Source organism: Duganella sp. CF402 (assembly GCF_900109645.1).
Lineage (GTDB): Bacteria > Pseudomonadota > Gammaproteobacteria > Burkholderiales > Burkholderiaceae_D > Rugamonas.
The window spans coordinates 567,319-794,150 of sequence record NZ_FOBG01000002.1 but is presented as its reverse complement, the minus strand read 5'-3'; the positions used below and the strand labels follow the sequence as shown (position 1 = coordinate 794,150).

At 62.7% G+C, this 226,832-nt stretch carries 207 protein-coding genes, 1 other RNA gene, 1 pseudogene and 1 riboswitch (1 of these 210 running past the window's edge); of the genes and pseudogenes, 127 read left to right on the top strand and 82 right to left on the bottom strand.

The annotated features are described in order from the left end of the window. The first annotated feature begins 98 nt into the window (after positions 1–98). Positions 99–1,022 (top strand): helix-turn-helix domain-containing protein, encoded by a 924-nt coding sequence (locus BMZ70_RS21575; protein ID WP_092279283.1) that lies wholly within the window; start codon positions 99–101, stop codon positions 1,020–1,022. A gap of 123 nt (positions 1,023–1,145) precedes the next feature. On the opposite strand, the gene BMZ70_RS21570 is transcribed toward BMZ70_RS21575, so the two are convergent. Genes BMZ70_RS21570 through BMZ70_RS21560 form a run of 3 tightly spaced genes read right to left on the bottom strand, consistent with a single transcriptional unit; the run spans position 1,146 to position 6,669 of the window. Then, positions 1,146–2,243, bottom strand: a complete 1,098-nt coding sequence (locus BMZ70_RS21570) for an anhydro-N-acetylmuramic acid kinase (RefSeq protein ID WP_092279281.1) — start codon at positions 2,241–2,243, stop codon at positions 1,146–1,148. 32 nt (positions 2,244–2,275) lie between these two features. Further along, positions 2,276–5,233: a sensor histidine kinase gene (locus tag BMZ70_RS21565; protein WP_092279279.1), complete on the bottom strand. Its 2,958-nt coding sequence runs from the start codon at positions 5,231–5,233 to the stop codon at positions 2,276–2,278. 44 nt (positions 5,234–5,277) lie between these two features. Then, complete coding sequence (locus tag BMZ70_RS21560; RefSeq protein WP_092279277.1) at positions 5,278–6,669, bottom strand: M23 family metallopeptidase; 1,392 nt, start codon at positions 6,667–6,669, stop codon at positions 5,278–5,280. 158 nt (positions 6,670–6,827) lie between these two features. Here BMZ70_RS21560 and tyrS point away from each other — a divergent pair, with 158 nt between their 5' ends. The 11 genes from tyrS (at position 6,828) to BMZ70_RS21505 (ending at position 15,729) form a co-directional block, all read left to right on the top strand. Next, positions 6,828–8,081 carry a tyrosine--tRNA ligase gene (gene tyrS / locus BMZ70_RS21555; protein WP_092279275.1) on the top strand — a complete coding sequence of 418 codons (1,254 nt, stop codon included), beginning with the start codon at positions 6,828–6,830 and terminating at the stop codon, positions 8,079–8,081. Continuing rightward, complete coding sequence (gene dtd / locus BMZ70_RS21550) at positions 8,078–8,524, top strand: D-aminoacyl-tRNA deacylase (RefSeq protein ID WP_092279273.1); 447 nt, start codon at positions 8,078–8,080, stop codon at positions 8,522–8,524. The genes tyrS and dtd overlap by 4 nt, the downstream gene beginning before the upstream one ends. Before the next feature lies 1 nt (position 8,525). Further along, positions 8,526–8,957 (top strand): YbhB/YbcL family Raf kinase inhibitor-like protein, encoded by a 432-nt coding sequence (locus BMZ70_RS21545; protein WP_092279271.1) that lies wholly within the window; start codon positions 8,526–8,528, stop codon positions 8,955–8,957. Next, positions 8,954–9,604: a histidine phosphatase family protein gene (locus BMZ70_RS21540; RefSeq protein WP_092279269.1), complete on the top strand. Its 651-nt coding sequence runs from the start codon at positions 8,954–8,956 to the stop codon at positions 9,602–9,604. Before BMZ70_RS21545 ends, BMZ70_RS21540 begins: the two co-directional genes overlap by 4 nt. Positions 9,605–9,752: 148 nt before the next feature. After that, complete coding sequence (gene dusB / locus BMZ70_RS21535) at positions 9,753–10,769, top strand: tRNA dihydrouridine synthase DusB (RefSeq protein ID WP_207231577.1); 1,017 nt, start codon at positions 9,753–9,755, stop codon at positions 10,767–10,769. A 109-nt stretch (positions 10,770–10,878) separates the two neighbouring features. After that, the gene (locus BMZ70_RS21530; protein WP_072788986.1) at positions 10,879–11,112 is read left to right on the top strand and encodes a helix-turn-helix domain-containing protein; all 234 of its coding nucleotides are present in this window, start codon (positions 10,879–10,881) and stop codon (positions 11,110–11,112) included. 87 nt (positions 11,113–11,199) lie between these two features. Further along, positions 11,200–12,786, top strand: coding sequence for a bifunctional phosphoribosylaminoimidazolecarboxamide formyltransferase/IMP cyclohydrolase (gene purH / locus BMZ70_RS21525; RefSeq protein ID WP_092279265.1), 1,587 nt, complete (start codon positions 11,200–11,202; stop codon positions 12,784–12,786). A gap of 69 nt (positions 12,787–12,855) precedes the next feature. Continuing rightward, the gene (gene ruvC, locus BMZ70_RS21520) at positions 12,856–13,407 is read left to right on the top strand and encodes a crossover junction endodeoxyribonuclease RuvC (RefSeq protein ID WP_092279263.1); all 552 of its coding nucleotides are present in this window, start codon (positions 12,856–12,858) and stop codon (positions 13,405–13,407) included. Positions 13,408–13,426: 19 nt separating this feature from the next. Continuing rightward, on the top strand, positions 13,427–14,005 hold the full coding sequence (ruvA, locus tag BMZ70_RS21515; RefSeq protein ID WP_092279261.1) for a Holliday junction branch migration protein RuvA: 579 nt from the start codon (positions 13,427–13,429) through the stop codon (positions 14,003–14,005). A 213-nt stretch (positions 14,006–14,218) separates the two neighbouring features. After that, on the top strand, positions 14,219–15,274 hold the full coding sequence (ruvB, locus tag BMZ70_RS21510) for a Holliday junction branch migration DNA helicase RuvB (RefSeq protein WP_092279259.1): 1,056 nt from the start codon (positions 14,219–14,221) through the stop codon (positions 15,272–15,274). After that, entirely contained in the window at positions 15,274–15,729 is a 456-nt protein-coding gene (locus BMZ70_RS21505; protein ID WP_092279257.1) for a YaiI/YqxD family protein, read from the top strand. Before ruvB ends, BMZ70_RS21505 begins: the two co-directional genes overlap by 1 nt. Here the strand turns inward: BMZ70_RS21505 and BMZ70_RS21500 are convergent, their stop codons facing one another. After that, positions 15,730–16,716: an aldo/keto reductase gene (locus BMZ70_RS21500; protein WP_092279255.1), complete on the bottom strand. Its 987-nt coding sequence runs from the start codon at positions 16,714–16,716 to the stop codon at positions 15,730–15,732. A 92-nt stretch (positions 16,717–16,808) separates the two neighbouring features. Between BMZ70_RS21500 and BMZ70_RS21495 the strand changes: the two genes are divergently transcribed. Continuing rightward, complete coding sequence (locus tag BMZ70_RS21495; RefSeq protein WP_092279253.1) at positions 16,809–17,735, top strand: LysR family transcriptional regulator; 927 nt, start codon at positions 16,809–16,811, stop codon at positions 17,733–17,735. Here the strand turns inward: BMZ70_RS21495 and BMZ70_RS21490 are convergent. Beyond that, positions 17,680–18,066, bottom strand: a complete 387-nt coding sequence (locus tag BMZ70_RS21490) for a YbaN family protein (RefSeq protein WP_092279251.1) — start codon at positions 18,064–18,066, stop codon at positions 17,680–17,682. The genes BMZ70_RS21495 and BMZ70_RS21490 overlap by 56 nt on opposite strands. Positions 18,067–18,137: 71 nt before the next feature. On the opposite strand from BMZ70_RS21490, the gene BMZ70_RS21485 reads away from it, so the two are divergent. Continuing rightward, on the top strand, positions 18,138–18,899 hold the full coding sequence (locus BMZ70_RS21485; RefSeq protein WP_092279249.1) for a ThuA domain-containing protein: 762 nt from the start codon (positions 18,138–18,140) through the stop codon (positions 18,897–18,899). Here BMZ70_RS21485 and BMZ70_RS21480 read toward each other — a convergent pair. Together BMZ70_RS21480 and BMZ70_RS21475 are read right to left on the bottom strand one after the other, a co-directional pair. Continuing rightward, complete coding sequence (locus tag BMZ70_RS21480) at positions 18,889–19,611, bottom strand: PEP-CTERM sorting domain-containing protein (RefSeq protein WP_092279247.1); 723 nt, start codon at positions 19,609–19,611, stop codon at positions 18,889–18,891. The genes BMZ70_RS21485 and BMZ70_RS21480 overlap by 11 nt on opposite strands. Positions 19,612–19,692: 81 nt before the next feature. Continuing rightward, positions 19,693–20,133, bottom strand: a complete 441-nt coding sequence (locus tag BMZ70_RS21475; protein WP_092279568.1) for a DUF2147 domain-containing protein — start codon at positions 20,131–20,133, stop codon at positions 19,693–19,695. A 142-nt stretch (positions 20,134–20,275) separates the two neighbouring features. Here BMZ70_RS21475 and BMZ70_RS21470 point away from each other — a divergent pair, with 142 nt between their 5' ends. Genes BMZ70_RS21470 through BMZ70_RS21445 form a run of 6 tightly spaced genes read left to right on the top strand, consistent with a single transcriptional unit; the run spans position 20,276 to position 30,304 of the window. Further along, positions 20,276–21,820 (top strand): GAF domain-containing protein, encoded by a 1,545-nt coding sequence (locus BMZ70_RS21470; protein ID WP_165403602.1) that lies wholly within the window; start codon positions 20,276–20,278, stop codon positions 21,818–21,820. Positions 21,821–21,829: 9 nt separating this feature from the next. After that, on the top strand, positions 21,830–25,810 hold the full coding sequence (locus tag BMZ70_RS21465; protein WP_092279243.1) for a response regulator: 3,981 nt from the start codon (positions 21,830–21,832) through the stop codon (positions 25,808–25,810). Continuing rightward, positions 25,807–26,961: a response regulator gene (locus BMZ70_RS21460; protein ID WP_092279241.1), complete on the top strand. Its 1,155-nt coding sequence runs from the start codon at positions 25,807–25,809 to the stop codon at positions 26,959–26,961. Before BMZ70_RS21465 ends, BMZ70_RS21460 begins: the two co-directional genes overlap by 4 nt. After that, a complete protein-coding gene (locus BMZ70_RS21455; RefSeq protein WP_207231578.1) occupies positions 26,958–28,670 on the top strand; it encodes an ATP-binding response regulator in 1,713 nt (570 codons plus the stop codon). Before BMZ70_RS21460 ends, BMZ70_RS21455 begins: the two co-directional genes overlap by 4 nt. A gap of 19 nt (positions 28,671–28,689) precedes the next feature. After that, positions 28,690–29,316, top strand: a complete 627-nt coding sequence (locus tag BMZ70_RS21450) for a helix-turn-helix transcriptional regulator (RefSeq protein WP_092279239.1) — start codon at positions 28,690–28,692, stop codon at positions 29,314–29,316. 19 nt (positions 29,317–29,335) lie between these two features. Then, complete coding sequence (locus BMZ70_RS21445; protein WP_092279237.1) at positions 29,336–30,304, top strand: threo-3-hydroxy-L-aspartate ammonia-lyase; 969 nt, start codon at positions 29,336–29,338, stop codon at positions 30,302–30,304. A 3-nt stretch (positions 30,305–30,307) separates the two neighbouring features. On the opposite strand, the gene BMZ70_RS21440 is transcribed toward BMZ70_RS21445, so the two are convergent. The 4 genes from BMZ70_RS21440 to BMZ70_RS21425 form a co-directional block, all read right to left on the bottom strand. Next, the gene (locus BMZ70_RS21440) at positions 30,308–31,003 is read right to left on the bottom strand and encodes a VPLPA-CTERM sorting domain-containing protein (RefSeq protein WP_092279235.1); all 696 of its coding nucleotides are present in this window, start codon (positions 31,001–31,003) and stop codon (positions 30,308–30,310) included. Positions 31,004–31,090: 87 nt separating this feature from the next. Continuing rightward, positions 31,091–33,886, bottom strand: a complete 2,796-nt coding sequence (locus BMZ70_RS21435; protein ID WP_092279233.1) for a valine--tRNA ligase — start codon at positions 33,884–33,886, stop codon at positions 31,091–31,093. 122 nt (positions 33,887–34,008) lie between these two features. Then, positions 34,009–36,117 (bottom strand): xanthine dehydrogenase family protein molybdopterin-binding subunit, encoded by a 2,109-nt coding sequence (locus BMZ70_RS21430; protein WP_092279231.1) that lies wholly within the window; start codon positions 36,115–36,117, stop codon positions 34,009–34,011. An 11-nt stretch (positions 36,118–36,128) separates the two neighbouring features. Continuing rightward, positions 36,129–36,593: a (2Fe-2S)-binding protein gene (locus tag BMZ70_RS21425; protein ID WP_092279229.1), complete on the bottom strand. Its 465-nt coding sequence runs from the start codon at positions 36,591–36,593 to the stop codon at positions 36,129–36,131. A gap of 112 nt (positions 36,594–36,705) precedes the next feature. Here BMZ70_RS21425 and BMZ70_RS21420 point away from each other — a divergent pair, with 112 nt between their 5' ends. Continuing rightward, positions 36,706–37,524: a crotonase/enoyl-CoA hydratase family protein gene (locus tag BMZ70_RS21420; protein WP_229205529.1), complete on the top strand. Its 819-nt coding sequence runs from the start codon at positions 36,706–36,708 to the stop codon at positions 37,522–37,524. Here BMZ70_RS21420 and BMZ70_RS21415 read toward each other — a convergent pair. Then, positions 37,521–40,592, bottom strand: a complete 3,072-nt coding sequence (locus BMZ70_RS21415) for a ligand-binding sensor domain-containing diguanylate cyclase (protein WP_092279227.1) — start codon at positions 40,590–40,592, stop codon at positions 37,521–37,523. The two genes, BMZ70_RS21420 and BMZ70_RS21415, sit on opposite strands and share 4 nt — an antisense overlap. A 92-nt stretch (positions 40,593–40,684) precedes the next feature. Continuing rightward, positions 40,685–40,787, top strand: a riboswitch (TPP riboswitch). A gap of 81 nt (positions 40,788–40,868) precedes the next feature. On the opposite strand from BMZ70_RS21415, the gene thiC reads away from it, so the two are divergent. The 11 genes from thiC (at position 40,869) to BMZ70_RS21360 (ending at position 53,245) form a co-directional block, all read left to right on the top strand. Beyond that, positions 40,869–42,752 (top strand): phosphomethylpyrimidine synthase ThiC, encoded by a 1,884-nt coding sequence (gene thiC / locus BMZ70_RS21410; protein WP_092279225.1) that lies wholly within the window; start codon positions 40,869–40,871, stop codon positions 42,750–42,752. 5 nt (positions 42,753–42,757) lie between these two features. Further along, positions 42,758–42,961: a sulfur carrier protein ThiS gene (thiS, locus tag BMZ70_RS21405; RefSeq protein ID WP_092279563.1), complete on the top strand. Its 204-nt coding sequence runs from the start codon at positions 42,758–42,760 to the stop codon at positions 42,959–42,961. 7 nt (positions 42,962–42,968) lie between these two features. Beyond that, complete coding sequence (locus BMZ70_RS21400) at positions 42,969–43,754, top strand: thiazole synthase (RefSeq protein ID WP_092279223.1); 786 nt, start codon at positions 42,969–42,971, stop codon at positions 43,752–43,754. Beyond that, the gene (locus BMZ70_RS21395; protein WP_092279221.1) at positions 43,751–44,515 is read left to right on the top strand and encodes a bifunctional hydroxymethylpyrimidine kinase/phosphomethylpyrimidine kinase; all 765 of its coding nucleotides are present in this window, start codon (positions 43,751–43,753) and stop codon (positions 44,513–44,515) included. The genes BMZ70_RS21400 and BMZ70_RS21395 overlap by 4 nt, the downstream gene beginning before the upstream one ends. Positions 44,516–44,533: 18 nt before the next feature. Then, the gene (gene thiE / locus BMZ70_RS21390) at positions 44,534–45,151 is read left to right on the top strand and encodes a thiamine phosphate synthase (protein ID WP_092279219.1); all 618 of its coding nucleotides are present in this window, start codon (positions 44,534–44,536) and stop codon (positions 45,149–45,151) included. 70 nt (positions 45,152–45,221) lie between these two features. Next, positions 45,222–45,854 carry an ANTAR domain-containing response regulator gene (locus tag BMZ70_RS21385; RefSeq protein ID WP_092279217.1) on the top strand — a complete coding sequence of 211 codons (633 nt, stop codon included), beginning with the start codon at positions 45,222–45,224 and terminating at the stop codon, positions 45,852–45,854. 182 nt (positions 45,855–46,036) lie between these two features. Next, positions 46,037–46,495: a response regulator gene (locus BMZ70_RS21380; protein WP_092279215.1), complete on the top strand. Its 459-nt coding sequence runs from the start codon at positions 46,037–46,039 to the stop codon at positions 46,493–46,495. Between the two features lie 99 nt (positions 46,496–46,594). Next, positions 46,595–47,527 carry a Gfo/Idh/MocA family protein gene (locus BMZ70_RS21375; RefSeq protein ID WP_092279213.1) on the top strand — a complete coding sequence of 311 codons (933 nt, stop codon included), beginning with the start codon at positions 46,595–46,597 and terminating at the stop codon, positions 47,525–47,527. Positions 47,528–47,566: 39 nt separating this feature from the next. Then, positions 47,567–48,673: an S-(hydroxymethyl)glutathione dehydrogenase/class III alcohol dehydrogenase gene (locus BMZ70_RS21370; protein WP_092279211.1), complete on the top strand. Its 1,107-nt coding sequence runs from the start codon at positions 47,567–47,569 to the stop codon at positions 48,671–48,673. 99 nt (positions 48,674–48,772) lie between these two features. Further along, positions 48,773–50,818, top strand: coding sequence for a M56 family metallopeptidase (locus tag BMZ70_RS21365; RefSeq protein WP_092279209.1), 2,046 nt, complete (start codon positions 48,773–48,775; stop codon positions 50,816–50,818). A 126-nt stretch (positions 50,819–50,944) separates the two neighbouring features. After that, positions 50,945–53,245 carry a UvrD-helicase domain-containing protein gene (locus tag BMZ70_RS21360; protein ID WP_092279207.1) on the top strand — a complete coding sequence of 767 codons (2,301 nt, stop codon included), beginning with the start codon at positions 50,945–50,947 and terminating at the stop codon, positions 53,243–53,245. Here the strand turns inward: BMZ70_RS21360 and BMZ70_RS21355 are convergent. From BMZ70_RS21355 to BMZ70_RS21345, 3 genes are read right to left on the bottom strand one after another with little or no spacing between them, the layout of a single operon-like run. Further along, positions 53,242–54,021, bottom strand: coding sequence for a BPSS1780 family membrane protein (locus BMZ70_RS21355; protein ID WP_092279205.1), 780 nt, complete (start codon positions 54,019–54,021; stop codon positions 53,242–53,244). The genes BMZ70_RS21360 and BMZ70_RS21355 overlap by 4 nt on opposite strands. After that, positions 54,021–54,977 (bottom strand): homoserine kinase, encoded by a 957-nt coding sequence (locus BMZ70_RS21350; protein WP_092279203.1) that lies wholly within the window; start codon positions 54,975–54,977, stop codon positions 54,021–54,023. Before BMZ70_RS21350 ends, BMZ70_RS21355 begins: the two co-directional genes overlap by 1 nt. Positions 54,978–55,004: 27 nt before the next feature. Next, a complete protein-coding gene (locus tag BMZ70_RS21345) occupies positions 55,005–55,403 on the bottom strand; it encodes a hypothetical protein (protein ID WP_092279201.1) in 399 nt (132 codons plus the stop codon). A 122-nt stretch (positions 55,404–55,525) separates the two neighbouring features. Between BMZ70_RS21345 and polA the strand changes: the two genes are divergently transcribed. After that, a complete protein-coding gene (gene polA / locus BMZ70_RS21340) occupies positions 55,526–58,306 on the top strand; it encodes a DNA polymerase I (protein WP_092279199.1) in 2,781 nt (926 codons plus the stop codon). Here the strand turns inward: polA and BMZ70_RS21335 are convergent, their stop codons facing one another. Continuing rightward, positions 58,307–60,217 carry an adenylate/guanylate cyclase domain-containing protein gene (locus BMZ70_RS21335; protein ID WP_165403603.1) on the bottom strand — a complete coding sequence of 637 codons (1,911 nt, stop codon included), beginning with the start codon at positions 60,215–60,217 and terminating at the stop codon, positions 58,307–58,309. It lies immediately after the preceding gene. Between the two features lie 107 nt (positions 60,218–60,324). On the opposite strand from BMZ70_RS21335, the pseudogene BMZ70_RS21330 reads away from it, so the two are divergent. The 4 genes and pseudogenes from BMZ70_RS21330 to BMZ70_RS29335 all read left to right on the top strand — a co-directional run. Then, a pseudogene (locus BMZ70_RS21330) lies at positions 60,325–60,753 on the top strand (dienelactone hydrolase family protein); the annotation flags it as partial. 117 nt (positions 60,754–60,870) lie between these two features. Then, complete coding sequence (locus tag BMZ70_RS21325; protein ID WP_175500815.1) at positions 60,871–61,629, top strand: ZIP family metal transporter; 759 nt, start codon at positions 60,871–60,873, stop codon at positions 61,627–61,629. Between the two features lie 51 nt (positions 61,630–61,680). Further along, positions 61,681–61,965, top strand: coding sequence for a hypothetical protein (locus BMZ70_RS21320; protein ID WP_092279191.1), 285 nt, complete (start codon positions 61,681–61,683; stop codon positions 61,963–61,965). Beyond that, the gene (locus BMZ70_RS29335) at positions 61,853–62,245 is read left to right on the top strand and encodes a type II toxin-antitoxin system RelE/ParE family toxin (protein ID WP_092279189.1); all 393 of its coding nucleotides are present in this window, start codon (positions 61,853–61,855) and stop codon (positions 62,243–62,245) included. The genes BMZ70_RS21320 and BMZ70_RS29335 overlap by 113 nt, the downstream gene beginning before the upstream one ends. Before the next feature lie 7 nt (positions 62,246–62,252). On the opposite strand, the gene BMZ70_RS21310 is transcribed toward BMZ70_RS29335, so the two are convergent. The 3 genes from BMZ70_RS21310 to BMZ70_RS21300 are packed head-to-tail and all read right to left on the bottom strand — an operon-like array spanning position 62,253 to position 65,146. Continuing rightward, the gene (locus BMZ70_RS21310) at positions 62,253–63,104 is read right to left on the bottom strand and encodes a sulfurtransferase (protein ID WP_092279187.1); all 852 of its coding nucleotides are present in this window, start codon (positions 63,102–63,104) and stop codon (positions 62,253–62,255) included. An 8-nt stretch (positions 63,105–63,112) separates the two neighbouring features. Beyond that, positions 63,113–64,036: a DMT family transporter gene (locus BMZ70_RS21305; protein ID WP_092279185.1), complete on the bottom strand. Its 924-nt coding sequence runs from the start codon at positions 64,034–64,036 to the stop codon at positions 63,113–63,115. Positions 64,037–64,045: 9 nt separating this feature from the next. Continuing rightward, positions 64,046–65,146 carry an aromatic ring-hydroxylating oxygenase subunit alpha gene (locus tag BMZ70_RS21300; RefSeq protein WP_092279183.1) on the bottom strand — a complete coding sequence of 367 codons (1,101 nt, stop codon included), beginning with the start codon at positions 65,144–65,146 and terminating at the stop codon, positions 64,046–64,048. A gap of 277 nt (positions 65,147–65,423) precedes the next feature. Here BMZ70_RS21300 and BMZ70_RS21295 point away from each other — a divergent pair, with 277 nt between their 5' ends. The 3 genes from BMZ70_RS21295 to dxs are packed head-to-tail and all read left to right on the top strand — an operon-like array spanning position 65,424 to position 68,440. Then, positions 65,424–65,681, top strand: coding sequence for an exodeoxyribonuclease VII small subunit (locus BMZ70_RS21295; RefSeq protein WP_092279181.1), 258 nt, complete (start codon positions 65,424–65,426; stop codon positions 65,679–65,681). Next, a complete protein-coding gene (locus BMZ70_RS21290; protein ID WP_092279179.1) occupies positions 65,678–66,568 on the top strand; it encodes a polyprenyl synthetase family protein in 891 nt (296 codons plus the stop codon). Before BMZ70_RS21295 ends, BMZ70_RS21290 begins: the two co-directional genes overlap by 4 nt. Then, positions 66,569–68,440 carry a 1-deoxy-D-xylulose-5-phosphate synthase gene (dxs, locus tag BMZ70_RS21285; RefSeq protein WP_092279177.1) on the top strand — a complete coding sequence of 624 codons (1,872 nt, stop codon included), beginning with the start codon at positions 66,569–66,571 and terminating at the stop codon, positions 68,438–68,440. On the opposite strand, the gene BMZ70_RS21280 is transcribed toward dxs, so the two are convergent. Beyond that, positions 68,437–69,648 carry an SGNH/GDSL hydrolase family protein gene (locus BMZ70_RS21280; RefSeq protein ID WP_165403605.1) on the bottom strand — a complete coding sequence of 404 codons (1,212 nt, stop codon included), beginning with the start codon at positions 69,646–69,648 and terminating at the stop codon, positions 68,437–68,439. The genes dxs and BMZ70_RS21280 overlap by 4 nt on opposite strands. 100 nt (positions 69,649–69,748) lie before the next feature. Here BMZ70_RS21280 and BMZ70_RS21275 point away from each other — a divergent pair, with 100 nt between their 5' ends. Both BMZ70_RS21275 and BMZ70_RS21270 read left to right on the top strand, forming a co-directional pair. Continuing rightward, on the top strand, positions 69,749–70,654 hold the full coding sequence (locus BMZ70_RS21275; protein WP_092279175.1) for a LysR family transcriptional regulator: 906 nt from the start codon (positions 69,749–69,751) through the stop codon (positions 70,652–70,654). Between the two features lie 63 nt (positions 70,655–70,717). After that, positions 70,718–71,455: a M48 family metalloprotease gene (locus BMZ70_RS21270; RefSeq protein WP_092279173.1), complete on the top strand. Its 738-nt coding sequence runs from the start codon at positions 70,718–70,720 to the stop codon at positions 71,453–71,455. Positions 71,456–71,463: 8 nt separating this feature from the next. Here the strand turns inward: BMZ70_RS21270 and BMZ70_RS21265 are convergent, their stop codons facing one another. From BMZ70_RS21265 to BMZ70_RS28420, 4 genes are all read right to left on the bottom strand, one after another. Further along, complete coding sequence (locus tag BMZ70_RS21265; RefSeq protein WP_092279171.1) at positions 71,464–72,018, bottom strand: cob(I)yrinic acid a,c-diamide adenosyltransferase; 555 nt, start codon at positions 72,016–72,018, stop codon at positions 71,464–71,466. 5 nt (positions 72,019–72,023) lie between these two features. Then, the gene (locus BMZ70_RS21260) at positions 72,024–72,581 is read right to left on the bottom strand and encodes a suppressor of fused domain protein (RefSeq protein ID WP_092279169.1); all 558 of its coding nucleotides are present in this window, start codon (positions 72,579–72,581) and stop codon (positions 72,024–72,026) included. A gap of 97 nt (positions 72,582–72,678) precedes the next feature. Then, the gene (locus tag BMZ70_RS21255) at positions 72,679–72,951 is read right to left on the bottom strand and encodes a PIN domain-containing protein (RefSeq protein WP_092279167.1); all 273 of its coding nucleotides are present in this window, start codon (positions 72,949–72,951) and stop codon (positions 72,679–72,681) included. A 5-nt stretch (positions 72,952–72,956) separates the two neighbouring features. Then, positions 72,957–73,115 (bottom strand): hypothetical protein, encoded by a 159-nt coding sequence (locus BMZ70_RS28420; RefSeq protein ID WP_165403606.1) that lies wholly within the window; start codon positions 73,113–73,115, stop codon positions 72,957–72,959. A 153-nt stretch (positions 73,116–73,268) separates the two neighbouring features. On the opposite strand from BMZ70_RS28420, the gene BMZ70_RS21250 reads away from it, so the two are divergent. Genes BMZ70_RS21250 through glcF form a run of 3 tightly spaced genes read left to right on the top strand, consistent with a single transcriptional unit; the run spans position 73,269 to position 77,042 of the window. Then, the gene (locus BMZ70_RS21250; RefSeq protein WP_092279165.1) at positions 73,269–74,747 is read left to right on the top strand and encodes an FAD-linked oxidase C-terminal domain-containing protein; all 1,479 of its coding nucleotides are present in this window, start codon (positions 73,269–73,271) and stop codon (positions 74,745–74,747) included. Positions 74,748–74,749: 2 nt separating this feature from the next. Then, a complete protein-coding gene (gene glcE / locus BMZ70_RS21245; protein WP_092279163.1) occupies positions 74,750–75,814 on the top strand; it encodes a glycolate oxidase subunit GlcE in 1,065 nt (354 codons plus the stop codon). Further along, positions 75,804–77,042, top strand: coding sequence for a glycolate oxidase subunit GlcF (gene glcF / locus BMZ70_RS21240; protein WP_092279161.1), 1,239 nt, complete (start codon positions 75,804–75,806; stop codon positions 77,040–77,042). The genes glcE and glcF overlap by 11 nt, the downstream gene beginning before the upstream one ends. On the opposite strand, the gene BMZ70_RS21235 is transcribed toward glcF, so the two are convergent. From BMZ70_RS21235 to BMZ70_RS21220, 4 genes are all read right to left on the bottom strand, one after another. Then, positions 77,028–79,562, bottom strand: coding sequence for a putative bifunctional diguanylate cyclase/phosphodiesterase (locus tag BMZ70_RS21235; RefSeq protein ID WP_229205527.1), 2,535 nt, complete (start codon positions 79,560–79,562; stop codon positions 77,028–77,030). The two genes, glcF and BMZ70_RS21235, sit on opposite strands and share 15 nt — an antisense overlap. A 5-nt stretch (positions 79,563–79,567) precedes the next feature. Next, the gene (locus tag BMZ70_RS21230) at positions 79,568–80,053 is read right to left on the bottom strand and encodes a glutathione peroxidase (RefSeq protein ID WP_092279157.1); all 486 of its coding nucleotides are present in this window, start codon (positions 80,051–80,053) and stop codon (positions 79,568–79,570) included. After that, complete coding sequence (locus BMZ70_RS21225; RefSeq protein ID WP_092279155.1) at positions 80,053–81,189, bottom strand: PilT/PilU family type 4a pilus ATPase; 1,137 nt, start codon at positions 81,187–81,189, stop codon at positions 80,053–80,055. Before BMZ70_RS21225 ends, BMZ70_RS21230 begins: the two co-directional genes overlap by 1 nt. Positions 81,190–81,273: 84 nt before the next feature. Beyond that, entirely contained in the window at positions 81,274–82,317 is a 1,044-nt protein-coding gene (locus BMZ70_RS21220) for a type IV pilus twitching motility protein PilT (protein ID WP_092279153.1), read from the bottom strand. A gap of 49 nt (positions 82,318–82,366) precedes the next feature. Between BMZ70_RS21220 and BMZ70_RS21215 the strand changes: the two genes are divergently transcribed. Then, complete coding sequence (locus BMZ70_RS21215) at positions 82,367–83,071, top strand: YggS family pyridoxal phosphate-dependent enzyme (RefSeq protein WP_092279151.1); 705 nt, start codon at positions 82,367–82,369, stop codon at positions 83,069–83,071. A 3-nt stretch (positions 83,072–83,074) separates the two neighbouring features. Further along, entirely contained in the window at positions 83,075–83,896 is an 822-nt protein-coding gene (gene proC / locus BMZ70_RS21210) for a pyrroline-5-carboxylate reductase (protein WP_092279149.1), read from the top strand. 12 nt (positions 83,897–83,908) lie between these two features. Here proC and BMZ70_RS21205 read toward each other — a convergent pair whose 3' ends face one another. Together BMZ70_RS21205 and BMZ70_RS21200 are read right to left on the bottom strand one after the other, a co-directional pair. Next, positions 83,909–85,048, bottom strand: a complete 1,140-nt coding sequence (locus BMZ70_RS21205; RefSeq protein ID WP_229205524.1) for an SO2930 family diheme c-type cytochrome — start codon at positions 85,046–85,048, stop codon at positions 83,909–83,911. Continuing rightward, positions 85,045–86,307 carry a parallel beta-helix domain-containing protein gene (locus tag BMZ70_RS21200; protein WP_092279147.1) on the bottom strand — a complete coding sequence of 421 codons (1,263 nt, stop codon included), beginning with the start codon at positions 86,305–86,307 and terminating at the stop codon, positions 85,045–85,047. The genes BMZ70_RS21205 and BMZ70_RS21200 overlap by 4 nt, the downstream gene beginning before the upstream one ends. 114 nt (positions 86,308–86,421) lie before the next feature. Here BMZ70_RS21200 and BMZ70_RS21195 point away from each other — a divergent pair, with 114 nt between their 5' ends. Further along, on the top strand, positions 86,422–86,760 hold the full coding sequence (locus BMZ70_RS21195) for a hypothetical protein (RefSeq protein WP_207231579.1): 339 nt from the start codon (positions 86,422–86,424) through the stop codon (positions 86,758–86,760). Positions 86,761–86,791: 31 nt separating this feature from the next. Next, on the top strand, positions 86,792–86,965 hold the full coding sequence (locus BMZ70_RS21190; protein WP_092279143.1) for an addiction module protein: 174 nt from the start codon (positions 86,792–86,794) through the stop codon (positions 86,963–86,965). Positions 86,966–86,970: 5 nt separating this feature from the next. On the opposite strand, the gene BMZ70_RS21185 is transcribed toward BMZ70_RS21190, so the two are convergent. The 4 genes from BMZ70_RS21185 to BMZ70_RS21170 form a co-directional block, all read right to left on the bottom strand. Next, complete coding sequence (locus BMZ70_RS21185; RefSeq protein ID WP_092279141.1) at positions 86,971–87,453, bottom strand: hypothetical protein; 483 nt, start codon at positions 87,451–87,453, stop codon at positions 86,971–86,973. Between the two features lie 70 nt (positions 87,454–87,523). Beyond that, the gene (locus tag BMZ70_RS21180) at positions 87,524–87,862 is read right to left on the bottom strand and encodes an ElaB/YgaM/YqjD family protein (protein WP_092279139.1); all 339 of its coding nucleotides are present in this window, start codon (positions 87,860–87,862) and stop codon (positions 87,524–87,526) included. A gap of 93 nt (positions 87,863–87,955) precedes the next feature. Next, on the bottom strand, positions 87,956–88,810 hold the full coding sequence (gene ubiA / locus BMZ70_RS21175; RefSeq protein ID WP_092279137.1) for a 4-hydroxybenzoate octaprenyltransferase: 855 nt from the start codon (positions 88,808–88,810) through the stop codon (positions 87,956–87,958). A gap of 54 nt (positions 88,811–88,864) precedes the next feature. Continuing rightward, positions 88,865–89,800 (bottom strand): hydrogen peroxide-inducible genes activator, encoded by a 936-nt coding sequence (locus tag BMZ70_RS21170; RefSeq protein ID WP_092279135.1) that lies wholly within the window; start codon positions 89,798–89,800, stop codon positions 88,865–88,867. A gap of 109 nt (positions 89,801–89,909) precedes the next feature. On the opposite strand from BMZ70_RS21170, the gene BMZ70_RS21165 reads away from it, so the two are divergent. The 5 genes from BMZ70_RS21165 to BMZ70_RS21145 are packed head-to-tail and all read left to right on the top strand — an operon-like array spanning position 89,910 to position 93,627. Then, positions 89,910–91,091: a PilT/PilU family type 4a pilus ATPase gene (locus tag BMZ70_RS21165; protein ID WP_092279133.1), complete on the top strand. Its 1,182-nt coding sequence runs from the start codon at positions 89,910–89,912 to the stop codon at positions 91,089–91,091. A gap of 4 nt (positions 91,092–91,095) precedes the next feature. After that, entirely contained in the window at positions 91,096–91,575 is a 480-nt protein-coding gene (locus tag BMZ70_RS21160; protein WP_092279131.1) for an adenylyltransferase/cytidyltransferase family protein, read from the top strand. Next, a complete protein-coding gene (locus BMZ70_RS21155; RefSeq protein WP_092279129.1) occupies positions 91,572–91,859 on the top strand; it encodes a hypothetical protein in 288 nt (95 codons plus the stop codon). Before BMZ70_RS21160 ends, BMZ70_RS21155 begins: the two co-directional genes overlap by 4 nt. Beyond that, positions 91,856–92,593 (top strand): AraC family transcriptional regulator, encoded by a 738-nt coding sequence (locus BMZ70_RS21150; protein ID WP_092279127.1) that lies wholly within the window; start codon positions 91,856–91,858, stop codon positions 92,591–92,593. The genes BMZ70_RS21155 and BMZ70_RS21150 overlap by 4 nt, the downstream gene beginning before the upstream one ends. 59 nt (positions 92,594–92,652) lie before the next feature. After that, positions 92,653–93,627: a DMT family transporter gene (locus BMZ70_RS21145; protein ID WP_092279125.1), complete on the top strand. Its 975-nt coding sequence runs from the start codon at positions 92,653–92,655 to the stop codon at positions 93,625–93,627. A 16-nt stretch (positions 93,628–93,643) separates the two neighbouring features. Here BMZ70_RS21145 and trmL read toward each other — a convergent pair whose 3' ends face one another. Together trmL and BMZ70_RS21135 are read right to left on the bottom strand one after the other, a co-directional pair. Continuing rightward, entirely contained in the window at positions 93,644–94,114 is a 471-nt protein-coding gene (gene trmL / locus BMZ70_RS21140; protein WP_092279123.1) for a tRNA (uridine(34)/cytosine(34)/5-carboxymethylaminomethyluridine(34)-2'-O)-methyltransferase TrmL, read from the bottom strand. A gap of 19 nt (positions 94,115–94,133) precedes the next feature. Then, positions 94,134–94,949 (bottom strand): ComFC family protein, encoded by an 816-nt coding sequence (locus BMZ70_RS21135; RefSeq protein WP_092279121.1) that lies wholly within the window; start codon positions 94,947–94,949, stop codon positions 94,134–94,136. A gap of 96 nt (positions 94,950–95,045) precedes the next feature. On the opposite strand from BMZ70_RS21135, the gene BMZ70_RS21130 reads away from it, so the two are divergent. The 7 genes from BMZ70_RS21130 (at position 95,046) to BMZ70_RS21105 (ending at position 100,889) form a co-directional block, all read left to right on the top strand. Next, positions 95,046–95,969, top strand: coding sequence for a methyltransferase domain-containing protein (locus BMZ70_RS21130; protein ID WP_092279557.1), 924 nt, complete (start codon positions 95,046–95,048; stop codon positions 95,967–95,969). A 343-nt stretch (positions 95,970–96,312) separates the two neighbouring features. Further along, on the top strand, positions 96,313–97,536 hold the full coding sequence (gene coxB / locus BMZ70_RS21125; protein ID WP_092279119.1) for a cytochrome c oxidase subunit II: 1,224 nt from the start codon (positions 96,313–96,315) through the stop codon (positions 97,534–97,536). A gap of 15 nt (positions 97,537–97,551) precedes the next feature. Beyond that, complete coding sequence (gene ctaD / locus BMZ70_RS21120) at positions 97,552–99,141, top strand: cytochrome c oxidase subunit I (protein ID WP_092279117.1); 1,590 nt, start codon at positions 97,552–97,554, stop codon at positions 99,139–99,141. Positions 99,142–99,143: 2 nt separating this feature from the next. Next, complete coding sequence (locus BMZ70_RS28605; protein ID WP_217363287.1) at positions 99,144–99,251, top strand: cytochrome oxidase small assembly protein; 108 nt, start codon at positions 99,144–99,146, stop codon at positions 99,249–99,251. Position 99,252: 1 nt separating this feature from the next. Continuing rightward, complete coding sequence (locus BMZ70_RS21115; protein WP_092279115.1) at positions 99,253–99,792, top strand: cytochrome c oxidase assembly protein; 540 nt, start codon at positions 99,253–99,255, stop codon at positions 99,790–99,792. An 11-nt stretch (positions 99,793–99,803) separates the two neighbouring features. After that, the gene (locus BMZ70_RS21110; RefSeq protein ID WP_092279113.1) at positions 99,804–99,998 is read left to right on the top strand and encodes a DUF2970 domain-containing protein; all 195 of its coding nucleotides are present in this window, start codon (positions 99,804–99,806) and stop codon (positions 99,996–99,998) included. A gap of 21 nt (positions 99,999–100,019) precedes the next feature. Further along, a complete protein-coding gene (locus tag BMZ70_RS21105) occupies positions 100,020–100,889 on the top strand; it encodes a cytochrome c oxidase subunit 3 (RefSeq protein ID WP_092279111.1) in 870 nt (289 codons plus the stop codon). 41 nt (positions 100,890–100,930) lie between these two features. On the opposite strand, the gene BMZ70_RS21100 is transcribed toward BMZ70_RS21105, so the two are convergent. Continuing rightward, positions 100,931–101,137 (bottom strand): twin transmembrane helix small protein, encoded by a 207-nt coding sequence (locus BMZ70_RS21100; RefSeq protein ID WP_092279109.1) that lies wholly within the window; start codon positions 101,135–101,137, stop codon positions 100,931–100,933. A gap of 32 nt (positions 101,138–101,169) precedes the next feature. On the opposite strand from BMZ70_RS21100, the gene BMZ70_RS21095 reads away from it, so the two are divergent. The 7 genes from BMZ70_RS21095 (at position 101,170) to BMZ70_RS21065 (ending at position 106,876) form a co-directional block, all read left to right on the top strand. Further along, positions 101,170–101,901: an SURF1 family protein gene (locus tag BMZ70_RS21095; protein WP_092279107.1), complete on the top strand. Its 732-nt coding sequence runs from the start codon at positions 101,170–101,172 to the stop codon at positions 101,899–101,901. Next, positions 101,873–102,496: an SCO family protein gene (locus tag BMZ70_RS21090; RefSeq protein ID WP_092279105.1), complete on the top strand. Its 624-nt coding sequence runs from the start codon at positions 101,873–101,875 to the stop codon at positions 102,494–102,496. The genes BMZ70_RS21095 and BMZ70_RS21090 overlap by 29 nt, the downstream gene beginning before the upstream one ends. Before the next feature lie 7 nt (positions 102,497–102,503). Continuing rightward, complete coding sequence (locus tag BMZ70_RS21085) at positions 102,504–103,658, top strand: COX15/CtaA family protein (RefSeq protein WP_229205523.1); 1,155 nt, start codon at positions 102,504–102,506, stop codon at positions 103,656–103,658. Positions 103,659–103,671: 13 nt separating this feature from the next. Continuing rightward, positions 103,672–104,568, top strand: coding sequence for a heme o synthase (gene cyoE, locus BMZ70_RS21080; RefSeq protein WP_092279101.1), 897 nt, complete (start codon positions 103,672–103,674; stop codon positions 104,566–104,568). A 13-nt stretch (positions 104,569–104,581) separates the two neighbouring features. Continuing rightward, entirely contained in the window at positions 104,582–105,133 is a 552-nt protein-coding gene (locus BMZ70_RS21075; protein WP_092279099.1) for a hypothetical protein, read from the top strand. Between the two features lie 105 nt (positions 105,134–105,238). Continuing rightward, entirely contained in the window at positions 105,239–105,832 is a 594-nt protein-coding gene (locus tag BMZ70_RS21070) for an SCO family protein (protein ID WP_092279097.1), read from the top strand. Positions 105,833–105,838: 6 nt separating this feature from the next. Then, on the top strand, positions 105,839–106,876 hold the full coding sequence (locus BMZ70_RS21065) for an AI-2E family transporter (protein WP_092279095.1): 1,038 nt from the start codon (positions 105,839–105,841) through the stop codon (positions 106,874–106,876). On the opposite strand, the gene BMZ70_RS21060 is transcribed toward BMZ70_RS21065, so the two are convergent. The 6 genes from BMZ70_RS21060 to nhaR form a co-directional block, all read right to left on the bottom strand. Continuing rightward, a complete protein-coding gene (locus BMZ70_RS21060) occupies positions 106,873–107,676 on the bottom strand; it encodes a substrate-binding periplasmic protein (protein ID WP_092279093.1) in 804 nt (267 codons plus the stop codon). The two genes, BMZ70_RS21065 and BMZ70_RS21060, sit on opposite strands and share 4 nt — an antisense overlap. A 29-nt stretch (positions 107,677–107,705) precedes the next feature. Continuing rightward, positions 107,706–109,043, bottom strand: coding sequence for a hemolysin family protein (locus tag BMZ70_RS21055; RefSeq protein ID WP_092279091.1), 1,338 nt, complete (start codon positions 109,041–109,043; stop codon positions 107,706–107,708). Positions 109,044–109,110: 67 nt separating this feature from the next. Further along, on the bottom strand, positions 109,111–109,941 hold the full coding sequence (locus tag BMZ70_RS21050) for a hypothetical protein (protein ID WP_092279089.1): 831 nt from the start codon (positions 109,939–109,941) through the stop codon (positions 109,111–109,113). After that, complete coding sequence (locus BMZ70_RS21045; protein ID WP_092279087.1) at positions 109,938–111,488, bottom strand: hypothetical protein; 1,551 nt, start codon at positions 111,486–111,488, stop codon at positions 109,938–109,940. Before BMZ70_RS21045 ends, BMZ70_RS21050 begins: the two co-directional genes overlap by 4 nt. A 24-nt stretch (positions 111,489–111,512) precedes the next feature. Then, positions 111,513–113,189 carry an OmpA family protein gene (locus BMZ70_RS21040; RefSeq protein WP_092279085.1) on the bottom strand — a complete coding sequence of 559 codons (1,677 nt, stop codon included), beginning with the start codon at positions 113,187–113,189 and terminating at the stop codon, positions 111,513–111,515. A 202-nt stretch (positions 113,190–113,391) separates the two neighbouring features. Continuing rightward, positions 113,392–114,294: a transcriptional activator NhaR gene (gene nhaR / locus BMZ70_RS21035; protein ID WP_092279083.1), complete on the bottom strand. Its 903-nt coding sequence runs from the start codon at positions 114,292–114,294 to the stop codon at positions 113,392–113,394. A 101-nt stretch (positions 114,295–114,395) separates the two neighbouring features. Here nhaR and BMZ70_RS21030 point away from each other — a divergent pair, with 101 nt between their 5' ends. The 4 genes from BMZ70_RS21030 (at position 114,396) to BMZ70_RS21015 (ending at position 117,426) form a co-directional block, all read left to right on the top strand. Next, positions 114,396–115,445, top strand: a complete 1,050-nt coding sequence (locus tag BMZ70_RS21030) for a DUF475 domain-containing protein (RefSeq protein WP_092279081.1) — start codon at positions 114,396–114,398, stop codon at positions 115,443–115,445. Between the two features lie 91 nt (positions 115,446–115,536). Then, positions 115,537–116,112: a TerD family protein gene (locus BMZ70_RS21025; protein ID WP_092279079.1), complete on the top strand. Its 576-nt coding sequence runs from the start codon at positions 115,537–115,539 to the stop codon at positions 116,110–116,112. A gap of 24 nt (positions 116,113–116,136) precedes the next feature. Further along, complete coding sequence (locus BMZ70_RS21020) at positions 116,137–116,835, top strand: TIGR00266 family protein (protein ID WP_092279555.1); 699 nt, start codon at positions 116,137–116,139, stop codon at positions 116,833–116,835. A gap of 9 nt (positions 116,836–116,844) precedes the next feature. Further along, positions 116,845–117,426 (top strand): TerD family protein, encoded by a 582-nt coding sequence (locus BMZ70_RS21015; RefSeq protein ID WP_092279077.1) that lies wholly within the window; start codon positions 116,845–116,847, stop codon positions 117,424–117,426. Between the two features lie 73 nt (positions 117,427–117,499). Here the strand turns inward: BMZ70_RS21015 and BMZ70_RS21010 are convergent, their stop codons facing one another. Next, entirely contained in the window at positions 117,500–118,819 is a 1,320-nt protein-coding gene (locus BMZ70_RS21010; RefSeq protein ID WP_092279075.1) for a porin, read from the bottom strand. 77 nt (positions 118,820–118,896) lie between these two features. On the opposite strand from BMZ70_RS21010, the gene BMZ70_RS21005 reads away from it, so the two are divergent. The 8 genes from BMZ70_RS21005 (at position 118,897) to BMZ70_RS28415 (ending at position 127,373) form a co-directional block, all read left to right on the top strand. After that, positions 118,897–120,321 carry a DHA2 family efflux MFS transporter permease subunit gene (locus tag BMZ70_RS21005; protein ID WP_092279073.1) on the top strand — a complete coding sequence of 475 codons (1,425 nt, stop codon included), beginning with the start codon at positions 118,897–118,899 and terminating at the stop codon, positions 120,319–120,321. A gap of 15 nt (positions 120,322–120,336) precedes the next feature. Beyond that, on the top strand, positions 120,337–121,140 hold the full coding sequence (locus tag BMZ70_RS21000) for an HDOD domain-containing protein (RefSeq protein WP_092279071.1): 804 nt from the start codon (positions 120,337–120,339) through the stop codon (positions 121,138–121,140). A gap of 149 nt (positions 121,141–121,289) precedes the next feature. Continuing rightward, complete coding sequence (locus BMZ70_RS20995) at positions 121,290–122,030, top strand: FadR/GntR family transcriptional regulator (protein ID WP_092279069.1); 741 nt, start codon at positions 121,290–121,292, stop codon at positions 122,028–122,030. A 134-nt stretch (positions 122,031–122,164) separates the two neighbouring features. Continuing rightward, the gene (gene kdgD / locus BMZ70_RS20990; protein WP_092279067.1) at positions 122,165–123,076 is read left to right on the top strand and encodes a 5-dehydro-4-deoxyglucarate dehydratase; all 912 of its coding nucleotides are present in this window, start codon (positions 122,165–122,167) and stop codon (positions 123,074–123,076) included. Positions 123,077–123,158: 82 nt separating this feature from the next. Beyond that, positions 123,159–124,736 (top strand): aldehyde dehydrogenase (NADP(+)), encoded by a 1,578-nt coding sequence (locus BMZ70_RS20985; protein WP_092279065.1) that lies wholly within the window; start codon positions 123,159–123,161, stop codon positions 124,734–124,736. Further along, positions 124,724–125,602 carry an SMP-30/gluconolactonase/LRE family protein gene (locus BMZ70_RS20980; protein ID WP_092279063.1) on the top strand — a complete coding sequence of 293 codons (879 nt, stop codon included), beginning with the start codon at positions 124,724–124,726 and terminating at the stop codon, positions 125,600–125,602. The genes BMZ70_RS20985 and BMZ70_RS20980 overlap by 13 nt, the downstream gene beginning before the upstream one ends. Positions 125,603–125,649: 47 nt before the next feature. Beyond that, positions 125,650–127,161: a glycoside hydrolase family 43 protein gene (locus BMZ70_RS20975; protein WP_229205520.1), complete on the top strand. Its 1,512-nt coding sequence runs from the start codon at positions 125,650–125,652 to the stop codon at positions 127,159–127,161. A 74-nt stretch (positions 127,162–127,235) separates the two neighbouring features. Then, positions 127,236–127,373, top strand: coding sequence for a hypothetical protein (locus tag BMZ70_RS28415; RefSeq protein WP_165403607.1), 138 nt, complete (start codon positions 127,236–127,238; stop codon positions 127,371–127,373). An 87-nt stretch (positions 127,374–127,460) separates the two neighbouring features. On the opposite strand, the gene BMZ70_RS20970 is transcribed toward BMZ70_RS28415, so the two are convergent. The 6 genes from BMZ70_RS20970 to BMZ70_RS20945 all read right to left on the bottom strand — a co-directional run bounded on the left by BMZ70_RS20970 (position 127,461) and on the right by BMZ70_RS20945 (position 136,962). Further along, positions 127,461–127,943 (bottom strand): hypothetical protein, encoded by a 483-nt coding sequence (locus tag BMZ70_RS20970; protein ID WP_092279059.1) that lies wholly within the window; start codon positions 127,941–127,943, stop codon positions 127,461–127,463. A 39-nt stretch (positions 127,944–127,982) separates the two neighbouring features. Continuing rightward, positions 127,983–129,821 carry a glycoside hydrolase family 28 protein gene (locus BMZ70_RS20965; RefSeq protein WP_092279553.1) on the bottom strand — a complete coding sequence of 613 codons (1,839 nt, stop codon included), beginning with the start codon at positions 129,819–129,821 and terminating at the stop codon, positions 127,983–127,985. A 10-nt stretch (positions 129,822–129,831) separates the two neighbouring features. Next, on the bottom strand, positions 129,832–132,459 hold the full coding sequence (locus tag BMZ70_RS20960) for a pectinesterase family protein (RefSeq protein WP_092279057.1): 2,628 nt from the start codon (positions 132,457–132,459) through the stop codon (positions 129,832–129,834). Continuing rightward, positions 132,456–133,232, bottom strand: coding sequence for a rhamnogalacturonan acetylesterase (locus tag BMZ70_RS20955; protein WP_092279055.1), 777 nt, complete (start codon positions 133,230–133,232; stop codon positions 132,456–132,458). Before BMZ70_RS20955 ends, BMZ70_RS20960 begins: the two co-directional genes overlap by 4 nt. A gap of 66 nt (positions 133,233–133,298) precedes the next feature. Then, positions 133,299–136,016: a TonB-dependent receptor plug domain-containing protein gene (locus BMZ70_RS20950; protein ID WP_092279053.1), complete on the bottom strand. Its 2,718-nt coding sequence runs from the start codon at positions 136,014–136,016 to the stop codon at positions 133,299–133,301. A gap of 241 nt (positions 136,017–136,257) precedes the next feature. Further along, positions 136,258–136,962 (bottom strand): FadR/GntR family transcriptional regulator, encoded by a 705-nt coding sequence (locus BMZ70_RS20945; protein ID WP_092279051.1) that lies wholly within the window; start codon positions 136,960–136,962, stop codon positions 136,258–136,260. A 281-nt stretch (positions 136,963–137,243) separates the two neighbouring features. On the opposite strand from BMZ70_RS20945, the gene garD reads away from it, so the two are divergent. After that, positions 137,244–138,806 carry a galactarate dehydratase gene (garD, locus tag BMZ70_RS20940; RefSeq protein ID WP_092279050.1) on the top strand — a complete coding sequence of 521 codons (1,563 nt, stop codon included), beginning with the start codon at positions 137,244–137,246 and terminating at the stop codon, positions 138,804–138,806. A gap of 20 nt (positions 138,807–138,826) precedes the next feature. Further along, the gene (locus BMZ70_RS20935; RefSeq protein ID WP_092279048.1) at positions 138,827–139,633 is read left to right on the top strand and encodes an NAD-dependent epimerase/dehydratase family protein; all 807 of its coding nucleotides are present in this window, start codon (positions 138,827–138,829) and stop codon (positions 139,631–139,633) included. Here BMZ70_RS20935 and BMZ70_RS20930 read toward each other — a convergent pair. After that, positions 139,630–140,520, bottom strand: coding sequence for a LysR family transcriptional regulator (locus BMZ70_RS20930; protein ID WP_092279046.1), 891 nt, complete (start codon positions 140,518–140,520; stop codon positions 139,630–139,632). The genes BMZ70_RS20935 and BMZ70_RS20930 overlap by 4 nt on opposite strands. 104 nt (positions 140,521–140,624) lie before the next feature. On the opposite strand from BMZ70_RS20930, the gene BMZ70_RS20925 reads away from it, so the two are divergent. Next, positions 140,625–141,023 carry a RidA family protein gene (locus BMZ70_RS20925; RefSeq protein WP_092279044.1) on the top strand — a complete coding sequence of 133 codons (399 nt, stop codon included), beginning with the start codon at positions 140,625–140,627 and terminating at the stop codon, positions 141,021–141,023. Here the strand turns inward: BMZ70_RS20925 and BMZ70_RS20920 are convergent. From BMZ70_RS20920 to BMZ70_RS20875, 10 genes are all read right to left on the bottom strand, one after another. Continuing rightward, complete coding sequence (locus BMZ70_RS20920) at positions 140,995–143,322, bottom strand: CPBP family intramembrane glutamic endopeptidase (protein ID WP_092279042.1); 2,328 nt, start codon at positions 143,320–143,322, stop codon at positions 140,995–140,997. The genes BMZ70_RS20925 and BMZ70_RS20920 overlap by 29 nt on opposite strands. Beyond that, complete coding sequence (locus tag BMZ70_RS20915) at positions 143,319–144,059, bottom strand: ABC transporter ATP-binding protein (protein ID WP_092279040.1); 741 nt, start codon at positions 144,057–144,059, stop codon at positions 143,319–143,321. Before BMZ70_RS20915 ends, BMZ70_RS20920 begins: the two co-directional genes overlap by 4 nt. A 69-nt stretch (positions 144,060–144,128) precedes the next feature. Continuing rightward, on the bottom strand, positions 144,129–144,806 hold the full coding sequence (lepB, locus tag BMZ70_RS20910) for a signal peptidase I (protein WP_092279038.1): 678 nt from the start codon (positions 144,804–144,806) through the stop codon (positions 144,129–144,131). Between the two features lie 68 nt (positions 144,807–144,874). Next, on the bottom strand, positions 144,875–146,605 hold the full coding sequence (gene ggt / locus BMZ70_RS20905) for a gamma-glutamyltransferase (protein WP_092279036.1): 1,731 nt from the start codon (positions 146,603–146,605) through the stop codon (positions 144,875–144,877). A gap of 11 nt (positions 146,606–146,616) precedes the next feature. Then, positions 146,617–147,135, bottom strand: a complete 519-nt coding sequence (locus tag BMZ70_RS20900) for a hypothetical protein (RefSeq protein ID WP_092279034.1) — start codon at positions 147,133–147,135, stop codon at positions 146,617–146,619. 154 nt (positions 147,136–147,289) lie between these two features. Further along, positions 147,290–148,177, bottom strand: a complete 888-nt coding sequence (gene rpoH / locus BMZ70_RS20895) for an RNA polymerase sigma factor RpoH (RefSeq protein ID WP_092279032.1) — start codon at positions 148,175–148,177, stop codon at positions 147,290–147,292. A gap of 234 nt (positions 148,178–148,411) precedes the next feature. Continuing rightward, positions 148,412–149,332, bottom strand: a complete 921-nt coding sequence (ftsX, locus tag BMZ70_RS20890) for a permease-like cell division protein FtsX (protein ID WP_092279030.1) — start codon at positions 149,330–149,332, stop codon at positions 148,412–148,414. After that, positions 149,329–149,985 (bottom strand): cell division ATP-binding protein FtsE, encoded by a 657-nt coding sequence (locus BMZ70_RS20885; RefSeq protein WP_092279028.1) that lies wholly within the window; start codon positions 149,983–149,985, stop codon positions 149,329–149,331. Before BMZ70_RS20885 ends, ftsX begins: the two co-directional genes overlap by 4 nt. Before the next feature lie 19 nt (positions 149,986–150,004). Further along, positions 150,005–151,033, bottom strand: coding sequence for a signal recognition particle-docking protein FtsY (gene ftsY / locus BMZ70_RS20880; RefSeq protein ID WP_092279027.1), 1,029 nt, complete (start codon positions 151,031–151,033; stop codon positions 150,005–150,007). An 81-nt stretch (positions 151,034–151,114) separates the two neighbouring features. Continuing rightward, positions 151,115–152,059, bottom strand: a complete 945-nt coding sequence (locus tag BMZ70_RS20875; protein WP_092279025.1) for a MerR family transcriptional regulator — start codon at positions 152,057–152,059, stop codon at positions 151,115–151,117. 964 nt (positions 152,060–153,023) lie between these two features. Between BMZ70_RS20875 and BMZ70_RS20870 the strand changes: the two genes are divergently transcribed. Further along, entirely contained in the window at positions 153,024–154,097 is a 1,074-nt protein-coding gene (locus BMZ70_RS20870; RefSeq protein ID WP_092279023.1) for a porin, read from the top strand. A 69-nt stretch (positions 154,098–154,166) separates the two neighbouring features. After that, on the top strand, positions 154,167–154,700 hold the full coding sequence (locus tag BMZ70_RS20865) for a hypothetical protein (protein ID WP_092279022.1): 534 nt from the start codon (positions 154,167–154,169) through the stop codon (positions 154,698–154,700). A 17-nt stretch (positions 154,701–154,717) separates the two neighbouring features. Here the strand turns inward: BMZ70_RS20865 and BMZ70_RS20860 are convergent, their stop codons facing one another. Beyond that, positions 154,718–156,421, bottom strand: coding sequence for a thiamine pyrophosphate-binding protein (locus tag BMZ70_RS20860; RefSeq protein WP_092279020.1), 1,704 nt, complete (start codon positions 156,419–156,421; stop codon positions 154,718–154,720). Between the two features lie 118 nt (positions 156,422–156,539). Here BMZ70_RS20860 and rnpB point away from each other — a divergent pair. The 18 genes from rnpB to BMZ70_RS20770 all read left to right on the top strand — a co-directional run bounded on the left by rnpB (position 156,540) and on the right by BMZ70_RS20770 (position 176,661). Beyond that, positions 156,540–156,873: RNase P RNA component class A (gene rnpB, locus BMZ70_RS20855), an RNA gene on the top strand. 11 nt (positions 156,874–156,884) lie between these two features. Next, entirely contained in the window at positions 156,885–158,369 is a 1,485-nt protein-coding gene (gene glpK, locus BMZ70_RS20850; RefSeq protein WP_092279018.1) for a glycerol kinase GlpK, read from the top strand. A gap of 571 nt (positions 158,370–158,940) precedes the next feature. After that, on the top strand, positions 158,941–159,369 hold the full coding sequence (mraZ, locus tag BMZ70_RS20845; RefSeq protein WP_092279016.1) for a division/cell wall cluster transcriptional repressor MraZ: 429 nt from the start codon (positions 158,941–158,943) through the stop codon (positions 159,367–159,369). 11 nt (positions 159,370–159,380) lie between these two features. Then, positions 159,381–160,349: a 16S rRNA (cytosine(1402)-N(4))-methyltransferase RsmH gene (rsmH, locus tag BMZ70_RS20840; RefSeq protein ID WP_092279014.1), complete on the top strand. Its 969-nt coding sequence runs from the start codon at positions 159,381–159,383 to the stop codon at positions 160,347–160,349. After that, positions 160,346–160,621: a cell division protein FtsL gene (ftsL, locus tag BMZ70_RS20835; RefSeq protein WP_092279012.1), complete on the top strand. Its 276-nt coding sequence runs from the start codon at positions 160,346–160,348 to the stop codon at positions 160,619–160,621. Before rsmH ends, ftsL begins: the two co-directional genes overlap by 4 nt. After that, a complete protein-coding gene (locus tag BMZ70_RS20830) occupies positions 160,618–162,393 on the top strand; it encodes a peptidoglycan D,D-transpeptidase FtsI family protein (RefSeq protein WP_092279010.1) in 1,776 nt (591 codons plus the stop codon). Before ftsL ends, BMZ70_RS20830 begins: the two co-directional genes overlap by 4 nt. After that, entirely contained in the window at positions 162,390–163,946 is a 1,557-nt protein-coding gene (locus BMZ70_RS20825; RefSeq protein WP_092279008.1) for a UDP-N-acetylmuramoyl-L-alanyl-D-glutamate--2,6-diaminopimelate ligase, read from the top strand. Before BMZ70_RS20830 ends, BMZ70_RS20825 begins: the two co-directional genes overlap by 4 nt. After that, entirely contained in the window at positions 163,946–165,331 is a 1,386-nt protein-coding gene (murF, locus tag BMZ70_RS20820; protein WP_092279006.1) for a UDP-N-acetylmuramoyl-tripeptide--D-alanyl-D-alanine ligase, read from the top strand. The genes BMZ70_RS20825 and murF overlap by 1 nt, the downstream gene beginning before the upstream one ends. Positions 165,332–165,333: 2 nt before the next feature. Beyond that, on the top strand, positions 165,334–166,503 hold the full coding sequence (gene mraY, locus BMZ70_RS20815) for a phospho-N-acetylmuramoyl-pentapeptide-transferase (RefSeq protein ID WP_092279004.1): 1,170 nt from the start codon (positions 165,334–165,336) through the stop codon (positions 166,501–166,503). Beyond that, positions 166,503–168,035, top strand: a complete 1,533-nt coding sequence (gene murD / locus BMZ70_RS20810; protein ID WP_092279002.1) for a UDP-N-acetylmuramoyl-L-alanine--D-glutamate ligase — start codon at positions 166,503–166,505, stop codon at positions 168,033–168,035. The genes mraY and murD overlap by 1 nt, the downstream gene beginning before the upstream one ends. Further along, positions 168,035–169,255 carry a putative lipid II flippase FtsW gene (gene ftsW, locus BMZ70_RS20805; RefSeq protein WP_092279000.1) on the top strand — a complete coding sequence of 407 codons (1,221 nt, stop codon included), beginning with the start codon at positions 168,035–168,037 and terminating at the stop codon, positions 169,253–169,255. Before murD ends, ftsW begins: the two co-directional genes overlap by 1 nt. Continuing rightward, positions 169,252–170,319, top strand: a complete 1,068-nt coding sequence (gene murG, locus BMZ70_RS20800; RefSeq protein WP_092278998.1) for an undecaprenyldiphospho-muramoylpentapeptide beta-N-acetylglucosaminyltransferase — start codon at positions 169,252–169,254, stop codon at positions 170,317–170,319. Before ftsW ends, murG begins: the two co-directional genes overlap by 4 nt. Beyond that, a complete protein-coding gene (gene murC, locus BMZ70_RS20795; protein ID WP_092278996.1) occupies positions 170,316–171,707 on the top strand; it encodes a UDP-N-acetylmuramate--L-alanine ligase in 1,392 nt (463 codons plus the stop codon). The genes murG and murC overlap by 4 nt, the downstream gene beginning before the upstream one ends. 3 nt (positions 171,708–171,710) lie before the next feature. After that, positions 171,711–172,682 carry a D-alanine--D-alanine ligase gene (locus tag BMZ70_RS20790; RefSeq protein ID WP_373922533.1) on the top strand — a complete coding sequence of 324 codons (972 nt, stop codon included), beginning with the start codon at positions 171,711–171,713 and terminating at the stop codon, positions 172,680–172,682. A 7-nt stretch (positions 172,683–172,689) separates the two neighbouring features. Further along, a complete protein-coding gene (locus tag BMZ70_RS20785) occupies positions 172,690–173,481 on the top strand; it encodes a cell division protein FtsQ/DivIB (protein WP_092278994.1) in 792 nt (263 codons plus the stop codon). A gap of 14 nt (positions 173,482–173,495) precedes the next feature. Next, positions 173,496–174,728, top strand: a complete 1,233-nt coding sequence (gene ftsA, locus BMZ70_RS20780) for a cell division protein FtsA (protein WP_092278992.1) — start codon at positions 173,496–173,498, stop codon at positions 174,726–174,728. A 124-nt stretch (positions 174,729–174,852) separates the two neighbouring features. Continuing rightward, positions 174,853–176,079, top strand: a complete 1,227-nt coding sequence (gene ftsZ / locus BMZ70_RS20775; RefSeq protein ID WP_092278990.1) for a cell division protein FtsZ — start codon at positions 174,853–174,855, stop codon at positions 176,077–176,079. Between the two features lie 78 nt (positions 176,080–176,157). Next, on the top strand, positions 176,158–176,661 hold the full coding sequence (locus BMZ70_RS20770; protein ID WP_092278988.1) for a peroxiredoxin: 504 nt from the start codon (positions 176,158–176,160) through the stop codon (positions 176,659–176,661). A 61-nt stretch (positions 176,662–176,722) separates the two neighbouring features. Here BMZ70_RS20770 and BMZ70_RS20765 read toward each other — a convergent pair whose 3' ends face one another. Then, positions 176,723–177,481: a class I SAM-dependent methyltransferase gene (locus BMZ70_RS20765; RefSeq protein ID WP_092278986.1), complete on the bottom strand. Its 759-nt coding sequence runs from the start codon at positions 177,479–177,481 to the stop codon at positions 176,723–176,725. Between the two features lie 80 nt (positions 177,482–177,561). Between BMZ70_RS20765 and BMZ70_RS20760 the strand changes: the two genes are divergently transcribed. The 5 genes from BMZ70_RS20760 to lpxC all read left to right on the top strand — a co-directional run bounded on the left by BMZ70_RS20760 (position 177,562) and on the right by lpxC (position 181,836). Beyond that, positions 177,562–178,338 (top strand): helix-turn-helix transcriptional regulator, encoded by a 777-nt coding sequence (locus BMZ70_RS20760; RefSeq protein ID WP_092278984.1) that lies wholly within the window; start codon positions 177,562–177,564, stop codon positions 178,336–178,338. 60 nt (positions 178,339–178,398) lie between these two features. Next, positions 178,399–178,947: a TetR/AcrR family transcriptional regulator gene (locus tag BMZ70_RS20755; RefSeq protein ID WP_092278982.1), complete on the top strand. Its 549-nt coding sequence runs from the start codon at positions 178,399–178,401 to the stop codon at positions 178,945–178,947. Beyond that, entirely contained in the window at positions 178,944–179,912 is a 969-nt protein-coding gene (locus tag BMZ70_RS20750; protein WP_092278980.1) for an NAD-dependent epimerase/dehydratase family protein, read from the top strand. Before BMZ70_RS20755 ends, BMZ70_RS20750 begins: the two co-directional genes overlap by 4 nt. A gap of 127 nt (positions 179,913–180,039) precedes the next feature. Continuing rightward, entirely contained in the window at positions 180,040–180,882 is an 843-nt protein-coding gene (locus tag BMZ70_RS20745; protein ID WP_092278978.1) for a DMT family transporter, read from the top strand. Positions 180,883–180,900: 18 nt separating this feature from the next. Next, positions 180,901–181,836, top strand: coding sequence for a UDP-3-O-acyl-N-acetylglucosamine deacetylase (lpxC, locus tag BMZ70_RS20740; RefSeq protein WP_092278976.1), 936 nt, complete (start codon positions 180,901–180,903; stop codon positions 181,834–181,836). Between the two features lies 1 nt (position 181,837). On the opposite strand, the gene BMZ70_RS20735 is transcribed toward lpxC, so the two are convergent. Next, positions 181,838–182,323 (bottom strand): DciA family protein, encoded by a 486-nt coding sequence (locus BMZ70_RS20735; RefSeq protein ID WP_092278974.1) that lies wholly within the window; start codon positions 182,321–182,323, stop codon positions 181,838–181,840. A gap of 178 nt (positions 182,324–182,501) precedes the next feature. On the opposite strand from BMZ70_RS20735, the gene secA reads away from it, so the two are divergent. Continuing rightward, on the top strand, positions 182,502–185,285 hold the full coding sequence (gene secA / locus BMZ70_RS20730; RefSeq protein ID WP_092278972.1) for a preprotein translocase subunit SecA: 2,784 nt from the start codon (positions 182,502–182,504) through the stop codon (positions 185,283–185,285). Positions 185,286–185,336: 51 nt separating this feature from the next. Here secA and BMZ70_RS20725 read toward each other — a convergent pair whose 3' ends face one another. Next, positions 185,337–186,182: an EamA family transporter gene (locus BMZ70_RS20725; RefSeq protein ID WP_092278970.1), complete on the bottom strand. Its 846-nt coding sequence runs from the start codon at positions 186,180–186,182 to the stop codon at positions 185,337–185,339. A 98-nt stretch (positions 186,183–186,280) separates the two neighbouring features. On the opposite strand from BMZ70_RS20725, the gene BMZ70_RS20720 reads away from it, so the two are divergent. The 3 genes from BMZ70_RS20720 to BMZ70_RS20710 all read left to right on the top strand — a co-directional run bounded on the left by BMZ70_RS20720 (position 186,281) and on the right by BMZ70_RS20710 (position 190,404). Next, positions 186,281–186,748, top strand: a complete 468-nt coding sequence (locus BMZ70_RS20720) for an Lrp/AsnC family transcriptional regulator (protein ID WP_092278968.1) — start codon at positions 186,281–186,283, stop codon at positions 186,746–186,748. 109 nt (positions 186,749–186,857) lie between these two features. After that, a complete protein-coding gene (locus BMZ70_RS20715; RefSeq protein WP_207231580.1) occupies positions 186,858–189,470 on the top strand; it encodes a glycoside hydrolase family 3 N-terminal domain-containing protein in 2,613 nt (870 codons plus the stop codon). A gap of 13 nt (positions 189,471–189,483) precedes the next feature. Next, entirely contained in the window at positions 189,484–190,404 is a 921-nt protein-coding gene (locus BMZ70_RS20710) for an alpha/beta hydrolase (protein WP_092278964.1), read from the top strand. Here BMZ70_RS20710 and BMZ70_RS20705 read toward each other — a convergent pair. The 3 genes from BMZ70_RS20705 to BMZ70_RS20695 are packed head-to-tail and all read right to left on the bottom strand — an operon-like array spanning position 190,401 to position 194,077. Beyond that, on the bottom strand, positions 190,401–192,386 hold the full coding sequence (locus BMZ70_RS20705) for an ATP-binding protein (RefSeq protein ID WP_092278962.1): 1,986 nt from the start codon (positions 192,384–192,386) through the stop codon (positions 190,401–190,403). The genes BMZ70_RS20710 and BMZ70_RS20705 overlap by 4 nt on opposite strands. 52 nt (positions 192,387–192,438) lie before the next feature. After that, positions 192,439–192,849 (bottom strand): type 2 periplasmic-binding domain-containing protein, encoded by a 411-nt coding sequence (locus BMZ70_RS20700; RefSeq protein WP_092278960.1) that lies wholly within the window; start codon positions 192,847–192,849, stop codon positions 192,439–192,441. 16 nt (positions 192,850–192,865) lie between these two features. After that, positions 192,866–194,077: a porin gene (locus BMZ70_RS20695; protein WP_092278958.1), complete on the bottom strand. Its 1,212-nt coding sequence runs from the start codon at positions 194,075–194,077 to the stop codon at positions 192,866–192,868. Between the two features lie 238 nt (positions 194,078–194,315). On the opposite strand from BMZ70_RS20695, the gene argJ reads away from it, so the two are divergent. Genes argJ through BMZ70_RS20680 form a run of 3 tightly spaced genes read left to right on the top strand, consistent with a single transcriptional unit; the run spans position 194,316 to position 196,820 of the window. Beyond that, complete coding sequence (gene argJ / locus BMZ70_RS20690) at positions 194,316–195,554, top strand: bifunctional glutamate N-acetyltransferase/amino-acid acetyltransferase ArgJ (protein ID WP_092278956.1); 1,239 nt, start codon at positions 194,316–194,318, stop codon at positions 195,552–195,554. 1 nt (position 195,555) lies between these two features. Then, complete coding sequence (locus BMZ70_RS20685; protein ID WP_092278954.1) at positions 195,556–196,425, top strand: ATP-binding protein; 870 nt, start codon at positions 195,556–195,558, stop codon at positions 196,423–196,425. Next, on the top strand, positions 196,422–196,820 hold the full coding sequence (locus BMZ70_RS20680) for an NUDIX domain-containing protein (protein WP_092278952.1): 399 nt from the start codon (positions 196,422–196,424) through the stop codon (positions 196,818–196,820). Before BMZ70_RS20685 ends, BMZ70_RS20680 begins: the two co-directional genes overlap by 4 nt. Positions 196,821–196,962: 142 nt before the next feature. Here BMZ70_RS20680 and BMZ70_RS20675 read toward each other — a convergent pair whose 3' ends face one another. The 4 genes from BMZ70_RS20675 to BMZ70_RS20660 all read right to left on the bottom strand — a co-directional run bounded on the left by BMZ70_RS20675 (position 196,963) and on the right by BMZ70_RS20660 (position 199,487). Continuing rightward, positions 196,963–197,136, bottom strand: coding sequence for a DNA gyrase inhibitor YacG (locus BMZ70_RS20675; RefSeq protein WP_092278950.1), 174 nt, complete (start codon positions 197,134–197,136; stop codon positions 196,963–196,965). 11 nt (positions 197,137–197,147) lie between these two features. Further along, a complete protein-coding gene (gene zapD, locus BMZ70_RS20670) occupies positions 197,148–197,903 on the bottom strand; it encodes a cell division protein ZapD (RefSeq protein ID WP_092278948.1) in 756 nt (251 codons plus the stop codon). A 106-nt stretch (positions 197,904–198,009) separates the two neighbouring features. Further along, entirely contained in the window at positions 198,010–198,618 is a 609-nt protein-coding gene (gene coaE, locus BMZ70_RS20665; RefSeq protein ID WP_092278946.1) for a dephospho-CoA kinase, read from the bottom strand. Further along, a complete protein-coding gene (locus BMZ70_RS20660) occupies positions 198,615–199,487 on the bottom strand; it encodes a prepilin peptidase (protein ID WP_092278944.1) in 873 nt (290 codons plus the stop codon). The genes coaE and BMZ70_RS20660 overlap by 4 nt, the downstream gene beginning before the upstream one ends. Before the next feature lie 154 nt (positions 199,488–199,641). On the opposite strand from BMZ70_RS20660, the gene BMZ70_RS20655 reads away from it, so the two are divergent. After that, positions 199,642–200,433 carry a sensor histidine kinase gene (locus BMZ70_RS20655; RefSeq protein ID WP_165403609.1) on the top strand — a complete coding sequence of 264 codons (792 nt, stop codon included), beginning with the start codon at positions 199,642–199,644 and terminating at the stop codon, positions 200,431–200,433. Positions 200,434–200,453: 20 nt separating this feature from the next. Here BMZ70_RS20655 and BMZ70_RS20650 read toward each other — a convergent pair whose 3' ends face one another. From BMZ70_RS20650 to uraH, 8 genes are all read right to left on the bottom strand, one after another. Beyond that, positions 200,454–201,107 (bottom strand): response regulator, encoded by a 654-nt coding sequence (locus BMZ70_RS20650; RefSeq protein ID WP_092278940.1) that lies wholly within the window; start codon positions 201,105–201,107, stop codon positions 200,454–200,456. Between the two features lie 2 nt (positions 201,108–201,109). Next, a complete protein-coding gene (locus BMZ70_RS20645) occupies positions 201,110–202,327 on the bottom strand; it encodes a type II secretion system F family protein (protein WP_092278938.1) in 1,218 nt (405 codons plus the stop codon). A 10-nt stretch (positions 202,328–202,337) separates the two neighbouring features. After that, on the bottom strand, positions 202,338–204,068 hold the full coding sequence (pilB, locus tag BMZ70_RS20640; RefSeq protein ID WP_092278936.1) for a type IV-A pilus assembly ATPase PilB: 1,731 nt from the start codon (positions 204,066–204,068) through the stop codon (positions 202,338–202,340). A gap of 130 nt (positions 204,069–204,198) precedes the next feature. Then, positions 204,199–205,479 (bottom strand): HlyC/CorC family transporter, encoded by a 1,281-nt coding sequence (locus tag BMZ70_RS20635; RefSeq protein WP_092278934.1) that lies wholly within the window; start codon positions 205,477–205,479, stop codon positions 204,199–204,201. Positions 205,480–205,687: 208 nt separating this feature from the next. Beyond that, on the bottom strand, positions 205,688–206,440 hold the full coding sequence (locus BMZ70_RS20630) for an APH(3') family aminoglycoside O-phosphotransferase (RefSeq protein WP_092278932.1): 753 nt from the start codon (positions 206,438–206,440) through the stop codon (positions 205,688–205,690). Next, positions 206,440–207,063 (bottom strand): VOC family protein, encoded by a 624-nt coding sequence (locus BMZ70_RS20625; protein ID WP_092278930.1) that lies wholly within the window; start codon positions 207,061–207,063, stop codon positions 206,440–206,442. Before BMZ70_RS20625 ends, BMZ70_RS20630 begins: the two co-directional genes overlap by 1 nt. Then, positions 207,054–208,547: a tetratricopeptide repeat protein gene (locus BMZ70_RS20620; RefSeq protein WP_092278928.1), complete on the bottom strand. Its 1,494-nt coding sequence runs from the start codon at positions 208,545–208,547 to the stop codon at positions 207,054–207,056. The genes BMZ70_RS20625 and BMZ70_RS20620 overlap by 10 nt, the downstream gene beginning before the upstream one ends. Positions 208,548–208,567: 20 nt before the next feature. Continuing rightward, positions 208,568–208,921: a hydroxyisourate hydrolase gene (uraH, locus tag BMZ70_RS20615; protein WP_092278926.1), complete on the bottom strand. Its 354-nt coding sequence runs from the start codon at positions 208,919–208,921 to the stop codon at positions 208,568–208,570. Positions 208,922–209,030: 109 nt separating this feature from the next. On the opposite strand from uraH, the gene puuE reads away from it, so the two are divergent. The 10 genes from puuE (at position 209,031) to BMZ70_RS20565 (ending at position 224,595) form a co-directional block, all read left to right on the top strand. After that, complete coding sequence (gene puuE / locus BMZ70_RS20610) at positions 209,031–209,984, top strand: allantoinase PuuE (RefSeq protein WP_092278924.1); 954 nt, start codon at positions 209,031–209,033, stop codon at positions 209,982–209,984. Between the two features lie 7 nt (positions 209,985–209,991). After that, on the top strand, positions 209,992–211,461 hold the full coding sequence (gene xdhA / locus BMZ70_RS20605; RefSeq protein ID WP_092278922.1) for a xanthine dehydrogenase small subunit: 1,470 nt from the start codon (positions 209,992–209,994) through the stop codon (positions 211,459–211,461). 11 nt (positions 211,462–211,472) lie between these two features. Then, positions 211,473–213,806 carry a xanthine dehydrogenase molybdopterin binding subunit gene (gene xdhB / locus BMZ70_RS20600; protein WP_092278920.1) on the top strand — a complete coding sequence of 778 codons (2,334 nt, stop codon included), beginning with the start codon at positions 211,473–211,475 and terminating at the stop codon, positions 213,804–213,806. A gap of 1 nt (position 213,807) precedes the next feature. Continuing rightward, positions 213,808–214,911: a xanthine dehydrogenase accessory protein XdhC gene (gene xdhC / locus BMZ70_RS20595; RefSeq protein WP_092278918.1), complete on the top strand. Its 1,104-nt coding sequence runs from the start codon at positions 213,808–213,810 to the stop codon at positions 214,909–214,911. 30 nt (positions 214,912–214,941) lie between these two features. After that, entirely contained in the window at positions 214,942–216,249 is a 1,308-nt protein-coding gene (guaD, locus tag BMZ70_RS20590; RefSeq protein WP_092278916.1) for a guanine deaminase, read from the top strand. 14 nt (positions 216,250–216,263) lie between these two features. Continuing rightward, on the top strand, positions 216,264–217,688 hold the full coding sequence (locus BMZ70_RS20585) for an amidohydrolase family protein (protein WP_092278914.1): 1,425 nt from the start codon (positions 216,264–216,266) through the stop codon (positions 217,686–217,688). A 446-nt stretch (positions 217,689–218,134) separates the two neighbouring features. Then, positions 218,135–220,522 (top strand): TonB-dependent receptor, encoded by a 2,388-nt coding sequence (locus BMZ70_RS20580; protein ID WP_092278912.1) that lies wholly within the window; start codon positions 218,135–218,137, stop codon positions 220,520–220,522. A gap of 120 nt (positions 220,523–220,642) precedes the next feature. After that, positions 220,643–222,331 (top strand): bifunctional metallophosphatase/5'-nucleotidase, encoded by a 1,689-nt coding sequence (locus BMZ70_RS20575; protein ID WP_092278910.1) that lies wholly within the window; start codon positions 220,643–220,645, stop codon positions 222,329–222,331. Positions 222,332–222,340: 9 nt separating this feature from the next. Further along, a complete protein-coding gene (locus tag BMZ70_RS20570; protein WP_092278908.1) occupies positions 222,341–223,564 on the top strand; it encodes a phospholipase D-like domain-containing protein in 1,224 nt (407 codons plus the stop codon). Further along, positions 223,561–224,595: a S1/P1 nuclease gene (locus BMZ70_RS20565; RefSeq protein ID WP_092278906.1), complete on the top strand. Its 1,035-nt coding sequence runs from the start codon at positions 223,561–223,563 to the stop codon at positions 224,593–224,595. Before BMZ70_RS20570 ends, BMZ70_RS20565 begins: the two co-directional genes overlap by 4 nt. On the opposite strand, the gene BMZ70_RS20560 is transcribed toward BMZ70_RS20565, so the two are convergent. Together BMZ70_RS20560 and BMZ70_RS20555 are read right to left on the bottom strand one after the other, a co-directional pair. Next, positions 224,596–225,510 (bottom strand): hypothetical protein, encoded by a 915-nt coding sequence (locus BMZ70_RS20560; RefSeq protein WP_229205519.1) that lies wholly within the window; start codon positions 225,508–225,510, stop codon positions 224,596–224,598. It abuts the gene before it with no gap. A 25-nt stretch (positions 225,511–225,535) separates the two neighbouring features. Continuing rightward, a complete protein-coding gene (locus BMZ70_RS20555; RefSeq protein ID WP_092278902.1) occupies positions 225,536–226,291 on the bottom strand; it encodes a DeoR/GlpR family DNA-binding transcription regulator in 756 nt (251 codons plus the stop codon). A gap of 68 nt (positions 226,292–226,359) precedes the next feature. On the opposite strand from BMZ70_RS20555, the gene BMZ70_RS20550 reads away from it, so the two are divergent. Then, positions 226,360–226,832: the 5' portion of an NUDIX domain-containing protein gene (locus BMZ70_RS20550; protein ID WP_092278900.1), read on the top strand. 103 nt of this gene lie beyond the right edge of the window; the window shows 473 of its 576 coding nt (coding positions 1–473); its start codon is at positions 226,360–226,362; its stop codon lies off the right edge, out of view.

Sequence of the window (226,832 nt, the reverse complement as noted above, 5' to 3'; positions counted from 1 at the left end):
CGGGCGTCTCTACACAAAAATGACATTCGCTGGCACTTTTGTTTTGATGTATTGCACCTGCCAAAAGTCGCAGATATAGTGCGAGTCAGGAGGCGTTTATGACTTCAAATGCGATGACAAAGTATCAACGCGATGCCAACGGCAAACCTAAGCTGACTACCGTTCCCAAGGTGCGTCTGTACGTGGAAAAGCCGGAGGAAAAGGACAACTGGTTCGTCAACATCGGCCACGTGACGGAACGTGGACGCTGGCGCACCGAGCCGCACGCACATCCGCATTACGGGCAGGTGATCTTCGTGCGTAATGGTCGCGGCGTGATGAATCTGGAAGGGCACAGTGTGCCGTTCGAGGCGCCGTGCGCGCTGCTGCTGCCGAATGAATCGGTGCACGGGCTTGATTACGAGGTGGACGTGGATCGCTGGGTGCTCACCATCGAGGTGTCCTATCTGCAGCAGATCAACAGCAAGCTGCAGGACTTCATCAAGCTGTGGGCGTCGCCGCGCGTGATTCCGCTGTCGTATGCGGCCGAGTCGGCGGATGAGTTCTTCAGTCTGATCGGCAAGCTGGCGCAGGAAGTGTCGGCCAAGACCATCGGCCATGTGATCGGCACCGAAGCGCTGCTGACATCGCTATTGCTGATGCTGGTGCGCGGCGCGCATATGGATGAGTTGGAAAGTGTGGTCGCCAGCGGCAGCGAGGTGCGGCTGGCGGATCGCTTCCGCGAACTGATCGACGCGCATTACCGCGAGAATTTGCAGCTGCAGAATTACGCGTCGATGATGGGCGTGTCGCTGGTGCAGCTGCGCGCGGCGTGTGCGGCGGCGGTGGGGCAGAGTCCGACCAAGATGATTCATGCACGCATCATCACCGAGGCCAAGCGCAACCTGATCTTCGGCGACATGACGATGGAGCAGATCGCGTACTGGCTGGGCTTTACCGACGCAGCTTACTTCACGCGCTTCTTCCGCAAGGAAGTAGGGCAGACGCCAAGCCAGTTCCGCATCGCCGCCCGGCGTTCATAGTTCTCTGCCATGCCCCCGCGCGCGTCATTCCGGCGTAGGCCGGAATCCATGCTGAGTGTGACTTGCCGCCAGCGTTCTATAGATTCCGGCCTTCGCCGGAATGACGGGCGGGTGGGGAAGTGGTCAGCGAGGGTAGAACGCGCCTAGCACGCGCTCGCCTTTTGCTCCCGTCACGGAAGGCAGGTTGCCTGCCAGCCGCTCGCTGAAGCGGTATCCCAGCCACGCGAACGCTAACGCCTCCACGCGGTTGGGCGCAACGCCCAGCGCTTGCGTGGACGCCACCAATACCTGCTTGCCCAACTCGGCACCCAACGCATCCATCAGCACGCTGTTGTAGGCGCCGCCGCCGCAAATGTAGACCGCATCGGCGCCGCCGCCGTACTTCTTGATCGCATCGGCCAGCGTCACCGCCGTGTACTGCGTCAGCGTGCGCTGCACGTCCTCCGGCGCGGCCGGCGCGTGCACGGCCAGGCGCGCATCGAGCCAATCCAGATGGAACAAATCACGGCCCGTGCTTTTCGGCGCAGGCAGCGCCAGATAAGGTTCCCTGAGCAGTTCGGCCAGCAGATCTGGAATCACCTTGCCGCTGGCCGCCCAGGCGCCATCCGCATCATATTCTTGCTGGCGATGGCGCGCGATCCAGCCGTCCATCAGCACATTGCCTGGTCCGGTATCGAAGCCAATCACACTACCGTCGCCACCGAGCACGCTGATGTTGGAGATGCCGCCGATATTCGCCACCACGCGCGCCTGCCCGGCCTTGCCGAACAAAGCCTGATGGAAGGCCGGTACCAGCGGCGCGCCTTGCCCACCGGCGGCGATATCGCGGCTGCGGAAATCCGCAATCACATCGATGCCGCACAGCTCGGCCAGCAGGGCTGGATTATTGGTCTGGCGGGTGAAGCCCAGCTCGGGGCGATGGCGTATCGTCTGTCCATGCACGGCGACCGCGCGCACGTCCTGCGCCTGCTTGCCCGACTCGCGCAGCAGTTCGGCAACGCACTGCGCATAAAACTGCGCCAGCTGATTGGCGGCCAGCGCCTCGCGCTCAATCTCGTTCGCGCCCGCAGCCTGCAGCGCCATCAACTCCGCGCGCAGCGACGGCGGGAACGCGATGTACGCCGCCGCCAGCGTCGTGATGGCAGGCCCATTGAACTGCGCCAGCGCGCCATCCACGCCATCCAGACTGGTGCCCGACATTAAACCGATGTACAAAGCCATAGCGCTCTCCTGATCAATCGCCAGATTATAGTTCAGTAAGCTTTCTTGCCCGGCACGGTGACGGTGACGACGGTGCCATCGCCTTCCTGGCTGGCGATGTCGAGTGTGGCGCCGATGCAGTTGGCGCGCTCGCGCATGCCTTGCAAGCCCCAGTGCCCCGGCCGGTGGCCCGCTGCCGCCACCGATTCATCCAGCCCGCGTCCATTGTCGCGGATGTGCATGACGAAGGCGCTGCCGCTGTAATCGATTTCCAGCACGATGCGGCTGGCCTCGGCATAGCGCGAGGCGTTGAACAGCGCTTCGCGCGCGATGGCATAAATCTCATCGTGCACTTCGGCACGTAACTGACGTGCCGTGCCGTGGACCCTGGTATCGAACATGTGCGCACGATGCTCGGCCAGGCCTTTGCCGAATTGTTCCAGCGTCAGAGCCAGCACATCGGGCGAGCCCGAGGCGCGCAAGTCCATGATCTGGTCGCGCCCCTCCACCAGCAGCCGCTCGGCCAGGCTCAGCGTTTGATCGAGCCGGATGCGCTCCGGCGTGCCTTCCTTCAAATGCCGGCTATGCGCGTCGAAGCCCAGCAGCAACGCCTGTATGCTTTGCAGCAGGGTGTCGTGCAGGGTGCGGGCGATGCGCGTGCGCTCGCCGAGGCGTTCCTGCAAGCGCTCCTGCATGCGGCGTTCGAGGTAGCGGATGCGCAGGGCATAAGCCGCATACAACAGCAGCAGGCCCAGCGCCACCAGCAGCAGCTTGAACCAGACGCTCTGCACGAAGGTCGGCGGGATATCGATCTCCAGCACCGCACCCTTGGTGTTCCAGACCTGGTCCTCGTTGGAGGCGATCACCTCGAAGCGATACTGGCCCGGCGACAGGTTGGTGTAGTAAGCCTGACGCCGGCCGACCGGCTCTTGCCACGCGCGGTCCAGCCCCACCAGCCGGTAGCGCAAACGCACACGTTCTGGCAGGGACAGGCCGAGCGCCGTGAAGTCGATCTGGATATCGCGCGTGCCTTGCGGCAGGTACAGCATCCCATTGCGCGGGATGGCATGCGGCACGCCGTCGGCCAGCAGATTCGCCACTTCCACCGGCGGCGCCAGCGGATTGCGCAGGATGTGCGCCGGGTCGATGCTGCCGACGCCGCCGGTGGTGGCGTACCACAGCAAGCCGTCGCGCGCACGCTTCAGCGATGGCACCGGCCGTAGCTGCGGCGCGTGGCCTTGCATGCCATCCTGTGCATCGAAGCGTTCGAAGGGCAGGGCGCTGCGGTCGCCTTTCAGCCATTTGCCCAGCTCGGCCGCACCGATGCGGTACAAGCCATCCGCGCCATTGATCCAGAGCTCGCCGCCCGGCAGGTGCACGATGCCGGAGGCGCCGCGAAACACTTCGCCGCGTTCGCCGAGCAAGGGCATGACGCGGCCGTCGCGGTACAGCACCACGCCGTTCTCGCCGCCGATCCACATATGCCGGCCTTCCACCTGCAAGGCCAGGATGGTGCCCAGTTGCAGGCCTTGCTGCGGCCCCAGCTGGCGCACCCGGTCGTCGCTGACGATGCTGATCTGGCTGCGCTGGTGCGCCATCCACAGGTCGCCGTTGCCATCGACGGTCATGGTGGTGGTCAGCAAGTCGGGCAGGCCCTTGAGGCCGCCGGATTTGGTCCACTGGCCGTCGGATAGTTGATAGACGCCTTTGCCGGCGGAGAACGAAGCCCACAGCTTGCCGTGGCGGTCTTGCTGCAGCGCGTGGAAGCGCAGGGTGCGCACTTCGTCCGGCGGCGCGAAGAAGGTCACGCGGCCGTCGCGATCGAGGCGCCGCACGCCATCCAGATTGCCCAGCCATACGGTGCCGTCGGGCGCGGTGTAGCTGGCGGTGAGCGCGCCCTCGGCCTTGCGCTCGATGCGGCCGTCGGGGCCGTAGCTCCACAGGTCGGCGCTGCCGTAGTCACCCACCCACATTTCGCCGTCGGGACCGCTGACCAGCGCCGGGTATTCGAGCTGCTTGACCACCGGCGCGGTGTGCAGGCGGTTGCGGCGCAAGCGGTCGAGGCCGCGCGAAGTGCCGACCCAGAGATTGCCTTCGCGGTCCTCAAACGTGGCGCCCAGCATGGGGCCGCTGATGTGGTCGAGCTTGGTCACGCTTTGGTCGGCGCCGCCTTCCGGCAGCTTGCGTTCAAAACTGTGGGAGTGGGTCAGCCACATTACGCCCTGGCGGTCGAAGCGCACGGAATCGCCCTCGAACTCGGCGCTGATGGTTTCGCCGGCAGCCGGGGCGCTGGTGCGCACCTTGAAGATGCTGTGTTTGAAGTCATTGGCCCAGATGGCGCCGTCCGGCGCCTCGTGCAGCGCCACCAGCGCCGTGTCGCGCGGCCAGGCCTGGCTGAAGCGGAGCTCGCCGGGCCGGCGGAACCAGGCGCCGATATTGGTGCCGACCCAGACGGTGCCGTCGCGCGCGAACAAGGTCTGGAACACGCCCAGCGCCGGCACACCGGCCTCGGACGGCAGGTACTGGAAACGCTGGGCGCCCGGACGCAGCACGGCCAGGCCGTCGCGCATGGCGACCCACACGGCGCCGTCCGGCGCCATCTCGATGTGCATGGCGCCGACCGGTTGCAGACCGTCGGCCTCGGCATAGGTATGCGCGCCATCCTTGCGGAACACCGAGACGCCGCCGATGCGGTAGCCGACCCAGATCGCGCCGTCCGGCGCGATGGCCAGGGCATTGATATTGTTGGAGGCCAGCGGGTGGCCGTAGACCTTGTCGATGCGCTCGAAGTGCACGCCGTCGAAACGGTACAAGCCGCTGGGCGAGGCGATCCAGAGCCAGCCGTCGGCGCCCTGCGCCAGCTTGGTGGCGCCGGTGGGGGCGCCATCCAGTTCGGTCCAGGCGGTGTGGGTGTAATCGGTGAGCAGCGGTCGCGGCGCGGTGGCGCCGGAGAGGGAGTGCCCTGCGAGCAGGGACGAGAACAGAAGGGCTTTGAAGATGCGTAAGCTCATCGATCAACGAAAAAAAACAGGCCAGTTTGAGCTGGCCTGTGATGTTATTTTGCTGCGACGCGGGTCGGTGCGCCACCGCCACCGGCCGGACGCAGCAGCGCGAAGCGGTGCATCATGTCGTTGGCGTAGACCTTGAAGCGCGACATTTCAGCAGCTGTCAGCGGCGCTTGCGCCTGCACATTCATCTTGCTAGGGTCCTTGGCTTCGCCGCCGACGCGGAACTCGTAGTGCAAGTGCGCGCCGGTCGACCAGCCGGTGGTGCCGACGTAGCCGATCACATCGCCCTGGCTGACCTTGGCGCCTTTTTTCATGCCATTGCCGAAGCGGCTCATGTGGGCATAGGCGGTGGTGTAGTTGTTCCAGTGCTTGATGATGATGAAGTTGCCGTAGCCGTTCATGGTGCCGGCGAAGTCAATCACGCCATCGCCCGCTGCGCGGATCGGGGTGCCGGTCGGCGCCGGGAAGTCGATGCCCTTGTGGGCTTTCCACTGGCCCGAGATCGGGTGCACGCGCATCGCGAAGCCGGACGAAATACGCGAGAACTCGACCGGCGATTTCAGGAAGGCTTTCTTCAGCGATTTGCCGTCGAAGCTGTAGTAGCCGCCGCCTTGCTTGCTTTGCGGATCTTCAAACCACACGGACTGGTAAGTGGTGCCCTTGTTGGTGAACTCGCCCGCCAGCACGCGGCCGGCGCGCACGAACTCGCCGTCCTGCCAGAAGGTTTCGTAGACGACGTTGAATGTGTCGCCGCGTTTCAGGTCGCCACGGAAGTCGATGTTGGTCGAGAACATCTCGATGATCTGCTTGACGATGGTGTCCGGCAGCTTGGCGCCGTCTTCGCTGGAGTCGGTGGCTGCGTACAGCGAACCCGATCGGATGGTGCGGGCGTGCATCTCGACGCGGCGTTCCAGCTTGGCTGGCTCGGCGGTGGCGACAAAGCCGTCGCCCTTGCGGGTGATCTTGATGTTGGTGACCGGATCGTCCTTGCCATCGACCACAGTGGCGCGCAGCCACTGCAGGTTGCCTTCGTCGTCGGTCTGCGCTTGCACGCGCTTGCCGGTCTTGAGCTGCATCACGCCTTTCGCAACTTTATCTTTTTTGATAAAGTTCTCGGCCGCATCGTCATCCACGCCAAGGCGGGTCAACAACGTGGCCAGGGTATCGCCGGCGCGGATTTTCTCTTCGTGGACGAATTGGGCAGTAGAAGACTGTTGTTCCAGCGCGTTGATTTGCGGGGCCAGGTCCGGAGCAACCACGGATTCCTGCACAGTTTTCACAGGCAAGTCGGACGCGTCAGGGGCGAGCGGAGCTACGCCGGCGGCACCAAAAGCACATACTGCGAGAAACAATGCAGACGCGCTGATGATGCGCGCCTTGCGCGTAGACCCTAGCAGACTGAACAAGCGTGAGCTTGTGAATTTATGTATTTGGTTCATGCAATCAGTTAAAATTTGCCGCTTGAACTATTCAGGAACGTTTTATTTCTTCTAATTATGTGTTTGGTTAGTTTTCGTGCGGCAAGATTGATCGATCGAGGATTATATCAAACTCCTGAAGCAGCCCACCTTTTTCTGAAAAATACGCTTAAAAAACTATGACTACGACTTCTTCGATACCGCCGGCTCCCTCCAAAGCGTTGCCGTTATCCGACAACGTACAAGAGGCACTCGCCATCACCAAACGCGGTGTCGACGAGTTGCTGATTGAAAGCGAGTTCGCCCAAAAGCTGGCGCGCTCGGAGCAAAGCGGCGTACCGCTGCGCATCAAGCTGGGCCTGGACCCAACCGCGCCGGACCTGCACCTTGGCCACACCGTGGTGCTGAACAAGATGCGCCAGCTGCAAGACCTCGGACATCAGGTGATCTTCCTGATCGGCGACTTCACCTCCATGATCGGCGACCCGTCGGGCCGCAACGCCACCCGTCCGCCGCTGACCAAGGAACAGGTCGAGCAAAACGCGATGACCTACTTCAAGCAGGCCTCGCTGGTGCTGGATCCGGCCAAGACCGAAATCCGCTATAACTCCGAGTGGTGCGATCCGCTGGGCGCGCGCGGCATGATCCAGCTGGCTTCGCGCTACACCGTGGCGCGCATGATGGAGCGCGACGATTTCACCAAGCGCTTTAAAAATGGCACGCCGATTGCCGTGCACGAATTCCTCTACCCGCTGATGCAAGGCTACGACTCGGTGGCCCTGAAGGCCGACCTTGAGCTGGGTGGCACCGACCAGAAATTCAACCTGCTGGTCGGCCGCGAGCTGCAAAAGGACTTCGGCCAGGAGCCTCAATGTATTTTGACCATGCCGCTGCTGGAAGGTTTGGACGGCGTCGAAAAAATGTCGAAGTCGAAGAACAACTACATCGGCATCACCGAGCCGGGTAACACCATGTTCGCCAAGATCATGAGCATCTCGGACGAAATGATGTGGAAGTACTTCAATCTGCTGTCGTTCCGCTCGATCGCCGACATCGCCGCCCTCAAGGCGGAAATCGAAGGTGGCCGCAACCCGCGCGACGCCAAGGTGGCGATTGCCCAGGAAATCGTGGCGCGCTTCCACTCGCAGCAGGCGGCGGAAGATGCACTGGCCGACTTCGTCAACCGCTCGAAAGGCGGCATCCCGGACGATATTCCGGAAGTCTCGCTGGGCGGTGCACCGCTGGGCGTGGCGCAGCTGCTGAAGCAAGCCAACCTGTGCGCTTCCACCTCGGAAGCCATGCGCATGGTGGAGCAGGGCGGCGTGCGCGTTGACGGCACCGTCATCAGCGACAAGGCGCTGCAACTGCAAGCCGGCACCTTTGTGCTGCAAGTCGGCAAGCGCAAGTTTGCGCGCGTGACCCTGTCGGCATGATCGGGCTGCTGCAACGCGTGAGCAGCGCCAGTGTGGTGGTGGATGGTGCGATGATAGGCACCATCGACGCCGGCCTGATGGTGCTGGTCTGCGCCGAGCGCAACGATACCGAAAAGGAAGCGGACGCGCTGCTCACGAAGCTGTTGGGTTACCGCGTGTTCGCCGACGATGCGGGCAAGATGAACCGCAGCGTGACCGATACGCAGGGCGGCTTGCTGCTGGTGCCGCAGTTCACGCTGGCGGCCGACACCAAGTCCGGCACGCGTCCTTCGTTCACGCCGGCGGCGGCGCCCGCCGATGGCCTGCGGCTGTTTAATTACTTCGTCGAGCAGGCGCGCCTGAAGCACCCGACGGTGCAGACCGGCCAGTTCGGCGCCGACATGAAAGTGTCACTGACCAACGACGGACCGGTTACCTTCTGGCTGCAAACCAACGCGAAATAAAATGAAACTCACCAGCACCAGTTTCCGCGAGTACGGTCTGCTTCCCGCAGGCCTTAGCCCGCAACTGGGCTGGGACGAGGTGCCGGCCGGCACGGAATCGCTGGCGCTGGTCTGCATGGACGCCGACGCCCCGGCTGGCGGCGGCGACCTGTTCCATTGGTGCGTGGCCGATATCCCGCCGTCGCGGCCAGCCATCGAAGCAGGCGCGGCGGAAGGCGGTTTGCGGCAGGGCCGCAACGATTTCGGCCACATCGGGTATCATGCGCCCTCGCGGTCGCCGGAGCAGGCGCACCACTATATTTTTCGCATTTATGCACTGGATGTGGCGCGGCCGGAGCTGCCGGACGGTTTTACCGGCACTGACCTGTTGAACGCCATTTACGGCCATATCATCGACGAAGCGCAGCTGATAGGCGCGGATACACAACCATGACTCACACCACTATTTTGCTGATCCGCCACGGCGAAACGGCATGGAACGCCGTGCGCCGCCTGCAAGGCCACATCGACATTCCGCTGAACCCGGAAGGCGAGCGCCAGGCGGCCGCGCTGGCGCGCGCGCTGGCCGCTGAAAAGCTGGACGCCATCGTCTCCAGCGACTTGCAGCGCGCCATGCAGACCGCGCAGGCAGTCGCCGCGCTGCACGCCGGGGTGGGGCTGCAAACCGACGCCGGGCTGCGCGAGCGCGCCTACGGCGTGTTCGAGGGCATGCTGTACCAGGACATCCAGCAGCAATACCCGGAAGACTTCGCCCGCTGGCAGGCGCGCGATATCGACGCCGTGATGCCGGCCGGCGACCGCGTGGCGGAAAGCTTCCATCAATTCTACGACCGCGCCATCTCCGGCCTGCGCGCCGTGGCCGCGCGCCATGCCGGCCAGACCGTGGCAGTGGTGGCCCACGGCGGCGTGTTGGAATGCGCTTACCGCGAGGCGCGCGGCATCCAGCTCGACAGCCCGCGCGACTTCCAGGTCAAGAATGCCAGCATTAACCGTTTTACTATTTCGGGCGGAAAACTGGTGCTGGACAGCTGGGGCGAAGTTGAACACCTCGCTCTGGCCGCAATGGACGATGTGATCTAACGTTCGTGCTTTAAATTTACGCACGGAAACAACAGTTCATAACATACAGACTGCACATTTGCCGAATTCATAAAAAATAGTGCTTATTATTTGAGCAGGGCTTCGGTTAAAATAGAAGGTTCCTTCTCACCCCTTTCAGGCAATGCCAGTGCAAATCGGCCCTCATTTACTGCGTAACAACGTTTTCGTCGCCCCTATGGCTGGTGTCACGGATCGTCCATTCCGCCAGCTGTGCAAGGAGCTGGGCGCGGGCTACGCGGTATCGGAAATGGCTGCTTCCAACCCGCGCCTGTGGGCCACCGAGAAGAGCTCGCGCCGCACCGACCACACCGGCGAGATGGAGCCGAAAGCCGTGCAAATTGCCGGCGCCGACCCGCAAGACCTGGCCGACTGCGCCCGTTTCAACGTCGAGCGCGGCGCCCAGATCATCGACATCAACATGGGCTGCCCGGTCAAGAAAGTCTGCAACGCATGGTGCGGTTCGGCGCTGCTGCAAGATGAAGAACTGGTCAAGCGCATCGTCGATGCAGTGGTGGGCGCGGTCGACGTGCCGGTCACGCTGAAATTCCGCACCGGCTGGGACCGCGAAAACAAGAACGCATTGAAGATCGCGCGCATCGCCGAGGACGCCGGCATCGCCATGCTGACCCTGCATGGCCGCACCCGCGCCGACGGCTACAAAGGTGACGCCGAGTACGACACTATTGCAGCCGTAAAGAAATCGGTTTCAATTCCGGTGGTCGCCAACGGCGACATCACCACCCCGGAGAAAGCCAGGTTTGTACTGGATTACACCGGCGCCGACGCCGTCATGGTGGGCCGCGCCGCCCAAGGCCGACCGTGGATCTTCCGCGAGATCGACCACTACCTGCGCACCGGCAAGCATTTGCCGGCCCCGTACGTGGACGAAGTGCGCGCGCTGATGGATGAACATTTGCGCGCCCACTATGCCTTCTACGGCGACTATCTCGGCGTGCGCACCGCCCGCAAGCACATCGGCTGGTACGTGCGCGACTTGCAGGGCGGCGAAGAATTCCGACAACGGATGAATCTGCTGGAATCCACAGAGGAACAATTGCTTGCTGTGGACCAATTCTTCGAATCGCAGTGGAGTTACGGCGAACGGTTACAATACTGCCTCGCCGAAGAATTGCAGACTGCCTGACCGGCACGAGAGAGTACTAAAAAAGTCACAATATCAGAAAGGTAAACGTTTCCAGCCACGAGCCGGGGCGATTTGCCAGCGTCAACAGATTACATAGCGAACGACAAAAATGAGCAAAGAAAGTATCCAGGAAGTAGTCCAGAAGAGCCTCGAAGAGTACTTCGCAGACCTGGGCGAGCAACAGGCATCGAACATCTACGACATGGTTGTGCTGACCGTTGAAAAACCGATACTGGAAGTGGTCATGACCCGTGCCGATGGCAACCAGTCGCACGCCGCGCAGATGCTGGGCATCAACCGCAACACTCTGCGTAAAAAGTTACAAGAGCACGGCCTGCTGTAACAGCGCCTGTTCCATCCGGCATGAAGTGGCTGGGGACGGCCGCAATGCCGGCCGACCGTATATCAACCACCTAGTCTTTTCATCGCCATGATTAAACAAGCTCTCATCTCCGTATCCGACAAAACCGGTGTGCTGGACTTCGCGCGCGCGCTGTCCGCCCTGGGCGTCAACATCCTGTCGACCGGCGGCACCGCCAAACTGCTGGCCGACAACGGCGTGCCGGTGACCGAAGTTGCCGACTACACCGGTTTCCCGGAGATGCTGGATGGCCGCGTGAAAACGCTGCACCCGAAAGTCCACGGCGGCATCCTGGCGCGCCGCGATTTCCCGGAGCACGTGGCCAAGCTGGAAGAGCACAACATCCCGACCATCGACATGGTGGTGGTCAACCTGTACCCGTTCCAGGCGACCGTCGCCAAGGATGACTGCACGCTGGACGACGCCATCGAGAACATCGACATCGGCGGCCCGGCCATGCTGCGTTCGGCGGCCAAGAACCACAAGGACGTGGTGGTGATCTGCGACCCGGCCGACTACGGCCTGGTGCTGGCGGAAATGAAAACCACCGACAACGCGCCTGGCTACGTCAGCTACGACACCCGCTTCACGCTGGCCACCAAAGTCTACTCGCACACCGCGCAGTACGACGGCGCCATCGCCAACTACCTGACCAGCCTGGACGCGACCCGCGCCCACGCCACCCGCAGCGCCTATCCGAACAAGCTGAACGTGGCGTTCGAAAAGGTGCAGGACATGCGCTACGGCGAAAACCCGCACCAGTCGGCGGCGTTCTACCGCGACGTCGTGACCACCGCCGGTGCGCTGGCCAACTACAAGCAGCTGCAAGGCAAGGAACTGTCGTTCAACAACATCGCTGATGCGGACGCGGCTTGGGAATGCGTGAAGAGCATGGGTGGTTTCGACCAGTCGGCCGCTTGCGTGATCGTCAAGCACGCCAACCCGTGCGGCGTGGCCCTCGGCGCCAATGCCGTGGAAGCCTACAAACGCGCGCTGCAGACCGACCCGACCTCGGCGTTCGGCGGCATCATTGCCTTCAACGTGGAAGTGGATGCGGCGGCTGCGACCGAACTGGCCAAGCTGTTCGTGGAAGTGCTGATCGCGCCATCGTTCACCGCTGAAGCCAAGCAGATCCTGTCGGCCAAGCAGAACGTGCGCCTGCTGGAAATCCCGTTGGGCGATGGCGTCAACGCGATGGACTTCAAGCGCGTGGGCGGCGGCCTGCTGGTGCAGTCGGCTGACTCGAAAAACGTGCTGCTGAGCGACGTGCGCGTGGTCAGCAAGAAACAGCCTACCCAGCAAGAACTGCAAGACATGATGTTTGCATGGCGCGTGGCTAAGTACGTGAAGTCGAACGCTATCGTCTTCTGCGGTAACAACATGACCCTGGGCGTTGGTGCTGGCCAGATGAGCCGTATCGACTCTGCCCGTATCGCTTCGATCAAGGCGCAGAATGCTGGCCTGTCGCTGGCCAACTCGGTGGTGGCGTCGGATGCGTTCTTCCCGTTCCGTGACGGTCTGGACGTGGTGGTGGACGCCGGCGCGACCTGCGTGATCCATCCGGGTGGCTCGATGCGCGACCAGGAAGTGATCGACGCGGCTGACGAGCGCGGCGTCGTGATGGTGTACACCGGCACTCGTCACTTCCGTCATTAATTTTCGGCTATCTCCGAATAAAGCGCCCGCAAGCTTGCGGGCGTTTTCTTTAGTGCATACAATTCCCCAATGATAATTCTCGGCATCGACCCCGGCTTGCGCACCACTGGCTTTGGCGTCATACAAAAGCAAGGTAGCAAGCTGCGCTACATCGCCTCCGGCACCATCAAGAGCGGCGAAGGCGATCTGCCGACGCGGCTCAAGGTGATCCTGGACGGCGTGGGCGAAGTCGCCCGCACCTACAATCCGGATTGCGCGGCGATCGAACAAGTGTTCGTCAACGTAAACCCGCAATCGACCCTGCTGCTGGGGCAGGCGCGCGGCGCGGCGATCTGCGCGCTGGTGGCGGCCGACCTGAGCGTTGCCGAGTATTCCCCAACCCAAATCAAAAAAGCCATCGTCGGCACCGGCCGCGCGGTGAAAGCGCAGATGCAGGAGATGGTGGTGCGGCTGCTGGCGATGCCAGGCATGCCGGGCACCGATGCGGCCGATGCGCTCGGCATCGCCATCTGCCATGCGCACAGCCGCGAAACGCTGACGCTGATCGCCGGCGGCACCAATGCCACCGCCAACGGCCCGCTGGCCGGACTGCGCATGCGTCGCGGCCGTCTGGTCGGCTAACTTCTTCTAAAGGTACACAATGATCGGACGTCTCTCCGGGATCCTGCTTGAAAAAAATCCGCCGCAACTGCTGGTGGACGTTGGTGGCGTCGGCTACGAAGTCGACGTCTCGATGAGCACCTTCTACAACCTGCCGGGCGTGGGCGAAAAAGTGGTGCTGTTCACCCACCAGGCCATCCGCGAAGACGCGCACCTGCTGTTCGGCTTCGGCAATGCCGAAGAGCGCGCCGTGTTCCGCCAACTGATCAAAATCACCGGCGTGGGCGCGCGCACTGCGTTGTCGATTTTGTCCGGCATGTCGATCGCCGACCTGGCGCAGGCGGTGACGCTGCAAGAAGCCGGCCGACTGGTGAAAGTCCCCGGCATCGGCAAAAAAACCGCCGAGCGCCTGCTGCTGGAACTGAAAGGCAAGCTGGGTGCGGAGATTGGCGCAGGCGGCGCGGCTGCCGCCCCAGACTCCAAATCCGACATCCTCAACGCCCTGCTGGCGCTGGGCTACTCCGACAAAGAAGCACTGCTGGCGCTGAAAACCGTCCCCGCCGGTGCGTCTGTCTCCGACGGCATCAAACAAGCCCTCAAAGCCCTTTCCAAAGGCTAATTCAGGGTCAGCTCTGTCATTTAGACACGCGATGCGCACCTTTGATATTAATCAAGACGCGATTTTTTGGCGGATGAATGTACAGAGCTCACCCTGCGGAACTAGCTAATTGAACTACCTAATAGGGTATTGAGATTTCTCAAAGGTGATGTCTGCGTGTCCAAATGACAGAGCTGACCCTGAATTGATGTATTTGCAGGGTAAAATAACTGTATGAGCATACAGACCGATAATTTCACCGAGCAGCGCATCATCGACGCGGCACCGTCCTCTCCCAATGAAGAGGCGATCGAACGCGCCCTGCGCCCCAAGCATCTCGATGAATATGTCGGGCAGGCCAAGATCCGCGATCAGCTGGAGATTTTCATTTCCGCCGCCCGCAAGCGCAAGGAAGCGCTGGATCACACCTTGCTGTTCGGGCCTCCGGGCCTCGGTAAGACCACGCTGGCCAACATCATCGCGCGCGAGATGGGCGTGAACCTGCGCCAGACCTCCGGCCCGGTGCTGGAACGTCCGGGCGACCTGGCCGCCATCCTGACCAACCTGGAAGCCAACGACGTCCTGTTCATCGATGAAATCCACCGCCTGTCGCCGGTGGTGGAAGAAATCCTGTATCCGGCTTTGGAGGACTACCAGATCGACATCATGATCGGCGAAGGCCCGGCCGCGCGTTCGGTCAAGCTGGACTTGCAGCCGTTCACGCTGGTCGGCGCCACCACCCGCGCCGGCATGCTGACCAATCCACTGCGCGACCGCTTCGGCATCGTCGCCCGTCTTGAGTTCTACAACACCGCTGAACTGACGCAAATCGTGACCCGCAGCGCCGCGCTGCTGAAAGCGGCCATCGATCCGGAAGGCGCGCACGAAATCGCCCGCCGCGCGCGCGGCACGCCGCGTATCGCCAACCGCCTGCTGCGCCGTGTGCGCGACTACGCGGAAGTGAAGAGCAACGGCGAAATCACCAAGTCCGTGGCCGACGCCGCGCTGGTGATGCTGGACGTGGACACGGTCGGCTTCGACGTCATGGACCGCAAGCTGCTGGAAGCGGTGCTGTACAAATTCGGCGGCGGCCCGGTCGGCATCGGCAACCTGGCGGCCGCCATCGGCGAAGCGGCCGACACGATTGAAGACGTGTTGGAACCGTACCTGATCCAGCAAGGCTTCCTGCAACGCACGCCGCGCGGCCGCGTGGCCACGCCGGCCGCCTATAAACACTTCGGCGTCAACCCGCCGCGCACCAATCCCAACGGCGAATTGTGGGAGCTGTGATGCAGATCTGGGTCGATGCCGACGCCTGTCCTGCCGTCATCAAGGAAATCCTCTACCGCGTGGCGGAGCGCATGCAGATGCAGGTCACGCTGGTGGCCAACCAATTGCTGCGCGTGCCGCCGTCGCGTTTCATCCGCTCAGTGCAAGTACCGTCCGGCGCCGACGTGGCGGACCAGGAAATCGTGCGCCTGCTGGAGCCGGGCGATCTGGTGGTTACCGGCGACATCCCGCTGGCATCGGACGTATTGAAGAAGGGCGGCTACGCCCTGAATCCGCGCGGCGAGTTCTACACCAACGACAACATCGCGCAAATGCTGACCATGCGCGCCTTCATGGACGAACTGCGTGGCAGCGGCGTCGACACCGGCGGCCCGGCCGCCTTCAGCCAGTCGGACCGCCAGAATTTCGCCAATAGCCTGGACCGGCACCTGGCCCGGCACAAGCCACGAACGTAATTACCAGCTGTGATGGACGTACTGCGCGATGCGGTTGCGGTAGATCTCGCGCAGTGCGGCCATCGTTTCCGCCGGCAGGGCCGGCAGCGCGCTGGCGCGGCTGTTGGCTTGCGCTTGCGCCGCATTGCGCGCGCCTGGAATCACGGTGCTGACGGCATCTTCCATCAGGATCCAGCGCAGCGCGAATTCCGCCATGCTGGCATTGGCCGGCACCAGCTTGCGGATTTCTTCCACTACTTCCAGCGCCACGTCATACGGCACGCCGGAGAAGGTTTCGCCCTTGTCGAATGCTTCGCCGTTGCGGTTGAAGGCGCGGTGGTCGTCGGCGGCGAAGGCGGTGTTTGCACTCATCTTGCCGGTCAACAGGCCCGACGACAGCGGCACGCGCGCGATCACGCCGACCTGGCGCTTTTTCGCCTCCGCGAAAAACAGCGCGGCAGGGCGCTGGCGGAAGATGTTGTAGATGATCTGGATCGACTGCACGTTCGGGTATTCGATGGCTTTCAGCGCTTCTTCCACTTTTTCCACCGACACGCCGTAGTGGCGGATTTTGCCGGCTTTCACCAGATCGTCCATGTGGCCGAACACTTCCTGCTGGTAGTAGACGGCTGGCGGCGGGCAATGCAGCTGCACCAGATCCAGGCAGTCGGTCTGCAGGTTGGTCAGCGAGCGGTCGACGAAGGCGGTCAGGTTCTGCTTGCTGTAGCCTTCCGCCACGTGCGGCGACAGGCGGCGGCCGAGCTTGGTGGCGACGTAGGGTTTTTCACCGCCGCGTTCCTTCAGCACTTCCGCAATCAGCTGCTCCGAGCGGCCGTCGCCGTAGACATCGGCGGTGTCGAGGAAGGTGACGCCGGAATCGAGCGCCGCATGCAGCGCCGCCTTGGCGTCGTCCTTGCTCACGTCGCCCCAGGCGCCGCCGATGGCCCAGGCGCCAAAGCCAATTTCCGATACGGCGCTGCCGGTACGTCCGAATACGTTCTGTTTCATGATTCTGCCCGATGGTTCAAAGAGCGTAGTTATAGCACTGCGTGGTAGCATCTGTGATTGAACTTTATTCATCGTAAGATTGAACACTATTCATGTCTATTTTCGACCGCGTCGACCTTGCCGACCTGAGGATTTTCCTCACCATCATGCGCAGCGGCAGTTTCAAGGGCGCTGCCATTCAACTGGGACTGACGCCGTCGGCGATCAGCCATGCCATGCGCAGGCTGGAGGAGCGGTTGGGCGCCAAGCTGCTCAACCGTTCCAGTCGCGCCGTGTCGCCCACCGATGTGGGCCGCGAGCTGGCGCTGCGCATCGAGGAAGGTTTCGACAAGATCGGCGATGCGCTGGCCGGGCTGGACGCGCCCGGCAGCGGCCGCTTTGGCGAGCTGCGGCTTAACGTATTTTCCGATGCGGCGCATTTACTCATCGCACCGGCGCTGCCTGAATTCGCGCGCCAGTGTCCGGAGGTGCGGCTAACGGTGGTGGTGGAGGACCGGCCTATCGATATCGTCGCGGAAGGCTACGACGCCGGCATCCGTTACGGCCACTACGTGCCGGAGGATATGATCGCCGTGCCGCTCAGTAAAACGCAGCGGTGGGTGATTGCGGCCGCGCCGTCCTATCTCGATGCGCGCGAGCCGCTCAGGCATCCGGATGATCTGGCGCAGCACACCTGCTTGCAGCTGCTGCTCGGTGATAACTCCAGCTACAAATGGGAAATCAGCCGGGGACGCCGGCTGCGCGTGCCGGGCGCGATCACCATCAACGATACCGCCACCACCATCGCCGCCGCCAAGGCCGGTATGGGCCTGGCCTATCTGCTGGAAGCGCGCATCGCTGATGAACTGAAGCAGGGCAGCCTGCGCATCGTGCTGGCCGAGCATGCGGCCAAGGGCGCGCCATTCCACATGTACTACAGCAGCCGGCGCCACAAGCATCCGGCGCTGCGCACGCTGATGAACATCATTCGCCGTCAGCAGGGGCTGGCGGAATACGCATGGTCGGCACGAAGCGGGTGAGGTAGATGGTGACGCAGGCGCCGATCAGCACGATCAGCAGACGCACCCACAGATGGTCGGTGCGCCACAGCGAGTAGCTCATCGAGCCCCACATGAAAATCAAGATCCACACCTTGCCGCGCAGGGGAATGCCGGCGCCATTTTCGTAGTCGCGCAGGTATTTGCCGAACACGCGGTTGTTGCGCAGCCAGCCGTGCATGGTCGGCGAGGCGCGCGCGAAACAGGCCGAGGCCAGCAGCAGGAAAGGCGTGGTCGGCAGCAGCGGCAGGAAGATGCCCAGTACGCCCAACACTACAGCCAGAATACCGACGACGTTGAGAATTATTTTCATTTGGCCAAATCGTATCACCTTGGGTTAGACTATGACAAAAATGATAGCGCTAACTTTGATTGGAGGGGACGATGAAGAAACTGGTGCTGGCCGCTGCGGCCGGGTTGATGATGGTGTCCAGTGCGTGGGCCGATACGCAGTACAAAATCCTGGTGCTGGCCATGCCGAGCAAGTACCACTACGAATACATCCCCATCGCGCGCGAGAGTTTTGAGCGGCTGGGCAAGCTGCATGCATTCGAGATGACCTACACCAACAAGCCCGAAACGTTCGACGGTGACCTGTCGCAATACGCTGCCGTGATGTTCCTGAACACGCCGCCGGAAGAGCTCAACGAAGCGCGCCGCAAGAAGTTCGAGGATTACATGAAGGCCGGCGGCAACGCCATGCTGGTGCACCGCTCGCTGATCATTCCGGCCAACACTTGGCCTTGGTACGAAAAGCTGATCGGCCGCCACACCGGCAATCACCCGATGCTGCAGACTGGCGTGGTCGATGTGGTCGACAGCAAATTCCCCGCCGCGTTTGGCTTGCCGGACCACTGGATCTGGAGCGACGAGTTCTATGTGTTCGACAATCCGTATCAGGTGAAGATCAATCCGGTGCTGAACGTGGACGAGAGCAGCTACGACCCGACCAAGATCTGGCCGGGGCAGGTATCACATGGCATGGGCAAAGATCACCCGCTGAGCTGGTATCACTACGCGGAGAAAGGCCGCGTATTCGTCACGGCCCTCGGGCACGACGGCAATATGTACCGCGATCCGCAGTACCTTGCCCATTTGATGGGCGGCATCTACTGGACTGCCACCGGTAAAGGCATCAAGCAGTAGCGCGCTGTTTGAGTGCGTGACGGCGGCGCCATGCCAGCAGGCCAAGGCCGCCGGCCATCATCAGGTAAGTGTCAGGTTCTGGCACTGCGGACCGCAGCTGGAGCGACGTGATGGTGGCGTCTACTTCAATGGCCTGCTCGTCGGCACCATAGTAATAGTACAGGGTGCGTTGACTGAAGCGGCTCAGATCGAGATTGCCAGGCAAGGTGGAGCTATCGAAAGCGGTGCCGGACCGATCAACTAGGAACAGGGTCGCGTTCTGCTCCGGCGTAATGCGCGAGGCCGTGGAAAAGCCGAAAGTGTCGGCGCCGCGGTAGGTCGTGCTGTTATCGCCGACGGACATCTGTGGCGTTTCCGCAATGGTGGACGAGTCGAAATGCAAGCCGCCCTCGAACGTCAGTGTCATGCTGCCCATATCCTTGTAGAAGACAAGAGGCATGGGCACTCGCTTCTGGATCACCCAGACCGGTGCTGAGGTGTCATAGCTGATGGTGCCATGCACAGTCTCGGAAGTGTGTATCGTGCTGCCGAGGACGTCGATCGAGTCGGTCAGCAGTGGCAGGTTGGGGTCAAACTGGAAGATGTTGGAGATGGTCGCGGTGAAGTCGTAGGTAACGATTTCCGCATGTGCCGAGCCCAGCGCCAGTGCGCTGATGACTGCGAGTGATGCTTTAATGAATTGCATGTTGTCCTTGGTGAAGTTTATTTTCAATCAATTATCTATTTGAAAATACTATTTCGTCAATAAAAAAGCCAGCATCAAGCTGGCTTTTGTTGTTGGCAGGACAGAAAGTTACTGCTCGCGGACCCAGGTCTGCGAACGGCCAAGCATCGGCACGCCGATGTAGCCGCGCACGCTCAGCTTCTTGCCGCCGTCGGCCAGGTGCAGCTTGCTTTTGTAGACCTTGCCGTTATTCGGGTCGAGGATTTCGCCGCCGGTGTATTCGTCGCCATCCTTCTTCAGGTTGGACAGGATGGTCATGCCGAGGATGGGCTGGTCCTTGCGCGCGTCGCTGCACTTTTCGCACTTCGGATTCTGGTCTTCGTTGGCGTCGCGGAACAGTTTTTCGATCTGGCCGGTCAGCACGCCGTTGCTTTCGGTGATGCGGATCAGCGCTTTCGGTTTGCCGGTTTCATCATCGATGTTTTTCCACAGGCCGGCTGGCGAGTTGCTTTGGGCGAAGGCCGGGGCGATGCTCAGGGCGGCTGCGGCAATCAAGGCGAGGAATTTCATTTTTGTCTCCGTGAGGTTTTTTTGTGTGGGCCATTATACGAACTGGGCGCTGCCGCCGATTAGAGGCTATCGTCCAAAATTCGTTGCTATTTGGCTATGCTTACTGATATCGTTAGGAAATAGGCATAGCCAAGGAGTGGGGATGACTCTGACCGTGGAAGTGATGGTCCGCCATCCACGTTGGGGATGGACCATCGCAGTGACCAGCGCGGTGTTCGTGGGCGCGCTGGCCGGGCTATGCAGCCAAGCGGCGCGCGAGCTGGATCGCCAGGATTTGCTGGAAGATGTCCTGCAGCGCCATGCGATCGAAGCCATGTCGCTGACGCTCGATGGCAACCTGATGGGCGCCATTTCCCTGCTGGGCCTGATAGAGCCTGTCATCAAACAGGAGAGCCAGGGCTTGGCCGAGCCGAATAGTCCTGCAGTCCAGGCGCTGTTGAACAGCGTGGCACAGTCTTACCATGCGCAATCCGTGTTCGTGGTCAACCGTGATGGCGTGGTGTCTTCATCGTGGGACGATAGCGGCAAGCCGTCTACCGGATTGCAGATCGGCTTCCGTCCTTACTTTCAAACTGCTATGCGCGGCAGCGACAATGTGTACGCCGCCGTCAGCCTGTCGCGCGATGAGCGTACCCTGTATTTTTCTTCTCCCATCTTCGCTGGTCAGTTGCGCACCGGCGCGCCGGTCGGCGCGGTGGTGGCGCGTACCGGCATGGACCGTGTCGACAATCTGCTGGCGGCCAGCGGCAAGACCGCCTTGCTGCTGTCGCCGCAGGGCGTGGTGTTTGCCAGCACCAACCGGGAGTGGCAGGGGCAGCTCTCCGGTCCGGTTACCCAGCAACGCATCCGGGACATCCGCGCGTTGCGCCAGTTCGGCCGCCAGTTTGAGACGCGCACGCCGCACAGCTTGCCTTTTACGGTCGGCACCGGCATTGCGCGCGTGGACGGCGTGCGCAGCGCAATGGCCGCTGCACCGGTCGCGTGGAACGACCCGGCCGGCGTATGGCAACTGGTACTGATCGAGGACTTGTCCAAGACGGTGACGATCGGCACCGCAGTGCGCGACGGGCTGCTGGCCGGCATCGCGGCGCTGTTGCTGGTGCGCCTGTTGTGGCGGGCACTGGCTGGCAAGGCGGCGCAGCGCCAGGCCTCGTTCCAGATCGAGCAGATGGCGAACGAGCAGGCCGCGCGCGCCGAGCGCAAAATGCAACTGGCACAAGCGGCGCTGCGCATGCAGCAGGCCGATGGTCCGGATGCCCTGGTGCGGGCGTTCCTGAGCGAGTGCCACCAGCTATTCGGCGCGCTGCAAGGCGTGGTGTACACCGCTGCGGGCGACGGCGCGCCGCTGCGGCTGGCCGGCTCGTTTGCCGATGCCCGCGCGCCGGCCAGCCTCGCGCTCGGCGAGGGCTTGCTGGGGCAGTGCGCGCTGGAACGCCAGGCGCGCGTGGTCGATACTGCGGCCAGCGCCGCCTCGTGGACTATCCAGTCCGGCCTGGGCGAGAGCCGGCCGGCCGCCTTGCTGCTGGCGCCGGTGCTGCTGCAAGCGCGCCTGCTCGGCGTGGTGGAGCTGGCGCTGCCGCAGCGGCCCGCCGCCCATGTGCTGGAACAATTTATCGCGGTCGCCGAGGTGCTGGCGATTAACATGGGCTTCGCGCGGCGCAGCGCCGCCGAGTCCGTGCCCGTTTAAGGAGAGAACGTGTTACGAATATTCAATCGCCTGGAAAAACTCGGACTGGGCGTGAAGCTCGCGCTGGGTTTCGGTGGCAGCTTGCTGATCTTGCTGGTGTTCGGACTGCACTACATCAAGATGCACGAGAAGATGAGCGAGGACATGGTCAGCATTTACCGCGACGACCTGCTCGGCATCTCCGGCACCAAGGACGCGCTGATTTACTTTGCGCAGCGCGGCCGCGCCGTGCGCCAGGCCATCCTGGCACCCAATATGCACACCCGCGAGCAAGCGATGGCGCTGGTGAGCGAGGCGCAAGGCAAGCTGGATCGCGCGCTGCTCGACATCCGGCCGCGCGTGTTCCGCGATGAAAACAAGAAGAGCCTGGCCACGTTCGACGAAGCCTACGCGCACTACAACCAGGGTTACAACGCGGCGATCGGCTACCTGAAGGAGGGGAATGTCGAGGCCGCGCGCAACATCGTGTCCGACGTGGAATTCCAGAACTACGGGGTGCAGGCCAACGATGCGCTCAATAGCATCGCCGAGTTGAAAGAAGTCGGCGCCAGCAAGCAGATCGAGGAAATGCTGGCGCTGGCGCGCGATGAAACGCAGCTGACCTACTGGGTGCTGGTGGTGAGCATCGCGGCCGGGGTGTTGTTCAGTTTGCTCGTGTCGCGCTCGGTGCGCCTGCCTGCCAACCGCCTGCGCGCCGCCGTCGAGGGCCTGGCCCAGGGCGATCTGGCGCGCAGGGTTCCGCTCACCGATTATCCCAATGAGATCGGGCAACTGGCGCGCGCCATCGAAGTGCTGCAGCAGGAGGCACTCAAGGTCGATACGCAGCGCTGGCTCAAGGCCAACCTGGCGGCGCTGTCGAACGAACTGCAGTCGGCGGCCAGCCACGAGGAAATGGCCGCGCGCACGCTGGCGGTGCTGGCGCCGCTGATAGGCCTGGGGCACGCGGCCCTTTATCTGAACAGCAGCGACGGGCTGGACCTGATCGCCGGCTATGCCTGTCGCGGCGAGGCCGGCGGCAAGCAGCATATCGCACCGGGCGAGGGGCTGGTGGGGCAATGCGTGCTGGAGCACATGCCGATGATCCTGCGCTCGCCGCCGGCCGATTACCTGCGCATCGGTTCCGCGCTGGGCGAGGCCACGCCGTCCAGCATCGCCATCCTGCCGGTGCAGCGCAACGAGCGCGTGCTGGCCGTGATGGAGCTGGCAACGCTGCAACCCTACGACGACCGGGCGCAGGCGCTACTGGACGGCGCGCTGCCCATCATCGCCATGAACCTCGAGATCATGGAGCGCAACGTGCAAACGCGCACGCTGCTGGAAGAAATCCGCCGCACCAACTTCCTGACCGATATCGCGCTCGACCTGACCGACAGCGGCTACTGGTATATCGACTACAGCGATCCCGGTTATTACTACCAGTCGGCGCGCGCCGCCAGCCTGCTGGGAGAGCCGCCGAGGGCCGACGGCCGCTACGACTCCCAGTCGGAATGGCTGGCGCGGCTGGAGGAGGCCGACCCGGAAGGCGCCAAGCAAACCGTGGCACGCTACCTGGCCACGCTGGATGGCCAGTACGAGCTGTACGACACCGTGTATGCCTACCGCCGCCCGGCCGATGGCCGCGTGATCTGGGTCCACACTTTCGGCAAGCTGGAGCGCGATCCCCAGAGCGGCGAGCCGCTCTATATGTACGGCGCCTACCAGGACATCACCGCGCAGAAGGCGGCCGAGGACGAGCTGCGCATCACGCGCGAGGCGGCGCTGGCCGCCACCCGTGCCAAGAGCGACTTCCTGGCCAATATGAGCCACGAGATCCGCACGCCGATGAACGCCATCATCGGCATGTCGCACCTGGCCCTGCAAACCGACCTCGACAAGCGGCAGCGCAACTATGTCGAGAAGGTGCACCGCGCCGGCGAGAACCTGCTCGGCATCATCAACGACATCCTCGATTTCTCCAAGATCGAGGCGGGCAAGATGACGGTCGAAAAAGTCGACTTCGACCTCGGCGACGTGCTCGACAACCTGGCCAACCTGATCGCCATGAAGGCCGAGGACAAGGGCCTGGAACTGCTGTTCCAGATCGACCCGCGCGTGCCGATGAACCTGATCGGCGACCCGCTGCGCATTGGCCAGGTGCTGGTCAACCTCGGCAACAACGCGGTGAAATTTACCGAAAAGGGCGAGGTGGTGCTCGGCGTCGAGCAGCAGTCGGCCGACGACACTTCGGTGGAGCTGCACTTCTGGGTGCGCGACACCGGCATCGGCATGAGCGAGGAACAGTGCAGCAAGCTGTTCCAGTCGTTCAGCCAGGCCGACGCCTCCACCACCCGCAAGTACGGCGGCACCGGCCTTGGCCTGGTGATTTGCAAGAACCTGCTGGAGTTGATGGGCGGCGAGATCTGGATCGCCAGCGTGCCGGGGCAGGGCACCACCTTCCACTTCCGCGTGCGCTTCGAGAAGCAGCTGGAGAACAAGCCGCGCCGCATGTTCCGCGCCGACGAACTGACCGGCGTGCGCGTGCTGGTGGTGGACGACAATGCCTCGGCGCGCGAGATCCTGTCGACGATGGCGCGCACTTTCGGGCTGGAAGTCGACGTGGCATGGAGCGGCGTGCAAGCGCTGGAGATCGTGCGTCAGTCCGAGCAGCGCAAGCTGCCGTATGACGTGGTGCTGATGGACTGGAAGATGCCGGAAATGGATGGCATCGAGACCGTGCGCCGGCTGCGCGAGGTGGAGCTGGCGCGCCTGCCGGCGGTCATCATGGTCACGGCCTACGGCCGCGAGGACGCGCTGTCGAGCGCACTGGAACGCGGTGTCGAGATGAACCTGGTGCTGACCAAGCCGGTCACGCCCTCGACGCTGCTGGAAGCGGTGGGGCAGGCGCTGGGCAAGGGCGCCATTGTCGAGACGCGCGCGGTCGGCAAGCACCAGCAGCACAGCGAGGCGATCGCCAGGCTGAACGGCGCGCGCGTGCTGCTGGTGGAGGATAACGACCTGAACCAGGAATTGGCGATCGACCTGCTGAACAAGGCTGGCGTCGAGGTGGTGCTGGCCAACCACGGGCAAGAGGCGCTGGACATCCTGGCCCAGGACCGCCGCTTCGACGGCGTGCTGATGGATTGCCAGATGCCGGTGATGGACGGCTACACGGCCGCGCGCGCGCTGCGCGCCATGCCGGAATTTGACGGCCTGCCGATTATCGCGATGACCGCCAACGCAATGGCCGGCGATCACGAGAAGGTGCTGGCCGCCGGCATGCAGGACCACATCGCCAAGCCGATCAACGTGGGCGGCATGTTCGCCACTATGGCGCGCTGGATCAAGCCGCTGCATGGGCAGCCGCGGGCCGACCTCGATGGGACCGGCGCCGATGCCGGCGCGGTGCCATCCCTGCCGGCGCTGGCCGGCATCGACATGAAGGCCGGCCTGGCCACCTCGATGGGCGACCCGGCCCTGTACCGGCGCCTGCTGGTGAAATTCCGCGACAGCCAAGCCGGCTTTGGCGCGGCCTTTGCCAGCGCGCTGGCCGGAGCCGACCCCACGGCTGCCACGCGCAGCGCCCACACGCTCAAGGGCATGGCCGGCAATATCGGCGCGCGCGCCGTGCAAGCGGCCGCGCAGTCGCTGGAAACGGCGTGCGGGCAGGGGGCAGCGGCGGCGCAGCTGGAACCGCTGACGGCCGCCGTGCTGCACGAGCTGGACCCGGTCATCGCTGCGCTGCGCGTACTGGACACGGCAACGCCTGCCGCGCCTGTATCCACCCTCGCCATCGACCCGGCCGAGCTTGGAGGGAAGGCGCAGCAATTCAGGGCCCTGCTGGCCGACAGCGATTCGTCCGCCGCCGACTTCTGGGAATCACACCTCGACCTGTTCCGCGCGGCTTGGCCGCAGCACTGGAAGCGCATACAAAACGGTTTGTCCGACCTTGATCTCGACGCGGCCCTGGCCGCGCTGGAAGAGGCGCTAAATGAGAAGGAAACCACGACATGACTGACACCCTGATCGCCAAGAAAACCATCCTGCTGGTGGACGACGCACCGGACAACCTGGTGCTGATGAACGACCTGCTCAAGGACCTGTACAAGATCAAGATCGCCAACAGCGGCGAGAAGGCGCTGCGCATCGCGCAGTCGGAGACCAAGCCGGACCTGGTGCTGCTCGATATCATGATGCCGGAGATGGATGGCTACGAGGTCTGCCGCCGCCTGAAAGCCGATCCTGCCACGCGCGACATCCCGATCATCTTCCTGACCGCCAAGACCGATGTGGACGCGGAAAAAATGGGGCTGGACCTGGGCGCGGTCGATTACCTCACCAAGCCGATCAGCCCGCCGATCGCCCTTTCGCGCGTGCGCAACCACTTGCTGCTGAAGGACAGCGCCGACTTCCTGCGCGATCAGAACACCTTCCTCGAAAACGAGGTATCGGCGCGCACGCAGGAAGTGGTGGCGATCCAGGATGTGACCATCCTCGCGATGGCCTCGATGGCGGAAACGCGCGACACCGACACCGGCAACCACATCCGCCGCACCCAGTACTACGTGAAGGTGCTGGCCGAGAAACTGCGCCACCACCCGCGCTTCGAGGCCACGCTGACCGACAGCTACATCAAGCAGCTATTCAAGTCGGCGCCGCTGCACGACATCGGCAAGGTCGGCATCCCCGACCGCATCCTGCTCAAGCCGGGCAAGTTCGAGCCGCACGAATTTGAGATCATGAAGACCCACACCACCCTGGGCCGCGACGCCATCGCCCACGCCGAGGCCTCGCTGGGCATGAGCGTGCCGTTCCTCGCGCTGGCCAAGGAGATCGCCTACGGCCACCAGGAGAAGTGGGACGGCAGCGGCTACCCGGAAGGCGTGGCCGGCGACGCCATCCCGGTGTCGGCGCGGCTGATGGCGGTGGCCGACGTCTACGACGCCCTGATCAGCCGCCGAGTCTACAAGGAGGGCATGCCGCACGAGAAGGCGGTGCAGATCATCATCGACGGCAAGGGCTCGCACTTCGACCCGGACATGGTCGATGCCTTCGTCGAGCTGGTGGATGAATTCCGCGCCATCGCGGCCCGCTTCCACGATTCCGACGAGGTGATGGCGGAGAAAAAAGAACGCCTCGACATACTGGCGGGGAACCAATCATGAGCACCTCGGCGCCGTGGCTATCCAACCAGCAGCGTGAGGCGGCGTACATGCGCCGCATCGAACAGTCCACCTTCCTCATCGTGGATGACTTTGACACCATGCGGCGCATCACCATCAACCAGCTGCGCCAGCTCGGCGCGAAGAAAATGCTGGAAGCGGCCAACGGTGCGGAAGCGCTGCGCATCCTCGGCAGCGAGCAAGTCGACATCATCATCTCTGACTGGAATATGCCGGTGATGTCGGGGCTGCAGCTGCTGCTGACGGTGCGCGCCAACGCCCGGGTGGCCGGCATCCCGTTCATGATGATTACCGCCGAGGCCGAGCGCGAGCGGGTGCAGCAGGCGATCGATGCGGGCGTGTCGGAATTGCTGGTGAAGCCTTATTCAGCGGGCTTGTTTGCCGACCGGCTGGAGCGCGCCTTCAGCCGCATCCCGCGCCCGGAGGCCAGCGAACCGGCCACCGCCCCGCACGCCGAGGCGGCGCCGGCTGGTGCTGCGCCGGTGGCGGCGGTGCCGGTTGCGCCGGCCCCGGCCGTTGCGCCGCTGGCAGCAATTCCGGTTGCCGCGCCGCTGGTCGTGCCGGTTTCCGCAAGTCCTGCCGCCGCGCCACACGCTGCCGCACCGGCCCGTCCCACCATCCTGCTGGTGGACGATACGCCCGACAATTTGCACCTGTTGTCCACCCTGTTCAAGGACACCTACCGGGTCAAGATTGCCCACCACGGCGAGAAAGCCCTGGCCATTTGCCAGAGTGATGAGCCACCGGACCTGGTCATGCTCGACGTCATGATGCCGGGACTGGACGGCTTCGAGGTGGCGGCCCAGCTGCGCAGCCATCCGTCTTCCGAAATGATCCCGATCATCTTCGTCACCGCGCTGGCCGACGAGGCCAGCCGCCTGCGCGGCATGGAACTGGGGGCGGTCGACTTCGTCACCAAGCCGATCGACCCGGAAGCGCTGCGCCTGCGCACGCGCAACTTCATGCGCTACGTTGGACTGCAACGCGAAACACAGGCCAACTACGACGCCATGATGGAAATCGCGCGCATGAAAGACGAAGTCGAACGCATCACGCGCCACGACCTGAAAGGCGCGCTGGCCGCCGTGATCGGGCTGGTGCAGGGCATCGCCGATGGCGAGTCGCTGTCGCAGGACCAGCTGGAACAGGCGCTGCTGGCCGAGCAGGCAGCACTGAAAGCGCTGCACATGATTAACCTGTCGGCCGAAATCTACAAGATTGAAACCGGCCGCTTCGAGCTGCGCCCGCAGCCGGTGCATGTGGTGCACGTGCTCGGTCAACTGGCGGCGCAAACGCGCCAGGCGTTCAAGGTGAAAGGCTTGCAGATCGTGGTGCAGGCGGCAGGCAACCCGGTCGCGTCCGGCGACCCGACGTTCTGCTACTCGATCTTCCAGAACCTGCTGAAAAACGCCTGCGAAGCCGCGCTGTTCGATTCCACCGTGACGGTCTCGGTCAGCGGCGGCGAACAGATTGCGGTGGCCATCACCAACAGCGGCGTGGTGCCGGCCGCCATCCGCGAGCGCTTCTTCGACAAATACGCCACCGCCGGCAAACACGACGGCACCGGGCTGGGCACCTATTCGGCACGCCTGTTGACCGAAGCGCAGGGCGGCACCATCGCCATGCAAACCGACGACGCCAGCAATACCACCGTCATCACCATTACGCTGCCAACTAAACGGAATGTCTAAAATAAGATAAAATGTGTGGATGAAAAAATCCACCGAACATCAAAACCTGCTGGCGCAGATGCAGCACGTGGCGGAAGGGCTGGGCAAGACGCTGGCGCCGTTCTGCGAAGTGGTGCTGCACGACCTGACCGAGCCGGAGCATGCCATCCTGGCCATCCACAACAACCTGTCAGGACGCAGCGTGGGCGCGCCGGCGACCGAGCTGGGTCTCGCGCGCGCGGCCGATCCGGCCTTTGAGCAGGTGATTGCCAACTATCCCAACACCTTCCCCGATGGCCGGTTGGCCAAGAGTACCTCGATCGGCATCAAGGACAGCCGGGGCCAGTATGTGGCCGCGTTGTGCATGAATGTCGACCTCACCGTATTCCGCAGCCTGAACACCATGCTGACCCAATTTGGCAGCGTGGATGCGGCGGCAGCCGTCAGCGAGACGATGGCGCCGGGCGGGGCGGATGCGATCCGCCAGCGCATCGACCAATTCGCTGCACGTCTCGGCAGCACGCCGCGCGCGCTGAAGGCCGACGAGCGCAAGGCCCTGATGCGCGAGCTGAAGGAAGCTGGCCTGAGCGACGTGCGGCGGGCGATGGACATCGTCGCCGCCTATCTCAACGTATCCCGCGCCACCGTGTACAACGACGCGCGCTAATCCACTACAGGAATCCATCATGAGCGAACTGACACTCCCTACCTTTGCCGACGTGGTTGCGGCTTCCGAACGCATCGCCGGTGTGGCGCATGCGACGCCGGTCCAGACCTCGCGCACCATCAACGAAGCCTTGGGGGCCGAAGTGTTCTTCAAGTGCGAGAACTTGCAGCGCATGGGCGCGTTCAAATTCCGCGGTGGCTACAACTCGCTGGCCAGGTTCACGCCGGAGCAGCGCAAGGCTGGCGTGGTGGCGTTTTCGTCGGGGAACCATGCGCAGGCGATTGCGCTGTCGGCCCGGCTGCTGGGTATTCCTGCCACCATCGTCATGCCGCATGATGCGCCGGCGGCCAAGGTTGCGGCCACCAAGGGCTATGGCGCGCAGGTGGTGATTTATGACCGCTACAAGGAAGACCGCGAGCAGATCGGCCGTGATCTGGCGGCCAAGCATGGCCTGACCTTGATTCCGCCCTACGATCATCCTGACGTGATTGCAGGGCAGGGCACGGCGGCCAAGGAGTTGCTGGAAGAAGTGGGGCCGCTGGACTTTGTGTTTGCGCCACTGGGCGGTGGCGGTCTGCTGGCTGGCACGGCGCTGTCGACGCGCGCGCTGTCGCCGAATGCGACGATTTATGGCGTGGAGCCGGAGGCGGGCAACGACGGGCAGCAGTCATTCCGCAGCGGCAGCATCGTGCATATTGATACGCCGAAAACGATTGCTGACGGCGCGCAGACCCAGCACCTGGGCAACCTGACGTTCCCGATTATTCAGCGCGATGTGAACGATATTTTAACGGCGAGCGATGAACAGCTGCGTGCTGAAATGCGCTTCTTTGCCGAGCGGATGAAGATGGTGGTGGAGCCGACTGGCTGCCTCGGCCTGGCTGCTGCGCGTGCGATGAAGGACCAGCTGCAAGGCAAGCGCGTCGGCATCATCATCAGCGGGGGAAATGTCGATATCCCCCGCTATGCTGAACTGCTGGCCGGGTAAGCCTTAGCCGTTCCGGCGGCGCCGTGCAATGGCGGAGAGAGCCAGCAATCCGGCCAGCAGCATCGCATAGCTGGCAGGTTCCGGCACGGCGGAGGTGGGCGTCAGTGAGATGATGGTGGCGCTCACGTCGAGCGTGCTGTCGTAGTCCGAGAGGTAGTAGTGGGTTCTGAACAAGGCATAGCTGGCACCACTCAATTGAGCGGCGGTCGGGATGGCCACATTGCTCAGCCAATGGCCGGTACTGTCGTTGAACTCCACCGACGAGAATTGTGTCTTGCCGTCGCCGTAGTCGCCACTACGGAAGATGGAGAAAGTGTCGCCCCAGCCGTTTGGGACGTTGTTAGACACTTGCAGCGAGATCGGACGTGGCACCGGCGCTAGGATCGGTGCCAACGAGTTGGCTGCCGACAGCGAGTTGTGCCCTGTGGAATCATCGTACTGTGCGTACGAACCGCCCGGTGCCGCTGGCCCGTAGTAGCTCAGGCCGGTCGACGTATCGTAATCGAAGTGGCCGTGAATTATGTCGCCAATAGTATAGACAATGCCGGCTTTGGAGCTGGTCAGGACGTCGGTGACATTTCCGCGGCCCCCACTTTCGCGCAAGACGTTGATCTTGGCCGTGAAGTCGAAGCTGACGATTTCGGCGTGGGCCGAGGCTAGCATCAGCAGGCCGGCGAGCAACCCGATAAGTTTTTTCATGCCATTCCCCAATAAAATTGTAGAAATAGCATTAAAACATTATCAATGATTTAATGTCAACAGTTGTTCGCGACCTATGGCGTTGATTTATGCGGCTGGCAGCTTGGCGATCTGCTCGCGCATTTTCTCCAGGGTGGCGCTGAAGTTGGCAACGCGCTCTTTCTCCTGCGCCACCACTTCGGCCGGCGCGCGCGCCACGAAGCTTTCGTTCGACAGCTTGCCGTTGGCCTTGTTGATCTCGCCTTCCAGACGGGTGATCTCCTTGGTCAGACGCTCACGCTCGGCCTTGACGTCGATTTCCACTTTCAGCATCAGCTTGGTCGTGCCGACGATGGACACGGCCGCCGGCGAATCCGGCAGCGCGTCGACGATCTGCACTTCCGCCAGCTTGGCCAGCGATTGCACGTAAGGCGCAAAGCCTTCCATCGCCGCCTTCTCTTCGGCATTGCCCGGCTCAACGATCAGCGGCACGCGCAGCGACGGCGACAGTTGCATCTCGCCGCGCAGGTTACGGGTCGCATCGGTCAGCGCCTTCAACTGCTGCATCCACGCCTCGGCCGATTCATTGATGTTGGCGGTGTTGGCGATCGGATACGGCTGCATCATGATCGAGTCACCAGTCTTGCCGGCCAGCGGCGCAACGGCTTGCCACAGCGCTTCGGTCACGAACGGAATCACCGGATGCGCCAGACGCAGCACCACTTCCAGCACGCGCAGCAGGGTGTGACGGGTAGCGCGCTGCTGGCCTTCGGTGCCGCTTTGTACCTGCACCTTGGCCACTTCCAGATACCAGTCGCAGTACTCGTCCCACACGAACTTGTAGATGGCCGAGGCGATGTTGTCGAAGCGGTAGTCTTCGAAGCCCTTGGCCACTTCCAGCTCGGCTTTCTGCAGCAGCGAGATGATCCACTTGTCGGCGTTCGACAGGTCGGCTTCCGACGCCGAGCAATCCTTGCCTTCGGTGTTCATCATCACGAAGCGGGTCGCGTTCCACAGTTTGTTGCAGAAGTTGCGGTAGCCTTCGGCGCGGCCCAGGTCGAAGTTGATGTTGCGGCCCAGCGAGGCGTACGAGGCCATCGTGAAGCGCACCGCGTCGGTGCCGTAGGCAGCGATACCTTCCGGGAATTCCTTGCGGGTGGCCTTGGCGATTTTTTCCGCAGCCTTAGGGTTCATCAGGCCGGTAGTGCGTTTTTCCACCAGCGCTTCCACGCCGATACCGTCGATCAGGTCGATCGGGTCCAGCGTGTTGCCCTTGGATTTGGACATTTTCTGGCCCTGCGAGTCGCGCACCAGGCCGTGCACGTACACGGTTTCGAACGGCACTTTGCCGGTGAAGTGCGCGGTCATCATGACCATGCGCGCCACCCAGAAGAAGATGATGTCGAAGCCGGTCACCAGCACCGACGATGGCAGGAAGGCCTTGATATCCGGCGTTTCTTCCGGCCAGCCCAGGGTCGAGAACGGCACCAGCGCGGACGAGAACCAGGTGTCCAGCACGTCGTTGTCGCGGCGCAGCGGCGCGGTGATGCCTTTGGCCGCAGCTTGCGCCTTGGCTTCTTCTTCGGTCTTGGCGACGAAGATATTGCCGGCGTCGTCGTACCATGCCGGGATCTGGTGGCCCCACCACAGCTGGCGCGAGATGCACCAGTCCTGGATGTTGTTCAGCCACTGGTTGTACGTGGTGCTCCAGTTCTCCGGCACGAATTTGATTTCGCCGGTAGCGACTTTTTCCAGCGCCACTTCAGCGATCGATTTGCCCGGATTGAAGGTGCCTTCCGGCGCTGGCTTGCTCATGGCGACGAACCACTGGTCGGTCAGCATCGGCTCGATGACCACGCCGGTACGGTCGCCGCGCGGTACCATCAGCTTGTGCTTTTTGACTTCTTCCAGCAGGCCTTGCGCTTCCAGGTCGGCGACGATTTTCTTGCGTGCTTCAAAGCGGTCCAGGCCACGGTAGGCTTCCGGCGCGTCGTCAACGATCTTGGCTTCCAGCGTCAGGATCGACGGCATCGCCAGTTTGTGGCGTTGGCCGACGGCGTAGTCGTTGAAGTCGTGCGCCGGGGTGATTTTCACGCAGCCGGTGCCGAAGGCTTTGTCGACATATTCATCGGCGATGATCGGGATTTCGCGGCCGACCAGCGGCAGCGTCAGCATCTTGCCGACCAGCGGCTGGTAGCGTTCGTCGGTCGGGTCCACCGCCACGGCGACGTCGCCCAGCATGGTTTCAGGACGGGTGGTGGCGACGGTCAGCGAACCGCTGCCATCTGCCAGCGGGTACTTGATGTACCACATCGAGCCGTCTTCTTCTTCCGACACCACTTCCAGGTCGGAGACAGCGGTGCCCAGCACCGGATCCCAGTTGACCAGGCGCTTGCCGCGGTAGATCAGGCCTTGCTCGTGCAGACGCACGAACACTTCGGTCACGACCTTGGAGCGCTCGGCATCCATGGTGAAGTATTCGCGCTTCCAGTCCGGCGAGGCGCCCAGGCGGCGCATCTGGCCGGTGATGGTGGAGCCGGATTTCTCTTTCCACTCCCAGACTTTTTCGATGAACTTTTCGCGGCCGAGGTCATGGCGCGAGATTTTCTGCGCGTCGAGCTGGCGCTCCACCACGATCTGGGTGGCGATGCCGGCGTGGTCGGTGCCCGGAATCCAGGCGGTGTTGTGGCCCAGCATGCGGTAGTAGCGGGTCAGGCCATCCATGATGGTCTGGTTGAAAGCATGGCCCATGTGCAGGGTGCCGGTGACGTTCGGCGGCGGCAGCTGGATGCTGAAAGAAGGTTTGCCGGCGTCGAGGGTGGCGGTGTAGTAACCGCGCGACTCCCACTCGCTGCGCCAGAATTGTTCAATGTCGGCAGGCTCGAAAGACTTGGCTAATTCCATGATTTCCAGATTTAAATTTGGCGAAACGACCATTATAAATGACGCGGCAGGCCGTGCGCTGGAAACTGGCACGGCCTGCCGCGTAATTGCGTGGTCTTTTTGCTATTTTTGCTGGTTTTGCGTCACGCTGCCTGTATGTTCTCCGAAGATAACGGCAGTTTGCGCAGCCGTTTGCCGGTGGCGGCGAACAGGGCGTTGGCCACCGCCGGGCCGATCAGCGCGGTGGCCGGCTCGCCGATGCCGCCCGGCTTTTCGGTGCTCGGCACCAGCGTCACGTCCACTTTCGGCATCTCGTTCATGCGCAGGATGGGGTAGTCGTGGAAGTTGGTCTGCTGCACGCGGCCCTTGTCGAGCGTGATTTCGGCGCCCAGCGTGGAGGTCAGGCCGAAGGCGATGCTGGACTGGATCTGCGCTTCCACCGTGTCTGGATTGACCATCCGGCCCAAGTCGGCGGCGACCCACACGCGGTGCACTTTGATGGCGTTGTCCTTCACCGAGATTTCCGCCACCTGCGCCATGTAGGTGTCGTAGCCTTCCATCAGGGCGATGCCGCGATAGTGGCCTTTCGGCAGCGGCTTGCCCCAGCCGGATTTTTCCGCCGCCAGTTTCAGCACCTTGGCAAAGCGCGGCTGCTTGTCCAGCAGCGCCAGGCGGAACTGGTAGGGATCTTTCTTGGCCGCGTGCGCCATCTCGTCGATGAAGCTTTCGTTGGCAAAGGCGTTCAGCGCGTGGCTGACCGAGCGCCAGTAGCCGACCCGCAGGCCGCTGTCATGCTCGATCAATTCCGCCGTCATGTTGGGAATGTCGTAGCCGACCACGGCCGCTTCGGCCATGAAGGGATCGAGCGTGCCTTTCGGCAGGCCGAAGGCGCGCTGCGTCACCGATTGCGAGGTCAGTTGCAAGGTCAGCGCCACCGGCTTGCCGGCGGCATCGAGGCCGCCGGCCATGCGGTGCAGCGCCATCGGGCGGTAGAAGTCGTGGGTGGTGTCGTCCTCGCGCGTCCACAGCAGCTTGACCGGCTTGCCGACGGCTTTGGAAATCTCGGCCGCCTGCACCGCAAAGTCGTATTCGAGACGACGGCCGAAACCGCCGCCGAGGAAGGTGGTCTTGACCGTCACGTCTTCCGGCTTGAGGCCGACCGCGTTGGCGACGTTGCCCTGCGTGCCTTGCTGGAACTGGGCCGGGCCGATCACCAGGCACTTGCCGTCCTTGTAGTGGGCGGTGAAGTTCTGCGGCTCCATCGTGGCGTGGGCCAGCAGCGGCGACCAGTATTCGGCTTGCAGTTTCTTGGCGGCGCTGCCCAGCGCTGCCGTCGCGTCGCCGGTTTTCTTGATCGGGATGGTGGCATCGGCAGCTTTGCGGATGCCGTCTTTCATGGCGGCGTTGTCGATGCGCGCGCCGGGGCCGTCGTCCCATTTGACGGTCAGCGCGTCGCGGGCCTTCTTCGCGCGCCAGTAGCTGTCGGCTACCACCGCCACGCCGTCGCGGATTTGCACCACGTCGATCACGCCGGGCATGGCCTTGGCTTTGCTCGCGTCGAAGCTCACCACCTTGCCGCCGATGACCGGGCATTGTTCCAGCGAGGCGTACACCATGCCGGGCAGTTTGACGTCGATGCCGTATTCGGCCGTGCCGTTCACTTTGCCGGCCGTGTCGAGCCGCTTGGTGGGCTTGCCGATGATCTTGAAATCCTTGGGATCTTTCAGCGTGACTTTTTCCGGCACCGGTTGTTTGGCGGCGGCTGCGGCCAGCTGGCCGTAGGTGGCGCTCTTGCCGCCGGGGCCGGTCACCTTGCCGTCGGCGGCGGTCAACTTGGTAGCGTCCACTTTCCACTGCTCTGCAGCGGCGGCGATCAGCATCATGCGCACTTGGGCGCCGGCGATGCGCAGCTTTTCCCAGCCTTCGCGCACCGAGGTCGAGCCGCCGGTCAGCTGCCCGCCCAGCAGGGCGTTGACGTAGACCGGCGCCACCGGCGCGATCTCCACCTTGATTTTGCGGATGTCGACGTTGAGCTCTTCGGCGATCAGCATGGGCATGGAGGTGTACACACCCTGGCCCATTTCCGAGCGGGCCGACAGCAGCGTGATGGTGTTGTCGTCGGCGATGTGGACCCAGGCGTTGGGCGTGTGCAGCGTGCCGGCGGCGTCGGCCTGTGCGGCCAGCGTGGGCAGGAAAACGCCCAGCGTCAGCCCTGCGGAGGTTTTCAGGAAGTCCCTGCGATTCGTCGTCATGGCCGTCTCCCTTACGCCTTGCGCATTTCGGCGGCCGCAGTCTTGATCGCGGCGCGGATGCGGTTGTAGGTGCCGCAGCGGCAGATATTGCCGCTCATGGCGTTCTCGATATCCGCGTCGCTGGGATTTTTATTGGTGCGCAGCAGGGCGGCGGCGCTCATCAGCTGGCCCGATTGACAGTAGCCGCATTGCGGCACGTCGTGCGCGATCCAGGCTTTTTGCAGCGGATGGGAATTGTCTTTGGAGAGCGATTCGATGGTGGCGACCTGTTTGCCGGCGGCTACCGAGACCGGCGTCTGACAGGAGCGGATCGGTTCGCCATCGAGGTGGACGGTGCAGGCGCCGCACAGCGCCATCCCGCAACCGAACTTGGTGCCGGTCAGTCCGATTTCATCGCGGATCACCCAGAGTAGCGGGGTGTCCGGCTCGGCCTGCACGGTGACTTCCTTGCCGTTAAGCTTGAACTTTGTTGTCATGTCCATCCTCCAGGAATACGCATGTCACGGGCTTCAAATAATAGCGTATTTCCTCTACGACAGAATCCGTTCAGACCGCTAATATGTGGCTACCAACCAAAAGGAGACACGCATGATTCCATCGTTTGAGGCAGTCAGCATCACCGTTGACGGCCACGTGGCCACCATCCGCCTGAATCGCCCGGATAAGCTGAATGCAATGAATCTTGCAATGTGGCATGACATTCGTTCTGCGTTTCGCTTTGTCGACGAGACGCCTGACATTCGTGTGGCGATCCTGGAAGGCGAGGGCAAGGCCTTCACCGCCGGCATCGACCTGCAGATGATGATGGGCGTGGGCGCGCAAGTGCGCGACGAATGCGATGGCCGCACGCGCGAAAACCTGCGCCGCGTGATTCTTGATTTGCAGGATACGCTGACGAGTCTTGAGCGTTGCCGCAAGCCGGTGCTGGCGGCCGTGCATGGCGCGTGCGTGGGCGGGGGCATTGATCTGATCAGTTGCGCCGATATGCGCTACTGCTCTTCCGATGCGTGGTTCACCATCAAGGAAATCGATATCGGCATGGTGGCCGATGTGGGCACTTTGCAGCGTTTGCCGCGTTTGATCGGCGAAGGCATGGCGCGCGAGCTGGCTTACACCGCGCGCAAGTTCGACGGCGCCGAGGCCAAAGAGATGCGCTTCGTGAACCGCGTGTTCGAATCGCCCCAAGCGCTGCGCGAAGGCGTGCGCGAGATTGCGGCCAGCATCGCCGCCAAGTCGCCGTTGTCGGTGCGCGGTGTGAAAGAAATGATCAACTACGCACGCGACCACACGGTAGCCGATGGCCTGAACTACGTCGCCACCTGGAACGCGGCCATGCTGATGTCGGCCGACCTGCAAGCGGCCATGATGGCCGGCATGAGCAAGTCGGTGCCAACCTTCAAGGACTAGGTCGCCAGGCGCCAGGTGCTGCGGCCGGCGGCCTTGGCATCGTACAGCGCAAGGTCGGCGCGCTTGTAGAGCTGCTCGTGGTTGTCTCCGTTGTGATACACGGCGGCGCCGATGCTGGCGCTGATTTCAATCATGGCATCGCCATGCCGCAACGGCGCGGCCAGATCGGCCAGGATGCGCGCGCACACCGGCTCCAGCGTTTCGCGGTCGCGGGTCTGGCTCAATAGCACGGCAAACTCATCGCCGCCCAGGCGGAACGGCCGGTCGGCCTCGCGCACGGCCGCGCGCAGGCGCTCGGCGGTGGCCACCAGCAGGGCGTCGCCGGCGTCGTGGCCGAAGGTGTCGTTGACCGGCTTGAAGCGGTCGAGGTCGATCAGCAGCAGCGTGAAGTGCTCGCCGCCGCGTTCGGCTTGCGCCACCAGGTGCCGCAGTTCGTCGCTGAACAGCCGGCGGTTCGCCAGCCCCGTCAGCGGATCGCCATAGGCCAGCGTTTCCAGTTGCGCCTGGATCGTGCGCAGTTCGGCGGTGCGGGTTTCCACCATCGCCTCCAGTTCGCGCTGGCGGCGGCGCAGGTAGGCGGTGCGCGCATGCACCAGGCCGGCGGCCAGCAGCAGCACCAACGCGCCCATGCCGGCCCGCGCCAGCGGCCGCTGGTGCCAGGCCGGCAGCACCCGCACCGGCACTTCCAGCGGCGCTGCCCAGTCGCCGTTGCGGTTCGAGCCGCGCAGCTGCAGCACGTAGTCGCCCGGCGGCAGGTTGTTGTAGCTGGCGCGGCGCGAGGAGGCCTCGGTCTGCACCCAGTTGGTGTCGAAGCCCTTGAGCTGGTAGGCGTAGTGGTTGCGCTCCGGTGCGGAATAGTCGAGCGCGGCAAACTCCAGCGAGAAGCCGCGCTCGCGCGCGACGGTGGTGACGGTGATTGGCGGCGCCTGCTTGCCCAGTCCCGCGTTGTAGGGGGCGATCGGCATTTCCTTGTCGTTGAGCAGCACGCGGGTGACCACCAGCGGCGGCGTGTAATGCCATTCCGACAGCGCCTGCGGCATGATGACGCTGAACCCGGACAGGCCGCCAAACAGCAGTTCGCCCTCGTGGGTGACGGCGCCGGAATTGGTCCAGTAGGTCGGCACGTGCACGCCCTCGCCGGGACCGAGCGCGCGCACCGCGAGGGTGGCCGGGTCGATGCGCGCCAGGCCGTTGTCGGTGCTGGCCCAGACCATGCCGTTGCGGTCCTGCAGCAGTTTGTTGGCGCCGCTGTCGGGCAGGCCTTGCTGCATGCCCAGCCGGCGGAAGCGGCGTCGGCCATCGGCGTCGGTGCGCTCCAGGATGACCACGCCGGTGCCGAAGTTCGACAGCCACAGCCGGCCCTGGCGGTCCAGCATCAGCGACGACACATAGCCGGGCGGCAGCCGGTCCGGTGCGGCCAGTTCGGTCGGGATCGCCTCGACCCGGTCGGGACCGACCCGCGCCAGGCCGGTGCGGGTGCCCACCCACACCTCGTCGCCCGCCGGCAGGATGGCGGTCACGCGGGCATCGCCCAGCGCCTTGTCCTCGTGCCGCAGCAGGTGCGGCATGCCGCCGCCGGGCGGCAGTTCCAGCGCCCACAAGCCGTCCAGGCCGCCCATCCACAGGGTGCGCCCCTGCAGCGCCAGGGCCCACACTTCCTGCTCCTCGCGCGGTTGCGGCAGCGCCACGCGCTCGACCCGCCGGCCGTCGGCGCTGGCGCGGAACAAGCCATGCTGGGTGCCAATGTAGATTTCGCCGTCGGGACCGATGGTGCTGGCCAGCACGCGCCCCTGACCGAGCCCGCTTGCCGGGCTGATCCTGCCAGTGACGCCGTGCTCGGGATCGATGATGGCGACGCCGCCGCTGATCAGGCCCAGCCACACCCGGCCGTCCGGCGCCACCAGCATGCTCGGCACGCTCAGGGCGCCGCCGCGCCCGGCGTCCAGATGGCGCACGGTGGCGATGGCGTTGGGCTGCGGCGCATGCTGGCTCAGGCTCGACATGTGGGACGCGTAAATGACGCCGCTGCGCTCGCGGAACATGGCCATGACGTCGTTGTCGGCCAGCGTGTCGGCCGTGTCGGCGCGGTGGTGGATGCGGTGGGTGAGATGATGCTGGGCGTCGACCACCACGATGCCGCCGGCGGCGCCGTCGGTGCCGAGCCATATTTCTCCGGGCGCCGCCTCGATGATCGAGGATACCCGCTCCTGCCCCAGCGTCGACACCGGGCCGCTCTCGCGCAGTGGGGCCGCGCTGGTCCCGGCGAGCGCCGCGTCCTGGCCGTCGGGACCCAGTACAAAGGCGCCGCTGGTGCGGGTGCCGATCCACAGCCTGCCGCCGCTGTCGCGCACCAGCTTGCTGATCGGGATGGCGGGCTTGCCGCCGAGGAGCACCTGCTGGGCCGGCTGGCCCTGGCGCAGGCGGAACAGCCCGCGGCGGCTGCCGGCCCACAAGGTGCCGTCGGCGTCGCGCAACAGCGCCTCCAGCCCACCGCGCGGCAGCGCGCCGGCGTCATAGCGCTCACCCTGGCGGGTGAAGCGGCCGTCGGCGGCCAGGTGGTCGAGGCCGCTGCCGGTGGCGATCCACAAGCCGCCGCTGCCATCGTCGGCCATGTCGGCCACGCGCGGATCGCGCAGGCCGGTGTTGGTGACGCGGTAGCGCACGAAATTGTCGTGTTGCGGATCGTAGCGGACCAGGCCACCGGCGCTCATGCCGGCCCACAGCTGCCCTTGACTGTCGATGTGCAAGCTCATCACGTAACTGTCGGGCAGGGCGTCTTCGCGCGCGGCGTCGGCCACGTACTTGACCACGCGGTTGCCATCCCATCGCACCAGCCCGGCCTGGGTGCCGATCCACAGAAAGCCCTGGCGATCCTGGGCGAAACACAGGCCGCTGCTGACGTCGTTCTGGAGGTGGCGCTTGAAGGAGGTATGGCTCAGCTCGGCCCAGCGTTCGCCGCTGCCGGCGCGCGCCGGCACGGTGGATATGGAAACGAGCAACCCCAGGCACAGCGCGGCGAGCACGCGCGGCAGCAGGGCGGGGCGGTGTGGAGCGTTGCTGTGTGGCATGCAGACACTATACCTGAGCCGATACACGCCACTGTAGGATTTTTGCCACTTCGCCGGCAACAAGGTTTATAATCGGCGCGCCACCGCGAGGTGGCACACGCTAGGGGTCCTGCGGCGCGCGAGCGCAGCGGGTGAGAAATACCCTCCGAACCTGATCTGGATAATGCCAGCGAAGGGAAGCTTAGGATAACGCCGCGCCACCGTTCCATCTGCACCCGCGCGCAGGCTGTCGTCCAACCTCCTTTGCTGGCTCCTGTAGCCCAACAAAGGAGCCAAATGAACGCCAACCCGAAATTCATGTCCGCCACCGCTACGGTGGACGAGGCAGCAGTCAAGCCACTTCCCAATTCCCGCAAGATCTACGTGCAAGGCAGCCGCGCAGATATTCGCGTGCCGATGCGCGAAATCTCGCAGGCCGATACGCCTGCTTCCTTCGGCTTTGAAGCCAATCCGCCGGTCTACGTCTACGATACTTCCGGTCCGTACACCGACCCGCAAGCGAATATCGATATCCGCTCCGGCCTGGCCGAAACGCCACGCCTGCCCTGGATTCTGGAGCGCGACGATACCGAGGAACTGGACGGCCCCACCTCGGATTACGGCAAGGCGCGCCTTGCCGATCCGGCGCTGGAAGAGCTGCGCTTCAACCTGCACCGCAAGCCGCGCCGCGCACGCGAGGGCCGCAATGTCACGCAGATGCACTACGCCCGCCAGGGCATCGTCACGCCGGAGATGGAGTACGTCGCCATCCGCGAAAACCTGCGCCGCAAGGAGTACATCGAGAGCTTGAAGGCCTCCGGTCCGACCGGCCAGCGCCTGGCCGATCTGATGGGGCGCCAGCATCCGGGCCAGAACTACGGCGCCGCGATCCCGGCCGAGATTACGCCGGAGTTCGTGCGCGATGAAATCGCCCGTGGCCGCGCCATCATCCCGGCCAACATCAATCACCCGGAAGTGGAGCCGATGATTATCGGCCGTAATTTCCTCGTCAAGATCAACGCCAACATCGGCAACTCGGCGGTGACGTCCTCTATCGGTGAGGAAGTCGAGAAGATGACGTGGTCGATCCGCTGGGGCGGCGACACGGTGATGGATCTCTCCACCGGCAAGCATATCCACGAAACGCGCGAGTGGATCATCCGTAATTCGCCCGTACCTATCGGCACGGTGCCGATTTACCAGGCGCTGGAAAAGGTCAACGGCAAGGCCGAGGACCTGACCTGGGAGATCTACCGCGACACGCTGATCGAGCAGGCGGAGCAGGGCGTCGACTACTTCACCATCCACGCCGGCGTGCTGCTGCGCTATGTGCCGCTGACGGCCAAGCGCATGACGGGCATCGTCTCGCGCGGCGGTTCGATCCTCGCCAAGTGGTGTCTCGCGCATCACAAGGAGAACTTCCTGTACACGCACTTTGAAGAGATCTGCCAGATCATGAAGAAGTATGACGTGTCGTTCTCGCTGGGCGATGGTTTGCGTCCGGGGTCGATTTACGATGCCAACGACGAGGCGCAGCTGGGCGAGTTGAAGACGCTGGGCGAGCTGACGCAGATCGCGTGGAAGCATGATGTGCAGGTGATGATTGAAGGTCCGGGCCACGTGCCGATGCAGCTCATCAAAGAGAATATGGATCTGCAATTGGAGCAGTGCCATGAGGCGCCGTTCTACACGCTGGGGCCTTTGACTACCGATATCGCGCCAGGTTATGACCACATCACGTCCGGCATCGGCGCGGCGCAAATCGGCTGGTATGGCACGGCGATGCTGTGCTATGTGACGCCGAAGGAGCACCTTGGTTTGCCGGACAAGAACGACGTCAAGGACGGCATCATCACTTACAAGATCGCGGCGCATGCGGCGGATCTGGCGAAGGGCCATCCGGGAGCGCAGATTCGCGATAACGCGCTGTCCAAGGCGCGCTTCGAGTTCCGGTGGGAGGATCAGTTCAATCTCGGTCTTGATCCGGACAAGGCGCGCGAGTTCCACGATGAGACGCTGCCGAAGGATTCGGCCAAGGTGGCGCATTTCTGTTCGATGTGCGGTCCGCATTTCTGCTCGATGAAGATCACGCAGGAGGTGCGCGCGTATGCGGAGGAGGGCATGCAGGTGAAGGCGGTGGAGTTTATCAAGAATGGCGCTGAACTTTATAGCAAGGCTTGAAGATCATGATTGAGATTGAGTTGAACGGGGCGCCGCACAAGGTGCCGCCGCAGCAGACTTTGAATCAGCTGGTCGACGCGCTGGAGTTGACTGGCCAGGCGCTGGCGCTGGCGGTCAACCGCAATGTGGTGCCGCGCCAGCAGTGGCCTGAGCGCGTCCTGCAGGCGCAGGACAAAGTGGATATCGTGCGCGCCATCGGCGGCGGTTAAATCGGAGATGGATATGAGTGATGTTTTGAAGATCGCGGGGAAGGAATATAAATCCCGCTTGCTGGTGGGTAGCGGTAAGTACAAGGATTTGCAGCAGACCCGCGAGGCGACGGATGCCGCCGAGGCGGAGATCATTACGGTGGCGATCCGCCGCGTGAATATCGGACAGGATCCAAAGGCGCCGTCGCTGCTGGATGTGCTGCCGCCTTCGCAGTACACCATCCTGCCGAATACGGCGGGCTGCTACAACGCCAAGGACGCCATCTACACTTTGCAGATGGCGCGTGAGCTGCTCAACGGCCATAAGCTGGTGAAACTGGAGGTGCTGGGCGACGAGCGCACTTTGTTCCCGAATATGCCGGAGACGCTGGTCGCCGCTGCAGCGCTGGTCAAGGACGGCTTCGATGTGATGGTCTATTGCAGCGACGATCCTATCCAGGCGCGCATGCTGGAGGATATCGGCTGCGTTGCGGTGATGCCGCTCGCATCGTTGATCGGCTCGGGCATGGGCATTCTCAACCCGTGGAACCTGTCGCTGATTATCGAGCAGGCCAAGGTGCCGGTGCTGGTGGATGCCGGCGTCGGCACGGCATCCGATGCGGCGATTGCGATGGAACTGGGCTGCGATGGTGTGCTGATGAACACCGCCATCGCCGGCGCGCAGGATCCGGTGCGCATGGCGCGCGCCATGAAGCTGGGCGTGCAGGCGGGGCGCGAGGCGTATCTTGCCGGCCGCATTGCGCGCAAGTTCGCCGCTTCGCCATCGTCGCCGATGGCGGGCCGGCTGGCATGAAACCCTGTGTGCTGGTGTTCGCCGGGCTGGATCCATCCGGCGGCGCCGGGCTGTCTGCGGATCTGCAGGCAGTGGCGGGGCAGGGGGCGCATGCGCTCACGGTCTGCACCGCGCTGACGGTGCAGGACAATGACCGCGTCTATGGCGTGCAGCCGGTGGACGCGGGCATGGTGCTGCGGCAGGCGCAGGCGTTGGTCGGCAAGTGCGCCATCAGCGCGGTCAAGATCGGCATCACCGGCAGCGCCGCCAATGCGCTGGCGATTGCCGAGGTGATCGTGCGGCTGCGTGAACGGCAGCCGGATTTGCCGGTGGTGCTGGATCCAGTGCTGGCCAGCGGGCATGGCGATCTGCTGTCGCGCGACGATGCGGTGCAAGCATTGGAGCCGCTGCTGCCGCTCGCCACGGTCATCACGCCGAACGGGCCGGAAGCGCAGGCCCTGAGCGACGCCACCCGGCTGGACGCGCAAGCGCAAACCTTGCGCGCGCGCGGCTGCTGCCACGTCCTCATCACCGGCGGCCACGGTGAAGGCGATGAAGTCGTCAATCGCTGGTATGGCCAGGATGCCCCACGCGAGTGGCGCTGGCGGCGGTTGGCGGGCGAGTTTCATGGCAGCGGGTGCACGCTGGCGTCAGCCATCGCCGGCCAGCTGGCGCTCGGTCTGCCGACCACCATCGCGCTGGAAAACGCCCAGCACTACACCTATCTCGCGCTGCACGACGCTTACGCCATCGCCGAAGGCCAGCGCATTCCGCTGCGTTAAAACAAAGAGAGACACATCATGCAAGGACTCTACCTCGTCACCCCCAACTGGGACGACACCAGCCGCCTGCTGCAACTGACCGAGCAGGCCATGCAGGCCGCGCCGATCGCGCTGCTGCAATACCGTCACAAGGAAGCCGGCCCGGTGCTGCGCTACGAACAGGCCCACGCGCTGCTGGCCCTGTGCCGCCGCTACCGCGTGCCGTTCATCGTCAACGACCACGTCGACCTGTGCACCGATCTCGATGCCGACGGCATCCACCTCGGCGGCACCGATGCCGAAGTGGCCCAGGTCCGCATGAAACTGGGTAAACGAAAAATCATCGGCGCCTCCTGCTACGGCGACATGACGCGCGCCCTTAACGCGCAGGACGCGGGCGCCAGCTACGTCGCCTTCGGCGGCTTCTACCCGTCGCGGGTCAAGCAGTATGCCGTGACCACCCAGCCCGCCATTCTCGACCAGGCGCGCGAAGTGATCCGCGTGCCGACCGTGGTGATCGGCGGCATGACGCCGCAGAACGCCGCGCCGCTGGTGGCGCGCGGCGCCCATATGGTGGCCGCCATCAGCAGCGTGTATCAAGCTGCAAGTGTGGCGCAGGCCGTTGGACAATTCCAATCGCTTTTCGCACAGCAATAAAAACGCTTGAAGTGTGGGGGGATTTCGGTCTTATAATGAGGCGTTAGCAATAGCCCAAGGTTTCTGCCCCATGACCGCATCCATTCCTGTACAGAAGCGCCAGATCCTTATCGTCGACGACGATCCTTTGCTGCTGGATTTCCTCGGTGAAGTGCTGGGTCACGCCGGCTATGACATCACCAAGGCCTCGTCGGCGGAGCAGGCGCTGCAAGCCATCGCCCAGCGCGAACCGGACCTGGCCCTGCTCGACATTCACATGCCCGGCATGAACGGGCTGGAACTGGCCAAGCAGCTGCACGCCACCAGCTCGGTGCCGTTCATGTTCCTGTCCGGCCGTGGCGATGCCGACGCCGGCAAGCAGGCCGCGTCGTACGGCGCGGTCGGTTTCCTGGTCAAGCCGGTCGATGAAAAACATTTGATGCCGGCCTTCGCCGCCGGCCTGGCGCGCGCCGACGAAATCCGCCAGCTGCGCCGCACCGAACTGAACCTGAATGCCGCGCTGGCCGCCGGCCGCGAAACCAGCCTGGCCGTGGGCCTGTTGATGTGCAAATTCCAGACCGACCGCAACACCGCGTTCGAGGTGCTGCGCGACCACGCCCGCTCCAACCGCCGCAAGGTCAACGAGGTGGCCGACCAGCTGCTGGCGGCCGAGGAAACCTTGAATAGCTTGCATGCCGCATTCAGTAATCGTCTGAAAAAGTAAACGCGATTAACGCCGTAGGGAAAAATTTTCTTGTCCTACGGCATTTTTGATATACACTAGAGTCTGCGGCAGGGCCTTATCATCTGCACTTGCCGCTTCATTGGCCGCCTGCCCCCTGCGCCAACCTCGTCCTTTCGGCCCAACTCCGCCGAGCTTAATCAGCTTATCCAGCGGAGACCGTCATGACCAATGATTTCCCTACGAGTACCCATCGCCCATTCCAAGACGACACCGGCAGCGGCGGTGCCATCGGCTTTTCCATTTTCGCCGAAGCACCGCGCGTGCTGCACATCGACAGCGACCACGACACCGCACTGGTGCTGGCCGCGCTGCTGGTGCCGGAAACGCATGTAACCCACGTGCCCAGCCTGGCCGCAGCGCAGGAATTGCTGCAAACCGAGCAGTTCGCGCTGGTGGTGCTGGATCCGGACCTGCCGGACGGCGACGGCATCGACCTGCTGCACGACCTGCGCCGCCAGCAACAACAGGCGCGGGTGCTGATGTATTCGGCCCGCCATCCGGAGCAGCATCACGCCGGCAACGCCTTCCTGCCCAAGCCGTGGACCTCGCCGCGCCAGCTGTGGCGCACGGTGTCGGACCTGCTGGGCATTGGTTCTGCGATGCCAGTTGAGCCCCAATAATCGCAATATTGATAATAAATACTCGGTGACGCCGGTCCGCGCTTGTTGCGCGGCTGGCGGAGGTGATAGGCTGCCGGATCACTTCAATCAGGACACCAGATGACGTCACCAATCAAACTCGCCATCGTCGGCGTGGGCAAGATCGTCTACGATCAGCACGTGCCGGCGATTGCCGCGCAAGCCGCCAATTTCGCGCTGGTCGCGACGGCCAGCCGCAACAACACCATCGAAAACATCCCGAGCTTCCCGACCATCGAGGCGATGCTGGAAGCGCGCCCGGACATTGAAGCCGTGTCGCTGTGCATGCCGCCGCAGTACCGCTACGCCGCCGCCTACAAGGCGCTGGCCGCCGGCAAGCACGTGTTCATGGAAAAGCCGCCGGGCGCCACGCTGTCGGAAGTGGCCGACCTGGAAGCCTTCGCGGCCAAGCAGGGCGTGAGCCTGTTCGCCAGCTGGCACTCGCGCTATGCGCCGGGCGTGCAGCCTGCCAAAGCGCACCTGGCCGCCAACGCGCCAACCGCCATGCACGTGATCTGGAAAGAAGACGTGCGCCAGTGGCATCCGAACCAGGACTGGATCTGGCAAGCGGGCGGCCTCGGCGTGTTCGATCCGGGCATCAACGCGCTGTCGATCGTGACCGAGATTTTGCCGTCGGCGGTGTTCCTGACCAAGGCCGCGCTGGAATTCCCTGAGAACCGCGACGCGCCGATCGCCGCCGACCTGCATTTCCAGAACGCGGCAGGTATCAAGGTGCATGCCGAATTCGACTGGCGCCAGACCGGCCCGCAAAGCTGGGACATCATCGTCGCCACCGCCAACGGCGAAGTGCGCCTGGCGAATGGCGGCGCGCGCCTGTGGATCAACGGCGTTGAGCAGGCGCTGGAGAAAGAGGCTGAGTACCCATCGCTGTACCAGCGCTTTGCCGACATCGTCCGCGCCGGCAAGTCGGACGTCGACGTGGCGCCGCTGCGCCATGTGGCCGATGCTTTCATGCTCGGCAAGCGCAAAGTGGTGGACGCGTTCCACGACTGATTTTGCTATCATGACGTTCCCACGCGAAAAGGAACGTACATGAAAACCAAAGCAGCCGTTGCATGGCAAGCGGGCAAGCCACTCACCATCGAAGAAGTTGAGCTGGGCGGCCCGCGCGAAGGCGAAGTGCTGGTGGAAATCAAAGCCACCGGCATTTGCCACACCGATTATTACACCCTGTCCGGCGCCGATCCGGAAGGGATTTTCCCGGCCATTCTCGGCCATGAAGGCGCAGGCGTGGTGGTCGATGTCGGCCCCGGCGTCAAGTCGCTGAAAAAAGATGACCACGTCATTCCGCTGTACACGCCGGAATGCCGCCAGTGCAAATTCTGCCTGTCGCAAAAAACCAATCTGTGCCAGTCGATCCGCGCCACGCAAGGCAAGGGCCTGATGCCGGATGCGACCAGCCGCTTCTCCATCGACGGCAAGCCGATCTACCACTACATGGGCACGTCGACCTTCTCCAACTACATCGTGGTGCCGGAAATCGCGCTGGCGAAAATCCGCAGCGATGCGCCGTTCGATAAAGTTTGCTACATCGGTTGCGGCGTGACCACCGGCGTGGGCGCGGTGCTGTTCACCGCCAAGGTGGAAGCGGGCGCCAATGTGGTGGTGTTCGGTCTGGGCGGCATCGGCCTGAACGTGATCCAGGCGGCCAAGATGGTCGGCGCGGACAAGATCATCGGCGTCGACATCAACCCGGCGCGCGAAGCGATGGCGCGCAAGTTCGGCATGACCCACTTCGTGAATCCAAATGAAGTCGAGAACGTGGTCGACCACATCATCCAGCTGACCGACGGCGGCGCCGACTACAGCTTCGAGTGCGTCGGCAACACCACGCTGATGCGTCAGGCGCTGGAGTGCTGCCATAAAGGCTGGGGCAAATCGATCATCATCGGCGTAGCGGCGGCAGGACAGGAAATTTCCACCCGTCCGTTCCAGCTGGTGACGGGCCGCGAGTGGAAGGGTTCCGCTTTCGGCGGCGCACGCGGCCGCACCGATGTGCCGAAAATCGTCGACTGGTACATGGAAGGCAAGCTGAATATCGATGACCTGATCACCCATCGACTGAAGCTGGAAGACATCAACCAGGGCTTCGACCTGATGAAGAGCGGTGAATCGATCCGCTCTGTCGTGCTGTACTAAGCCTGGGTACTAAGCCTGTCCCGTTGGATGTAGAAAAAAACTTCTAGACAGCGCGTTCTAGATAATTTATTCTACATCCATCATTCAGGGAGTGCGGCAATGGAACTACAACTCGCTACGTTAGTGCCAGCCACCGGCTGGGCCTTGCTGCACTTTGTGTGGCAGGGCTTGCTGATTGGCTGGGCGGTGACGCTGGCCATGTACCTGTTGCGCAAGGCGCGTCCGCAGACGCGCTACGCCGTGGCCTGCGGCGCCATGCTGCTGTGCGCGGCGTTGCCGTTGTCGGGCATCTTCATGCAGCTCGCCGATGCGGGGGCTGTTGCTGTTGCCGGTAACGCCGCTGGCGCCGGCAAGGCGGCCGTCGTTGCTGGCGATTCCGTAGTGTTCTCCGTGCTGGCGCCCGCTGCGCGCGGCATTGTCGATAACGATACGCTGGACGCCGCGCAGAATCTGCTGCGCCGGCAGTTGCCGTGGATCGTCGGCCTGTGGCTGGCGGGGGCGGCGTTGATGGCGCTGCGTTTGGCCATCGGCCTGAAATGGGTCGCGGACCGCACCCGGCCGGAAGAATACACCTCCAATCCTTACTGGCAGCGTCGCTTGTCCGAGCTGGCGCGCCGCTTCGGCATCGAGCAGCATGTGCGGCTGGGCGTGGCCGATCATCTCGATAGCCCGATTACCGCCGGCTGCTTCAAACCCGTGATCCTGGTGCCGACCGCGCTGATCACCGGCATGCCGGTCGATTTGCTGGAAGCGCTGCTGGCGCATGAACTGGCGCACATCAAGCGTCACGACTACTTCGTGAACCTCATACAAAGCGCGATTGAAATCGTGCTGTTCTATCACCCTAGTGTTTGGGCTATATCGCGCAGGATCCGGATTGAGCGAGAACAAATCGCCGACGACCTGGCAGTGGATATGCTCGGCCAGCCGCACAAGCTGGCGCAAGCCCTGTCGCAACTGGATCGCTTTCAGTTCGACACTACACAACTAGCCCACGCGGCTCACGGAGGAAATCTCATGTCTCGTATCAAACGCCTGCTGCGTCCCGATGTTGAACCGGTTAGCTGGAAGATGGCCATGCCGCTGGCCGGCTTGCTGGCGGCTGGCGCCGTCTTCTATGCCCACGCCGCACCGCAGCCGCCGGAACCACCGGCCCCGCCAGAACCGCCAGCCTTGGTAGAACCCGCAGCGCCGGCCGCACCTGCCGAGCCGCCAGCACCACCGGAGCCGGCTGCACCGCCATCGCGCATGAGCCGCGCCACGCCAGCAACGCCGGCCACTCCTGCGACACCGGCCATCCCCGCGACGCCAGCCACTCCAGCGACACCGGCCTTGCCTGCGCTGCCGGCACTTCCGGCTGAGCCGCCCAAGCCGCCGAAAGTCCCGAGCGTGAGCGTCGGCGATGAGAGTAAAGGCTATGCCATCGTGCGTGCCAACGAGGACGCCATCACGGTCGCGGCCAACATCCGCGATATCCGCAAAGTCTCGGCTCTGCGCAGCAAGGTCAAGGGTGATTTCCTCTGGTTCCGCGACGGCGACAAGACTTACCTGATCCAGGATCCGTCCCTGATGGCCAAGGTCAACACCGCCTGGGCGCCAGTGAACAACATCGGTGAGCAGATGAACGCGCAGGGCAAGAAAATGGAAGCCCAGGGCAAGATCATGAATGCTATCGGCGAGGAAATGAACACTGCCGCGAACGCATTCAGCCGCCAGGCCGAGCGTGAAGGTGAGAAGTATCAACGCGAGATGGAGCAGGTGGCGCGCGAGCAGGAAAAAGTCGCCCGCCGCATGGACAAGGCAGCGCGCGAAATCGCCAATGACAACACGCCGGAAAAAGCCCGCGAGTTTGCGAAGAAAATGGCGGACCTGCAAGCTGAAATGGCGCCGCTGCAAAAGCAGATGGCGGTCTACCAGCGCGAGCTGAGCACCAAGATGTCCAAGCTGCACGAGCAGGAGGGCCCGATGAAGGCGCTGCAACAGAAAATGGCGGAGGCCAGCCGCCCGATGGGCGACCTGAACGTGCGCATGGGTGAGCTCAACCAGAAACACACCGAAGCCCTGCGCGAAGCCGAGCGCGTGCTGCGTGCGCTGATGCAGGAGAGTTTGCAAAACGGTAAAGCCCAACCCGTACCGGCGGCGTAACGTCGCACCGGCGCAGGCCGGTGCCTATGGAACGCATGCTCCCGGACAGATCGTGCGTTCTATGGAGGGGCCTCATGCAGTGCATGAGGCGCCGCCTTCGCCGGGATGACGACGTATAATCACGGGATGCAAAATCTTCTCCATAATCTGAACGACGAACAGCTTGCCGCTGTCACCCTGCCCGCCCAGAGCGCCCTGATTCTCGCGGGCGCCGGCTCCGGCAAAACCCGCGTCCTGACCACCCGTATCGCCTGGCTGATTCAAACCGGCCAGGTCTCGCCTGCCGGCGTCCTGGCCGTGACCTTTACCAACAAGGCCGCCAAGGAAATGCTGACCCGCCTGTCCGCCATGCTGCCGATCAATACGCGCGGCATGTGGATCGGTACCTTCCACGGCCTGTGCAACCGCTTGCTGCGTACCCATCACCGCGACGCCGCGCTGCCGCAAACGTTCCAGATTCTTGACTCGCAAGACCAGCTGTCCGCCATCAAGCGCTTGCTGAAGGCCAACAACGTCGATGACGAGAAGTTTCCACCGAAAGAGGTGATGTACTTCATCAACGGCGCCAAGGACCAGGGCCTGCGCGCCGACAAGATCGACCCTTACAACGCCGACGAGCGCAAGAAGGTCGAGCTGTACCAGCTCTATGATGATCAGTGCCAGCGCGAAGGCGTGGTCGATTTCGCCGAACTGCTGCTGCGCACCTACGAGCTGCTGGTGCGCAACCAGCCGCTGCGCGAGCATTACCAGCAGCGCTTCCAGCACATTCTGGTCGACGAGTTCCAGGATACCAATGACCTGCAATACAAATGGCTGAAGTTGATGTCCGGCCACGGCACCCAGCAGGGCGGCGCGCTGTTTGCCGTCGGTGACGATGACCAGTCGATCTACGCCTTCCGTGGCGCCAACGTCGGCAATATGAGTGCCTTCGAGCGCGAGTTCAACGTCAAGAACCTGATCAAGCTGGAACAGAACTACCGCTCGCACGGCCACATTCTGGACGCGGCCAACGTGCTGATCGCCAACAACAGCAAGCGCCTCGGCAAGAACCTGCGCACCGACGCCGGCCACGGCGAGCAGGTGCGCGTGTACGAGGCGAACTCGGACCTGTCCGAAGCGTCGTGGATTATCGAGGAAACCAAGAACCTGATCCATGACGGCGCTTCCCGTAGCGAGATCGCCGTGCTGTACCGCTCCAACGCACAATCGCGCGTGATCGAGCATGCGCTGTTCTCGGCCGGCATTCCGTACCACGTGTACGGCGGCCTGCGCTACTTCCAGCGCGCCGAGGTCAAGCACGCCATCGCCTATTTGCAGTTGATGGACAATCCGCACAATGACTCCGCTTTCCTGCGCGTGGTGAACTTCCCGGCACGTGGCATCGGCGTGCGTTCGATCGAGACGCTGCAAGCCGCCGCCGACCAGTACGGCATTTCGCTGTACGCAGCCGTGCCGTATGTGACCGGCAAGGCCGGCACGTCGCTGGCCGGCTTCGTCAAGCTGATCGAGGGCACGCGCTTTGAAACGCAGCAGATGGCGCTGCCGGAACTGGTGCGCATGGTGCTGGAACAGTCCACGCTGCTGAACCACTACGCCACTGAAAAAGAAGGCGCCGACCGCATCGAAAACTTGGAGCAGATGGTCAGTGCGGCCACGCAGTTCCTGTCCGAGGAAGGTTACGGGCAGGGCGCGCCGGCGCACCTCGGCCCGCAGGCGCAAGCCTCGTCCGGCACGGCGGTGGTCAATGAGGACGGTTTTGAAATCCTCGACGCCGATGCGCCATTGGCGACCGTGATGTCGCCGCTGTCGGCCTTCCTGTCGCATGCCTCGCTGGAAGCGGGCGACAACCAGGCCACGGTCGGCCAGGAAGCGGTGCAGATGATGACGGTACACTCGGCCAAGGGCCTGGAGTTCAACAACGTCTTCATCACTGGTCTCGAAGAGGGCCTGTTCCCGCACGAGAGCAGCTCGCGCGAACACGATGGTGTGGAAGAAGAACGCCGCCTGATGTATGTGGCCATCACCCGCGCCCGCCAGCGCCTGTACCTGAGCTTTGCCCAGACCCGCATGCTGCACGGCCAGACCCGCTACAACATGAAGTCGCGCTTCTTTGACGAGTTGCCGGAAGATGCCTTGAAGTGGCTCACGCCGAAGGTGCAGCCAAGCTGGTTCGGCGCCAAGAAATCGGCTTGGGACGAGGCGCCGCTGGTGGGCTCGGACAAGGCGCTGGCGCAGAAGATGACCAGCAAGGCGCTGGAAGCGAGCTCGGGCTGGCGCCTGGGGCAATCGGTGGCCCACGCCAAGTTCGGCGAGGGCGTCATCGTGAACATCGAGGGCAGCGGCAACAATGCCCGCGCCCAGATCAATTTCGGCAGCGCAGGCATGAAAGTGCTGGACCTGAGCATCGCCAAACTGGAACGTCTCTAAGCCTTGTCGAAATCGGCCGTCGTCGGCGTGGCCGACGGCGGGCCGAAGATCTGTGCATAGGCTGCATACAGCATGCAGTGCACCATCACCAGCGAAATCAGGAACAGGGTGAAGATACCGGCCACGCCCAACTGCGACACGCCCAGCACCAGGATCACAATCTGCACGCCGACAAAGTAAATCAGGTGCAGTATCACCACGGCACTGACAAACGGCTTGATCGACCGCAGCACCGACACCACGCTGAAGAACAAGGCTTTGTTCAGCGCCATCTGTTGCCAGAAGATCAGCGGCGCGGCCAGCGAGGTCAGCATCCAGCCCAGCATGTAGATCAGCGAGCCGGTCAGCATGCCGCCGAATAAACCTTCGACATCTTCCGGCTTGAGCACGCCCTTGGACTGCGCTTCGCCCAGCGCTTTTATGGCGTCGCCGGACAACCCGTAGACTGCCAGCAGGGCCAGCAGCATCAACGCCAGGTTGAGTCCTCCCACGCCCAGCAGGTGCTTGCGCATCGGCGACCGGAATCCAGCCAGCAGCAATTGCGGCATGGCGCGCCGGTCGTGGTCGATTTCCGCGCAGCCCTGCAGCAGGGCGATGCTGAACATAGGCATCAGCACGCACCACAGGATCTGGCCCAGGCCCGGCAGCAGCATGATGAAGAACGAGGCGAACATGCAAACGAACAGCAGCGCCATCAGGCCGCCCGGCTGTTTGCGGAACAGCATCCAGCCCTGCTTGACCCAATGCCAGCCGGCGCGTGCGGGAAGCTTTTCCATTAGAACAGTCCCGGCGCCGGGGTGGCGATGCGTTCGCGCAGGATGCGCTCGAAGTGGGTCGGATCGTGCGGCGTCAGCATCTCCGCTTCACGCGGACGGTAGAAGTCGTACAGGCGCGACAGCCAGAAGCGCAGCGCGCCGGCGCGCAGCATGGTCTGCCAGGCGTGCTGCTCGGCGTCGGTGAACGGGCGCACGGCGTGGTAGGCGTCCAGCATGGCGCGTACGCGGGCTTCATCCAGCACGCCGGTGTCGAGGTCGATGCACCAGTCGTTGACGGTCACGGCCACGTCGAACAGCCAGGTGTCGCAGCCGGCGAAGTAGAAGTCGAAGAAGCCGGTCAGCTTCTCGCCGCTGAACATCACGTTGTTGCGGAACAGGTCGGCGTGCACCGGGCCCACTTGCAGTTGCTTGTAATGATCGCAGGCAGCAAACGTTTCCTGGTAGTGCACTTCGGACTTCAGCAGTTGCGCCTTGTCTTCCGGGATGTACGGCAGCACCAGCGGCGTGGTTTCATGCCACCAGTCGAGGCCGCGCAGATTCGGCTGTTGCAGCTTGTAATCGAGGCCGGCCAGATGCATCCTGGCCAGCATGGCGCCCACTTCGGCGCAATGCACCGGTTGCGGATCCATCTGCGAGCTGCCTTCCAGCTTGCTGACGATGGAGGCCGGTTTGCCGTGCAGGGCGGTAATCAGCTCGCCCTTGTCGTTGGCGACCGGCGCCGGCACCAGCACGCCGTGGTCGGCCAGGTGGCGCATCAGGTTGAGGTAAAACGGCAGCTGTTCAAACGACAAGTTCTCGAAAATGGTGAGCACGTACTCGCCGCGCTCGGTCGTCAGGAAGAAATTGCTGTTCTCGATGCCGGAACTGATGCCTTTGAGCCCGAGCGCTTGGCCGAGCGGGAATTGGGTGATCCACTGGGTGACATCTTCCAGCGATACCGGGGTAAAGACTGCCATGTGAAAGTGTAATAAGTTCGGTTCTGATTATTTAACGGTGGGCGGCGGTGGCGGCGGTGCGTTGTCCTGCACTGCTTCTTCGTCCGTTTTCTTTTTCTTTTTGCCGATGTCGAATTCCAGCACCGTCCATTGCGCGCCGCGCAGCGGACCGCTGGTGGCGTCGCCGGGCAGGGAGGTGCCTACCGGGTGGGCGGGGCGCACGGTATAGGTGCTGGGACCGCTTTTGACGGTGGTTTCGGTGACATTGCCGCTGTTGTCGCGGCGATCGGTGATTTTGCCCTCGGTACTGGGCTTGGCGGTGACGTTGATCGAGTCGTCCGCGAATTCTTCGATTTTTTCCAGCTTGGGCGGGGCCTGGCTCGGCGTCGATTGGGCAAACGCCGCATGCGCGGCAAGCGTCAGGAGAATGAGGGAGATGCGCTTCATGATAGGTCGCCTATTTTTGCTGTATAGCCCATTGTAACAAACAGACACCCTTGCTGGGCGGAGGGGGCGTAAAACCTGCGATAATGTTGCATTCGTCGCCATGCACCCTCATCTTAGTACCTATGCAAAATACCCTGTTGTTAGTAGACGGCTCCAGCTATCTTTACCGCGCTTTCCACGCGCTGCCCGACCTGCGCAGCCCGGACGGCCACCCGACCGGCGCCATGCACGGCATGGTCAATATGCTGCGCCGCTTGCGCGCCGATTTCCCGGCCGCCTACATCGCCTGCGTATTCGACGCCAAGGGCAAGACTTTCCGTGATGACATGTATCCGGAATACAAGGCCACGCGCGCCTCGATGCCGGACGACCTGCGCCTGCAGATCGAGCCGATCCACGAGGCGGTCAAGGCGATGGGCTGGCCGATCCTGATGGTGGAGGGGGTGGAGGCGGACGACGTGATCGGCACCCTGTCGGTGGAGGCCGCCAGGGCCGGCATGAACGTGGTGGTGTCGACCGGCGACAAGGATCTGGCGCAGCTGGTCAACGACAAGGTCATGCTGATCAACACCATGACCAACGAGAAGATGGATGAGGCGGGCGTGCTGGCCAAGTTCGGCGTGCCGCCGAACCGCATCATCGATTACCTGACCCTGATCGGCGATACCGTCGACAACGTGCCGGGCGTGAACAAGTGCGGTCCGAAGACCGCGCTGAAATGGCTGACGGCCTACGACTCGCTGGATGGCGTGATCGCCAATGCCGCCAACATTACCGGCGCGGTCGGCCAGAACCTGCGCGACGCGCTGGAATGGCTGCCGAAAGGCCGCGAGTTGATTACCGTGAAGCTGGATTGCGACTTGTCGGCGCACATGGTGTCGATCAGCGAATCGCTTACCGCACGCGAGGAAGACAAGGAAGCGCTGCTGGCCTTCTTCGGCAAGTACGGCTTCAAGACCCTGCTGCGCGACCTGAGCGCGGCGACCGGTGGTGGCGCTTCGGCTGCTGCCACCGGTGCTGCCGCTGCCAAGCCAGCCGCCGACGCGCCTGTGGGCGGCGCCGCTTCCACCAACGGCGACCTGTTCGCCGAGCCGGTCGCCACCAGCTACGAAACCGTTTATACCGAAGAACAGCTGGACCAGTGGATCGCCCGCATCAACGCCGCCGAGCTGACCGCCGTCGATACTGAAACCACCTCGCTGGAGCCGATGACGGCACAGCTGGTCGGCATTTCGCTGTCGGTGAAAGCGGGCGAGGCCTGCTACATCCCGGTGGCGCACTCCTATCAGGGCGTGCCGCAGCAACTGGAACGCGAACACGTGCTGGCCAAGCTGAAGCCGTGGCTGGAAGATGCCACCAAGCTCAAGGTCGGCCAGAACCTCAAGTACGACAGCCACATTTTCGCCAACCACGGCGTGTCGCTGCAAGGCATCCATCACGATACGCTGCTGGAATCGTATGTGTTTGAATCGCACCGCACGCACGACATGGACTCGCTGGCGCTGCGCCACCTGAACCACACCACGATTCCATTCGTGGACGTGTGCGGCAAGGGCGCCAGCATGATCACCTTCGACCAGGTGGAAATCGGCCGCGCCACCGAGTACGCGGCGGAAGACGCCGACATCACGCTGCGCCTGCACCAGCGCATGATCAGCGAAGTCGAGAGCGACGACAAACTGAACTTCATCTACCGCAATATCGAACTGCCGACCGCCGTGGTGCTGCAAAAGATCGAGCGCAACGGCGTGCAGATCGACGCCGCGTTGTTGGAGACGCAATCGGCCGAGCTGGGCGCGCGCATCATCGAACTGGAAGCCAAGGCGCATGAGCTGGCCGAGCAGCCGTTCAACCTCGGCTCGCCGAAGCAGATCGGCGAGATCTTCTTCGAGAAGCTGAAACTGCCGGTGGTGAAGAAGACGCCGAGCGGCGCACCGTCGACCGACGAGGAGGTGCTGCAAAAGCTGGCCGAAGATTATCCGCTGCCGAAAGTGCTGCTGGAATACCGCAGCCTGTCCAAGCTGAAATCGACCTACACCGACAAACTGCCGAAAGGGATCAACAAGCAGACCGGCCGCGTGCACACCAACTACGCGCAAGCGGTGGCGGTGACGGGGCGCCTGGCGTCCAACGATCCCAACCTGCAGAATATTCCGATCCGCACCAAGGAAGGCCGCCGCATCCGCGAGGCGTTTGTGGCGCCGGCCGGTTCGCACATCGTCTCGGCCGACTACTCGCAAATCGAACTGCGCATCATGGCGCACATTTCGGAAGACGAGAACATGCTGCGCGCGTTCGCGGAAGGCGTGGACATCCACCGCGCCACCGCCGCCGAAATCTTCGGCGTGGCGCCGGAATCGGTCGAGAGCGAGCAGCGACGCTACGCCAAGGTCATCAACTTCGGCCTGATCTACGGCATGAGCGCGTTTGGCCTGGCCAGCAACCTGGGCATCGAGCGCGGCGCGGCGCAAAGCTATATCGAGCGCTACTTTGCGCGCTTCTCGGGCGTGAAGCAGTATATGGATGACACCCGCCTGCAAGCGAAAGCGCGCGGCTATGTCGAGACCGTGTTCGGCCGCCGCCTGTGGCTGCCGGAGATCAATTCGCCGAACGGCCCGCGCCGCCAGGGCGCCGAACGCGCGGCGATCAACGCGCCGATGCAAGGCACGGCGGCCGACCTGATCAAGCTGGCCATGATCGCGGTGCAGGGCTGGCTGGAAGCAGAAAAGCTGGGCACGCGCATGATCATGCAAGTGCACGACGAACTGGTGCTGGAAGTGCCGGACGCCGAGCTGGCTTTGATCAAGCAAAAACTGCCGGAGCTGATGGCCGGCGTGGCGCAGCTGAAAGTGCCGCTGATCGCCGAAGTCGGCGTTGGTCCGAACTGGGATCAAGCGCACTGATCAGGCGCGCTCGCCCAGCACGAAGTACATATCGATATCGCCCTTGCCCTTGGCGCTGACCTTGCCCCGGTATTCGCAAGTGAAGTGCTCGCGGGCGAGGTCGCTGGTGTAGGCCGAGACGTTGACGCGGCCGGCCTCGCCGGAACTCTCCATGCGCGAGGCGATGTTGACGGTGTCGCCCCAGATATCGAACGCGTACTTGCGCTTGCCCACCACGCCCGCCACCACCGGGCCGGAGTGGATGCCTACCCGTAGATGCCATTTGAAGACTGAAGTCTGGTTGCGCTGTTCGATGTAATTGAGCATGCGCAGGCCGGCGCGCACGCAGCGCTGGGCGTGGTCCTCGCACGGCTTGGGCAGGCCGGCGGCGGCCATGTAGGCGTCGCCGATGGTCTTGATTTTCTCGACGCCGCATTCGTCGGCGATATCGTCGAAGGCGGCGAAGATGTCGTTCAGTTCCGCGATCATGCGGTCGGCCGGCATGGTCGCTGCGGCTGCGGTGAAGCCGGAGAAATCGGTGAACAGCACGGTGGCCGATTCGTGGCGCGTGGGGGCGGCGCGGCCGGTGGTTTCCAGTTCCTTGACCAGTTCGACGGGCAGGATGTTGTACAGCAGTTCCTTGGCCTTGCTTTGCTCCTGCTTCAATTCCAGCGTGCGCTGCAAAACTTTCTGCTCCAGCTCCTGCTCCGATTTGCGTAGTGCCGTGACCAGTGCCTCCTGCGCCGCAATCTTTTGCTCCCTTTCCTGATGCAGTTTATCTGCCAGGGCCAGCGCCATGACCAGAATTTCAAAAGCTGAAGTCCAGACCATCGCCGAGAGTGAAATTACTTGCCCCACGCGTGCTTGCCAGTTTCCGAGCAACGTGGAGAGCACGATTGGGAAGTTGGCGACGAGTACAAAATAGGCAGCCCGTTCGCCTCTGCGCGCTGCAATTGCGCTTGCAATCAAGAGCAAAGGTAGTACCGGGGCGTAGGTAATTGTGCCCAGCAGGTAGAGGTAGTGCAGTCCAGTTGGGGATATCGACAGCGGCGGCAGGCCGCCGAGTGAATACATGCAAGCCAGGGCGACTTTGACGGCGATGATCCAGACAATCGCGCGCCATATTTTGGGTGTGTGATGTGGCAGGTTGATGAGTTTCCCAATGAAGTTGGACGCAAATATCAACGCCAGAACGATCGAGGCGCCCCACGTGACTTGCTCAAACTGCGGCGAGTCTGGCCAGAGTAAGCGGAACGCTGCGCCATAGCCACCACCCGCAGTTGAGATCGAAAATGCAATGCTCAATAGTGAGAATACATAGCGTAAATAGTTGGCATCGCGCAGATAAGCCCATAGCATCGCGTTCAGCATGATCAGGGTGAATGCCATGCCTAGATAGACGCTCCATTGGATCCACTCCAACTGCTGGTGTCTTTCGTATTCATCCGGCTGCCACAGCGATAAATGCATGGCGATGGGATGGTAGCCGGTGGAGCGGATGCGGATAAATACTCCGGTTGGGATATTGGCTGTGGTGGAAGCAGGGAACACAAAGCTGTCTGTTGGCAGGGGGCGATGGGAGAAGGGAAAGCGCGTCCCTGTTTGCATGTGGAGAACCCGGCCAGTTGCATCGCTCGCGTAGGCGTCTATTTCCTGTGCTGTGCGGTTTGCTATGTCCAGCCAGTAGACCCCGGATTCCGGCGTATTGATTTCGATATATAGCCAGTAGGCGGCCGTGGTGTAGCCGGGAGTGGGAATCTGCCGGACGAATTTGCCGGCCTGTTTCAGTGCCAGGATATCGGCAATCTGCAGCTTGCCGTCGGGGTCTTCCAGCACCCAGGCTTGCCGGGATAAGTCGACACGGGCGCTGGCGGCACAACACCAGAGCAGGGCCAGGAACAGCAGTGAACGCTGGATGAACCGTCGCATCATGCCTCCCTGTCGCGTGAGAGTTGAACTCAGGCATTGTAAACCATCATCAAACGCCGATCTTTTCATTCTGATAAACTGGTCGTCTTGACATTCATGCAGGGGAAGCGATGCAGACCGGCACCATCCAGATCAACGTCAACGGCGAGGAGCTGCCGGTGTACCGCGCTCAGCCGGAGGGCGAGTCCCAGTTGCCGGTGGTGTTGGTGATTTCCGAAGTCGCTGGCGTGCACGAGCAGGTTGCCAGCCTGGCGCGCCGCCTGGCCCGTCAGGGCTATCTGGCGCTGGCGCCGGATTTGTTCTCGCGCCCCAACCCGTCCGATGCGCAAGTGTTTGCCGACCTCGACGCCGTGGTGGCCTGGGCCAAGACCAACGGCGGCGATGGCGACAAAATCTCCATCACCGGTTTCTGCTGGGGCGGCCGCATCACCTGGTTGTACGCCGCGCACAATCCTGACATCAAGACCGGCGTGGCCTGGTACGGAGGGCTGGCCGGCAAGACCAGCGCCAACTTTCCCAGGCACCCAGGCCATGTTGCTGGCCCTGTGAGCCGGTTTAAGCAGCCTGAGCTCGTTTGAGGGTAAAATAACGCCCCGGCCTGTGCGGCCGGCTTTAGTACCAGAGGCTATAACATCGATCCCGTACTCGTTTCCATCATCCTGGCAACCACACTGGCTGGCGTAGTGAGCATCACTGCGGCGGCCGTGTTCTCGTTTACGCTGCTGTCCAAGCTGGTTGAGCGCATGGTCAGCCTGTCGGTCGGCATTATGTTGTCGACCTCGCTGCTGCACGCCTTGCCGGAAGCGTTCGAGTCGACCGCCAGCGCGCGCAGTCTGTTTGCCACCTTGCTGGGCGGGTTGCTGGCGTTCTTCCTGCTTGAAAAATTGGCCATCCTGCGCCATTCGCACCATCACGAGCATGACGGCCATCACCATCATCACGGCCACGACAAGCGCGAGGCGGGCAAGGCCGGCTGGATGATCCTGGTCGGCGACGGCATGCACAACTTCACCGACGGTATTTTGATCGCGGCCGCCTTTATGGCCAATCCGCAACTGGGCCTGATCACCGGCCTGGCCATCATCGCCCACGAGATCCCGCAGGAAATCGGCGACTTCATCGTGCTGCTGAACGCCGGCTTCTCGCGCACCCGCGCCTATGTCTACAACCTGCTGTGCAGCCTGCTGGCGATTGCCGGCGGCCTGCTTGGCTACTACACGCTGGAACGCGCCAGCAGCCTGATTCCTTACGTGCTGGTGTTTGCCTCGTCGGGCTTCATCTACATCGCCGTGAGCGACCTGATGCCGCAAATGCAGCGCCGCGCCACGCTGCGCGAATCGATCCCCCAAGTGCTGCTGATCGCCGCCGGCGTGGCGATCGTGCTGTTCCTCACCGGCGGCGAGCATCACCACTAAGCCTGCGCCACCTCAACTTGCCATCAGCGCCTTCGGGAGTATGATGGCAAGATGAACTCCCGACTGAAAAAACAAACCGAAGCCTTGGCGGCCCTGTCCGCGGATGATCGCGCTCGCCTGGAGCGCTTGGCTGCGTTGGCTGAGTTGAGTTCCGAGGATATGTGGCCTGAAGTCTGGCAGTACGGCTTCGACGATGTGGAGGAGAGCGTCCAGGCGGATATTGATGCTCGGGCAGATTACGCTGCAGGCCGCACTATCCCGCATGAGAAAGTCATGGCTGATATGCTACGTCTACTGGATAGTCATGGTGCCCAGCGGAAACGGCGCACCGGCTAAGCTGGTGATCCATTGGTCGCCACAAGCAAAGCAAGCTTTAAGCGATACACTTTTGCGTATAGATCAACAAGATCCCCGGACGAGCCGACTGGTCCTGCAACGGCTGGAGCGAGTCCTCGCGGTGTTGGCAGTTCGGCCCGAACTGGGAACGCAAGTGTCACGCACCGGGTTCAGGCGCTTCTTTATCCCCAAGACAGGCCACTACATTGATTACCGTATCCTGGGTGATGAGATCTTGATTTCTAAGTGGAGGCGGCTGACACGCAGGCGTAAAAACTGAAAGGTAGTCAGTTGCCGGTAGCGACTGGGCGGCTGGTGTCGGCGCACCATTCGCTCCACGAGCCGGGGTAGAGCGCCGCGCCCGGCAGGCCGGCCACTTCGAGCGCCAGCAGGTTGTGGCAAGCGGTCACGCCGGAGCCGCACTGCATGATGGCTTTCGAGGGATCGGCAAACAGCGGCGCGAAGTCGGCCTTCAGCTGTGCGGCGTCCTTGAAGCGGCCTTCGGCGGTCAGGTTGTCCTTGAAGAAGCGGTTCTTCGCGCCCGGGATATGGCCGCCCACCGGATCGATGGTTTCGTTCTCGCCGCGATAGCGGTCGTTGGCGCGGGCGTCGACCACGGTGCGCGCTTGCGTTTCAACGTTGGCCAGCACCTCGTCCACCGACACGGTGGCCACCAGCGACGGCTTGTCGCTGATGCTGCCGGCGGGACGGTCGACGGTCTGCGTCGTCATCGACTGGCCGGCCGATTGCCATGCCACCAGGCCGCCGTCCAGCACCGCCACCGTTGGATGGCCCACCCAGCGCAGCAGCCACCACAGGCGCGCCGCGAACATGCCGCCGTGCGCATCGTAGGCCACCACTTGCGTGTCATCGTTGATGCCCCAGCCGCGCAGGGTGTCGATCAGCGCCGCGCGGTCCGGCAGCGGGTGGCGGCCGAGGAATCGACCATCCGCACCCACCTTCGCGCCCGACAAATCCGTATCCACATTGGCAAACTGCGCGCCTTCGATATGGCCGATGGCGAAGCTGTCGCGCCCCGCGTTCGGATTCATCAAATCATGGCGGCAATCGAGGATGACCCACTTCGGATCATTCAGGTGCTGGGACAGGGTGACGGCGTCGATCAGGGTAGTGTGCATGGTTGTCCTTAAACTTCGCTTGCAATGGGATCGGTACTGGCGATGGCCTTACCGCGTTCGGTGTTGCGCGTATTGTAGAACGTTGCGGCCATGCCCGACGCGAGAATGATGCCGATGCCCGCCCAGCTATGCCAGTCGAACACGTCGCCGAAGATGAACACGCCCCATACGCTGGAGAACACGATGCCGGTGTACTGCAGGTTGGCCACCACCAGCGTATTCCCGAGGCGATAAGCGCGCGTCATCGCGATCTGCGCGCTGGTGGCGCACACGCCGATGGCCAGCAGCAGCAAGCCGCTGCGCCAGGTGGTAATTGGATGGAACTGAGGGCCCTCGCTGCCGCCGGTGATGAGCACACCGACGATGCCGGCTGCCAGGTTCATCACGGTGAAATAGAACACCACGCGGTTTTCCGGCTCGCCGGCCAGGCCCATTTTACGGACCTGCATATAGGCGGTGGCGGTAATCACGCTGGAGCCGAGCGCGATCAGGGCCGGCGTCAGTTGGTTGGCGTGGAAGGCGGGGCGCAGCAGCAGCGTGACGCCGATGAAGCTCATGCCGACCGCCAGCAGCAGCGGCCATTTGATGTCGTTCTTGGCATGCCACCAGCCCATCGCGAACAGCCAGACGGCGATCCAGATCGGCGACATGTAGTTGAGCGTCATGGCGGTGGCCAGCGGCAGCTGGCCGATGGAGTAGTACCACAGCCACAGCGAGATCACGCCGATGATGCCGCGCCACAGGTGCGCGCCCGGCATGGAGGTACGGAAGGTTTCACCGGACAGTTTGATAATCGTACCGAGGGCGATCACGCCGACCACGCCCCGGTACAAAACCAGCTCGGATGTTGAGAACTCTGCGGAAGCCAGCTTGACGCACACCCCCATCACGGCAAACATAAAACTCGCAAACAACATCCAGAGTGACTGCATTGTGAAACCTTATAAACTCATTTTGCGTTGATACCACTCGTGGAAGTGCTGCATGCCGTCTTCCATCGGTGATTGATACGGTCCACCGTCCGTCTCGCCGCGCTCCATCAGGGCTTTGCGGCCGGCGTCCATGCGCTGGCCGATTTCATCGTCCTCGATGCAGGTTTCCATGTAGGCCGCGCGTTCGGCCTCGATGAATTCGCGCTCGAACAGCACGATTTCTTCGGGATAGTAGAACTCCACCACGTTCTTGGTGCGGTTCGGACCTTCCGGCCACAGGGTCGAGACAACCAGCACGTGCGGATACCACTCCACCATGATGTTCGGGTAGAGCGTCAGCCAGATGGCGCCATATGGAGGCGGTTCGCCGCCACGGAACTTCAGCACCTGCTCCTGCCAGTGCTTGTAGACTTCCGAGCCGGATTTCTTCAGGCCTTTGTGCACGCCCACGGTCTGCACGCTGTACTCGCGGCCGAATTCCCAGCGCAGGTCGTCGCAGGTGACGAAGCTGCCCAGGCCAGGATGGAACGGCTCGACGTGATAATCCTCCAGATAGACCTCGATGAAGGTCTTCCAGTTGTAGTCGCAGTGGTGCACTTCCACGTGGTCCAGCATGTAGCCGCTGAAATCCAGGTCCTTGGTAACGGACAGGTTATTCAGCTCTTCCATGACGTTGTAGCCATTTTGCTCGAATAGCAAGCCGTTCCAGCTTTGCAGCTTGGTCTTCGGCAGGTTCAGGCAAGGCGTTTCAGGGAAGTGCGGCGCGCCGATCAACTCACCTTTGAGATCGTAGGTCCAGCGGTGCAGCGGGCAGACAATATTGTTTGCATTGCCACGGCCATTGAACATCAGCGCCTGGCGATGGCGGCAGACGTTGGACAACAGCTCCAGGCCATTGGCGTTCCGCACCAGCATGCGGCCTTCGTTTTCGGCAGTCAGGGTAGCGTAATCGCCGACATTCGGCACCATCAGCTCATGTCCGACATAACGCGGACCGGCCTTGAATAATTGCTGCATTTCGCGCTGCAGTAGCGTTTCGTCAAAATAGACGTTAACCGGAAGTTGCGCGGTTGGCCGCGCTAGCTTGGCGTGGGTACCCAGATCGGACATCCAAACCCCCCTTAATTAAAAAATCAAACCAAGAAGAGACAGAATCCGTAAAGACGACCCGCATTCGTATGCGTTAAAGGTGGTATTTAGGACAGAACCGGCGATTATACCGTCTTTTCGGTAATTCGGGGTCAGGTCCGACATTCGGACACGGGCCCAGCCGTAGCTTCGCATACGGCTGGGCCCGTGTCCGAATGTCGGACCTGACCCCGAATTACTATAAAATCCACGGTTGGCCTCTAATGTTAAAATACCGGGCTAAGATAACTGAGTGACTATGTCTAAGAAATTAACTGCTGACGCGACCGCCGCCGCCCCCGTCTCGTTTGAAGAAGCGATGGCGGAACTGGCCCAATTGGTCGCACAGATGGAGGCGGGCCAATTGCCGCTGGAAGCCTCGGTGGCCGCCTATGCGCGCGGCTCGGAGCTGGTGAAGTACTGCGCCGCCCAGCTGGAAAAAGTCGAATCGCAAGTCAAGGTATTGGAAGGCGAAATGCTCAAGCCCTTCGTAGTAACCGGCGAGGGCGAACAATGAACGCCGCCTTCGACGATTGGATGAAAACCGTGCAGGCCGGATCCGAAAACGATTTATCCGCTTATTTGCCTGCCGCCGATGTTATCCCGACCAAACTGCACGACGCCATGCGCTATGCGCTGCTGGGCGGCGGCAAGCGTGTGCGTCCGCTGCTGGTGTATGCGGCCGGCGCGCTGTTCGGCGCCGATGCGGCGACCCTGAGCCGTGCTGCGGCGGCGGTGGAAATGATCCACGCCTATTCGCTGGTGCACGACGACATGCCATGCATGGACGACGATGCGCTGCGCCGCGGCAAACCGACGGTGCACGTGGCCTACGACGAAGCGACCGCGCTGCTGGTCGGCGACGCGCTGCAATCGCAGGCCTTCATGGTGCTGTCGGAAGCCACCACGGTGCCGCCGGCGCGCCTGATGGCGATGGTGCGCCTGCTGGCCCACGCCTCCGGTTCGGCCGGCATGTGCGGCGGCCAGGCCATCGATCTGGATAGCGTCGGCATCAGCCTGACTTTGGCCCAGCTGGAGCAGATGCACCAGCTGAAGACCGGCGCCTTGCTGCGCGCCTCCGTGGTGCTGGGCGCCCTGGCCGGCAAGGATTTGACCGAAGAAGAACTCAACGCGCTGAATGTCTATGCGCGCGCCATCGGCCTGGCGTTCCAGGTGGTGGACGATGTGCTCGACGCGACGGCCGATTCGGCCACGCTCGGCAAAACTGCCGGCAAGGATGCCGCCGACAACAAGCCGACCTATGTTTCGATTTTGGGTCTGGAGCCATCGCGCGCGCTGGCGGAAAAATTGCGGCTCGACGCGCACGCAGCGCTCGCGCCGTTTGGAGAAAAAGCTCTGCGATTACGCGAACTCGCGGATTTGATCGTGCAGCGGAAGGCTTAAATGAACTTGCTCGAAAAAATAGATTCCCCGGCCGATGTACGCAAACTGGCGTACACCCAACTGACGCCGCTGGCGCATGAATTGCGCGCCTACCTGCTCGATTCCGTGTCGAAGACCGGCGGCCACCTGTCATCCAATCTCGGCACGGTGGAACTGACCGTGGCGCTGCACTACGTGTTCAACACGCCGCACGATCGCATCGTGTGGGACGTCGGCCACCAGACCTATTCGCACAAGATCCTGACCGGCCGCCGCGACCGCATGCATACGCTGCGCCAGTTGGGCGGCATCTCGGGCTTCCCGAAACGCGACGAATCGGAATACGACACCTTCGGCACCGCACACTCGTCGACCTCCATCTCGGCGGCGCTGGGCATGGCGCAGGCGGCGAAGATCAAGGGTGAGCATCGCCACGCGATTGCGGTAATCGGCGACGGCTCGATGACCGCCGGCATGGCGTTCGAAGCGCTGAACAACGCCGGCGTACAGGAAGACGTCAACCTGCTGGTGATCCTGAACGATAACGACATGTCGATCTCGCCGCCGGTTGGCGCGCTGAATCGCTATCTGGCGCGCCTGATGTCGGGCAAGTTCTACGCCGCCGCCAAGAACGTTGGGAAATCCGTGCTGCCAGGCCCAGTGCTGGAACTGGCGAAGAAGCTGGAAGAACATGCAAAAGGCATGGTGGTTCCGGCCACCATGTTCGAGGAATTCGGCTTCAACTACATCGGCCCGATCGACGGCCATGACTTGGATTCGCTGATTCCAACCCTGCAGAACATCAAGCAGCTGAAAGGCCCGCAGTTCCTGCACGTGGTGACCAAGAAGGGCCAGGGCTACAAGCTGGCCGAGGCCGAGCCTATCCTGTACCACGGCACCGGCAAGTTCAATCCTGAAGAAGGCATCAAGCCGGCCGCCGCGCCATCGAAGAAAACCTACACCGAAGTATTCGGCGACTGGCTGTGCGACATGGCCGCCGCTGACAAAAAGCTGGTCGGCATTACGCCGGCCATGCGCGAAGGTTCGGGCATGGTGCGCTTCGACCAGGAATATCCTGACCGCTACTTCGACGTCGGCATCGCCGAGCAGCATTCGGTGACTTTCGGCGCGGGCCTGGCCTGCGAAGGCCTGAAGCCGGTGGTGGCGATTTACTCGACCTTCCTGCAGCGCGGCTACGATCAGCTGATCCACGACGTGGCGCTGCAAAACCTGGACGTGACCTTTGCGCTGGACCGCGCAGGCCTGGTGGGCGCGGACGGCGCTACCCACGCCGGCAACTACGACCTGGCCTACCTGCGCTGCATTCCGAACATGGTGGTGATGGCGGCGTCGGACGAAAACGAATGCCGCCAGATGCTGACCACCGGCTATCACTACAATGGTCCGGCTGCGATCCGCTATCCACGCGGCGCCGGCGTTGGTGCGGCGATTGCGAAGGAACTGACGTCGATCGAAATCGGCAAGGGCGAGATCAAGCGCCAGGGCCAGAAGATCGCCATCCTGGCCTTCGGCTCGATGGTGGCGCCTTCGCTGGCTGCCGGTGAAACGCTGAACGCCACCGTGGCCAATATGCGCTTCGTCAAGCCGCTGGACGTGGAGCTGGTCAAGCAACTGGCCGCCGATCACGACTGCTTCGTGACGGTGGAAGAGGGCTGCATCATGGGAGGCGCCGGTGCGGCCGTGGCGGAAGCGCTGGCGGCGGAAGGCATCGTCAAGCCGATGCTGATGCTTGGCCTGCCGGACAAGTTCATCGACCACGGCGACCCGGCCAAGCTGCTGGCCAGCGTGGGCCTCGACGCCGCCGGCATCACCGCTTCGATCAAACAGCGTTACGCCGGCGACGAGCCGCGCCTGGTCGTCAACAACGGCTAAAGAAGACGCGCCAGACCGGCGGCCATCGCTTTGTATCCCGCGTCGCCGGGATGCAGATGGTCGCCGCTGTCGTAGCGCTGCTGCATGCGTGCCGGATGATCCGGATCGCGCAGCAGCGCATCAAAATCGGCCACCGCGTCGAACTCTCCACTTTCCCTGATCCACTGATTGACCTGATGGCGCAGCGCGTCCTTGGCGGGCGTGTAGTAGCCGGCTATCTGCGTTCCTTCAAACGGCAGCAGCGTCGCGCCGATGATGCGGACTTTGCGTGCGCGCGCCTGGGCGATCAGCTGGCGGTAGGCCGCGATCATGCGTGCAGCCGTCATTGGCGCTTCCTGCGGCGCGAATAGGCTTTGCGGCCAGCCGATATCGTTAATCCCCATCAGCACAATCGCGGTGTGCGCGCCGGGTTGCGACAGTACGTCCTGCTCGAAGCGCGCGGCGGCGTTGACCCCCATGCGGTCGCCCAGCAGGCGGGCGCCGGAAATGCCGGCGTTGACCACCGCCACGCCATCCCTGCTGAGGCGTGCCGCCAGATAGTCCGGCCAGCGGCGGTCCGCATCCGGCGTGGAGCCGTTACCGTCGGTGATGGAGTCGCCAAAAGCCACCACCGCAGACGTAGGCGTCGCCGTATCGACCCAGATCCCACTCAGCAGCGCGCGTCCGTGCAGCACTTGCCCACCTTGCAGCCGTGCTGCGCCGGTCTGGTTGCCGTCGGTGATGTAGCCAGTTTGCTGCGCGCCCCAATGGAAGCTCGCCAGCGACGTGCGCTCGGGCAGATACACGCTGACGACAAGCTTGTCGAGCGCCGCCACCGGCATCTCCACTGGATCGCTGATGGCGGGCGCGCCGGGCGGAATGGCAACGCTGCGCTGCCCGCTGAACGTCAGCGCATGGCCCGCCGCGCCGCCATTCCCATCCGCCTGCGCCGAGGTGCGCGAAAGATGCGCCTCACCCACGATCAGCGGCTGCGTGCCATAACGGTTAGACAGTACGACGCGCACACGCTGGCCGCCCACGCTGATGCGTGCCGTTTCGCGCACCGTCTGCCGCTCCAGTGTGCCCGGTACGCCTGTGGGCAGCGCAAAATCTTGCGCGGCCCACGCCGCGTGCGGGCTGGCCTGCCAAGTTGCGACCCAGTTGTCCGCCCGTGCCGGCGCGGCGATGATGATGGTTGCTGCCATCGCAGCTGCGATACAAATTTTCATGATGCCCTCCTTGGTCGAGAGCCCACGATAGGCTATTCCTCTTCCGCGCAGAAGAAGGCAAAACTGACTATACTTCATTCAAATATGGAATGAGGGGAGCATGGTCACCATTCGGTCATTACGCTGTTTTGTACGCGCCGTGGAACTGGGTAGTCTGTCCGCCGTGGCGCGGGAGGAGGGCAGCACCCAGCCCACCGTCAGCAAACTGATGGCCGCGCTGGAGCGTGATCTTGGTGTGCGCCTGCTGGAGCGCAGCACCACCAGCTTGCAGCCAACACTGCAGGGCAGCCGCTTCTACCAGCGCGCGCTGGGTGTACTGGCCGAATACCAGGAAGCGGTGGCTGAAGCGCGTGGTCAGACCGAAACGCCGGCCGGCCTGATACGCGTGAACGCGCCGGCCGCTTTTGGCCAATTCCGCCTGAACGCCTTGCTGGCGCCATTCCTCGCGCAATATCCGCAAGTCGATATCGAACTGATTCTGGACGACCGCATGGTCGATCTGGTGAAGGAGGGCGTGGATATCGCCGTGCGCCAGGGACGCGACCTGCCGCCGGACGCCATTGCCAGACAGGTGGCGGTGTCGCCTCGCCAACTGGTCGCCGCGCCGTCCTACCTGCAGGCGCATGGCAAGCCGCGCAAGCCGCAGGATCTGGCGCGCTTCGACTACATCCGCTTCGCCTGGCTGGCCGACGGCGATGTGCTGACGCTGCACAAGGAGGATCAGATTGAAACAGTGCTGACGCAGGGCCGCTACCGCGTCAACAATGCGCTGGCGATCCGCGAAAGTCTGGCGGCGGGCGGTGGTATCGGCCTGTGTCCTTTGTGGCTGGTGCAGGATTTGCTCGATAGCGGTGAATTGGTGCGCGTGCTGGGAAGCTGGCATGGCCAACCGCAGCCGCTGCACCTGTTGTCGCCATCGCGCCGCTACCAGCCGCTGCGTGCAAGGTTGCTGCTGGATTACCTGTCTACCCACATCGCGCGGCTGCCAGGATACAGCGCCGCCTGAAATTCCTTGCCTCTGGCGCGGTCTGGCCTATATTGATATAAACAGTTTATATCAGAGGCCTTGATGAATCCGTTTCTTGCAAGCCTGCTATTGTTGACGGCAAGCGCCTCGGCGCAGGTGCCGGAGTCCGGCCGCTGGCAGGAGCTCGCATTCAGCGCGAGCGAAGTGGATGCCAGCATGGAGGAGCGCTACATCGATCGCACGGTCGATCTGGCGGCGGCCGGCAAGCTGGATGAGGACCACCGTCTGCTGGTCCGGTTGCGCTACGTCAGCGCGGAACTGATCCGTGCGGCTATCGCATTGAAACCGGAAGCCGCGCAATGGCAGTGGGAAGTCCATACCACCAGCGATCCCGATATCGACGCGCTGTGCATGGCTGGCGGGAAGATCCTGGTCGGCAGCGCTTTTGTGCACCAGTTGGCGCTTACTGACGGCGAACTGGCAACCATGCTGGCACATGAAGTGGCCCATGTGGTGGCCGAGCATCCGCGCGAAACCTTGTCCGAAGCGATGCTGCTGAACCGCTTGCCGGTCGTGCCGCTGGAGGTGGTGATGGCGCGGCTCGACAGTGACTTGTCGCTGCAGATCCGCTTGTCGAAATTATCCAGCCTGCAGGAGTCCGAGGCCGATCATTTGGGAATGATGCTGGCGCACCGCGCGGGATGGGCGGCGGCCGATATGGTGAGTTTCTACCGCAAGCTGGCGGCCAGCGAGCAGTCAGCGCTGGTGAGCAACGCCTATCCCGCCACCGCCTCACGCGTCAGCATGGCGCGAGGGATGGCGAGGCTGTTTGACGAGTGATTGATCGATTAGCCGCGCTTGCGTTCGTGCTGCCACAGCACGTCGCTGCCGCCGGCGTAGCGGTTCAACGTGCGGGACAGCACAAACAGCAAATCCGACAAGCGGTTCACATACTGGCGCGGGTGCTCGTGGATGGTCTCGGCCTTGCCCAGCGTGACGATGGCGCGTTCGGCACGGCGGCACACGGTGCGGCAGACGTGGGCCTGCGCTGCCGCCCGCGAGCCAGCCGGCAGGATGAACTCCGTCAGCGGTGGCAGGGTGGCGTTGTACTTGGCCAGCAGCGCATCGAGGCGTTCGACATGCGCTTCCTTGATCATCTGGTAGCCCGGGATGCACAATTCGCCGCCCAGGTCGAACAGGTCGTGCTGGATGGTGACCAGTTCATCGCGCAGGTCGGCCGGCATGTCTTCGCACAACAGCAGGCCGATATGCGAGTTCAGTTCGTCCACCTCGCCGATGGAGGTGATGCGCACGCTGTCCTTGTCGGTGCGGCTGCCGTCACCGAGGCCGGTGGTGCCGCCGTCGCCGGTGCGGGTGGCGATTTTCGAGAGTCGGTTACCCATGATATTCAGCCCTTCGTTGCGATGCTGGCGCGGCGCGGATTGTAAGGATCGAAGCCCGGCGTGTTCCAGAATTCCTGGATGCCTTTGGATTCGTACATCGGCACTTCCTCGTCGTACATCGGGAACAGGCCTGCAAGGAAGATGGTGCGGTCCGGGAGTTCGAACTTGATCTGCTCTTCGTTCATGAACTGCGGACGGTAGACGAAGCAGGCGTTCATGGCGCTGTCCTTCGACATCGGCTGGTCGATCTTGAACGAGGCCTGGTAGTGGAACGAGCTATCGTTAAAAAACGATTGCGCGATGTAAGCGGCGGCGCTGCCCCAGCCCTGGTCCTTGGTGTACAGCGAGAAGCACAGTTCAGGCTTGCCGTGTTTCCAGTCCGGGTGGTTGGCGTTGGAGAGGCCGGCGGTGACGGCGGTGGTCATGTCCTTGGCCGGGAAATCCTCAAAATAGTAGATCAGCATGCGCGGACGGTTATCCAGCGCCACCTGACCGATCTTGGCCTGCGCGCCGAACCGTTCTTCCAGCGCCAGGAGCCAAGCCTGTTCGAAATTGTGTTCCATACTCTGTTCCAGTCATTGAAATAGCTGCGCCCGAAAGAATACGACAATGCGCCCGCAACGCGAAGGATTTTCGCGTCATGAGCGTCTCTTTGTTGCCTCAAGGGAATGATGCTGCCGGAATGGTTGCCAACCGCTTGGCGGCTTTTACCAATGCCTTGTCAAAGGTCTTAAATTCACTGCAGCCCGCGCTCATTGCCAAAATTTCTCCGCGCGTACTCCCCAGGGATTCCAAGACCCATGCGAGTTCAAGAAATACGGTTATCGGAACTGTGAAAGGCTCTCGCTCAAGCAGCTGTTGCGCAATAATCGCTTGGGAAGGGGTGTCGTTCAGCAAGTAGCGGGCAAGGATATTCGTGTCGAGCGAAATCATTGCGGCTACTCCTTGCTGGCATCGTCCTTGGCTTTTAGTGTGGCCAGCATGAGTGCTTTGAGCGCAGTTTCACTTGGGAGTGTGCGCCCGGGTTTTGCAAGCATGCCGCGAATAGATGCGGCGGTCGGCCTTTTGATTTTCCCCGATAATTTTGCATTGCTCATGATGCGCCTCGCAAGAATGGGTATTTTACAGCGAGCGTATGTCATATCCCATTGCGCTCGTATGCATTTGCGCAAAGTGGCGTGAAATTTCGCTATCGCGGGTGTTTGTGCTTACAATCGTGTTTCAATCTGTGTTTTTAGGTACACGATCCCATGAACACTGTTACTGATCTTGGCGCGCGGCGGGAGCAGGTGGCGGCGGCGCTGCTGCGGGTGCTGCCGGCGCGGGCTGTGTTGTCGTCGCTGGAGGATACTCGTCCGTATGAGTGCGACGGGCTGGCGGCTTACCGCCAGCTGCCGATGATTGTGGTGTTGCCGGATAGTGAGGCGCAAGTGGTCGCGGTGCTTCAGGTGTGCCGCGAGCTGGGCGTGCCGGTGGTGCCGCGCGGCGCGGGCACCGGCCTGTCCGGCGGCGCGATGCCGATTGCCGATGGCGTGGTGCTGTCGACTGCGCGGCTTAACCGCATTGTGCGTATGGATGCGTATTCGCGGACGGCGGTGGTGCAGCCGGGTGTGCGCAATCTGGCGATTTCGGAAGCGGCGGCGCAGCATGGCTTGTACTATGCGCCCGATCCTTCATCGCAGATCGCCTGTTCGATTGGCGGCAATGTGGCCGAGAATTCGGGTGGCGTGCATTGTCTGAAGTATGGCCTCACGGTGCACAACGTGCTGCGTGTGCGTATGGTGACGATCGATGGCGAGGTGGTGGAGCTGGGCAGCGAAGCGCTGGACGCGCCGGGCCTTGACCTGCTGTCGGTGTTTATCGGCTCGGAAGGCATGCTGGGCATCGTCACCGAGGTGACGGTGAAGCTGGTGCCCAAGCCAGCTACCGCGCGCGTCATCATGGCGTCGTTCGATGAGGTGGTGAAGGGCTGCCACGCGGTGGCGGCGCTGATCGCTGCTGGCATTATTCCGGCAGGGTTGGAGATGATGGACCAGACTTCTTCTCGCATGGTGGAGCCGTTTGTCAAAGCTGGCTATGACACCGAAGCTGCCGCCATCCTGCTGTGCGAAGCCGACGGCACCGTCGAAGAAGTGGAAGAAGAAATCGCGCGCATGACGGCGGTGCTGAACACGGCGGGCGCGATTGCGATTGCCGTGTCGCAGTCGGAAGCCGAACGGCTGAAGTTCTGGTCCGGCCGCAAGAACGCGTTCCCAGCCGCCGGCCGCATCTCACCCGATTACTACTGCATGGATGGCACCATTCCGCGCAAGCGCCTGGGCGAAGTATTGGCCGGCATCGCGGCGATGGAAACCAAGTACGGCCTGCGCTGCGCCAATGTGTTCCATGCGGGCGACGGCAACCTGCATCCGCTGATTCTGTTCAATGCGAATATCCCGGACGAGTTCCACCGTGCCGAAGCCTTTGGCGCGGAGATTCTCGCGCTGTGCGTGGAAGTCGGCGGCACCATCACCGGCGAGCATGGCGTGGGCATCGAGAAGATCAATTCCATGTGCGTTCAGTTCAAGCCCGAAGAGCTGGAAGCGTTCTTCTCGGTGAAACGCAGCTTCGATCCGGCCGGCTTGCTCAATCCCGACAAGGCCATCCCCACGCTGAACCGCTGCGCCGAACTCGGCAAGATGCATGTCAGTGGCGGCGCGCTGCCGTTCTCCAACCTTCCACGTTTTTGACGATGACCATCTACGACGATTTTTCGCATCGCATCCGCACCGCCCAGGCGCCGCTGCGCCTGCGTGGCGGCGGCACCAAGGACTGGTACGGGCAGGCGCTGAACGGTGAGCCGCTCGACACGCGCGTCAACAGCGGCATCATCTCTTACGAGCCGACGGAGCTGGTGATCACTGCGCGTTGCGGCACGCCGCTGGCGGAGATCGAAGCGCTGCTGGCTCAGCACAAGCAGATGCTGGCGTTCGAGCCGCCGCGCTATGTAGGTTCGACTATCGGCGGCGTGGTGGCCAGCGCCTTGTCCGGCCCGCGCCGCGCCGCCGCCGGTGCGGTGCGCGACTTCGTGCTGGGCGCAGTGCTGATGGATGGACGTGGCGAAGTGCTGCGCTTTGGCGGGCAGGTGATGAAGAATGTGGCCGGCTATGACGTATCGCGCTTGCTGGCTGGTTCGCTTGGCACGCTGGGGCTGATACTGGAAGTGTCGCTCAAGGTGCTGCCGGTGCCGCTGCGCGAAGCGAGCCTGGGTTTCGAGATGAGCGAGATCGACGCGCTCACGCGGCTCAATGAATGGGCAGGGCAGCCGTTGCCGATATCCGCCAGCTGCTGGCATCAGGGCGTGCTGACGCTGCGCTTGTCCGGTGCGGATGCGGCGGTGGAGGCGGCGCAGCGCAGGCTGGGCGGACAGGTGCTGGCGGATGGCGAGGCGGCGCTGTTCTGGGCCTCTTTGCGCGACCAGACGCATGGCTATTTCAGCGGCGGCAGTTTGTGGCGCATGTCGGTGCCATCGCACGCCAGCGCAATCATCTTGCGCGGCGAGCAGTTGATCGAGTGGGGCGGCGCGCAGCGCTGGCTCAAAGTGGAGGACGATGCGGCCGACAGCGTGGAGCGTGCGCTTGCGATCCGCCGTACGGTGGCAGCGGCGGGCGGTCATGCGACGCTGTTCCGTGGCGGCGACAAGAGCGTCGGCGTGTTCCATCCGCTGGCGCCGGCGGTGGCGAAAATCCATGATCGGCTCAAGCAGTCGTTCGACCCTGCTGGCATCTTCAATCCGGGGCGCATGTATGCAAACTAATCTGGCGGACTTCATCAAGCATACGCGCGAAGGCGAAGAGGCCGACGCCATCCTGCGCGCCTGCGTGCACTGCGGGTTTTGCACGGCCACTTGTCCGACCTATCAACTGCTGGGCGATGAGCTGGACGGGCCGCGTGGCCGCATCTACCTGATCAAGCAGGTGCTGGAAGGTGCGGAGGTCACGGCCAGCACCCAGCTGCACCTCGACCGCTGTCTCACCTGCCGCAACTGTGAGACCACCTGTCCATCGGGTGTGAAATATGGCCGGCTGGTGGACATCGGCCGCAAGGTGGTGGACGAGCGTGTGCCACGGCCGCTGGGAGAGCGCATCAAGCGCAAGCTGCTGGTGGAAGGTTTGACGCGCAAGACGCTGTTTGGCGCGGCGCTAAGGGCAGGGCAGATCTTCCGGCCGTTGTTGTCGCCGGCATTGCAGGACAAGGTGCCGGAGCGGCGGGACGCCGGCGTGTGGCCGGTGCGCGAGCATGCACGCAAGATGCTGGTGCTCGATGGTTGCGCGCAACCGGCGATGGCGCCCAATATCAACGCCGCCACCGCGCGCGTGCTGGATGCACTGGGCGTGCAGCTGATCGTCGCGCCCAAGGCCGGCTGCTGCGGCGCGCTGCGGCATCACATGAACGAGCAGGAGGCAGCGCTGGACGACATGCGCCGCAATATCGATGCGTGGTGGCCGTACGTGGAGCAAGGTGCAGTCGAGGCCATCGTCATGACGGCGTCCGGATGCGGCGCGACGGTGAAGGAGTACGGCCACCTGCTGGCGCACGATGGCGGTTATGCGGAAAAGGCCGCGCGCATTTCGGCGCTGACGAAAGACCTGAGCGAAATCATGCCTCAGTTCGAGACCGAGCTGGCGCAGCGCGTCAAGGCTGGCGCAGCGGGCAAGGGCCGCGTTGCCTATCACCCTCCCTGCACGCTGCAGCACGGCCAGCAGATACGGGGCAAGGTCGAAGGCGCGCTGCGCGCAATCGGCGTCGATGTGGTGCTGTGCGCCGACAGCCACCTGTGCTGCGGCTCGGCCGGCAGCTATTCGCTGCTGCAACCGGAACTATCGCTGCAGCTGCGCGACCGCAAGCTGGCCAACCTGGAAGACACCGGCGCGCAAACCATCGTCTCCGCCAACGTCGGCTGCACCGCCCACCTGCAATCGGGCACCGAAACGCCGGTGCTGCACTGGATCGAGCTAGTCGACCGCGCTTTAAATCAAGGCTAGCTGCGAGCTGTCGCCGTCAGCCTTGCCGTGCAGGCTGACGATGGGCGGCAGGCTGGCCGCAGCCTGCCACACCGCTGCCGTATCGAAACTGGCGACCCACGACAGCACATCGTCCGCCGGCATCGGCCGCGCGATGCCATAGCCCTGCACCAGGTCGCAGCCGAGGCGCATCAGCATGGCGCCATGTTCGATGGTCTCCACGCCCTCCGCAATCACGCCCAGCCCGAACGAACGCGCCAGCCCGATGACTGCGCTGACCAGATGCAGGTCGTCGCGATCCACCAGCATGTTGCGCACGAAGCTCTGGTCGATCTTCAGCACATCGGCCGGCAGGCGCTTGAGGTAGGACATGGATGAATAGCCGGTGCCGAAATCATCGAGCGCAAAGCTGATGCCCAGCGCCTGGCAATCGTGCATGATGTCGCGCACATGCGCGATATCGCTGAGCGCCGACGATTCCAGTATCTCCAGCTCCAGCATATGCGGCGGCACGTCCGGGAACTCGGCCAGTATCGCCGTCAGCCGTTCGACGAAATCGGGACGCTGGAAATGGCGCGCCGCGATGTTCACGCTGATGACCCACAGCGGATCGAACGCACGCCAGGATTGCAGCTGACGCAGCGCCTCGCGCAGCACCCATTCGCCGATATCGACCATCACATCGCTGTGCTCCACGATGGGCAGGAATTCGCCCGGCGCCACCACGCCGCGTTCCGGATGCTGCCAGCGCAGCAGCGCTTCCATGCCGACGATGCGGCCTTTGCGCATGTCCAGCTTGGGCTGGTAGTACAACACCAGTTCATTGGCCAGCAGTGCGTTACGCACCTCGGTGCGGCGATTGTGGTGCGTGCGCACCTGCTCATCGAGATCGGCATCGAAAAAGTGATGGCGATTGCGGCCCGTGATCTTGGCCTGATACAGCGCCTGATCCGCATGCCGCAGCAGGCTGTCGGCGCTGATATCGCTACCAGTGTAGACCGCGATACCGACGCTGGCCGACATGCTCACCGCCTCGCCATCGCACACGTAATCGCGCGCCAGGTCGGCCATCAGTTTGCCCAGCGCCTGCTCGATCGCGGCGCGGCCGTGCAGCTCCGGCAGCAGCAGCACGAACTCGTCGCCGCCCAGGCGCGCCACGTAGTGACGCTGGCCGGCAAAGTCGTGCAGGCGGCTGGCGGCCTGCTTGAGGATTTCGTCGCCCACGGCCTGGCCCAGCGACTGGTTCACGTGCTGGAAGTGATCGAGGTCGAACAGGCATACGGCCAGCAGATAATTATGCTCACGCGCCCGCGCCACTTCCTGTTCAAAGCGGTGCGCCAGCGCGGCGCGGTTGGGCAGGCCGGTGAGGATGTCGTGATTGCTCTGCCACGAAATCTGCTGGATCAGCTGGCGGCGCTCGGTCACGTCGCGGAACACCAGCACCGAGCCTTGCACTTCGCCCTGTAGCGAGCGGATGGCGTTGGCGGTGTACTCGACGATGCAGGTCTGGCCCTTGCGGTGGCGCAGGCTCTGGTTGCCGACCTTGACCACTTCGCCGCCGGCGTAGATCGCCTTCATCGATTTGAGCAGCGAATGCTGGCCGAAGTTATTCGCCAGCACAAACACCTGGTGCAGCTCCATGCCGCGCGCCAGCGCCGCCGGCCAGCCGGTCAGCTGCTGCGCCACTTCGTTGATGGTATCGATGCGCCCAATCAGGTCGGTGGTGATGACGGCGTCGCCGATCGAGGCCAGCGTGACTTCGATGCGGTCCTTCTCCACCTGCAGTTGCTGTTGTGCGAGCAGGGTGCGCGCCAGCTGCGCGCTCAAATCGTCCTGGCTTTGTTGCAGCTTGTGCACCAGCGCCTGCACGCGCTGCGCCATGTTGTTGAAGGTCGACGCCAGCATGCGGCCTTCGAGCGTGCCGCGTACCGGCAGGCGCACCTCGTGTTCGCCGTTCTGGAAGCGATGGGTGGCATCGGCCAACCGGCGCAGCATGCGCTTGTTGGCGTAGATGATAATCCCCAGCAGCGTGTAGATGATGGCGATATTGACCAGCGAAAGTATCGCCTGCTGCCGCACGTTGCGCCACACCTGCATCAGCGGCAGCGTCGGTTCAAAGCTCAGCGCCAGGGTGGCGTTGCCGATGCTGACGTTCTGGTTAATGGCCGTGATGGGACTGAGGCGCGTGAACCAGTCCGGATACGCCGCAGGCGCAGGCTGGCTGCGCAGCGCCTCCAGATGGCCGCCGGCGTAATCAAGCCGCGCCGCCGACAGGTCGGCATTGAGCAGCAGGGCGGCGGACAACGCGGCATCGATCTGGCCGCGATCAGGCGTGGCCAGCGCCGGCTGCAGGGTCTTGCTCAGATGCGCGGCCAGTTCACCGGCATCCTTCTGGTAGCGCGCGTTGGCGTAGCTGGTTTCGGATTCCAGCAGCAGGTGGTAGCGCACCACCACCACCACTGCGATGATGACGAAAATAGGAATGAACAGCCGGGAATACATGCCCATGCGCAGCCACGGCGATATTAGTTTCCCGAACAAGGGCATTACTCGGCCAGCAGCTTTTCGATGTCGGAGATCAGCTCTTCCGGCTTGGTGGTCGGGGCGTAGCGGTTATACACCGTGCCGTCCTTGCGGATCAGGAATTTGGTGAAGTTCCACTTGATGCCCTCGGTGCCGAGGATGCCCGGCGCGTCCTTTTTCAGTTTCTGGAACAGCGGATGGGCGTTGTCGCCGTTGACGTCGATCTTGGCGAACAGCGGGAAGGTGACGCCGTAGTTTTTCTCGCAGAAGGCGCCGATCTCATCGGCGTTGCCCGGCTCCTGCGCGCCGAACTGGTTGCAGGGGAAGCCCAGCACTTCCACACCCTTGTCCTTGAATTGCTGGTACACCGCTTCCAGTCCCTGGTACTGCGGCGTGAAGCCGCACTTGCTGGCAGTGTTGACGATCAGGAGAACCTTGCCTTTGTACTGGCTCAGGTTGACGGCTTGGCCCGACAGGCTGTCGGCGGAAATGTCGAAAATAGTGCTCATTAAACGATACCTAAATGTTCGGTGCCGGCCGACAGGTCGCGGTTTTTCGCGGCCTTGCCTTCCAGCTTGATGGCCAGGCGCAGGTCGTTGACCGAGTCAGCGTTGCGCAAGGCGTCTTCGTAAGTGATGAGGTCGGCTTCGTGCAGGTCGAACAGGGACTGGTCGAAGGTCTGCATGCCGAGCTCGCGGGATTTCTTCATCAGCTCCTTGATCTCGTGCACCTGGCCCTTGAAGATCAGGTCGGAGATCAGCGGCGAGTTAAGCATGATCTCGATGGCGACCGCGCGGCCCTTGGACTCCTTCTTCGGAATCAGGCGCTGCGAAATCATGCCCTTCAAGTTGAGCGACAAATCCATCAGCAGCTGGGCGCGGCGTTCTTCCGGGAAGAAGTTGATGATGCGGTCCAGCGCCTGGTTGGAGCTGTTGGCGTGCAAGGTCGCCAGGCACAGGTGGCCGGTTTCGGCGAAGGCGATGGCGTGGTCCATCGTTTCGCGGTCGCGGATCTCGCCGATCTGGATCACGTCGGGCGCCTGGCGCAGGGTGTTTTTCAGCGCCACTTCCCAGTCGTCGGTATCGACCCCGACTTCGCGCTGGGTGATGATGCAGTTCTTGTGCGGGTGGACGTACTCGACCGGATCTTCAATCGTGATGATGTGGCCGTAGCTGTTCTCGTTGCGGTAGCCGAGCATGGCGGCCAGCGTGGTCGATTTGCCGGAGCCGGTGGCGCCGACCATGATCACCAGGCCGCGCTTGGACATCACCACATCCTTGAGCACTTCCGGCAGGCCGAGGTCTTCCAGTCGCGGGATCTCCGAGGTGATGGTCCGCAGCACCATGCCGACCGAGCTCATCTGCACAAACGCGGACACGCGGAAGCGGCCGATATCGCCGGGGCTGATGGCGAAGTTGGCTTCCTTGGTCAGCTCGAAATTGGCGGCCTGCTTGTCGTTCATGATGGAGCGGGCCAGGTCCAGCGTATGGGCCGAGGTCAGCACCTGCGACGACACCGGCGTCATCTTGCCATCGATCTTGATGGCAGGCGGGAAGCCGGCGGTGATGAACAAGTCCGAACCCTTCTTGGCCAGCATCAGGCGCAGCAGGTCGAACATGAATTTGGAGGCCTGGTCGCGTTCCATATTAAATCCTTAAATTCGGGGTCAGAGCCGACAATCGGACATTTCGCTTGCGAAATGTCCGATTGTCGGCTCTGACCCCGGGTTTTAGCCGGGGAAGTTGTCCGGGGTCTTGGCGGCGTTGCGGGCGGCGGCGGCGCTGATGATGTTGCGGCGGACCAGATCGGTCAGGTTCTGGTCCAGCGTCTGCATGCCGACCCCGCTGCCGGTCTGGATCGCCGAGTACATCTGGGCGATCTTGGCTTCGCGGATCAGGTTGCGGATGGCCGGCGTCGCCACCATGATTTCGTGCGCGGCCACGCGGCCGGCGCCGTCCTTGGTTTTCAGCAGCGTCTGCGAGATCACCGCCTGCAACGATTCCGACAGCATGGCGCGCACCATTTCCTTTTCATCGGCCGGGAACACGTCGACGATACGGTCGATGGTCTTGGCCGCCGATGAGGTGTGCAGCGTGCCGAACACCAGGTGGCCGGTCTCGGCCGCCGACAAGGCCAGGCGGATGGTTTCCAGGTCGCGCAGCTCGCCGACCAGGATGGCGTCCGGGTCTTCCCGCAGCGCTGAGCGCAGTGCGTTGTTGAACGACAGCGTGTGCGGACCGACCTCGCGCTGGTTGATCAGGCATTTCTTGGATTCGTGCACGAACTCGATCGGATCTTCAATCGTCAGGATGTGGCCGTATTCGTTTTCGTTGAGGTGGTTGACCATCGCTGCCAGCGTGGTCGACTTGCCGGAGCCGGTCGGTCCGGTCACCAGCACCAGCCCGCGCGGCTTCAGTGCGAACTCGGCAAAGATCTTGGGCGCGTTCAGGTCTTCCAGGCTCAGGATCTTGGACGGAATCGTGCGCAGCACCGCCGACGCCCCGCGCTCCTGGTTGTAAGCGTTGACGCGGAAACGCGCCAGCCCCGGGATGGCAAACGAGAAGTCGATCTCCAGCATTTCCTCGTACACCTTGCGCTGGCCGTCGTTCATGATGTCATAGATCATGCCGTGCACGTCCTTGTGCTCCAGCGGCGGCAGGTTGATGCGCCGCACGTCGCCGTGCACCCGGATCATCGGCGGCAGACCGGCCGACAGGTGCAAGTCCGAGGCTTTGTTCTTGACAGAGAATGCGAGTAGTTCGGAGATGTCCATTTATAATCCCTGCTTTATTGGCCGGTTTAACGTTTTTTACTCATTGATTATGTCCCTGATCCGCCAGAACTTGCAAGCAATCACCGCGACTATTGTTGCCGCATCCCAAGAATCGGGCAGGGCGCCGGAGACGGTGCAATTGCTGGCCGTCTCCAAGACCTTCGGCCCGCAAGCGGTGCAGGAGGCGGTGGCGGCTGGCCAGCGTGCGTTTGGCGAAAATTATCTGCAAGAAGGGCTGGATAAGATCCGCGCACTGAATGATGCTGGTGAGTCAGCATTGGAGTGGCATTTCATCGGCCCGATCCAAAGTAACAAGACGCGCCCGATCGCCGAGAACTTCGCGTGGGTGCACACGGTCGAACGCGAGAAGATCGCGGCGCGGCTGTCCGAGCAGCGGCCGGCCGGCATGGCGCCGCTGCAGATTTGTCTGCAAGTGAATATCAGCGGCGAAGCCAGCAAGAGCGGCGTCGCCCCGGAAGAAGTGGCGGAGCTGGCCCACAAGGTCGCGGCGTTACCGAATCTGACCTTGCGCGGCCTGATGGCGATCCCCGAACCGGCCGTGGAATTTGAGCAGCAGCGCGCGGCCTTCGCCCGCCTGCGTACGTTGTATGAGCAATTGCGGGCCGACGGGCTGGCGCTCGACACGCTGTCGATGGGCATGTCGGCTGACATGCGGGCGGCGATCTTCGAAGGCGCCACCATTGTGCGCGTCGGCAGCGCCATTTTCGGCGCACGAAACTATCACAAGGCTTGAGACATGAAAATTGCATTTATCGGCGGCGGCAATATGGCCGCAGCCCTGATCGCGGGATTGGCCAATAAGCTGACCGACGGCGCCAACATCCACGTGGTCGATCCCAATGCGGACGCGCTGGGACGCTTGCACAAGCAGTATGGCGTGACCACGGCCGCCGCGACCGACGCGGCGGTGCAGGGCGCCGATGTGATCGTGCTGGCGGTGAAGCCGCAAGCCATGCGCGAAGTGAGCGCGCAGCTGCTGCCGTTCATCGATGCGGCCAGGCAGCCGCTGGTGGTGTCGATTGCGGCCGGCATCCGTGGCGCCGATCTGTCGCGCTGGCTGGGCGGCTACGGCGCCATCGTGCGTTGCATGCCCAACACGCCGGCGCTGATCGGCATGGGCATCACCGGCATGGTAGCCACGGCCGGCGTCAGCCCGGCGCAGCGCCAGCAGGCCGACGACATCCTGAGCGCGGTCGGCCAGACCGTGTGGCTGGATCGGGAAGACCAGATCGACACCATCACCGCGCTGTCGGGCAGCGGCCCGGCCTATGTGTTCTATTTCATCGAAGCGATGCAGCAGGCGGCCGAGGAGATGGGGCTGAGCGCGGAGCAGGGCAAGCAACTGGCGCTGGCGACCTTTGCCGGCGCGGCGCAGCTGGCGACGCAATCGAGCGAGCCGGCCGCCGTGCTGCGCGAGCGCGTCACCTCGAAAGGCGGCACCACCTTCGCCGCCCTCACCAGCATGGAAGCGAGCGGCGTTAAAGCCGCCATCGTTGCCGGCATCAAAGCCGCTCAGGCCCGCAGCAAGGAACTGGGCGACGAGATGGGCGCCGCTTAAGCGCTTAACAGCTTAAGACTTGCTATCGCAGCCTTGCTTCATGGCTGCGATCCACTCGCGGATCAGGGCCACCCCTTCTTTGTGGACTGAGCCGCGTCCCAGTTCCGGCATCATCACGCCGGGTTCGGCCGAGTTCAAGCGATACAGCATGATGGAGTCGTCCGGCTTGCCCGGGGCGATATCGTGGTTGCGGCCGCCGGTGCCGGCGCCGGCTGCCACCGGCGGCTTGCACAGGCCCAGGTGCAGGTCGGCCGGCGCGCCCATGTTCAGGTGCAGCGCCGTCGTGTTGGCCGCCCCCTTGTCGTTGTGGCAGTGGGCGCAGTTGATGTCGAGGTAGGCGCGGGCGCGCGCATCCACGGTTTGCGTGTTGTCGCGCCAGTTGGCGTTGTGCGGCGCGGCCTTGGCCACATCGGCGGGCACACCGGTCAGGTAGCCGATTTTGGCCAGGTGGGCCAGTTGGTTGGTGCTGACGCCTTGATACGTATAGTCACGGTTCAGGTGGCGCACCTTCGGGCCGATCGGCTGGAACTGGCGCGACTTCACATCGGCCACGTGGCAGGACGCGCACTGGTTCACGTTCGGCACCACGTAGGTCAGCTTGTCGACGCGCTTGTCTTCGTGCATGACGTCGAGCGGAATCTGATCGCCGGTGCGCGACAGCACGGCCTCGGTCTGGTCGGCATTCCACACATAGGGCAGGGCGATCCAGCCGCTGGCCCGTTTCACCAGCAGGCGGGTTTCGATCAGGCGCACCTTGGTGGTGTCGAGCTGGTCGCCGTCGCTGTCGTAGTTGGCCAGGACGGTCTTGCCGTCGCCGCCTTTCGGATAATAGAAGGTCTTGCTGATGATGGTGCCGACCGGGAAATCAAACGCGCTGTCGGCGTTGTACACCGCGCTCTGGCCCTTCGGCATCCACACGGTGCGCAGCTTGTGCGCGTAGTCGGTGAACAGCGGCGTGTTCAGGTCGTACGGCACCACATCCTTGTTCAGTTGCAGCTTGCTGCTGGCGACCGCCATCAAATGCCAGTCGCTGAGTTTTTCCGGATTGCCTTCGGCGATGAAGCTGACCGGCGCCTGGCTTTGCGTGCAGGCGGCCAGCGCGAGCGCGCTCGCCGCCGCCAGCAGCGGACGAATTGCGTGTTTAAACATCATGACTGTGCGGCGAGTTGGGCGATGGTGACAGGTGGCAGCTTGGCCAGTTCGCAGCGGAATGGCGCGGCGTCCTTGCTTGGGTTCTTGTACTTGTTAGGGCCGTCGGCGTTGAGCACTTCGGCGTCCTTCTGCACGCAGATGCGGTGCTCGGCCGGCAGCGCGCCTTTCACCAGCAGCTTGTTGTCGATGTAGCCGTCCCACAGCACGTCCGGCAGGTGGCCGGTCAGGCCGTACATGGCGATCTTCAGGGCTTTCAGATCGAGGCCGTCGGGCGAATCGCCGCCGCCCTTGAAGCGGTTGCCGTAGACGTAGATGGCCTTCGGGTATGGATCGTAGTTCGCCGCCACGCCTTTCTCGGTGAAATAGCCGGTCGAGTGGTAGCTGGAGATGATGACGTTGGCGGTCTGGTTCTCGATCACGTCGTTGTCGAAGATCTCCACCTTGGAGTTGGAGTTGATGACGATGCCCGAACCGGCCGGCACGCTGGCCACCGCCGTGCCCTTGGCGGCGAAGTTGCCGAGGTTGTTCTTCTCGACCTTGTTCTTGTACACGCGGGTGCTGTGGCCCGGCTGCGACAGGTTGGGCATGTTGAATACCAGGATGCCGCCGGTGTTGTTGGTGGCGACGTTGTCGTAGACGTCGGCGTTGACGGTGTTCTCGATTTCGATGCCGGCCACATTGCCCTCGGCGCGCGAGCGGCGCACGATCACGCCATTCGACTGGCCGACGTAGATGCCGGCGTCGGACGCGCCGATGGCGACGCTGTCCTCGATCAGCACGTTCCTGGTCTTGACCGGGTAGATGCCGTAGGCGCCGTTGGTCACTTTCGGGCCGCCGGTCCATTGCACTTTTACTTTGCGCACGGTGATGGTGTCGCCGTCGTTGATCTTCAGGCCATCGCCCTTGGAGTCTTCGATGGTGAGGTTTTCGATGGTGAAGCCGTTACCGTAGACCAGCAAGCCTTCCGGTCCGGTGACTTGTCCTTTGAAAGACAGCACGGTTTTCTCCATGCCGGCGCCACGGATGGTGACGCCGTCGCCGCGCAGGGTGAGGCCGGAGGTGAGGTGGTAAGTGCCAGCCGGGATCTCGATCACGCTGCCCGGTTTGGCGTCCAGCAGTTGCTCTTGCAGCTTCTTCTGGAACGCCGCATCGGCGCTGACTTTTTCGGCCGAGGGCGCAGGGCCGTCGGTCTTGGTGCAGGCGCTCAGCAACACGCCCATCGAACCACACAATGCCACTACGCGCAAAGCCTTGTTCATCTGCTATCTCCCATCATTTTTGTTTTATGTAGAGTACTTGGCAAGATTTAGTGTACAGCATGTTTTCCGCAAATTTGTTAAACAATCTTGGTTCTGTTGCGTTTGCGAGGCAGTGTGCTAGATTCTTTCGATATGGCCGAAAACAAAACCCAACCTGGTGCAGCGAGTGTCGACGACTACCTCGCTGCGCGCGCGAGCGGGCAGCAGGCGGCCGATTGCCGGGAGCTGTCGCGGCTGTTTGAAAAAGTCACCGGCAGCGCGGCGGTGATGTGGGGACCCAGCATCGTCGGTTTCGGCGCTTACACCTACACTTACGAGAGCGGACGGAGCGGCACCGCGCCGTTGGCGGGTTACGCCATTCGCGGCTTCAAGCAGCTTGCCGACCTCGACCTGCCGACCCTGCAGCAGCTTGCCGCCGGCTCAGTGGCGGAAATCAGGCAGCGTTATGGATGATAGACTGAACTTTTGATGCGGGAGTCCCATCATGAAAGTAGATTTATCGGCGCAGGCAAAAGCGTTGCCCGTTGACGACCAAATCGCCCTGGCCGAAGCAATCTGGGACGCGATTGTCGATAGCGATGCAGTCCCGCCCGCGACGCCGGCGCAGCAGGAAGAGCTGGAGCGTCGGCGCAGAGACCCTTCGCAACTGACACCGTAGCCGATTCAGGCGCTGTTGTTTTGGCTTCGCTTGAGGTCGAGGGCGAGGGCGGCTACGCGCAGGCGGCCGTGGCGGCGCAGGTAGGCGAAGGCGCCACGGGTATCGTACATCAGCCGGTAGTGGTAGTAGTTGATCTGCTCAGCCACCACCAACGCCATCACGCAAGCGGCCCAGCCCAGGTCCTCTCCGGTCACCGCAGCGTAGCGGCTGGCGACCAGCCCGAGTACAGCGGCGATGGCAATCACGTTGGAATATTTGAAGAATTTATACAGCGGCTGGAACCAAACCGGTAGCGGCTGGTGCAGCGTGAAGGCTTGCAGCTTGAGGTGCCAGTACAGTGCGCCCTGCAGCAGGATGTAGCTCATCGCCACGGTGGCGGCGATGCGCAAATCCCACGCCACCGGATCAACGGACTTGCGCCAGTCCAGCCAGAACACCAACGGCAGGAAAAATGCGCAAAATCCTTCCGCATTGCGCAGATATTTCATTCGACCTTGTATTGCCTGCATCCCATTGTCCTCGCTGTGGTGGTTAAGCGAAGAATAGCATATTGACAATTTACTTACGGGAGATGAGCACTCCGGCCAGCAGGCCCAGTGCGGCGCCGATGCCGACTGCTTGCCACGGGTTGTCCTGCACGTAGAGGTTGACGCTGTCGGCGGCGTTGCGGCTGTGGGCCAGCAGGCTGTCTTCCAGCTTGCGCAGGTCGCTGCGCGCGGTGCGCAGGGTGTCGTCGAAGCGGGCGCGGGCCTCGCTGCTGGTGGCTGATGGGGCGCTGACGCTGTCTTCCAGCCATTGCTCGGCTTCGCTGATGGTGTGCTGCAGATCGTCTAACAGACGGTCGCGCACGGCGGCGCTGGCGGTTTGGGCATCTGCGATACTGTTGGTAGGTTCCATGATGATGATCTCCGGTTCACTGGTGAGAAAAATGCCAGTGTAAGTATCGGCGATACCGCCGCTTTGCGTCTGCTCAATCGTGCGGGCTTGTACTCAGCGCAGCGCGTAGTCCAGCACCACGCCGGCGAAGATCACGCCGCCCAGCCAGTTGTTGTGGCGGAAGGCGTAGAAGCAGGCGTCGCGCTCGCGGTGGCGGATCAGGGTGTAGTGGTAGACGGCGATGCCGGCCGCCACCGCCAGCCCGGCCACGAACCACAGGCGCAAGCCTTGCTGCCAGCCGCACACCAGCAAGATGGCCAGGTGCAGCGCGTAGCACAGCATGACGATGGCCACGTCGTAGCGGCCGAAGGTGATGGCCGAGGTCTTGATACCGATCTTCAGGTCGTCGTCGCGGTCGACCATCGCGTATTCGGTGTCGTAGGCCAGGGTCCAGAACACATTCCCGACCAGCAGCAGCCACGCCAGCGGCGGCACCTGGTTCTGGACGGCGGCAAACGCCATCGGGATGCCGAAGCCGAACGCAATGCCAAGGTAAGCCTGCGGAATCGCAAAGAAGCGCTTGAAGTAAGGATAGGTGCCGGCAATGATCACGGCCGCCACCGACAACTGCTTGGTCAGCGTATTCAGCGGCAGGATCAGGCAGAACGCCACGATGGCCAGGATGGCCGCGATCGCCAGCGCTTCCTTGCCGCTGATGCGGCCGCTGGTGATGGGACGCTGGGCGGTGCGTTTGACGAATTTATCGATGTCCTGATCGGCGTAGTCGTTGATCGCGCAGCCGGCTGAGCGCATCAGGAAAGTACCAAGCGTGAAGATGAGCAGCAGATGCCAGTCCGGTACGCCGTCGGCAGCCAGCCACATCGCATACAGCGTCGGCCACAGCAGCAGCACCGTGCCGATGGGTTTGTCGAGGCGGATCAGGCGGAAGTAGAGCTGCAGCTTGTTCATGGCGACTTCAGGAAACAGGAAAGCGGTGATTATCGCAAATCCTGCCCCCGGTCGTCATTGTTCAGCGCAGAGGGTGGTGATACCCGGCAGGTTGCACGATGCCACCACCTCGCACACGGCGTCGATCGCCGCCTTGCGGGTGAAGCTTTTACGCCACACGATGACCACGCGGCGCGATGGCGACGGCTCGTCGAACGGACGGAATTGCAGCATGCCTTCCTTGGTTTCCATGTCCGGCACCGAGGCGCGCGGCAGCACGGTCAGGCCGATGCCGCTGGCTACCATGTGGCGGATGGTTTCAAGCGACGAGCCTTCAAACGTGCGCTGCATCCCATTGCCCGGCGCAGAGAAACGCGCCATCTCGGGACATACTTCCAGTACCTGATCGCGGAAGCAGTGTCCGTTACCAAGCAACAGCATATTTTCGGTTTTCAGATCATCGGCCGGCACGCTCTTGCGCTTGGTCCACGGGTGCGCGGCCGGCATGGCGACCACGAACGGTTCGTCGTACAACACTTGCATGGCCATACCGTGTTCCGGCAGCGGCAGCGCCATGATGGCGGCGTCCAGCTCGCCCTGGCGCAGCATTTCCAGCAGCTTGACGGTGAAGTTCTCTTGCAGGATCAGCGGCATCTGCGGCACTTTGGCTATCATGCCTTTGACCAGCGGCGGCAGCAGGTAAGGGCCGATGGTGTAGATCACGCCGAGGCGCAGCGGGCCGGCCAGTGGGTCCTTGTTCTGCTTGGCGAGTTCCTTGATGGCGGCGGTTTGTTCCAGCACGCGCTCGGCCTGGGCGACGATTTGCGCGCCCAGCGGGGTGACCGAGATTTCAGCGCCGCCCCGTTCAAACAGGACCACGCCCAACTCATCTTCCAGCTTCTTGATGGCGACCGAAAGGGTCGGCTGGGCGACGTAACAAGCCTCGGCCGCATGTCCGAAGTGCTTCGCTCTGGCAACGGCGACGATATATTTCAGTTCGGTCAGTGTCATAAATATATTTGAACACAGGCGATGCCGGGATGCAATAAAGGAACGCCAAGTTGAGCTATTGTAGCGGAATGCTGTCGATATAATGCAGCGTATTCTCGAAAGGCGATGTATGTCCTCCACATTTGGTCCTGAAGAAGCGCAGGCTTACCTGCACAAGCTGCTCAAGGTGATGCACCACACCGGCGGCTCCGACCTGTTCATCTCGGCCGATTTCCCGCCGAGTATGAAATCGCAAGGCGCGATGAAGGCGCTCAGCCAGCAAAAGCTGACCGGCAGCGTGACGCGCGCGCTGGCGCTGTCGATCATGAACGAGAAGCAGCAGGCCGAGTTCGAGTCTGAACTGGAATGCAACTTTGCCATCTCGCTACCGGATGTGTGCCGCTTCCGCGTCAACGTGTTTGTGCAGCAGCAGAACGTGGCGATGGTGATCCGGACGATTGCGTCCGAGATTCCGTCGCTGGAAAAGCTGGCGCTGCCCGAGGTGCTGAAGGACATCATCATGACCAAGCGCGGGCTGGTGCTGGTGGTGGGTGGCACCGGTTCCGGCAAGTCGACCACGCTGGCGGCGATGATCGATTACCGCAATGCCAATTCGGCCGGCCACATCATCACGGTGGAGGACCCGGTGGAATACGTCCACAAGAACAAGGGCTGCCTGATTACGCACCGCGAGGTCGGCGTCGACACGCGCTCATGGCACAACGCGCTGAAGAACACGCTGCGCCAGGCGCCGGACGTGATCCTGATCGGCGAGATCCGCGACACCGAAACGATGGAGCATGCGATCGCGTTTGCCGAGACCGGCCATTTGTGCCTCGGCACGCTGCATGCCAACAACGCCAACCAGACGATGGATCGCATCATCAACTTCTTCCCGGAAGAGCGGCGCAACCAGCTGCTGATGGATTTGTCGTCCAATCTGCGGGCCATCGTGTCGCAGCGTCTGGTCCGCACCGAGGATGGCACGGGCCGCAAGGCGGCGATTGAAATCCTGCTCAACACGCCGACCATCGCCGAGATGATCTTCAAGGGGAACTTCCAGGCGATCAAGGAAATCATGCACAAATCGCGCGAGCTGGGGATGTGCACCTTCGACCAGGCGCTGTTCGAACTTTATAATAAGGGTTACATCGCCTACGAAGAAGCGTTGCGTAATGCCGATTCGGCCAACGGCCTGCGCTTGCAGATCAAGCTGCATGGCGGGCGTCCCGAACCGGGCGAGGGCGGCAGCGCGTTCGGCTCGCTGAGCATCGAAGAAGAACAACCTGAAGACGAAGAACCTAAGACCTGACACTATGCCCCAATTTGAAGACAAGATTTGTACCCGCGCCGAACTGGCGGCCCGCGTCGCTGCGCTGCCGAAACCGGTGGTGCTGACCAACGGCGTGTTCGACATCCTGCACCGTGGCCACGTGACCTACCTGGCGCAGGCGCGCGCGCTGGGCGCGTCGCTGGTGGTGGCGGCCAATACCGACGCCTCGGTCAAGCGGCTGGGCAAGGGCGATGATCGTCCACTGAACAACTGCGGCGACCGCCTGGCGGTGCTGGCAGCGCTGGAGTCGGTCAGCCTGGTGGTGGACTTTGACGAGGACACGGCGCTGGAAGTGGTGCAGGAAGCGCGGCCGGAAATCTACGCCAAGGGCGGCGACTACCAGATGGATGCGATCCCCGAAGGCAAGGCGGTGATCGCCTACGGCGGCGAAGCGGTGGCGATCGATTTTGAACACGACCGCTCGACCACCAAGCTGCTGGCCAGGGTGCGGTCGTTCAAATGAGGATCGTGCTGATCCTGGTGGCGGTACTGGCCTTCCTGCTGGCCTTGTGGGGGCCGCCGCTGGTGGTGGCGCGCAAATTCTGGCTGCGCGAGAATCCGTGGGCGTTTCGCAATTTGCGCTTCGTGCTGCCGGCGCAACTGGTGGCGGCGGTGGTGCTGGCCTTCGCGGCCGAGTTCTCGGGCCTGAAAAATCCGGCCGCCATCATGGCCGCCACCACGCTGCTGGTCGGCGCGCTGGGGGCGGGCTTGCTGGCGCTGCTGGCCATGTGGGGCGCACGGCGATGAGTTCAACCGAAATCGATTTGCGCAGTTACGACGTTCCGTTCTCGGATGCGCACGATTTCGCCCAGATGGTGCTGCCGCTGCGTGGCAAGCTGACCCTGGACATCAATGGCAGCGGTGCTTTGCTGCATCCGCTGCGCGCCGCCTTCATCGCACCGGGGCTGGTGCACACGCAGTTTTCGCACGAGCCGAATGCTTCGCTGATTCTCGATTTTGATTTATCCGCCGTGTCGCCGGAGACGGCGGGGCTGCTGGCCGCGCGGCCGTTTGCGGCGGTCAGTGCGGCCACCTCCAGGCTGATCGACTTCATGGGCATGCTGCAAGCGCAGGGCACGGCCAGCGCCGGCATGCTGGCCAACTGGATGCCCTTGCTGCTGGAATCGCTGACGCAGCAGCCGGTGCGCCCGGCATCGCGCCTGCATGCGGCGCTCACGCAGTTTGAAGCGTCGCCCGGCAAGCCGTGGAATGCAGAGAGCATGGCGCAAGTGGTTTGCCTGAGTGTGAGCCGCCTGCATCGCGTGTTCCGCGAAGAACTCGATACCACGCCGCTGGCCTGGCTGAACGCCATGCGCCTGCGCTTCGTGTGCCGTCAACTGGTGGAGTCCTCGCTGCCGATCGCGCAGCTGGCCACCTTGGCCGGTTACGCCGACCAGAGCGCGCTGACGCATGCCATGCGCCGCGCGATGGATATCACGCCGCTCGCATATCGCAAGCAGAATCAGACAAAAATCCGCTAGTCCTGCACAATCTTTCGCCGTCGCCTGGCGCCACACTCTCCCGTGAAAAGGAGATAGCTATGTGGTATGGCGTTTTGTGCGGCCTTGCGGCCGGAGCCTTCTGGGGCATGATATTTGTGATGCCGCGCTGGCTGGAGGAGTTCTCGCCGGTGGAGCTGGCGCTGGGGCGCTATCTGGCGTATGGCCTGATCACGCTGGTGCTGTTGATGCCGCGCTTGCGCGGCCTGCTGCGCCGGCTGACGCGCGATGACTGCCGCGTGCTGCTGCGGCACGCGCTGGCGGGCAATATCGTCTACTACCTGCTGCTGTCGACCGGCGTGCAGCTGGCCGGCGTAGCGGCGGCGTCGCTGATTATCGGCCTGCTACCTTTGAGCGTAACCCTACTGGGCCGGCGCGATCACGGCGCGCTGCCGTTGCGTCAGCTGGCGTGGCCGTTGGCGCTGGTGGCGGCGGGCATCGTCTGCATCAACGTCGATGTTTTCACGCACGCGGCGACGCGGCAGGCGGCATGGACGCAGGTCGCGCTGGGGATGCTGTGCGCGTTCGGCGCGCTGCTGTGTTGGACCTGGTACGCGGTGGACAACGCGCGCTTCCTCAAGCGCAATCCGCATTTCAGCGGCGCGGAGTGGTCGGGTTTGTATGGCTTGAGTACCGGCGTGGTGGCGTTGCTGCTCGCTGTCGTGGCCTACTGCGGCGGCTGGGCCGGCGGACCGGGCGAGGGCGGCGCGGTGCGCGACTGGCTGCGGTTCTGGAGCGTGATTAGCATCGTCGCGCTGGGTGCATCGGTGATTGGCAACCAGCTATGGAACATCGCCAGCCGGCGCGTGCCGGTCACGCTATCGGGCCAGCTGCTGCTGTTTGAAACCCTGTTCGGCCTGCTGTACGGCTTTATCTACCAGCGCCAGGCGCCGCGTCCGTTGGAACTGTGCGCGATCATCTTGCTGATCGCCGGCGTGGCCGGCGCGGTATGGCTGCATGCCCGTCCGCAATTCAGGGTCAGCTCTGTCATTCGGACACGCGCGCAGGATCTTTGAGCTAGCTCAATACGCTTCAGGCGCCGCCGACGTAGCCATTCTGACGCCAGGCTTCGAACACGACCACGGCCACGGTGTTGGACAGGTTCATGCTGCGGTTGTCCGGACGCATCGGCAGGCGGATGCGCTGGGCCGGCGGGAAGCTTTCGCGCAGCGCCACCGGCAGGCCGGCGGTCTCGGAGCCGAACACGAACACGTCGCCCGGCTGGAAGTTGCACTGGCCGAACGGCGACGAGCCGTGCGTGGTCATGGCGTACATGCGGCTGGTGTCGGGCTGGACGTCGGCCAGGAAGGCGTCCCAATCCTTGTGCACTTTCATGCGCGCGTACTCGTGGTAATCGAGGCCGGCGCGCTTGAGCTTGGAGTCTTCCAGCGGGAAGCCCAGCGGTTCGATCAGGTGCAGCTGCGCGCCGGTGTTGGCGCACAGGCGGATGACGTTGCCGGTGTTCGGCGGGATTTCCGGGTGGACCAGGACTACGTGAAACATGTTCTCTTCCTTTGCTAAATCAATGCGGCGGTGTGCGGGCGAACACCAGATTGCTCACTTGCACTGCGCCGTGGCGTTTCAATGTCGCCGCCAGTTCGTTCAGGGTGCGGCCGCTGGTCATCACGTCGTCAACGACGCCGATGTGGCGGCCTGCCACCAGCGCGGCGTCCGGCACGGCGAAGGCGCCGGCGATGTTCTGCTGGCGCCGTTCGGGCGCGACGCTGCTCTGGGCGGCGGTTTCATGTACGCGGACCACCAGCTGCGGGTGCAAGGCGACGCCCATGCTGCGCGCCAGCGGTCTGGCGATTTCCAGCGCCTGGTTGTAGCCGCGCTCGGCCAAGCGGCGCGGTCCCAGCGGCACCGGGCAGAGCAGGGCGGGCAGCGTGTAGTCCGGATGGGACAGCACGGCGTCGCGCAGCAAGCGGGCGCACAGCGGGGCCAGCGCCAGGCGATGGCCGAATTTTAGCTGCAATACCAGTTGGTCGACCGGCAAGTCATAGTCGGCCGCGACCAACGTCCGGTCGAAGGCCGGCGGATCTGAAAGGCAGCTTCCGCACAGCTGACGGTCGAGCCCGTGTACGATTGGCAGACCTGACCCCGAATGCTCAGATCGCTCGCGCTGTGTGCCGCCGGACAGCGATGGCGCGGCTTCGGGCAGCGGGTTGGCGCAGCGCGGGCAGCGGGAGCGGACGGCGGCGGGGCCGAAGAACTGGTCCAGGCAGCCGGGGCACAGCGCATCGTCGCTGGCGCCGCCGCACAGGGCGCAGTCGTTTGGCAGCAGCCGCTTCAGCAGCGTGCCGGTCCGTCTTGCTGCTAACGCTATCTTGTCTTTCATGCCACGCCTCCACGCTGAAAACCGGCCCGGTCGTCGTCGCGATGGCGTGCAACCATGTACACTGCCGACATTATCGCATTACAACGACTCATCACCATGCAAGTCCCCGCTAATCCCCCCAAATTCAGCGCGCCGATCGACCTCGAACGAGTGCGCCAGCTGTTTTCCCGCCCTGAACGCATCGCTACCGCCGATTTCCTGCGCCGTGAGGTATCTTCGCGCATGTTCGACCGGCTGGAATTGATTAAAATAGCGCCTCAGCGCGTTTTGGATGCCGGTTGCGGCACCGGCGCCGACCTGCCGTTGTTGCAAAAATCGTATCCTGCGGCCCAGATTCTCGGCATCGACGCCGCCGAAGCCATGCTGCACGCCGCCCAAGGGCCAGGCGCCAGGCAATCCTCGCTGAACCAGCTGATTAGCAAGTTGCTGCCATCGAAAAGCGGTGTCGACCTGCTGTGCGGCGATTTTTCCGAGCTGCCGCTGGGACCGAACTCGCTGGATCTGGTGTGGTCCAACCTGGCCTTGCACTGGCATCCGCAGCCGGACCGCGTGTTCGCCGAATGGCGCCGCGTGCTGCGCGTGAATAGCTTGCTGATGTTTTCCACCTTTGGCCCGGATTCGCTGCGCGAGGTGCGCAATGCGTTCGCCGAGGCCGATCTGGCGCCGCACGTGCTGCCCTTCGTCGACATGCACGATTTCGGCGACCAACTGGTCGAAGCCGGGTTTTCCACCCCGGTTCTGGACATGGAAACCATCACAGTGACCTACGATACGCCACAAGCGTTGCTGGCAGACGTACGCGCACTGGGCGGTAATCCACTGACAACGTTGCGCCGCAGCATGATGGGCAAGCAGGCCTGGCAGCGCATGCTGGACGCGCTGGAACGCGGTCGTCGTTCCGATGGGAAACTCGGCCTGACCTTTGAAGTTATCTACGGTCACGCCTTCCGGCCCGCCCCCAAGGTCACTTCCAAGGGCGAAGCCATTATTCGTTTCGATCCGCCGCGCAAGCCGCGTTGAGAGGCGATTGTATGTTGCCATGCGGCGTACCGCCCTTGGCAACAGCCTAGTTGTGAAATCGATTATTTCTTGATGTGGCTCGTTTTTGTTCTATATAATCATTCACTAATTTTGCCAGCATGTCACGTCGCCAGCTATAAACCCGCGACCCCAGGCGAAATCAGGTTACATCGAGCACGAACGAGCAGTTGAATTAAGCAGAATCGAGCGTCGGCGTTGTTTCGCGGCAGTTTGCGGAACCGGGCCGATGTCAGTTGTTTAAGGAGCGTCGCCGGTTCAGTTCACCGATCAGCCGGTAAGACGTTAAAAAAATATTTTAATTTCTTGGGCAGTTGGGGAAAACATGAAACATGCGAAGCGACTTCAAGCGTTGATGCTCGGACTGTCGATGCTGGCAGCGGGTATGCCAGCGTGGGCAGCTGAGACCGCAGCAAGCACTGGCACCTACGCCGCAGCCACGGGCGGCACCGGCGGACCTATCGCCGGGGAACTAAACCTTCAACCTCCCGCCACCCAAATCGCCACCGAAATCTACAGCCTGCACAACTGGATGATGGGCGTCTGCCTGGTCATCTTCATCGCAGTGTTTGGCGTGATGTTCTATTCCATCTTCAAGCATCGCAAGTCGCTCGGCCACAAGCCAGCCACCTTCCACGAATCGACCGCCGTTGAAGTCGCGTGGACCATCGTGCCATTCCTGATCGTGATCGGCATGGCACTGCCCGCCACCCGCACGGTGGTCGGCATGAAGGATACCTCCAACGCCGATATCACCATCAAGGTCACCGGCATGCAGTGGAAGTGGGGCTACGATTACCTCAAGGGTGAAGGCGAGGGCATCAGCTTCCTGTCCAACCTGTCCACCCCGCGCGCGCAAGTGGGCGCACCGGGCTTCGAGCCAACCGAGAAGCGCGGCGACAACTACCTGATGGAAGTCGACAATGAAGTGGTGGTTCCGGTGCACCGCAAGGTACGCCTGATTACCACCGCCAACGATGTGATCCACTCGTGGTCGATCCCGGCCTTCGGCGTCAAGCAAGATGCGATTCCGGGCTTCGTGCGCGACACCTGGTTCAAGGCCGAACACACCGGCACTTTCCGTGGCTACTGCTCGGAACTGTGCGGCAAGGAGCACGCCTTCATGCCGATCGTGGTGCGCGTGGTGACCGACGCCGAGTACAAGACCTGGGTCGACGGCAAGAAGAAAGAAATGGCCGCCCTGGCCGATGATCCGAACAAGACCTGGACCATCGATGAGCTGAAAACCAAGGGCGAAAAAGTCTACAACACCAACTGCGCGGTCTGCCACCAGGCCAACGGCAAGGGGGTGCCGGCTGCGTTTGCACCGCTGGACGGTTCGGAAGTGGTCAACGGTCCTAAGGCTGAACAGATCAACGTTCTGCTGCACGGTAAGAAGAGCGGGAAATATCCTGCCGAAATGCCAGCTTGGAAGCAACTGTCGGATACGGATATCGCGGCTGTGATCACTTACACCCGTAATAGCTGGTCGAACAAGGCCGCCGAGAACATCGTTCAACCAGCCGAAGTCGTGGCTGCACGTAAGTAATCAGGAGCATTACACATGAGCACGAGCACTCTGGATCACGCACACGATCATGACCACGCACACGACCATCCGCATGGTCTGTCGCGCTGGCTGTTCGCTACCAACCACAAGGATATCGGTACGCTGTACCTGTGGTTCTCCTTCGTCATGCTGCTGTCGGGCGGCGTGCTGGCGCTGGGCATCCGCACCGAGCTGTTCAAGCCGGGCCTGCAATTCTTCCAGCCGGAGTTCTTCAACCAGCTGACCACCATGCACGGCCTGGTGATGGTGTTCGGCGCCATCATGCCGGCCTTCGTCGGCTTCGCCAACTGGATGATCCCGCTGCAGATCGGCGCGTCCGACATGGCGTTCGCCCGCATGAACAACTTCTCGTTCTGGCTGCTGCCGCCGGCAGCGCTGCTGCTGGCCACCTCGTTCCTGGTGCCGGGCGGCGCCACCGCAGCCGGCTGGACCCTGTACGCACCGCTGTCGACCCAGATGGGCGCCGGCATGGACATGGGTATTTTCGCGATGCACTTGATGGGCGCGTCGTCGATCATGGGCTCGATTAACATCATCGTCACCATCCTCAACATGCGCGCGCCTGGCATGACCTTGATGAAGATGCCGATGTTCTGCTGGACCTGGCTGATCACCGCCTACCTGCTGATCGCCGTGATGCCGGTGCTGGCAGGCGCCATCACCATGACCCTGACCGACCGCCACTTCGGCACCACCTTCTTCAACGCGGCCGCCGGCGGCGACCCGGTCATGTACCAGCATATCTTCTGGTTCTTCGGCCACCCGGAGGTGTACATCATGATTCTGCCGGCGTTCGGCATCGTCTCGCAGATCCTGCCAGCCTTCGCCCGCAAGCAGCTGTTCGGCTACGCGTCGATGGTGTACGCAACGGCTTCGATCGCGATCCTGTCGTTCATCGTCTGGGCCCACCACATGTTCACCACCGGCATGCCGGTGACCTCGCAGCTGTTCTTCATGTACGCCACCATGCTGATCGCAGTGCCGACCGGCGTGAAAGTGTTCAACTGGATCGCCACCATGTGGCGCGGTTCGATGACCTTTGAAACCCCGATGCTGTTTGCCGTGGGCTTTATCTTCGTGTTCACCATCGGCGGCTTCACCGGCCTGATCCTGGCCGTGACCCCGATCGATATCCAGCTGCAGGATACCTACTACGTGGTGGCGCACTTCCACTACGTGCTGGTGGCCGGCTCGTTGTTCGCGCTGTTTGCCGGCTTCTACTACTGGTCGCCGAAATGGACCGGCCATATGTACAACGAGACGATGGGCAAGGCGCACTTCTGGCTGTCGCTGATCACCTTCAACATCACCTTCTTCCCGATGCACTTCCTGGGTCTGGCCGGCATGCCGCGCCGCTACGCCGATTACTCGGCGCAGTTCACCGACTTCAACATGATTGCCACCATTGGCGCGTTTGGTTTCGGTCTGTCGCAGGTGTTCTTCCTGTTCGGCGTGATCATCCCGACCATCCGTGGCGGCAAACAAGCCGAAGCCAAGCCGTGGGAAGGCGCGGAAGGCCTGGAATGGACCGTGCCGTCGCCGGCGCCGTTCCACACCTTTGAAACCCCGCCGCAGTTCAAGTAATCATGAGCGGCCAACCCAAGCCGAACAACCTGCGCACCGCCCTGATCCTGGGCGGGCTGGCCTTGTTCTTCTTTGTATCGGTGTTCGTTAAACGGATGTGGCTGAGCTGAGATGGAAAACCGCCTGCTGTTGCGCAAGCTGCTGATCATTGCTGTTGTGATGTTTGGTTTTGCCTACGCGCTCAACCCGTTCTATCGCCAGATCTGCGAAGCGCTGGGGATTAACGTGTTGACGCAAAAAGATGGCACGGTCGAATTCGACAAGAATACGCAGGTGGACAAGACCCGCGATATCACGATCGAATTCGACGGCAATGCGCAGGGACCGTGGCGCTTCCGCCCCACGGTCAACAGCATGAAGGTGCATCCGGGCGAGCTGACCACGGTGATGTATGAAGTGGTCAACACGCAAAAACGCGAGATGAATGCGCAGGCGATTCCGAGCTACGCGCCGCAGAATGCGACGCCGTATTTTTTGAAAGTGGAATGCTTCTGCTTCAAGCAACAAACCTTGAAAGCCAATGAAGCGCGGCAGATGCCGGTGGTGTTTTACATCGATCCGAAACTGCCCAAGGATGTGAAGACCATCACGCTGTCGTACACCTTCTTCGAGGTGGGCGGCGGGCTGGTCAAGACTGCGGCGGCGGACTAGATGAGCAATGTATGAGTAAAAAGCCCGGCTTCCTGTACTCGGTCAAGGCGGTGCTGTGGTCGTTTGTCGGCTTGCGCCGCAAGCGCGATTTCGATGAGGACCAGCAGGGCATGAACCCGCTGCACATCATCGTCGCGGCCTTGCTGGCGGTGGCCGTGTTCATAGGTTTACTGATAACTATCGTCAAACTCGTAGTAGCTAAATAAAAGTTGATTAGGGAGATGAAGATGAGTTCCACACATACACACGGCGGCGCAGCACCGTACTACTACGTGCCCGGTCCATCGCGCTGGCCGCTGCTGGCTGGCTTGTCCATGCTGCTGACGATGGCCGGTGCTTCCGGCTGGGTCAATGGCGCAGCGTGGGGGCCGGCGGCCAACCTGATTGGCATCGTATTCACCCTGGCCGTGCTGTATTTCTGGTTCGGCGACGCCATCAAGGAATCGGAAGGCGGCTTGTACAGCCAGCGTATCGACCATTCGTATCGCTGGTCGATGGGCTGGTTTATCTTCTCGGAGGTGATGTTCTTCGGCGCCTTCTTCGGCGCGCTGTTCTATGCGCGCACCATCACGATGCCGTGGCTGTCGGATCTGGACCACAAATTCATCTGGCCGGATTTTGCTGCGCACTGGGGCAATATCGGCCCAGCCGGCACGGTGGAAGAGTTCAAGACGATGGGCCCGTTCCCTATCCCGACCATCAATACCGCGCTGCTGCTGACCTCGGGCGTGACGCTGACCCTGTCGCACCACGCGCTGCGTGCCGGCCATCGCGCGCAAACCGCGATCTGGCTGTTTGCCACGATTCTGCTGGGTGCGGTGTTTATGGGCTTCCAGGCGTATGAGTATCACCATGCTTACACCGAGTTGAACCTGAAGCTGACCTCGGGCATCTACGGTTCGACCTTCTTCATGCTGACCGGCTTCCACGGCTTCCACGTGACGATGGGCGCGATCATGTTGTCGGTGGTGCTGTACCGTGTGCTGCGCGGCCACTTCACGCCGGACCATCACTTCGCGTTTGAAGGCGCAGCGTGGTACTGGCACTTCGTGGACGTGGTCTGGCTGGGCCTGTACGTTGTGGTCTACTGGCTGTAATATCCAGAGACACAAAAGCCGCACTCCGGTGCGGCTTTTTTTTATCCCGTGCGGATGCCGGTAGGGTGGATGTAGCCCATGCGGTAGGCCAGCAGGATCAGCAGGAACAGGGTGATCGACAAGGCCACGCGCACCGCCAGCGCGCGCACGGTGTTGTTGCTGCGGCCTTTGTCGCGCATCAGGAAGAAGAACGCTGCGCCCAGGCTGCCGAGGATCAGGACGAACGCAATGGCGACGGCAATTTTCATAGCATGAGGAGTGGCGATTTGATCGAGGTTCCATTGTAATGGCGTTCCGCTTTAAATTGATTCCTTTCGTGGCCACGGTGCTGGTGGTGGCCTTGGGTGTACAGCTCGGCAACTGGCAATCGCGCCGCGCCGAGCAAAAAATCGCGCTGCAGGCCAAGCTGGCCGAGGGCGCCAGCGCCGCGCCGCTGGTGCTAGACGGCGCGCCGCTGGCCGCCGCCGCCGTGGCCTACCGCCGCGTTACCGTCAACGGTGAATTCGTGCGCGGCTGGCCGGTCTATCTCGACAATCGTCCCCATCAGGGCAAGGCCGGCTTCTACCTGCTGATGCCGTTTAAAATATCGGGCTCGAACATGCACGTGCTGGTGGCGCGCGGCTGGCTGCCGCGCGATCCGGCGGTGCGCGACAAGCTGCCGGCTTACGCCACGCCGGAAGGCACGGTCACGCTGCAGGGCGTGGCGCGCCTCAACGCTGGCCATGTAATGCAGCTGGGGACCGCGCCGGCGCTCACGCCCAACGCCATCGTGCAGAACGCCGATCCGCTGCAACTGGCCAAGGACAGCGGCCTGACCATGCAGCCGTTCGTGGTGGAGCAGGGCGCGCCGGCCCAGCCTGCCGGCGACGACGCCCAGATGGTGCGCGACTGGCCGGCGCCGTCGCTGGGCGTGGAAAAACATCAGGGCTACGCCTTCCAGTGGTATGCGCTGGCGGCGATGGCGGTCATCTTTTTTGTAGCGAATGGATTCAGACGTGGAAAAACCAAATAAAGGCCCGGGCCGCTGGAAACTGATCGCGGTGCTGGCCGTGTGCGCGGCGCCGCTGATTGCGTCATACTTCACCTATTACGTGATCAAGCCCAAGGGCGGCGTGACCAATTTCGGCACGCTGATCGATCCGCGCCAGTATCCGATTCCGGCAATGGCCAGCACCACGCTGGACGGCAAGCCGGCGAAACTGGAGGGTTACAAGGGCAAGTGGATTATGCTGAAGGTGGGGCCGTCCGACTGCCAGCAGGAGTGCCAGGACCAGCTGTTCGCCATGCGCCAGCTGCGCACCATGCAGGGCAAGGAGATGGAGCGCATCGAGCGGGTATGGCTGATCACCGACGACCAGCCGCTGGAAACCATGCTGCTGCGCGTGAACGACGGCACCCGCATGTTGCGCGCGCCGGCCGCCGTGGTGGAGAAGTGGCTGCCGCTGGAAGGCGGCGCTGATCGCGTGTCCGATCACGTGTATCTGATCGACCCGCTGGGCAATCTGATGATGCGCTATCCGAAAGGCGCGGTGTCGAGCGATATCGAGAAGGTCAAGCGGGTCCAGAAGGACATCGCGAAATTGTTGAAGGCTTCGGCCATAGGTTAAATATTGTATGCATCTCACTCTTGCTCAAATGGCCATCACGGCGCTGCTGATCGCGCTGCTGCCGGCCGCCATCGTCTGGACGTCGTCGGACGCCAATAAGTACCGCAAGCTGGTGTGGGTCAGCGTGTTTTTGACGTTTGACCTGATCGTGTTCGGCGCCTTTACGCGCCTGACCGATTCCGGCCTCGGTTGCCCGGACTGGCCGGGCTGCTATGGCGCCGCCAATCCCTTCCTGGCGCATGAGCAGATCGTGGCGGCCGAAGCGCTGATGCCAACCGGCCCGGTGACCGTGGTCAAGGCCTGGATTGAGATGATCCACCGTTACCTGGCTATGTGCATCGGCGTGCTGATCGTGGCGATGATGGCGCAGTCCTGGTATCAATGGAGCAAGACCAAGCGTGTCGAATATGCGCCGTGGCTGCCGACCGCCTTGTTCTTCTTCGTTTGCCTGCAAGGCGCGTTTGGCGCCTGGACCGTGACCCTGAAGCTGCAGCCGGTGATCGTCACCATCCACTTGCTGCTGGGCATGGGCTTGCTGTCGATGCTGGTGTGGTACGGCGGCCGCCAGAACCACCTGCATGCGCCGCGCGAGCTGGTCAGCGCATCGCCGCCGGCCATGCGCAACATCCGCATCCTGGCCGGCGTGGCGGCGGCCTTGCTCTTGGTGCAACTGGCCTTGGGCGGCTGGACCAGTACCAATTACGCGACGCTGGCCTGTACCGATTTCCCGCTGTGCGGCGGCAAGGCCATCCCGGAGATGGACTTCGAGCATGGCTTTACCCTGTGGCGCGAGCTCGGCAAGACGGCGGCCGGGCATTACCTGCCGTTTTCGGCATTGACCGCGATCCACTGGGTACACCGCAATTTTGGCTTCATCGTTGCCGTAGTGGCGGGGTATGCGGCGTGGCGCGCGTGGGGCCACGACGCCCTGCACAAAACCGCCCGCAACATCGCCCTGACGCTGGGCGCGCAGATCCTGACTGGGGTGGCCACCATCTACCTGAGCTTCCCGCTGACCATCGCGGTGCTGCACAACGCCGGGGCGGCGATGCTGGTACTTTTGCTGACCATGTTAAACTACAAGGCTAAGTACCAGTACGACATTGCAAAAAAGGCAGCCTCGAGCGCCTCGCATCCTCCGGCGTCGACGGTACGGCATTGATTAAGTACCTCACATGACCACGCAAACCATCAGCAGCAAATCACAGAGCCGCGCCTCGCAATTCTGGGCGCTTACCAAGCCACGCGTCACCATGATGGCCGTGTTTTGTGCCGTCATCGGCATGTTCCTCGGTACTGCGGACGGCTTGCCGTCGCTGTCGCTGGTGCTGTACGCGACGGTGGGCATCTGGCTGCTGACCGGGGCGGCGTTTGCTGTCAACTGCCTGGCCGAGCGCGAGATCGACGCCCGCATGGCGCGTACCGCGCGCCGTCCGATGGCGCTGGGGAATATCTCGGTATCGCAGACGGTGGTGTTTGCGCTGGTGATCGGCGGGGCAGGGATGTGGGTGCTGTACACGCTGGTCAATCCGCTGACCATGTGGCTGACCTTTGTCACCTTCCTCGGCTATGCGATTATTTACACCATGATCCTGAAGCCTTCGACGCCGCAGAACATCGTCATCGGCGGCCTGTCGGGCGCGATGCCGCCGGCTTTGGGCTGGGCGGCGGTGGCCAATGACGTGCCGATGCAGGCATGGCTGCTAGTGCTGATCATCTTCGTCTGGACCCCGCCGCACTTCTGGGCCTTGGCGCTGTACCGTCGTGACGACTACGCCAAATCCGGCCTGCCGATGCTGCCGGTCACGCATGGCATGAAATTCACCCAGTTCCACGTCTGGCTGTACTCGATCGCGCTGGCGGCGACCACGCTGCTGCCGTATGCGGTACAGATGAGTGGCCTGATCTACCTGGTCAGCGCCATCATTCTGAACGCCGTGTTCCTGCGCCACGCGTGGAAAGTCTACCGCCACTACACCGACCAGATCGCCCGCAAAGCCTTCGCCTGGTCCATCATCTACCTCGGCCTGCTGTTCCTGGCCCTGCTGGTCGACCACTACCTGAAATTCTGACGCGGGAGGCGGTGTGCCGGCTAACCACGCTATCGATACCGCCGCCCCGGTCTACGTCCCTAAAGCATTCCCGGCGGCGCTATCCTCGCGCGCGGCCGACATAGCGCGCCTGATCCCGGATCATCCCTATCGCTTGTGGGGATATGATGTGCTGTTGAACGGCGAGCAGCTGGAGATTCCAGTACGTCTCTACTTTCCTTCTGCTCTCATGGCTGGGCCGGAAGACGACTCCTTGCTGCTCTGCCTCGGCACCCGTCACCATGACGGCTATCTCCGTCAGAAGTGCGTGACGCAATTGTTGGAACGCGGCGACGAGTTCGCGGTGCCCTATATCGTGCAATTACTGGGCGAATACGTGGTCGAAATCGCTCACGTCATCTACGACGCGCTCCCCAGCATCAGCATCGAGCCATACCGGCGCTTCTTGACCGACAACCCACTCTACCTCGCTACCGCGCGGCGCCGAGTCATCAGCTACTGGTCCTGCTACTACCGAGCAACCTATCCCGACCTCAAGTCCTATCCACCTTACATGGCGTTGTTACATCTCAGCGCACAAATTTGATCGGTTTTATCTGAGCTCCTTGAGCAGACGCCGGCCTCCTCTAGCGGTATCATGCTGCTTAGACCCAGTTCAAGCTCAACCAGTTCAACCGAAAGACCAACGCTGATGAAAAAAGTTCTCGCCCTTGCTTTGATTGCTGTTTCCTTGCTGGCCGCTTGCGGCGAGAAGCAGGGGGCCGCGCCCAAGCTGGAGTTCCAGAGCACGGACTTGACTGGCGCTTCGTTCGCCAAGGACTTCGCGCTCACCGACCACACCGGCAAGCCGCGCACAATGGCGGACTTCAAGGGCAAGGTGGTGGTGATGTTCTTCGGCTATACCCAGTGCCCCGACGTCTGCCCGACCACGATGGCGGAAATGACCGAGGTGCTCAAGCAGCTCGGCCCGCAAGCGGATCAGGTGCAGGTGTTGTTTGTCACCGTCGATCCCGAGCGCGATACGCAGGAACTGCTGGCCCAGTATGTGCCGGCCTTCGACAAGCGCTTCATCGGCCTGTATGGCACGCCGGAACAGACCGCCGCCGTCGGCCAGGAGTTCAAGGTGATTTACACCAAGGTGCCGGGCAGTACCAAGGGTAGCTATTCGATGGACCACAGCGCCGCCAGCTATGTGTTCGACAAGGAAGGCAAGCTGCGTCTGCTGTTGCGCTCCGGCCAGGGCGTCGCCCCAGCCGTGCATGACATCAAACTGTTATTGGGCTGATCGGCCATGCAGCAGCGCTTCCAACCCTACACCCGCCTCGCGGCCATCGTACTGCTGGTGATTGGCTGCCTGACCGTGCTGCGTCCGTTCCTGGCTGCCATCCTGTTCGCCGCCGCCATCACCATTTCCAGTTGGCCGCTGTACCAGCGCCTGCTGGTCCGCCTCAAGCAGCGCCGCACCATCGCCGCGCTGGTGATGAGTGTGGGACTGACCCTGCTGATCATCGTGCCGCTGACGCTGGTCACCTGGAATATCGCCGACAACGCCTCCGATGTGTTCGATCAGGTCAAGGCCGGCCTCGGCAGCGGCACGCTGGATCCGCCGGTCTGGCTGAAGGACGTGCCGCTGGTCGGCGAGGCCGCGTACAACTATCTCGGCAAGCTGCTGCACAGCCGCGAGGAATTGCTGAACGCCGCCAAGAACCTGCTGGAACCGGGCCGCCGCATGCTGCTCGGCGGCGGCATGGTGCTGGGCAGCGGCGTGGCGCAGGTCAGCCTGGCGGTGTTCGTCAGCTTCTTCCTGTACCGCGACGGCCAGGCCATCCTGCAGGCGCTGGCTACCGGCATGGATAAGCTGATCGGCAAACCAAGCGTGACCGTGGCCGATACCGTCAGCCGCACCGTGCGTGGCGTGATGTATGGCCTGCTGGGCACCGCGCTGGCACAAGCGGCGGTGGCGGCGGTCGGCTTCCTGATTGCCGGCGTGCCGGCGGTGGCGCTGCTGTCGGTGGCCACCTTTCTGTTCTCGCTGATCCCGGTCGGCCCGCCGCTGATCTGGGGCGGCGCCACCATCTGGCTGTTCAATCAGGGCAGCACCGGCTGGGCCATCTTCATGCTGGTGTGGGGCATGTTCGTGATCAGCGGCGTCGACAACGTGGTCAAGCCGATGCTGATCTCGCGCGGCAGCAGCTTGCCGTTCATCCTGGTGCTGCTGGGCGTGATGGGCGGCGTGCTGGCGTTCGGCTTTGTCGGCCTGTTCATCGGCCCGACCCTGCTGGCGGTGGGCCTGGGCCTGCTGCGCAACTGGACCGGCAGCGCCGCCTAGAAGTTCAGCAGTTTCGCCGCCAGCTCGGCATCGAGGTGGCGCTCAAAGATGCGCTTCAGCGTGCCGTCCTCGCGCATGGCGCGGATGGTCTGGCTGATGCGCGTGGCCAGCGCTTCGTCGACGTGCTGGCGCGACAGGATCAGGCCGCCGATCAGCAAGTCCTTGGGCGGCGCCCAGTCCATGATGCGGTAGCTGCCCGCCATGTGCTGCTGCTTGAGCAGCGGATACCAGCCGCTGATATTGGCCATGATGGCGTGCACCCGGCCGACCTTGAGCAGGCGCAGCATGGCTTCATAGTCGGGCGCCTCATACACCCGTCCCTTGGCGCGCAGGCGTTCCAGCCAGGCGTCGTAGGCTTTGCCGTGGCGGAAGGACTTGATCACGCCGATGCGGATGCCGGGATCGGCGATGAAGTCTTCCATGCTGTGGACATTGGAGCTGACCTCTTTGCTCAGCAACACGTAGTTGCGTTCGGACAGATAGGGCACCAGGCGGCCGACCTTCTCGCGCTCCGGCGTCGACAAGGCCGAGACCGACAGATCGATGGTGCCGCCGTTCAGGCCGGCCCAGATGCGCACGCGCGAATCGGTGCTGGGGTCGATGATGCAGCCGAGCCGGCGCGCCACTTCGTCGACCACATCCTTGTCGATGCCGGTCCAGTGGCCGTCGGCGGTTTTGTAGTAGAGCGCGCCATACTCGTAGAAGGCGCTGCGCAGGTGGCCGCAGGGGGCTTCGGTCTCGGCGCCGGCCGTGCCGCTCAGGCCGAGCAGGGCGCTACACAGGATCAGGCGGGCAAACATATCTCCTCCGTGGCGCGCTGGGGGCGCCGTCAGTCCTGGTCGGCGTTGTCCTCGGTATCGTCTTTCGGGATGACCTTGACCAGCAGGATGCGCGGACCGTTCATTTTCTTGGCGACGATGTCGAAACTGCGGAAGCTGATGCGCTGGCCCTGTTTCGGGATATCGCCCAGCTTCAGCATAATCAGGCCGCCTACCGATTCTACCTCTTCCAGGCCCAGCTCTTCATTTTCAATATCGATGCCGAGGGTGCGCTCAAGCGAGAAGATCGGCAGGCTGGCCTTGCCGATCAGGGTGCCGTCCGGCTGCTTGAGCCAGTCGTTTTCGTTGAGGCGGAATTCGTCGTGGATCTCGCCCACCATCGCGCCGAGCAGGTTGTCCAGGGTGACGAAGCCCAGCGGGCGCTTGCCCTTTTCGCCAATCAGCGCGAAGTGCGGCGCGCCGTCGCGGAAGCGGCGGAACTGTTCCAGCGCCGGGGTGCGGGCCGAAATCGTTTCCACCGGGCGCAGGAAGGGCACCAGGTCGGTGATGGGTTTGCCGGACTGCATGGCGAAGAACAAATCCTTCAAGTGCACCACGCCCAGCACGGTCTCGCCATCCTTGTCGTAGTAAGGGTAGCGGCTGAAGCGATTGCGCAGCATGGTGTCCAGATTGTCGGCCAGCGGACGGGCCGCGTGCAGGCTGATCACCTCGTTAATCGGGCGCATCAGGTCGGACACCGACAGGTCGCTGAAATCGAGCGAGTGGGCCAGGATGTTACGTTCGTCCTGGTTGAATTTTTCGCCCGGCTGGCTGGTGCGCAGGATCAGTTTGAGCTCATCGACCGAGTAGTGGCTGTCGTGGCCGCCTTTGCCCGACAGGCCGGCCAGGCCCAGCACCATGTTGGCGCTGGCGTTGAGCAGGTAGATGAACGGGAACATGGCCCAGTAAAAGCCATACAGCGGCAGCGCGCTCCACAGGCCGACCACTTCCGGCATGCGGATCGCCAGCGACTTGGGTGCCAGCTCGCCGACCACGATGTGCAGGAACGAGATCACGCCAAAGGCAAACACGAAGGCGATGCCGTGCACCAGTTCCGGCGAGGTGATGCCGACGAAGGTCAGCAGCGGCTCCAGCAGGCCGGCGAAGGCCGGCTCGCCGACCCAGCCCAGGCCGAGCGAGGCCAGCGTGATGCCGAGTTGGCAGGCGGAGAGATAAGCATCCAGTTCGCCGTGCACCTTGCCGAGGATGCGCCCCTTGATTCCCTGAGTCTTGGCGATGGCGCGAACGCGCGTTTTTCGCAGAGTGACGATGCCGAATTCGGCAGCGACAAAGAAACCGTTCAACGCAACCAGGAAGATGGCGAGAACGACAAGCAGGAAGTTTTGCATAGGGGCCGAGCGGCGGTCTACGTGGTCGAAACCGCCATCTTAAACGAAATCCGGTGGGGCCGGATTTTCACCGGACCGGGTTCAGCAGGGCCGGTTGGCCGAATTCCATCAGTCTGGCGTTGGACTTGTTGAAGTATTCGCTCCAGAACGCCTGCAGCGCCTGCATGGTCTTGGGGTCGCGATAGCTCTTGTTATGGGCCGCGTCGTCCGCCAGCAGGCCGGCGCCGATGACGTAGACGCGGGCGCCGCCAAAGTCAGCCAGCAGGCGGTTGTCCTCCACCGCGCGCAGTTCCTTGGCCGCCACCACGTTGCGCACGGAGTGGCCCTGGTCAGCGTAGAAGTTGGCAACCGAGGAATTCTCCAGCATGTCCGAGACGATCAGGACCACCTTGTCGGCCGCCGTCGATTGCTTAATGACAGTCGACACCGATTTCAGGCTGGCGAAGATATCGGACTTGGCGATATTGCTGCTGGCGCCCTGGAAGGCGGTGCGCAGTGCCTGGCCGACCGCTTGCGCCGCCTGCTGCGGCTGGCGTTGCTGGCACAGGTCCAGCTTGGCGAGCAAAGGCTTGGCAACTTCATTGCGGACTTCGGCTGGCAGCGCGGCGTCCAGCTTGCCGGAGGTAAGCATGTCGGTGTAGTGGCCCTGGGTGTAGGCCGAGAACACCACCACGCTGAAGTTATTGCCGGCCGCCAGGAAGGGCTTCAGGTTGTTGGCCACCGATTGCTGCAACGCCGGGCTGAGTGGCGTGGTCTGGTCGATCACCACCATCAGCTCGCGCGCGGACGGTGGGAACGGCGGCAGCATCTTGTCCTGGCAGCTACGGACGGCGTCAAGATTGCCGGCGCAGGCGGCGCCGGCCAGGCAGAATTGCAGCAGCGTCAGGCTCCACTTCACAGCAAGTCCTCCAGTTCGGCATTGCGGGCGCGGCGGGCTTTCTCTTCCTTCTGCTGCTTGAGGGCGGCCACCACCTGAGCATTCAGGTCGGCGGACAGGGTGTCGAGCAGGGCCAGCTTGGCGGGCTTGTCGTCGCCCAGTGCATCGAGTTGCGCCATGATGCTGTCGACGGTCGGCTCGGCCGCAGCTGTTGCCGTCGCCTCAGCCGGTGCAGGTACTGGTGCTGCCGGCGTCACCGGCGCGGCGGTGGCCGCAGCCGCAGCTTGCTGGCGGACTACCGCCGCGTGCTGGCGTTCGTTCTGGCGTTCGGCCTGTTCGGCAATGCGGGTTTCCTGGATGTAGTCACGGAAGGTTTTGCTCAGGTGCTGGCCCGAGGTGCCGACATCGCTGTTCTTGGCCATGATTTTTTGCTGCAGCACCGCCAGCCGCGCTTGTGCGGTGTCGGCGATGCGGCGGTAGCCTTCGCGCACGGCGGTATAGCTGGAATAGCGGCCGCCGCCGATATCGCGGTAGGCTTCGGCGCTGTTCTCGCCGGCAAAGCCCCAGCGGTAGCCGAAGATCACGCCCAGCAGTTGCAGGAACACGAACACGAAGGCCAGTACGATGAAGGTGGCCCAGCCGCCGTGACGGTCGATGTCGGCCTCGTCGGCGGCGACCTTCTTGTCGGCGTCATGGTCGGCAGCGGCGTCGGCTGCAGGCAGGCGCACGCTGGTGTTGCTCATGTCGAGGCTGTCGGCGGCGGCCTGGTTGCCGCTGTCGATCTGCTTGTTGACCTGGGTGACGCGCGCCACCAGTTCTTTTTCCAGCACCTGGCTGCGCACATAGGTCGCCGCGCCGGCAATCAGCAGTACGATGATCAGGGTGGCGATCGAGACCAGATAGGTCGGGTGGGCGCCGACACGGTTGCACAGCTGGGTGTAGGCCGGCATGTCGTCATCGCTGTTCTGCGGGCGCGCCAGCGGAATGGTCCCGGTGGACAGCTTGAAGCGGCGCTTGTCTTCCACCCATTCGCGGCGCGCGTTCTTGATGCGGCCCGATTTGTACAGCTCGTGGCCGGCAAAGTGGGTGAAGGCCACCAGGATCACCGAAATCAGGAAGGCGATGCCGTAGGCGCCGGTTTGCTGCAGATTCTCGCTGGCGCCGGGAATGGTGTAGCCGGCCAGCACGTAGGAGAAACCCAGCGCTTCGACAAACACCATCGATACCGTCAGCAGCCAGATCCAGCCCGGCGTGTTGCGGCGGCCGTTGTCGCCGGCCTTGGTCAGGTAGGTGACCTTTTCGTTGAAGTCATGCTCGTCCTGCACGTGCACGAAATTCTTGTACTCCTGGCACAGCGTGCGCTCGCCGGAGAACCAGCCCGGATACGACACGTCTTCATTGGCGTCGCGCGACAGCGCGGCAATGCGGCCGATCAGCGGGAAATTGACCCAGGTGTTAAACCACCACCATTTCAGCTGCTGCCACAGCGTGGCCACCACCACCAGTGCCAGCATCACGCTGACGATACTCCAGGCCAGCGCCGGATAAGTTGAAATAAATTCCTTCATGAGAGCATCCCTTTGTTTTGTTTGTTATTTATTGATTGCAGGTTTGAAGTCCGCCGACATCAGGCGCGCGGAGCGCGAGTAGAGCAGGCGCCCGCTCTTGGCCTGGGCGGCGCCATCGTTGGCGAACACCACGTCGACACAGTTCAAGCCGCCTTTGCCGTTCAAGAACATGCGATACAGCACGCCCTTGTTGCCGAGGTAGGTATTGACCGCCGGCGTGGCGGTCAGCGTGGGAACTGCGCTGGCGCTGTTGGATGGGTTGTAGCCGGAGTAGACCTTGAATTCCGGCAGGTTGGCGGCGGCGCCATCGCCGGCCAGCACGGCTACCTTGTTTAACACGATCAGGTGGCCGTTGACGATGTCGGCCCAAGTCTTGCCATACAGGCCGGGCAGGTGTTCGCTGGTCTTGTAGACTTTGCCGTCCGTCAGCGTCTTGACGCTGTTGGCAATGCGCGGCCGGTCGCGCGAGCAGTCGGCAATGATGGCTGGCTCGTCGGCATACGCTGTGCTGATCAGCGAGAACGTGGCGCGCTTGGCACTGGCAAGCTGGCCGATATCGACGTTGCCACCGGCAGTGAATGGCGCACCGCCAAAATCGATGCCGTCGGCGGCTGCGGCTGGCGCTGCTGCCGCCGGCCTGGCTGCGGCAACGGCCGTGGTGGTTGTCGTGGGCGCGGTGGCCGGTGCAGTTGGCTTGCTGGCCGGCTTGTTGTTCGCCGGCTTGGCGGTGGTGGTTTTGGCCGGCGCGGCGGCGACCAGCGGTGCGGCGGCGGGCGTGGCCTGGGCAATGGCGGCAGGCGCGGCGGCCTCGCCGGTGCGATAGAACTCGTAGCGCGGTTTGCGGTCGGCCAGGTAGCGATTGAAACCTTCAGCATCGGCAACTTCGACAATTTCCACGCGGCGGTTTTGCGCGCGGCCATCTTCGCTGCTGTTGTCAGCGACTGGATAAGCTTCGCCCGCGCCCTGGAAGTACAGCGAGTCTTTGGCGATGCCGCGCTTTTCCATGTAGGCGGCGACGGTGCGTGCGCGGCGTTCGGATAAGTCGGCGTTCAGGCGTGAACTGCCGGTGTCGTCGGTATGGCCGATGAGCAGGATCTTGCGCTTGCTGATCTGCGCGATGTAGTCCGCCTTGGCCTTGGGATCCTGGATGTTGTTGGCGGCCAGCCGCTCGTTGTAGGAATCGGCTATCGCCGAGAAGTAGCGTTGGGCCTGTTCGGTCAGCTGGTCGGAATTGGTTTCGAAATGGCCGCCGCTGCCGGCTTGTTCGTGTACTTCCACCACCATGCCGACCGAGCTTTTCTTGATGGCCTCGGCATTCTTGTTTTTATCGAGGCTGGCGTCATCGACCACGGCGCCGTTGGCCAGCACGGTGGAGGTCTTTAGCTTCAGGTCGTATTGCCTGGCGATCTTGGACAGGGCGCAGCGGCGGTCGTCCATATCCTTGCCGATCAAGCCGCCGACGGTGGCGCCGGCCAGTGCGCCGACGATCCGCGCGCTATCGGAATGCTTGACCTGGTTGGCGAGGATGGCGCCGAACACCGCGCCGGCGGCAATGCCGATGTTGCGGGCATTGTTGGAGCAAGGATCTTTGCTGGCAAAGGTTTCCTGGAACGATGGCTGGCCGGTCCGTGGATCAGTGGCGCAAGCGCTGACCAGGGTGGTACACACGGCTACCGTGAGGAACTTGACGGAGGTTTTCAAGAGAATCTCGCTGGAGGATATGGAAGGGTGTGTTGAGCGAAAGTTAAAATTGTTTCTTATTGTAAATATTTTCGCATACTTTCCAGTCGTTAATTCTCACCAAAAGTCACAATGCCTCAGCCCGCTGCACGATGTGCAGCGAGGGACGGCATTTATTCTAGGCGGGGTATTTCGCGCGGGTTTGCGCTAGATCAGAGTAGCGTCAGGAAAACAGACCGGCGTGGACGGCGTTCATGATGGCCTCGATGGCCGGGTGGGTGATTTTGCGGGCGTTGGAGATGGCGTAGAAGTGCTCGCGCAGCTCGGGGGCGTCGCCGATCAGCACGGCGCCGAACTGGTCTTCGATGTCCTGCGCCAGCGCCGACGGCGCGAAGAACATGCCCAGCCCGTTGCGGCCGAAGGTGTTCAGCATGGCGTTGTCCTCGAACTCGCCGACGATTTCCGGCCGCACGCCGTGCTGCACCAGCCAGGCGTCGATGCGGCCGCGCAGGGCGTTGTTGCGGGTCGGTAGCAGCAGCGGCGCGCCGTCCAGGCTGGCCGGGAAGTTGCGCCGGTACCTGCGCGCCAGCTTGTGGGTGCCGAACAGTTTCATGTCGCTTTCACCCAGCAGGTGGCTGAATACTTTCAGGCTGCCGCCGGCGCGCACGGTGCGGTCGGTCAGCACCACGTCCAGCTTGCCCAGCGCCAGGTCGGCCAGCAGGTTTTCGAATTCATCCTCCATGCACACCAGCCGCACTTGCGTGCCCATGTTTTGTGTCGCCTGCAGCAGGCGGAAGGCGATCAGCTTGGGCAACGAGTCGGAGATGCCGACGGTGAGGCGCATCTTGCCGGTGTCGGCTTCTTCCAGCGCGTCCTGCAACTGGTCGCCGAGCGCGAAGATCTGGTCGCAATAGCTGAGCGCCATCCGGCCCGCTTCGGTCGGCACCAGCCGCCGTCCCTGCGGTTCAAGCAACTGCTTGCCGATCGCTTGCTCCAGCGAGGCCAGTTGCATGCTGATGGTCTGTACGGCCAGCCCGAGCTTCTCTGCAGCACGCGTGACGCCGCCTTCCTTGGCCACGGTCCAGAAGAAATACAAGTGTCTGAAATTCAATCCGCTGTTTTTCATAGTTCGATTTTTACGAAGTAATACTTCAATTATCTTCTATTTTTCAAAGTGTCGGTTTTCTTTACACTGCGTGCATCGATTAATAACTACGAGAGAAAACGATGAAGCACTTCAGAATTTCTTTCCTCGTCAGCTTTATCTGTCTTGGTTTGGCAGGCTGGTGGGGCTATGAGCTTGCAGGGTGGGGCGGCGCTTTGTCCGCCTTTGGTATCGCGCTGATTCTGGCGGCGATGGAAGTTTCGCTGTCGTTCGACAACGCGGTGGTGAACGCCTCGGTGTTGAAGACCTGGGATGAGTACTGGCAGAAGCTGTTCCTCGGCATCGGCATCATCATCGCGGTGTTTGGTATGCGACTGGTGTTCCCGCTGGTGATTGTGGCGGTGGCTGCGGACATGAATGTGGTCGACGTCTGGACGCTGGCGCTGAATGATCCGAAGACCTATTCGACGCACCTGACCAATCACCACGCTGAGGTGGCGGCATTCGGCGGCATGTTCCTGCTGCTGGTGTTCCTGAACTTCCTGCTGGATTCGGAGAAGGAAACGCACTGGCTCGGTAACTTCGAGAAGAAGCTCGGTTCGCTGGGGCGCATCTCCTCGGTTTCGGTGATGATCGCGATCGGCGTGCTGCTCGGCTGTATGGCGCTGGTGGAAGAAGGCCAGAAGCTGGTGGTGCTGATTAGCGGCCTGTGGGGCATCCTGATCTACGTCGGTGTCGATGGCATCAGCAGCCTGCTGGAGAAGGAAGAAGAGGGCGGCGGCAACGTCGGCGATATGGTGAAGCGCGGCGGTATCGGCGGCTTCCTGTACCTCGAGGTGCTCGATGCTTCGTTCAGCTTCGACGGCGTGATCGGCGCGTTTGCGATTACCACCGACGTCGTGATCATCATGCTGGGCCTGGCGATTGGCGCGATGTTTGTCCGCTCGATGACGATTTACCTGGTGAAGAAGGGCACGCTGGACAAGTTCCTGTACCTCGAACACGGCGCCCACTACGCGATCGGTATCCTGGCCGCGATTATGTTGGCAAGCATGAAGTTCCATGTGCCTGAGATCTTCACCGGCCTGATTGGCGTGGCGTTTATCGCAGCTTCGGTGTGGTCCTCTGTACGCCACCGCCGCCAGCAAGAAACTCTCGCCGTCACGGCGTAAAGAATACGGCGGGCCGTTCATTACGGACAACGGCTCGCCGCCTCGTAGTACCTAGTACCTAGTCCGGTTTTCATTTTTAGGAGTATCACAAATGGCAATCAGTCTGCAAAAAGGCGGCAACGTCAACCTGAGCAAGGAAGCTCCCGGCCTCACCAAGATCGTGGTCGGTCTCGGTTGGGATGTACGCACCACCGACGGCAATGCTTTCGACCTGGATGGCTCGGCCTTCCTGTTGAAAGTCGACGGCAAAGTGCGCAACGACAGCGACTTCATTTTCTACAACAACCTGAAATCGCCTGACCAGTCGGTGGCCCACTCGGGCGACAACCGCACCGGCGCCGGCGATGGCGACGACGAAACCGTCACCATCGACCTGACCAAGGTGCCGGCCGACGTGGAGCGCATCGCGATCTGCGCCACCATCCACGAAGGCGATGCCCGCCGCCAGAACTTCGGCATGGTGCAAAAGGCGTTCATCCGCACGGTCAATGCCGGCAGCAACGCCGAGATCGCCCGCTACGACCTGTCGGAAGACGGTTCGACCGAGTCGGCCATGATCTTCGGCGAGGTGTATCGCAACGGCGGCGACTGGAAGTTCAAGGCCGTCGGCCAGGGCTTCAAGGGTGGCCTCGGTCCGCTGGCCGGCTCGTTCGGCGTCGGCGTTTAATTCACACGGAAAGGACTCTTGATCATGCCTGTATTTTCGATCACTGGTGACGTCGATCCCTTCCTGCATGTCTCGATGCGGCAGGGTGAAAAAATCTACTGCGAATCGGACGCGATGGTGATGATGGAAGCCGCGCTCGATTTGAAGGGCAAGATCACCGGCGGCATCGGCGCTGCAATCATGCGCCGCTTTGCCAACGGCGAGTCCTTCTTCCAGCAGCACATCGAGGCGGTGCGCGGCGACGGCGATTGCTTGCTGGCGCCAACCCTGCCCGGTGCGATGCAGATCCTCGACGTCGGCAACCAGCAGTACATGCTGAGCGACGGCGCGTTTGTCGCCGCCACCTCCGGCGTCGAGCTGAAGGTGCGCACGCAGAGCGTCGGCAATGCGCTGTTTGCGCAAAGCGGCGGCTTCTTCATCACCGAGACCAGTGGTGTGGGCCAGGTGGCGGTGTCCGGCTTCGGCGGGATCTCGCAGCTGGAAGTGGAGCCGGGCCGCGACATCATTATCGATAACTCGCACGTGGTGGCATGGGATAGCGCGCTGCGCTACGAAATCTCGGTCACCACGGGCGGCAACAGCGGATTCCTCAGCAACCTGGTGAACAGCCAGACCAGCGGCGAGGGCATGGTGCTGCGTTTCTCGGGCAAGGGCAAAGTCCTGATCTGCTCGCGTAACAGTACTTCGTTCCAGGCCTGGTTGCTGCGCCAGTCCGCGCAATAAGGAGTTTTTATGTCAGTCAATTTGAGCAAGGGCCAGAAGATCTCGCTGGAGAAGGAAGCCGGCGGTGCGCTTGGCCGCGTGACGATGGGTCTCGGCTGGGACGCTATCAAGAGTAAGGGCTTCCTCGGCTTCGGCGCCAAGACCGAAGCAGTCGACCTGGACGCTTCGTGCGTGCTGTTCGATGAAGGCCATCGTCCGGTGGATGTGATTTTCTTCCGTCAGCTGAAAAGCAAGGACGGCAGCGTGGTCCACACCGGCGACAACCGCACCGGCGCCGGCGATGGCGACGATGAGCAGATCAACGTCGACCTGAACGCGGTACCGTCGAATATCAAGAGCCTGGTGTTCACGGTGAACAGCTTCACCGGCCAGACTTTCGCGCAGGTGGAGAATGCGTATTGCCGTTTGCTGGATGCAGGCAATGGCAAAGAGGTTGCCCGTTTCAACCTGTCGGTGCAAGGACCGCACTCGGCGCAGATCATGGCCAAGCTGTATCGCCACAATGGCGAGTGGAAGATGCACGCGATCGGCGAGAACGGTAACGGACGTACTTTCGACGACCTGCTGCCGCAGATCGCCGCTCACTTATAAACGATTTATAACGATTCCCGCTGTGAGTAGTCTTTAACGGAGCACTGTACCGGCAGTGCTCCGTTTTTTTTCATTAGAACGAATGACGCAAGCCGAGGCTCAGCATGGTGGTGCGGGCGTCAATGTTCTGGCCGGCGCCCGAGAACAGCGGCACTTCCTGCGTACCCAGCGGGATCAGGATGGCGCCCGGACCGCCCGCCAGCGGCAGCGGGGTAGCGCTGCTGACCACCGCATTGCCGCGACGGTCCTTGATGCCGCCAAAGCGCGTGTAGAAGGCGGTGCGCTTGGAGAAGTTATAGTCCACGCCCAGCATCAGGCCGCGATCCTTGCCCTTGGTGTAGTTGGTGAAGTAGGTGTTGAGGAACACCGCCGTCAAATCAAACGCGCCGACCGGATGCTTGAGGGTGGCGGTCCAGGTGCGCACTTCAGGATCGGTATTGCCGCGCAGGGTGAACTGGGCGTTGTGGCCGGCCACGGCGATCGAGGTGCCGACGCCGGGGAAGGTGTACTTGGCGGCCGCCATGTAGGAAGTGAAGTGCTCGCCAAAGAACAGCGGCACCAGATTACCGCCCGCGACTACGCCGATCGGCACGTTGTCGAAGTTGTTGCGGTGGTAGGAGGCCAGCGCCACCAGTTCGTCGGTGCGGTAGGCCAGCATGGCGCCGGTGGTGCGGCCACGGCCGCTGGCGGTTTCGGTGCCGGCCGTCAGGCCGCCGACGATCTGGCCGGTGGCGCCGGTCGCGACCGGGGTCGACGAGGTGGCCACCGAGCGCGCTGCGCTGATGCCGCTGCCGATGCCGGAGTTGGTGGAGTACGACGCGATCGCGGTCCACGGCCCTTTCTTGATGGCGTAGCTGATCTGGTTGTCCTGCCAGGTCTGCACGGTGTTGACCACCAGGCCGGCGCCGAATAAGTCGGTCGAGCCCAGCGCTTCCGGCGTGACCAGGTAGTAGGAGATCAGCATCGGACTGGCCTGGCGGCCCAGCTTGATTTCGCCGACCGGCGTGGTCAGGCCGACGTAGGCCTGGCGGCCGAACAGGCGGTTGTCGTTGGCGAGGCCGCCGTTATCGATGGTGACGCCGCCCTCCAGCACGAACAGGCCGCGGTAGCCGCCGCCCAGGTCTTCCACGCCTTTGAAACCAATATTGCTCTGGCGCGTGTGCGAAGGGGTCAGGCGCGAGGTGACGGTGGCCGGTGAAGCGATGCTGTTCGGTACCGGCGTGGTGCCGCTGACGCCGAACACGGTACCCTGTACATTGCCCTGGCTTTTATCGACACGGTCGAGGCCTACATCGAGCGTGCCATACATCGTGACTGAGGATTGTGCGGCAGCGTGGCCAGAAAGAATGGCGAGCGCGGACAGGCACGCTGCGTAGGCGGCAGTTCTCTTCATGTGGTTGTCTCCGTTGTTGTGCTTCGTTGTTGTGTTTGTAATGTGGACTTTATAGCAGTGCCGTAAAATTAGCACGTATGTTCGTTTCGGAGCGTGGTTTGAAAAACACACTAAACGGTTTAGACGGTACTAGCAGATGGATAGCCTTGCTGGTGGCGGGGGCGTTCTTCATGGAGAATCTGGATGGCACCGTGATCACCACGGCGGTGCCCGACATGGCGCGCGCGTTCGGCGTGGCGCCGCTGGCCCTGAATATTGGCGTCAGCGCCTATCTGCTGACCCTGGGCGTGTTCATCCCGATCAGCGGCTGGGTGGCGCAGCGCTTCGGCGCGCGCCGCGTGTTTGCGGCGGCGCTGGCCATCTTCACGCTGGCCTCGGTGCTGTGCGGGATGGCGCACAGCCTCACCGAGTTTGTCTGGCTGCGCGTGCTGCAAGGCGCGGGCGGCGCGATGATGGTGCCGGTCGGCCGGCTGGTGGTGCTCAACAATACGCCCAAGGACAAGCTGATCGCGGCCATTGCCACGCTGACCTGGCCGGCGCTGGTGGCGCCGGTGCTGGGGCCGCCGGTGGGCGGCTTCATCACCAGCTATGCATCGTGGCGCTGGATTTTCTACCTCAACCTGCCGCTTGGCCTGATCGCGCTGGTGCTGGCGTGGAAGCTGATTCCCGACCAGCGCGCCGCCGAGCGGCGGCCGTTCGACTGGCCCGGCTTTGTGCTGAGCGGCAGCGCCTTATTCCTGTTGACCTGGGGCGCGGAAGTGATCGGCGGCCAGCAGCCGGACTGGCAAGAGGCCGTGGCCTGCCTGCTGATTGGCTTGCTGCTGTTGGCCGCGCTGGGCTGGCACCTGAAACGCGCCGCGCATCCGCTGATCGATTTGTCCTCGTTTGCGATTCCTACTTTCACCATCACCATCGTCGGCGGTTCCTTGTTCCGCATGGCGATTGGCGCCGTGCCATTCTTGCTGCCGCTGATGTTCCAGCTCGGCTTCGGACTTGACGCCTTCCATTCCGGCCTGCTGGTGATTGCTGTGTTTGCCGGCAACCTGATGATGAAGCCGGCTACCACGCCCATCCTGCGCCGCTTCGGCTTCAAGCCCGTGATCCTGGTGAACGGCCTTGCGAACGTCAGCGCGCTGGCGGCCTGTGCCTTGCTGACGCCGGCCACGCCGGTGTGGCTGATCGCCGCCATCCTGTTCGTCGGCGGCCTGACGCGCTCGATGCAGTTCAGCGCGCTTAACACCATCGCGTTTGCCGATGTGCCGCAGCCGCGCATGGCGGCGGCCAATACCTTGTTTAGCACCGCCTTCCAGGTCGCGCTGGGGCTTGGCGTGGCGCTGGGTGCGACCGGTGTGCGGCTCGGCCATTGGAGCGCGCAGCAGCTCGGCATCGCCGACTGGCCGGCCATCGATTACCGGCTGGCCTTCCTGCTGGTGGCGCTGGTGAGCCTGCTCGGGCTGATCGATGCATTGCGCTTGCAACGCAAAGCGGGGGCCGGGTTATAGGGCTATAATGTTTCTATGGAAAAACTAAAAGACTTCTCGCAGATTGTGGACCAGGCCGCGCGCGGCGAGCTGGTGTTCCCCACCAGCGTCAACGCGGCCCTGCGGTTGCAGCTGGCGCTGGCCGATCCCGACTGCGAAACGGACGACGTGATCCGCAAGGTCTTGAGCGAACCGCTGCTGGCGGCGCGCACTGTGGCGCTGGCCAATGCGGCGGTGTTCAACCGCAGCGGCGTGCCGGTCACCAGCGTGCGGGCGGCGGTGCAGCGGGTCGGCTTCCGCAACCTGTATTCGATGGCCGCCGCGATGGTGGTGCGCCAGTTCGGCGCCCGCATCCGCGACGAGGGCCTGCGCCGCCAGGCCGACCAGCTGTGGCGCCACACCGCACACACGTCGGCGCTGGCCCATGTGATCGCCCGCAAGCTGACCGCCACCGATGCCGATACCGCGCTGTTTGCCGGCATCGTGCATGAGGCCGGCGGCTTTTATCTGCTGTCGCGCGCCGACGAGATCCCTGGCCTGCTGGATGATCCGGCCGAGTGGATGGGCGCGGCGCAGGAAATCATCTCGCGCGAGCTGATGAAGAAGATGGCCATCCCCGAGCCGGTCAGCCAGGCCATCGTCGCGCTGCGCGGCGCCATGCTGACGCCGCCGCCGATCGGCTTGCGCGACACGTTGCTGCTGGCCAAGCGGCTGGCGCCAGCGCGCTCGCCGTTTGCAGCAGCGGAGGAGGGCGTTCCGCTCGACGGCCTGATCGACGACGCCCTGCTGCGCGAAGCTTCCGATGACGCCTCTTCCATGATGACCGCGCTGCTGGTTTAAGTGTTTTAAGTGTTCGCCTCTAATTCGCCCCGAATGTGTGGCGAAAATGATGTTGAAGACACAATTGGCAGCCAAACTCTGGCAATATGCCAACCGCGATGCACGCCATTGCGTGTATCCTATAGTCGTCATACAACAGTAAAACAGCCATGAATCAGATCGCCACCCCGGCCGCAGTCGCCCCGCCCAAGAAGAAGCACCGCAACCTCGCCCAAGGCGTGGTGGAGAGCTTTACCACCAGCATCCAGGCGGGCACGCTGAAACCGGGCGAAAAGCTGCCGACCGAGTCGGTGATCATGGAAATGCACGGCGTCAGCCGCACCGTGGTGCGCGAGGCCATCTCGCACTTGCAGGCGGCCGGGCTGGTGCAGACGCGCCACGGCATCGGCACTTTTGTGCTGGAGCCGCAGCCGGCCAATATCTTCTCGTCCGATACCATCCGCACCATCGGCGACGTACTGTCCATCCTCGAACTGCGCATCAGCCTGGAAACCGAAGCGGCCTGGCTAGCCGCCACCCGCCGCACGGAAGAGCAGGTGCAGTCGATGGACGCGGCGCTCAAGCGCATCGTCGCCTCGCAAAACCGCCAGGGTGCGGTGGAGTCGGACAAGGCCTTCCACCTGCTGATCGCGCAGGCCACCGGCAACCGCTATTTCGTCGATATCCTGAGCGACCTCGGCAACACCATCATCCCGCGCGCGCGCCTCGACTCGGCGCAGCTGGCGCATGACGACCCGGTGGCGTACCAGGAGCGCGTCAACCGCGAGCACGATGATATTTACCACGCCATCCTGCGTCAGGATGCCGAGGCGGCCCGCGCCGCCATGCGTACCCATCTGAGCAACAGCCGTGAGCGCCTGCGTCGCGCGCAGCAGGAAGTAAGCCAATAAGCAACGTTTGAGCAGGCGAGGTCACAGTTGATGTGAAATCGCTTGCTTCCATTTAGATCTAGTTGTACGATGTCATACAACGCGATACGAAATGTCGCCCTCATCCCACCAGACGTCAAAATTGGAGACTGTAAATGCAACCGAATGACCTGAAAAAAATCCTTTCCTCCGGCCTGCTGTCGTTCCCGGTTACCGACTTTGACGCCGAAGGCAACTTCCGCAAGTCGACCTATATTGAACGTCTGGAATGGCTGGCTCCATACGGCGCGAGCGCGCTGTTCGCCGCCGGCGGCACCGGCGAGTTCTTCTCGCTGACCCCACAGGAATATCCTGAAATCATCAAGACCGCCGTGGACACCTGCCGTGGCCAGGTGCCTATCCTGGCCGGCGTCGGCGGCCCAACCCGCGTGGCCGCTGCCTACGCCAAGGAAGCCGAAAAGGCTGGCGCGCAAGGCCTGCTGCTGCTGCCACACTACCTGACCGAAGCCTCGCAAGACGGCCTGATCGAACACGTGGCCGAGGTCTGCAAAGCCACCAACCTGGGCGTTGTGGTCTACAACCGCGCCAACTGCCGCCTGAGCCCAACCTCGCTGGCCATCCTGGCCGACCGTTGCCCTAACCTGATCGGTTTCAAGGACGGCATCGGCGACATCGAACTGATGGTCTCGATCTGGCGCAAAATGGGCGACCGCTTCAGCTACCTGGGCGGCCTGCCAACCGCTGAAGTGTACGCCGCCGCGTACAAGGCGCTGGGCACTCCGGTGTACTCGTCGGCCGTGTTCAACTTCATGCCGAAACTGGCGATGGACTTCTACCACGCCGTCGCTTCGGACAACCACGCCGAACAGAACCGCATGATCGACGAGTTCTTCCTGCCATACCTGGACATCCGCAACCGCAAGGCTGGCTATGCCGTGTCGATCGTCAAGGCCGGCGCCAAGCTGGCCGGCCACGATGCCGGTCCGGTGCGCGCACCGTTGACTGACCTGAATGCCGAAGAAATCGATATGCTGCATAAGCTGATGCTCAAGCAAGGCGCCCAATAATCAGGTAAGCTATTAGTTAGAGCGAAAAACAAATCATAAAGCGCGGCAAGTCCGCGCTTTTCACACATACGGAGCCTAAAAAATGCAAGTAGCAGGAGAAATGATCATTGGTCGCACCGCCTTCGTCGGTAAAGAAGGTACTGTCAAAGCAGTCGACCCATCGCGTAATGTGGAAATAGAACCAGCGTTCGGTTTGGCCGGCGCTGCCGATCTGCAACGCGCTGCCGAACTGGCCAATGCGGCTTTCGATGTGTACCGCGAAACCAGCCTGGAAGTGCGTGCCAAGTTCCTGGAAACCATCGCTGACCGCATCATGGATCTGGGCCCGACCCTGATCGAGCGCGCCATGCTGGAAACCGGCCTGCCGCAAGCCCGCCTGGAAGGCGAGCGCGGTCGCACCTGCACCCAGCTGCGCCTGTTCGCCAAAGTGGTGCGCGACGGCCGCTTCCAGGCCGCGACCCTGGACAGCGCGCTGCCGGACCGCGCACCAGCGCCGCGTCCTGACCTGCGCCTGCGCAAAATCGGCCTGGGCCCTGTGGCCGTGTTCGGCGCATCGAACTTCCCGCTGGCGTTCTCGGTGGCTGGCGGCGATACCGCCTCGGCACTGGCTGCCGGCTGCCCGGTCATCGTGAAAGCCCACTCGGCTCACCTCGGCACCTCGGAACTGGTCGGCAAGGCAGTTGCCAAAGCCGTTGAAGAGAGCGGCCTGCCAGAAGGCGTGTTCTCGATGCTGATCGGCTCGGGCCAGACCATCGGCCAGAACCTGGTGGCGCACCCGTTCATCAAGGCCGTCGGCTTCACCGGCTCGCGCGCTGGTGGCGTTTCGCTGATGCACACCGCCGCTGCCCGCAAAGAACCTATCCCTGTGTACGCAGAGATGAGCTCGATCAACCCGGTGTTCCTGCTGCCAGGCGCGCTGGATAATCCTAAGCTGCCGCAAGCGTTCGCCGATTCGCTGACCCTGGGCTCGGGCCAGTTCTGCACCAACCCAGGCCTGCTGATCGCGCTGAAGTCGGACAAGCTGCAAGCCTTCGTTGATGCTACCGCCGGCACCATCGGCGCCAAGCAAGCCACCACCATGCTGACCCCTGGCATCCACAAAGCCTACACCAGCGGCGTAAAAGGCCTGGCTGGCGTGGAAGGCGTGAAGCAGGTTGCCGCCGGCCAGACCAACGATCTGCCATGCGGCGCGCAAGCGTTCCTGTACCAGGTTGACGCCAAGCGCTTCCTGACCGATACCGCGCTGGAAGGCGAAATCTTTGGCCCAACCTCGCTGCTGGTCGTGGCTGAAAACGAAGAAGAACTGCTGGCCGTGGCCGAGCACCTGGAAGGCCAGCTGACCGGCGCCGTGCACGCGACCGCCGACGACAAGGCGCTGGCCACCAAGCTGCTGCCAGTGCTGGAGCGCAAAGTGGGCCGCATCCTGTTCAACGGCTTCGGCACCGGCGTGGAAGTTGCGCACGCGATGGTGCACGGCGGCCCGTTCCCATCGACCTCGGACAGCCGCACCACCTCGGTGGGCGCGTCGGCCATCGACCGTTTCCTGCGTCCAGTGTCGTACCAGGACGTGCCGGCCTACCTGCTGCCTGAGTCGCTGCAGGATGCCAATCCACAGAAGATCCCGCGCGTTGTGAACGGTGATCTGGTATGGAACGCGTAAATGGCGTGAGCTGCACGGTGGGCGAAAGCCCAACGTGGAGCGCGGCGGAAGGCGCCTGGTATTGGGTCGATATTCCTGCGCGCCGCGTGTGGCGCATGGATGGTTCGACCGGCGCCGCCCGTTATTGGGACAACGCCGAGATGGTCGCCTGCGTGGCGGCCAAATCCGGCGGCGGCCTGATTGCGGGCATGGAGACCGGCATCTTCAGCCTGGAGCTGGGCGAGGCGCAAGCCGCGACGGCATTCAAGCTGGCCGCGCCGGCTGCGGGGCTGGGCGAAGGCATGCGTTTTAATGATGGTCGTTGCGATCGTCAGGGCCGCTTCTGGGCCGGCACCATGTTCATGGACATGGGCGCTGCCAAGGCAGTCGGCCAGCTGTATCGCTACGATGCTTCACGCGGCATTTCCGCGCCGTTCGTGTCCGAGCTGCTGACGCAGAACGGCACGGCGTTTTCGCCGGATGGCCGCACCATGTATCTGTCGGATTCGCATCCGCAGCGGCGCATGGTGTGGGCGTTCGATTACGATATCGCCGATGGCGTGCCAGGCAACCGCCGCGTGTTTGCCGACATGACGGGCCAGGCCGGCCGTCCGGACGGCGCTGCGGTCGATGCCGATGGCTGCTACTGGATCTGCGCTAACGACGGCGGCTATCTGCTGCGCTACACGCCGGACGGCAAAGTGGATCGCCGCGTCGATGTACCGATGCTGAAGCCATCCATGTGCGCCTTTGGCGGCAAGGATCTGGATACGCTGCTGGTCACTTCCATCGTCTCCGGCAAGCCGGAAGATGCGGAGTGGGGCGGTTCGGTGGTGATGCTGCGGCCTGGTGTCAAAGGCGTGGCCGAAACGCTGTTCGGAGCATGATGATGGGGCGGATACTGCAACGGTGTCTGCCCTTTTTATTTGCGGCCTTGCTGGCCGCGTGCAGCACTGCGCCGCTGCAGTATCAAAACCCGATTATCCACGCCGACTATTCCGATCCTGATGCGATCCGCGTCGGCGATATGTACTATCTCGTTTCCTCCAGTTTTAACAGCGCTCCCGGCTTGCCATTGTTGCAGTCGCCGGACCTCGTCAACTGGACGCTGGTCGGCCACGCCTTGCCGCAGCAAGTGCCGCTCGATGTTTTCGCCAAGCCGCAGCATGGCAAGGGCGTGTGGGCGCCGTGCCTGCGCTACCACGACGGCAAGTTCTGGATTTTCTATCCCGATCCCGATTTCGGCATCTACGTGATGACGGCGAAAGACTTCGCCGGTCCGTGGAGCGTGCCTCAGTTGCTGGTGGCCGGCAAAGGCCTGATCGATCCAACGCCGCTGTGGGACGATGACGGCCAGGCGTATCTTTTACATGCTTGGGCCAAAAGCCGCGCCGGTTTCGCCAACGTGCTGACCTTGCGCCGCATGGCGCCGGACGCCAGCCGCCTGCTCGACGATAAAGGCACCGTCATCATCGACGGTAACAAGCTGCCCAAGTACACCACGCTGGAAGGGCCGAAGTTCTACAAGCGCGATGGCTACTACTACGTGTTCGCGCCGGCGGGCGGTGTGGAATTCGGCTGGCAGTCGGCGTTCCGTTCGCGCAGCATCAATGGGCCGTATGAGGACCGTATCGTGATGGCGCAGGGCAGCTCGCCAGTGAACGGTCCGCACCAAGGCGCATGGGTGCAGACGCCGCAAGGCGAGGATTGGTTCATCCACTTCCAGGACAAGCGTGCCTATGGCCGCGTGGTGCATCTGCAGCCGATGACATGGCGCGATGGTTGGCCGCTGATCGGCAAGGATGTTGGCGGCGCCGCCGGCGAGCCGTTGCCGAGTTACCGCATGCCGGTGACCGGTCACGCTGCTGCCGCACCGCCAACCAGCGATGAGTTCAATGGCGCGGTGCTTGGACTGCAATGGCAATGGAACGCGAACTGGCAGCCGTCGTGGTACGCGCTGGGCGAGGGGCGCTTGCGCCTGTTCTCGCAAACGCGTTCCGTCAACCTGTGGGACGTGCCGTCGCTGCTGCTGCAAAAACTGCCGGCTGAAACCTTCACCGTGACTACGCAGTTCGATGCCTCTGGCCTGTCCGATGGCGGCGTAGCGGGGTTGGTGATGTACGGCTCCGACTACGCCTGGCTAGGCACGCGCCGCAACGACGGCAGAACGCAGCTGGCGCTGGTCAGCTGCTACAAGGCTGACTTGCAGTGCCACGAACAGCAAGAAGCAGGCGTGGACCTGCCATCGCCGGGAGTGTGGCTGCGTATGCAAGTGCTCGCCGGCGGCGTCACCCAATTCTCGTATAGCATCGATGGCGCAAAGTACACGCCAATCGGCGCCCAATTCACCGCCAAAATGGGCCGCTGGGTAGGCGCCCAGATGGGCCTCTTCAGCGCCGGCCCATCCGGCCACGCCGACATCGACTACTTCCGCATCACTCCTTGATTCGTTTGTTTTGCGTCAAAGGCGGATACCAAACCACCTCAGTAAAATGGTCACTCACCATGCGGAGGTGTGCCATGAAACGAAGCTACTTGATGAAAGCGGGGTATGACGAGGCACAAAAATGCGACGGTTCCTCGTTAGGGTTCGTCAAACGCCTGCCCGACAACACGTTAAAAGCAACCGGCGTGGTAAAAGGACTGTTACCCAGATAACAGTGCGTTAATTCAGATATTTGAATTGGTAAAAATCGGGTTGTTCCCCTTGGTTACTTTAGTGATTTCGTTTTATTTCACCAGTGACTACTGCCTCTTTAGGACCATCTTGAACTGGGTGATCCATTTTTCTTTGACGTACATTTCGCTGAAGGCTTCGTAGGAGTTGGCGTTGACGGTCCATTGCACGCGGTAGGGCAGGACCATGCTGCCGTTGATGTATTGGGCTTCCGGGAATTCGAGTCCTGTCGCCGTCGGCTTCATGGTGCCGCGGCTGAAGCCACCGTCGTTTTCCACGTAGAGATAGCTCACCACCTTGGCCGCCGAGTCATAGTGGTAGATGGCTTCGCCCACGTAGTCCGGCTTGCCCGGCGTGCGCACGGTGTGGACGTCGCGCAGCGCGTGGCCGTTGAGTATCCATGAGAAGCAATGCTCGTCGGTCTGCTTCCCATCCGGGAATTCGCCTTTCCAGCAATGCCCCGCCAGGAACGCCATCGGCTTGAGCGCTTCGGCCGGCGCGGCTTGCACCGCGGTGGAGGACAGCAAGAACAGCACGAGCAGTGGACGCATGGCAGGTCTCCCGGTTGAAGTCCTGCCAGTATATGTCAACTATGCGGACAAAGTGGTGTTGTGCACCTTGCCGCCGATGGTGACGTTCTTCAGCGTCAGCCCCTTCACGTTATACAGATACCACGGCGCCGCCGCGTTCACCGGCGTGCCGAAATCGCAGTCGCTGATCGACACGTTGGTGACAGGGACCACCGGCGGCATCGGCTGCGGGCCGTTGTAGTCCGACGCCACCGGGCCGAGGATCACGATCGCCTGGAAGCACGACGCGGTCTTGCCATCCTTGGTGACATTGCCGGCCTTGATGTTGGAGATCTGGATGTTGTCCACTACTGGCGGGCGGGTACGCACGTTGTCGCTGATCGGCGTGTAGTCGCAATCGAAGGTGACGATGGCGCCGGCCGCCGTGGCCACGGTCTTCGATTGGATCGGCGAACCTGGCAGCGACGCATAGAACGACGGCGAGATCTGCACGCCGTTTGGCACCGTGCAATCGCGCACGTAGAAATTGCGCAGGAAGCCGCCGCGATTCATATTGGTCTTCATGCGGATCGCCGTGTTGAGCGGATTGGTTTTCCAGTTGGCGTTCTCGAACACCAGCTTTTGCGCGAACACGTTCTGGATACCACCCGCCATCTCGCTGCCCAGGGTCACGCCACCGTGACCGCTGTGCATGATGCTGTTCTGGATCACGATGTTCTGCGAAGGACCGTACTGCGTGTCCAGATCCTTGCCGGCTTTGATGGCGATGCAGTCGTCGCCGGTGTCGAAGGTGCAGCCATCGACCAGCACGTGGTCGCAGGCTTCCGGATCGAAGCCGTCGCTGTTCGGGCCGTGGCTGTGCATCTCGACATTGCGGATTGCGAGGTTGCGGCAGTGGACCGGGTGGTGCTGCCAGAACGGCGTGTTCTGTACGCGATAACCTTGCAGCAGCACGTTGGTGCAGCCGATCAGCTGGATCATCGGCGCGCGCAGGTAGTGGCCGACGCCGAAGATGCGCTTCGACAGCGGCACGCCGGCTTCCGACAGTGCCGGCAGATAGGACGCATCGGCGCGCCATTTATCGCCTTCACCCTGAATCAGCACGCGCTCCGCTTCGGTCAGCGCCGGTGCGACGGTGGCCAGCGATTGCGCGTTGAGCGGATTTACCGTGTTCTCGGACATCTTGCCGGCCTTGAAGTTAGGCGTGGTTCCCTGGCCGATGGAGTTGATGGTTTTCTGTTTGCCCTTCCAGGTCCACCAGCAATCGCCGGCGTCGTTGAACGGTACGCCGCCCTGGCCGTCGAGGATCGCGGTCCAGTCGTCGCCGGTCAGCGCGATGTTATCCTGGCCGTAGGCGTATACCATCGGCGAGTAGTTCAGGCAGTCGTTGCTTTGCCAGCGCGAGATGGTCAGCTTGCCGTGCTTGCCGCAGTCGATATCGCCGTACTTGGCGAAGTCCGCCGGGTTGTGACTGAAGTAGACGTGCGCGCCTTTGTTCAGGTGGACGTTCACGTTCGACAGCAGCACGATAGGGCCGGCCACGAACCAGTCGCCGGCCGGGATCACGACGCGTCCGCCGCCCGCATCGTGGCAAGCCTGGATGGCGTTCTTGATGGCTGCGTAGCAGTCCGGCGCATCGGCGGCCGGCGTGCCCAGTTCTTCCTGGTCTTCGTGGGAGACCCATGCCTTCACCTTGGTCAGCTTGCAGGTCTTGGCGCCATAGGCGGTGATGTTGTAATCCTCTTTGCGGAACTTGAGCGGCTTCGATACACGGTCGATGATGGACTGTGCCTGCAGCCACGGATCGGGCGCGGTGGCGGCAACGGCGGGAAGACTGAACGACAGGCCCGCCGCAGGCAAGGCTTTCATCAGGTTGCGGCGTTGATTATTGATGGTCATGCTGTAATCCTTATTCATCCGAATTGTTGAATTCACCGAGGAAGATATCGGCCGGCGAAGGCGCTTGCGTGTAGCCGAGATCCTTGACGGGATCGATGCCGGCTTTAATCAGGTTGTTCCAGTGGTCGTCCGAGTTGTACTGAGCGGGGCGATAGGAGATCGTGCCTTTCTTGTTCCAGTCGGCCCACGGCTGCTGCTTGTTGATGTGCGATCCGATGCGCGAATTCAGCACCACCATCTTGCCCACCGCTTCCAGCGAGGCACGCGCCACGGTGCCGGTGGGCGCCTTGTAGCCGTTGGCCGGGCCGTAGGTGCAGCTGTAGCCTTCCACCGCCAGCGGTGCGTATGGCGTGCAGCGCGAGCTATGGAACCACTGGCGAAGAAGATAGAAGTTGCCGGTCTTCGCGCCCTCGTGCGTGAAGCGCACGTTGTCGAATACGAAGCCGTATTTGGTCTTCACGTGGGTATCCGGCGCGGCGACATACGACACGCCACGGTCGCCCAGCGTGCGGATTTCGCTCTGGTAGAAATAGGCGGTGCTGTCACCGAAGATGAAGTCGACATCCCCTTCGATGTAGGACTTGTTGAAGAAGCTGCGCACGGTGCTGCCGATCTGCGGCGACTTCAGATACAGCGTGTCCTGGAAACCGATCAGGCGGACGTTTTCGAATTGCGCCTTGTCGGCGCTGTCCACGCTGAGCGCGAGCGCCTGGTGGTGGACGTTGTTGACGTTGGGGAGTTCTTCGGCACGGGCGTTGCCGGTGTCTTTGTTGTAGCCGTTTTCGAAGGTGAGGTTGCGGGCCTGGAAGCCGTTGTTCTGCACCCAGACGGTTTGCGTGCCGAAGGTGCCGATCTGCGCGCGGTCCTTGATGGTGGCGTACATCGCCTGCACTGCCGGTGCGGCCTCGGCGAATTGCGGGCCGTATTGCGCATCGTAGGCCGCGCCGGTGTTGGAGGCGTCCAGTTTTGCGGTGATGCGTGTGGCTGCCGCGTTCTTGCCTTCGCCATACAGTGTGATCGGCGCGGTGGAGACGGGGACGTAGACCAGTTCTTGATACACGCCCGGTTTCAGCAAAATGTAGAGGCGTTTGCCGGCGCTGTCCAGCACCGCGCGGCTGACGGCTTCCTGAACGGTGTTGAAGGTGCGAACGCCGTCCGCGCGTGCGGCCTTGTCCACGATGTAGTCAGGCGTGAAGGACGCGCCCTTGGCCAGTGGATCGGACAGCGGATCCCACGGATCGATGGTTTCCTTTCCGGCTACGCCCACGTACTTCAACACTTCGCTATACGAATACCGCTTTGCCTGTTCCAGCGTCAGTTGCGGGCGCATGCTTGCCGCCGCCGTTTCGGGGAAGGGCGCGAAGCGGTTGGCGCAAGTGCTGGTGTCGTTGGCGCTGATCGCCTCGCCGGACAGTTGGGCGAATTCGATTTTGCGTTCGCCTTTGCCGGCGATGCTGACGTTGCGCAGTTTGACCTGCACGGGGCGCTGCTCGTCGTAGCCTTGCACCAGTACGCGGCCTGGCGTCACGCTGTGCACATCGTCGAAGGCGATGTTGCTGTAGACCGGAATCAGCGTACCTTCGCTGCGGTTCTCGTAGCGCGTGCCGATATCGATCGGCGTTTTCACGGCACGCAGGCAGACATTGCGATAAGTGACTTGATCCACCACGCCGCCGCGCGAAGCATCGCTCTTGATGCGCAGGCCGGAGGTGGTGCCATCCATGCTCAGGTCTTCCACCAGCACGCGGCGCACGCCGCCATTGGTTTCGCTGCCAATGGACATGCCATGCCCGCTGTAGAAGCGGTTGTGCAGGACGGAGATGTTCCCGGTCGCGCCGTTGTTGCCGGCCTTGATGGCCACATTGTCGTCGCCGGTGCGGATATGGCTGTAGGCGATGGTGACATTGCGCGAGGAGATGGGATCGATGCCGTCGGTGTTGCGCGCGGTGGCTGGCGTGTCGATGCGCACGCCCCATGCGGTGAAGCCGTCCACTTTGTTCAGCGTGACGTGGAAGTTGGGCGAGTTGCGCAGGGTGATCTTGTGCAGGGTGATGTCTTGCGCATTCGTGATCTCGATCAGGCGCGGGACATTCTGGCGAGCGTCTTCCTTTTGCGCGCGGCGGGACAACTGCCACCACGACTCGTTGCCGCCTTCGATGACGCGGCCACCCTGGCCGTCAATGCTGCCGTTGCCGTAGATGCCGCTGGCTTTGGCGTTGTCGATAGTGATGAAGGGCTTGCAGCCGCGCCCTTGCTGGTCGATGGTGCCACAGGTATTGGCGCCACGGTCGTACAGCTTGGGATTGCGGCTGGCTTGCAGAACCGCGCCGTCGTCGATCAGCAGGCTCACACCGCTGCGCAGCTTGAGCGGGCCGGAGACGAATGCGCCTGACAGGCGCACCGCGCGGCCAGCCGGGCAGGTGTCGATGGCGGATTGGATGCGGGCGGTGTCATCGCCCGACGTCACGCTCGCGCTGGCGGTCAGCATGGCGCATGCCGGTGGCGGGGACGGCTCAACAACCTTGCGCGTATCTTGCGCGTGCACTGTGCCGGCGGCCAGCAGCACGGCCAGCCAAGCCGGCGCGGCGCTCCACCCAAGCGGCTCTGCAGCGAGATGAGGGCTGCGTCGCTTTTTCACTGCTCGCTCTCCGGCTTGAAGTGGCCTGCGGCTTCCGGCATGGCGCGCTTGATCTCTTCCATCACCATGCGCGAGAAGTAGGCTGCTCCTTTGGCGCCAAGGTGGGTGCGGTCAAAGGCGGTCTTGGCGGCGCCCGCGACTTCTACTTTGCCAGCCGGCTGCGGCAGGTCATAGCCTGCAGGACGCGGCACCATGGCCAGCGTGTCCGCTTCGTCCTGGCCCATTGCCTGCACGGCGGCGTAGCTATCCGCGTTCAAATCGAGCAGCGGCGTTTTCTGCGCGGCGGCAGTGGCGCGGATTACGTCTGCCCACGGCGCGAGGTTATTCTCCAACAGGCCGTCCTTGAAGGTGCGGCGCGTCAGCGGCGTCACCAGCACCGGCACGCCGCCCAGCGCTTTCACTTCCTGTGCGTAGCGCGCCATGTTGACGGGGAATTCGGTTTTCAGATCGGTCGAGCGGCCAGGCTTGCCCGGTTGGTCGTTGTGGCCGAACTGGATCAGCACATAGGTAGCGCTGTAGGCGGCCGCGCCGCGCAGCAGACCTTCCACTTCGTCCCAACGGCCTTCGGCGCGGAAACTGCCGGAACTGCGGCCGCCCTTGGCCAGGTTGATGCAGGTGTTGGCGCGATTCACGCGTGCGCAGAAGGCGTCGCCATAGCCGCTGGTGTTGGCCATCGTCGAATCGCCAATGAGAATGAAGCGCACCGGCTTGTCGGCCGCGTGCGCAGCGCCACCCAGCAAGGCGGCTGCAAGAAAGGTAAGAATGGTTTTCATGCGATATCCAGGCAAAAAAAAGGCGCCGGCCTTGGAGTCGGTCCGGCGCCCATCGTCAGGCAGGAATCAGAACGTGTAGGTTACACGCACGTTGTAAGAACGGCCGATCGGGCTGGCCGCGCTGCTCAGGTAACCAAAGCTATACAGGCTGCTGTTGGTCGCTGGCGGCTCGGCGTTGAACAGGTTGGTGATGCCGCCCACCACCTGGATGTTCTTGAAGCCGCTGTACGTCGCGGTGTAGTTCCACTGCTTGTACGAGTTGATGTTGCGCCAGTACTGCTTGGCCACCAGATTCTGGTCGGTGTACTTCGAGTTGTAGTTCTGGGTCAGCTGCATGTTCCAGTTGCCCTTGGCCCAGTTAAACTTGGCAGTGTGCTTCCAGCGGTAGGTGATGATCGGGAAGCTGGAGGTGGTGCCGTTGCTGGCCAGGCCGAACTGGCCGATGTTCGAGACGAACGGGCTGCCCGCGTACAGCTGGTTGTCGAACTGGGTCAGGTAAGTACCGTCGATCGACACCTTGAAATCACCGTACGAGGTTTTCGGGAAAGCATACGAACCCGATACGTCCACACCAGCGGCTTTCTGGCCACCCAGGTTCATGGTGGTGTTGTTGATGTAGTTGATGGTGCGGTCGGCGTTACGCACGAAGTACGACGCATACTTCTCCGGGTACAGGAAGTAGACTTGCTCCGGCAGGTTGGCCAGCATGTCGGTCATGCGGATGTTCCAGTAGTCCAGCGAGATCATGCTGTTCTTGACTGGCTCCATCACCACGCCCAGCGTGTAGCCTTTCGACTTCTCTGGTTTCAGGCCGGCGTTGGAACCGGTCTGTTTCGGCAGGGTGGTGTTGCAGACGGTCGACGCCACATAGCCTGGCAGCGCGGTGCCGGTGCCGGCCACGCCTGGAGTGCCGCCTGGGCACAGTACCGGATCGTCCCACTTGGCAGCGGTCAGGCCGGTGGCACCTGGCAGGCGGTAGCCGTAAGCGTCGAACAGGGTCGGTGCGCGGAAGCCGGTGTTGGCCGAACCACGGAACATCAGCTGCTTGCTAGGCTCCCAGCGGAAGCTGACCTTTGGATTGACGGTGGTGCCGAAGTCGTTGAAATGGTCGGCACGCACGGCGGCGTTCAGTTCCAGGGTCTTGGTCACCGGTGCATTCACCTCGGTGAACAGCGCGAACACATTGCGCTGGCCTTCGCCGTGCGACGGGCTGGTGTTGGCGTAGGTGACCTGGCTGACGATCGGCAGCTTGGTGTCTTCGGTGGTGTCGCGGTGCAGGTCGGCGCCGATTGCCATTGCCAGCGAGCCGCCCGGCAGTTCCATCAGCGCGCGGCTGGCGGTGATGTCCACGCCGGTGAAGGTCGACTTCGAGGTACGGTTCTTGGCGCCGTCCACGCTGATCGAGTCCAGGTAGGCCTTGCCGTCCGCATCCTGCAGGCCGAATGGATTCAGTTTGCCGTTCTTCAGGCCATCCAGCAGGCCCTGGCCGGTGACGTAGCCGTCGTAGTAGTAGTTGTCGCGGTTGGAGACGCCGAACACCAGCCCGGCCTTGTAGTCCCAGCCCGCCAGCGTGCCTTCGTCGCTGATGGCGAGGCGCTGGTTCAGCTGCACGTCCTTGGTGGTGGCCAGGCCCAGATCGGCCACGGCCCAGGTCAGGGTCAGCGGTGCATCGTTCAGGCCCGCCACTGCTGGCACGCCGCCGCTTTTACCCGGATACCATTTGCTGGTCGACGGCAGGGTGACTGCCACGCCGTTGACGGCCAGCGCGTTGGTCGGATTGCGGGTCGCCTTGATGAATTCCTCGCCGCGCGAGTAGTCGACGTTGATCACGTGATCTTCGCTGACCTTGTAGGCGCCACGTGCGTAGAAGGTGACTTGCTGGTTGGCGTACAGCGCGGTGCCGTACTCGTTGTTGTCGATGACGCAGGTGCCTTTTTGGCCGACGATGGAGTACGGCGCCAGGCAGCCGCTGGCCGCGTACGGGTTCTGCGCGTTCTTGTTGGTCGGCGTGGTGAAGTTGGCCGGGGTGGCGTTGCCGCCGGTTCCCAGGGTAGGCGCGCGGCCCAGTGCGGTCAGTTTCTCGTTAGAGCTCAGATACGCGCGGTCCGATGCTGCCAGGCGCGTACGCTGGTGCGCGTCGACAGTGGCGTAGAAGCTCCAGCCGTCGCGTTCCAGATTGCCCTTGCCCCAGGTGGCGGTCAGGCGCTGCTCGTCGCCGCCGCCTTTTTTCTCAGGCTGCACGGCTTGCGCGGTCAGTTGCGTGCCTTCGAACTGGGTCTTGGTGATGAAGTTGACCACGCCGCCGATGGCGTCGGAGCCGTAGATCGAGGAGGCGCCGTCGCGCAGCACTTCAACGCGGGCCACGGCGCTCATTGGAATGGTGTCCAGGTTGGCGTAGCCGTCGGCGATCGCCTCATTGGCCAGGCGGCGGCCGTTCAGCAGCACCAGGGTGCGGTTCACGCCCAGGCCGCGCAGGTTGATGTTGGTACCGGAGCCGGCGTTCGATGGCGCCAGCGAGGCCGATTGCGGCAGTGCCATCATGAAGTCGGCGAGGGTGGTCATGCCTTGCTTGACCAGGTCTTCTGCCTTGACGGTGGTAACAGGCAGCGATGCTTCGTTGGCGACGCGCTTGATGCTCGAGCCGGTCACTTCGACGCGGGTCATGTTGGCATCGTCGCTTTGCGCGTAGGCTTGATTGGTCAGCGTCAGCACGGCCAGGCTAATGGCGGACAGCAGCAGGCGGGGTTGTGCAGAACGGTTCTGGACCGGGTGCTCGGACTTCATGGTGTTGTCTCCTTCGTCTCTTGAATAAAGTTATACGCGGTGCTGAAAAGCGCCTGCGTGAGTGGAGCACCTCGCGTACTCCGTGCCGCTAAGACGAGGGCCGCTGCGCTGCCTGCGCAGCCGGGCCGAGGTCGAGTCGGTCGATAACTTGATTACTTTATTTTCGCGGCCGGCTTCAAGGCCGGTCCTGCGTTGCTACTGATGCTGCGTATATGCTGCTTGTATGCTGCTTATATATTGCTTATCCGCGCGAGAAAGTGCGGGTCACACGTTCCAGGTGGGCGCGCATGGCTTTGCGCGCCGCTGCCGGATCGTGGGCGGCAATCGCCTCCAGGATGCGGCGGTGATCTTTCAGCGTTTCCTGACGCAGTTCCTCGGTCTGGAAGTGTTCTTTGAGCTTGTGCCACAGGCGGCCGCGCTGGTCCCACAGGTAGTTCAACGACCCGACCAGCGCACTGTTACCAGTGGCGCGCGCAATGGCGAGGTGGAAGTTGCGGTCGGCCTGCTCGTTGCTTGAATAGTTGGCGTGGTTTTGCTCCATCTCCACCACCGCTTGCAGGATGGCGTCGACGGCGCTGTCGGTGGCGACGCGGGCGGCAATGGCGGCGATCTCGGATTCGATCAAGCGGCGCGCGGACAGCACTTCAAAAGGACCGGGACCGGCTTCCGGCAGGTCGGCTTGCGCCGGTTCCGGCAGTTCGCTGACGTAGACGCCGGAACCGCCGCGCACTTCGATCACGCCGCCGAGTTCCAGCGCGATCAGCGCTTCACGCAGCGAGGCGCGGCTGACACTGAGCTTGGTCGCCAGGTCGCGCTCGGACGGCAGGCGTTCGCCGGCGCCGATGTTTTCGTTGCGGATCAGTTCCTGGATGCGGTCGGCCACGACGCGGTACAGGCGCGGTTCGTGGGCGTTGCTGTCGGCAGGAAGTGCGGTCTTTTTCAACATTGCTGTCTCGTGTGTTTTATGTGGCTTATTGAATTGCCATCTGGTCAGGCCATTCTAAGGTGGTCAGACCAAATACGCAATGTGGACTAGCCAAATTAATTTTTAAATGGCATACTGAATTCATCGAGCAGCCGTCTGCGCCCCATGTGTACAAGGTCTCTTCCCTAGCAAACATGCGGTTTTCAGACTGTGGCGCGCTGGCCACAACACCGAGATGGCCGGCCAATAACAGAAGTGGTCAGACCACTTTTCGAGACCAAAAAACAACGTAGGAAAGCCAGATGACCACTCCGTCCAGCGCCAACAGCCCGCGCTACATCCTCATGCACGATAACGATAATGTGGCGATTGTCGTCAACGATGGCGGCCTGCCGGCCGGCGCCGTGTTCCCCAACGGCTTGACGCTGCTGGAAGCGGTCCCGCAAGGCCACAAGGTGGCGCTGCGCGACCTGGCCAAGGGCGATAAGGTCATCCGCTACAACGTCACCATCGGCTTTGCGTCCAAGGACCTGCCGGCCGGCAGCTGGCTGGCCGAGCACAATGTCGAGATGCCGGCCGCGCGCGAGCTGGATGGCCTGCCGATTGCCACCGTCAAGCCGCCGCCGATGGAGCCGCTGGAAGGCTACACCTTCCAGGGCTTCCGCAATCCGGATGGCAGCGTCGGCACGCGCAACATCCTGGCCATTACCACCACCGTGCAGTGCGTGTCCGGCGTGGTGGACTTTGCGGTCCAGCGCATCAAGAATGAACTGCTGCCGAAGTACCCCAACGTCGACGACGTGGTGGGACTGGAGCACACTTACGGCTGCGGCGTGGCGATCGATGCGCCGGGCGCGAATATCCCGATCCGCACCATTCGCAATATCGCGTTGAACCCTAACTTCGGCGGACAGGCAATGGTGGTCAGCCTCGGTTGCGAGAAGCTGCAGCCGACGCGCCTGTTCCCGAAAGGCTCGATCCCGATCCAGAACGCCGGCGGCGCCGATCCGGGCCTCGTATGCCTGCAGGACGCGCAGCACGTCGGCTTCATGTCGATGATCGAATCGATCATGAAGCAGGCCGAAACCAATCTGGCGGAACTGAACAAGCGCCAGCGCGAAACCGTGCCGGCCTCGGAGCTGGTGGTGGGCGTGCAGTGCGGCGGCAGCGATGCCTTCTCCGGCGTCACCGCCAATCCGGCGGTCGGCTTTGCCACCGACCTGCTGGTGCGCGCCGGTGCCACCGTCATGTTCTCGGAAGTGACCGAAGTCCGCGACGGCATCGACCAACTGACTTCGCGCGCCACCACGCCGGAAGTGGCCGAGGCCATGATCCGCGAGATGGCGTGGTACGACGAATACCTCAAGCGCGGCGGCGTAGACCGCAGCGCCAACACCACGCCGGGCAACAAGAAGGGCGGCCTGTCCAACATCGTCGAAAAGGCGATGGGGTCGATCGTGAAGTCGGGCAGTGCGCCGATTTCGGGCGTGCTGTCGCCGGGCGACAAGCTGACGCAGAAAGGCCTGATCTACGCCGCCACCCCAGCCAGCGATTTCATTTGCGGCACGCTGCAAGTGGCGGCCGGCATGAACCTGCACATCTTCACCACGGGTCGCGGCACGCCGTACGGCCTGGCCGAAGTGCCGGTGATTAAAGTCGCCACGCGCAACGATCTTGCCAATCGCTGGCACGACCTGATGGACATCAACGCCGGCCGCATCGCCAGCGGCGAAGCCACGATTGCGGAAGTGGGCTGGGAGATGTTCCAGCTGCTGCTCGACGTGGCCAGCGGCCGCGAGACCTATGCCGAAAAATGGAAACTGCATAACGCACTGGTGCTGTTCAACCCGGCCCCAGTGACCTGATAATCAAGCGAGACACGAACATGGCAAAACCATTCAAACGATTGCTGCTGACCGGCGCCGCCGGCGGCCTGGGTAAGATCCTGCGCGACCGCATCAAGCCTTGGGCCGATGTGGTGGTGCTGTCCGATATCGCCGACATGGGCGAGGCGCGCGAAGGCGAAGAGATCGTGCAGTGCGACCTGGCTGACAAAGCGGCCGTGATGAAGATGATGGAAGGTGTGGACGCGGTGCTGCACTTCGGCGGTATCTCGACCGAGAACACCTTCGAGAACATCATGCAGGCGAATATTCTGGGCACGGCCAATCTGTACGAGGCCGCGCACAAAAAGGGCGTAAAGCGCATCATCTTCGCCAGCTCGAACCACACCGTGGGTTTCTACCGCAACACTGACTACATCGATGCGACTGCGCCAACCCGTCCGGATTCGTTCTACGGCGTGAGCAAATGCTTCGGCGAACAGCTGGCCAGCTACTACTGGGACCGCACTGGTTTGGAAACCGTGTGCCTGCGCATCGGCTCCTCGTTCCCGGAACCGGTGGACCGCCGCATGATGGTCACGTGGCTGAGCTACGACGATCTGGAAGAAGCGCTGCGCCGCTCCTTGTTCGCGACGCGGGTCGGCTTCACCATCCTGTTCGGCATGTCGAACAACGACGTGGCGTGGTGGGACAACAGCAAAGCGTCGCACATCGGCTACAAGCCGAAAGACAGCTCATCGCAATTTGACGCCAAGTTCCCCGACAGCGGCGACTACCCGGACCGCAACGCCTCCGTCACCTACCACGGCGGCGGCTTCGCGCTGGCCGAGGTGCGCTACAAGGACTAAATTTTTGCCATCAACTCGTCTATCCAAGCCATGAAGGCGCGCAGTTTGGCGCTGATGTGGCGGTTTTGTGGATAGGCGAGGTACATGGGCATAGGGTCTATCGTCCAGTCCTCCAGCAGCGGCGTGAGTTCCCCGCGCGCCGCATGCGGCTGCGCCATGTAATGCGGCAGCCAGAGTACCCCCATCCCGGCCAGCCCTGCCGCCAGATAGGCGTTGCCATCGTCGGCGGCGACGATGTAGCGGGCGCTGACCGCTACCGATTCCTCTCCACCACGGCGCATCTTTGCGGCACGCACATTGCCGCTGCTGGAGAGCAGAAAGCCGACTATCTGCTTTATCTCCGCCGGATGCGAAGGTGTTCCTTCGCGACGCAGGTAGTCCGGTGCCGCAAAGAGACCCAGCTTCAAATCGCCAATGCGCTTTGCCACCAGCGATGGCACGGTAATCTCGCCGCCACGCACCACGCAGTCCACGTTCTCGCCGATGACATCGATATTGCGGTCGCTGACGCCCATGTCGATCTGTATGTCGGGATAGCGCCGGTGGAAGTCCGGCAGCGCGGGCATGAGGATGAGGCGCGCGAATGGACTTGGCACATCGATGCGCAATCGCCCGCGTGGCGCTGCCAGTTCGTCCGTCAGATCGTTATCGGCATCTTCGAGATCGCCCAGCACGCGTACCACGCGGTCGTAATACGCCGCGCCCTCGGGCGTTACCCTGACCTGCCGCGTGGTGCGGTGAAGGAGCTTGACCTGTAGCCGCGCTTCCAACTGCTGCACTAGCTGCGATACGGTGGTCTTGCTCATGTGGAGCGTTTGCGCAGCCTTGGTGAAGCTGCCTGCTTCCACCACGCGCACGAAGGCCAGCAGGGTGTCGAATCGGTCCATAGGATGATTGTTTGGGATCGCCAAACAGTCATTGTACGACTTGCGTGTTTATCGCGCTGCAGCCAGTGGCTAAAGTCTCGTCATCACTTAACGAGGAGTTCATCATGACTGCACGCGACGTTGTTTTTCCACCTGGCCGCCAGGATCTTTATGAGCGTTACAAGTATTCGCCGGCTATCCGATCCAACGGCTTTTTATTCGTGTCCGGGCAGGTCGGCAGCCTGCCTGACGGATCGCCCGAGCCGGAGCTGGAGCAGCAGGTGCGCCTGGCTTTCCGCAACCTGAACGAAATTCTGGCGGCGGCCGGCAGCAGCTTTGAAGAGGTGGTTGATGTCACCGTCTTTATGGTCGACCCGCACAGCCGCTTCGAGCGTATCTGGGCCGTGGTGCCCGAGTTCTGGGGCAGCGCGCCGTATCCGAATATCACTGCTGTCGGCGTCACCTGGCTGGCGGGTTTCGATTTCGAGATCAAGGTTATTGCCAAGGCCGGAGGCCAAGGATAACCGCGTTATATACCGCGTGGACCAGCATCGGTGCCAGCAGGGTTTTGCTGCGCTCATAGGTCCATGCGGCGCACAGGCCCAGGACGAATACCGGCAGCATCGACAGCGGTGGATGGACTACCGCGAAGATGGCTGCGCTCATTGCCATCGCCGGCAGGGCGTTCATCGAGCGGCGCAGGCCGCCGTAGATCAGGCCTCGGAATATGAATTCTTCGCACAGCGGCGCGGCGATCACGGCCAGCGCCAGGATCCAGATGCGCGAGCCCTTGGCTGTCGCTGCGGCTTGGGCGATTTCCTGCCACGCTGCGGTGTGTCGGATGATGCTCATGTAGGCTATGCCGACCAGGCAGGCTACAGCCGCTGCGACGGCGGCGCTGCGCAGTGACACGCCCCAGTCCATGCCGCGCACGATGGCTGGCACGCCAGCTGCCTTGCTGCGCCAGTACACCAGCCGCATCAAGCCATAGACCGTCAGCCCCGCCACGGCAAAGGCGATGGCGATGGCTTGCATGTTTACTTTGTCGAAGAGCAGCAGCGTGATGCCTTGCACGATAAAGAAGGCGGTGGCGGCGATCAAGCCGTCGGCGGTGGAGACGCGCGCCGGCGGCGCGGCGGCAGGATCCAGCAGGTAGGGCAGGGAATCGCGCGCTTTCTGCCATAAGGCCAGCGCCATCGATGCGGTCAGTACCAGCACCACCAGTTTTTGCGACCACACGTTGCTGTAGATGGACCAGGTGTAGAAGCTGGCCAGCAGCATGTAGAGGTAGACATAGGTGGGGCGCACGCGGGTGCGCACGTCCACCGCCTGCGGGTCGCAGGCGAATACGCCCAGCGAGACGGCGATCATGGAGTAGATCGGAATGCCGGCGGCCACGGTCAGCACCAGCACCAGCATGCTCCATTCGAAGTGGGTGCTGTACCAGGCGGTGAGGCCCAGCACCACGGCCGGATAGATCATGGTCAGCACTCCCCACAGCTGCGCCTTTTCCTTCAACACGCTTTCGATCGGGCGCGGCACGGTGTACAGCAGCCATAGGACATGGCCTTCGTTGTTCAGTGTCTGGAAGGCCGACAGCATCAGCACGTAGACGCCAAGGCCGAAGGCGATGGCGGCGGCCAGTGTGTGATGTTGGCCCAGCTCCGAAAGGCTATTCAGCTTGCCGTTGAAGACGATCTGGCTGCCGACCACGATGATCGGCAGCAGCAAGGTCTGGAACAGGAAGTTGCGGTCGCGGCTCAGCAGCCGAAGTTCGCGGCGCTTGATGGGCGACAGCCATGCGCGCAGGCCGGGCGTCGTCGCTGCTGCCGGTGCTGCGCGGCGCACGCTTTCACGCGAACCGGAATTCACCACGCCGTGACGCAACTGGTGTCGCAGCAGCGTCATGCCGGCCCACATCAGCAGCGCGATTTCCGCCAGCAGCAGCGCGGCGTGCGCGATAAATTGCGGCAGGTCCTGCGCTTGTATCGCTTGCACCACCAAGCCCGGTGGCGTCCAACTGGCCCATGATGGAAAGGCGCGCGCCCAGTCCATCGCGAAACCGGCGGCCTGCGGCATGCCGAGCGCCATGACGAAGTAGATCAGCGGCAGGTTGAGTAGCCCGGTCACCGCCTGCAGGTTGCGCAGCTGTGAAGCGGGGAGCCACATGCGCAGGCCGGTGTCGGCCAGCGTTTGCAGCAGCGCCGCCAGCGGCAGCAGCACGGCGGCGGCAAGCACTGCCACCGGTAGAGCGGTCCATGTGTGGCCTGAGTACCACGCCATCACACCGAGAGGCGGCGCCAATGCCAGCCATCCGCTGCTGTTGCTGGCGCTGCGCTCCAGCACACGCCCCCATAGCAGCGTGCTGCGTTCGACTGGCATGGTCACCAGCCATTCGAGATCCCAGTCCGGCTGCGCCATCTCCTTGCTCCCGAGCGGCATCAGCACCGCCAGGAACAGCAGGATGGAGACTTCCATCGTCAAGCCGTGCATCAGCGGCGCGGCGAATGGCGCGGCTGACAATTCTCCTATTGCCACTTCCATCCTGATTTGTTGGGCCCCATGCTTGTCGACGTAGCGGCAGGTGCTGGCAGGGGCGAGGTGGCACTGCATGTTCATCATCACGTTGTTCGACATGGCAGTGAACGAGAAGGTCATCAGCAATCCCATCACCAGCGTGAGGATCCACAGGTTGCTGCGTTTGCCCGGTGTGGCATCGCGCGGCTTTTTGCGGAAGGAGCGGAACAGGTTATTGGCCAGCATATTGCGCTGGCGAGCCAGCCGCATGCGCGTCATCAGCCAGATGGTGCTTGCCGGGCTCATTGCTCGGTCTCTTCTGCGGCTTCGTCGGTGATCTTCAGGAACACGTCTTCCAGCGAACCGCTGGCCGAGGCTTCGGCGCGGATTTCATCGAGTGTGCCGGTGGCCACCAATTCGCCGCGATGGATGATGCCGACGCGGTCGCACAGCTTCTCCGCCATGTCCAACAGGTGGGTGGAGACAAAGATGGTGACGCCGCGCGCCGCCGCCGCCAGCAGGCGCTCCTGCACGTCGCGCGAAGCGCGTGGATCGAGGCCATTGATTGGTTCGTCGAGGATCAGCACTTTCGGATCGTGGATCAGCGCGCAGGCCAGTCCGAGGCGTTTCTTCATGCCGAGCGAGTAGTTGACAGCGTAGTCTTCGCCCGCTTCCTGCAGGCCGAATTCCGCCAGCAGGCGCGCGCTGCGTCCGGCCGCCTCGATACGGGAGAAGCCGTGCATCTCGCCGACGAATTGCAGGATTTCGCGGCCGCGCAGGTAGTCGTAGAAGATTGGTGTGTCGGGCAGGTAGCCAACGCGGCGTTTTACTTCGGCCGCTTCGGCGTGGCAATCGAGGCCGTCGATCAGGACATGGCCGCCGCTCGGCACTAGGATCCCCATCATCATGCGGATGGTGGTGGTCTTGCCGGCGCCGTTCGGGCCGAGGAAGCCGAACACTTCGCCGCGCCGAACGGTCAGCGACAGCGGCTTGACGGCGTTGAAGCTGCCGTAGACTTTGGACAGGCTTTGGAATTCGATCATGAAAGCACCGGCAATGTTATGAATTTACTATGCATCATAACACCGCCGGCGCGGCGGTTACTGCTTTGCTTACTGCTTTGGATAGAGGCTCATGCCGAAGCGTTCTGCTCGCGGCATCCAGCTGCCGGTGATGTCGGCCGAGGCCAGCACGCGCTCGGCGCGGCCGATCAGCAGGGCGCGCGGCACCAGGCCGATGTAGCGCGAGTCTTCGCTGTTGTCGCGGTTATCACCCAACATCATGTACTGGCCGGGCGGCACCACGAGCGCGTCGAAATTGCGGCGTGCGTTGATCTGCGGGATGAACTGGATGGCGTGGCTGCGATCACCGAGCGATTCGTCCACGCGCACGGCGGCCAGCTCACCGATGCCTTTGATATTTTCGGTGGCGTGGCTGGCGGTGCTGTAGCCGGCCGGCTGGCCGTTGATGATGAGCTGTTCGTTGCGCATTTCAACGCGGTCGCCGGGCAGGGCGATCACGCGCTTGATCAGGCGCGTGCCGTTCACTGGCGAGGAGAAGGTGACGATGTCGCCGCGCTGCGGTTCGCCGGTCGGGCTGATGACAATGTCGGTCAGCGGCACTTTGACGTTGTATGCCAGGCGGTTGACGAACACCACGTCGCCTTCGAGCAGGTTGGGATGCATCGAGGCGGAGGGGATCGGATTCCAGTCGGCGACTGCGGTGCGGAAGATCCCGAACAGCATCAGGAACAGCAGGAAGCCTTTATTGGCGCGTACCCAGTTTTTCATGTTATCTCCCTAGTGAGTGTGGCGCGTATGGCCGACACTCATCTTGTGAGTATTTTCTTAATCAAACCTTAGTGCGCGCTCTTTTGCACCAGCGCGCTGCCGACGCCGTGGCGATGGCCTTCGCTGACTGCGGTCACGGTGCCGTCGGGATTGAATACCAGCGCATTGGCGGCGCCGATTTCTTCCGGCTTCTTGCTCCAGTGCTGACCGGTTTTTTCCAGCGCCTGCGCTTGTGTGCTGCCGATGAAACCTGGCTCCACATCGGTCTCCATGCCATTGCGTTCGGACAGGCGCGGCGCGTTCACCGCATCCGGCATCGACATGCCGAGGTCCACGTAGTTGAAGATGGTTTGCAGCACGGTGGTGATGATGGTCGCGCCGCCAGGGCTGCCGATCGAGAACGCCGGCTTGCCGTTCTTGAAGGCGATAGTCGGCGACATGCTGCTGCGCGGACGCTTGCCCGCTTCCGGCACGTTGGGCGCAGGGCCGCTGAAATCGAAGTCGGTCATCTCGTTATTCAGCAGGAAGCCATAGCCCGGCACCACGATACCGCTGCCGCCCCATGACTCGATGGTGTAGGTGTAGGACACGATGTTGCCGTCCTTGTCGGACACGGTGAGGTGAGTGGTGTGCGCGCCTTCCGCAATCAGCTTGTTGGCGTTGGGGCGCAGCGGCACGCTCACGTCGTTCTGGAATGGATACGGATCGCCGGCCGGCGCATGCGCGCTGGCCTGTTCGGGATTGATCAGTTCACGGCGGCGCGCGGCGTAGTCCTTGTTTAGCAGGCCGGCCACCGGCGCGTCGACAAATTCAGGATCGGCCAGATAGGCGTTGCGGTCGGCGAAGGCGAGGCGGCTGGCTTCAAGATACAGGTGTTCCGCTTTCGCGCGCGGCAGCGACTTGAGGTCATAGCCTTCCAGGATGTTGAGTGCTTCGGCGACCGCCACGCCGCCGCTGCTTGGCAACGGCATGCCGTACAAATCGTAGCCGCGATAAGTGCTGTGCACCGGCTGGCGCAGGCGCGCTTCGTAGTTGGCCAGGTCGGCCAGCGTCATGCTGCCGCTGTTGGCGTTGACGGCATCGACCATCGCGCGCGCCATCGGCCCGCTGTAGAAGGCTTTCGCGCCGCCGGCTGCCAGCGCGCGGTAGGCCTTGGCGAGATCGGGATTGCGCAGCGTGCTCCCGGCCGGTATGGCTTTGCCGTTGCGCAGATACAGCGCGGCGGTGGCGGGGAACTGCGCGAACTTGGCTTCGTTCTCCTGCACCAGATGATTGAAGTTGTCGTTGACCTTGAAGCCCTTGCTGGCCACGTCGATGGCCGGCGCCAGCACCTGCTTGAATGACATGGAGCCGTAGCGGTCCAGCGCTTCATGCCAGCCGCGCACCGTGCCCGGCACGCCGACCGAGCGGCCGCTGGCGACCACGGTGTCGAAATCCATCTCCTTGCCGTCCTTCAGGAACACGCTCGGCGTGAAGCTGGCCGGCGCGGTTTCGCGGTGGTCGATGGTGACCACGCGCTTGTCCTTGGCCAGGTAGATCACCATGAAGCCGCCGCCGCCGATGCCGCAGCTGAACGGATCGGTCACGCCCAGCGTCGCCGCCGCCGCGACGGCCGCATCGACCGCGTTGCCGCCCTTGTTGAGGATGGCGATGGCCGCTTGCGAGGCCGGTTCGCTGATGGTGGCGACGGCGCCGCCGGTGCCGGTGGCCACCGGTGTCTTGGCGGCGGCCGGCAGGGCCAGTGTGAGAACGATGGAGGAAATCAGAACGGTGCGGGCGGGACGGACGAGAATGCTCATGTGGGCAAGGTTCAAGGTGAGTTAATGTTGCTCACCTTTAAGCTTACCTGATAATCCGGCGCCGAATCGTTTTTCCCCGGCACTTGCTGAGGCGTGAAGCCGGTCAGCGCGAAGTTGAGGCCGTCACGTGTGGCATTCGGCGAACCGTTGGGCATGTTGTCGGACAGGACGAAGTTGCTGGCGCTGCCATCCGGCTGCTGCACAGTGAAGCTGAAGCTGATGTAGCCAGCCCAGACGCACACGGCGCCGGTGCGGCAGCGGCTGTCGTTGACGCGCTCGAGCCGCACCACCGGCGCGGCGCTGGCCATGCTGGCGCTGCGTCCCGCTGCAATAGCCGGCGTGATGACGACGCTGCCGCCCTGGCGCAGCACATAAGTCTGACTGAACGGCGCCGGCGTGGCGCTGCGGCTGGCGTTGTTGCCGCCGCTATTGCCGCTGTTGCCGCCGGTGCTGCCGCACGCATGCAGCGCGGCCATGACGGCCGCCAGCATGGGCAGCACGATGAACTGCCGCAAGATGGTTGTTTTCATGAGGGGTCTCCTGCATCCTTTGTTGGCAAGCTTAACAAAAAGACCACGAGCGCGGCGCACGAACGCACGCGTGGGGCAGCGCCATGTCAAAGGATGGGCGAAAAAAAATGCCGCGCGGCGCGAGCCGGCGGCATTCCGGGGAGAGCGGGGAGGCTTACACGTAAGCGGCCAGCGCGCCCTTCATTTTCTTCAGTGCAGCCACTTCGATCTGGCGGATGCGCTCGGCCGATACGCCGAACTCTTCAGCCAGCGTGTGCAGCGTGGCGCCCGAGCCGTCGTCGTTGGCCAGCCAGCGCGCTTCGATGATGCGGCGCGAGCGGGCGTCCAGCTTGCCCAGCGCTTCTTCCAGGCCTTCCGATTGCAGACGGGTCACCTGTTCGGCTTCCAGCACGCGGGTCGGCTCGGTGGCGTCGGACGACAGGTAAGCGATCGGCGCGAACTTGTCGTCTTCATCGTCGGTTGGCGATTCCAGCGCGATGTCGCGACCGCTCAGGCGGGTTTCCATCTCGATCACTTCCTCGCGCTTGACGTCCAGCGTCTTGGCCAGCTGGTCGATCTGGGCCGGCGTCATGGCGTCCAGGCCGGTTTTGTGGCTGCGCAGGTTGAAGAACAGCTTGCGCTGGGCCTTGGTGGTGGCCACTTTGACCAGGCGCCAGTTCTTCAGGATGTATTCGTGCATCTCGGCCTTGATCCAGTGCATGGCGTAGGACACCAGGCGCACGCCCTGATCCGGGTCGAAACGCTTGACTGCCTTCATCAGGCCGATATTGCCTTCCTGGATCAGGTCGCCGTGCGGCAGGCCGTAGCCGAGGTAGCCGCGCGCGATCGATACCACCAGACGCAGGTGGGACATCACCAGCTGCTGGGCGGCGCCCAGGTCGGCTTGTTCCTTGAGGCGCTTGGCCAGCGAGATTTCTTCGTCGTGCGTCAGCATCGGCAGGCGATTGACGGCCGAGATGTAGGCGTCCAGGTTGCCCAGGTTGCCACTGAACCCGAGTCCCAGAGCATGGTTGTTTGCAGGTACCACGGACATCGTCGTCATTTTCGTTTCCTTCGCTTGAGATTGCTGTGGAGCACTTTGGTGCTCTTTCGAACATATATTAGCACTCTCTGTCGTTGAGTGCCAATCGTCCAAAATTTATGGCCTTCATAGCAAAAATACTATGGAGATTTCTGATGCATTTAGAATGCGCGTTGGATCTTAGGGCAGGCTTAACCATGTTAAGCCGGTGGGAGGCGCCATTCCGTGCGCGGACGTACGGAATGGGCGAGTGGTTTAGTTCAGGCGCGCGGTGTGGCGCTTGACCGACAGGCGGGCGCCGATCAGGCCAAGGCCGGCCGACAGGGCCAGCAGGGCGGCCACGGCCAGCGGTGGCAGCGGGGCCAGCTGGAATTCCGAAGCGTACAACTTTGCAAATTCGGCAATGGCGGTGTTGAGTGGGCGCAGGGTCAGCGTCACCGCGCCCAGGGCCACGCCGCCGGCGCACACGCCAAGCAGGGCGCCGGTGTAGTAGAACGGTCGGTGGATGAAGCTGTCGGTGGCGCCAATCAGCTTGGACACCAGGATTTCCTCGCGCTGGGTCAGCACTTGCAGGCGGATGGTGTTGAAAATCACTGCCACCACCACCGTGCCCAAGGTCGCCGCCAGCAGCAGCAGGGCCAGGCGCAGGATGTTGAGCAGGGCGGCCAGGCGCTTGACCCAGGCCGAGTCGACCTGCACGGTATCGACGCCCGGCAACTGGCGGATCTGCTCGGCCAGCGCGTCGACGTCGCCGCCGGCCTGGGCGTTGCGGAACGCGTCCAGCTTCAGCACGTAGCTGTCCGGCAGCGGGTTGTCGCCCAGCGTGGCCAGCACGTCGGCCAGGCCGTTCTTGTCTTTCAGGTTGTCCAGCGCTTTTTCGCGCGGGGTGAAGATGATCTTGGCTTGCTTGTCTTTTACCGTCTGACGCAGCGACACGGCCAGTCCTTCGGCTTGCTCGCGCGGCGTGTCCAGCTTCAGGAACACGCTGATTTCCGGATCGACCGACAGCGATTCCGACATCGGGCGCACGTTGTCGAGCAGGGTCACGCCCATGAAGGGCAGGGCCAGCGCGATCGCCACCACGAGAATATTGAACAGGAAACCGCCCGGCGAGCGGCGCAGATGCACCAGCGCGGCGGCCAGCGCGTAGCGGTGTTGGCGGAACCAGTGCGTCATGCCGCCACCTCCAGTTGGCCTTGCTTGAGTTGGATGACGCGCGCGGCCGCATCCAGCATCACTTCATCGTGGCTGGAAATCAAACAGGTCACGCCGACGGAGTTGAAGGCTTTCAGCGCATCGAGCACCTTGTTGGCGCTGGCGCGGTCGAGGTTGGCGGTCGGCTCGTCGGCCAGGATCACTTGCGGACGGTTGACGATGGCGCGCGCGATCGACACGCGCTGCTGCTCGCCGCCGGACAGGGCCAATGGCTGGGCGTTGGCGCGGTCGCCGAGGCCGACCTTGTCGAGCGCGGCGCGGGCGCGCTGCTCGGCCTGGCCGTGCGAGGCGCCGGTCACCAGCAGCGGCAGCATGACGTTAGCCAGCACGCTGCGGTCGGTCAGCAGGCGCTGCTGCTGGAAAATTAAACCTAAGTTGCGCCGCAGGAAGGGCACGGCCACCGGCTTGATGCGGCTGATGTCCTGGCCGTTGACGATCACCTGGCCGGAGCTCGGGCGCTCCATCGCGGCAATCATTTTCATCAGGGTGGATTTGCCGGCGCCGGAAGGGCCGGCCAGGAACACCAGTTCGCCTTTATTGACCGTGAATGAAACGTCGCGCAGCGCCGTCACATCGGATGAATATTGTTTAGAGACGTTCCGGAATTCGATCATAGAGGTCTGGTGAGGTTGATTATCCAAGCAGTGCTTCTACAAATTCGGCAGCCACGAACGGCTGCAAGTCTTCAATCTTTTCGCCCACGCCGATGAAGTACACCGGCACCGGGCGCGCGCGCGCGATCGCCGCCAGCACGCCGCCCTTGGCGGTACCGTCCAGCTTGGTGATCACCAGGCCGGTCAGCTTGAGGGCGTCGTCAAAGGCTTTCACCTGCGCCAGCGCATTTTGCCCGGTATTGCCGTCGATCACCAGCAGAGTTTCGTGCGGTGCGCCGTCCATGCCCTTGCCGATCACGCGCTGGACCTTTTTCAGTTCTTCCATCAGGTGCAGCTGGGTTGGCAGGCGGCCGGCGGTGTCGACCATGACCACGTCCACGCCCTTGGCTTTGCCGGACTGCACGGCGTCGAACGAGACGGCGGCCGGGTCGCCCGAGGCTTGCGAGATCACGGTGATGTTGTTGCGCTGGCCCCAGACCATCAGCTGCTCGCGGGCGGCGGCGCGGAAGGTGTCGCCGGCGGCCAGCAGCACCGACTGGCCGTGGGTCTGCATGTGCTTGGCCAGCTTGCCGATGGTGGTGGTCTTGCCGGCGCCGTTGACGCCGGAAATCATCATCACGGTCGGTGTGTGACGGCCCAGTTCGAACGGGCGTTCCAGCGGCTGCAGCAATTCCAGCAGCAGCTGTTTCAATGCGGTTTTAACGGCGGCGGCGTCGAGCAGCTTGTCTTCCTTGACCTTGCGCTTGAGGGCGTCGAGCAGGTAGGTGGTGGCGTCGACGCCGGCGTCGGCCATCAGCAGCGCCGCTTCCAGTTCATCGTACAGGTCGTCGTCGATCTTGGCGCCGACGAACAGGATGGACAGGTTGTTGGAGGTTTTGGACAGGCCGGCCTTCAGGCGCGACATCCACGATTGCTTCTGCGCCGGTTCTTCAATCGGCAGCAGGTCGGGCAGGTCGGGAGCGGCGGCAGGGGCTATGGGAGTGGGGGCGACGACAGGCGCCGCAGGCGCTTCGGGAGCGACAGGTTTTTTCTTGAAAAAGCTGAACATGGATATGAATTTGGGGTGCTGGCCAGCACGAAGTGTGACTATTTTACCAGAGCGCTGCGGCGGCCAGCTCGCCGCCGGCGATTAACCAGCGGACAGCGGGGCGTTGCGCGTGCGCCATTCGGCAATCGCGCCGGCCAGTTCGGCCAGCTCGAACACCCGCACAAACGCCTGCCGGCGCCGCTTGAGCGCGGCATTGCTGCCACCGGCCCACAGCTCGGCGCTGCCGCCCAGTCGGTTGCGCAGCTCGGCCAGCCCGTCCAGCGCCTGGCGCGGATTCATGGCCACCGAGAACGACAGCGCAATCACATCGACCTTCTGCGCGCGCGCCGCCTCGACGATATCGAGCAGCGGCGTCTGCACGCCCAGCGAAATGCACTGCGCGCCTTCGGCCACACACATGGCCTCGGCCATCAGCAGGCCCAGCCCGTGCCGCTCCTGCGGCAGCGTGGTCAGCAAAATGCGCGGCGTGCCGATATTGCTGGCGTTGGCCTGCGGCATGGCAAAAATCGCGCTGCGCATCACCACCGTCAGCGACTCGGTATATAAGTGTTCTTCAAACGTGGCCAGCTGGCCGCTGGCCCAGGCTTCGCCGATCAGGGTGGTCAGCGGCGCCACCAGCTCGATCACGAAACTCTTCAGGCCCATCATCAGCAGCGCCTGCGACAGCTTGCGGCGCAGCGCTTCCATTTGATGGCTCTTGCACAAGTCGAGGTAGCTTTGCAGCTCGGGCGCCGCCGGCTGGCCCGGCTTTTTGCCGCTGGCCTTGCCGGTCAGGGCTTGCAGTTCGTCGGTGCTGAACTGGATCACCTTGCCGGGACGGAAGCCGAGGTCGATCAGGCGCTTCACCAGCCGCAGCTTCTGGACTTGTTCAATTGGGTAGACCCGCTCGCCGTGGGGATCGCGCAGCGGCTGGGGAAAATCGTAACGGCGTTCCCACACGCGCAAGGTTTCCTTTGCCACGCCGGTGTCGCGTTCGACGTCGCTGATGGTGCTAGGAACTGGTTGTGAGGGGACGGTATTTGTCATTAGGTAGTTTGCGCCTGCGGGTTTGGGCAGTCAGCGCAACGCATTTTACATTCGTTTTTCCCCTGAAAACACGGGGTGTTGAAGACGTGTTGCAGCGTTCAACGCGGCATAAACTGCTTGTCCACGACACACAGTTGACTTCCAGAACGATTCACCTGAATCGGCTTATTCACCCATATTTGTTCAGGACAAAATATTTTGGCCGGCGTAAAAATAAATGTGACCACTTGTTGTAGCCAGCGGACGCGAAATTCTGCTTCAACCAGTTGAATGAATGGAATTCACGCACCAAACGGGTGCAAAAATGCAAGGGACTGCACCGATTTGTCTCCTTCATACAACAGGTAGCAATTTCTTACAAATCGGTAACTCGCTGCAACTTACTGCCGTTTTGGCAAAATTTACTACACAACTAAAGCTGTAATCCTAGGAGCAAAGTTGGTTTTGGGGCTATTTTGCTGGATAAAAGGGCCGAACAAACTCCGGGGTTGTTAGCTTATTACCATTTGGTAGAGAAGAGTGTGGGAGGGGTTCAGTATAAAATAGCGTCAGAAATAGCAATCTGGCTATTTTTACTTGGTCCGAAGAGCAGTGGTATCGCCACCGTGTTCATCGTGCGGAAACCCCGGCCCGTTTCGCTTGCTCGGCAGGAAATATTGCGATGCGGTAAAATGCCGTTGCTTTGGAAAAACGACAAGAATTTCGACTGTTCAGTATGAATGGTTTTACACTTGTTGAAGTTTCTGAGCATCAGTATAGTGCCGCCTCCGGCGCTCCACGAGAGTGCCGCGACATAGCCGGCGTAGTCTTTATCGGCCGCGACATAGTGAACGCATCCCCCAGTGGGATGCACATGGGCAGCTGGGGAGTTTGCCCTCACGCACAAACGGCTCAAGCCGAGAAGCACCGAACACGCCGTACTACTGGCTTATTTTTACAGCAACACAACTGAAGGAAACACGTAATGAAAAAATCCCTTATCGCTATCGCCGTACTGGCAGCTACCAGCTCCGCAGCATTCGCACAATCGAACGTCACCATCTACGGCATCCTGGACGCCGGCATCGTTGCTGAGCGCGGCGGCAAAGACGGCAACGTCTCGCAAGTGAACAGCGGCGCCGCATCGGCATCGCGTATCGGCTTCAAAGGCACCGAAGATCTGGGCGGCGGTCTGAGCGCCATCTTCAAGCTGGAAACCGGCGCGAAGATCGACAAAGGCACCCTGGATGCCGATAACACCATCTTCAACCGTGAAGCCTATGTTGGTCTGTCGTCGAAAACCGCTGGTACCCTGACCCTGGGCCGTCAGTACACCCCGTACTACGAAACCCTGCGCGACGTTGGTGACCCATTCGCAATGGGCATGGCCGGCACCGCTAAAAACCTGTTCCCAGTTGCCAGCTTCATGACCCGCAACTCGAACGCCATCGTCTACAAGACTCCTAACCTGGAAGGCTTCACCGGCGCGGTTTCGTACAGCCTGGGCGAAGTTGCTGGTGACGCATCGGCTACCCGTCAAGTTGGCGCATCGCTGGGCTACAACAACGGTCCTCTGAACGTTGCCGTTGCTTACAACAGCAAAAACAACGACACCCTGACCGTGAAAACCGCAGGCGTAGGCCACAACGGTCTGATCGCTGCTAACTACGACTTCAAAGTCGTTAAAGTGTTCGGCGCGTACTCGAAAGACAAGGGCCTGAACAGCGCTCCTCTGAACAGCATCCCTAACGCCTACACCGGCGTGACCTTCGCCGCTTCGCAAGACAGCAGCGACGCCCTGATCGGCCTGACCGCTCCAGTGTCGACCGCTGGCACCGTGATCGCTTCGTTCATCCGCAAGAACGACAAAGAAGTTGCTAACCGTGATGCTGACCAGTGGGCAATCGGCTACAGCTACGCTCTGTCGAAGCGCACCAGCACCTACGTTGCTTACGCTAAGATCAAAAACAAAAACGGCGCAGGCTACACCGTTGGTAACAACACCGACGCTGGTTCGGGCGACAAAGCCTTCAACCTGGGTCTGAAGCACTCGTTCTAATCTGATTATTCAGGTTTAGAATCCACAACGGCTGCCTGGTGCAGCCGTTGTTCTTTTCTGGAAGCGATTATGTCTCGACGAGCCCTATTTGCCGGCGTCATCCTGCTGGCGTCGTGCGCGGTGTTGGCGGCGCCGAAGAAGCAAGCCAAGCCCGGCGCGCTGCCGCGCTACGGCATGCTGGTGTTTTCCGATTTGTGCATCCATCCGGACAGCGGCGAATTCGGCGGCCAGCGCATCACGCTGCAGCGCTTTGCCGAAGTCGATACGGTGCTGTACGAATATACCGCCGGCGGCTTGAGCTGGCCGGTGGTGGCCAGCGATGTGACCATCGATCCGCGTGGCCAGCAGTTTTATTTCACGGTGCAGCCGCCCGATGAGGACGAGCGCATCATCAGCGGCAAGCTGGCCGACGGCGGCACGACGCTGGTGCTGGAAGGCGGCTATTGCGAGGATCAGTCGGTGCCGATGCGGCTGCCGCTGGTGACGGACTTCAGCCGCAAGGCCGGCACTTGCCGTGCCTGTCCCGCGCCAAAAGTGAAGAAGGAAAAAGAAGAAGAGAAGCCGGTGATCGACACCGGCTCCACGGTTACCGCCAGCCTTTAATCGGCTTAGTTACAGGCTTACTTCGCGGCCTTGGCCGCTGCCGCGTTCTGGCGGATAGTGTCCAGCGTGGCGCCCGGCGTGATCAGGTTGCCGTCGTAGCGCAGCTCGATCAGCGCCGGCAGGTTCTTCTCGCGCGTATGCGCCAGCGCGCGTTCCAGCGCCGGAGCGAATTCCTCGGTCCTGGTCACCACTTCACCGCTGCCGCCGTAGGCCACCGACAGCGCCGCAAAATCAGGATTGTGCAGCGTGGTGCCGGAGACGCGGCCAGGATACTCGCGTTCCTGATGCATGCGGATGGTGCCGAACATGGCGTTGTTGAACACGATGATGACCACGCCGGCCTGATACTGCACCGCCGTCGCCAGCTCCTGGCCGTTCATCATGTACTCGCCATCGCCGGCGAAGGTGATCACGGTGCGGGCCGGATCGATAATCTTGGCGGCCACGCCGGCCGGCACGCTGTAGCCCATCGCGCCGCTGGTCGGCGCCAGCTGCGTGCGCATGCCGCCGTAGCTGTGGAAGCGGTGCGCCCAGGTGGCGTAGTTGCCGGCGCCGTTGGTGATGATGGTGTCGTGCGGCGCGATCTTGTCGATCTGCTGCACCACTTGCCACAGGTCGAGCGGCGCCTTGCCGTCCTTGAAGATGGCTGGCTGCTGCTTCCATGCCGCGTAGTCGGCGCGCGCTTCCGCCACGCTGCCGGCCCACGCCGACGCGTTGACCGGCTGCATCGCCGCCAGCATGGCCGCCACTTGCGGCATGCCGCTGTTAATCATCAATTCCGCCTGATAGACGCTGCCCAGTTCCTCGGCATCCGCATGGATGTGGATCAGGCGCTGCGCCGGCACCGGGGAGGCCAGCAGCGAGTAGCCGCTGGTGGTCATCTCGCCAAGACGTGGGCCGATGGCCAGGATCACATCGGCCTCGCGCACGCGCGCCGCCAGCTTCGGATTGATACCGATGCCGACGTCGCCGATGTAATTTGGGTGTTCATTGTCCAGCAAGTCCTGGAAGCGGAAGGCGCACGATACCGGCAGCTGATTGGCTTCGGCAAAGCGCTGCAGGTCGGCGCAGGCTTGCTCGTTCCAGCCGCCGCCGCCCAGCAGCACCAACGGCTTTTTGGCCGAGGCCAGCATGCTGCGCAGGGTGTCGATCTGCGCCGCCGACGGCGAGGCTTGCACCGGCTGGTAGCAGCGGGTGTCTGCCACGGCGGCCTTGGTGATCAGCATGTCCTCCGGCAGCGCCAGCACCACCGGGCCGGGACGGCCGCTGGTGGCGACCTGGAAGGCGCGCGCGATGTATTCCGGGATGCGGTCGGCACGGTCGATCTGCGTGACCCATTTGGCCATCTGGCCGTACATGCGGCGGTAGTCGACTTCCTGGAAGGCTTCGCGGTCGATAAAGTCGCTGCCGACCTGGCCGATGAACAAGATCATCGGGGTCGAATCCTGATAGGCCGTGTGCACGCCGATCGAGGCATTGGTGGCTCCCGGGCCACGGGTGACGAAGCAGATCCCCGGCTTGCCGGTCATCTTGCCGTAGGCGTCGGCCATGAACGCGGCGCCGCCTTCCTGGCGGTTGATGATGAAGCGGATATCGGAATCATGCAGGGCGTCGAGCACGTCCAGATAGCTTTCGCCGGGTACGCCGAAAGCGGTGTCTACGCCGTGGATCTTCAGGGCATCGACCAAAATCTGGCCGCCGGTGCGGGATGGTTGCGTCATTATTGTGAGCCTCGTGGGTGAATTATCCGAGCATTCTACGGCGGCGGCGGGAGGGCGGCTTTTGGAATGGCGACACCAAATTTCAGATTTGGAGGTCCGGACTGGTACAATAGCGCCTGATGCAAGCCAGACAGCCGCTGGTCAGTGCGTAAGGCCTGACGGGAGGAAGGTCCGGACTCCATAGAGCGGGGTGACGGTTAACGGCCGTCCGTCGAAAGTCCGCAAGGATATAAGGCGAGGAATAGGGCCACAGAGACGAGCGTATTAAGTTACGGTGAAACGCGGTAACCTCCACCTGGTGCAATTCCAAATAGGCACGCGATGATGTTGCTCGCGGAGCGTGCGGGTAGGAAGCTTGAGCGCTGGAGCAATCCAGCGCCTAGAGGAATGGCTGTCATAGCGCAGGTTCGCCTGCGCCGTAACAAAATCCGGCCTATCGGCTTGCTTCAACTAATTATACGAGATGAAAAAATTCATACTCGCGCTGGACCAGGGGACGACCAGTTCGCGCGCCATCCTGTTTGACCATCAAGGACAAATCTGCGGCAGCGCGGCGCAGGAGTTCCCCCAGCATTTCCCGCATCCTGGCTGGGTCGAGCACGACCCGATGGATATCTGGCACAGCCAGCTCAACGTCGCCCGCAAGGTGCTGGCCGATAACCATGTCGATCCGCACAACGTGCTGGCCATCGGCGTCACCAACCAGCGTGAAACCACCGTGGTGTGGGACCGCAAGACCGGCGAGCCGATCGCGCCGGCCATCGTCTGGCAAGACCGCCGCACGGCCGAACTGTGCGACGCGCTGCGCGCCGACGGCAAAGCCAAAAAAATCACCGATGCCTCCGGTCTGGAACTGGACGCGTACTTCTCCGCCACCAAGCTGAAATGGCTGCTCGATAACGTGCCGGGTGCACGCGCGCGCGCCGAGCAGGGTGGTCTGGCGTTCGGCACCGTGGACAGCTGGCTGGTCTACAAACTGACCGGGCAGCACGTCACCGACGTCAGCAACGCGGCGCGCACCATGCTGTTCAACATCCACCTGATGCGCTGGGATTACGACCTGCTGCATCTGTTTGGCATCCCCGAGGCCATGCTGCCGCAGGTGGTGTCGTCGAGCGAGGAGGTGGGTAATACCCATCACAGCTTGTTCGGCGCGGCGATTCCGGTGGCGGGCATCGCGGGCGACCAGCAGGCCGCGACCTTCGGCCAGGCGTGCCACCAGCCGGGCATGGTCAAGAATACTTATGGTACGGGCTGCTTCATGCTGATGCATCTGGGGCGCCATCCGGTGGCCTCGCACAACCGCTTGCTGACTACGGTCGGATGGCGGGTCGACGGCGCGACGGATTATCTGCTGGAGGGTAGCGTCTTCATGGGCGGCGCCACCGTGCAGTGGCTGCGCGATGGCCTTGGTATTATAAAGTCATCGGCCGAAGTGGAAGAACTGGCGGCCAGCGTGCCCGATAGCGACGGCGTATTCATGGTGCCGGCCTTCGTCGGGCTGGGCGCGCCGCATTGGGACTCGTACGCGCGCGGCTCGCTGTTCGGGTTAAGCCGCGGCAGCACCCGCGCCCACATCGCCCGCGCCGCGCTGGAAGCCATCGCCTACCAGAGCGCCGAGCTGATGGCGGCCATGCAAAAAGACGCCTCCATGCCCTTGGTGGAAGTCCGCGCCGACGGCGGCGCCGCCCGCAACGACCTGCTGATGCAATTCCAGGCCGACGTGCTGGGCGTGCCGGTAGTGCGCCCTAAAGTCACCGAAACGACGGCGCTGGGCGCCGCCTATCTGGCTGGCCTGGCGGTCGGCTTCTGGGACAGCCAGGAAGAAATCGCCGCCCAATGGACCTGCGACCGCCGCTTCGAACCTTCGATGAGCGCCGACCGCCGCACCGAACTCCTCGCAAAATGGTCCCGCGCCGTCGAGCGCTCCAAGGCATGGGAATCCTGAATTCGGGGCGTATAATAAGGCTGATGCAGCGCAAAATTTGTATAGACAAGTTGTGTTTGTGAAGTAATTGTTGAAGTTTGTTGTGGCTGTTTTGTGAAGGTTCCTCATTCCTCCTGAGCGCGCTTCTGGTGCGACCTGCTGGCGTTTCCCCTCCTGATTACCCACGTTTTCCATCCTCATACATCCGTTGTCTATTTGATACTGCAATGTTGGCTACTTGCAACTTTATGCTTTTAATTCAATTTTTTTATATAAGCATTTTCAATATCAAACACATGGGTTTAGATGAGGTGACACCTTCACAACCTTTCATAAGTACTTAATTTATTAGGTAATTTTATTTCTAGCTGGCTTCAAGGAATCGCGCTAAGTCCTTAATTTCATTACTAAAATCCCCGTTTCGATTGGCTGAAACCGCTTGACCACTATTCTTGCATCCTCTAAAGTGGGCATCTGTGTGAAAAAGTGTCTTTTTGTGGGAAATTTTGCCTGACTTAGCGGACAGGGAAGATGAAAGCAACAAGCCGGTTTTTTACGCTCCGCTAACCAACTGAGGTAAAAAGGTAATCACGTGTTTCAAGGCGCGTCCGCAATCAATCTCGATGCCAAAGGCAGGATGTCTATCCCTGCCAAGCACCGTGACGCGCTCTCGATCCAGTGCGAAGGCCGCCTCACCCTGACGCGCCACCCCGACGGCTGCGTCATGCTGTTCCCCCGTCCTGTGTGGGAACAACACCGTCAACAGATTTCCTCCTGGCCCATGCAAGCCCGCGCCTGGCAGCGCATTTTCCTCGGTTACGCCACCGACGTGGAAATGGACACCGCCGGCCGCATCCTCATCTCGCCCGAACTCCGCGCCGCCGTCGGCCTGGATAAAGAGGTCATGATGATGGGCATGGGCTCGCACTTCGAGATCTGGGACGCCGCCAAGATGGCGGAAAAAGAGCTGCAGGCTATGGAAGCCGGCACCCCCGATGTACTCGCTAATTTCTCTTTCTAAGGCCCCGTCATATGACCACGACAACGGTGCCTGAATTCCAGCATCGCACGGTGCTGCTAGACGAAGCGGTTGATGCGCTGGCGCTGGATGGCGCGCGCGCCAACGGCGTATTCGTCGACGGCACCTTCGGCCGTGGCGGCCACTCGCGTTTGATCCTTTCCAAGCTGGGCGCCAACGCGCGCCTGATCGCTTTCGACAAAGACCCGCAAGCCATCGCCACCGCCGAACAAATCAAGGACCCGCGCTTCACCATCGTGCACGACAGCTTCGCCACCATGCGCGAAGCCCTGGCTGAACGCGGCATCAACAAAGTCGACGGCATCCTGCTCGACCTCGGCATCTCCTCGCCGCAGGTGGACGACGCCGCGCGCGGCTTCAGCTTCCGTAACGATGGCCCGCTCGACATGCGCATGGACACCACGCGCGGCATGTCGGCGGCGCAGTGGCTTGCCACTGAAACCGTAGAGACACTGGAAAAGGTGATAAAGGAATATGGGGAAGAACGGTTTGCTTTTCAGATTGCAAAGGCGATTGTTGCTCGCAGGGCAGTCGAGCCAATTTCAACCACACGACAGCTTGCCGGCATCGTGGCAGGCGCGGTCAAGACTCGGGAAAAGGGCAAGGATCCGGCAACCCGCACATTTCAGGCTATCCGGATTTTCATCAATAAAGAGCTTGAAGACCTTGAAGTCGGTTTGACCGAGGCTTACGCTTGTCTGGCGCCGGGCGCGATCATGGCCATCATCAGCTTCCACTCGCTGGAAGACCGCATGGTGAAGCGCTTCTTCGCGTCCAAGGCCAATGTCGAGCAGCCGGACCGCCGCCTGCCGATCCGCGCGGTCGACCTGCCACAGCCGGAACTCAAGCTGCTGTCCAAGATGAAGCCTTCCGATAAGGAGGTGGATGAGAATCCGCGCGCCCGTTCGGCGGTGATGCGGGTCGCCCGCCGCCTGCCTATCCCTTCGACGGAGGGCGCATGAGCGGCAAGATCAATCTGGTGCTGACAATTTTGCTGGTTGCTTGCGGCCTGTCGCTGGTGAACGCCCAGTATCAGGCGCGTCACCTGTTTATCGAACTGGAACGCTCGCAATCGCAGGCGCGCCAGCTCGATATCGAATGGGCGCAGCTGCAGCTGGACCAGTCCACGCTGGGCAAGCACGCGCGCATCGAAGACATCGCACGCCGTGATCTGAACATGACGCCGCTGACCGCAGCGCGCACGCAATACCTGACCCCGGAGGCTGCAAAATGAGCCGCGGCAGCAATGTGAACACCTCGCGCGTGGCCGCCTCCAAAGGCGTGGCCTTCTCCAAGAGCCCAGTGCTGGCAGTCCGTCTGCCAACCTGGCGTTCGCGCGTTGTGCTGTTCGTATTGTTTGCCGCATTCGCCGCACTGGCCGGCCGCGCCCTGTGGCTGCAAGGCTTGTCGACCCAGTTCCTGCAAAAGCAGGGTGAGATCCGCTACGCGCGCACGCTGGAACTGCCGGCCACGCGCGGCAAGATCACCGACCGCGATGGCCAGGTGCTGGCATCGTCGGTACCGGTTAAAGCCATCTGGGCGATTCCTGACGACGTGCAGGAAGCCCCGCCGGCCAAGCTGAAACAGCTGGCCAAACTGCTCGATATGAGCGACGCAGAGCTGCAAAAGAAACTGGACTCGGACCGCAGCTTCGTCTACCTGAAACGCCAGGTGGAGCAGGACGTGGCCGACCAGATCACCAAGCTCGGTATCGAAGGCATCCAGACCCGCAAGGAATACAAACGCTTCTACCCGCAGGGCGAAGTGACCACCCACGTGGTGGGCTTCACCAATGTGGAAGACCAGGGGCAGGAATCGATGGAGCTGGCGCAGCAAAAGACGCTGCAGGGCATCCCCGGCAGCCGCCGCGTGATCAAGGACCGTCTGGGCCGCATCGTCGAAGATATCGAATCGGTGCGCGAGCCGCACGACGGCAAGGACCTGACCCTGTCGATCGACAGCAAGATCCAGTACATCGCCTTCACCCAGATCAAGGACGCGGTCGAGAAATTCAAGGCCAAGGCCGGCGCCGCCGTGGTGCTGGACGTGCACACCGGCGAAGTGCTGGCGCTGGCCAACTGGCCGACCTACAACCCGAACGACCGCTCCAAGCTGACCGGCGAGCAGCTGCGCAACCGCGTGATGACCGATACCTTCGAACCGGGATCGTCGATGAAGCCATTCCCGGTGGCGATGGCGCTGGACGCGAAGAAGATCACGCCGCACACCATGTTCGATACCGGCCCCGGCTCGATGGTCATCGGCGACCGCGTGATCCACGATACGCACCCGCACTACATGATCGATGTGCAGACCATCATCCAGAAATCGTCCAACATCGGCACCACCAAGATTGCCTTCGGCATGCCGGCGCAGGACCTGTGGGAGATGTTCACCAAGCTCGGTTTCGGCCAGCAGCCGAAGTGGGGCTTCCCCGGCGCGGTGGCGGGCCGCGTGCGCCCTTATAAATTGTGGCGTCCTATCGAGCACGCCAACATGAGCTTCGGCCAGGGTATCTCGGTATCGCTGATCCAGCTGGCGCGCGCCTACATGGTGCTGGCGCGTGATGGCGACATCATTCCGCTGTCGTTCCAGAAGGTGAATGAAGCTCCGCACGGCACCCAGGTCATCAGCCCGAAAACCGCAGCCCAGATGCGCGAGATGCTGGAGATGGTCACGCTGCCTGGCGGTTCGGCCGTGAAGGCGCAAGTGCCGGGTTATCGCGTCGGCGGCAAGACCGGCACCGCGCAGAAGTTTATCGGCGGCCGCTACTCGCACACCAAATATATCGGTAACTTCGTCGGCATGGCGCCGATGTCGGATCCACGATTCATTATTGCCGTGATGATCGACGAACCAGGCGGCGCGGTGACCTATGGCGGCGACGTAGCGGGCCCGGTGTTCTCGGCGCTGGCGGCGCAAGCACTGCGCGCCAAGAACGTGGCGCCGGACTCGGACCTGACCCATATCATCATTCCTGAATCAGCAGCACAGGGGAACATGTGACGACTTCTACTTTCGACCCGATAGCTATCGCGAACGCGATCCGCAAGCTGGCGCCAACGGCGAACCTGGCTTCGGACTCGCGCCGCGTCAAGCTGGGCGATGTGTTTTTCGCTTATCCTGGCGACGCCGGTGATGGGCGCAGCTTCATTGAAAGCGCCATCGAGCAGGGCGCGGCCTTGATCGTGCTCGATCCCGCCGGTTTTACCTGGAACGACAAATGGGCCGTGCCCTATCTGACCGTTGAGAACCTGAAAGCCAACGCCGGCGTCATCGCGCACGCGTTCTACCAGCAGCCCGATGCAAACATGTTCACCGTCGGCGTTACCGGCACCAATGGCAAGACGTCGAGCGCCGTGTGGCTGGGCCAGGCGCTGTCGCGCGCCGGCGAACCGGCAGCCGTGATCGGCACTTTGGGCGTAGGCGTGTTCCGTCCGCGCGGCGACGTGGAATACGACGTTACCGGCTATACCACGCCGGACGCAGTGCTGTTGGCGCGTAACCTGGCCGACCTGCGTGATCAGGGCGCTACCTCGCTGGCGATTGAAGTGTCGTCCATCGGCCTGGTGCAAGGCCGCGTGTCGGGCATGCACTTCGACGTCGCGCTGTTCACCAACCTGACCCGCGACCATCTCGACTACCACGGCACGATGGAAGCCTACGAGGCGGCCAAGGTCAAGCTGTTCGACTGGCCGGGGCTGAAAACGGCAGTCGTCAATCTGGACGACCCGGCCGGCCTGCGCCTGATCGCGCACCTGAAATCGAAAGCGCCGCTGGCAGGCAATATCCCACTGATCGGCTACACGTTGCGGGATGCAGCCGCACAGCCGGACATCGCTGGTGTGCTGATGCTGCGCGCCAGCCAGCTGCGCGCAGGCCGCAGTGGCGGCACCGAATTCCATCTGGACTGTCCGCTGGGCGTGGCGCAAGTGCGCACGCATCTGGTGGGTGGCTTCAACATCAGCAATGCGCTGGGCGTGATGGGCGCGATGATCGCGAAAGGCCTCGGCCTGCGCGCCGCCATCGACGCGGCAGAATCACTGGAACCTGCGCCGGGCCGCATGCAGCAAGTCGGCGGCCATGAAGCGCCGTTGATCGTGATCGATTACGCGCACACGCCGGACGCGCTGGAGAAAACCCTGGCCGCACTGCGTCCGGTGGCGACTGATCGCGGCGGCCAGCTGTGGTGCGTGTTCGGCTGCGGCGGTGACCGCGATCCGGGCAAGCGTCCGCAGATGGGCAAGATCGCGCAGGCGGCGGATCACGTGCTGGTCACCAGCGACAATCCGCGCAGCGAAGAGCCGCACGCCATCATCGAACAGATTTTGGCTGGCATGGACCAGAACAATCCGGCATCGACGGTGCAGGCGCTCGACGACCGCGCCGCCGCCATCCTGTCGGCGATCAAGCATGCCGGCAAGCCGGATGTGATCCTGCTGGCCGGCAAAGGCCATGAGCCGTACCAGGAAATCAAGGGCAAGAAACTGCCGTTCTCCGACGCCGATCACGCGCAGCTGGCGCTGTCGGCCCGTTTAACCATGATGAGGACGAATTAATGCGTGCAGCAGTCGCACAAATTCTGCCTTCTCTGACCGGCGCGCGCTTAGTGAACGCCGGCGATGTCGTATTTAACGGCGTGTCGACCGACAGCCGTAGCGTAGCCGCAGGTGCTTTGTTCGTCGCTTTGCGCGGCGAAGTTTTCGACGCCCATAACTTCCTCGCGCAGGTAGCGGAGAAGGGCGTTGCCGCTGTCGTTGTAGAAGAACTGCCGGAAGGTTGGACCCTGCCTGCCATCGTCGTGCCGAACACGCTGGTGGCGCTGGGCCAGATCGCCAATTATTGGCGCAAGCAGTTCACGATGCCGGTCATCGGTGTCACCGGTAGTAACGGCAAGACCACCGTTAAAGAAATGATTTCCGCGATCCTCGCCGCAGCACATGGCGAAGAAAGCCGCCTGGCCACACGCGGTAACCTGAATAACGAAATCGGCGTGCCACTGACGCTGTTCCGCATGGACGCGCAGCAGCAGGCCGCCGTGATCGAGATGGGCATGAATCATCCGGGCGAAATCGGCCGACTGGCCGCCATCGCCGGCGCGAATATCGCGATGGTCAATAACGCCCAGCGCGAACACCAGGAATTCATGCACACCGTGGAAGCGGTAGCGCGCGAGAACGGCGCCGTGCTGTCCGCCTTGCCGACCGACGGCGTGGCCGTGTTCCCGCATGGCGACGAGTTCACCGGCATCTGGGAAGAACTGTCGGCCGGCCGCCGCATGCTGCGCTTCGGCCTGAGCAAGGATGCGGAAGTGAGCTGCACCTTCCGCGCCAGCGATTTCGAAAGCGAGATGTTCATCACCATCTGCGAAAGCGAAGCGGACACGCGCCAATTCTTCGTGCGCCTGCAAGCCGCTGGTGAACACAATGTGCGCAATGCGCTGGCTGCGGTGGCTTGCACTTATGCCGCCGGCGTGTCGCTGGAAAAAATCAAACTGGGACTCGATACCTTCGCGCCAGTCAGCGGCCGCTTGCAGAAGAAGCAGGCCGCGAACGGCGCCGTGGTGATCGACGACACCTACAACGCTAATCCGGATTCGGTACGCGCCGCCATCGACGTGCTGTCGAAAGCAGCCGCGCCGCGCGTGCTGGTGCTGGGCGATATGGGTGAAGTCGGCACGCAGGGCCGAGAGTTCCATGAGGAAGTTGGCGCATACGCGCAGGACAAGGGCATCGAAACGGTGCTGGTAACGGGCGAACTGGCCGCGCACATGGTTGGCGCGACCATTCGTCATTTTGAAAACTTTGGCGATTTGCTGGCTGCTGTTGAAGCAGCGGTGTCGCCTGATGCAACTGTATTAATCAAGGGCTCCCGCTTCATGAAGATGGAGCGGGTCGTGCAGCATTTGATTGGGTCGCAACAAGCTAACAAGGAAGGTCACTAATCATGCTGCTCTGGCTCGCACAATTTTTCCAGCAGGACGTCGGCATACTCCGCGTCTTCAACTTCATCACGTTCCGCGCGGTGTTTGCCACCGCGACGGCGCTGTTCATGGGCCTGGCCGCTGGTCCGTTCGTGATCCGCAAGCTGACCGCCATGAAATACGGTCAGGCTGTGCGTACCGACGGTCCGCAAACCCACCTGAAAAAGCACGGCACGCCAACGATGGGCGGCGTGCTGATTCTGCTGTCGATCGCTGTGTCCACGCTGCTGTGGTGCGACTTGTCGAACCGTTTGATCTGGCCGGTGCTGATTGTCACGCTGGGCTTCGGCGCAGTGGGCTGGGTGGACGACTACCGGAAGGTGGTGTACCAGGATCCGGAAGGCATGCGCTCGCGTGAGAAGTATTTCTGGCAGTCGCTGGTCGGTATCGCCGCCGCGCTGTACCTGGCGTTCTCGGTATCGGCCACCAGCACCGCGCAGGTGTTCGAGCTGTTCTTCGCCTGGGTGCGCTCCGGCTTCGAGATGGATTTGCCGCCGAAAGCCGACTTGATTGTGCCGTTCTTCAAAACGATCAGCTACCCGCTGGGCGTGTGGGGTTTCATCGCGCTGACCTACTGTGTCATCGTCGGCTCGTCCAACGCCGTTAACTTCACCGATGGCCTGGATGGCCTGGCGATCATGCCGACCATCCTGGTTGGTTCGGCACTGGGCCTGTTCGCTTACCTGACCGGTAGCGCCACCTATTCGAAGTACCTGTTCATTCCGCACATTCCTGGCGCGGGCGAGCTGATTATCTTCACTGGCGCGCTGGCCGGCGCGGGCCTGGCCTTCCTGTGGTTTAACACCCATCCGGCCCAAGTGTTCATGGGTGACGTTGGCGCACTGGCGCTGGGCGGTGCGCTGGGAACTATTGCGGTGATTGTGCGTCAAGAGATTGTGTTGTTCATCATGGGCGGCATCTTCGTTGCGGAGACTGTGTCGGTGATGATTCAGGTGGGCTGGTTCAAGTACACCAAGAAGCGCTACGGCACCGGTCGTCGCGTATTCCTGATGGCGCCACTGCACCACCACTTTGAACAAAAAGGCTGGAAAGAGACCCAGGTTGTCGTCCGCTTCTGGATTGTGACGATGATTCTGGTACTGGTTGGACTCTCGACGTTGAAACTGCGCTGATGATTTACGAAGGCAAAAACGCACTGGTATTAGGGCTGGGTGAATCCGGCCTGGCGATGGCGCTGTGGCTCGCCCGCAGCGGCGCGCGCGTGCGCGTGGCCGATACGCGTGAGTCGCCGGATCGTCTGCCTGCGTTGCGCGAAGCCGTGCCGGATGCTGAATTCGTCGCTGGCCCGTTCGGCGCATCGCTGCTGGACGGCGTGGACTTCGTGACCGTCAGCCCAGGCCTGGCCCCTAACCGCGAGCTGGCAGAGATCGCGCCGGCCGCCGCTGCCGCAGGTATTGAAGTATGGGGCGAGATCGAATTGTTCGCTCAGGCGCTGGAGTCGCTGAAAGAGTCGCGCGGCTACGAGCCGAAGATCATCGCCATCACCGGTACCAATGGCAAGACCACCGTCACCACGCTGGTCGGCCAACTGTGCGAACGCGCCGGAAAGACCGTGCGCGTCGCCGGCAACATCAGCCCAGCTGCGCTGGACGTGCTGCGCGAAGTGCTCGACAGCGAAACGCTGCCGGAAGTCTGGGTGCTTGAACTCTCCAGCTTCCAACTGCAGACGACCTTCACGCTGGAAGCCGACGCGGCGACCGTGTTGAACGTCACGCAGGATCACCTTGACTGGCACGGCGACATGCCATCGTACGCCGCCGCCAAGCACCGCATCTTTGCGGCCAACACCGTGCGCGTGTTGAATCGCGACGACGCCACCACCATGCGCATGGCCAGCGCCACCGGCCATAACGTCACCTTCGGCACCGACGCACCTGTCCTGCGTGACGACCTTGGCCTGAACAATGAGCGCGGCGTGCTGTGGCTCGCCACCGCCATTCCAGTGGAAGAAGAGGGCGAACCGAAGAAGCGCAGAAAGAACGATCCACCGCCGCCACCGGTCGAGTGCATCGTCAAGAACCTGATGCCGGCCGACGCGCTGCAAATTCGCGGCGTGCACAACGCCGCCAACGCGCTGGCCGCGCTGGCCCTGTGCCGCGCCATCGACCTGCCACTGGCGCCGCTGCTGCACGGCTTGCGTGAGTATCGCGGCCAGCCGCACCGCGTGGAATTGGTCAGCGCCATCAATGAAGTCGAATACTACGACGACAGCAAAGGCACCAACGTCGGCGCCACCGTAGCCGCACTGAATGGCCTCGGCAAAGCCTTCACCGGCGAAAGCCAGCGCCTGGTCGTCATCCTCGGTGGCGACGGCAAAGGCCAGGACTTCGCTCCGCTGGCCGAACCAGTCGCCCGCTATGCCCGCGCCGTGCTGCTGATTGGCCGCGACGCGCCGCAAATCCGCGCTGCGCTGGAATCGGCCGCACGCGAGCAGGGCGCAGTGTTGGAGTACGAGCTGGAAGACTGCGGCACCGACCTGCCGCAAGCTGTGAAACGCGCGAGCGAACTGGCAAAAGCCGGCGATGCCGTGCTGCTGTCGCCTGCGTGCGCCAGCATGGACATGTTCAAGAACTACGCGCATCGCGCCCAGGTGTTCATCGACACCGTGCGTGATATCGCCCTCGACGCAGGACAGGAGATCTGATGGCCCTCCAGCTGCCGTTCCGCTTTGGCTCCAAGTCGGCTGAAACGCCGATGGAAAGTCGCGCGCGGCAGTCGAAGATGATGGAGTACGACCAGCCGCTGGTCTGGGTCACGCTGCTGCTGATGCTGCTCGGGATGGTGATGGTGTACTCGGCGTCGATCTCGCTGCCGGATTCGCCGAAGTTCGCCAACTACGTGCGCTGGCAGAATACCTACTTCTTGCAGCGCCAGGCCATGTTCATCGCCGTCTCGCTGATCGCCGGGCTGTTCGTGTTCCGCATCCGCATTGCGGATTTGCAGAAGGCTGCGCCGTACTTGTTTATCGGCACCCTGGTGCTGCTGGTGCTGGTGCTGATACCCGGTGTCGGCGTGGTGGTGAACGGCGGTCGCCGCTGGCTGTCGCTGAAAGTCTTCAACGTGCAGCCGTCGGAGCTGATGAAAGTCGTGGCGGTGCTGTACGCCGCGGACTACACGGTGCGCAAGCAGCAGTACATGCACAAGCTGACCAAGGGCTTCATGCCGATGGCGGCGGCGGTCGGTTTCGTTGGCCTGTTGCTGCTGCTGGAGCCGGACCTCGGCGCATTCGGCGTGATCGTCTGCATCGCGATGGGTATCTTGTTCCTCGGCGGGATCAATGCCGTCTGGTTCGGTGGCATCGGCGCGGTGCTGGTGCTGATCTTCGGCTCCATCATCGCGCTGTCGAAGTTCCGCCGCGAGCGTTATTTCGCGTACCTCAATCCGTGGGAAGAGGACAATGCATTGAACAAGGCTTACCAGCTGACCCACTCGCTGATCGCTTTCGGGCGCGGCGAGATTTTTGGCGTTGGACTGGGCGGCAGCGTGGAGAAACTGCACTATCTGCCGGAAGCGCACACCGACTTCCTGCTGGCGGTGATCGGCGAAGAACTGGGCCTGGCCGGCGTTCTGGTGGTGATCGCGATGTTCTACTGGATCATCAAGCGCGCCTTCGACATCGGCCGCCAGGCCATCGCCATCGACCAGACCTTTGCCGGCCTGACGGCCAAGGGCATCGGCATCTGGATCGGCGTGCAGACGTTTATTAACATGGGTGTGAACCTGGGCTTACTGCCAACCAAGGGCTTGACCCTGCCGCTGATGAGCTATGGCGGCACGGGCGTTGTAATCAACTGCATCGGACTCGCGATCCTGCTCCGGATCGACTACGAGAACCGGGTCCTGATGCGTGGTGGCAGACTATGAAACGATTAATGATTATGGCGGCCGGTACGGGTGGTCATATTTTCCCGGGCCTGGCGATCGCGCAAACCATGCGCGCACGCGGCTGGGAAGTGAGCTGGCTGGGTACTTCCACCGGCATGGAGCAGGATCTGGTGCCGAAGAGCGGCATCGCGATGGACAGCATCAACTTCACCGGCATGCGCGGCAAAGGCCTGAAGCATACGGTGAGCGGCGCGTTCAAGATGGTTAAGGCGTTTGTCGACTGCTTCAGCTTTATCGGCAGCCGCAAGCCGGATGTGGTGATGGGCATGGGCGGTTACGTGACCGTGCCGGGCGGCCTGATGGCGCGCCTGCGCCGCACGCCGCTGGTGCTGGTGAATGCCGACGCGGCGCTGCTGCTGTCGAATAAAACGCTGGTGCCGGCTGCGAGTCGCGTGTGCTTCGGCTTCCCGGCCAATTTTGGCAATGCCGCTGGCAAGGCGGTCGTCACCGGCAATCCGGTTCGCAAGGAGATCCTGGACATGGCATCGCCGGCGCAGCGCTTTGAAGGCCGCGAAGGTCCGTTGCGGATTCTGGTGGTGGGCGGCAGTCTCGGTGCGAAAGCGCTGAACGATGCGCTGCCTGCGGCACTGGCGCTGATCCCGGACGCACAGCGTCCGCTGGTGACCCACCAGTCGGGCAAAAAGAATATCGATGCGCTGCGTGCGGCGTATCAGCAGGCTGGCGTGACGGCCAATGTGGTCGACTTCATCGACGACATGGCGTCGGCCTACAGCGCTGCGGACGTGGTGATCTGCCGTGCCGGCGCCATCACCGTGTCCGAACTGACGGCGGCGGGCGTGGCCAGCGTGCTGGTGCCGTTCGTGGCCTCGACTACCAGTCACCAGCGCGACAACGCACAGTGGATGGCGAAACAAAAAGCGGCGATTCATATGCCGCAAACGGAGTTGAGCGCGCAATCCGTTGCGACGCTGTTGGAAACGCTGACCCGTGCATCCTGCCTGGCAATGGCCAACGCAGCGCGTGAAGTCGGCAAACGTGACGCAAACGATGCGATCGCAAAAGTATTGGAAGAACTAGCATGAAACACAAAGTACAGAACATACACTTCGTCGGCATCGGCGGCAGCGGCATGAGCGGCATTGCAGAAGTGCTGCTCACGCTGGGCTACAACGTGTCCGGCTCGGACCTGGGCAGCAACGCTGTCACCCAGCGCCTGGCCGACATGGGCGCGACTGTGTATCAGGGCCATGCGGAATCGAACATCGGCAACGCCGATGCCGTCGTGACCTCGACCGCTGTACAGCAGGACAATCCTGAAGTGGTAGCGGCACGCAGCCGTAAGATTCCTATCGTCCCACGCGCAGTGATGCTGGGCGAGTTGATGCGCCTGAAGCGCGGCATCGCCATCGCCGGCACGCACGGCAAGACCACCACCACCAGCCTGGTGGCGTCGGTGCTGGCACAGGGCGGCCTCGATCCGACCTTCGTCATCGGCGGCCGTTTGACCGCAGCGGGCGCCAACGCCAAGCTGGGCACCGGCGAATACCTCGTGGCCGAAGCCGACGAGTCGGACGCATCGTTCCTGAACCTGACGCCGATGATCGAAGTCATTACGAACATCGACGCCGACCACATGGAAACCTACGAGCACGATTTCGAGAAGCTCAAGCAGGCCTTCGTTCACTTCACGCACCGCCTGCCGTTCTACGGCCGCGCCATGCTGTGCATCGACGATCCGCATGTGCGCTCGATCCTGCCGCACGTGACCAAGCCGGTCACCACCTACGGTTTCGCTGAAGACGCCGAAGTGCGCGCCGTGAACGCGCGCGCCGTCGGCGTGGAAATGCACTTCACCGTCAAGCAGGAAGGCTACCCTGATCTGGACATCGTGCTGAATCAGCCAGGCCTGCACAACGTGCAGAACGCCTGCTCCGCCGTGGCGATCGCCCGCGAGATCGGCATTGAAGACAGCGCAACCCAAGCCGGCCTGGCAGGCTTCGCCGGCGTTGGCCGCCGTTTCACCAAGTATGGCGACGTCGCGATTCCGGGCGGTGGCGCGTTCACGCTGGTGGACGACTTCGGCCACCATCCGCTGGAAATGGACGTGACGATGGCCGCAGCGCGCGCCGCCTATCCGGGCCGCCGCCTGGTGCTGGCGTTCCAGCCGCACCGTTTCAGCCGCACGCGCGATCTGTTCGAAGATTTCGTCAAGGTGCTGGGCGCGCCGGACGTGCTGGTGCTGGGCGAAGTGTATGCCGCTGGCGAAGCACCGATTGTCGCCGCCGATGGCCGCGCGCTGGCGCATGCGCTGCGCGCACGCGGCAAGACCGAACCAATTTTTGTTGAGGCCATCGGCGATATGCCGGAGACCATCATGGGCGTAGTACGCGACGGCGACGTCGTGATGACTATGGGCGCAGGCTCGATCAGCGGCGTCCCAGCCAAACTGACTAATTATCCAAAGGTCTGAATCGTGAGTACCGTCATTAATCCATTAAGCGCACAAGACGCAAAAGCATTCGGCAAGGTCGGCGTGCTGTTTGGCGGCCGCTCCGCTGAGCGTGAAGTGTCGAACATGTCTGGCGCCGGCGTGCTGGCCGCGCTGCAAAGCAAAGGCATCGACGCCCACGCTTTCGATCCGGGCCAACGCTCGCTGGCCGAACTGGCCGCAGAAAAATTCGACCGCGTGTTCATCGCGCTGCACGGCCGCTTCGGCGAAGACGGCAGCCTGCAAGGCGCGCTGGAACTGCTGGGCATTCCTTACACCGGCAGCGGTGTGACCGCCAGCTCGGTGGGCATGGACAAAATCACCACCAAGATCGTGTGGCTGCACCACGGCCTGCCGACCCCGCGCTACGCGGTACTGAACGCGCAGTCGGACCTCGGTGCTGTCGCTGCGGATCTCGGCCTGCCGCTGATCGTAAAACCGCCGCATGAAGGTTCGACCATCGGCATTACCAAAGTGAGCGAAGCCGCCGCATTCAAAGCCGCTTACGACACCGCAGCCGCGCTGGACGACTCGGTGCTGGCCGAGGAATTTGTCACCGGCCGCGAATTCACGGTCGCCATCCTGGGCAGCGGCGCCACTGCACGCGCGCTGCCTATCGTGGAGATCGTGGCGCCGGAAGGCAATTACGACTATCAGAACAAGTACTTCACCGACGACACCAAGTATTTCTGCCCGGCCGCGTTGCCTGACGCGCTGGCGGCGGAGATGCAGCGCATCGCCGTGGAAGCCTACCGCGCACTCGGTTGCGAGGGCTGGGGACGCGTCGACGTGCTGCTGCGCGAACGCGATCAAAAGCCATTCCTGCTGGAAGTGAACACCTCGCCAGGCATGACCAGCCACTCGCTGGTGCCGATGGCGGCGCGCGCGGAAGGCATCAGCTATGAAGACCTGTGCGTGGAAATCCTGCGCACTGCGCGCGTGAAGATGAAGGGATAAGCAGTAGATGTGGCATGACGTGAAGGCTTTGAATGCAACCGCCAGTGGCTTGTTTGCACTGACCGTGTTGACATGCATCGCGTCCGGCGTGTGGTGGGTGTCGCAGCGTCCGATGTTCAACCTGCGCACGATTCGTATTGAAACGATTAGCAGTACCGAAGATCTGAAGCATGTGAATCACCTGACGCTGCGGAACAATGCGTTGGGACGTATCAAAGGCAACTTCTTCACCACCAACCTGGATGCAGTGCGCCAGGCGTTCGAGTCGGTGCCCTGGGTACGCCGCGCAACCGTGCGGCGCGAATGGCCGGACCAGCTGATCGTGGCGCTGGAAGAGCATGAAGCGCTGGGCACGTGGGGCGAGGACGGACGGCTGTTGTCGACCAAGGGCGATGTCTTTACCGCCAACCTGGCCGAAGCGGAAGAGGATCATGCGCTGCCGGAGTTCGAAGGACCGGACGGCAGCGAGAAGGAAGTGTTGTCGCGTTATGGTGAGCTGCGCACGTGGTTTGCGCCGCTCAAGCTGGTGCCTGAAGCACTGTCGCTGTCCAGCCGTTATGCGTGGACGGTGAAGCTGAATAATGGAACGAGCGTGGCGCTGGGACGGGAACAGACCAGCACCACGTTGAAGGAGCGAGTGGACCGCCTGATCGGAATTTATCCGCAACTGGTGGAACACCTGCCGAATATAGACACGATAGACATGCGGTACCAGAACGGTTTGGCGCTGAGCGCGCAGGGATTGAAGATTCCGGCGGAAGGCGCGAAACCAAAAACGTTAGTTAAGAAAAAACCGTAAGCAGGCAAACAGAAATGACTAAAGACGCGAAAAACCTGATCGTCGGCCTCGATATCGGCACCTCCAAGGTGGTGGCTGTGGTGGCCGAGGTGATGGGCGATGGACGCCACGAAGTGATTGGCCTGGGCCAGCACGAGTCCAAAGGCCTGAAGAAGGGCGTGGTGGTCAACATCGAAGCGACCGTGGAATCGATCCAGCGCGCGCTGGAAGAAGCGGAGCTGATGGCAGACTGCAAGATCCGCAATGTCTATGCCGGCATCGCGGGCAGCCATATCCGCAGCTTCAATTCGAGCGGCATGGTGGCGATCAAAGACAAGGAAGTGACGGCGACCGACGTGGCGCGCGTCATTGAAACGGCAAAGGCGGTTAACATCCCGACCGATCAACAGCTGCTGCACACGGTGCCGCAGGAGTTCATCGTCGACAGCCAGGAAGATGTGCGCGAGCCGATTGGCATGAGCGGCATCCGCCTTGAGGTGAAAGTGCACATCGTGACCGGCGCGGTGTCGGCGGTGCAGAACATCGTCAAGTGCGTGCGCCGTTGCGGTCTTGAAGTGTCGGATCTGATCCTGCAGCCGATGGCGTCCGCCGATGCGGTGCTGACCGGCGACGAGAAAGAACTGGGCGTCGTGCTGATCGATATCGGCGGCGGCACCACCGACGTGGCGGTGTTCTCCGACGGCGCGATCCGTCACACCGCAGTGATCCCGATCGCCGGCGACCAGATCACCAACGACATCGCGATGGCGCTGCGCACCCCGACCACGGAAGCGGAAGAGATCAAGATCCGCTACGGCGTGGCCAAGCAGGTGCTGGCCGATCCGGGCGAATCGCTGGAAGTGCCGGGCCTGGGCGACCGTGGTCCGCGCAACCTGTCGCGCCAGGCGCTGGCTGCCGTGATCGAACCGCGCGTGGAAGAGCTGTTCGCGATGGTGCACCAGGTGGTGCGCGAGTCGGGTTACGAAGGCGTGCTGTCGTCGGGCATCGTGCTCACCGGCGGCACCGCGATCATGCCGGGCATGGTCGAAATGGCGGAAGACATATTCCTCAAGCCGGCGCGCCTGGGCACGCCGGACTACCGTGGCCAGCTGGCCGACGTGGTGCGCAGCCCGCGCTACGCGACCGTGCTTGGCCTGCTGTTGGAAGCGAAAAAGCAGTACCTGCGTGGCCACATCGTCACGCGGCAGGATGGATCGGTGAAGGCAGTTTGGCAGCGCATGAAGGAATGGTTCCTCGGGAATTTCTGAGGCCGATACGAATCTAGTACGAAACAACTAAATTTTTTATATTAAACCGCAGTTTTCAATCCCCAGTTCTCCTACAATTATGAGGACTGGCGCTTGAAAACCGCATTCTGATAGGGAGTACATCATGGAGTTCGATATGGTCGATAACGCAGCTTTGGGTACCGTCATCAAGGTCGTTGGCGTCGGCGGTGCGGGTGGCAATGCGGTGCAGCACATGATCAACAAAGGCATGTCCGGCGTGGAGTTCATCGCTGCGAACACCGACGCGCAAGCGCTGTCGACTTCCAAGGCCGATAACGTGATCCAGATCGGCGACACCGGCCTGGGCGCCGGCATGAAGCCGGACGTCGGCCGCAAGCTGGCGGAAGAATCGCGCCAGCGCATCGAAGACTCGCTGCGCGGCGCGCACATGGTCTTCATCGCTGCCGGCATGGGCGGCGGCACCGGCACCGGCGCAGCACCGATCGTCGCCGAAGTGGCGAAGTCGCTGGGCGCGCTGACCGTGGCGGTGGTATCGAAGCCGTTCTCGCACGAAGGCCAGAAGTGCATGGACATCGCTGACGAAGGTCTTGAGCAGCTGTCGGCCAACGTCGACTCGCTGATCGTGATCCTGAACGAAAAGCTGGAAGAGATCTACGAAGACGAATCGCTGATCGAATGGCTGCAACACGCTGACGATGTGCTGAACAACGCCGTTGCCGGTATCGCCGAGATCATCAACGTACCGGGCCACATCAACGTCGACTTCAACGACGTGAAGACCATCATGGGCGAGCAGGGCAAGGCCATGATGGGCACCGCCACCGCTTCCGGCGTGGACCGCGCACGTATCGCCGCCGAACAAGCCGTGGCTTCGCCGCTGCTGGACGGCGTCGACCTGTCGGGCGCACGCGGCGTGCTGGTGAACGTCACCGCATCGCGTGGCCTGAAAGGTAAAGAGATCAAGGAAGTCATGGCCGCCGTGCGCGCGTTTGCGGCACCGGATGCGTCGATCGCACAAGGTATCGCTTACGACGACGACATGGGCGACAACATCCGCGTCACCGTGGTGGCCACCGGCCTGGGTAAAGCCAAGAAGCACGTGCAACTGGTTCCGCAGCAGATGCTGCGCACCGGCACCCACAACAGCCCGATGATGCCATCGGCTGCAATGGGCGGCGCGGCTGCTGCGCAAGGCCTGTCGATGGGCGCGGCTGGCGGCATGGGCGGCGGTGCTGCGCCAGCGTTCGACGGCATGAAGGCGCCAGCGGTATGGCGTCGCGAGTCGGCCTCGGAGCAAGTGCGCGCGATGGAGAAGAACGGCATGGAAACCTACGACATTCCAGCGTTCCTGCGCAAACAAGCCGATTAAGGCATACTTCGGGTTCTATCCGAGGGAAGAGCCGCACCTCAGGTGCGGCTTTTTTATATTTATAAAAGGAGTTTATCCATGACCATCAAAATTGGTGACAAGCTGCCAGAAGGCGCGCTGTCCGAATTCATCGAAACCGAAACCGAAGGCTGCTCGCTGGGCCCGAACACGTTCAACGTACAGGATCTGGTCAAGGGCAAGAAGATCGCCATCTTCGGCCTGCCTGGCGCCTACACCCCAACCTGCTCGGCACAGCACGTGCCAGGCTACGTCAAGCTGGCAGCCGAGCTGAAAGCCAAGGGCGTGGATGAAATCTGGTGCATCTCGGTCAACGACGCGTTCGTGATGGGTGCGTGGGGCCGTGACCAGAAAGCCACCGGCACCGTGCGCATGATGGCTGACGGTAACGCCGCCTACTCGAAAGCGCTGGGCCTGGACGCCGACTTCAGCAAGTTCGGCATGGGCACCCGCTCGCAGCGCTACTCGCTGCTGGCAGTGGACGGCGTAGTCACCCAGCTGAACATCGAACAAGGCGGCAAGTTCGAAGTCTCCAACGCTGAAACCCTGCTGGGCCAGCTGTAATCGCTGATGAGCGAATGATGAAACGGCGCCGCGGCGCCGTTTTTGTTTGGCGCAAGGCTTGTTATCCTTGGGCGCGGAACAGGGTGGAGTCGATGGTGAACGAGTCATCGGCTTGCACGGCGAAGTAGTCGCGCGTTTCTTCCGGGGCGGTGCGGAGCAGGCTGCGGATCGCGGTCACGCGTTCGGCTGGCGTGCGCATGCGCGCGGTCCAGTCGTCGAATTTCATTTCCAGTTTCCAGTCCTCCACGCGCTCGGCTTTGAAGCCGGCGTCGCCCAGCATGTGCAGCCATTCCGACGGGCGATAGTCGCGCACGTGCGAGCCGTCGCGCAATAACTCCACCGCTTGCAAGGTGGTGTCGTGCAGCGGCGCTTCCGGCGCGGTAATGTCGATGATGACCAGCATGCCGCGCGGCTTCAACACGCGTTTCACTTCGCGCAGCGCAGCCGGCACGTCCTGCCAGTGGTGCGCCGAGAAGCGCGTGATCACCATACAGAACGACGAGTCGATGAAGGGCAGGCTGGAGACATTGCCCTGCTGGGTGCTGACGTTCTGCAAGCCGCGTTCCTGTGCCGCGCCGGCCACCACGGACAGCATTTCTGGCGACAGGTCGAACGCCGTTACCGACGCCGCCACCGGCGCTACCGCGAAGCTGGCGTGGCCGGCGCCGCAGCCAAGATCCAGCACCACCGGCCGCTTCGGTACCGCTGCGGCGATCTCGCGCAGCTGGGCAAGGTCGGCGCCTTGCGAGTGGACGGTGCTGGTGAGGTAGGCGCTGGCGGTATTGCCGAACTGCTGGGCGACGACGGCTGGCTGTTGCATGATCTTTCTCCTCAAAATAAGTAAGTCAGTGCAGAATAGAGGGACCGCTATCCTGTAACAAGACAAGGACTTATCCTGGTATGACGACTACCACGCTCGGCGAATTCATCCGTACCCACCGCGAACGCACCACGCCGCAGAGCGTCGGCATGCCATCGGCCGGACGCCGCCGCACGCCCGGCCTGCGACGCGAAGAACTGGCGCAGCTGTGCGACGTCAGTCCCACCTGGCTGACCTGGCTGGAGCAGGGCAGGGAAGTGGCCGCGTCCGGCAAGCTGCTGGCGCGCATGGCCGAAGTACTGCATCTCACCGCCGCCGAGCGCAGCTACCTGTTCAGTCTGGCAGAACGGCTGGACCCGCAGCACGAGGAGGACGCGCACGATGCCGACGAGTCCCTGCAAACCATCGTGGGCGCCATCGACGGCCCGGCCTACATGCTGGACCGTCAGTGGGATGCGGTGGCCTGGAACGAACACGCGCTGGCTCTGTTCGGCGGCTGGCTCGACGTGGAAGAGACTGCGCCGGCCAAGCCCAACCTGCTGCGCTTCATGTTCCGCAGCCCCGCCGCGCGTGGCCTGATCGTTGACTGGGAGGACCGCGCGCGCCGCCTCGTGGCCGAATTCCGTGCCGACATCGGCAAGCACGCCGCCCAGCAACCGCTGGCCGCACTGATCGACGAGCTATCCGGGCAAAGCCCCGAGTTCCACCAACTCTGGAACTCGCAAGACGTGGTCAGCCGCGAAGGCGGCCTGCGCCGCTTCCACCATCCGCGTGCCGGCGAACTCAGCTTCAACCAGGTCACTCTCCACCTCGCCCAGCGCCACGACCTCAAGCTGGTGATGCTGCTGCCCACTTGACAGCAAGCCCCTCAATAATTAATATCCGACCGGTTGGAAATAAATTATTGAGAGGGCGGCATGGGACGTAAGCGGGTGATTGAGCAGGAACAGATACTGGATGCGGCGGAGCAGGTGGTGGCGCGCGATGGCGCGGCGCGCCTGACGCTGGAGGCGGTGGCGGAAGTGGCCGGCATCAGCAAGGCCAGCGTGCTGTACGACTTTAAATCCAAGCAGGCGCTGATCGCTGCCGTGGTTGAACGTGCCGTGCGCAACGATAACGCCTTCAATGACAGCGTCACCGCCAGTCTCGGCGAGACGCCGAGCGCCGCCATTCGCGGCCGCATCGCCGCCGCCGCCCAGCCCTTGCCGGAAGCGTTTCGCGGCGTTGCGCTGAATCTGTGCGCGGCGCTGGCGCAGGACCTGGAGCTGCGCAAGGCCATCCAGTCCAATCAAGCCGCCATCGTTGACAAGATCGCCACCACCTCGGCCAACCCGCGCGGCGCTTTGCTGGCTTACTTCGCGCTGGAAGGCGTGAAGCTGCTTGAAGCGCTCGATTACTACCACCTGCCCGCCGACCAGCGCGCGCGCGTGATGGCCGACATCAACGCACTGGTAGACGCCAAATGAGCCGCATCTTCATCACCGGCGGCAGCGGCTACGTGGGCCGCAACCTGATTCGCCATTTCATCGCGCGCGGCGACAGCGTGATCGCGCTGACCCGCAGCGCGCAAGCCGCCGCCACCGTGCAAGCACTGGGCGCAACGGCGCAGCAAGGCGACCTGCTGCTGTCGACGCTGGGTACGGCCATGCAAGGCTGCGACATCTTGATCCACGCCGCCGCCGACACCAACCACGGCTGGGGCACGGCCGCGCAGCAGCAGACCAACCTCGATGGCACGCGCCACGTGTTCGCCTGTGCGCGCAATGCCGGCATTCGGAAAGTCATCCATATCAGCACTGAGTCGGTGCTGCTTGATGGTCAGCCGCTGGTCAACGCCAACGAGGAGCGTGAATTTCCGCCGCAGCCGGTGGGCGCGTACTCGCGCACCAAGGGCGAGGCCGAGCGCATCGCGCTATCGTTCGCTGGTGAGCAGATGGAAGTAGTGGTGCTGCGCCCGCGCTTTGTCTGGGGCCGCGACGACACCACCGCGCTGCCGCAACTGGTCGCTGCCGCGCGCGACGGCAAGCTGGCATGGATCGACGGCGGCGGCTATCACACCTCCACCACTCACATCGCCAACCTGTGCGAGGGGGTGGACAAGGCACTGCAGCACGGCCGCAGCGGCCAGGTCTACTTCATTACCGACGGCGAGCCGGTGGTGTTCCGCGATTTCATCTCGCAGCTGCTGGCCACGCAGGGCATTGCAGCGCCGACCAAGCATGTGCCGCGCGCGCTGTTGCGCCGGATTGCCGCCATCGGCGACGTGCTGGCAAAGCTCAGTCGCGGCCGCATCAAGCCACCGATCTCGCGGCAGGAATATGCCACGATGGCGGTCGAGGTCACGCTCGATATCAGCAAGGCCCGCAAGGAGCTCGGCTACGCGCCGGTGATGAGCACCCGCGCCGGCATGGACGAGCTGCGCGCGGCGTGAGATTGCTATAATGGCAGGGATGGCGACACGCGCGCCATGCTGGCTCCCAACGTCGCCATGATGACGTTCTTACGTCAAGGAGCTTCCCCTGTCCAGCCGTAACGAAAACCTGCACAGCATCTACGCGATGCTGATCGCCGTCGCCATGTTCTCCTTCATGGATACCACCATGAAGCTGTTGTCCGCCCACTATCCCGCCACGCAGGTGACTGCCATGCGCGCGCTCAGTTCGCTGCCGCTGCTGTGCGGCTACATGCTGTATCGCGGCGCGTTCAAGGGCATCTTCAAGGTGCGCTGGCCGATGCATTTGTTCCGCAGTGTGCTGGGCGTCGGCATGCTGACCATGTTTGCTTTCGGGCTCAGCATGCTGTCGCTGGCCGAGGCCTATTCGATCTTCTTTATTGCGCCGGCGCTGATTACGGCGCTGTCGGTGTTCGTGCTGAAGGAGAAGGTCGGCAAAGGCCAGTGGGTCGCCATCGTGGTGGGCCTGGTCGGCGTGATTGTGGTGCTGCGTCCCGAAGGTACGGGCTTCCTGTCGATTGGCGGGCTGGCGATTCTGGCCTCGGCCGCTTGCTATGCCACCACCGCCATCGTCAGCCGCGTGCTGGCGCGTACCGATTCCAACGAATCGATGATGTTCTGGTATCTGATCCTGATGTCGGCGGGCGGCCTGAGCATGTCGGTCCAGCACTGGGTGCCGGTGCGCGCCGAGGATGGCTGGGTGCTGCTGGCGCTGGCCTTGAGCGGTTTCTTCGGCCAGCTCGCGATCACCCGCGCTTTCAGTTCCGGCAAGGCCTCGGTGGTGGCGCCGTTCGAGTACACGGCGCTGGCCTGGGGCGTGGCGATCGACTGGCTGTTATGGCAAGTGCTGCCGGATGGCTACACGCTGCTCGGGGCCAGCATCATCATCGGCAGCGGCATTTATCTGGTGCGGCGCGAGGCGGTGCATGCCGAGGCCGAGCATCCGTAATCACGCTATAATCGGCGGATGTTAAAACAACGCACTATCAAAGAATTGGTCCGCACCACCGGTGTCGGCCTGCACTCCGGCACCAAGGTCGAACTGACCTTGCGCCCGGCCGCGCCGGATACCGGCATCGTGTTCCGCCGCGTCGATTTGCAACCGATGGTGGAGTTCCCTTCCAGCGCGATGGCCGTGGGCGATACCCGCATGGCCTCGGTGCTGGTCAAGGAGGGCGCCCGCGTGTCGACCGTCGAGCACCTGATGTCGGCCTGCGCCGGCCTCGGGATTGACAATCTGTACATCGAAGTCAGTGCCGAAGAAATCCCGATCATGGATGGCTCGGCCTCGTCCTTCGTGTTCCTGCTGCAGCAGGCCGGCGTGCTGGAGCAACCGGCGGCCAAGAAGTTCATCCGCGTGCTGAAGCCGGTCGAAATCCGCGAAGGCACTGGCGACAAGGAAAAATGGGCGCGCCTGCTGCCACACGACGGCTTCAAGCTCGACTTCTTCATCGAATTCAACCACCCGGCGGTGGACGGCACGCAGCAGCGCGCCCATGTCGATTTCGGCGACGTCTCCTATGTGCACGACGTGGCGCGCGCCCGTACCTTCGGCTTCATGCAGGACGTCGAAATGTTGCGCGGCATCGGCCTGGCCCGTGGCGGTTCGCTGGAAAACGCCATTGTGATGGACGAGTACCGCATCCTCAACTCGGACGGCCTGCGCTATGAAGATGAGTTCGTGCGCCACAAGATCCTGGACGCCATCGGCGACCTGTACCTGGTCGGCCACCCGCTGCTGGCCAGCTACGAGGCGCACAAGTCCGGCCACGCGCTGAACAACCAGCTGCTGCTGGAACTGCTCAAGCACCCGGATGCCTACGAAATCGTGACGTTCGACAGCAACGACGCCGCGCCGCAATCCTATGTGCGCCAGATGGCGCGTGAGTGGGCGCTAACTTAAATTAGCCGCCGCCAGCACGGCGGCGCGCCACCATCGCCTTCAAGGCGTCGATCAGCGCGCTGTTCTGCGCGCTGTCTTCCAATTCCGCACTGAGCTGGTCAAACGCCTCCACGGCGGCCGGCGGCAATTCCAGCGCCCGCATCTTTTCCTTGATCTCGGCCGGCTTGGTCATCTGCACCTTGAGCTTGACCCCGTGCACCTGCCAGCCGCGCTGCGCCAGCGTTTCTTGCAACTTCGGCAATTGCTGCTTGAGCTTGGCCGCCAGCGCCGTGGTCGGCAGCGACAGCACCAGCTGGCCATCCTCGAAGGCCAGGATCTCGCAGTGCTTGAACATGGCCGGCAGGCACTGGGCACAGTCTTTTTGCAGGCGCGCCATGCGCTCGACGGCCGGCAGCAGGGCGGCCATGCGGTCGTTGCGACGCAGGAAATCGGTGGCGCCCACCGCCGTCGGGCGTTTGAGCGAGATATTGGAGGAGTTGAAGCGCATGCGGCGAACCTTATCACAGGCCCCCAAAATCGTCACCACCGGTTAAAATCGGTTGATTTTGTGACATTGTGGTAGCCTCGGCTATTGTTATACAGGGCAATAACCCAATGTAGCTTCGGACGCGTGATAAAATCACCGTCTTTTGTCGTAGTCGAACCTTTAACCGGCCTTATTAAGCATGTCCTTTCTGACCAAGATTTTCGGCAGCCGCAACCAGCGCCTGCTCAAGCAATACCAAAAAACGGTACGCGAGATCAATGCGCTCGAACCGGCGATGGAAGCACTGTCGGACGCTGAATTGCAAGCCAAGACGCCGGCCTTCAAGGAACGCATCGCCAACGGCGAGACCTTGGACCAGATCCTGCCGGAAGCCTTTGCCGTCTGCCGCGAAGCGTCCAAGCGCGTGATGAAGATGCGCCATTTCGACGTGCAGATGATCGGCGGTATGGTATTGCACTACGGCAAAATCGCTGAAATGGGCACTGGTGAAGGTAAAACCCTGACGGCAACCCTGCCGGCCTACCTGAACGCACTGTCGGGCAAGGGCGTGCACATCGTCACCGTCAATGATTACCTGGCGCAGCGCGATGCGGAAACGATGGCCAAGCTGTACAGCTGGCTCGGCCTGACCACCGGTATCAACCTGTCGCAGATGGCCCACGCCGACAAGCAGAAAGCCTACGGCTCGGACATCACCTACGGCACCAACAACGAATTCGGCTTCGACTACCTGCGCGACAACATGGTGTTCGATGCCAAGGACCGCGTGCAGCGCGTGCTGAACTTCGGCATCGTCGATGAAGTTGACTCGATCCTGATCGACGAAGCCCGTACCCCCCTGATCATCTCCGGCCAGGCCGAGAATCACACCGACCTGTACTACAAGATCAATGAAGTGCCGCGCCTGCTGACCTTGCAGGTTGGCGAAGAAACGCCAGACGGCAAAGGCAAGGTTGAAGTCCCTGGCGATTACACCAAGGACGAGAAAGCCCACCAGGTCCTGCTGACCGAAGCCGGCCACGAAAAAGCCGAAGCCATCCTGACCAAGATGGGCCTGCTGCCGGAAGGCGCCTCGCTGTACGATTCGGCGAATATCACGCTGGTGCACCATCTGTACGCGGCGCTGCGCGCGCACGCGCTGTACTTCAAGGATCAGCACTACGTGGTGCAGAACAATGAAGTGGTGATCGTCGACGAATTCACCGGCCGTCTGATGACGGGCCGCCGCTGGTCGGACGGCCTGCACCAGGCCGTCGAAGCGAAGGAGGGCGTGAAGATCCAGAACGAGAACCAGACCCTGGCCTCGATCACCTTCCAGAACTACTTCCGCATGTATGCCAAGCTGTCCGGCATGACCGGTACGGCCGATACCGAAGCGTATGAATTCCAGGAAATCTACGGTCTGGAGACCGTGGTGATCCCGCCGAACCGGCCGTCGCAGCGTAAAGACCGCCAGGATCAGGTCTACAAATCGGCGCAGGAAAAATACAACGCCATGATGCTGGAAATCCGCGAGTGCTACGACCGCGGCCAACCGGTGCTGGTCGGTACCACCTCGATTGAAAACTCGGAACTGCTGTCGGGCATCCTGACCAAGGCCGGCCTGCCGCACAACGTGCTGAACGCGAAACAGCACGCCCGCGAAGCGGAGATCATCGCCCAGGCGGGTTCGCCGAAAGCCATCACCATCGCCACCAACATGGCCGGTCGCGGTACCGACATCGTGTTGGGCGGTAACGTGGAAAAACAAATCCAGTTCATCGAAGCCAATCCGGACCTGAGCGACGCCGACAAGGCGGCCCAGGCGCAGGCACTGCGCGACGGCTGGCAAGCGCTGCACGAGCAAGTGGTGGCTGCGGGCGGCCTGCACATCGTCGGCACCGAGCGTCACGAATCGCGCCGCGTGGACAACCAGCTGCGTGGCCGTGCCGCACGCCAGGGTGACCCGGGCATGTCGCGCTTCTTCCTGTCGCTGGACGATCCCTTGCTGCGCATCTTCGCCGGCGACCGCGTGCGCGCCGTGATGGACCGCCTGAAAATGCCGGAAGGCGAACCAATCGAAGCGGGCATCGTTTCGCGCTCGATCGAATCGGCGCAGCGCAAGGTTGAGGCACGCAACTTCGATATCCGTAAGCAGCTGCTGGAATACGACGACGTCTCCAACGACCAGCGTAAAGTCATCTACCAACAGCGTAACGAGCTGCTGGAAGCGACCGATATCTCGGAACTGATCCAGTCGCTGCGCCACGGCGCCTTCACCGACCTGGTGCGCGAATACGTGCCGGAAGAATCGGTGGAAGAACAGTGGAACATCAAGGGTCTGGAAGCGGTGCTGGCAGCTGATTGGCAAATCGACGTGCCGCTGCGCGCCATGCTGGAAAAAGATTCGAACCTGAACGACGAAGACATCCTGAACGCCGTGCTGGCTGCGGCCGATGCGCTGTACCAGTCGAAAGTGGACATCGTCGGCAAAGAATCGTTCGGCGGCTTCGAGCGCAACGTCATGCTGCAATCGGTGGACTCGCACTGGCGCGAACACCTGGCGGCGCTGGACCACCTGCGCCAGGGTATTCACCTGCGCGGCTATGCGCAGAAGAATCCTAAGCAGGAATACAAGCGCGAAGCGTTCGAACTGTTTGGCCAGATGCTGGACATGATCAAGAACGAAGTCGTCAAGCTGATCATGACCGTGCGCATCCAGTCGCGTGAAGAGATCGACGCGGCGGAAGCGGCGATGCAGCAGTCGCACCTGGAAAACGTCAGCTACCAGCACGCGGACTTCAACCCGAACGCCGCGCCGGAAGACCTGCTGGCGCCGCCGCAGTTCACCGGCCTGCCGCCGGAACTGCAAGGCCTGAGCGGCGAACAGCTGATGGAGCTGGGCCTGAAAGTCGGCCGCAACGATCCATGCCCATGCGGCAGCGGCAAGAAATACAAGGCTTGCCACGGCAAGCTGGCCTAAAATAGGTCAAAGATAAAACGGAGCCTTCGGGCTCCGTTTTTTTTGCGCCGTTCAGCCGCGCCGGGCGCTGCCCATCGAGGCGGCGATGATCAGTGCTATCGCCAACCATTGCAGCACGCTCAGGTGTTCGTCCAGCAGTGCCAGCGCCAGCAGGGCGGCAACGGCCGGCTCCAGGCTGATCATGATGCCGAACGATTGCGGCGACAGGCGTTTGAGCGCCACCATCTCCAGCGAAATAGGAATGGCGCTGGACAGCAGGGCGACGCCGATGCCAACCGCCAGCACGTAGGGCGACAGCAGCGCGCTTCCCGCATTTGCAACCCCGACCGGCACCACCAGCATGGCCGCCACCATCAAACCCAGCGGCACCGACAGCCCCGTGGGCAGGTGGCCGGTGCGCTTGCCGAAGATGATGTAGGTCCCCCAGCAAACAGCCGCCACCGCAGCATACGCCAGGCCGGTCGGGTCGAGTGCGCCGGCGCCCGGCGCCAGCGGCAGGATCAAACCCAGGCCCGACGCAGCCAACGTCACCCACAGGAAGTCAATCGCACGGCGCGACGACAGCAGCGCCACGGTCAGCGGCCCGGCAAATTCAATCGCCACTGCGAGCCCGAATGGAATCGTACGCAAGGCCATGTAGAAGCAAAGATTCATTGCGCCCAGCGCCAGTCCGTACAAGGCTACAGTCCGTGCGTCGGCGCGTGTCAGCCGGTGGCGCCACGGGCGGCAGAACAGCAGCAATAGCAGAGCGGAAAAGCCGACCCGCACCGCCGTGGTCCCCTCCGCGCCCACTAGCGGAAACAGGGTGTGCTTCGCCCACGAGGTGCCGATGCCCAGAAAGGTTACCGCGCCCAGAATGGCAAGGAAGGGAATGAAAGCGCTGCGGGTGGTGGTCATGATGAAATGCCGGTTGAATTCAAAGTGATGAGAGTTTATTGTTTGCGTGCGATTATTTGGACTCGATTTTGCCCCTGCTCACGCAACTTTCACTCACCATGAATCTCGATAACTTTGACCTGGCGATCCTGGATATGCTCCAGCGCGACAACACCACCTCACAGCGCGAGATCGCGCGGCGCGTCAATCTGTCGGCGCCGGCGGTGCAGCGTCGCATCCAGCGCTTGCGCGAGAGCGGCGTGATACGTGGCGAGATGGCAGTACTGGATGCCAGCATGCTGGGCCGCCCGCTAACCCTGACAGTGGAAGTGCATCTGCACGAAGACCACCCGGACCGCAGCATCGGCCTGCGCGAACGCATCAAGGCCGAGCCGGCGGTGCAGCAGTGCTACATGATCACCGGCGAAGCGGACTTCCTGCTGATCATCACCGCCGCCACGATGGCCGACTACGAAGCGCTGACGACACGCTTGTTCGGCGACGATCCCAATGTGCGCCGCTACCGTACTTCCGTTGCACTGGGCTGCGTGAAGGTCGGTCTGCATGTGCCACTAGGTCTGTCCTGACCGATATCCGTTGCGGTATCAATCCAGCTAAAAAAGTTATTGGTTTCCATGTAACTTCGGGAGTAATGTTAGCGCAAACAATTTTAAGATCGCTAACATGGAGACTAACATGGCGAAGAAGAATACCCGGCGCGGCGCATGGTTGCTGGCCACGCTGATGCCGCTGCTGGCGCACGCTGACCCGCGCATCGAAGCCGATGCGCGCGCCCGCAAGCTCGTCACGCAAATGACGATGGACGAGAAGATCGACCAGTTGCTGAACGTGGCGCCAGCCATTCCGCGCCTGTCCATTCCCGCTTACAACTGGTGGACTGAATCGTTGCACGGCGCGCTTGGCCCACTGCCGACCACCAATTTCCCCGAGCCGATCGGGCTGGCCGCCAGCTTTGATGCGCCGCTGGTGCGGCAGGTGGCGTCGGCCATCAGCGTTGAGGTGCGCGCGCTGCATACGCTGGGACGCGAGACCGGCCACCTTGGCCGCATCGGCACCGGCCTCAATACTTGGTCGCCCAACATCAACATCTTTCGCGATCCACGCTGGGGACGTGGGCAGGAAACCTATGGCGAAGATCCCAAGCTGACGGCGGCGCTGGGTGTGGCTTTCATCGAGGGCATGCAGGGCGCCAATCCCGATCTGCCGGACGTGATCGCCACGCCCAAGCATTTCGCCGTGCACAGCGGACCGGAGTCGACGCGCCACCATGCCGACGTTACGGTGTCGGCGCACGATCTCGAGGACACTTATCTGCCAGCCTTCCGTGCGGCCATTGTCGACGCCAAGGCCGGCTCCATCATGTGCGCCTACAACCGCATCAACGGCCAGCCGGCTTGCGGCAGTGATCTGCTGATGAAGCAGCATTTGCGCGATGCGTGGGGCTTCAAGGGCTACGTGGTATCGGACTGCGACGCCGTCACCGATATCTCGGAGCAGCACAAGTACGCCACCGATCCCGCCGCCGCCGTGGCGGTCGCGCTCAAGGCTGGCACTGACAACGAGTGCAACACCAAGACGCTGGGCGACACGTCCAACCTCAGCGCGCGCTACCGCGAAGCATGGCAGCGCGGCTTGATCAGCATGGCCGATATCGACCAGGCGCTGGTGCGGCTGTTCTCGGCGCGCTACCGCAACGGCGACCTGGCCGGGCTGGCGCAGCGCGAGGGCAGCAAGCCGGTGCCGGTCAGCGCCATCGGCACCGCCGCGCACCAGCAGCTGGCGCTGGAGTCGGCCACCAAGAGCCTGGTGCTGTTGAAGAACGACGGCGTGCTGCCGCTCAAGCCGGGCCTGAAGCTGGCCGTGATCGGTCCGCTCGGCGATGCCACCCGCGTGCTGCGCGGGAACTACTCATCGACGCAATCGGCGCCGCCGGTGTCGGTGGTGGAGGGCTTGCGCCGCGTGCTGCCGAAGGCGCAGATCAAGCTGGTGCCGGCCGGTGCTTCAATTACGGATGGCGACCCGGTGCCAACTTCGGCCCTGCGCACGCCGGACGACAAGCCGGGCCTGCGCGCCGAATACTTCAACCGCAAGGACGGCCAGTACGACAAGGCGCCAGCCGCTACCCGCGTCGAACCGGGGCTGGAGTCGCACGCGCTGGAAATGAAGGCGGTGGCAGATGCGCACAAGGTGCAGTGGAGCGGCTATCTGGTGGCGCCGGAGAGCGGCACTTATCGCCTCGGCGTCAGCGGGGTGAAGGGCGCGTTGACGGTGGGCGGCAAGCCGGCGGTCGAGGCCACGGCATACTCGCAGTGGGCAGAACCGCTGCAACTGCATGAGGTGAAGCTGGTGAAGGGCCAGCGCTATCCGCTGAACTTCTACGCCGAGACCGGCGGCAGTGGCGTGCCCGGCCTGTTCTGGAAACGGATTTCCGACAACGCCGAGGCCGACCTGAAAGCCGGCACCGCCGATGCCGACGTGATCGTCGCCGTGGTCGGCCTGACCTCCGATCTCGAAGGCGAGGAAATGGCGATCAAGACCGAAGGCTTCGCGGGCGGCGACAAGACCTCGCTCGACCTGCCGGCCGACCAGCGTCGCCTGCTGGAACAAGCCAAGGCACTGGGCAAGCCGCTGGTGGTGGTGCTGATGAACGGCAGCGCGCTCGACCTGTCGTGGGCCAGGGACAACGCCTCCGCCATTCTGGAAGCCTGGTATCCGGGCCAGTCCGGCGGCCTGGCCGTGGCCAACGTGCTGACCGGCCGCGCCGATCCGGGCGGCCGTCTGCCGCTGACCTTCTACCGCAACCTCGACGACCTGCCGCCGTTCGACAACTACGCCATGCAGGGCCGCACCTATCGCTACTACGCCGGCACGCCGGTGTACGCGTTCGGCGCGGGCCTCAGCTACACCAGCTTCAGCTACCAGCCATTGCAGATCATGCCGGTAGATGGGGCGGCCGAGAACGGTGTCATCGTCACCACCGAGATCCGCAACACCGGCAAGCGCGAAGGCGACGAGGTGGCGCAGCTGTATCTGACGCCGCCAGCCTTCGAAGGCGCACCCAAGCTGGCGCTGCGCGGCTTCCAGCGTGTATCGCTGAAGCCGGGCGAACGCCGCACGATCAGCTTCCGCCTGTCGCCGCGCGACCTGAGCTTCGTCACGCGAGATGGTGCGCGGCAGTTGATGCCGGGCCAGTACAAGCTGAGCGTCGGCTCCGGCCAGCCGGCGGCCGGCGTGGCGGGGCAGGAGAGTTCACTGGTGTTAAGCCGTACCGTAGTACTCGATAAATAAAAGGAGACAGACGATGATCAAGAAACTAGCCGTAGTGCTGGCGCTGGCCGGCACGCTGGCCGCACCCGCCAGGGCGCTCGACGACACCATGACGCCGATCGCCATCCCGGCGCAACCGAACGCCATCACGCTGAACACCGGTCCGCTGCCGGACGCCAAGGCGACGGAAAGCTGGCACAGCCAGTACGGCAGCGTGTTCGCCCGCAACGTCACGGTGGCCACGCTGACGCCGTTCCTGCCGGAGGCATCCAAGGCTACCGGCGCAGCGGTGATCGTGGCGCCGGGCGGAGGTTTCCGCACGCTGTCGATGAACAATGAAGGCTGGGATGTGGCGACCGCGCTGGCCAAGCAGGGCGTGGCGGCCTTCGTGCTGAAATACCGGCTGGTACAAACGCCGGCCGACATGGAAGGCTTCAACCGTGAGATGACCAAACTGTTCTCGGGCGGTGCGCGCGTGGCCAACACGCCGCCCAAGGAAGAGCCGTCGGTGACCTTCGCGCCGCAGATCGCCGACGCCCGCGCCGCCTTTGCGCTGGTGCGCTCGCGCGCCAGGGAATGGCATGTGGATCCGGACCGTGTCGGCATGATCGGCTTCTCCGCCGGCGCCATGCTGACGATGGCGACCACGCTGTACGGGCAGGATGCCAAGCCGGCCTTCATTGCCAATATCTACGGCCCGCTGTCGACCATGACGCCGCCGGCCGATGCGCCGCCGCTGTTCGTGGCGCTGGCGGCCGACGATCCCTTCTTCGGCAGCAGCGGCTATGGCTTGATCGACAGCTGGCGCGCGGCCAAGCGACCGGTGGAATTCCACCTGTTCGAGCAGGGCGGCCACGGCTTCGGCATGTATCCGAAGACCACCACCAGCACCGGCTGGTTCGACGCCTACTCGCGCTGGCTGGCCATGCACGGCTACCTGGCGCGTAAAAACTAACTGCGCTGCGGGACGGTGCGCGGCAGCAGCATGCGCACCGCCGTCCCCACGCCGGGTGCGGAATCGATGGTGATGCGCCCGCCCAGTATGCCGGTCACGATGTTGTAGACGATGTTCATGCCCAGCCCGGTGCCGCCCTGGCCCATCTTGGTGGTGTAGAACGGGTCGAACACGCGCTTCAGGACCTCGTCGTTCATGCCGCAGCCGTCGTCGGTGAAGAGCAGCTCGATGATGTCGTCATCCACCGCCTCGGCGCGTATGGTGATGCTGCCGCCGTGACGCTGTTCAAATGCATGGTTGATGGCGTTGTTGATCAGGTTGTTCAGGATCTGGTACAGCCCACCCGGGTAGGAGTCCAACACCATCCCTTCGGGAATCTGCAGCACCACGTCGCACTGCACCCGGCGCAGGCGAGGCAGGTAGGTGGCGATGGTGTCCTGCACCGCCGACAGCAAGTCGAACGCGCGCCGCTGGTCGTTGGTCTGGTCGACCGCAATCTGCTTGAACGAGGAAATCAGTTCGGCCGCCTTGTGCAGCGAGCCGGAAATCAGCTCGCTGGCCATGCGTACTTCTTCCAGGTGCGCGGTCAGTTCGGAGCGGCGCAGGGACCCGGCGGCGACGTGGGTTTCAAATTCATGCACGCGGTCGCGCAGCGCGGTCGAGGCCAGCAGGCTGTTGCCGATCGGCGTGTTCAACTCGTGCGCGATACCGGCCACCAGCGATCCCAGCGACGCCATCTTTTCCGCCGCCAGCAGTTCATCCTGCGTATGCTGCAGCGTCGCCAGCGCCGCACTGAGGTCGGCGTTGGCGCGTTCCAGCGCGGCCGAGCGTTCGCGCACGCGCGTCTCCAGCGAGAAGTTGAGGTCTTTCAGTTCGCGCTTGGCGTTCAGTTCCTCGGTCAGGTCCAGCAAGGCCCAGATGATGGCCGGGTTGCCGTCCAGCGTCAGCGAGGAGGACCAGATCGCCACGCTGCCGACACTGCCATCCGGCAGCAGCACGCCGGCAATCGCACCTTGCACCGCGCCTTCGTCGCGGTACATTTGCCAGATGCGTTCGCGTTCGAGCGGGCTGGCCCAGAACGGCACCTCGTCGCTGCGCTTGCCGACCAGCTGGGCGCCGCCGGGGCCGAAAGTCTGCACCAGCGCGCGGTTGGCCGCCATGATGCGGCCGTCGCGGTCGGACACGGTCAGCGGCAGCGGCGCCATGTCAAACAGGGTCTTGAAGCGCGCCTCCGATTCCGACAGGCGCCGCTGCGATTGCTCCAGCTGGGCTATGCGGTCGCGCAGCGTGGCGCTCATGGTGTTGAGCGCGCGCGCGAACACGGCGATTTCATCGTCGCCTTGCACCGCCAGCGCCTTGCCGTAGTCGCCGTGCGCGATTTGTTGCGCATCGCCGGTCAGCGCTTCCAGCCGCCGGCCTATGCCTTGGGTGAAGATGTAGAACATGAACATGCCGGCCGCAAAGCCGATCAGCGAAATCAGCACGCCCTGCAGCATCACTTCGTCGCGCGCCTGCTTCAGGTCCTTGGTGGTGAGGCCGAAGTTGATGCTGCCGATACGGTTATCGTCCAGCAGCAGCGGCGAGCGCGCGTGCAGCGTGGCGCCGTCGATGATGGTGCGCACGCCCTTGAAGCTGGTGCCGCCGCCTTGCCTCAACAGCGCCGGCAATGGCATGTCGCGCTTGCCCACGGCAATGATGGGGCGCTCGTGTTCATCGAGGATGGTGAGGTAGCGCAGGAAGCTGTCGTCCGGATCGGACAGCATTTCGGCGAAGTAGTTGTTGAGCTCCGGCAGACGGCCGGCCACCGCGTAAGAGCTGAGGGAGAGGTTGAGTGTGACCGCGTATTCCTGTGCCACCCGCTCGGCGTTGGTGTTGACCGCGTGGTTCATCAGGCGCAGGCTGTTCCAGATCAGGACGCCGACCACCAGTGCCTGGATCACGGCACTCAGCATCAGGAACCGCGCGCGTAGCGAAAGACTCAAAACGTTCACTCCTAGTCAGGTGGCACCAGGAGCGAACGCGGACGCCCTGGAATTAAGGCAAGGTCAGGATCACTTTTACAGTATCGTCAACTGCCGATTTATCAATATACCCGATTGCCTTCGGATCGGCAGCAACTGCTTTTTTCACCTCGGCGCTGTTCGGATATTCCTTCGGCGGCGTGGCCTTGCCGGTGAACACCAGCTTGGACCACAGGGCCTTCACCTGGGCCGCGTCCTTGTCCGCGACCTTGTGATAGAACTCGTTGCGGATGGCCGAACCGTCGGCCTGGTCGACCGGCGTGAACAGGTTCGATTTGCCAAGGAAGAATTGCGAGGCCTGTTCCGAGAACATGCGGGTGGCCGGGTTCTGCTTGCTGACGATGACCACGATTTCGGCGGCCGATGCCGGCACGGCTGCTGCGGCGAACGCCGACAACAGGAGAGCGCTTGCGATTTTTTTCATTGTTCTAGTCTCCCGATCAGAATACGAAGTCCAGGCCGGCCGCTACCACGGTCACGTCCTTGCTATAGCCGGCAGCCGGCACATTGATCAGCTGGCCCGACTTGGCGCCCGGCTTGACACGGTCCACCTGCACTTTCAGCGCCAGTTGCTTGGCGAAGTCCCAGCGTACGCCGATGATGTCCGAGGTTTGCTCGGCCGACGCCAGCAGGTTGGCGACGCCGGCGTTCAGGGCCGGCACCTTGGCCAGCGCGGCTGGCACGGTGACCGAGCTGCCGGCGCCCTTGGCCGAAGCGTGGGCATAGTACGGCAGCACTTTGCCGAAGCGGTAGCCGATCATGGCGTACCAGGCGTTGGTGTCCGGCAGGTACACGGCTTCCTTGGCGCGGCGCTGGGCGTATTCGGCCTGGCCGACCACGTTGTTCCAGTCCATCGTGCCGCCGATCGAGGTGAAGGCGATCTTCTTGCCGGTCTTGAAGGTGATGTCCGAAGCCAGCTGGGTGAAGCCGACCGCGCCCAGGGTGGTGGTCAGGGCGTTGATCGGCTGGATGTCGTTGATCTGCATGTCGGCGCGCGCGTGGGCGAAGCGCAGCATGAACGGACCGTATTCGCCGGCCACGCTGAAACCGGCGGCTGGCGCGCGGTAGGTGGCGGTCGAACCGGCGCCCGAGGAGACGAACAGCTTGCCGCGGCTGACGCCGGCGAAGGCCTGGGCCGTGAAGTTCAGGTCGCCGAAGGCGTGCTGGTAGTTGATGTCGGCGCCGTCCGAGTTTTCGATCGGGGCCTGGCCGTACATCTCGATCGGCGGACGCATCATGGTGTTGGCGTAGCCGACGTTCTGGTAGTCGGAGATCAGGAAGGTCGGCACCACCACGCGGCCGATGCGCACCGAGACTTCATCGTTGATGCGGGCTTTCAGGAAGGCCCAGGTCAGGTCGGTGGTGAAGGTGTGTTCGGTGGCCTTGCGGGTCAGCACCTGCGCGGTGCCGGACAGCCAGTCGTTGATCTTGTAGGTGGCTTGCAGGCCGAGGTTGGTGTCGAGGCCGAGGCGGGCGCTGTCGCCGACGCCGTCGGCTTGGTTGTAACGCGCGAACTTGACGTCGTCGGTGTTGCTCTGGGCGACGCCGACGGTGCCGAAACCGCTGATGCTCAGGTTGCCATCGTCGAGGGCGCCGGCCTGGGCCTGGGCCGTGGCGGCCAGTACTGCTACTGCTAACAGGTGCTTTTTCATGTATTGAGTCCGTTGGAGGTTATTGTTGGTATGACGGTTGTGCCGTCAGGTGCGTCTCTTGACAATGCGGGGATGGGGCATTCGGTTCACACCTTAGACTAATTTCCGTACGGCACGAAATGGAAAAACGTTAAACCGAACGATCATGCTAATTTTTGTAGTTTTTATGCAAAAACGCACTGGGGGGCGTCAGGCATTACAATAGCGGCTCCCACTTTTTACCCACGAGATCACGAATATGGCCGTCAATTCCCCCCTGCCCATTGCCTCCGAACTGAAGCCGGTCGCCGGCGTTGAAATCGGTTTTGCCGAAGCCGGCATCAAGAAGCCGAACCGCAAGGACGTGCTGGTGATGAAGCTGGCGCCGAGCGCCACCGTGGCCGGCGTGTTCACGCTGAACCGCTTCTGCGCCGCGCCGGTGCAGATCGCCAAGGCGCACCTGGCGGCCGCCAAAACCAGCGGCAAGCCGATTGCCGCGCTGCTGGTCAACACCGGCAACGCCAACGCCGGCACCGGCGAGCTGGGCCTGTCGCTGGCCAACGAGACCTGCGTCGCGCTGGCGGCGCAGCTGGGCGTGGACGCGGCGCAGATTCTGCCGTTCTCGACCGGCGTGATCCTCGAACCGCTGCCGGCCGCCAAGGTCATCGCAGGCCTGCCGCAAGCCGTGGCCGGCCTGAAGGCCGACAACTGGTACAACGCGGCCGAAGCCATCATGACCACCGACACCCAGCCGAAAGCCGGCTCGCGCACCGTCACCATCGGCGGCCATAGCGTGACCATGACCGGCATCTCGAAAGGCGCCGGCATGATCAAGCCGAACATGGCGACCATGCTGGGCTACCTGGCGTTCGACGCCAAGGTGGCGCAGCCGGTGCTGGATGAGCTGGTCAAGCACGCGGCCAACCACTCGTTCAACTGCATCACCATCGACGGCGATACTTCGACCAACGACTCCTTCATGCTGATCGCCACCGGCGCCGGCTCGCTGGAAGTGACCTCGACCTCGCAGCCGGAGTACGCGCAGCTGCGCGACGCCGTCACCGAACTGTCGCTGTTCCTGGCGCAAGCCATCGTGCGCGACGGCGAAGGCGCCACCAAGTTCATGAGCATCGTGGTGGAAGAGGGCGCGAACGTGGAAGAGTGCCGCAAGATCGCCTATTCGATCGGTCACTCGCCGCTGGTGAAGACTGCGTTCTTCGCTTCCGATCCTAACCTGGGCCGCATTCTGGCCGCGATCGGCTACGCCGGCGTCGATGATCTGGATGTGTCGAAACTGAACCTGTACCTGGACGATGTGTGGGTGGCCAAGAACGGCGGCCGCAATCCGGACTACAAGGAAGAAGACGGCCAGCGCGTGATGCAGAAGAGCGAGATCGTGGTGCGCGTGAAGCTGGCGCGCGGCGCGGCCTCGGCCACCGTGTACACCTGCGACCTGTCGCACGATTACGTGTCGATCAACGCCGACTACCGCTCGTAAGATGTCGGCCGCCCTCGAACAATTCCTGGCGCGCGCCGAGTCGCTGCTGGCGCGCGTGGAAGCCATCCTGCCGCCGGCTGCGCCGCAGACCGACTGGGATCGCGGCTACGCTTTCCGTTGGCGCAAGCGCGCCAATGGCCCGAGCTACCTGCAGGCGGTGGCGCATGTGTCGAACATCGCGCTGGACGATTTGCAGCACGTCGGCCCGCAGAAAGAGCAGATCGAGCAGAACACTCGCCAGTTCGTGTCGGGCAAGCCGGCCAACAACGTGCTGCTGACCGGCGCGCGCGGCACCGGCAAGTCTTCGCTGATCAAGGCCTGCCTGAACCAGTTCGGCAAGGATGGCCTGCGTTTGATCGAGGTGGACAAGGCCGACCTGGCCGAGCTGCCGGATATCGTCGACCTGGTGGCCGAGCGTCCCGAGCGCTTCATCATCTTCTGCGACGACCTGTCGTTTGAAGAAGGCGAGAGCGGCTACAAGGCGCTGAAGGTGGCGCTGGATGGCAGCATTTCGGCGCAGTCGGACAATGTGCTGATTTATGCGACCTCGAACCGCCGTCACCTGCTGCCGGAACGCATGTCCGACAACATGAGCTACAAGCATGATGAGGACGGCGACCTGCATCCGGGCGAAACGGTGGAAGAGAAGATTTCGCTGTCTGAACGCTTCGGCCTGTGGCTGACGTTCTATCCGTTCAAGCAGGACGATTACCTGACCATCGTTGCTCACTGGCTGTCGTCGCTGGGTTGCAGCGAGCAGCAGATTGCCGATGCGCGTGGTGATGCTTTGCGCTGGGCCTTGCAGCGCGGCTCGCGTTCGGGCCGCGTGGCGTGGCAGTTTGCCAAGGACTACGCAGGGAAGCTGGCATGACGCAGAAACCTGTTGATGTCGCGGTCGGCGTGCTGGTCAAGCCGAACGGCGACCTGCTGCTGGGCCAGCGCCCGGCCGGCAAGCCGTATGAAGGTTACTGGGAATTCCCGGGCGGTAAAGTCGATCCGGGCGAGACTATCCTGGAAGCCTTGAAGCGCGAGTTCGTGGAAGAGCTGGGCCTGACCATCCACTCGGCGGAAGAGTGGTGCGGTGTGGAATACGTCTATCCGCACGCGCATGTGCGGCTGCACTTCTTCATCAGCCGTGACTGGAGCGGCGAGCCGCAGAGCCTGGAAGGGCAGGCGTTTGCGTGGCAGGGAACGGTGGGCGTGGAGCCGCTGTTGCCAGCCACCATACCCTTGCTGGAGTGGCTGGAGCAAGTCCGCTACGCCTGATCCGCCGACACCGTCATTCCGCCCATTGGGCGAAATGACTTCCGGCGAAGGCCGGAATCCATGCTGAATATGCGGTGCGTTGGCGCAAGCGTTCTATGGGCCGCAGCGGCGGACCGCCCACCTTCGCCGGGACGACGCGTGGCTATTCTTCGTCGTGAGCGTCTTTAGGCGGTGCGGCGGGAATGACGTATTTCTCTTCCGCCCACGCGCCTAAGTCGATTTTCTTGCAGCGTTCCGAGCAGAACGGGCGGAATTTGTTTTCCGGCTTCCACTCCACTTTGGTGGAGCAGGTCGGGCATTCAACAACAGTGGTCATGACAGCTTACTTTAGAAGTTACAAAGGGTAAGCTCGAATGGTACATCATCTTCCAGCGGCTTGGGTTTCAGGTCGCCGCCCTGCGAGGTGAAGCGCACCCACAGCATGTACTTGTTGGCCGAAATCTCCGGAATCGCGCCCTGCGATTCATCCAGCGTCAGACGCAGCATCTGGTACACCTTCCCCTGCAACATCTGCTGGTAACTACCGGCTACCGCGATCATCTTGACCGGGCCGCCCGAATCGCGCAGCAAGCGCAGCACCAGCCCCAGCGCGTCGAACAGCGGCGCCAGCGGCGCGAACCAGGTGGCGATGTCGTTGAAGCGCTGCTCGGCCGGGCGCTGCTGCCAGGCGTAGTAGGACGGTAGATCAAACTCGCAGGCGCCGCCCGGAATAATGGTGCGGCCACGGATGCTCATCAGCCATTCGTTGTCGCGCACGTTCTGGCCGGTCTTGCCCTGGGCGGCGACCAGCGCGCTGCTCACGCCATCGAGCTCGTTGAGGATGGCGTCCAGCGTTTCGGCCTGCACATTGGGATTCATGCGGTAGCCCAGCAGCGTTTGGCGCTGGCGCTCCAGTTCTTGCAGCAGGTCCGATTTCAGGTCGGCGCGTCCGGCCACTTCGAGCATGTCGAAGATGGTGGCCAGCGCCACGTGGTGCTGCATGGGATGTTCTTGATGCACAAAGAACTTGAATTTCTCGTACAAATCCTCCAGGCGCAGCAACGTGCGTATGCGCTCGTTGAAAGGATATTCGTAGACGATCAAAATAACATCCCTCTATAGATGGACCTGCAAAGAATTCTCGTGATTTTGAAGCAAGCCAAGCAAAATTACAAACGTTGCGAAGGCATTATTGCCTTTCTAGCGCAAATTACCAGCGAATTTGCAGATATAAGGCGTGCAAACGGTCCACTTGCGCTGCCAAAGTATCGATTCCTGCATTATTGACAATAACATCATCCGCCGCCGCCAGCCGCTCGGCGCGGCTCACTTGCGCCGCCATGATGGCCCGCACCTGCGCTTCCGGCAGGCCGTTGCGCGCCATCACGCGCGCCACTTGCAGCGCCTCCGGACAGTCTACCGCCAACAGGCGCGCGACCCGTGCACGCCACGTGCCCGATTCGATCAGCAGCGGCACCGCGTAGATCACATAGCTGCCGCTGGCCGCCGCCCCGGCCGCCAGCGCGGCGTCGCGGATGCGCGGATGCAGGATGGCTTCCAGCCGCGCCTTGGCGCCGGCGTCGCTGAACACCAGCTGGCGCATGCGGGTGCGGTCCATCGCGCCGTTTGGCTCGGCAAACTCGGGGCCGAACTCGGCCACGATGGCCGGCATGGCCGGGCCGTTGGGCGCGGTCATGCTGTGGGCGATCAGGTCGGTATCAACGATGGTGGCGCCGCGCGCCGCAAACATGTCGGCCACCGTGCTCTTGCCGCTGCCGATGCCGCCGGTCAGGCCGATGGCAAAGGGCTGTGCGCTCATGGATGGACCACGCTCAGGGTGAAGGCCGACAGCGGGCCGCCGTACAGCAGCGCGATCAGGCCGGCCGCCGCCAGGTAGGGACCGAACGGAATCGGGTTGTTGCGGCCGCGCTTGGCGAACACGATCAGGGCGATGCCCACCACCGCGCCCACCACCGAGGACAGCAGGATGATGGTCGGCAGCATGGCCCAGCCCATCCACGCGCCCAGCGCCGCCAGCAGCTTGAAGTCGCCGTAGCCCATGCCTTCCTTGCCGGTGGCCAGCTTGAACAGCCAGTAGATCGACCACAGCGCCAGGTAGCCGAGTGCCGCGCCAATCACGGCGTCCTGCAGCGGCACAAAGGTGGCGTTCACATTCATCAGCAGGCCGGCCCACAGCAGCGGGAAGGTCAGGTCGTCCGGCAGCAGCTGGGTGTCGGCGTCGATGAAGGTCATGGCGATCAGCGCGTACAGGAAGAACAGCGCCGACAGGCCGGCCCAGCCGCTGCCCAGCTTCCACACCACCAGCGCCGACAGCGCGCCGGTCAGCAGTTCCACCGCCGGGTAGCGCGCCGAGATCGGCGCCTTGCACTTGCTGCACTTGCCGCGCAAGACCAGCCAGCTGACCACCGGGATGTTTTCCGCCGCCGTGATCTGATGCTGGCAGTGCGGGCAGGCCGAGCGCGGCAGCACCAGGTTGTAGCGCGTGGTGTGCGGCAGCGGCTTGCCGCTTTCCGAGGCCACGTAGTTATCCGATTCGCGCTGCATCATGATCGGCAGGCGGTGGATCACGACGTTGAGGAAGCTGCCGAACAGCAGCCCGAACAGGCCGGCGATCAGGCTGATGGCCAGCATGCCGGCGGGGGCGAACAACAGGGTAGATTCCGACATGGGCGTCAATCTGCGTTAATTATCACGGACTCAGTTTAAAGCATTACGGCAACATTGCGGACGTTTTTCCGGACTCCCTTATATCCTCGGGGAGATGGGCAAGCGCCGGGAACACTGGCAAGGTGGCAGTTCTGTTTTCCCGCCCGGAGCTATCTTGTCGTCGTTTTCCCAGACACCGCTGTTTTTGCTGCTCGGGCTATTGTTGTCCTGCTTTGCTTTCCTGGCCGCGTTTGTGATTTGCCTGCGCCGTGTAAGGCGCGGCTACGAGGCGCGCCTGCGCCTGCTGGCCGAGCGCGAGCGCGTGGCCACCGGCCTGCACGACACCCTGCTGCAAAGCATGCAGGGCCTGATCCTGCGCATCCAGGGCGTCGGCCACCGGCTGGCGGCCGACAGCCCGGAACGCCTCACCATCGAGCGCATCCTGGACCAGGCCGACGACGTGCTGGCCGAAGGCCGCCACCAGATCCTGGCATTGCGCATGCCGGTGGTGTACGGCGACAACCTGAGCCAGGCGTTGGCGGCCATCGGCCAGTCGCTGCAGGACAATTTCAACATCCCGTTCCGCATGCTGGTCGGCGGCGAGCAGGCTTTCATCGATGGCGACCGTGGCGAGGAAATCTACGCCATCGCGCGCGAAGCGCTGTACAACGCCTTCCAGCATGCGCAGGCCGCCACCATCGAGCTGGAGCTGGTGTATGGCTGCGAATTTTTCCTGGTCTATGTGCGCGACGACGGCAAGGGCATGGCGCAGCCGCCGCGCGGGCTGGCAGGCATGCGCGAGCGCGCCGCGCGGCTGGGCGGTACGCTGGAGGTGTTGAGTTTGCCGGAGCAGGGCACGGAAGTGATCCTCAAGGTGCCGGGCGAAGTCTGTTACCAGAGCCCGCGCAAGAGCGGCTGGCAGCAGCGGCTGGCGGCCTGGCTGGGCCGCACCGAGGCAGGCAGCTAGCGGCGCAGGGCTGGACTGGCTCAGTTGACCAGCGGGCGCGGCCGGTTGCGCATGCCGATGATGCCGCGGCCGAGCGCGATCAGCACGGCGTGGGTGCGGTCGTTGGCCTGCAGCTTGGCCATCAGATTTTTCATGTGGACTTTGACGGTTTCCTCGGCGATGCACAGCTGGCGGCCGATCAGGCGGTTGCTCTTGCCCAGCGCGGCCAGTTCCAGTACCTGGATTTCACGCGGGGTCAGTTCATCGCCGGGCATGTGGCGCGCCACTGCCTGCACCAGCAGCGGCGGCACGTGGCGCCGGCCGGAGTGGACCGCGCGCAGGGTGTCGAGCATGTCGCGCCGGGCCGCGCTTTTCAGCAGGTAGCCGGCGGCGCCGGCCTTCATGGCGCGCATCACCAGCGCGTCGCCCTCGTAGGTGGTCAGCACCACCACGGCGGCGTGCGGGAATTCGTTGCGGATGATGTGCGTGGTTTCAACGCCGTCCAGGTCCGGCATCTGGATATCCATCAGCACCAGGTCGGGCCGCAGGTTGCGGTACAGCGTGATCGCCTCGCGACCGCCGGCGGCCTCGGCCACCAGCCGGAACGCCGGATCGCTGGCCAGCACGCTGGCGATGCCCTGGCGGAACAACGGGTGATCGTCCGCCGTCATCACGGTGATCGGGACCGTGGCCATCTTCAGACCACCGAGCCGAGCTTGAAGATCGGCAGGTACATGGCCACCACCAGGCCGCCGATCAGCACGCCGAGGATGACCATGATCATCGGCTCCATCAGGCTCGACAGCGCGGCCACGGCCTCGTCCACTTCTTCCTCGTAGAAGTCGGCCACCTTGGACAGCATGGCGTCGAGCGAGCCGGACTCCTCGCCGATCGACACCATCTGCGTGACCATATTGGGGAACACGTCGGCGTTCTGCATGGCCACGGTCAGGCTGGTGCCGGTGCTGACTTCGGTCTGGATCTTGCGCGTGGCGTCGAGGTAGACCGCGTTGCCGGCCGCGCCGCCGACCGAGTCCAGCGATTCCACCAGCGGCACGCCGGCCGCGAACATGGTCGACAGGGTGCGGGTCCAGCGCGCCACCGTGGCCTTGCGGATCACCTCGCCGAAGATGGGCAGCTTGAGCAGCAGCTTGTCCATGAAGCGCTGCACTTGCAGCGAGCGCTGCCAGGCGCGGAAGAAGAAGTAAATCGCCGCGAACAGGCTGCCGAAGATGGCCCACCACCACTGCACGAAGAATTCCGACAGCGCCATCACGAACAGGGTCGGCGCCGGCAGGTTGGCGCCAAAGCTGGCAAACACTTCCTTGAAGGCCGGCACCACCCAGATCATGATCACCGCCGTGACGATGAACGCCACCCCGAGGATCGACACCGGGTAGGTCAGGGCCGACTTGATCTTGGCCTTCATGGCCAGCGTCTTTTCCTTGTAGATGGCGAGCCGGGTCAGCAGGTCCTCCAGGATGCCGGCCTGTTCGCCGGCGCCGACCAGGTTGCAGAACAGCGGGTCGAAGTACAGCGGGAACTTGCGGAACGCCTGGTTCAGGCTGGTGCCGGTCTCGATATCGGCGCGCAAATCCATCACCAGCTTGGCCACCGACGGATTGGCGTGGCCCTTGCCGACGATGTCGAACGACTGCAGCAGCGGCACGCCGGCCTTCATCATGGTGGCCAGCTGGCGCGTAAACAGCGTGATGTCCTTGTCGGTGACTTTCTTGCCCGAGCGGTAGGCCTTCTTCTTGACCTTGGTGACCATGATGCCTTGCCGGCGCAAGGTGACGTTGACCACCGCCTCGCCGCCGGCGCGCAGCTCGCCGCGCACCGTCTTGCCGGTCTTGTCCTTGCCTTCCCACGAGAAGACCGACTCCTTGATCTGATTGCCGCCCGATGTTGCCATGATCGCTATCCTATTCGTTGGTGCAGCCGAGTACTTCTTCCAGGCTGGTCAGGCCGCCCTTGACCTTCACCAGTCCGGACTGGCGCAGCGACTTCACGCCTTCCTTCTCGGACTGGGCGGCGATGTCCATCGAGTTGCCGTGGGCCAGAATCAAGGCTTCGATCGCGGGCGTGATCGGCATGATCTGGTAGATGCCGACCCGGCCTTTGTAGCCGCCGCCATTGCAGCGCTCACAGCCGACCGGGCCGTAGGGTTTCCAGCTGCCGTCCAGCTCTTCCGGTTTGAAGCCGGCCTTGACCAGCAAGTCGGGCGCGATGTCGACCGGCTGCTTGCAGTTGCACAGGCGGCGCGCCAGGCGCTGGGCGGTAATCAGGATCACCGACGAGGCGATGTTGAACGGCGCCACGCCCATGTTCATCAGGCGCGTCAGCGTCGACGGCGCGTCGTTGGTGTGCAGGGTGGAGAACACCATGTGCCCGGTCTGCGCCGCCTTGATGGCGATGTCGGCGGTTTCGAGGTCGCGGATCTCGCCGACCATGATGATGTCCGGGTCCTGGCGCAGGAACGATTTCAGCGCCACCGGGAAGGTCAGGCCGGCGCGGTCGTTGACGTTGACCTGGTTGACGCCGGGCAGGTTGATCTCGGCCGGGTCTTCGGCGGTCGAGATATTGATGCCGGGCTTGTTCAGGATGTTGAGGCAGGTGTACAGCGACACCGTCTTGCCGGAGCCGGTCGGGCCGGTCACCAGCACCATGCCGTAAGGGCGCTGAATGGCGTCCAGCAGCAGTTCCTTCTGGTCGGGATCGTAGCCGAGCGAATCGATGCCCATCTGCGCCTGGGTGGCGTCGAGGATACGCATCACGGTCTTTTCGCCGAACAGGGTGGGCAGGGTGGAGATGCGCAGGTCGATGGTCTTGGTCGGCGAGACGATCAGGCGCATGCGGCCGTCCTGCGGCACGCGCTTTTCCGAGATATCGAGCTTGGCCAGCACCTTGATGCGCGACACCAGCTTTTCCTTGATCGAGATCGGCGGCTGGGCATGCTCGATCAGCACGCCGTCGACGCGGAAGCGGATGCGGTAAAACTTTTCAAACGGCTCGAAGTGCAAGTCGGAGGCGCCCATGTTGACCGCGTCCATCAGCATCTTGTTGAGGAAGCGCACCACCGGCGCGTCTTCCACATCGTTGGCGCCGGCGTCGGCCACCGTATTGGGCGCTTCCTCCTCCTCGGCGAACTGGATATCGGCTTCCTCGCCGGCCAGCTCGGCGATGCTTTGCTCGCTGCTCTTGCTGATGCGCGCCAGCAGCTGCAGCAGCGCGTCGTGCGCCACGATGACCGGCTCGACCGTGGACTCGGTCTGGAACTTGATCTGGTCCAGCGCCTGGATGTTGGTCGGATCGGAAATCGCCACCGACATCTTGTTGCCGCGCTTGGCAAGGGCGATCACGCGCTGGGTCTGCATCAGCTTGTGGTCGATGATCTTGGGCGGCAGTGCCTCGATACTGAGCGCGCTGACGTCCATCAGCGGATAGGCGAAGGTTTCGGCGCAGAAGGCGGCCAGCGCCTTGGAGTCGATGCTGCCGCTGGCCAGCAGCACATCAATGAAGGCCTGCTTCTCCGCCACCGACTTCTTTAACAAACCCTCGGCTTGCGGGGCGGTCAGGCGGCCGGCTTGCAGCAATGCCCTTGCCAACCCCGGCATCGGGGCGCCTGGCGCTGCGTTCGGTAGGACTGCTGCCATAGTCGCGTGGGTCAGGTTGGAGGAGGGCGATCCCAAATAATGCTCTCAGGCATTATTTTTGTAAAGCCCGTGAAACAATTTTACTCCGCTCTGTTGCGTGCGCCCACGCGTTTGCTTGCTTTTACCGGCTTTAGCGGGAGGGTGGGCGTCGCAATTTGACGACTTTGATGGCCTGGTCGTGCACCTGCACCACCTCGATGATGCACTGGTCGACCTTGAGGCTGATCGGCGCGTCTGGAATTTCTTGCAACAGTTCCAGCAGCATGCCGTTCAGGGTCTTGGGGCCGTCGAGCGGGAAACTGAGGCCGAGCCGCTTGTTGACGTCGCGCAGCGGGGTGGCGCCGTCGAGCAGGCATTCGCCGCTGGCGTCCCAGCCGAAGCTGTCGGCCTTGGCCGCGCTCGGCGTGGAGGTGGTGAATTCGCCGATCATCTCCTCGATGATATCGTCCAGCGTGACCAGGCCCTGCACCTCGCCGTATTCATCGACGATGATGCCGAGCCGTTCCTTGTTCTCCTGGAAGTACTGCAGCTGGGTGAACAGGCGTGTGTCCTGCGGGATGAAGTAGGGCGTGGTCAGCAGGGCGCGCAGATGATCGGTGCTCAGCTCTTCTTCCTGGTTGAGCAGGGCCAGCACCTTGCGCACATGCAGGATGCCGACGATGCGATTGATCTCGCCTTCATAGACCGGCAGCTTGTTGTGGTAGCAGGTAGTCAGCTCGCGCATGATGTCCTCGAGCGGCTGTTCGAGGTCGAGCGCCTCGATCTGCGCGCGCGGCGTCATGATGTCCTCGACCGAAATGGTTTCCAGATCGAACAGATTGAGCAGGATGGACTTGTGTTTTTGCGGGATGAAGTTGCCGCCTTCCAGCACGATCGAGCGCAGCTCGTCGGGCGACAGGCGCGCATCGTGGGCGTGCGAGCCGGCCGTGATGCCGAACACCTTGAGCAGCATCGACACGAACAGATTGACGAACCAGATCACCGGCTTGGACACCGCCATCAGCGGCTTGAGCACCATGCTGGTGGGCAGGGCGATCTTTTCCGGGAAAGTGGCGCCGATCACCTTGGGCGAAATTTCCGCGAACACAATCAGCAGGAACGCCACGCCGCCGGTGGACAGCGTGATCACGTTGTCGTCATGGCCGAAGGCCTGGATGGCGATCGAGGTCACCAGCGCGGTGGCGGCGGCATTGAACAGCGTATTGGCGATCAGCACCAGCGACAGCAGCTTATCGGTGCGCTCGAGCAGCCACAGCGTCGTGATCGCGCGGCGGCTACCGCGTTTAGCCTCATGGCGCAAACGATAGCGATTGGCCGCCATCAGGGCGGTTTCAGCCATCGCAAAGAAAGCCGAACAGAGAATCAGAAGAAAGAGTGCAAGAAATTGCACCCAAAAGGGCACGGTATCCAAGGGGGATAGAGGTGGTGGGAAGAGCTTTGAATTCTAAGGTAACGCAGCGCCCCATGCAAGTTCAGCATTCGGGGTCAGCTCTGTCATTTGGACAGTCGCGCCCATTCTTTGATGTAGCTCAATACGCAAATTCGCGTGTTTTTGCGTATTGAGCTACATCAATGATTGGTGCTGCATGTCCAAATGACAGAGCTGACCCTGAATTGGGTTAGAACAGCTCGTCGAGTTGTTCGAAGAATTCGCGTTTGGCAGGGTTATCGCGGGTGAACAGCTGGGTAGCAAGGTGGCCGGAGATTTCTTCGCGCAGGTTGCGGTGGGCGAAGGCGATGTCGAGCCAGCGATCGGCTTTGCCGCCTCGGCCGAGGTCAATGAAGTGGAGTTGGTCGTTTTCAGAGACGAAGATATTGCTGTCGCCTAAGTCGCCGTGGGAGAAGACCAACTCTTCCCGCGGCATGGTGGCGTGCAGGCGGGCCAGCAGGTCTTGCGGCGTGGCGATGCCGGGCCATGCGTCGGAATCGTAGTCTTCGTCGATCAGGCCCTGGCCGACCAGGAATTCCAGTTCGCGCAGGCGCACGGCGGCGCCGGAATCGAAGGGGCAGTCGGCGATGGAGATGGACTGCATCTGCCGCAGCGCTTCCTTGAACAGCTCCAGTACGCGCTGCTCGTCCCGCAGGTAACCGGCCAGCGGCGCGCCGGGCACGGCGCGTGTGATCATGTATTCCTGCCGCTCGTCGTGCGCCGTCATGACCACTTCGGGTACGTGTACTTTCCCGGACAGCCACTGCATCACCGCCGCCTCGCGCAGCACGCTGTAGGTGGTGCTGGCATAGATCGACGGCGAGGTCTTTAAAAAGAAAACCTCATCTCCGCGACGGAAGCGGTAAACCTGGCACGGCGACTCGCCGATTTCGTCGCGCTGCAGGATGGCGTTGCCGATAAAAGACTTGATCGTAGCGTGCATCAGTATTTGAAAATAAGGGGCAGGGCAGGGCGAAAGTCTTTTTGCATGCCCTGTACTTCATGATCGTAGCTGATTTCCAGCAGATGCTGCTCGCCATGAGCAAAAGTCAAGCCGCTTGAGCGCGCTGCTTGTGACGCTTGTCCTGATGATGGTGAAAACACTTTAATACCTGTGATTTCGCGCAGGCCGGCCGCATGATGTATCGGCTGCTGCCATTGGCCTCCTTTTGAAACGAAGAACCACATTGGCTCGGTTAGCGGCGTATTGGCCGCGATGCCAATCGCCATGCCGGGCGGCAGATAGGCGGGCTGGTAATCCCACGTCTCGAAGTCTGCGACTTCGCCGGCTTCTGATGGGCGGAAGCAAATGCCGAACGGCGAGGCCGTTCCCTCAGGTGCAAGGCGTTCACTCAGCGTGGTGGGTGAGGTGGTCGGGCTGCGTACTTCGTCCTCGTTGGCGATCCAGAGCAATTCAAGGAAGGCGTTGGCGAAGAAGAAGCGGCGGTTCGCTGTCCCCTGGCCGGGATGGGTATTGCCGGAACCTTCTGTCAGGCCGAAGGCTTTCAACGCTTCGGCTTCCGGCCCGCCCGGCTGCACGCGGATGAAGATGTGGTCTATTTGCATAGCAGCAGGGCGTGGCCGGCGATCGGGGCGCCGTTTTCCTGGCGGGCTTCGATGGCTTGCGAGGCCAGCACGGTGAAGCCGGTGTCGGCGGCCAGCCGTTGCAGGTAGGCGGGCGTATGGGCGTAGCGGTTGGAGGGCCGCAGAGTGTAGTCGGCGCCGTCGCCGGCTTCCACCGAGAAGCAGAAGCGGCCGCCGGGGCGCAATGCGGCGTGCACGGCGCGGAACACGGGGGCGAGGTCGCCAATGTAGACGAAGACGTCGGCCGCCACTGCAAGATCGTAGGCGCCTTCGCCGTCGGCCAGGTAGCCGGTCAGGTCCGCGCAGGACAGTTCATCGTACAGTTGGCGCTCGGCGGCTTTGTCCAGCATCGGCTGTGACAGGTCGACGCCGTGCAAGCGTTTGGAGTAGGCGCGCAGGTAGGGACCGCACAAGCCGGTGCCGCAGCCCAGGTCGACGGTGTTCAGCTCCGACGATGGCGCCACGTGACGCAGCAGCGCATCCAGCACGGCCGGTGTTTTGTAGCCCAGCACTTCGGTCAGGTGCTGGTCGAAGTGGTTGGCGTATTGGTCGAACAGCGAGCGCACGTAGTCGTTTGGCAGCGCGGCCGGCGTTTCGCCTTCGCCCACCGAGGCCAGTGCAAACGCAATCGTTTCAGGATTGTCGCCATGCGCCAGCGCGGCGCGGTAGGCGGCGATTGCTTCTTCGCGCCGCTCCAGCGCACGCAGGACGTTGCCGCGATGGTAGTGCGCCAGCGCGTAATCTGGCCGGTGTTTCAGCGCCTGGTCGTAGCTGTCCAGCGCCGCGCCGAACTCGCCCAGTTTGAACAGCGACGCGCCCTGTGCGCTGTAAGCCTCGGCCCAGTCGGGACGCAGGTGGATGGCGCGGTCGAAGCTCTCCACCGCTTCCGGCAGGTAGCGCAGGCAGTGCAGGGCGTGGCCGCGCGCCAGCCACGCATCGGCGTTACGGTCTTTGATGTTGAGCGCATCTTCGGCCGCGCCCAGCGCGTCGAGGTAGCGGTTCATGTCTTGCAGGACGATGGCGCGATTGCAGTGCGCTTCGGCGTAATCGGGCTTGAATTGCACCGCGCGCTGGTAGCTGTCCAGCGCTTCGTTCAGACGACCCAGCCGGCGCAACGCGTTGCCGCGATTGCTCCATGCCAGCGCATAAGATGGATTCAAGGCCAGCGCGCGTTCATGGCTGGCCAGCGCTTCGTCGACGCGACCGGCGTCCAGCAAGGCGACGCCGAGGTTGCAGTGGGCGGTCGCCTGCGCGTTGTCGAGGTCCAGCGCGCGCGAGATCAGTTCGATGGCGGCGTTGAAGTCGCCTTGCTGGCGCGCGATCACACCCAGCAGATGCAGCGCATCGAACTGGCGCGGGTTGAGCTCCAGCACTTGCCGGTACAGCGCCTGCGCCGGTTCCAGCCGTCCCTGCTGGTGCAGTTCGACGGCGTGTTGTAGGAGGGATGCGGCCAAGGTTTCTGTCATAGTGGCCGCATCTTATCAGGTCAGCTGCCGCGATAGGTCGAATAGGCCCACGGCGACACCACCAGCGGCACGTGGTAGTTCTGGTCGGCGTGCGCCACGCCGAAGGCAAGCGTCACCTCGTCGATGAAGCGCGGCTCCGGCAGTTCCACACCCTGCGCCGCGAAATACTCGCCGGCGCTGAAGACCAGCTCATATTTGCCCTGTTTCAGTGCGTCGCCCTCCAACAGCGGGGTGGAACAGCGGCCGTCGGCGTTGGTGACGTCGGTCTTCAGCAGTTCGCGGCCCTGTGGCCGGACCGCATACAAAGCCACTTTGACGCCGGCGCCCGGCTTGCCCTGGGTGATATCGAGAACGTGCGTACTGAGTTTGCCCATGATTGGTCCTATATTTGCTTGTAACAGGTATCTATTGTCTAAATCATATACCGTCATCGGGTTTGGCATATATGATTAGAGATATAACCCCCATAGACTAACCGGCGCCATGACCACCTACGATAACTACCCGCGCGACCTGATCGGATACGGCCCAAAACCGCCGCATGCCCAGTGGCCCAACAAGGCCCGCATCGCCCTGCAATTCGTGCTGAATTACGAAGAAGGCGGTGAAAACAGCGTGCTGCACGGCGACGCCGGGTCCGAGACTTTCCTGTCCGAGATCATCGGCGCGGCTTCGTTCAGCAATCGCCACATGAGCATGGAGTCGCTGTACGAGTACGGCTCGCGCGCTGGCTTGTGGCGTTTGCTGCGCATGTTTGAGGACCGCAAGCTGCCGTTGACGATTTTCGGCGTGTCGATGGCGTTGAAGCGCAATCCGGAAGCGGTGGCCGCGTTCCAGCAGCTGGGGCACGAAATCGCCTGCCACGGCCTGCGCTGGATCACCTATCAAAATATGGACGAAGCCACAGAGCGCGCCCACATGAAGGAAGCAGTGGAGATCATCCGCGAACTGACCGGCAGCGCACCGCAAGGCTGGTACACCGGCCGCGATTCGCCGCAAACGCGCCGGCTGGTGATGGAGCACGGCGGCTTCCGCTACGACTCGGACTACTACGGCGACGACTTGCCGTTCTGGCAGAAGGTGGACTTCACCAACAAGGAAGGCCAGGCCATGAGCGAGCCGCAGCTGATCCTGCCGTACACGCTGGACACCAACGACATGCGCTTCGCCGCCGCACAAGGCTTCAACTCCGGCACGCAGTTCTTCGATTACCTGAAGGATGCGTTCGATGTGCTGTACGCCGAGGGCGATCCGAATGGCTTGAACCAGCCGAAGATGCTGAACATCGGCCTGCACTGCCGCATCGTTGGCCGTCCGGCGCGCGCGGCTTCGCTGGCGCGTTTCCTCGACTACGTGCAGAGCCACGACAACGTCTGGATCACCCGCCGTATCGATATCGCCGAACACTGGCGCAAGGTTCACCCTTTTGCAGAATGAGATTGTGATGTCCGAACCGATTCGTTTTTACTACCGTGGCGCTGTACAGGAAATCCACCACGCCGCCCCGACCCGCACTGTGCTGCAGCACCTGCGCGAGGACTTGCATTGCACCGGCACCAAGGAAGGCTGCGCGGAAGGTGACTGCGGCGCCTGCACCGTGGTTGTCGGCAGCCTGAATGCGCAAGGCCAACTGGAAATGAAGGCGGTGAATTCCTGCATCCAGTTCGCGCCCACGCTGGATGGCAAGGCGCTGTTCACGGTGGAGGATATGCAGCAGCCGGATGGCGCGCTGCACCCGGTACAGCAGGCGATGGTGGAATGCCACGGTTCGCAATGCGGCTTCTGTACGCCTGGTTTCGTCATGTCCCTGTGGGGCATGTATCTGGATAAAGACGGCCAGCCGGCGCAGCGCAAGGAGATTGACGATTGCCTGTCCGGTAACCTGTGCCGCTGCACCGGCTATCGCCCGATCATCGATGCAGCGCATCGCATGACTGAGCTGCCGAAGGTGCCGTTCGACCGCGCCGCGTTGACGCAGCAGCTGCAGGCCTTGCAGCGCGACGCCGGTTCTACCTACACCGCGCAAGGCCGCTCCTTCCACGCGCCGCGCACGCTGGATGAACTGGTGGCGCTGCGCGCCGCGCATCCGAAAGCCACACTGCTTGCCGGTTCCACCGATATCGGCCTGTGGGTGACGAAGCAGATGCGCGATCTGGGCGACATCATCTACCTCGGCCACGTGAGCGCGCTGCAAAGCGTGCAGCAGAAGGACGGCATGCTGGAAATTGGCGCGGGCGTGTCGTTGAACGATGCTTACGAGGCGCTGTGCAAGCTGTACCCGGCGGAGTTGGGCGAGTTGTGGCAGCGCTTTGCCTCGCTGCCGATTCGGAACGCGGGCACGCTGGGCGGCAATGTCGCCAACGGTTCGCCGATCGGCGACTCCATGCCGTGGATGATCGCGCTGGGCAGCGAGGTAGTGCTGCAAGGCCCATCCGGCCAGCGCGTGCTGGCGCTGGAGGCCTTCTACCTCGATTATCAGAAAAAGGATATGCAGGCGGACGAATTTGTCGTCGCCGTGCGTGTTCCGCTGCCGCGTGCCGGCGTGCATTTCCGTACTTACAAGCTGGCCAAGCGCTTCGACCAGGATATCTCGGCGGTGTGCGCGGCGTTCGCGTTCACGCTCGATGGCGGCAAGGTGGTGGATGCGCGTATCGCCTTCGGCGGTATGGCGGCCACACCGCGCCGCGCGCCACGTGCAGAGGCGTCGCTGATTGGCCTGGGGTGGAGCGAAACCAATCTGCTTGTGGCGATGGATCTGCTGCAGCAGGATTACGCGCCGCTGTCGGATATGCGCGCGTCCAATACGTATCGTATGCAGACGGCGCAGAATCTGCTGCGCCGCTTCTGGCTTGAGACGCGCGCCGATGCGCCGCTTGCGGCCGATGCCGTCAACGCCTTCGCTTGCCGCGCCTGAAAGGAGCCATCATGAATCAACCAGTTGCTCCATCCGCGATTGCGGAATCTGCATGGAAGGCCGTGGGCGTCGCGCGTCCACATGAATCGGCCGAGCTGCATGTGCTGGGCCAGGCCACTTACACCGACGATATCCCCGAGCTGCAAGGCACGCTGCACGCTGCGCTGGGTTTGTCGTCGAAGGCACATGCCTGCATCACGGCGATGGACCTGGCGCCGGTTCGCAGTGCGCCGGGCGTGGTGGCGGTGTACACGGCGGCTGATATTGTCGGCACCAATGACTGCGGGCCGATTATTCACGACGACCCTATCCTGAGTGCGGGAGAGGTGATGTATGTCGGCCAGCCTATTTTCATCGTGGTGGCGGATACGCACGACAACGCACGCCGCGCCGCGCGCAAGGTGCTGGTGACGTATGACGAACTGCCGGCGATCTTCACGCCGCAGGAAGCCAAGGCGGCCGGTTCGTATGTGCTGCCGCCGATGCAGCTCAAGCGCGGTGACTACCAGACGGCGTTTGAGATGGCGCCGCGCGTGGTGAAGGGCCAGTTGTTCGTCGGCGGCCAGGAGCAGTTCTATCTTGAAGGCCAGATCGCCTACGCGATTCCGAAGGAAGACAACGGCATGCTGGTGCAGTGCTCAACGCAGCACCCGAGCGAGATGCAGCACGTGGTGGCGCATGCCATCGGCGTGCATTCGCACAAGGTGCAGGTGGAGTGCCGTCGCATGGGCGGTGGCTTCGGTGGCAAGGAGTCGCAGTCGGCGTTGTGGGCGGCGTCGGCTGGTATTGCGGCGGCCAAGTTGCGCCGTCCTGTCAAGCTGCGTGCGGATCGCGATGACGACATGCTAGTCACCGGCAAGCGTCACTGCTTCTTCTACGAGTACGAGGTTGGCTACGACGACAGCGGTAAGATCCTGGCGGCCAAGGTGGACATGACTTTGCGCGCGGGCTTCTCGGCCGATTTGTCGGGGCCTGTGGCGACGCGGGCGGTCTGCCACTTCGATAACACCTACTATTTATCGGATGTGGATATTCGTGCCGGCTGCGGCAAAACCAATACGCAGTCGAATACGGCCTTCCGCGGTTTCGGCGGCCCGCAAGGAGCGATTGCGATTGAGTACATCATCGATGAAATCGCGCGCAACCTTGGGCGCGACGCACTGGATATCCGTCGCCTGAATTTCTACGGCAAGACCGAGCGCAATGTCACGCCGTATGGGCAGGAGATCGTCGATAACGTGATCGAGGCGCTGACGGCTGAACTGGAGCAGACCAGCGAGTACCGCGCGCGCCGCAAGGCGATTGAGGCGTTCAACGCATCGAGCCCGGTGCTGAAGAAGGGCCTTGCGTTCACGCCGCTGAAGTTCGGCATTGCGTTCAACGTCACGCACCTGAATCAGGCGGGCGCGCTGGTGCATGTGTATGTGGACGGTTCGGTGCTGGTCAATCACGGTGGCACGGAAATGGGGCAGGGCATCAACACCAAGGTGATGCAGGTAGTGGCGCATGAACTGGGCATCGATCTGTCGCATGTGCGTGCGACGCCGACCGATACCAGCAAGGTGGCGAATACCTCGGCCACGGCGGCGTCCACCGGCGCGGACCTGAACGGCAAGGCGGCGCAGGATGCGGCGCGGCAGATTCGCGAGCGTCTCGCGGCCTACGCGGTCAAGCTGTATGGCGATGAGGATGGTCAGCCGGTGCGTTTCTTCGACAATGCGGTGCATGTGAACGGACATTCGGTGCCGTTTGCGGAGCTGGTGCAGAAGGCGTATCTGGCGCGGGTGCAGTTGTGGTCCGATGGTTTCTACGCGACGCCGGGCCTGCACTGGGATCCGAAGGCGATGAACGGGCATCCTTTCTCGTACTACGCTTACGGTGCGGCGGTGTCCGAGGTGGTGGTGGATACGCTGACCGGCGAGTGGAAGCTGCTGCGCGCCGATGCTTTGTATGATGCGGGACGCTCGCTCAATCCGGCCATCGATATCGGCCAGGTCGAGGGCGCGTTCATTCAGGGCATGGGCTGGCTGACCACGGAGCAGTTGTGGTGGAACGCGGCGGGCAAGCTGATGACGCATGCGCCTTCGACCTACAAGATTCCAGGTATCTCGGATTGTCCGGAGGATTTCCGCGTGAAGCTGTTTGACAACGGGAATGTGGAGGACAGCATTCATCGTTCGAAGGCGGTGGGCGAGCCGCCGTTGCTGTTGCCGTTCTCGGTGTTCTTTGCGATTCGGGATGCGATTTCCGCTGTGGGCGGGCATCGCGTGAATCCGCCGTTGAATGCGCCGGCGACCAGTGAAGAGATTTTGCGGGCGGTGTCTGTAGTGGAAATGGCGGCTTGAGATGAATGAGTGGCTGACAGCGCAGGTGTCGGAACCGGCAGTGTTGGTGACCGTGGCGATCGTAGAGGGCTCCGGCCCGCGCGAGCCCGGCGCCAAGATGCTGGTGACGGCGCGCTGCCAGCATGACACGATAGGCGGCGGACATCTGGAGATGTGCGCGATCGAGCTTGCACGCGAAATGCTGAAAGACGCGGCCAGCGAGCACGTGGCCCAGGCGCGGCTTGAGCGATATGCGCTCGGGCCGACGCTGGGGCAGTGCTGCGGCGGTGTGGTGCATCTGGCGTTTGAGTTGGTCGACGCGCCGCTCGCGGACGTGCTGGCGAGCCTGCGCGAGCGCCGCCGCGACGATAGCTGGCGGCTCAGTGCCATCGACGGACCGCCGGCCGCGTTGCTGCTGGACGCAGCCGGCGCCATTGTCACCGGCGCATCCGCCGGCCAGCGCGGCGAAGGCGACGACTCCGCATGCGTGAAGCGCGCGACAGGCGTCGGCTCTGCCGCATCGGCGCCACCGGTTGTTGATCGCATGCGCGGGACGCATGTTTTGCGCGATGCGAGCGGGCGGCGTTGGCTAGCTGATCCTTGCCTGGCGCCGCGTGCGCATCTGGTGTTGTTCGGCGCCGGCCATGTCGGTGCGGCCATCGTGCGCATGCTGGGTGAGCTGCCTTGTACTGTCACCTGGGTGGATGAGCGGGAGGATATGTTCCCCACCGCGCTGCCGGCCAACGTCGCCATCGAAGCAACCGATATGCCGGAAGCTGCGGTGGCGGATGCGCCGCCGGGCGCGAGCTACCTTGTCATGACGCACAGCCACGCGCTGGACCAGCGATTAAGCGAGGCGATACTCGCGCGCGCCGACGTCGGCTGGTTCGGCCTGATCGGCTCCCACACCAAGCGCGTGCAGTTCGAGCGCCGCATGGCCGCGCGCGGCCTGCCGCCGGACCGCATCGCCAATATGGTCTGCCCCATCGGCCTGCCGGGCATCACCAGCAAACTCCCCGCCGCCATCGCCGCCTCCGTGTGCGCGCAATTGCTGATGGTGTGGGAAGCGCAGCAAATCGCCGCGCTCAACGATAGCGAACCGGCACTCCGCCTCGCATCGCGCTAATATTCGAATTCAGATTTAAGAAAGACCGACATGACCTCCAACCTGCAAGCCTACCGTGGCAGCTTGCTGCACTTCCTCGCCGATCCGGCCTTCAGCGAACAGTCGCACGATTGGCACGAAGACGGCCTGCTGATCGTGGCAGACGGCAAAGTGCAAGCCGCCGGCGACTACGCCGCGCTGCACGCCACGCTCCCCGCAGGCACCGTGGTGCACGACTACAGCGGCAAGCTGCTGATGCCCGGCTTTATCGACACCCACTTGCACTACCCGCAGACCGACATGATCGCCTCGCCATCGGAAGGCCTGTTGCCGTGGCTGGAGACTTACACTTTCCCGACCGAGCGCCAGTTCGAAGACACCAAACACGCCGCCGACGTCGCCGACTTCTTCCTCGACGAACTGCTCCGCTGCGGCACCACCACCGCGATGGTCTACTGCACCGTGCATCCGCAATCGGTTGACGCCTTCTTCACCGCCAGCGAGCAGCGCGGCCTGCGCATGGTCGCGGGCAAGGTGATGATGGACCGGAACTGCCCGGACTTCCTGCGCGACACCGCCGAATCCAGCGCGCGCGACACCGAGGCACTGATCAAGCGCTGGCACAAGCGCGGCCGCTCGCTGTACGCCATCACGCCGCGCTTCGCCCCGACCTCCACCAACGAACAGCTGCAACTGGCCGGCGAACTGGCGCGCGCCTACCCGGACACCTTCATCCAGACCCACGTCTCGGAAAACGAAGCCGAATGCGCATGGGTGCGCGAACTGTTCCCGCAAGCCCGCAGCTACATCGACGTCTACGACAGCTACGGCATGATGCGTCCGCGCGCCATGTACGGCCACTGCATCTGGCTCAATGAGCGCGACCGCCAGCGCATGGCAGAAACCCAGTCCGCCGCCGCCATCTGCCCGACCTCCAACCTGTTCCTCGGCAGCGGCCTGTTCGACTTCGAGCGCGCCGATGACGCAGGCGTGCTGCTCTCGCTGGCCACCGACGTTGGTGGCGGCACTTCCTTCTCCATGTTGCAAACGATGAATGAAGCCTATAAAGTAGCGCGCTTGAAGGGCAGCTACCTGCCGGCGTTGCGGATGTTCTACCTCGCCACGCTGGGCGCCGCGCGCAGCATGCAGCTGGAAGGCACGATTGGCAATTTCGCCAAGGGCGCCGAGGCGGATTTCATTATCATCGATCCGCAAGCCACGCCGCTGCTGCAGCGACGCACCGCGCGCAGCGGCAGCCTGGAAGAACTGCTGTTCGCACTGGCCCTGCTGGGTGACGACCGCGCCATCGCCGCCACCTATGCCGCCGGCCGCCAGGTACACGTCCGTGAAACGACTTAATTAAGGAACGACGCATGAACAAGAACATCAAAGCCATCGCACTGGCGGCCGCCGTGTTGTGCGCACTGCCGCAAGCGCAGGCCGCCAACGCCAACGAGGAAGCCACCAAGCGCCACTTCGCGTCGCTGGTCGCCCCGGGCAAGGAGCCGAAACTGGCCGAGCTGACGATGTTCTTCACCATGATGCCGAAGGGCGGCGACCTGCATCACCACTACTCGGGCGCGATCTACGCCGAGCAGTATCTGGAGTGGGTGGACAAGGAAGGCTTCTGCGTTAATAAAGCCAACTACACCATCGAGAAAAACAAGCCAGCCGGCGCTTGCGTGTCTGGCCTGGACGTCAAGAACGACAACACGCTGCTGGCCAACCTGCTGCAGCGCTGGTCGGACAAGGACTTCTACAACCACAGCGCCATCCAGTCGCCGCCGGACCGCCAGTTCTTCGACACCTTCGCCTACTTTGGTCCGGTGTCGTCGACCAACACCGCCGACGGCCTGCAGCGCCTGAAGCAGCGCGCCATCCAGGAAAACCTGAGCTACATTGAAACCATCTTCGAGATCGCGCCGATCGCGCAGGATGCGGACTTCGACAAGAAAGCCACCAGCGGCGGCGTCAGCGACGCCGACTTCGCCGCCTTAAGCGCCAAGCTGGAACAGGACCCGGCCTTCAACGGCTGGATCGCTTCCTACATCGACAACGTGAACAAGTCCGGCGCCGGTATCGATGACGACCAGTTCACGCTGCGCTACCAGCCGTTCGCGCTGCGCTTCCTGTCGCCGTCGCAGGTGTATTCGCAGATCCTGTCCAGCTTCAAGCTGGCGGCCAGCCATCCGAAAATCGTCGGCATCAACATCGTCGGCCAGGAGAGCGTGCACGTGTCGATGCGCGACTACACGCTGCACATGCAGATGTACCGCTTCCTGAAAGCCAAATACCCAAGCGTGAAACTGGCGCTGCACGCCGGTGAGCTGTCGCTGGGCATGGTGGAGCCGGAGGGCCTGACCTTCCATATCAAGGACGCCATCGACGTGGCCGGCGCCAACCGCATCGGCCACGGCATGGACATCGCCCACGAGAGCAATCCGCTGGCCATCATGAAAAAAATGCGTGATGCGAAGATCGCGGTCGAGGTCAACCTGAGCAGCAACGACTTCATCCTCGGCATCAAGGAGCAGGCGCACCCGGTCACGCTGTACCGAAAATATGGCGTGCCGTTTGTGTTGTCGACCGACGACGCCGGCGTGTCGCGTAACAATCTGTCGGGGGAATATGTGCTGTACGCGGCCCGTTACCAGCCCGATTACGCGGAAGTGAAAAAACTGTCCTACGACAGTATTCGCTATTCTTTCCTGGCTGATGCAGACAAACAACGACTTTTGAAGTCGCTGGACGCGAAATTCACCAAATTTGAGGCGGAGATCGCCGGCGCCAAACGTTAACTCCCGCCACACCCTGAAAGCAAAGCCGGCGTATTTCCCGCCGGCTTTGTTTTTTGTCAAAATTATGTAGTAAATCTGTCGCGGAATTACTACATTTCTGAGAAATGTTTCTAATAGTTGCCATGAACAAAATTCATCGGCCGCAGAAGCTTTTATAATCCCGCCCGAATCTAGCCTCTGCTGTCCTTATGAATTGCTAATTAGTTAGCATTTCACCTTCATTTATATGTTTTTCCACTGAATCGCCAAGTAAAAACGTATTTGTCGCGGTAGGGGCGACATGCAATAGTTATAGTCAGTTAGAGCAATTTGACAACTTTTACTGTCATACCGGTGTCATTTTAGGCATATAAACTCGCACATTGGTGCAGAGGAAAAACGCTCTTCACACCCGATTTCGTTAGTTCTTTTAAAGTTTTCACAATAACACTCTTAAGGGGTTTTGAATGCAATCCAAACAATCTCCGGTCTTGCGCTTGAGCGCACTCGCCGTAGCTGCTCACCTGGCCGCCCTGTCGGCTGGCGCAGCGTTTGCCGAGGAAGCCGATACCGCCACTCCAGGCAAGACCGAGGTGGTCATCACCGGCAAAAAGCCGGGTATGGGCCTGATGGTAACGGAAGACGCGCCAAAAGCACGTTCGACTATTACTGCGGAAGAATTGGAAAAACAGCGCCCAACCGGCAATGCTTACCAAGCGCTGGAAATGCTGCCTGCAGTGAACAGCTACAACTATGACTCGACCGGCCTGTTCGGCGGCGGCATGACCATCCGTGGCTTCAACTCGGACCAGATCGGCGCCACCATCAACGGCGTGCCAGTCAACGACTCCGGTAACTTCGCAGTCTACCCACAAGAATACGTCGACCAGGAAAACACCTGCTCGCAGTTCGTGACCCAGGGTTCGACCGACGTCGACTCGCCACAAGTTGGCGCCACCGGCGGTAACTTCGGCATCACCACCTGCGCGCCGGAGAAAACCCAGCGCTGGCGCGTAATGCAGTCGTTCGGTCAGCTGAACATGAACAAGACCTTCGTGCGCTATGACACCGGCGCCATCCTGGATGGCAAGCTGACCGCTTTCATCTCGGCATCGCACGCCGAAGCGGACAAGTGGAAGGGCAAAGGCGGCGCGGACCGTAACCACATCGACCTGGGTGTGAACTACGACTGGGATCGCTTCAACTACATCCACGCGACCGTCCTGTTCAACAAGGCCGTCAACAACAACATCAACAACCCGACCCTGAGCGAGCTGAACGCCAACGGTTACTACTTCGACTACGCCGACACCTTCAAAGGTCACCTGACCCCAGTCAAGGGCACCGCGCAAGTGGAAACCACCCAGTCGCCAGCTTACTACGGCCTGTCGGTTAATCCGTTCAAGAACATCATCGCGTCGGCAGTCAGCAAGTTCCGCCTGACCGACAACCTGGACGTGGCCTTCACCCCGTACATGTGGTACGGCTTCGGCAACGGCGGCACCCAGCAGCGCGCCGTGTCGGAAAAGGGCTTCTACAACCCAGCCACCGGCAAACGCGACCAACTGGTTGACCTGAACGGCGACGGCGACACCCTGGACACCGTCCTGGTCGCCAACGCCAGCGTGACCCGCACCGTACGTCCGGGCGCCAACCTGGCCTTCATCTACACCACCGACATGCACGAAATCAAGACCGGCGTGTGGTGGGAGCGTGCTCGTCACGAGCAGACCGGCCCAATGCTGGCACTGGGTAACGATGGCAACCGCGCCGACATCTGGCTGCAAGATGGCCAGATCCTGCGTCCGGACGGCCACCCAGCCAACAGCCGCGACTGGATCTCGATCTCGACCGCTTACCAGGCCTTCCTGCAAGACACCATCAGCCTGCAAGACGACAAGCTGAAGATCAACATTGGTGTGCGTACCCCGTACATCAAGCGTGACTTCACCAACTTCGGCGATGAGCTGAACACCGTCAAGCCGTTCTCGTTCAACAAGACCTACAACGAAGTGCTGCCGCAGTTCGGCGCGCGCTACCGCGTAACTAACGACGACCAGATCTTCGGTTCGGTCGCCAAGAACATGAAGGCGCCGCCTAACTTCATCTTCGGTAACATCGGTTCCAACGTGGTGATTGATGCCGCCACCAACCTGCCAGTGACGTTCAAGGACACCCAGCCGGAAACCTCGTGGAGCACCGACGTGGGTTACCGTCATCAGGATAGCAAGCTGATCGCTACCGTGACCGCGTTCTACACGGACTTCAAGAACAAGCAAGCCAGCTCGTTCGACCCTGAAACCGCGAAGAACACCTACCTGAACATCGGTCGCGAGAAGCACAGCGGCCTGGAGATCGAAGTCAACAACGCCACGCCGATCGCCGGTTTCACGTTCTACGGCTCCCTGGGCTTCCTGAAGACTGAGCTGAAAGACAACCAGTACGGCTTCGCCGGCACCACCAAGGTGCTGCTGCCAACCGCTGGCAAGGATGCGCCTAACTCGCCAAGCCGCAAGGCTGGTCTGGCTGTGGAATACCAGGATGGTCCATTCTGGGTCCGCGCCAAGGCACGTGCCACCAGCAAGCAGTACGCTTCGCTGATGAACGACGAAGTTGCGCCTGGCTACACCACCTTCGATTTCGATGGTGGCTACACCTTCGCCAACTACGGCTGGCTGAAGCGTCCTAAGCTGACCTTCAACATCAGCAACATCACGGACAAACAGTACCGCAACCCGTCGTCGACCACTGTGATCAACGCGCAGCCTTACCAAGGCGTGGGCGTTGCGTCGGTCAGCCGCTACTACCTGGCTGCTCCGCGCTTCGCATCGGCTACCCTGTCGGTGGACTTCTAAGCGTATATTCAAAGACGGGCGGCTGCCCGTCTTTGATGCACGATCCGCACCCTATAAGTTTTCGGACTTATGGGGTGTTTTTCATTTGAGCTGAGCTTTTGTAACGTATTATTTCTCATCATGAAAAAATATCTGAGCCTGATCACGGTCGCCGCGCTGGCTGGTTGCGCATGGCGCCAGCCGCCTGCGCCGCCATCGAACCTGACCGAGATCCAGCTGGTCTCGCTGAACGATTTCCACGGCAACCTGGAAGCCAGCAAATACACCTGGGACAGCGTCAACGGCGGCGGTGAGCGTGTGATCAAGGCCGGCGGCATCGACACCATTGGCGCGGCGCTGCAGGCGTGGCGCAAGCAGGATCCGGAACTGCTGCTGGTCGGCGCCGGCGATTTGATCGGCGCCAGTCCCGCCGTCTCCGCGATGTGGGCCGATGAGCCGACCATCGGCGCGATGAATTTGCTCGGCCTGCGCGCGACCTCGGTGGGCAATCACGAATTCGACCAAGGGCGCATCGAGCTGCTGCGCCAGCAGAAGGGCGGCTGCGTGTCGCCGCGCGCCGACAAGGCCTGCAAATTTGAAGGCACGTATCAGGGCGCGCAGTTCCAGTACCTGGCGGCGAATGTGATCGACATGGTCACGCGCAAGCCGGTGCTGCCCGCTTATAAAATCGAGACCGCGCATGGCGTGAAGGTGGCCTTCATCGGCACCGTGCTGCGTGAGGCGTCGGAATCGGCGCTGGCCTCCGGTATCGCCGGCCTGCAGTTCATCGACGAAGCAGACGCCATCAACCGCCAGCTGCCGGAATTGCGCCAGCAGGGTGTGGGCGTGTTCGTGGTGCTGATCCATCAGGGCGGCCGCAGCAAGGCCAAATTCGACCAGCAGGATTGCGACGACCTGAAAGGCCCGATCACCGATGTGGTCAAGCGCCTCGACCCTGCCATCCGCCTGGTCATCACCGGCCATTCGCATGAAGGCTATCTGTGCAAGGTCGATGGCCGCGCAGTGACGCAGGCCGACATGGGCGGCCATGTCCTGAGCCGCATCAAGCTGACAGTGGACACGCAAACCAACAGCGTGCGCGATGTGAGCGCGCGTCAGGAGGTGATGGTGCCTGACACGTGGCCGGCCGATCCGGCGCTGGACGCCTACCTGAAAAAAGCCCGTGAGCGCAGCACCGCCGCGCTGGCGCAGCCGATTGCCACGTTGGCCGTACCGAGCGTGAAGCGCGAGAAGGAGCACGCGCGCGAATGGGCGCTCGGCGATCTGGTGGCGGACGCCATGCTGAATGCCGGCCGTCCATTCGGTGCGCAGATCGCGCTGCAAAATCCGGGCGGCATTCGCCAGGATCTGGAAACCGCTGCCGGCAACCGCGTCACGCTGGGCCATGCGATGGCGGTACTGCCGTTCGGGAATTCGCTGGTGGCGATGAACCTGCGCGGCGCGCAAATCGTCGACCTGCTGGAAGAGCAGTGGGTCGGCGGACGCGATGCCAAGCGCGGCCTGCTGCAAGTGTCGGAAGGCTTTTGGTACGAGTGGGATCCGGCGCAGCCGGAAGGCCGCAGGATCGTGCCGGGCAGCGTGAAGCTGAATGGCATTCCGCTGGAGATGGATAAGTCTTACCGCGTGGTGACCAATAACTTCCTGGCCGAAGGCGGCGATGGCTTCCCGACCTTCACCAAGGGCGGCGGCCGAGCGCCGACCAATATCCGCGACATCGATGCGTTGACCAGCTATCTGGTCAAGCGTGAACAGGACAAGAAGCCGGCCGGCGCTGCCGCGCCGCTGGTGCGCTACAAAAGCCTGCAATAAGGAGCAATGATGCGTCGTATTTCAATTTCCCTGCTGGTGTCGGCGGCGCTGCTGTCGGCGTCGGCGCGTGCCGAGTTTTCCATTCCGGGCTATGAGTTGGTGCAGACCGCGCCTGTCGAAACCTCGCTGCACAGCGACGACTTGCGCAGCGCGGCGCAAGTATGGACCGAGATGTTCGATAACGCCAAAAGCGAAATCGTCATCGGCCAGTTCTACGCCGTCGTCAAGCCGGGCAGCGTGTTTGAAAAAGTCGTGGAGCATCTGGAGGCCGCCGGCAAGCGTGGCGTGAAGATCCGCTTCCTGCTCGATAAAAAAGGTGTGGGCCTGTCGGAGCAGCCAACCATCGAGCGCCTGAAGGCGATTCCGAACCTGGACTTGCGCATCCTCGATTTCAACAAGCTGACCGGCAACGGCATCATCCACGCCAAGTATCTGGTGGTGGACGGCGCGACCGCCTACATCGGCAGCCAGAACTTCGACTGGCGCTCGTTTGAACACATCCACGAAACCGGCTTGCGCATCACCGACGCGAAAGTAGTGGAACAGGTGCTGGCGATCTTCAACCAGGACTGGCGCGCGCAGGCGTTGACGTCGGCCGGGCAGATCGCACCGGTGCTCAATGTGCGCACGGCGACGGGCGATCTTCATCAGCATAACTTCCTGCTGTCCAGCCCTAACCAGTACAACCCGGCGGGCGTGGGCGATTCCGAAGCGGGCTTGCCTGCGCTGCTGGCGGAGGCGAAAAACGAGGTGCGCATCCAGCTGCTGGACTACGCGCCGCTAAGCTACGGCCCGAAAGGCACGCGCCCTTACTACGCGGTGATCGACAACGCGGTGCGTGCGGCGGCACAGCGCGGCGTCAAGATCAAGCTGATGGTCTCCAACTGGAACCTGGAACAGCCGGCGCTGGCCTACCTGAAAAGCCTGGCCATGCTGCCCAACGTGGAAATCCGCGTGGTGACTTTGCCGGTGGCGTCGAGCGGTTTCATTCCGTTCGCGCGCGTCATCCACAGCAAGACGATGGTGATCGACAACCAACTGGCATGGATCGGCACCAGCAACTGGGCCGGCGGCTACATGGACCTGTCGCGCAATCTGGAAGTCGTGCTGCGCAACGAGAAAATGGCGCAGCGTGTGGCCGCTTTGCACGAGCAGACCTGGAGCTCGCCGTATGCGCAAGTCCTCGACATCAACAAACAATATCCGAAGCCATCGAAAGGCAGTCCTGAATGAAGAAGCTCGCATGTATCCTGGCGTTGAGCAGCGCCTTTGTTTCGTTTAACGCCCAGGCATGGGGCAACGATGGGCACCGCGCGGTGGGCGCGATCGCCGACCAGCTGATCAAGGGCAGCAATGCCGAACAGCAGGTGCAAGCCTTGCTGCTGCCGGGCGAAAGCCTGGCCGGCATCGCCTCGTGGGCGGACTGTGTGAAGGGCACGTACTGCGGCCCGCAAACGCCGGAGATGGTGACCTACACCACGGCCAATCCGAAGCACAGCGAATATCACTACACCGATGTGCCGTTCCAGCTGTCGCGTTATGAGGATGGCGGTGTCGGCACCCACGGTCACGATATCGTGCAGACGCTGAAGCAGTGCATCGCGGTGCTGCAAGGGAAGGGCGATGCGACTACCAATCCGCACAACTTCACGCCGCGCCAGGCCTTGCTGATCCTGACGCACCTGAGTGGAGATATCGCGCAGCCGCTGCATGTGGGCGAAGGCTATGTCGGCAAGAGCGGCGGCTTTGTGTTGCCGACGCAGAAGCAGCTGGACGACAAGGCAGCCTTCCCGTCCACCGGCGGCAACAACCTGCAACTGGACGACGCCAGGCTGACCGCCAACAGCGCGCAGCTGATTCCGGCCGATGACAAACCGGCCAAGCCGCAAGCCACCCGCGCGTTCCACTCGTACTGGGATACCACGGTGGTCAACTACGCCTTCCGCCGCATCGGCGCGCGCACGCCGGAGCAGTTTGCGCAGATGGTCATCGCCGGTAATCCGGTGGTGGCGCCGAACAGCGGCGATCCAGTGAGCTGGCCGTACCAGTGGGCCGACCAGACGCTGGTGGTGGCCAAACTAGCCTATACCGACGTGGTGCCCGGCCCGATGGCGCAGCAGACCAGCAAGAGCGGTGAGGTGTACAACGTCTGGCCGCTGGCGATTCCGGATAACTATCCGGTGCCTTCGTCGGCTGCCGCCAAGGAGCAGCTGATTCGCGGCGGCTACCACTTGGCCGCCTTGCTGAAGGCCATCTGGCCTTAACTATTTTCCCGTCAAGGGATTGAACCAGAGCTCACTGCGGGACAGCGGTGTCTCTGGCGTGAGGTGCGGATTGTGCAACTGCAGGACGCGCCGGTTTTGCAGTCCGCCGGCGCGGATGCTCTCGCCCTTGTATTGTTGGAACAGGGTGTTGAGCGATCCATCCTTGATCATCATCTCCATCCCCTCTGTGATGCGCTGCGCCAGCAGCTTGCCTTCGGCATCGCGCCGCGTGAAGAAGTACAGCGGCAACGGATACTGCAACAGCAAGGTCGGCTCGATCGTCATCTGCGGATAGGCGGCGCGGCGTTCCTTGAATTCGCGCTGCGCTTCGTCGATCCCGCGCGAGAAGAAATCAAAGCGGCCTGCGGCCAGCATGGCGAACAGGCCGGGATAGCTGGTGCCTTCCACTACCGGGAAACCGGCCTTGCTCAGGATGGGCACATCGATCCAGTCCTTGCCTTGTCCCACGCGCAGCTTGCGCAAATCGTCCAGCGTGCGCACGGCGGCAAAGCGCGGCAGATCGGCCTCGCGGATCAGGAACATGCGATAGCCGAGCAAGCCCTTGTCGATCGGCAGGCGCACCGGCACGTACTGTTGTTCCAGCTGCGGCGAGGTGGCGCGGGCGAAGATGTTGATGCGCCCGCCGGGCATCAGCAATTCCTGCGCCACGCGCTGCGAGGACATCGCATGCGTGGACTGGCGCAACTCGAATGGCCCGTAGCGCGGCTCGGTTTTTTGCAGGGCCACGCGCAGCACAGCCCAGTCGTATTCATAGCGGCTGTCGACATCTTCCAGCGAGGTGAGGGGATACACCACGTGCGTGGTGGCTGCGGTGCAGACGCCGGCAGCAAGGCACAACCCGGCCAGCAGCATGCGCCATGCCGTGCGTGTGCTTAATGCGTTCAATCTCGTCATTCAGCTAGTTTGCCACATTAAACGTCTATGCCCTAGTGATGGCGATCCCCATGTCGCGATACGGTGCGACCAGCGCTTCCGGCGCATCGCGGTTGACCACGATGGCGCTGACTTGCGACAGCGGCGCGATCTGGTAGGGCGAGGCGGTGTCCAGTTTTTCGGGCGAGGCCAGCACCACGGTGCGTTGCGCCATATTGCTGATGGCGCGCTTGATGCCTGCCTCGTCGAAGTCGCCGGTGCTGATGCCGCTCTGCGGATGCAGGCTGCACACGCCCATGAAATAGATATCGGTGCGGATCTGCGCGATCGCCTCCAGCGCCGATGGTCCCATCGCCACAATGGAGTGCTTGAACAAGCGGCCGCCGATCAGGATCACTTCGACCAGCGGATGCCCGGCCAGTTCCACCGCCACCGAAGGGCTGTGGGTGACGACGGTGCAGCGCAGCTCCGCCGGCAGCGCGCGCGCCAGCTGCACGGCGGTGGTGCCGCCGTCGACGAAGATCACTTGCCCCGGCTCGATCATGGCGGCGGCGGCGCGCGCGATGGCCGGCTTGGCGTCGCTGGAAATCTGCTGGCGCTGCGCGAAGTCGCCCATCGCGGGCGAGGCAGGCAGGGCGCCGCCGTGCACGCGCTGCAGCAAGCCCTCGCTGGCCAGCTCGCGCAGGTCGCGGCGTATCGTGTCTTCTGACAGGCCCAGTTCTTCGCTGAGCGATTTGGCGACGATCTGGCCATCCTTGTGCAGGCGGGCGAGCAGGAGTTCCTTGCGTTGGCGTGTCAGCATATGCATGAATTTTCTTGATATTGCACGATATTGCATGATATCGTAAATAAACGCAATGGGAGAACGACATGCCTGAAGACCGAATTCGCATCCACAAAGTAGAAACCCTGTCCGACGACTGGTTCCTGCTGCAAAAGACCACCTTCGACTATCGCCGCCGTGACGGCAGCTGGCAGCGCCAGACGCGCGAGACCTACGATCGCGGTCACGGCGCCACCATCCTGCTGTACAACCGCGAGCAGCGCACCGTGCTGCTGGTGCGGCAGTTCCGTTTCCCGACCTATGGCAACGGCCATGACGGCTTCCTGATCGAGACGGCGGCCGGGCTGCTGGACCAGGCCTCGCCGGAGGAGCGCATCAAGGCCGAAGTGGAAGAAGAAACCGGCTACCGCGTGGGCGAAGTGCGCAAAGTGTTCGAAGCCTTCATGAGCCCCGGTTCGGTGACCGAGCGCCTGTACTTCTTCGTCGCCGAATACGATCCCGCAACGCGCGTGAGCGACGGCGGTGGCCTGGCCGAAGAAGGCGAAGACATCGAAGTGCT

What these genes read in the sequence shown, in the direction of transcription:
- BMZ70_RS21575 (WP_092279283.1), top strand. Translation starts at nt 99, where the DNA reads ATGACTTCAAATGCGATGACAAAGTATCAACGCGATGCCAACGGCAAA.
- BMZ70_RS21570 (WP_092279281.1), bottom strand. Translation starts at nt 2,243, where the DNA reads ATGGCTTTGTACATCGGTTTAATGTCGGGCACCAGTCTGGATGGCGTG.
- BMZ70_RS21565 (WP_092279279.1), bottom strand. Translation starts at nt 5,233, where the DNA reads ATGAGCTTACGCATCTTCAAAGCCCTTCTGTTCTCGTCCCTGCTCGCA.
- BMZ70_RS21560 (WP_092279277.1), bottom strand. Translation starts at nt 6,669, where the DNA reads ATGAACCAAATACATAAATTCACAAGCTCACGCTTGTTCAGTCTGCTA.
- tyrS (WP_092279275.1), top strand. Translation starts at nt 6,828, where the DNA reads ATGACTACGACTTCTTCGATACCGCCGGCTCCCTCCAAAGCGTTGCCG.
- dtd (WP_092279273.1), top strand. Translation starts at nt 8,078, where the DNA reads ATGATCGGGCTGCTGCAACGCGTGAGCAGCGCCAGTGTGGTGGTGGAT.
- BMZ70_RS21545 (WP_092279271.1), top strand. Translation starts at nt 8,526, where the DNA reads ATGAAACTCACCAGCACCAGTTTCCGCGAGTACGGTCTGCTTCCCGCA.
- BMZ70_RS21540 (WP_092279269.1), top strand. Translation starts at nt 8,954, where the DNA reads ATGACTCACACCACTATTTTGCTGATCCGCCACGGCGAAACGGCATGG.
- BMZ70_RS21530 (WP_072788986.1), top strand. Translation starts at nt 10,879, where the DNA reads ATGAGCAAAGAAAGTATCCAGGAAGTAGTCCAGAAGAGCCTCGAAGAG.
- purH (WP_092279265.1), top strand. Translation starts at nt 11,200, where the DNA reads ATGATTAAACAAGCTCTCATCTCCGTATCCGACAAAACCGGTGTGCTG.
- ruvC (WP_092279263.1), top strand. Translation starts at nt 12,856, where the DNA reads ATGATAATTCTCGGCATCGACCCCGGCTTGCGCACCACTGGCTTTGGC.
- ruvA (WP_092279261.1), top strand. Translation starts at nt 13,427, where the DNA reads ATGATCGGACGTCTCTCCGGGATCCTGCTTGAAAAAAATCCGCCGCAA.
- ruvB (WP_092279259.1), top strand. Translation starts at nt 14,219, where the DNA reads ATGAGCATACAGACCGATAATTTCACCGAGCAGCGCATCATCGACGCG.
- BMZ70_RS21505 (WP_092279257.1), top strand. Translation starts at nt 15,274, where the DNA reads ATGCAGATCTGGGTCGATGCCGACGCCTGTCCTGCCGTCATCAAGGAA.
- BMZ70_RS21500 (WP_092279255.1), bottom strand. Translation starts at nt 16,716, where the DNA reads ATGAAACAGAACGTATTCGGACGTACCGGCAGCGCCGTATCGGAAATT.
- BMZ70_RS21495 (WP_092279253.1), top strand. Translation starts at nt 16,809, where the DNA reads ATGTCTATTTTCGACCGCGTCGACCTTGCCGACCTGAGGATTTTCCTC.
- BMZ70_RS21490 (WP_092279251.1), bottom strand. Translation starts at nt 18,066, where the DNA reads ATGAAAATAATTCTCAACGTCGTCGGTATTCTGGCTGTAGTGTTGGGC.
- BMZ70_RS21485 (WP_092279249.1), top strand. Translation starts at nt 18,138, where the DNA reads ATGAAGAAACTGGTGCTGGCCGCTGCGGCCGGGTTGATGATGGTGTCC.
- BMZ70_RS21475 (WP_092279568.1), bottom strand. Translation starts at nt 20,133, where the DNA reads ATGAAATTCCTCGCCTTGATTGCCGCAGCCGCCCTGAGCATCGCCCCG.
- BMZ70_RS21470 (WP_165403602.1), top strand. Translation starts at nt 20,276, where the DNA reads ATGACTCTGACCGTGGAAGTGATGGTCCGCCATCCACGTTGGGGATGG.
- BMZ70_RS21460 (WP_092279241.1), top strand. Translation starts at nt 25,807, where the DNA reads ATGACTGACACCCTGATCGCCAAGAAAACCATCCTGCTGGTGGACGAC.
- BMZ70_RS21455 (WP_207231578.1), top strand. Translation starts at nt 26,958, where the DNA reads ATGAGCACCTCGGCGCCGTGGCTATCCAACCAGCAGCGTGAGGCGGCG.
- BMZ70_RS21450 (WP_092279239.1), top strand. Translation starts at nt 28,690, where the DNA reads ATGAAAAAATCCACCGAACATCAAAACCTGCTGGCGCAGATGCAGCAC.
- BMZ70_RS21445 (WP_092279237.1), top strand. Translation starts at nt 29,336, where the DNA reads ATGAGCGAACTGACACTCCCTACCTTTGCCGACGTGGTTGCGGCTTCC.
- BMZ70_RS21440 (WP_092279235.1), bottom strand. Translation starts at nt 31,003, where the DNA reads ATGAAAAAACTTATCGGGTTGCTCGCCGGCCTGCTGATGCTAGCCTCG.
- BMZ70_RS21435 (WP_092279233.1), bottom strand. Translation starts at nt 33,886, where the DNA reads ATGGAATTAGCCAAGTCTTTCGAGCCTGCCGACATTGAACAATTCTGG.
- BMZ70_RS21430 (WP_092279231.1), bottom strand. Translation starts at nt 36,117, where the DNA reads ATGACGACGAATCGCAGGGACTTCCTGAAAACCTCCGCAGGGCTGACG.
- BMZ70_RS21425 (WP_092279229.1), bottom strand. Translation starts at nt 36,593, where the DNA reads ATGACAACAAAGTTCAAGCTTAACGGCAAGGAAGTCACCGTGCAGGCC.
- BMZ70_RS21420 (WP_229205529.1), top strand. Translation starts at nt 36,706, where the DNA reads ATGATTCCATCGTTTGAGGCAGTCAGCATCACCGTTGACGGCCACGTG.
- BMZ70_RS21415 (WP_092279227.1), bottom strand. Translation starts at nt 40,592, where the DNA reads ATGCCACACAGCAACGCTCCACACCGCCCCGCCCTGCTGCCGCGCGTG.
- thiC (WP_092279225.1), top strand. Translation starts at nt 40,869, where the DNA reads ATGAACGCCAACCCGAAATTCATGTCCGCCACCGCTACGGTGGACGAG.
- thiS (WP_092279563.1), top strand. Translation starts at nt 42,758, where the DNA reads ATGATTGAGATTGAGTTGAACGGGGCGCCGCACAAGGTGCCGCCGCAG.
- BMZ70_RS21400 (WP_092279223.1), top strand. Translation starts at nt 42,969, where the DNA reads ATGGATATGAGTGATGTTTTGAAGATCGCGGGGAAGGAATATAAATCC.
- BMZ70_RS21395 (WP_092279221.1), top strand. Translation starts at nt 43,751, where the DNA reads ATGAAACCCTGTGTGCTGGTGTTCGCCGGGCTGGATCCATCCGGCGGC.
- thiE (WP_092279219.1), top strand. Translation starts at nt 44,534, where the DNA reads ATGCAAGGACTCTACCTCGTCACCCCCAACTGGGACGACACCAGCCGC.
- BMZ70_RS21385 (WP_092279217.1), top strand. Translation starts at nt 45,222, where the DNA reads ATGACCGCATCCATTCCTGTACAGAAGCGCCAGATCCTTATCGTCGAC.
- BMZ70_RS21380 (WP_092279215.1), top strand. Translation starts at nt 46,037, where the DNA reads ATGACCAATGATTTCCCTACGAGTACCCATCGCCCATTCCAAGACGAC.
- BMZ70_RS21375 (WP_092279213.1), top strand. Translation starts at nt 46,595, where the DNA reads ATGACGTCACCAATCAAACTCGCCATCGTCGGCGTGGGCAAGATCGTC.
- BMZ70_RS21370 (WP_092279211.1), top strand. Translation starts at nt 47,567, where the DNA reads ATGAAAACCAAAGCAGCCGTTGCATGGCAAGCGGGCAAGCCACTCACC.
- BMZ70_RS21365 (WP_092279209.1), top strand. Translation starts at nt 48,773, where the DNA reads ATGGAACTACAACTCGCTACGTTAGTGCCAGCCACCGGCTGGGCCTTG.
- BMZ70_RS21360 (WP_092279207.1), top strand. Translation starts at nt 50,945, where the DNA reads ATGCAAAATCTTCTCCATAATCTGAACGACGAACAGCTTGCCGCTGTC.
- BMZ70_RS21355 (WP_092279205.1), bottom strand. Translation starts at nt 54,021, where the DNA reads ATGGAAAAGCTTCCCGCACGCGCCGGCTGGCATTGGGTCAAGCAGGGC.
- BMZ70_RS21350 (WP_092279203.1), bottom strand. Translation starts at nt 54,977, where the DNA reads ATGGCAGTCTTTACCCCGGTATCGCTGGAAGATGTCACCCAGTGGATC.
- BMZ70_RS21345 (WP_092279201.1), bottom strand. Translation starts at nt 55,403, where the DNA reads ATGAAGCGCATCTCCCTCATTCTCCTGACGCTTGCCGCGCATGCGGCG.
- polA (WP_092279199.1), top strand. Translation starts at nt 55,526, where the DNA reads ATGCAAAATACCCTGTTGTTAGTAGACGGCTCCAGCTATCTTTACCGC.
- BMZ70_RS21335 (WP_165403603.1), bottom strand. Translation starts at nt 60,217, where the DNA reads ATGATGCGACGGTTCATCCAGCGTTCACTGCTGTTCCTGGCCCTGCTC.
- BMZ70_RS21320 (WP_092279191.1), top strand. Translation starts at nt 61,681, where the DNA reads ATGAACTCCCGACTGAAAAAACAAACCGAAGCCTTGGCGGCCCTGTCC.
- BMZ70_RS29335 (WP_092279189.1), top strand. Translation starts at nt 61,853, where the DNA reads ATGCTCGGGCAGATTACGCTGCAGGCCGCACTATCCCGCATGAGAAAG.
- BMZ70_RS21310 (WP_092279187.1), bottom strand. Translation starts at nt 63,104, where the DNA reads ATGCACACTACCCTGATCGACGCCGTCACCCTGTCCCAGCACCTGAAT.
- BMZ70_RS21305 (WP_092279185.1), bottom strand. Translation starts at nt 64,036, where the DNA reads ATGCAGTCACTCTGGATGTTGTTTGCGAGTTTTATGTTTGCCGTGATG.
- BMZ70_RS21300 (WP_092279183.1), bottom strand. Translation starts at nt 65,146, where the DNA reads ATGTCCGATCTGGGTACCCACGCCAAGCTAGCGCGGCCAACCGCGCAA.
- BMZ70_RS21295 (WP_092279181.1), top strand. Translation starts at nt 65,424, where the DNA reads ATGTCTAAGAAATTAACTGCTGACGCGACCGCCGCCGCCCCCGTCTCG.
- BMZ70_RS21290 (WP_092279179.1), top strand. Translation starts at nt 65,678, where the DNA reads ATGAACGCCGCCTTCGACGATTGGATGAAAACCGTGCAGGCCGGATCC.
- dxs (WP_092279177.1), top strand. Translation starts at nt 66,569, where the DNA reads ATGAACTTGCTCGAAAAAATAGATTCCCCGGCCGATGTACGCAAACTG.
- BMZ70_RS21280 (WP_165403605.1), bottom strand. Translation starts at nt 69,648, where the DNA reads ATGAAAATTTGTATCGCAGCTGCGATGGCAGCAACCATCATCATCGCC.
- BMZ70_RS21275 (WP_092279175.1), top strand. Translation starts at nt 69,749, where the DNA reads ATGGTCACCATTCGGTCATTACGCTGTTTTGTACGCGCCGTGGAACTG.
- BMZ70_RS21270 (WP_092279173.1), top strand. Translation starts at nt 70,718, where the DNA reads ATGAATCCGTTTCTTGCAAGCCTGCTATTGTTGACGGCAAGCGCCTCG.
- BMZ70_RS21265 (WP_092279171.1), bottom strand. Translation starts at nt 72,018, where the DNA reads ATGGGTAACCGACTCTCGAAAATCGCCACCCGCACCGGCGACGGCGGC.
- BMZ70_RS21260 (WP_092279169.1), bottom strand. Translation starts at nt 72,581, where the DNA reads ATGGAACACAATTTCGAACAGGCTTGGCTCCTGGCGCTGGAAGAACGG.
- BMZ70_RS21255 (WP_092279167.1), bottom strand. Translation starts at nt 72,951, where the DNA reads ATGATTTCGCTCGACACGAATATCCTTGCCCGCTACTTGCTGAACGAC.
- BMZ70_RS28420 (WP_165403606.1), bottom strand. Translation starts at nt 73,115, where the DNA reads ATGAGCAATGCAAAATTATCGGGGAAAATCAAAAGGCCGACCGCCGCA.
- BMZ70_RS21250 (WP_092279165.1), top strand. Translation starts at nt 73,269, where the DNA reads ATGAACACTGTTACTGATCTTGGCGCGCGGCGGGAGCAGGTGGCGGCG.
- glcE (WP_092279163.1), top strand. Translation starts at nt 74,750, where the DNA reads ATGACCATCTACGACGATTTTTCGCATCGCATCCGCACCGCCCAGGCG.
- glcF (WP_092279161.1), top strand. Translation starts at nt 75,804, where the DNA reads ATGCAAACTAATCTGGCGGACTTCATCAAGCATACGCGCGAAGGCGAA.
- BMZ70_RS21230 (WP_092279157.1), bottom strand. Translation starts at nt 80,053, where the DNA reads ATGAGCACTATTTTCGACATTTCCGCCGACAGCCTGTCGGGCCAAGCC.
- BMZ70_RS21225 (WP_092279155.1), bottom strand. Translation starts at nt 81,189, where the DNA reads ATGGAACGCGACCAGGCCTCCAAATTCATGTTCGACCTGCTGCGCCTG.
- BMZ70_RS21220 (WP_092279153.1), bottom strand. Translation starts at nt 82,317, where the DNA reads ATGGACATCTCCGAACTACTCGCATTCTCTGTCAAGAACAAAGCCTCG.
- BMZ70_RS21215 (WP_092279151.1), top strand. Translation starts at nt 82,367, where the DNA reads ATGTCCCTGATCCGCCAGAACTTGCAAGCAATCACCGCGACTATTGTT.
- proC (WP_092279149.1), top strand. Translation starts at nt 83,075, where the DNA reads ATGAAAATTGCATTTATCGGCGGCGGCAATATGGCCGCAGCCCTGATC.
- BMZ70_RS21205 (WP_229205524.1), bottom strand. Translation starts at nt 85,048, where the DNA reads ATGATGTTTAAACACGCAATTCGTCCGCTGCTGGCGGCGGCGAGCGCG.
- BMZ70_RS21200 (WP_092279147.1), bottom strand. Translation starts at nt 86,307, where the DNA reads ATGAACAAGGCTTTGCGCGTAGTGGCATTGTGTGGTTCGATGGGCGTG.
- BMZ70_RS21190 (WP_092279143.1), top strand. Translation starts at nt 86,792, where the DNA reads ATGAAAGTAGATTTATCGGCGCAGGCAAAAGCGTTGCCCGTTGACGAC.
- BMZ70_RS21185 (WP_092279141.1), bottom strand. Translation starts at nt 87,453, where the DNA reads ATGAAATATCTGCGCAATGCGGAAGGATTTTGCGCATTTTTCCTGCCG.
- BMZ70_RS21180 (WP_092279139.1), bottom strand. Translation starts at nt 87,862, where the DNA reads ATGGAACCTACCAACAGTATCGCAGATGCCCAAACCGCCAGCGCCGCC.
- ubiA (WP_092279137.1), bottom strand. Translation starts at nt 88,810, where the DNA reads ATGAACAAGCTGCAGCTCTACTTCCGCCTGATCCGCCTCGACAAACCC.
- BMZ70_RS21170 (WP_092279135.1), bottom strand. Translation starts at nt 89,800, where the DNA reads ATGACACTGACCGAACTGAAATATATCGTCGCCGTTGCCAGAGCGAAG.
- BMZ70_RS21165 (WP_092279133.1), top strand. Translation starts at nt 89,910, where the DNA reads ATGTCCTCCACATTTGGTCCTGAAGAAGCGCAGGCTTACCTGCACAAG.
- BMZ70_RS21160 (WP_092279131.1), top strand. Translation starts at nt 91,096, where the DNA reads ATGCCCCAATTTGAAGACAAGATTTGTACCCGCGCCGAACTGGCGGCC.
- BMZ70_RS21155 (WP_092279129.1), top strand. Translation starts at nt 91,572, where the DNA reads ATGAGGATCGTGCTGATCCTGGTGGCGGTACTGGCCTTCCTGCTGGCC.
- BMZ70_RS21150 (WP_092279127.1), top strand. Translation starts at nt 91,856, where the DNA reads ATGAGTTCAACCGAAATCGATTTGCGCAGTTACGACGTTCCGTTCTCG.
- BMZ70_RS21145 (WP_092279125.1), top strand. Translation starts at nt 92,653, where the DNA reads ATGTGGTATGGCGTTTTGTGCGGCCTTGCGGCCGGAGCCTTCTGGGGC.
- trmL (WP_092279123.1), bottom strand. Translation starts at nt 94,114, where the DNA reads ATGTTTCACGTAGTCCTGGTCCACCCGGAAATCCCGCCGAACACCGGC.
- BMZ70_RS21135 (WP_092279121.1), bottom strand. Translation starts at nt 94,949, where the DNA reads ATGAAAGACAAGATAGCGTTAGCAGCAAGACGGACCGGCACGCTGCTG.
- BMZ70_RS21130 (WP_092279557.1), top strand. Translation starts at nt 95,046, where the DNA reads ATGCAAGTCCCCGCTAATCCCCCCAAATTCAGCGCGCCGATCGACCTC.
- coxB (WP_092279119.1), top strand. Translation starts at nt 96,313, where the DNA reads ATGAAACATGCGAAGCGACTTCAAGCGTTGATGCTCGGACTGTCGATG.
- ctaD (WP_092279117.1), top strand. Translation starts at nt 97,552, where the DNA reads ATGAGCACGAGCACTCTGGATCACGCACACGATCATGACCACGCACAC.
- BMZ70_RS28605 (WP_217363287.1), top strand. Translation starts at nt 99,144, where the DNA reads ATGAGCGGCCAACCCAAGCCGAACAACCTGCGCACCGCCCTGATCCTG.
- BMZ70_RS21115 (WP_092279115.1), top strand. Translation starts at nt 99,253, where the DNA reads ATGGAAAACCGCCTGCTGTTGCGCAAGCTGCTGATCATTGCTGTTGTG.
- BMZ70_RS21110 (WP_092279113.1), top strand. Translation starts at nt 99,804, where the DNA reads ATGAGTAAAAAGCCCGGCTTCCTGTACTCGGTCAAGGCGGTGCTGTGG.
- BMZ70_RS21105 (WP_092279111.1), top strand. Translation starts at nt 100,020, where the DNA reads ATGAGTTCCACACATACACACGGCGGCGCAGCACCGTACTACTACGTG.
- BMZ70_RS21100 (WP_092279109.1), bottom strand. Translation starts at nt 101,137, where the DNA reads ATGAAAATTGCCGTCGCCATTGCGTTCGTCCTGATCCTCGGCAGCCTG.
- BMZ70_RS21090 (WP_092279105.1), top strand. Translation starts at nt 101,873, where the DNA reads ATGGATTCAGACGTGGAAAAACCAAATAAAGGCCCGGGCCGCTGGAAA.
- BMZ70_RS21085 (WP_229205523.1), top strand. Translation starts at nt 102,504, where the DNA reads ATGCATCTCACTCTTGCTCAAATGGCCATCACGGCGCTGCTGATCGCG.
- cyoE (WP_092279101.1), top strand. Translation starts at nt 103,672, where the DNA reads ATGACCACGCAAACCATCAGCAGCAAATCACAGAGCCGCGCCTCGCAA.
- BMZ70_RS21070 (WP_092279097.1), top strand. Translation starts at nt 105,239, where the DNA reads ATGAAAAAAGTTCTCGCCCTTGCTTTGATTGCTGTTTCCTTGCTGGCC.
- BMZ70_RS21065 (WP_092279095.1), top strand. Translation starts at nt 105,839, where the DNA reads ATGCAGCAGCGCTTCCAACCCTACACCCGCCTCGCGGCCATCGTACTG.
- BMZ70_RS21060 (WP_092279093.1), bottom strand. Translation starts at nt 107,676, where the DNA reads ATGTTTGCCCGCCTGATCCTGTGTAGCGCCCTGCTCGGCCTGAGCGGC.
- BMZ70_RS21055 (WP_092279091.1), bottom strand. Translation starts at nt 109,043, where the DNA reads ATGCAAAACTTCCTGCTTGTCGTTCTCGCCATCTTCCTGGTTGCGTTG.
- BMZ70_RS21045 (WP_092279087.1), bottom strand. Translation starts at nt 111,488, where the DNA reads ATGAAGGAATTTATTTCAACTTATCCGGCGCTGGCCTGGAGTATCGTC.
- nhaR (WP_092279083.1), bottom strand. Translation starts at nt 114,294, where the DNA reads ATGAAAAACAGCGGATTGAATTTCAGACACTTGTATTTCTTCTGGACC.
- BMZ70_RS21030 (WP_092279081.1), top strand. Translation starts at nt 114,396, where the DNA reads ATGAAGCACTTCAGAATTTCTTTCCTCGTCAGCTTTATCTGTCTTGGT.
- BMZ70_RS21025 (WP_092279079.1), top strand. Translation starts at nt 115,537, where the DNA reads ATGGCAATCAGTCTGCAAAAAGGCGGCAACGTCAACCTGAGCAAGGAA.
- BMZ70_RS21020 (WP_092279555.1), top strand. Translation starts at nt 116,137, where the DNA reads ATGCCTGTATTTTCGATCACTGGTGACGTCGATCCCTTCCTGCATGTC.
- BMZ70_RS21015 (WP_092279077.1), top strand. Translation starts at nt 116,845, where the DNA reads ATGTCAGTCAATTTGAGCAAGGGCCAGAAGATCTCGCTGGAGAAGGAA.
- BMZ70_RS21010 (WP_092279075.1), bottom strand. Translation starts at nt 118,819, where the DNA reads ATGAAGAGAACTGCCGCCTACGCAGCGTGCCTGTCCGCGCTCGCCATT.
- BMZ70_RS21005 (WP_092279073.1), top strand. Translation starts at nt 118,897, where the DNA reads ATGTTCGTTTCGGAGCGTGGTTTGAAAAACACACTAAACGGTTTAGAC.
- BMZ70_RS21000 (WP_092279071.1), top strand. Translation starts at nt 120,337, where the DNA reads ATGGAAAAACTAAAAGACTTCTCGCAGATTGTGGACCAGGCCGCGCGC.
- BMZ70_RS20995 (WP_092279069.1), top strand. Translation starts at nt 121,290, where the DNA reads ATGAATCAGATCGCCACCCCGGCCGCAGTCGCCCCGCCCAAGAAGAAG.
- kdgD (WP_092279067.1), top strand. Translation starts at nt 122,165, where the DNA reads ATGCAACCGAATGACCTGAAAAAAATCCTTTCCTCCGGCCTGCTGTCG.
- BMZ70_RS20985 (WP_092279065.1), top strand. Translation starts at nt 123,159, where the DNA reads ATGCAAGTAGCAGGAGAAATGATCATTGGTCGCACCGCCTTCGTCGGT.
- BMZ70_RS20980 (WP_092279063.1), top strand. Translation starts at nt 124,724, where the DNA reads ATGGAACGCGTAAATGGCGTGAGCTGCACGGTGGGCGAAAGCCCAACG.
- BMZ70_RS28415 (WP_165403607.1), top strand. Translation starts at nt 127,236, where the DNA reads ATGAAACGAAGCTACTTGATGAAAGCGGGGTATGACGAGGCACAAAAA.
- BMZ70_RS20970 (WP_092279059.1), bottom strand. Translation starts at nt 127,943, where the DNA reads ATGCGTCCACTGCTCGTGCTGTTCTTGCTGTCCTCCACCGCGGTGCAA.
- BMZ70_RS20965 (WP_092279553.1), bottom strand. Translation starts at nt 129,821, where the DNA reads ATGACCATCAATAATCAACGCCGCAACCTGATGAAAGCCTTGCCTGCG.
- BMZ70_RS20955 (WP_092279055.1), bottom strand. Translation starts at nt 133,232, where the DNA reads ATGAAAACCATTCTTACCTTTCTTGCAGCCGCCTTGCTGGGTGGCGCT.
- BMZ70_RS20950 (WP_092279053.1), bottom strand. Translation starts at nt 136,016, where the DNA reads ATGAAGTCCGAGCACCCGGTCCAGAACCGTTCTGCACAACCCCGCCTG.
- BMZ70_RS20945 (WP_092279051.1), bottom strand. Translation starts at nt 136,962, where the DNA reads ATGTTGAAAAAGACCGCACTTCCTGCCGACAGCAACGCCCACGAACCG.
- garD (WP_092279050.1), top strand. Translation starts at nt 137,244, where the DNA reads ATGACCACTCCGTCCAGCGCCAACAGCCCGCGCTACATCCTCATGCAC.
- BMZ70_RS20935 (WP_092279048.1), top strand. Translation starts at nt 138,827, where the DNA reads ATGGCAAAACCATTCAAACGATTGCTGCTGACCGGCGCCGCCGGCGGC.
- BMZ70_RS20930 (WP_092279046.1), bottom strand. Translation starts at nt 140,520, where the DNA reads ATGGACCGATTCGACACCCTGCTGGCCTTCGTGCGCGTGGTGGAAGCA.
- BMZ70_RS20925 (WP_092279044.1), top strand. Translation starts at nt 140,625, where the DNA reads ATGACTGCACGCGACGTTGTTTTTCCACCTGGCCGCCAGGATCTTTAT.
- BMZ70_RS20920 (WP_092279042.1), bottom strand. Translation starts at nt 143,322, where the DNA reads ATGAGCCCGGCAAGCACCATCTGGCTGATGACGCGCATGCGGCTGGCT.
- BMZ70_RS20915 (WP_092279040.1), bottom strand. Translation starts at nt 144,059, where the DNA reads ATGATCGAATTCCAAAGCCTGTCCAAAGTCTACGGCAGCTTCAACGCC.
- lepB (WP_092279038.1), bottom strand. Translation starts at nt 144,806, where the DNA reads ATGAAAAACTGGGTACGCGCCAATAAAGGCTTCCTGCTGTTCCTGATG.
- ggt (WP_092279036.1), bottom strand. Translation starts at nt 146,605, where the DNA reads ATGAGCATTCTCGTCCGTCCCGCCCGCACCGTTCTGATTTCCTCCATC.
- BMZ70_RS20900 (WP_092279034.1), bottom strand. Translation starts at nt 147,135, where the DNA reads ATGAAAACAACCATCTTGCGGCAGTTCATCGTGCTGCCCATGCTGGCG.
- rpoH (WP_092279032.1), bottom strand. Translation starts at nt 148,177, where the DNA reads ATGACGACGATGTCCGTGGTACCTGCAAACAACCATGCTCTGGGACTC.
- ftsX (WP_092279030.1), bottom strand. Translation starts at nt 149,332, where the DNA reads ATGACGCACTGGTTCCGCCAACACCGCTACGCGCTGGCCGCCGCGCTG.
- BMZ70_RS20885 (WP_092279028.1), bottom strand. Translation starts at nt 149,985, where the DNA reads ATGATCGAATTCCGGAACGTCTCTAAACAATATTCATCCGATGTGACG.
- ftsY (WP_092279027.1), bottom strand. Translation starts at nt 151,033, where the DNA reads ATGTTCAGCTTTTTCAAGAAAAAACCTGTCGCTCCCGAAGCGCCTGCG.
- BMZ70_RS20875 (WP_092279025.1), bottom strand. Translation starts at nt 152,059, where the DNA reads ATGACAAATACCGTCCCCTCACAACCAGTTCCTAGCACCATCAGCGAC.
- BMZ70_RS20870 (WP_092279023.1), top strand. Translation starts at nt 153,024, where the DNA reads ATGAAAAAATCCCTTATCGCTATCGCCGTACTGGCAGCTACCAGCTCC.
- BMZ70_RS20865 (WP_092279022.1), top strand. Translation starts at nt 154,167, where the DNA reads ATGTCTCGACGAGCCCTATTTGCCGGCGTCATCCTGCTGGCGTCGTGC.
- BMZ70_RS20860 (WP_092279020.1), bottom strand. Translation starts at nt 156,421, where the DNA reads ATGACGCAACCATCCCGCACCGGCGGCCAGATTTTGGTCGATGCCCTG.
- glpK (WP_092279018.1), top strand. Translation starts at nt 156,885, where the DNA reads ATGAAAAAATTCATACTCGCGCTGGACCAGGGGACGACCAGTTCGCGC.
- rsmH (WP_092279014.1), top strand. Translation starts at nt 159,381, where the DNA reads ATGACCACGACAACGGTGCCTGAATTCCAGCATCGCACGGTGCTGCTA.
- ftsL (WP_092279012.1), top strand. Translation starts at nt 160,346, where the DNA reads ATGAGCGGCAAGATCAATCTGGTGCTGACAATTTTGCTGGTTGCTTGC.
- BMZ70_RS20830 (WP_092279010.1), top strand. Translation starts at nt 160,618, where the DNA reads ATGAGCCGCGGCAGCAATGTGAACACCTCGCGCGTGGCCGCCTCCAAA.
- murF (WP_092279006.1), top strand. Translation starts at nt 163,946, where the DNA reads ATGCGTGCAGCAGTCGCACAAATTCTGCCTTCTCTGACCGGCGCGCGC.
- mraY (WP_092279004.1), top strand. Translation starts at nt 165,334, where the DNA reads ATGCTGCTCTGGCTCGCACAATTTTTCCAGCAGGACGTCGGCATACTC.
- murD (WP_092279002.1), top strand. Translation starts at nt 166,503, where the DNA reads ATGATTTACGAAGGCAAAAACGCACTGGTATTAGGGCTGGGTGAATCC.
- ftsW (WP_092279000.1), top strand. Translation starts at nt 168,035, where the DNA reads ATGGCCCTCCAGCTGCCGTTCCGCTTTGGCTCCAAGTCGGCTGAAACG.
- murG (WP_092278998.1), top strand. Translation starts at nt 169,252, where the DNA reads ATGAAACGATTAATGATTATGGCGGCCGGTACGGGTGGTCATATTTTC.
- murC (WP_092278996.1), top strand. Translation starts at nt 170,316, where the DNA reads ATGAAACACAAAGTACAGAACATACACTTCGTCGGCATCGGCGGCAGC.
- BMZ70_RS20785 (WP_092278994.1), top strand. Translation starts at nt 172,690, where the DNA reads ATGTGGCATGACGTGAAGGCTTTGAATGCAACCGCCAGTGGCTTGTTT.
- ftsA (WP_092278992.1), top strand. Translation starts at nt 173,496, where the DNA reads ATGACTAAAGACGCGAAAAACCTGATCGTCGGCCTCGATATCGGCACC.
- ftsZ (WP_092278990.1), top strand. Translation starts at nt 174,853, where the DNA reads ATGGAGTTCGATATGGTCGATAACGCAGCTTTGGGTACCGTCATCAAG.
- BMZ70_RS20770 (WP_092278988.1), top strand. Translation starts at nt 176,158, where the DNA reads ATGACCATCAAAATTGGTGACAAGCTGCCAGAAGGCGCGCTGTCCGAA.
- BMZ70_RS20765 (WP_092278986.1), bottom strand. Translation starts at nt 177,481, where the DNA reads ATGCAACAGCCAGCCGTCGTCGCCCAGCAGTTCGGCAATACCGCCAGC.
- BMZ70_RS20760 (WP_092278984.1), top strand. Translation starts at nt 177,562, where the DNA reads ATGACGACTACCACGCTCGGCGAATTCATCCGTACCCACCGCGAACGC.
- BMZ70_RS20755 (WP_092278982.1), top strand. Translation starts at nt 178,399, where the DNA reads ATGGGACGTAAGCGGGTGATTGAGCAGGAACAGATACTGGATGCGGCG.
- BMZ70_RS20750 (WP_092278980.1), top strand. Translation starts at nt 178,944, where the DNA reads ATGAGCCGCATCTTCATCACCGGCGGCAGCGGCTACGTGGGCCGCAAC.
- BMZ70_RS20745 (WP_092278978.1), top strand. Translation starts at nt 180,040, where the DNA reads ATGCTGATCGCCGTCGCCATGTTCTCCTTCATGGATACCACCATGAAG.
- lpxC (WP_092278976.1), top strand. Translation starts at nt 180,901, where the DNA reads ATGTTAAAACAACGCACTATCAAAGAATTGGTCCGCACCACCGGTGTC.
- BMZ70_RS20735 (WP_092278974.1), bottom strand. Translation starts at nt 182,323, where the DNA reads ATGCGCTTCAACTCCTCCAATATCTCGCTCAAACGCCCGACGGCGGTG.
- secA (WP_092278972.1), top strand. Translation starts at nt 182,502, where the DNA reads ATGTCCTTTCTGACCAAGATTTTCGGCAGCCGCAACCAGCGCCTGCTC.
- BMZ70_RS20725 (WP_092278970.1), bottom strand. Translation starts at nt 186,182, where the DNA reads ATGACCACCACCCGCAGCGCTTTCATTCCCTTCCTTGCCATTCTGGGC.
- BMZ70_RS20720 (WP_092278968.1), top strand. Translation starts at nt 186,281, where the DNA reads ATGAATCTCGATAACTTTGACCTGGCGATCCTGGATATGCTCCAGCGC.
- BMZ70_RS20715 (WP_207231580.1), top strand. Translation starts at nt 186,858, where the DNA reads ATGGCGAAGAAGAATACCCGGCGCGGCGCATGGTTGCTGGCCACGCTG.
- BMZ70_RS20710 (WP_092278964.1), top strand. Translation starts at nt 189,484, where the DNA reads ATGATCAAGAAACTAGCCGTAGTGCTGGCGCTGGCCGGCACGCTGGCC.
- BMZ70_RS20700 (WP_092278960.1), bottom strand. Translation starts at nt 192,849, where the DNA reads ATGAAAAAAATCGCAAGCGCTCTCCTGTTGTCGGCGTTCGCCGCAGCA.
- BMZ70_RS20695 (WP_092278958.1), bottom strand. Translation starts at nt 194,077, where the DNA reads ATGAAAAAGCACCTGTTAGCAGTAGCAGTACTGGCCGCCACGGCCCAG.
- argJ (WP_092278956.1), top strand. Translation starts at nt 194,316, where the DNA reads ATGGCCGTCAATTCCCCCCTGCCCATTGCCTCCGAACTGAAGCCGGTC.
- BMZ70_RS20685 (WP_092278954.1), top strand. Translation starts at nt 195,556, where the DNA reads ATGTCGGCCGCCCTCGAACAATTCCTGGCGCGCGCCGAGTCGCTGCTG.
- BMZ70_RS20680 (WP_092278952.1), top strand. Translation starts at nt 196,422, where the DNA reads ATGACGCAGAAACCTGTTGATGTCGCGGTCGGCGTGCTGGTCAAGCCG.
- BMZ70_RS20675 (WP_092278950.1), bottom strand. Translation starts at nt 197,136, where the DNA reads ATGACCACTGTTGTTGAATGCCCGACCTGCTCCACCAAAGTGGAGTGG.
- coaE (WP_092278946.1), bottom strand. Translation starts at nt 198,618, where the DNA reads ATGAGCGCACAGCCCTTTGCCATCGGCCTGACCGGCGGCATCGGCAGC.
- BMZ70_RS20660 (WP_092278944.1), bottom strand. Translation starts at nt 199,487, where the DNA reads ATGTCGGAATCTACCCTGTTGTTCGCCCCCGCCGGCATGCTGGCCATC.
- BMZ70_RS20650 (WP_092278940.1), bottom strand. Translation starts at nt 201,107, where the DNA reads ATGGCCACGGTCCCGATCACCGTGATGACGGCGGACGATCACCCGTTG.
- BMZ70_RS20645 (WP_092278938.1), bottom strand. Translation starts at nt 202,327, where the DNA reads ATGGCAACATCGGGCGGCAATCAGATCAAGGAGTCGGTCTTCTCGTGG.
- pilB (WP_092278936.1), bottom strand. Translation starts at nt 204,068, where the DNA reads ATGGCAGCAGTCCTACCGAACGCAGCGCCAGGCGCCCCGATGCCGGGG.
- BMZ70_RS20630 (WP_092278932.1), bottom strand. Translation starts at nt 206,440, where the DNA reads ATGCACGCTACGATCAAGTCTTTTATCGGCAACGCCATCCTGCAGCGC.
- BMZ70_RS20625 (WP_092278930.1), bottom strand. Translation starts at nt 207,063, where the DNA reads ATGCAAATAGACCACATCTTCATCCGCGTGCAGCCGGGCGGGCCGGAA.
- BMZ70_RS20620 (WP_092278928.1), bottom strand. Translation starts at nt 208,547, where the DNA reads ATGACAGAAACCTTGGCCGCATCCCTCCTACAACACGCCGTCGAACTG.
- uraH (WP_092278926.1), bottom strand. Translation starts at nt 208,921, where the DNA reads ATGGGCAAACTCAGTACGCACGTTCTCGATATCACCCAGGGCAAGCCG.
- puuE (WP_092278924.1), top strand. Translation starts at nt 209,031, where the DNA reads ATGACCACCTACGATAACTACCCGCGCGACCTGATCGGATACGGCCCA.
- xdhA (WP_092278922.1), top strand. Translation starts at nt 209,992, where the DNA reads ATGTCCGAACCGATTCGTTTTTACTACCGTGGCGCTGTACAGGAAATC.
- xdhB (WP_092278920.1), top strand. Translation starts at nt 211,473, where the DNA reads ATGAATCAACCAGTTGCTCCATCCGCGATTGCGGAATCTGCATGGAAG.
- xdhC (WP_092278918.1), top strand. Translation starts at nt 213,808, where the DNA reads ATGAATGAGTGGCTGACAGCGCAGGTGTCGGAACCGGCAGTGTTGGTG.
- guaD (WP_092278916.1), top strand. Translation starts at nt 214,942, where the DNA reads ATGACCTCCAACCTGCAAGCCTACCGTGGCAGCTTGCTGCACTTCCTC.
- BMZ70_RS20585 (WP_092278914.1), top strand. Translation starts at nt 216,264, where the DNA reads ATGAACAAGAACATCAAAGCCATCGCACTGGCGGCCGCCGTGTTGTGC.
- BMZ70_RS20580 (WP_092278912.1), top strand. Translation starts at nt 218,135, where the DNA reads ATGCAATCCAAACAATCTCCGGTCTTGCGCTTGAGCGCACTCGCCGTA.
- BMZ70_RS20575 (WP_092278910.1), top strand. Translation starts at nt 220,643, where the DNA reads ATGAAAAAATATCTGAGCCTGATCACGGTCGCCGCGCTGGCTGGTTGC.
- BMZ70_RS20570 (WP_092278908.1), top strand. Translation starts at nt 222,341, where the DNA reads ATGCGTCGTATTTCAATTTCCCTGCTGGTGTCGGCGGCGCTGCTGTCG.
- BMZ70_RS20565 (WP_092278906.1), top strand. Translation starts at nt 223,561, where the DNA reads ATGAAGAAGCTCGCATGTATCCTGGCGTTGAGCAGCGCCTTTGTTTCG.
- BMZ70_RS20560 (WP_229205519.1), bottom strand. Translation starts at nt 225,510, where the DNA reads ATGACGAGATTGAACGCATTAAGCACACGCACGGCATGGCGCATGCTG.
- BMZ70_RS20555 (WP_092278902.1), bottom strand. Translation starts at nt 226,291, where the DNA reads ATGCTGACACGCCAACGCAAGGAACTCCTGCTCGCCCGCCTGCACAAG.